The sequence below is a fragment of the Pseudomonas simiae genome, assembly GCF_000934565.1.
GTDB classification, from domain to species: Bacteria; Pseudomonadota; Gammaproteobacteria; order Pseudomonadales; family Pseudomonadaceae; genus Aquipseudomonas; species Aquipseudomonas simiae.
The window spans coordinates 4686656-4917341 of sequence record NZ_CP010896.1 but is presented as its reverse complement, the minus strand read 5'-3'; the positions used below and the strand labels follow the sequence as shown (position 1 = coordinate 4917341).

Sequence of the window (230686 nt, the reverse complement as noted above, 5' to 3'; positions counted from 1 at the left end):
GTTTCACCAAACAACGCCTTGGACAGGATATACAGTGGCAAGCGATCAAAGGCTGGTTTGAGCCACCAGAACACGAGTATCGCGGTGGTCGGGTACTTCCACAGCAGTGCCGTGAGCACGGCGAACACTGGCAGAGTCACCAACGCCCAACTGCCCATCAAGAGCAGGCAATGCTCACGGGCCATCAACACGCCAAGATCCATCGCTTCCCAGGCAGTACGCGGGCGGATTACCACACTGGCATCACTCAGGCGCATGGCGAGTCCTTCCGGCAAGGCCCAGGTAAGCAGTTACCAGCATCCACAGCGCCGCGCCAACCAGGTATTTGACCCAGGGCGCTATCAGGGTGGTGGATGACCAATACGCCTCGATGAAGGCTGCGATCAACAGGAACATCATCACACCACACAACATCTGCACGCTCTTGCGTGCCGCCAGCCGCAATGATTCGCCTCGGGTCAACTGCCCGGGAGCGATCAGCGCCCAGCCCAGTTGCAAGCCGGCGGCGCCAGCGAGGGCGATTGCGGTCAGTTCGAACGCGCCATGCCCGATGACGAATGACCAGAAGGTCTGGCCGTAGCCGATTTCGGTCAGGTGGCCGGAGACCGCACCGATGACCAGGCCGTTGAATATCAGAAAGAACACGCTGCCCAGGCCGAACAGCAAACCGGCGGCAAACGTCTGGAACGCGATACCGATGTTGTGCATCACGTAGTAGCCGAACATCATCCAGTTTTCGCTCGATGCACGCTCGGCGGTGCGGCCCAGGCGGCTGGCATCCGGGTCATACATGCCTTGCATCTCGGCAACCTGCTGGGGACTGACGATGCTGTAGATCAGGTCGGGAAACAGGTACACCAACAACGCGATACCCACCAGGCTGCCAAAGAACAGCAGGCTGGCGATCAGTACGAAACGCCACTGTTCCCGTACCAACCGAGGGAAATCGGCAAGTACGAACCCCAGCACATTTGCCGTCAGTTGGCTGCGATGACGGTAGAGCTGTTGATGACCGCGCAGGGCCAGTTGTTGCAACGGGTCTACCAAATAGCTGCTGTAGCCGCGTTCCTGGGCCAGGGCCAGGTGCTGGCACAGACGTCGATACTGCTGGGGGAAGTCGGCCAACTCACTGGCCGTCGCCTTGCCTTGCTCCAACTGTTGCAGGTGGTTGGCGAAGGCTTGCCATTGAAGCTGGTGACGGCTTTCGAAAAGACTCTGCTTCATGTCGGCCCCAACAGGCCACGGGCCACGCCGTTGAGTTGTTCCACGGCGCGAGCCGGGGATACTTGCAAGGGGGTGGCGAGTATCGAGGCCAGCTCGTGAACGCGTTCGGCGGACAGCTCACCTTGGCGCTCTGCGAAGCCGAGGATGGCCCGTTGCTCGTTCAGGTTCAGGGCGAAGGGCAGGCGCAAGGCCGCAGCTTGAGGAATACGGGGGCGCACCAGCGGCTGTTCCCGGTAGATCACCAGAGTGCCGGCGGCCAGGTCGCCCAGGCGCTTGAAATGAGGATGGTGCAGGCAGCTGATTGCGCCGAGGAAGTAACCGAATGGCAGCATGTCGACAAACCGCAGTAAATTGCGGATCAGTGACGCGGACCAGCCAATCGGCGTGCCGTCATCGTGTATCACCCGCAGCCCCATGACCTGTTTGCCAGGCGAGCACCCCTGGTTGAGTACCTCGAACAGCACCATGTACCACCAACTGATCAGGAACAGCAGCAGTGAGCCCAGGCCGATGCCAACGTTGCCAAGCAAGGCCAATGGCACCAGCAGAATGCCCATGACCACCGCGCGCAACCCCAGGTCGAAGGCAAAGGCCAGCACGCGCGGTACCAGGCCGGCGGGGCGCAGCGGCAGGTCAATGCCCTCCGGGGTCTCGATCTGGTAGCGGGTGTCCAACGGGGCTAACGGCATCGCGATCCTTGGCAGTGCAGAGTGGCTGGAAGACACGGATGCTAGCAGTGTCGGCGGTGGAAGCAACCATTCAAGGTTTTACTGGATGTTTGTACAGTTGATTTGGTGCTGGCCGTGGACGCCGTCCAGCGCCTAGACTTTGTCGCTCTTCAGTACAGGAATAGCCCGTGACCTCCATTTTCTGGTACGACTATGAAACCACCGGCATTAATCCGCGCAGCGATCGCCCGCTCCAGGTAGCTGGAATTCGGACGGACTTAGAGCTCAATGAGATCGGCGACCCGGTCAATCTTTATTGTCAGCCCAGCGACGATATCCTGCCCCATCCCGTTGCGTGCGCGATTACCGGTATCACTCCCGCAATCCTCGCGGAAAAAGGCCTGGCCGAGGCCGACTTCATGACCCGGGTGCATGCTCAACTGGCTGCTCCGGGTACGTGTGGCGCAGGTTACAACACCTTGCGATTTGACGATGAGATGACGCGCTACAGCCTGTATCGCAATTTTTTCGACCCTTACGCGCGTGAGTGGCAGGGTGGTAACAGTCGTTGGGATCTGATCGACGTGATTCGCACCGCCTACGCGCTGCGCCCGGAAGGCATTGAGTGGCCGCAACAGGATGGGCGCGTCACGCTCAAGTTGGAGCGCCTGACCGAAGCCAACGGTATCGACCATGGCCAGGCACACGATGCGTTGTCCGATGTGCGTGCCACGATTGCCCTGGCGCGACGGGTACGTGAGAAACAGCCCAAGCTGTACGAATGGCTGTTTCAGCTACGCAGCAAGCAGCGGGTGATGGACCAGGTGCGTTTACTGCAACCCATGGTGCATATCTCTGGGCGTTTTTCCGCCGAGCGTCATTACCTGGGGGTCGTGCTACCGCTGGCGTGGCACCCCCGCAATCGCAATGCGCTGATCGTCTGCGATCTCGGGCTCGATCCCCAAGGGTTGCTGGACCTGGATGCAGATACCTTGCGCCAGCGCCTCTACACCCGTCGTGAAGATCTTGCCGAGGGCGAGTTGCCGGTCCCGCTCAAGCTGGTGTACATCAATCGTTGCCCTGTGGTTGCTCCCTTGAACGTGCTTCGGACCGAAGATCGTGAGCGTCTGCACTTGGACATGAATATTTATCAGGAGCGCGCCCTGCGGCTAACTGACGCACAGGAAGTTTGGCGCGACAAGTTGGCGGCCATTTATGCCGAAGAAGGTTTCGCGTCGAGTTCAGACCCGGAGCAACAGCTTTACGATGGCTTTATCGGCGATCGTGATCGACGTTTATGTGAACAAGTCCGGACGGCCGAGCCAGCGCAATTAGCTCGCCAGCAATGGCCTTTTGATGATCATCGCTTGCCTGAATTATTGTTTCGTTATCGCGCGCGCAACTTCCCCGATACCTTGAACAGTGAGGAGCAACAACGCTGGCAGCTTTTCTGTCAGCAACGTTTGTCGGACCCGGAGTGGGGCGCGCCGAATACCCTTGCGGCATTTAAGCAGGCTAAACAAGAATTTGCAGTTAGTGCGACACCTTTTCAGACCGAGGTGCTTGAGCGGTGGCAGGAATATGCAGACTCGCTGGCCCATAAGGTAAATCTGTAGTCGGTCTTCACTCAACAGACAAGCAATAAAAAACGCCAGCAGGCTGGCGTTTTTAATGTGTCGCGTATCAGGCGCAAGCCCGGCGAGGCTTAGCCCAGCAGGGTAGCCCAGCCTTCAACCACGTCACCGCCCCACTTGGCTTTCCACTCTTTCAGGGTTTTGTGGTTGCCACCTTTGGTTTCAATCACTTCGCCGTTGTGTGGGTTTTTGTACTGTTTGACTTTGCGGGCACGCTTGGTGCCGGTAGTTTTCACAGCGCCACGCGGTGCTTTAATTTTCGACTCTGGATCCAGCAGCGCGATGATGTCACGCAGGGATTTGGAGTATTCACCCATCAGGGCGCGCAGTTTGCCTTCGAATTCCAGCTCGGTTTGCAGTTTGTCGTCTTGAGACAGATTCTTCAAACGGGCTTGCAGCTCTTTGATAGCTTCTTCGGTGGCACGGTATTCGTTGATCAGAGACATGTGGACTACCTTATGTAGAGCGCTGATTGACAGGGCGAGTGGCCCAATAATAGTCAGGCAGTTTGCCCAAGTAAACATTTAAGCTCGTATTTATGTGAATTACTTTGAATGTTTGTAGCCTTGCTATGCATTTGAGTTAATTACTAGGGCGTAGGCCTTAAAGTAATCTCCTTGAAATACGCGGAACAGCCGTAGGGTCACGTACTAGACTCATATAAAGGTGGTAAAACCATAGGCTATTAAGGGGCAAAGCGTCGGCAGGCGATCAGAATAAGCGTCAACGAATACTGCAGTTTTCCTGCGCAATCGCTAGAATGGCGGCCTTTGCGAAGTTCTGGAGTTTCCCCCTAATGCGCACTTTTCGGCTGGTGATTGCTTGCCCGGACCGGGTCGGCATCGTTGCCAAAGTCAGTAACTTTCTGGCCTCCCACAACGGTTGGATCACCGAGGCGAGTCATCACTCGGACAATCTCAGCGGTTGGTTCTTCATGCGTCACGAGATTCGTGCCGATTCGCTGCCCTTTGGTCTTGATGCCTTCCGCGACGCGTTTGCGCCGATCGCCGAAGAGTTTTCGATGACCTGGCATATCACCGACACCGAGCAGAAAAAGCGTGTGGTGTTGATGGCCAGCCGTGAATCCCACTGCCTGGCCGATTTGCTGCATCGCTGGCACAGCGATGAATTGGACTGCGAGATCGCCTGCGTGATTTCCAACCATGATGACCTGCGCAGCATGGTCGAGTGGCATGGCATTCCGTATTACCACGTGCCGGTCAACCCGCAGGACAAGGAGCCCGCGTTTGCCGAGGTCTCGCGCCTGGTCAAGCAGCACGAAGCCGACGTGGTCGTGCTGGCGCGCTACATGCAGATCCTGCCGCCGGAACTGTGCCGCGAATATGCCGGCAAGGTGATCAATATTCACCACAGCTTCCTGCCTTCGTTCGTCGGTGCCAAGCCGTACCACCAGGCGTCCCTGCGTGGCGTGAAGTTGATCGGTGCGACTTGCCACTACGTCACCGAGGAACTGGACGCCGGCCCGATCATCGAGCAGGACGTGGTGCGTGTCAGCCACAGCGACAGCATTGAAGACATGGTGCGTTTCGGCCGTGACGTCGAGAAGATGGTGCTGGCCCGTGGCCTGCGTTACCACCTGGAAGACCGCGTGCTGGTGCATGGCAACAAGACCGTAGTGTTCTGATCGATCTGTTGTGATTGAAGAATGAAGGGCCTGGGCGTTAAATCGTTCCAGGCCCTTTTTTGTGTACGCTGCCGAGGATTGAGTAATGAGTGATCCGCTGGACAAAGCCACGTCAAAAGCCCCCGCCACATTGGGGGAGGGGTGTTTGAGTCGATTTGACCCGGATGACCTGAGCAGTGAGGACGGCACCGAATTTCCCGGTGCCGCCGAGTTGTGGAAGCAGGAACAAAACACGTCCGACCCCAAGGACGATTAGTCAGATCCGGAAACTGCCCACCAATTGCTTCAATCGAGCGGCTTGTTGCTCAAGGTCGGCACACGCTCGCAGCGTGGATTGCAGGTTTTCCACACCTTCCTGATTGAGGGTGTTGATCTCGGTAATATCCATGTTGATCGACTCCACCACCGAGGTCTGTTCTTCAGTGGCGGTGGCGACTGACTGGTTCATGCCATCAATTTCGCCGATGCGCTGGGTCACACTGTTCAGGCGTTCGCCAGCCAGGTTGGCGATGTCGACACTTTCAAGGCTATGGCGCTGGCTTTCACCCATGGTGCTGACCGATTCCCGGGCGCCGACTTGCAGTTCTTCGATCATCTTCTGCACCTGTTGCGCAGACTCCTGAGTGCGATGCGCCAGGTTGCGCACCTCGTCCGCGACGACCGCAAACCCACGCCCGGCTTCCCCGGCACGGGCCGCTTCGATGGCAGCGTTCAATGCCAATAGGTTGGTTTGCTGGGAAATGCTGGTGATCACTTCGAGGATCTGCCCGATATTCACCGTCTTGCTATTGAGCGCTTCGATGTTGCTGCTGGAAGCGCTGATCATCGACGACAACTGATTCATCGCCTTGATGTTGCGCTCCACCACCTGTTGGCCATCCTCAGCCAAATGCCGTGCATCGCTGGCTTGGTGGGAGGCTTGCGCCGCATTGCGTGCAATTTCCTGGGCGGCAGCGCCCAACTGATTGATGGCAGCGGCGACGCTGTTGGTGCGGTTGGCTTGCTCATCGGAGTTGACCATCGATGAGTTGGAGGCGCTGACGACCCGAAGTGCCACCTCATTGACGTGCTCGGTGGCCGAGGACACTTCGCGAATCGACGTATGAATGCGTTCCACGAAGCGGTTGAAGGCGTTACCCAGCATGCCGAACTCATCGTGATTCTGGATGGTAAGGCGTCGAGTCAGATCTCCCTCGCCATCGGCGATGTCCTGCATGGCGCGCGTCATCAGATGCAGCGGTTGCAACAGGATACGGATCAGCATGCCGAGCAGGGCGATGATAATCACCACGGCGATGAATGTGGCGATGACTGCCGAGGTGCGAAATTCGCTGAGCATTGCGAAGGATTTGTCTTTATCGACTGAAATACCGAGGTACCAGTTCACCGAGGGCAGGCCCTTGATCGGTATAAAGGTCACGATATTGTCTTTGCCGTTGGCCTCGACTTCGCTGAAGTCCGCACTGATCTTCGGCGTATTTTTCGGATATACGTCGGCCAAGGTCTTCATCACCAGGTTTTTGTCCGGGTGTACCAGTACTTTGCCGTCGGCGCTGACCAGAAACGCGTAGCCCATGCCGCCGAAGTTCAGCGCGCCGATGTTGTCCACCAGGGTTTGCAGGCTCAGGTCGCCACCGACTACACCGATGCTCTGGGTGCCTTGAGTGCTGGGCGTGGCAACGGAAATGATCAGCTTGCCAGTGGCCGCATCGATATAAGGCTCGGTCAGGGTTGAGCCGTTACTGCTCTGGGCGCCCTTGTACCACGGGCGGACGCGTGGGTCGAAACCGTCCGGCATCTTGGTGTCGGGGCGGATGGTGAAGGCGCCCTTGCTGTCACCGACGTAGGTCGCCATGAATGAGGACGTCAGGGTTTTCTGTTCCAGCAGGCTGGCAACCGCGGACGGCTCGGGGTTGATGGCGATGTTTTGCGCGGCGTTTTCCACCAGGGCTATACGCCCGCCAAGCCAGGTTTGAATGTTGCTGGCGGTGACATCGCCCATTTCCTGCAGGTAATTGTTGAGATCGTCGCGAATTGCGTTGCGTTGCAGGTAGTCGTTGTAGAGGGTAAACAGCGCAAATGCGGCTATGACGATAAGGGAGGCTGCAAGCAGGATTTTGTGGCTGAAGCGCAGATTTTTATTCATGGCTTGTAGGGTCCGCTAAGGTCTTAATATCCGAAGCGCGTCCTCGTGGGAGGCGCAAAATGGCAGTGTCAAAAAAGGTGTGATACTTCTTGTGATGGTTCCGGTGGTCCCTGTGGGAACTATCTGTCCTATTTTTAGACTTTGTGGGTCTCACACTGATCTGTATCGACCTGGCGACACTAAAGATTAACCATGGGTGACGAAATGCCTGACTCCACGCAACTCCTAATCGGCGCCGGCCTCGACGGTCAGCCTATCGCCCAGGCCATGCGCCTGGCCAACCGTCACGGGTTGATCGCCGGTGCTACCGGCACGGGCAAAACCGTCACGCTGCAACGCCTGGCCGAAGCCTTCAGTGATGCCGGCGTGGCGGTGTTTGCCGCGGATATCAAGGGTGACCTGTGCGGCCTGGGCGCCGCGGCGAACCCGCAGGGCAAGGTCGCCGAGCGCATCGCCGGCATGCCGTTCCTCAATTACGCGGCCAAGGCTTATCCGGTCACGCTGTGGGATATCCACGGGCTGTCCGGTCATCCATTGCGTACCACCATCAGCGAAATGGGTCCCTTGCTGCTCGGTAGCCTGTTGGAACTCACCGACAGCCAGCAGTCGGCGCTTTACGCCGCGTTCAAGGTTGCGGACCGCGAAGGCCTGTTGTTGCTGGACCTCAAGGATCTCAAGGCGCTGCTTAACCACCTGCGCTATCACCCCGAACTCCTGGGCGAAGACGCGGCGCTGATGACCACCGGTTCCAGCCAGGCACTGTTGCGACGTCTGGCGGTGCTGGAGCAGCAGGGCGCCGAAGCCTTGTTTGGCGAGCCGGCCCTGCAGTTGGAAGATATCCTGCAACCCACCAGCGACGGTCGTGGGCGCATCCACCTGCTGGATGCCAGCCGGTTGGTGCACGAGGCGCCAAAGGTGTACGCGACCTTCCTGCTGTGGCTGTTGGCGGAGTTGTTCGAGCAACTGCCCGAGCGCGGAGACGCCGACAAACCGCTGCTCGCACTGTTTTTCGATGAGGCGCATTTACTGTTCGCCGACACGCCGAAGGCGTTGCAGGAACGTCTGGAGCAGGTGGTGCGGTTGATCCGCTCCAAAGGGGTGGGCGTGTATTTCGTCACCCAATCCCCGGGCGACTTGCCGGACAGTGTGCTGGCCCAGCTCGGCCTGCGCATTCAGCACGGCCTGCGTGCGTTTACTACCAAGGAACAGAAGTCCTTGCGCGCCGTCGCCGACGGTTTTCGGCCGAACCCGGCCTTTGATGCGCTTTCGGTATTGACCGAGCTGGGCACGGGTGAGGCTTTGGTGGGGACACTGCAGGAAAAGGGTACGCCGGAAGTCGTCCAGCGCGTCCTGGTCGCACCGCCGCAGTCACGGATCGGGCCGCTCAGCGAAGCCGAGCGTGCTGCAATGGTCGCCAGTTCGCCGTTGCTAGGCCGGTATGACAAGCCGATTGATCGGGAATCGGCTTATGAAGTGTTGATGGCACGCAAAGAGCTTGGGCCAAACGAGGAGGCCAAGCCGGCTGCCGAGGAACCCAGCTTCACCGATAAGGCCGGGGCGTTTCTCGGCACAACCGCAGGCAAGGCGCTGAAGTCCGCGATGCAGCAAGCTGCCAATCAGATGGGGCGGCAACTGGTGCGTGGCTTGTTGGGGTCGTTGTTGGGCGGCAGCAAGCGCAAGTAGCGATTCAGGGCTTGGGCTTGGCGTGGGCCGCCAGCCGCTCAAGCGCCGCGCGCAAGCCTGGGTTGCTGATCCCTTCGGCCGTTGCCTGGATGGTTTCGGCGGCATTAGGCGACAGATCATGAATATGCTCCACCACGCCAGGTTGGGTGGTGGGGGGTTGCACCTTGAACTGGATGCGCGTCAGGCCAGCGAATTCCTCAAAGGCCATCAATTGACGCTGCAGGCGTTTTTGCTGATAGCGCAAACGGGTCGCCCAGTGGCCATCTGTGACAATAAGCAGCAGGTTGCCTTCACGCCAGGACGCCACGCGGCAATGTTCGCGTGCGGCCGGTTGCAGCTGGGTTTCGAGCAGGCGTTGCAGACGGCCCAAGCGTTGGGCATGGCCAAAGATGGCTTTCAGCGGCTTGGCATCGCGAAGCAACACGGCGGGAGCACGGGCTGATAAGGGGCGAAATGCCATTATTGGACACCTTAAGTAACAGAGCCGCCATCTTAGCAGAACCCGCCTGTGTGCCCCCAGGCAATGCATCTCCGAGGTTTTATTCATGAAATCAATTGGTAACTTATGCGCTCCATGGGTTGAAGTTCCAGCAAAAGCCCTTATTTTAAACAAGCCCTCTCACAGCACCATGCCAGCCTCGGGGAACAACGCCACTTTCCTCACCCACGAATCCGGGTAGAATGCGCGTTCGCATGCGGCCGTGAGGGCTGCTCGGGCCACTCACGGTGCGCCCTCCATCCCTATGTGTGGAAGAACCTGCCGATATGTTTGCGCCTTTGTTAAAGAAACTTTTTGGAAGCAAGAATGAGCGCGAAGTCAAACGCATGCTCAAGACGGTGCAGCTGGTCAATGCCTTCGAAGAGCAGATGGTTGCCCTTTCGGACGAGCAATTGCGCGCCAAGACCCAAGAGTTCAAGGCCCGCATAGCCAAAGGTGAAACCCTCGACAAGCTGCTTCCCGAAGCCTTTGCGGTCGCCCGTGAAGCCGGTAAGCGTGTCATGGGCATGCGCCACTTCGACGTCCAGTTGATCGGCGGCATGACCTTGCATGAAGGCATGATTGCCGAAATGCGTACCGGTGAAGGCAAGACCCTGGTAGCAACCCTGGGCGTTTACCTCAACGCGCTGTCCGGCAAGGGCGTGCACGTTGTGACGGTGAACGACTACCTGGCGCGCCGGGACGCCAACTGGATGCGCCCGCTGTATGAATTCCTCGGCCTGACCGTCGGCGTGGTAACGCCGTTCCAGCCGCCGGAAGAGAAGCGTGCCGCCTACGCTGCCGACATCACCTACGGCACCAACAACGAATTCGGTTTCGACTACCTGCGCGACAACATGGCGTTCAGCATGGAAGAAAAATTCCAGCGCGAACTCAATTTTGCCGTCATCGACGAAGTCGACTCCATCCTCATCGACGAAGCCCGTACCCCTCTGATCATCTCCGGCCAGGCCGAAGACAGCTCGCGCCTGTACACCGAAATCAACAAGTTGATTCCGCGTCTGGAGCAGCACATCGAGGAAGTGGAAGGCGTGGTGACCAAAGAAGGTCACTTCAGCATCGACGAGAAGACCCGCCAGGTCGAACTCAACGAAGCCGGTCACCAGTTCGTCGAAGAGATGCTGACCCAGATCGGAGAGCTGGCCGAGGGTGAAAGCCTGTACTCGGCACATAACCTGGGCCTGTTGACCCACGTGTATGCCGGCCTGCGCGCCCACAAGCTGTTCCATCGCAACGTCGAATACATCGTGCAGGACGGCCAGGTCGTGCTGGTTGACGAACATACCGGCCGCACCATGCCGGGTCGCCGTCTGTCCGAAGGCCTGCACCAGGCCATCGAAGCCAAGGAAAACCTCAACATCCAGGCTGAAAGCCAGACGTTGGCGTCCACCACGTTCCAGAACTACTTCCGTCTGTACAACAAGCTGTCCGGCATGACCGGTACCGCAGACACCGAAGCGTTCGAATTCCACCAGATCTACAACCTGGCCGTGATGGTCATTCCGCCGAACAAGCCGTTGGCGCGTAAAGACTTCAACGACCTGGTGTTCCTGACTGCCGAAGAGAAATATGCGGCAATCATCAACGACATCAAGGACGGCATGGCCCAGGGTCGCCCGATCCTGGTGGGTACCGCCACCATCGAGACTTCCGAGCACGTATCGAACCTGCTCAATAAGGAAGGCATCGAGCACAAGGTCCTGAACGCCAAGTTCCACGAAAAAGAAGCCGAGATCATCGCCCAGGCCGGTCGCCCAGGCGCACTGACCATCGCGACCAACATGGCCGGTCGCGGTACCGACATCCTGTTGGGCGGTAACTGGGAAGTGGAAGTTGCGGCGCTCGAAAACCCGAGTCCCGAGCAGATCGCCCAGATCAAGGCCGACTGGCAGAAACGCCACCAGGCTGTTCTGGAGTCGGGTGGCTTGCAGGTGATCGCGTCCGAGCGTCATGAATCGCGCCGTATCGACAACCAGCTGCGTGGTCGTGCCGGTCGCCAAGGTGACGCCGGTTCCAGCCGTTTCTACCTGTCCTTGGAAGACAGTCTGATGCGCATCTTCGCCTCGGACCGCGTGAAGAACTTCATGAAGGCCCTGGGTATGCAGTCCGGCGAAGCGATTGAGCACCGCATGGTGACCAATGCCATCGAGAAGGCCCAGCGCAAGGTCGAAGGTCGCAACTTCGATATTCGTAAGCAACTGCTTGAGTTCGATGACGTCAACAACGAACAACGTAAAGTGATTTATCACATGCGTAACACGTTGCTGGCCGCCGACAATATTGGTGAGACCATCGCTGACTTCCGTCAGGACGTGCTCAACGCCACCGTCAGCGCCCACATCCCGCCACAGTCCCTGCCGGAGCAGTGGGATGTTGCCGGTCTGGAAGCCGCGTTGAAGAGCGATTTCGGTGTCGACCTGCCGGTTCAGCAGTGGCTGGATGAAGACGATCACCTGTACGAAGAAACCCTGCGTGAAAAATTGATGGCCGAGCTGTTGGCCGCGTACAACGAGAAAGAAGAGCAGGCGAGTGCCGAAGCACTGCGCACCTTCGAGAAACAAATCGTACTGCGCGTGCTGGACGATCTGTGGAAAGACCACCTGTCGACCATGGACCACCTGCGTCACGGCATCCACCTGCGTGGTTACGCCCAGAAGAACCCGAAGCAGGAGTACAAGCGCGAGTCGTTCACGCTGTTCTCCGAACTGCTGGATTCGATCAAGCGCGATTCGATTCGTGTGCTCTCCCACGTTCAGGTGCGTCGTGAAGACCCGATCGAGGAAGAAGCGCGCCTGCGTCAGGAAGCCGAGGCGCTGGCTGCGCGCATGCAGTTCCAGCATGACGAAGCACCGGGCCTGGAAGCGCCTGAGGTATTGGGCGAAGAGGTCGACGTGGCCCTGGCTCAAACCCCGGTTCGCAATGACCAGAAGCTGGGCCGCAACGAGCTGTGCTACTGCGGTTCGGGCAAGAAGTTCAAACACTGCCACGGCCAGATCGAATAAGCTTTCTGCCTGACGCTGCTACATCCTGCGCCGCGACCGGCCTCTGCCGTCGCGGCGTTTTGCCATTAATTTTGCCGTTGCTCACGACGGTACAGACATCATCTGATTTTTAAGGAGCGCATTCATGGCTGTTGGTCTTGGTCCTTTGCCCACATTGCACCCGGTTGCCGGTTTTGAACTCGGTATCGCTTCGGCCGGCATCAAGCGCCCGGGGCGCAAGGATGTGGTGGTGATGCGCTGTGCCGAAGGCTCGACCGTCGCCGGTGTGTTCACCCTCAACGCGTTCTGCGCCGCGCCGGTGATCCTGGCCAAGCAACGCGTTGCCGGCACGATCCGTTACCTGCTGACCAACACCGGCAACGCCAACGCCGGCACCGGCGAGCCAGGCCTGGTGGCAGCTGCGCGCACCTGCGCCAAGCTGGCCCAGTTGACCGGCGTGGACGCCAGCCAAGTGCTGCCTTACTCCACTGGTGTGATCGGTGAACCGCTGCCTGTCGAGAAAATCGAAGGTGCATTGCAAGCCGCGCTGGACGACCTGTCTGTGGATAACTGGGCCGCCGCCGCGACCGGCATCATGACCACCGACACCCTGCCGAAGGGCGCGAGCCGCCAGTTCGTGCACGACGGCGTGACCGTCACCGTGACCGGCATCAGCAAGGGCGCGGGCATGATCCGCCCGAACATGGCCACCATGCTCGGCTACATCGCCACCGACGCCAAGGTCTCCCGCGACGTGTTGCACAGGCTGATCCTCGATGGCGCCAACAAGTCATTCAACCGCATCACCATCGATGGCGACACCTCGACCAACGACTGCTGCATGCTGATCGCCACCGGCCAGGCCAACCTGCCGGAAATCACCGAGGCCAGCGGCCCGTTGTTCGCGGCGTTGAAGCAGGCTGTGTTCGAAGTGTGCATGGAAGTGGCACAGGCCATCGTGCGTGACGGCGAGGGTGCGACCAAGTTCGTCACCGTTGAAGTGAATGGCGGCGGCAATCACCAGGAATGCCTGGATGTAGGCTACACCGTCGCGCATTCGCCGCTGATCAAGACGGCGCTGTTCGCCTCTGACCCGAACTGGGGCCGTATCCTGGCGGCTGTGGGCCGTGCCGGCGTGCCGGACCTGGACGTGAGCAAGATCGACGTGTTCCTCGGCGACGTGTGCATCGCCAGCCGTGGCGCCCGTGCCGAAACCTACACCGAGGCCCAGGGCTCGGCGGTGATGCAGCAGGAAGAAATCACCATCCGCATCGAGCTGGGTCGCGGCGAGTGCAGCGAAACCATCTGGACCACCGACCTGTCCCACGAGTACGTGAAGATCAACGCGGAATACCGGACCTAAGAGGATAAGCGCGGTGAAACGAGTGCATGTAGCAGCAGCGGTGATCCGCGGTGTCGACGGCAAAATCCTGCTGGCGCGCCGCGCCGATACCCAGCACCAGGGCGGCCTCTGGGAATTCCCCGGCGGCAAGGTGGAAGCCGATGAATCGGTCGCCAACGCGCTGTCCCGCGAATTGCAGGAAGAGCTGGGCATCCGGGTCACTACCGCGCGGCCGCTGATCAAGGTGCAGCACGACTACCCGGACAAGCAGGTGTTGCTGGATGTCTGGGAAGTCTCGGCCTTTACCGGCGAGCCTCATGGTGTTGAAGGGCAGCCGCTGGAGTGGGTGGCCCCCCGAGACCTGCTCAACTATGCGTTTCCGGCTGCCAATGCGCCGATCGTTGCGGCGGCGCGCTTGCCTGCCGAGTACCTGATCACCCCAGGCGAACTGGAAACCCCGACGTTACTGCGGGGTATCCAGAAAGCCATTGCGGGCGGTATCAAACTGGTGCAACTGCGTGCGCCCAACGGCTACGACCCAAAATACCGCGACCTTGCGGTGGATGCGGTGGGCTTGTGCGCGGGTAAGGCTCAACTGATGCTCAAGGGGCCGTTTGAATGGTTGGGCGATTTTCCTGCAGCCGGCTGGCACATGACGGCGGCGCAACTGCGTAAATACGCCAGCAAGGGTCGCCCGCTGCCGAAGGATCGCTGGCTGGCGGCGTCGTGCCACAACGCAGAAGAGCTGGCATTGGCGGAAATGATGGACGTGGATTTTGTCACGCTGTCGCCGGTGCAGCCGACCCAGACGCATCCTGATGCGCAGCCGTTGGGTTGGGAGCAGGCGGTGGCGTTGATCCGAGGGTTCAGCAAGCCGGTGTTTCTGTTGGGTGGGGTTGGGCCTGCCGAGCGGGAAAAAGCTTGGGAGGCTGGGGCTCAGGGTGTGGCTGGGATTAGGGCGTTTTGGCCGGAAGTTTGATGCTGTTTTGACAGGCCTCTTCGCGAGCAGGCCCGCTCCCACATTTGACGGAGTTCCACCTTTGGAATGCAGTCAAATATGGGAGCGGGCTTGCTCGCGAAGGCGTCAGGCCAGACGCCTCATCATTAATGTGGCTTGGCCGCCGCCTGCCACAACATCTCGGCCACACCCTGGCGCTTGGCGATGACCCTGGCCGCCACGAACAGCAAATCCGACAACCGATTGATGTACGCCAACCCCACGCCTTCCAACGGCTCAACCGCATTCAACTGCTGACACCGCCGCTCCGCACTGCGCGCCAGGCTGCGGCATACATGGGCCTGGGCGATCAGCGCCGAGCCACCTGGCAGGATGAAGTTCTCCAGCGGTCCCACGTCCTCATTCCAGCGGTCAATCGCTGCTTCCAGTCGGTCGACCTCCGCAGCGTTCAAGGCTTTGTACACCGGCATTGCCAATTCACCCCCCAGGTCGAACAAACGATGCTGGCATGGCGTAAGCACCTCGATCACATCCTTAAGTTCCGGATGTTTGCCACTCTGTTCCTCCAGGCTGGCCAGCAATAAACCCAGCTGGCTGTTCAGCGTATCAACTTCACCAATCGCTTCCACCCGTGGGTGGTCCTTGGGCACACGGCGGCCATCGCCCAGGCCGGTTTCGCCCTTGTCGCCGGTGCGTGTATAGATCTTCGACAGGCGAAAGCCCATGGTCATTGCTCCAGTTGGGTGAGTTCGTGAGGTGGCAGTTGGCTGCCAGCCAAGGGCAGACGTAGCGTGAAGCACGTACCTTGGCCGAGGGCTGAATGCACTTCCATCTGGCCCTTATGGTTGTTGGTGATGATGAAATACGACACCGATAGCCCAAGCCCGGTGCCCTGGCCGATTTCCTTGGTGGTGAAGAACGGCTCGAAGGTGCGCTTGCGCACGTTTTCACTCATGCCGATGCCGTTGTCTTCCACCTGGATTTCCGCCCAGGGCGGGTTGAGGCGCGTGCGTAGGATGATGCGCCCCGGTTCGCTGTCGTCTTCCCGCAGATGGATGGCCTGGGCCGCGTTTTTAAGCAGGTTGAGCAGCACCTGTTCCAACTCGTTGGCAGTGCCGGGCACCGGGCCGAGTTGAGGGTCGAACTGGCGAATGATCGCCTGGCCCTTGAAGTCGAAGCCGATGGCCAGGTCGAAATCGTTGCCGGCGATTTCCACAGCCTGGTCGATCAGCGCCGGTAGGTCGCAGGGCGCCATTTGTCGATTGCTGCGACGGCTGAAACTGAGCATGTGGGTGACGATCTTCGCCGCCCGCGCCCCAGCCTGCTGGATGCCATCAAGCAATTGCGGCACTTCGCGGCTTTGCAGGTAGCGGTTGACCGTTTCCAGCTCGATGCCCGCCTGCTGCGCATGCTCCAGGTTCTTGGGCAGGTCGGGGGACAGGCGGCGGCGGATGTTCTGCACGTTGTGCAGGATTGCTCCCAGCGGGTTGTTGATCTCATGGGCCATGCCGGCAGCCAGGCCACCCACGGAGAGCATTTTCTCCGACTGCACCATCATTTCTTCCAGAGACAGACGCTGAGTGATGTCATCGATACGGATCACCACGCCGCGCCCGGCCCCACCCATCAGCGGGTAGAAGGTCAGGGCGTAATGCTTGGCTTCGTCGTCCTTGAACCAGGTGACGCGTTCGATGCGTTCCACGGTGTGCTGTTCTACCGCTGCACGAATCTGCGGCAGGTACGGCTTGAGCGGTTGGAACGCCAGGTAGATCGGCTGGTTCAAGGCTTCGTCCAGGCGTGTGCCGGAGAGGGCGCTGGCTTCCTGGTTCCATTGGGTGACGTAAAGCTGTTCATCCAGGGCGATCAGCGCCGAGGGCATCGAGTCGATGATGCTGTTCAGGTAATTCTGGAAGCCGGTGAGTTTCTTCTCGATCTTGCTGCGAACCTGCACTTCCAGTTCCAGCTTGCGGTTGGTGTGGCGCGTTTCTTCCGCCAAGCCTTGCGCCTGGTCATACGCCGCCTGGGAGTCGTCGCGCGCGCGTTTGAGCTGCTGCTCACGGGCTTCGATGCGCGACAGCATGGTGTTGAAGGCTTCGGCCAGGCTGCCGATCTCATCGTGATTGCCACGGCCGGCGCGCAGGGCGTAGTTCTCTTCGCGGGTGACCTGACGCGAGAGTTCTTCCAGCTCGTGGATTGGCCGGGTGATCAGGCGTTTGATCTGACGGGCGATGACCAGCCACAGCAGCACGCTGAAAATCAGGATGCCCAGGCTGGCCGTCAACGTGCCGGTATAAAACGCCACCGGCAGCTCGCTACTGGCGACCAGCAGTAGATGCCCGGACGGCTGGCCGGCCCGGGGCACGGTGATGATCTGGTTACTGCGAAACTCGGTCACGCGCCAGGCTTCGATATGCCGATAGTTGTCCGGCAGGTGCAGGCGGTCGCCGTGTTGCATCTGAGCCAGGCGGTTGCCGTCGCCGTCGTACAGGGCCGCGGCGCGCAACGGCGAATAACTGGTCAGCTCGTTGAGCAGCGCGTCAGCCTTGGCAGGCGATTCGAGGGCTTCGGCGGCGAGCGCCGGGTTGGACACCAGGCGGCCAATGGCCTGCAAGGCCTGGGGCGCCATGCTTTCCTGGGAGATCCAGTAGGCGGCGCTGATAAAGGTCAGGTTGGCCACCAGCAATACCGTGGTCAACAGCACCAGCAAGGCGGCCAGCAGTTTCTGCCCGACCGGTAGGTTTTCAAGACGCTGGCGCAGCGGCATCAGGGTTTTCCCAGGAGATAGACAGGCGGGCAGGGTAGCGCGTGGCTCAGTCGCGGGGCAATCCGCGTGCAAGCAACTGCTCGACCAGGCGCACTTGCAACTGTTGAAGGTGCGGCAGGTTCAGTTGGTGACGGGCGGCCGCCTGGCAAGCATAGCCCAATAGGTAGCTGATTTCGGTGCGACGGCCGGCGGCCACGTCCTGGTACATGGAGGAGTAATTCGCGGCGGTGGCCTGGATCACCCGTTCCACTTCGTGTTGCAGATCCAGCGCGGCAGCGGGTTGGCCACAGCATTCCAGCAGTTCGACGAGTTCAGCGCACAAGGTGGCGACTTCGCATTGATGGGCCTGCAGTTCTCCATTGCGGCACTGATACAGCACGGTCAGCGGATTGATGGCGCAATTGAGCCCCAGCTTGCGCCATAGCCGGGTGAGGATATCGGTGCTCCAGTCGTGGGGGATACCGGCGGCGTGCAAGTCGTCCAGCCACACGGGCGGGGTAGGGTGGCTCGCGTCGCCCAGCCAGGTGTATCCATGGCCGGCAAACACCACGCGCCAGTCGCCATCGCGAAAGGCGCCTTCGGTACTGGAGGCAAAGATGCAACGCGCCTGGGGCAACTGCGCGGCGACAGCATCCTGGCTGCCCAGGCCGTTTTGCAGCAGGATCAGTTCGGCGTCGGGCGCCAGTCGATGGTGCAGCTGGGCGACTGCGCTTTGGGCGTCATAGGCTTTGCATGCCACCAGCAGGCGATGAATCGGCCCAGGGCTGTCGGGTGTTTCGCCTATCACTGGGTAGCTGTGTTCTACGCCATGTTCCACCAAGGTCAGCCCCTGGGCTGCCTGATAGCTGGCCAGGCGCGCCTCATCACGCAGGATCAACCTGACGGGCACGCCCGCGCGCGCCAGACGTGTGGCCCAGAGTGTACCCAGGCTGCCGGCGCCGAGAATATGCCAGGTGGTCGACATCAGTTTTTGCTCCGTAGGGTCGCCCGCAGCGAATGGGACGAAAGAACCGCTATAATGCCCCGGCATTTTAGCTTGGGCGCGCTCCATCTCTACTGAGCCCGCCCCTTATATTGGAGAAATGACATGCCTTCGTTCGACGTGGTATCCGAACTGGACAAACACGAAGTCACCAACGCCGTCGAGAACGCCGTCAAGGAGCTGGACCGTCGCTATGACTTGAAAGGCAAGGGCAGCTTCGAATTCAAGGAAAAAGAGCTGACCGTCAACCTGACCGCTGAAGCCGATTTCCAGCTGGAAGCGATGATCGAGATCCTCAAGCTGTCCCTGGTCAAGCGCAAGATCGACGCGCAATGCCTTGAAATCAAGGACGCCTACGCCTCCGGCAAGCTGATGAAGCAAGAAGCCATCCTCAAGGAAGGCATCGACAAGGAGCTGGCAAAGAAGATCGTTGCTCACATCAAGGACGCCAAGCTGAAAGTCCAGGCTGCCATCCAGGGTGAGCAGGTTCGCGTGACCGGCAAGAAGCGTGACGACCTGCAAGAGGCCATCGCGGCCCTGCGCGCCAAGACCTTCGACATGCCGCTGCAGTTCAATAACTTCCGCGACTGATGGCACATTGGGGAACCTGTGGGCGTTTTTGACGTCCCACGCCCCAGAACCAGCGCCGACTATTGAGCCCTACGGGGCTCAATTGCATTTATGGCCATTCAATACGCCGAGCATCCGGTAAACAGGAGAATGTAGATGGATTTGAACGCTGAAGTGGATCACCTGATCAAGACCTCAGAATCGTGGTTGCCGATGATCATGGAATACGGCAGCCGGTTTTTGCTGGCAGTGGTCACCCTGGCCATCGGTTGGTGGCTGATCAACGTATTGACCCACCGAGTGGGACGTTTGCTGGCCCTGCGTAACGCCGACCTGGCGCTGCAACACTTCATTACCAGCCTGGCGAACATTGCGCTCAAGGTCATGCTGGTGGTCAACGTGGCCTCCATGATCGGCGTAGCCACCACCTCGTTCGTGGCCGCGATCGGTGCCGCCACCCTGGCCATCGGCTTGGCACTGCAAGGCAGCCTGGCGAACTTCGCCGGCGGCGTGCTGATTCTGTTGTTCCGCCCGTTCCGTATTGGTGACTGGATCGAAGCCCAGGGCACATCCGGCACCGTCGACAGCATCCAGATCTTCCACACCGTGCTGCGCACCGGTGACAACAAGACCGTGATCATCCCTAATGGCAGCCTGTCCAACGGGCTCATCACCAACACCAATCGTCAGCCGACCCGCAAGGTGGTGTTTGATGTGGGTGTCGACTATGAAGCCGACCTGCAGAAAGCCCGTGAAGTGCTGTTGGAGCTGGCCAAAGACCCACGTGTGTTGGCAGACCCGGCCGCAGTGGCGGTGGTTTCGACCTTGGGTGACAGTTCGATCACTGTTTCCCTGCGTTGCTGGACAAAGACCGCGGATTATTGGGATGTAGTGTTCATGCTGAACGAACTGGCACGTGACCGTTTGAAAGCGGCGGGGATTGATATTCCGTTTCCGCAGCGGGTTATTCGTGTGATGCAGGAAACAGTTGCCAAGTAATGTGAAGTATTGGTCGTGAACTTGGCCGTTAGGTCAGGTTCAGGACGCAAGCGTTAATCTCGTTAGTTAGCTTGCTAGTTATTTCCTGCTGAAACATTACAGCCATTAAAAAGCCGCTCCGTTGTTAAACAAGGGAGCGGCTTTTTGTTTAAGGCCGTAGCCTTAAGTCATCGCTGTAATAAAACTGTCAATTACAGGATGTTCAGCGGGTAGTTCGCGATCAGACGCAGTTCGTCGATCGAAGGCGAACCGTAGTACACGCCATCGCCGGAGCGATAAGTGGCTTGACGCAGACGCAAGCTCAGGTCTTTAGCCGGTCCGCTCTGGATCACGTACTTGGCTTCGATGTCGCGTTCCCACTCTTTACCGTTCGAGGTGGTGGCGGTGTTGGCGCCGCTACCGGTCACGTAACGAGTCATGAAGCTCAGACCAGGAATGCCGAAGGTAGCCATGTTGATGTCATAACGCGCCTGGTAAGACTTCTCGCCTTCGGCGTTGAAGTCGGAACGGGCGATGGAGTTGGCCAGGAACACTGTGCCGCCGCCGTCTACGCCGTAGCCGTAGTCGCCGTCACCGGTAACTTTCTGGGCTGCCAGGGTGAAGGTGTGAGCGCCGATGGTGTAGGCACCCTGCAAGCTGAACGCACGGTTGTCGAGCTTGGTGCGTTCTGCGAACGGCAGACCGTTGTCTTTGTAAGCACGTTGCAGGCCTTCGCCGTCGCTCTTGGTGTCGTAGATGTTGAAGTCCAAGGCAAACGACTGGTCGTCACTCAGCGCGTGGGTCCAGTTCAGGTTGCTGTAGTACTTACGGAAATAATCTTCAGTTTTTGCGTAGTACAGGCTACCGGTGAACTCGGGGGTGAAGGAGTAGACACCGCCGACGAAGTCGGTTTTGGTCAGGCCCAGGCTGTCATGGTAGGTCTGGTTCTGCGCGACGCTGGAAGTGAAGTGACCGCCTTCGAGCTTCAGGCCCTTGATCTCGTTGCTGGTGATCGAGATACCCTGCGGCAGCTCTGGCAGCAAACGGCTGTCGTCGGAGGCGAATACTGGGGCTGTGGTGTATTGGTCACCCACTTTCAGCACAGTATCGGAGATACGGAATTTAACCGCGCCGCCGCCTTTGGAGTAGTCATCTTGCGAACGACCGTCGGAACCGGTTGGGAACAGACCGGTACCGGCACGACCCTTGCCACTGTCGAGCTTGACGCCCAGCAGGCCGATCACGTCAACACCGACACCGATGGTGCCTTGGGTGAAGCCCGATTGGTAGAGGGCGTTGAAGCCCAGGCCGGTTTCTTCGGCACGGCTCTGGGAGCCTGGGCCCGACGGGTTGTTACGGAAGTCGCGGCTGAAGTACAGAGCGCGAGTATTAATGCTGAAAGTGCTGTCTTCAACAAAGCCTTTGGAATCGCTTTGGGCGGACGCCATTGCGAACTGCGTAGTGCCTGCTGAAACAGCCAGGGCGATCATGCTCCACTTCATCACGCGCATCGTGATTTGCTCCTTTGGTTTTAGGAAGAGTACTGCCGTCCCACCTATATTTTTGTCTGGGCGGCTCTTTCTTTTTGTGTCGGCGCAAAGTTATATCACGCTGACAATATTGGCGATACTTGCCCAACTTTCCTTTCAGCTTCTTTACGAGCTTGTCGTAGATTGCTAGATCCATGTCGCAAATTCACAGCCTCACTGTAACGAGGCTGACAACTTCAATACTGTTTCCAAGCCGTTAAAAGAACGCAAAAAACGTTACTTTCCAGGATTTATTCCAGGGTTTGGAATCTTCCTTGGTGCGCATTGAACCGCTGCTGTTTTCATCGCGAAACACCTGCTTCCGTTCCGGTGCCGTTGCCGACGATAGGCGGATGAATGCAGCAAGCGTGCCCAAACCGTAAATCGAATGTCATTTTTTCGTGAAAAACGTTACCGCTTCGTGAAAACCGCATAAACACGGGGTTTTTACGCCGAATGGTTTGGCCTTGACGCGCGTGCTCTGCCTTGCTCAAGGGGAGCCTAAATTCCGTATCTGCGAAAAACGTTACCCGTTCACCCCAATCAGTGGGTAGTCGGCGGATCTCTTTGAGGCGTGGTTGGGTCATTTTGGTGCATGCCCTCTGATGCCTCAGGCGATGGATGATGGCTCAATGCCTTGTTTTGTGAGGCCTCTGCATCGGGGGCTCTCGTCCCAATGCGGTGATCAACGGTGGGTCAATCGCCTCAGGATTGGTAATTGAGCGTAGTCGAAAAATCCGTTTGGCTCGAAATGGTGCGCTTTTTTTCTCCACGCCTTGGCTGGGAGCGCATTGGTCGGCGTGAAGCGATAGCGATTCGCGGGTATGCTGGGGACCTTGAACCTGACCTGCCGAACGGAGTGCCTGCAGTGTTCGCTTTAGATCAACGCCTTCAACAAGACACATTGGTTATCGGGGATTTCCCCCTGTGCCGCCTGCTGCTGTCCAATGACTCGAACTACCCCTGGTTCATTCTGGTGCCGCGAATCAACGGTATCAGTGAAGTGTTTCAACTGGATGTCGCGGACCAGCAGCGCTTGTGGCAAGAAACCACTACCTTGGCCCAGATGCTGAATGAAGGCTTTTGCGCCGACAAAATGAACATCGGTGCCCTGGGCAATGTAGTCAGCCAGTTGCACGTGCACGTGATCGTGCGCAAACGTGATGATGCCGCCTGGCCGGCGCCGGTATGGGGCAAACATCCGGCGCTGCCGTATACCGATGAGCAAGTGGCAACTGTCCGTGCTCGCCTGCGCGCGCTGTTGCCCGCCGACTTCGTCTTTACCCAGGGTTGAATCATGGATCTGCAAGACCGCGTCAACGATCTGGAAAGCCGCCTGGCTTTCCAGGACGACACCATCGAGACCCTCAATGACATCCTTGTCACCCAGCAGCGGGCCGTCGAGCGCCTGCAACTGCAGATGACCGCGCTGCTCAAGCGCCAGGAAGAAATGGGCGGTCAGTTCGAAACGTCCGAAGAAGAAGCGCCGCCGCCTCACTATTAATAGGCATGCATAAAAAAACCGCGACCCAGCTGAGCTGGATCGCGGTTTTTTTTGCTGCGAAGGCGGGTATCAGCGACGCGGCAGTGCAGCGATCACGTCTTCAGCCTGCAGGCCTTTGTCGCGATTCATGACGGAAAACTCCACGCGCTGGCCTTCCACCAGGACACGATGGCCTTCGCCGCGAATAGCCCGGAAGTGGACGAAGATATCGTCGCCCGAATCGCGGGAAATAAAGCCGAAGCCTTTGGACGTGTTGAACCACTTGACGGTACCGGTATCCCGATTGGTCATGTCGTAGGTTTGCGACGAGGCCGCAGGGGACGAACGGTAGAAGCTGATGGCCAGGTGAAGAACAATGGCGACCACAGCAATCACCAGGCTGAGCAGGATGGCCGGGTGGCCACCGACTTCAGGCATAGGTGCCAGGAGGGTGAGGGTTTGTACGACAACAGTCAGCACCAGCAGCGCGCTGACCAGGTTTTGCAGTTGATGACGCGTGCCTTTGTTCCAGTAAGGGATCACCGGTGCCAGCGTCAGGTTAAGAAGGCCGAACAAGGCCAGGTACAGAGCGTCGTTTTGTTCCAGATACGGCAGGCTTTCAGGCTGCAGGCTCGGGATAAAGGACAGCAGCAAAGCTGCAACGCCCGTTAGCAGGTGGACGATTTTCAACATTTTGATTAACTCACGTTAAGACGGATCACAAGGAAGAGCTGACTGGCACGGTTCGCTTCTGAACAATGGGAGGCGTTGGGCACGTGCGCGGGGTATCAGCCTATGTCGCTGCCGCAGAAAGTAACGGCGACGACACGCAGCCTATTTAACAGCAAAGGCTGTGCCTACTCAAATCAAGCATTTCGGGCTGTTGCAAGGACGACGGCATTTCTGCGTCAAACGCTTGTCCTAGACACGTGGGGGCTTTTCAAACGGCCTGTTCGGACATTTTCCGCGTGGACCGAAGGCTTGGATTGTGTCGTGTTGGCAGGCCAAGGCGGGGCGATTTGCCGCGCCGGGCTGCGGATCCACGGCACACTTGCTAGAGTGGTCCTGCACCTGATCAATGAATGCTTGTCAATTGAAGGGGATAAACATGGCAATCGATATCGGTATCAGTGAAGAAGATCGTAAATCCATCGTCGATGGGCTTTCGCGACTGCTTTCCGATACCTATGTACTGTACCTGAAGACCCATAACTTCCATTGGAACGTCACGGGGCCGATGTTCCGCACGCTGCACTTGATGTTCGAAGAGCAGTACAACGAGCTGGCGTTGGCTGTGGACTCCATTGCCGAGCGTATCCGTGCGTTGGGTTTCCCGGCACCAGGTGCCTACTCCATCTACGCCCGTCTTTCTTCCATCAAGGAAGAAGAAGGCGTGCCGAGTGCTGAAGACATGATCAAGCAACTGGTAGAAGGCCAGGAGGCGGTCACTCGGACTGCGCGCGGCATCTTCCCGCTGCTCGACAAGGTCAGCGATGAGCCGACGGCCGACCTGTTGACCCAGCGCATGCAGGTTCACGAGAAAACGGCGTGGATGCTGCGTTCCCTCCTCGAAAGTCAGTAAACCACTGCCCTGGGCGGCGCCTTCCCGGCGCCGCTCGCTTGTTTCCACGCATTTCCTGGCGTTGTCCTACGCCTATCAACGTCGCGTCTTCTGGCTGCTGCACTCTGCCTGCTGTTTGATAAGGCCATTGCCCAATGGGACAACCCATGGGCGGCTGTTTGGCAATGGAGTGTCAGGTGTATGTCACGCGGAGTGGGTAATGGAGTCATGGAAAACGGTGGTTTTCATAAGGTAAAGGTCGACCCCTTTGTAAAAGGGTTCGACATGGGATTGGCCAAGCCACTGTCCCGGTCGGTGAGGCTCAATGGGTTTTCCACGTGCCTGCGGCTGGAGCAGATCTATTGGAATATCCTCACGGAAATCGCCAGGATCAACGCCTGCTCGGTCAGTGCGTTGCTGTCCTATGTGGATCGGGAAGTGCACTTGCGTCATGGCGGCGTGAAGAACTTCAGTGGGTTGGTCAGGGTGGTGTGTGTGGTTCACGCCCTGAAAGAGCGTGTTGAAGCGTCGTAATCACCCGGCTTCGGGGTCGGCCCTTCTTCAAGGTGGGGGTGGCCCCTGGGCAGAAAGCCGGCTGCGCTGCCTCGATTTACCAGATATAATCCCGCGCTTTGCTGCGCGTGCCGGGGTTATCTCGTAGCAGGCGTGGCGCAGTAACGTTCTGATCGCCGAGACATCGCCATGCCCATGTACGACTATCAATGTGCTTCCTGTGGTCATCAGTTGGAAGCCATTCAGAAGATCAGCGCCGCGCCGCTGGTCGATTGCCCGGCCTGCCAAGCGCCGGAGCTCAAGAAAATGTTGTCCATGCCAGGCTTCCGCCTGAGCGGCAGCGGCTGGTACGAGACCGATTTCAAGACCGGCTCGAAGAAGAACCTGGCGGGCGGCGACAAAGCAGACTGAGTTGAACTCTACGCGCAGGCTCCTGCATTATCCGTCCCCTGCTTTAATGTACGGTGACGAGGCAAGCCTCCACCGAATTTCGAATTACGAGAAGTGAAACCACTACCATGATGCGCAGCCACTATTGCGGCCAACTGAACGAGACCCTGGAAGGTCAGGAAATCACCCTTTGCGGATGGGTTCACCGTCGCCGCGACCACGGCGGGGTGATCTTCCTCGACATCCGTGATCGTGATGGTCTGGCCCAGGTGGTGTTCGACCCGGATCGTGCCGAAAGCTTCGCCGCTGCCGACCGCGTGCGCAGCGAATACGTCGTGAAGATCACCGGCAAGGTACGTCTGCGTCCGGCCGGTGCCGTGAACAAGAACATGGCGTCCGGCGGCATCGAAGTGCTGGGCTATGAATTGGAAGTGCTGAACGAATCGGAAACCCCGCCGTTCCCACTCAACGAATACTCCGACGTGGGCGAAGAAACCCGCCTGCGCTACCGCTTCCTGGACCTGCGTCGTCCGGAAATGGCCGAGAAGCTGCGCCTGCGCTCGCGCATGACCACCAGCATCCGCCGCTTCCTCGACGAAAACGGCTTCCTGGACGTTGAAACGCCGATCCTGACCCGGGCCACCCCTGAAGGCGCGCGTGACTACCTGGTGCCGAGCCGTACCCACGCCGGTTCGTTCTTCGCCCTGCCGCAATCGCCGCAGCTGTTCAAGCAACTGCTGATGGTGGCCGGCTTCGACCGTTACTACCAGATCGCCAAATGCTTCCGTGACGAAGACCTGCGCGCCGACCGCCAGCCGGAATTCACCCAGATCGACATCGAGACCAGCTTCCTCGATGAAAAAGAGATCATGGGCCTGACCGAGCAGATGATCCGCAACCTGTTCAAGGAAGTGCTGGACCTGGAATTCGGCGACTTCCCGCACATGACCTTCGAAGAAGCCATGCGCCGCTACGGTTCCGACAAACCCGACCTGCGTAACCCGCTGGAACTGGTGGACGTGGCCGACCAGCTCAAAGAAGTCGACTTCAAGGTATTCAGCGGCCCGGCCAACGATCCGAAATGCCGCATCGCCGCCCTGCGCGTGCCTGGCGGCGCGAGCATGCCGCGCAAGCAGATCGACGACTACACCAAGTTCGTCGGTATCTACGGTGCCAAAGGCCTGGCGTACATCAAGGTCAACGAGCGCGCCAACGGTGTTGATGGCCTGCAATCACCGATCGTTAAAAACATTCCACTCGACAACCTGAACGCGATCCTCGACCGCGTCGGTGCAGTCGACGGCGACATCGTGTTCTTCGGCGCCGACAAGGCCAAGATCGTCAGCGAGGCCCTGGGCGCGCTGCGGATCAAGCTGGGTCACGACCTGAACCTGCTGACCTGTGAGTGGGCCCCGATGTGGGTCGTTGACTTCCCGATGTTCGAAGAGAACGACGACGGCAGCTTCAGCGCCTTGCACCACCCGTTCACCGCGCCGAAGTGCTCCCCGGCTGAGCTGGAAGCCAACCCGGCTGGCGCTCTGTCCCGCGCCTACGACATGGTGCTCAACGGCACCGAGTTGGGTGGCGGTTCGATCCGTATCCACCGCAAGGAGATGCAACAAGCGGTATTCCGCCTGTTGGGCATCAACGAAGCGGAACAGGAAGAGAAGTTCGGCTTCCTGCTCGACGCCCTGAAATACGGCGCGCCGCCGCACGGTGGCCTGGCGTTCGGCCTGGACCGTCTGGTGATGCTGATGACCGGCGCCCAGTCGATCCGTGAAGTGATCGCCTTCCCGAAAACCCAGAGCGCTGCGGACGTCATGACCCAGGCTCCAGGTGTGGTGGATGCCAAGGCACTGCGCGAGCTGCACATCCGCCTGCGCGAGACGCCGAAGGCTGAGTAAGGCTGCTGCGTGAAAGCGCACTGAGGTTTACGCAGTCTAAAAAGGCGCATCTTCGGATGCGCCTTTGCGTTAAAGGACTACCTCCCGCCCAGGGCGGGGTTGATCAAGGTTTCTACAGAATTTCGGAGTTGTGTTATGGCTGGCCATTCCAAGTGGGCGAACATCAAGCACCGCAAAGAGCGTCAGGATGCCAAGAAAGGCAAGATCTTCACCAAGTGGATCCGCGAGCTGACCGTCGCCGCCCGGCAGGGCGGGGGTGATCCAGGCTCCAACCCGCGTCTGCGTCTGGCGCTGGACAAGGCCCTTGGCGCCAACATGAGCCGCGACATCATCGATCGCGCCGTGGCCCGTGGCGCCGGTGCTGCCGATACCGACGACATGGTCGAGCTGAGCTACGAAGGCTACGGCCCGGGCGGCGTGGCGGTGATGGTCGAGTGCATGACCGACAACCGCAACCGCACCGCGGCAGCCGTGCGCCATGCGTTCAGCAAGTGCGGTGGCAACCTCGGTACCGACGGTTCGGTGGCTTACCTGTTCGAGCGCAAAGGGCAGATCACCTTCGCCCCAGGCACCGATGAAGACGCGCTGATGGAAGCCGCCATGGAGGCGGATGCCGACGACGTAGTGACTAACGAAGATGGCTCCATTGACGTGTTCACTTCGTTTGCTGGTTTCTATGCCGTGCGCAACGCGCTGGAAGCGGCGGGTTTCAAAGGCACCGACGCGGAAATCGTGATGCTGCCGACCACCAGTGCCGAACTGGACCTGGACGGTGCGCAGAAAGTGCTGAAGATGCTGGATATGCTTGAAGACCTGGATGATGTGCAAAACGTGTATTCCAACGCCGACATCCCGGAAGAAGTGGCCGAACAGCTCACCTAAGAACGATGAAAATCCAGTGTGGGAGCGGGCTTGCTCGCGAAAGCGGACTTTCAGTCGATGCATCAGGTGACTGACACACCGTATTCGCAAGCAAGCCCGCTCCCACATTGGATCTATGTGTATCCACAGAACTGCAGGCGTTATGACTTTAATCCTAGGTATCGACCCCGGTTCGCGCATTACCGGTTTTGGCGTGGTGCAACAGACCCCGCGCGGCTGTGTCTACGTCGCCTCGGGCTGCATCCGCACCGGCGCGGGTGAATTGGCCGACCGCTTGCAGATCGTCTATCGCGGCGTACGCGAAGTCATCCAGACCTATGGCCCGGTTACCATGGGCATCGAAAAGGTGTTCATGGCCAAGAATGCCGACTCGGCATTGAAGCTTGGCCAGGCCCGTGGTGCTGCGATCGTGGCGGGTGCCGAGGAGGGCATGGAGATCGCCGAATACACCGCGACCCAGGTCAAACAGGCGGTTGTCGGTACCGGCGCAGCCAATAAAGAGCAGGTGCAGATGATGGTCATGCACATGCTCAAGCTCACCTCAAAACCGCAGATCGACGCCTCCGACGCCCTGGCCATCGCCATTTGCCATGCCCACACCCGCTCCAGTCTGCTGCCCCATGGCCTGGGTACGGCACGCAGTCGTGGCGGGCGCCTGCGTCTCTGATAGCATCAGCGCAATCGTAATTTCCGGTCAGGCCTTGATCTGACCCCAAGCTTTAAGGATCTGAACCGTGATTGGACGCTTGCGCGGCACCCTGGCTGAGAAACAGCCGCCGCACCTGATTCTGGATGTGAATGGGCTGGGGTATGAGCTGGAAGTGCCCATGACCACCCTGTATCGCCTACCGTCGGTCGGTGAGCCGATTACCCTGCACACCCACCTGGTGGTGCGCGAAGACGCACAACTACTCTATGGTTTCATCGGCAAACGCGACCGCGACTTCTTCCGTGAACTGATCCGCCTCAACGGGGTGGGCCCGAAACTGGCCCTGGCCTTGATGTCGAGCCTGGAAGTGGATGAACTGGTGCGCGCCGTTTCGGCCCAGGACACCTCCGCGCTGACCAAGGTGCCGGGCGTCGGCAAGAAGACCGCTGAGCGCCTGCTGGTGGAGCTCAAGGACCGCTTCAAGGCTTGGGAAGTGGTGCCGAGCATGTTTGCCCTGGTGCCAAACCAGCCGGATATGCCGGCGGCGCAGGTCGCCAGCGCCGAAAGCGATGCCGTCAACGCGCTGATTTCCTTGGGCTACAAGCCGCAGGAAGCCAGCAAGGCGGTGTCGGCCATCAAGGACAAGAACCTGAGTGCCGAAGACATGATCCGCCGCGCCCTGAAGGGAATGATTTAAGTGATTGAAGCTGATCGTCTGATTGCAGCCACTGGCCCGCGCGACCGTGAAGAGGTCCAGGACCGCGCTATCCGCCCCCTGAGCCTGGCCGAATACATCGGCCAGCCCACCGTGCGCGAGCAGATGGAGTTGTTCATCCAGGCTGCGCGCGGGCGCAGTGAGTCCCTGGACCACACGCTGATCTTCGGTCCGCCGGGGTTGGGTAAAACGACGCTGGCCAATATCATCGCCCAGGAAATGGGCGTGTCGATCAAGTCCACCTCCGGCCCGGTGCTGGAGCGTCCGGGTGATCTGGCGGCGTTGCTGACCAACCTTGAACCCCACGATGTGCTGTTTATTGACGAGATCCACCGACTCTCGCCGATCGTCGAGGAAGTGTTGTACCCGGCAATGGAGGACTTCCAGCTCGACATCATGATCGGTGAAGGGCCTGCGGCCCGGTCTATCAAGCTCGACCTGCCACCGTTCACGCTGGTGGGCGCCACCACCCGCGCGGGCATGTTGACCAACCCGCTGCGAGACCGTTTCGGCATTGTTCAACGTCTAGAGTTCTATAGCACTGCGGACCTTGCGACCATCGTCAGCCGTTCGGCCAGTATTCTCGGCTTGCCGCTGGACCCTGAGGGCGCGTTTGAAATCGCCCGCCGGGCCCGCGGTACGCCACGTATTGCCAACCGTTTGCTGCGTCGCGTGCGCGACTTTGCCGAGGTGCGGGCCAAGGGACATATCACCAAGGCCGTGGCCGACCTGGCCTTGAACCTTTTGGATGTGGATGAGCATGGCTTCGATCACCAGGATCGGCGTCTACTCTTGACCATGATCGAGAAGTTCGACGGAGGGCCGGTGGGGGTCGATAGCCTGGCGGCGGCCATCAGTGAGGAGCGCCATACCATCGAGGATGTGCTGGAACCGTATCTGATCCAGCAGGGTTACATCATGCGTACCCCGAGGGGGCGAGTCGTCACGCGCCACGCCTATCTGCACTTCGGGTTAAACATTCCGTCACGATTGGGCGAAATGCCTGTAGTAGACGAATTCCTCGATGCAGTGGACGATTAAAAGCTTCACGCCAGACGATTTATCCTAGGTTTGTGCTGTCCTAGTGGCTGGTGTCGTCATTCAGTCAGTAGAAAAGTTTCAGACAACGAAAAAACAGTTGCCCAGCCGGATTGGCAACCTGAGGAGTAAGCACTAGAGTATGCGCGCGCAAAACGGGGATCAGTCGTTCGCACATCGCTGTCGCGTTTATTACGAGGACACCGATGCCGGCGGCATCGTGTATTACGTCAACTACCTCAAGTTCATGGAGCGGGCTCGAACCGAGCGGCTACGGGAGCTGGGCTTTGCCCAATCCCAGCTGGCAGGGGAGGACCTGTTATTCGTCGTGCATTCCAGCGAGGCGCGGTATCACGCGCCGGCGCGGCTGGACGACGAGTTGTTGGTCAGCGCTGAAGTAATCGAATTGAACCGTGTCAGCCTGCGTTTCAAGCAGCAGGTCAGGCGGGCAACGGATGCAACGCTGCTCTGTGAGGGGCAGTTCCTGGTGGCTTGTGTGCGCACCAATAGTTTGAAACCCCGGGCCATTCCCGAAGCTCTACGTTCGGCCTTTGCCGACGTAAGCGGCGCGGGTAAACAATCAAAGCAGGAGATTTAGCGTGGAACCTACCGTCGTCGACCATTCCTCCATGTGGAGCCTGGTCAGCAATGCCAGTGTCGTGGTTCAACTGGTCATGCTGACCCTGGTAGCCGCATCGGTTACCTCTTGGGTCATGATTTTTCAGCGCAGCAACCTGCTGCGTGCTGGTCGACGTGCCCTGGAGAGCTTTGAAGAGCGCTTCTGGTCGGGTATCGACCTGTCCAAGCTGTACCGTCAGGCGGGCAGCAACCCGGACCCGGATTCGGGCGTCGAGCAGATCTTCCGCGCCGGCTTCAAGGAATTCTCCCGTCTGCGCCAGCAGCCAGGCGTTGACCCGGAAGCCGTGATGGAAGGCGTGGCCCGTGCCATGCGCGTCGCCATTTCCCGTGAAGAAGAGAAGCTTGAGCAAAGCTTGCCGTTCCTCGCCACCGTGGGTTCAGTCAGCCCGTACATCGGCCTGTTCGGTACCGTATGGGGCATCATGAACTCCTTCCGCGGCCTCGCCCAGGCCCAGCAAGCGACGCTGGCCACCGTGGCCCCGGGTATCGCCGAAGCCCTGATCGCCACCGCGATCGGCCTGTTCGCTGCGATCCCGGCCGTCATCGCCTACAACCGTTTTGCTGCTCGCGGCGAGAACCTGATTGGCCGTTACTACACCTTCGCCGATGAATTCCAGGCGATCCTGCACCGTAAAGTGCACACCAGCGAAGAATAAGCAGGTATCTCACGATGGCTTTAATCACTCGAGCTCGAACCAAGCGCAAGCCGGTCGCCGAGATGAACGTAGTGCCTTACATCGACGTGATGCTGGTGCTGCTGGTTATCTTCATGGTGACCGCGCCGATGCTCAATCAGGGTGTGAAGGTTGACCTGCCCAAGGTTTCCAGCGAAGCCTTGCCACAGGACAACAACACCCAGGTGCTGACCATTTCGATCAAGTCCGACAAGACCTATTACTGGAACCTTGGCAGCGAAGTCGACACGCAGAAGCAACAGGACAAGGCCTTGACCTTGCCGGCGATGACCGACGCGGTGACCAAGATCATTCGCTCCGGCAATGAAGGCGGCAAGCACACCCAGGTCTTCATCCGCGGTGACAAGGCGGTCGACTACGGCTCCGTCATGGGCGCCATGGGCGGGCTGCAAAAGGCCGGCGTGGGCAACGTTGGCTTGATTACCGAGGCGCCCTGATGCAGCAACAGCGAGAGCCGTCCGCCTCGGAAAGCTACTTCTGGCCTAGCGTCTGGGCAATTGCCCTGCACGTCCTGGTGTTTGGCATGCTGTTCGTCAGCTTTGCCATGACCCCGGACCTGCCGCCAGCCAAGCCGATCGTGCAGGCGACCCTGTATCAGCTGAAATCGAAAAGTCAGGCCACCACCCAGACCAATCAGAAGATTGCGGGTGAGGCCCAGAAGTCGGCCGCGCGCCAGACTGAAGTCGAACAGATGGAACAGAAGAAGGTCGAGCAGGAAGCGGTGAAGGCTGCTGCGGAACAAAAGAAAGAAGAGGCGGCTCAAAAGGCCGAGGAATCGAAAAAGGCTGATGAAGCTAAGAAAGCGGACGAGGCGAAAAAGGCCGATGAAGCCAAGAAAGCCGAGAAAGCTGCCGAAGCCAAAAAGGCCGAAGAGAAACAATTGGCTGATATAGCCAAGAAGAAGTCTGAAGAAGAAGCCAAAAAAGCGGCTGAAGAAGAGGCCAAGAAAAAGGCCGCTGAAGACGCCAAGAAGAAAATAGTCGAAGACGCGAAGAAGAAAGCCGCCGAAGACGCCAAGAAAAAAGCTGAAGCAGACGAGGCGAAGAAAAAAGTCGCCGACGACGCGAAGAAGAAAGCTGCCGCCGATGCCAGCAAGAAAAAGGCCCAGGAAGCAGCGCGCAAATCCGCCGAAGAGAAAAAGGCCCAGGCCTTGGCAGACTTGCTCTCCGACACGCCGCAGCGTCAGCAAGCCTTGGCCGATGAACGTGGCGATGAAGTCGCGGGCAGTTTCGACGACCTGATTCGGGCGCGCGCAGCAGAGGGTTGGACACGTCCACCTTCGGCACGCAAAGGCATGACAGTAGTGCTGCAGATCGGCATGTTGCCGGACGGTACGGTGACTTCGGTCAGCGTGTCCAAGTCCAGTGGTGACGGTTCGTTCGACAGTTCGGCGGTTGCCGCGGTCAAGAACATTGGCCGGTTGACCGAGATGCAGGGAATGAAACCAAGCGACTTCGCTCCCTATCGTTCATTCAAGATGACATTCACACCTGAGGATCTAGCCTTGTGAGAAACCTTCTTCGAGGAATGCTTGTCGTTATTTGCTGTATGGCAGGGATAGCGGCGGCGGATGAAAAGAACATTCTGGTTACCAGCGGTAGCGATCGGGCCACCCCTATCGCGGTAGTACCGTTCGGCTGGCAGGGCGGCAGCGTGCTGCCGGACGACATGGCCCAGATCGTCAGCGACGACCTGCGCAACTCCGGCTACTACGCACCGATTCCAAAAGGCAACATGATCAGCCAGCCGAACCAGGCCAGCGAAGTCGTGTTCCGTGACTGGAAAGCGGTGGGCGCACAGTACCTGATGGTCGGCAACATCACGCCGGCCGGTGGTCGTCTGCAAATCACCTACACCTTGTTCAACGTGGCGACCGAGCAGCAAGTGCTGACCGGTAGCGTGTCGGGTACTGCCGAGCAGATCCGCGACATGGCCCACTACATTTCGGACCAGTCGTTTGAGAAGCTCACCGGTATCAAGGGTGCTTTCTCGACGCGTCTGCTGTACGTAACGGCTGAACGTTTCTCCGTAGACAACACTCGTTACACTTTGCAGCGTTCGGACTACGACGGTGCACGGGCTGTGACCTTGCTGCAATCCCGTGAGCCCATCCTGTCGCCGCGCTTCGCGCCGGACGGCAAGCGTATTGCCTATGTGTCCTTCGAACAGAAGCGTCCGCGTATCTTCGTCCAGCACATCGATACTGGCCGTCGTGAGCAGATCACCAACTTCGAAGGCCTCAACGGTGCACCGGCCTGGTCGCCGGATGGCTCGCGCCTGGCATTCGTGCTGTCCAAGGATGGCAACCCGGACATCTACGTGATGAACATGGCTTCGCGCCAGATCTCCCGCGTAACCAGTGGCCCTGGCATCAACACCGAGCCGTTCTGGGGCAAGGATGGTTCGACCATCTACTTCACCTCTGATCGGGGCGGCAAGCCTCAGGTCTACAAGGCGAATGTGAATGGTGGTGGTGCAGAGCGCGTTACTTTCATCGGTAACTACAACGCCAACCCTAAACTGTCGGCAGATGAAAAGACGTTGGTGATGATTCACCGTCAGGATGGTTTCACTAATTTCCGGGTTGCGGCCCAGGATTTGCAGCGTGGCACCGTAAAAATCCTCACAGATACCAACCTTGATGAGTCAGCCACTGTTGCGCCCAACGGCACCATGGTAATCTACGCCACCCGCCAGCAGGGCCGGGGAGTCTTGATGCTCGTGTCCATTAATGGACGCGTAAGGCTCCCACTTCCTACCGCACAAGGCGAAGTCAGAGAACCATCCTGGTCCCCTTACCTGAACTGACGCGGCGCTACAAAAAGATTTGCTTAACACACTGGGGTTCATTAGGAGTTTCACGATGGAAATGCTGAAGTTTGGTAAGTTTGCTGCTCTGGCTCTGGCTCTGTCCGTAGCCGTTGGTTGCTCGTCTAAAGGCGGCGACAATGCCGGTGAAGGCGCAGCTGTTGATCCAAACGCTGGTTACGGCGCTAACACTGGTGCGGTTGACGGCTCCCTGAGCGAAGAAGCTGCTCTGCGCGCTATCACCACTTTCTACTTCGAATACGACAGTTCGGACCTGAAGCCAGAAGCCATGCGCGCTCTGGACGTTCACGCGAAGGACCTGAAAGCTAACGGCGCTCGCGTTGTTCTGGAAGGTAACACTGACGAACGTGGTACTCGTGAGTACAACATGGCACTGGGCGAGCGTCGTGCGAAAGCCGTTCAGCGCTACCTGGTACTGCAAGGTGTTGCTCCAGGCCAACTGGAACTGGTTTCCTACGGTAAAGAGCGTCCAGTTGCTACTGGCCACGACGAGCAGTCCTGGGCTCAAAACCGTCGCGTCGAACTGCGTAAGTAATTCGTCATGCGAACGTGCCGTCGTGCTCTAACTGTATTGGCTCTCAGCCTCGCGCCGCTTGCGGTGTGGGCTGCGGTTCCTGTGGAAGATAGCAACTCTGGCTATAACAATAGCGGGAGCAGTTATCCGCCAGCGGGTTATGGCACGAACGGCGCCTATGCGGGGGGAGCGGCTACGTCCGCTCCCTCGGCACAGGGCGAACTGTTCAACCAGCTGCAACGCATGCAGGATCAAATCGCGCAGCAACAAGGCGCCATTGAAGTACTGCAGAACCAAGTGAACCAGCTGAAGCAAGAAGGCCTGGAGCGTTACCAGGATCTTGATCGACGCATTGGAGCCGGCGTTCAACCTGCCGCAACTCCTGATAATTCTTCTGCCGGTGGCGCGCCAAGCGCTGCTGCCGGTGGTGCAGCAGCAGGGGCGGCTGCCAGCCAAGCCCCTGCCGCGAGCAGCGAACCGGGTGATCCGGCGAAAGAAAAGCTGTATTACGATGCAGCCTTCGACCTGATCAAAGCCAAGGATTTCGATAAGGCCAGCCAGGCATTTACCGCTTTCCTGCGCAAATACCCAAACAGCCAGTACGCGGGCAACGCCCAATACTGGTTGGGCGAAGTGAACCTGGCCAAGGGTGATCTGCAGGGCGCGGGCCAGGCATTTGCCAAGGTCAGCCAGCTGTATCCCAAGCACGCCAAGGTGCCGGACTCGCTGTACAAACTCGCTGACGTAGAACGCCGCCTGGGTCATACCGACAAGGTCAAAGGCATTCTGCAGCAGGTTGTGGCCCAGTATCCGGGGACTTCCGCTGCCCAGTTGGCCCAACGGGATTTGCAGCGCTTGTAAGCGATGCAGCCCGTTGAGAAGAAACCCGCGCCTGGCGCGGGTTTTTTCGTTAGAATCCACGCCCTTTTATGAAACACGCTTTTCGGGGTCTACGCGTTGGCGGGGTCCCTTAAAGTGCCTGACGGAGGCGGACAGCCTGTTTAGCTGTTACGCCCGTGGCGACTATGCAAGACACATTACGTATTACCGAAGTCTTTTACTCGTTGCAGGGTGAAACGCGAACGGCCGGCCTGCCCACAGTCTTTGTGCGCCTGACCGGTTGCCCCCTGCGTTGCCAATACTGCGACAGCGCCTACGCCTTCAGTGGCGGCACGGTGCGTACTCTCGATGACATCCTGGAGCAGGTTGCCGGCTACAAGCCGCGTTACGTCTGCGTGACCGGCGGCGAACCGCTGGCCCAGCCCAATGCCATCCCGTTGCTCAAGCAGCTGTGTGATGCCGGCTACGAGGTTTCCCTGGAGACCAGTGGCGCCCTGGACATCTCTGCCGTTGACCCCCGCGTAAGCCGCGTGGTCGACCTCAAGACCCCCGACTCCAAGGAAGCGCATCGTAACCGCTACGAGAACATCGAGCTGCTCACGGCCAACGACCAGGTCAAGTTCGTCATCTGTTCCCGCGACGACTACGACTGGGCGAACTCCAAGCTGATTCAATACGGGCTGGACCGCCGCGCAGGCGAAGTACTGTTCTCGCCAAGTCACCATGACTTGAACGCACGTGACCTCGCCGATTGGGTGGTTGCGGACAATCTACCGGTGCGCCTGCAATTGCAGTTGCATAAATACCTTTGGAACGACGAGCCAGGACGCTGACATGACTGAACAAACACTGGATCAAAAACGCGCGGTAATCCTGCTGTCCGGCGGCCTCGACTCCGCCACCGTGGTGGCTATGGCCCAGGCGCAAGGCTACAGCTGCTACACCATGAGCTTCGACTACGGCCAGCGTCACCGCGCCGAGCTGAACGCCGCTGCCCGTGTCGCCCGTGAGATGGGCGTGGTCGAGCATAAAGTGATTGGCCTTAACCTCAACGGCATCGGCGGCTCCGCGCTGACCGACAGCAGCATCGATGTACCGGAAACGCCCGGCGAAGGCATTCCGGTGACTTACGTGCCGGCCCGTAACACGGTGTTCCTGTCCCTGGCCCTGGGCTGGGCGGAAGTGCTCAATGCTCGCGACATCTTTATCGGCGTCAACGCGGTGGACTACTCCGGTTACCCAGACTGCCGCCCCGAGTTCGTCGAGTCGTTCGAACGCATGGCCAACCTGGCGACCAAGGCCGGTGTAGAAGGGCAGGGCTTCCGCATCCTGGCGCCGCTGCAAAACCTGAGCAAGGCCGATATCGTGAAGGCTGGTGTAGGACTTGGCGTCGATTATTCGCTGACTGTTTCCTGCTATCAGGCAGACGATGACGGCCGTGCTTGTGGGAAATGCGACAGCTGCCGACTGCGTGCAGAAGGCTTCCAAGCCGCCGGAATTACTGACCCAACGCGTTATTTCTGATTTATTTAAAATAAGGTGTTGAATAATCCTTAGAAATCAGTATTATACGCGCCACCACACAGCGGGTCGTTAGCTCAGTTGGTAGAGCAGTTGGCTTTTAACCAATTGGTCGTAGGTTCGAATCCCACACGACCCACCATTTTTGGCGGTTTAGAAAATCCGGAAGGCCCACGCAAGTGAGGATTTCCGGGTTTTTTTTTGCCTGTTTGAATACAGAGAAAGCCCCAGGCATACCTAGTGCCTGGGGCTTTTTTGTAGCCGATCCATAGCCAGGCGCCACGATGGCGTGTCCGATCTCACCGCTCAACGTGGTGGACTGGGCTCGATCACCGAGCAACAGCACTCGCATGACACCTGGTCCCCCCGCCATCGGCGCGGGGTATCGGCTCACCACGCAACTTCTGGCATGGCTCTTTGTTGTCAGCGTGCTGTCAATCGATCGAAGTCTTGGTTAAATTGAACATTATCCAGTTCAAGACAGGGATCGTCATGACTACGCTTTCGCCTATCAGCACCGCCAACACGCTTATCGCCCGGCCAACGGAAACGCCGGCGGCAACCCTGACGCACAACGTTGAAGTCAGCCTGAAGAGGCCATCTTCAGTCGTCAGCCTGGGCAACGTCGTCTCCGATACGCTTTCCGACACCTATTCCCGTCGCGGGCAGTTGCCGGGTCAAGAGACCGTCCGCGCCTGGGAAAGCGACCGTCAGGATGCGCTCAGCAAGTCCCTCAATGCCAACTTCAATTCGCAATCGACGGCCAATCGTTTCAGTGGCCTGGGCGCCGGTCTGGTTGCGCAGTTCGCCAAGGGCGGTGGAGGGATTTCCCAGTCGGTGATGTTCGCGAGTGCCGACCGCGCGGCGAACGCGGGTGAAATCAGGGTTGATCAGAGCCTGCTGCACTCCAAGGCCGACAACCTGATCAGCCTCAGCATCAAGACCGCCAGCGGCAAGACCGTGACCTTCAGCCTCTCTAGCCAGACCGACGGCCTGGGGGTGAAGGCGACAGTGGAGGGGGGCACCTTGAGCGATGAGGAGCTCACGGCTGTTGGCAAGCTGGGCAGCGCTTTCCAGGCCGCCGTGGATGGGTTGACCGCAACGCCGCCGAAGCTCGACCTGAGTCAGCTGACGCAGTTTGATTCCACGTTGCTGGCCTCGGTCGACCTCAGCGCCAAGCTCAAATCCCTGGACGGTCAGGACCTGAGCCTGGCCTTTCACGCCGACAGTCAAAGCCGGACCACCCGCATGAGTGGTCCGCTCGGTGAGTTGAACCTGGCGGTCGACCTGAAAAACACCGCTATCCTCGGCAACGCCAAGCAGCAGGCCAAGGCCCTGCAAAGCTACCTCACCCAGTTCGATCGGGCACAGACGCGCGGCAGCGCCAAGCCGGAGTTGATGGCGATGTTCAAGGACGCCTTCAGCGCCATGAACAGTCATTATCCACAGGGCGTTTCTTTGCCAGAGGCGCTGACGCGCAACCCGACCGACCAGGGGTTGCTCACTGGCCTGGCTGACTTCAAGGCGTCGATCAAGCAGGCGTCTGATTCGCCCAACCCGATGCGCCCCTCCGAGGTCGACAGCTTTGCCTATGAGGTGTCGCAAAAGACCCGTGTTGGTGGAAGTACCGCGCTGGACCGCAGTGTCAGCCAGGACCAGCAGTCGAGCCTCTCCGCGAGCTTCCACAAGAGCCTCAAGGGCGGTAAGGCGCCTGCTTTGGACGGCACCGCCGAGTCACAGAACTATCTCTACGTGCAGGTGCAGGACAAGGCCAGCAGTTCTGCCAATCTGTCGTACAAGGATGGCCTGCTGACCCATGCCTCGGTATCGCAAGAGGCTAGCCAGAACACCCGTACGCAAAAGTACGTGATGGGCAAGCTGGTGGACGAGACCTACGTGCCGACCCAGGCTGCGGTCAAGCGCGACTACCTGGTGCTGCTTGAATACGCGGCCAACGCCAGCAAGAAGTCCAAGGACGCGTTGGAAGAGTCCACGTTGAAGGATGCGTTGGCGAACATGCATGATTCGGTGATGCTTCAGCAAGAGCCGTCCGCATTGGTGCGCTGATACCGGGAGCGAAAAAGGGAGACCCCAGCCCTGGGGTCTCCCTTTTTTTGCCCGGCAAACAGGCGGGCGAATACCAGATTAGGCTTTTGAAACCCTTGGATATTCTGTAGCCTTGCGCAGCTTCACCTTAACCCGTGCTTGATGAACACCATCACTTCGTCCGGCGGCGCCCGAAGGGCTCCAGAGCCGGTGGTACACTCGACTTTCGCGCAACTGCGCCTGCAGGTCTTGCGAACATGACGCAAATTTCCGAACGCCTTCTGGTTCAAGCCCATCTCGACGCCAAGCAGCCCAAGGCCCTCAGCGCCGAGGAAGAGGCGAGCCTGCGTACCGCCATCGCCGCCGAGCTCAAGGCTCAAGACGCGGTGCTGGTTGCCCACTTCTACTGTGATCCGGTGATTCAGGCCCTGGCCGAAGAAACCGGCGGCTGCGTTTCCGACTCCCTGGAAATGGCCCGTTTCGGCGCCGCTCACCCGGCCAAGACCGTCCTGGTCGCTGGCGTGCGTTTCATGGGCGAGACCGCCAAGATCCTCACCCCCGAAAAACGCATCCTCATGCCCACCCTGGAAGCCACGTGTTCCCTGGACCTGGGTTGCCCGGTGGAGGAGTTTTCGGCGTTCTGCGACCAGCATCCCGAGCGCACCGTGGTGGTGTATGCCAACACCTCGGCGGCGGTCAAAGCCCGGGCGGATTGGGTGGTGACGTCGAGTTGCGCGCTGGAAATCGTCGAAAGCCTGATGGACAACGGCGAGACGATTATCTGGGGCCCTGACAAGCACCTGGGGACCTACATCCAGCGTCAGACCGGTGCCGATATGCTGCTGTGGGACGGTGCCTGCATCGTCCACGAAGAGTTCAAGTCCAAGCAGCTTGAAGACATGAAGGCGCTGTACCCGGATGCCGCGATCCTGGTGCACCCCGAGTCGCCGACATCGGTGATCGAATTGGCAGACGCTGTAGGTTCGACCAGCCAATTGATTGCCGCCGCTCAGCGCCTGCCGAACAAGACTTTCATCGTCGCCACCGACCGCGGCATTTTCTACAAGATGCAGCAGCTGTGCCCGGACAAGGTCTTTGTCGAAGCGCCTACTGCTGGCAATGGCGCGGCGTGCCGCAGTTGCGCGCATTGCCCATGGATGGCGATGAACACGCTGGAACGCACGCTGCAGTGCCTGCGCGAGGGTAGTAATGAGATCTTCGTCGAGCCGTCGGTAATCCCGCATGCAGTGCGCCCGCTCAAACGAATGCTCGATTTCACCCAGGCCGCACGTCTCAAGCTCGCCGGCAACGCCTGACCCCGTTGTGAACACTGTCAAACTGTGGGAGTTGGCAAGCCAGCGCCCACAGTTGATCTGTGTCGTCGGCAATTACTTTTTCTGCTTGGGGATCCGCACCAGTTGCGTATCCGAATAGATGTCATGCCAGCTGCGTTTGCGCTTATCAACCAGCGACCAGATAAACCCCAGCCCTACGCACAACCACGACGCAATCGACACCACAAAGCGCAACAGCGCCTGCCACAGGCTGATCCTTGAGCCATCGGCATTCTGTACGCGCACGCCCCACACCTGCATGCCCAGGGTCTGCCCGGAATGGGTCCAGAACTTGGCGAAGAAGCCAAACAGCACAAACAACAGAATCGTCGACAGCAGCGGGTCGCCGTCCAGCGCGCCGGATTCTGTGAGTGTGCGCATCTTCGCCTCGCCAACAAACGCGATCCAGATCAGCTTGTAGATGAACGCCGTGACGATCAGCAGGGCGGTGCACAACAGGAAGTCATAGAACATCGCTGCCAGACGACGGCCCAGGCCAACGGCGGGGAACTCGCCTTGGGGGCTCAGCAGGGGTTTCGACATGGCAGGGCTCTCTTCTGAAAAAAGCCATTTTACGAGCAAACGCACATAAAAAAGCCCCTGATGTCACCATCAGGGGCTTTTTGTCGCAGCAGGGATCAGCCTTCTGCTTGTACTTCGTCGGCCTGCATGCCTTTTTGGCCTTGCACAGCAACGAATGTCACTTTCTGGCCTTCTTTCAGGCTCTTGAAGCCGTTGCCCTGAATAGCGCGGAAATGCACGAACAGATCCGGACCGCTTTCTGGAGTGATAAAACCAAACCCTTTCTCGTCGTTAAACCACTTGACGGTACCGCTCTGACGTTCAGCCATTTTCTTATTTCCTTGACGCTAAAAATTAATGACAGCCCCTTTCGCATGAAAGAGTACTGGGCTGGGTTGCAGGAAAGTAAGAGACGTCGAACGGGTTGTAGCACAACTACTTCAGCTACTGCCCAGGTCCAGGTTCCAAGCGACCCATGCAAACACAGTGGGCAAACTCTACGCCAACTAATGGAGAAAAAACAAGCCCTGCCAAAAGCCCAGGTTTTGCTTGGGCTTATGACACTTGGTTGAATATTGTGAATTCCACTTATTCGATAGAGTTGATCACTTGTTATAGGTTGACCCCTATAAAAAAGACTATCGGGAGTGCACTGTTTTATGGCGATTGCGTTACAAATTAGTGCGTGTTAACGCAATCGCGTTACTTATGGAAACAGTCAGTCAGCCCCGGTAGTAACGCTGCGGCACAAATGGCATTTTACTTACACGAAGTGGCACCTTTTTCCCACGCACCAGCGCAGAGACTTCGGTATCCAGTGCGATAAAGGCGCTGTCCAGGTAACCCATGGCCAGCGGGCCACCAAGGGTCGGGCCGAAGCCGCCGCTGCACACGCTGCCGATCACGGTGCCGTCTGCGTCGACGATTTGTGCACCTTCGCGCACCGGCGTGCGCTCTTGTGGCAACAGGCCTACACGTTTGCGGCTCACACCGGCTTGCTGTTGGGTGAAGATCGTGTCGGCACCCGGGAAACCACCGGCACGAGCACCGTCGGCACGGCGCGCCTTGGAGATCGCCCACAGCAGGCTGGCTTCGATCGGGGTGGTATCGGTGTTCATGTCGTGGCCGTACAGGCACAGGCCGGCTTCCAGGCGCAACGAATCGCGGGCGCCCAGGCCGATGGCCTGCACTTCGGTCTCGGCCAGCAGGCTTCGCGCGAGGCTTTCGGCATTGGCGGCGGGTACGGAAATTTCAAAGCCGTCTTCACCGGTGTAGCCCGAACGGCTGACATAGCAGTCCACGCCCAGCAGGCGCAGCGTGGCGAACTGCATGAAGGTCATCTTGGTGACTTCAGGAGCCAGGCGCGCCAGTACTTTCACCGCCGCCGGGCCCTGCAGGGCCAGCAATGCACGCTCCTCGAACAACGGCTCGATGGTGCACTGGTCGCCGATATGCTGGCGCAGGTGCGCCAGGTCCTGGTCCTTGCAGGCGGCGTTGACCACCAGGAACAGTTCGTCGTTACCCAGGTTGGCCACCATCAGGTCATCGAGGATGCCGCCCTGGTCGTTGGTGAACATCGCGTAGCGCTGCATGCCGACTGGCAGGTCGAGGATGTCGACCGGTACCAGGGTTTCCAGGGCCTTGGCGGCATTGGCGCCGGTGAGGCGGATCTGGCCCATGTGGGACACGTCGAACAGCCCGGCTTGATCACGGGTGTGCAGGTGTTCCTTCATCACGCCCAGTGGGTATTGCACCGGCATGTCGTAGCCGGCGAAGGGCACCATGCGCGCGCCCAGCTCGATGTGCAGGGCATGCAGAGGGGTTTTCAACAGGGTTTCGGTGGACATATTCAGCTCCTGAAAAACGTGCTGGCGCGCCGTTAGGCGTCAGCACTCGATAATGTTGACCGCCAAACCGCCACGGGCGGTTTCCTTGTATTTGCTTTTCATGTCGGCGCCGGTCTGGCGCATGGTGCGGATGACTTTATCCAGCGAGACGAAGTGCTGCCCATCGCCGCGCAAGGCCATGCGCACCGCGTTGATCGCCTTGACCGAGCCCATCGCATTGCGCTCGATGCAGGGCACCTGGACCAATCCGCCAATCGGGTCGCAGGTCAGGCCGAGGTTGTGTTCCATACCGATCTCGGCAGCGTTTTCCACCTGGGAAACACTGCCGCCCAAGACTTCGCACAGTGCGCCGGCGGCCATGGAGCAGGCCACGCCGACTTCGCCCTGGCAGCCGACTTCGGCGCCGGAGATCGATGCGTTCTCCTTGTACAGAATGCCGATGGCGGCGGCGGTGAGCAGAAAGCGCACCACACCGTCTTCGTTAGCGCCGGGGATAAAGCGCATGTAGTAATGCAGTACCGCCGGCACGATTCCCGCCGCTCCGTTGGTAGGCGCCGTGACCACGCGGCCGCCGTTGGCGTTTTCTTCATTGACCGCCAAGGCGTAAAGGTTGACCCAATCGAGTACCGACAGCGGGTCGCGCAACGCCGACTCCGGGTGTTTGCACAGCTGGCGATGCAGGGCGGCGGCGCGACGCTTGACCTTCAAACCTCCAGGCAGAATCCCTTCGTTGCGGCAGCCCGCGTCCACACAGTCCTGCATCACCTGCCAGATTCTCAGCAGCCCGGCGCGGGTTTCCGCTTCAGGGCGCCAGGCACTCTCATTGGTCATCATCACCTGGCTGATGGACAGCCCGTAGGTGGTGCAATGGCCGAGAAGGTCTTTGGCATGCTTGAAGGGGAAGGTCAGCGGTGTGGCGTCCTCGACAATCCGGTCGGCGCCGGCGGCGTCTTCATCCACCACAAATCCACCCCCCACCGAGTAGTACTCGCGGCTGCGGATCTGGATATTGGCGGCGTCGAAGGCACGGAAAATCATGCCATTGGGGTGGTAGGCGAGGGGTTTGCGAATCATCGCCAAGTGTTCTTTCTCGTTGAACGCAATGCTGTGTTCGCCGAGCAGGTTCAAGCGGCCATCCTTGCGCATCTGCGCCAGGCGGGTAGCCACGGTTTCGGTATTTACGGTGTCCGGGTGTTCACCTTCCAGGCCCAGCAACACGGCTTTGTCGCTGCCGTGGCCTTTGCCGGTGGCGCCCAGCGATCCGTAGAGCTCCACCTTGAGGCTGAGGGTGGTGCCCAACAGGTTGTCACGCTTGAGGCCCTCGACGAATCGAGCGGCGGCGCGCATCGGGCCGACGGTATGGGAGCTGGAGGGGCCGATGCCAATCTTGAACAGGTCGAACACGCTTAAAGACATGAGTTGTTCTCCGGTTTCTTATTATTTATCAGGTGTACTCGGCCAAATGTGGGAGCGGGCTTGCTCGCGAAAGCGGTCTCTCAGTTGATACACCTGCTGACTGATCCACCGCATTCGCGGGCAAGCCCGCTCCCACATTTACACCGAGTACATCCTCAGGTTACGCGTAGCTCTCGATCGACGGGCACGCACACACCAGATTGCGATCGCCAAACACGTTGTCGACACGCCCCACCGGCGGCCAGTACTTGCCTTCGATCAATGAAGGCACCGGGTACACCGCTTGTTCGCGGGTGTAGGGGTGCGTCCACTCGCTCACCAGTTCGGCAGCGGTGTGCGGCGCGTTCTTCAGTGGGTTGTCGTCCTTGTCCAGTGTGCCGTTTTCCACCGCGCGGATTTCTTCGCGGATGGCGATCATCGCATTGCAGAAGCGGTCCAGTTCTTCCTTGGATTCGCTTTCGGTCGGCTCGATCATCAAGGTGCCTGCCACCGGGAACGACATGGTCGGCGCATGGAAACCGAAGTCGATCAGGCGCTTGGCCACGTCGTCCACGCTGATGCCGCTGCTGTCTTTCAAGGGGCGCAGGTCGAGGATGCACTCATGCGCGACCAGGCCGTTGCTGCCGGTGTAGAGGACGGGGTAGTGCTCTTCAAGGCGACGGGAAATGTAGTTGGCATTCAGGATCGCCAACTGCGATGCGCGCTTGAGGCCTGCGCCACCCATCATGCTGATGTACATCCAGGTGATCGGCAGGATGCTTGCGCTGCCGAATGGCGCCGCGCACACCGCGCCTTCCTTGCGCTCCATGGCCGCGTGGCCTGGCAGGAACGGCGTAAGGTGCGACTTGACGCCAATCGGGCCAACGCCTGGGCCGCCACCGCCGTGCGGGATGCAGAAGGTCTTGTGCAGGTTCAGGTGGGACACGTCGCCGCCGAACTTGCCGGGGGCGCACAGGCCGACCATGGCGTTCATGTTGGCGCCGTCGATGTACACCTGGCCGCCGTTGTCGTGAATGATGCCGCAGATTTCGCGGATACCTTCTTCGAACACGCCGTGGGTGGACGGGTAGGTGATCATCAGCGCGGCGAGGTGGTCGCGGTGCTCGATGGCCTTGGCCCGCAGGTCTTCGATATCCACGTTGCCACGGGCGTCGCAAGCGGTGACGACCACACGCATGCCCGCCATGTTGGCGGTGGCCGGGTTGGTGCCGTGGGCCGACGATGGGATCAGGCAGATGTCGCGACGCTCATCGCCACGGCTCTGGTGATAGGCTCGGATGGCCAGCAGGCCGGCGTACTCGCCCTGGGAACCGGCGTTCGGCTGCAGGGAAATCGCGTCGTAACCGGTGGCGGCGCAGAGCATGGCTTCGAGGTCGGACGTCAGCTCCAGGTAGCCGGCGCTCTGCTCGGCCGGGGCGAACGGGTGCAAGGCGCCGAACTCGGCCCAGGTCACCGGGATCATTTCGCTGGCGGCGTTGAGCTTCATGGTGCACGAGCCCAGCGGGATCATGGTGCGGTCCAGCGCGAGGTCCTTGTCGGCCAGCTTGCGCAGGTAGCGCATCAGCTCGGTTTCCGAGTGATACCGGTTGAATACCGGGTGGCTGAGGACCGGCGACTGGCGCAGCAGCGCGGCCGGCAGGGTGCTTTCAACCTGGGCGGCGAAGTCCGGCAGGGCCTTACCGTCGGCGAAGATCGCCCACAGGGTTTCAATGTCGGCCTGGGTGGTGGTTTCGTCCACCGATACACCCACACGCTCAGCGTCCACCACTCGCAGATTGATGCGCTGAGCGCGGGCCTTATCGTGCACGGCGGCAGTGTTGGCGCCAGTGTTGAGCGTGAGGGTGTCGAAGAAGTGGGCTTGCTCGACGTTCTGGCCCAGGGCAGTCAGGCCCTTGGCCAGGATCGCGGTCAGCTGGTGCACTCGCCGGGCAATCTGGGTCAGGCCTTTTGGGCCGTGGTACACGGCGTACATGCTGGCGATGTTGGCCAGCAGCACCTGGGCGGTGCAGATGTTCGACGTGGCCTTTTCGCGGCGGATATGTTGCTCGCGGGTCTGCATGGCCAGGCGCAGGGCCGGTTTGCCGAAACGGTCGACGGACACACCGACCAGACGGCCCGGCATGTCGCGCTTGAACGCATCCTTGGTGGAGAAGTACGCCGCGTGCGGGCCACCAAAGCCCAGCGGCACGCCGAAGCGTTGCGCACTGCCGATGGCCACGTCGGCGCCGAACTCACCCGGTGGGGTCAGCAGCGTCAGGGCCAGCAGGTCGGCGGCCACGGCTACCAATGCATGGGCAGCGTGGAAACGCTCGGTCAGCTCGCGGTAGTCGAACACGTCGCCGTTGCTGGCAGGGTACTGCAGCAGGGCGCCGAAGAACGGGCTGACGTCGGTCAGTTCGCGCTCATCGCCCACCACCACATCAATACCCAGTGGCTCGGCACGGGTGCGCAGCACGTCGAGGGTTTGCGGGTGGCTGTGGATCGAGGCGAAGAAGGCGTTGCTGCCCTTGTTCTTGCTCAGGCGCTTGCAGAAGGTCATGGCTTCGGCGGCGGCGGTGGCTTCGTCAAGCAGCGAGGCGTTGGCGATCGGCAGGCCGGTGAGATCGCTGATCAGGGTCTGGAAGTTCAGCAGCGCTTCCAGGCGGCCCTGGGAAATCTCTGGCTGGTAGGGGGTGTAGGCGGTGTACCAGGCCGGGTTTTCCAGCAAGTTGCGCAGGATCGGCGACGGCGTGTGGCAGTTGTAGTAGCCCTGGCCGATGTAGGTCTTGAACAGTTGGTTCTTGCCGGCGATGGCCTTGATCTTGGCCAGGGCCTCGGCTTCGCTCAGGCCGTCTTCCAGGCCGAGCACGCTGGTGCCCTTGATGCTTTCCGGGATCACGCTGGCGCTCAGGGCTTCCAGGGAATCAAAGCCCAGGCTGGCGAGCATCTGCTGCTCGTCTTCCTGGCGTGGGCCGATATGGCGGGCGATGAATTCGTTGGCGGTGGTCAATTGAACGGTCATTGCGCGCTCCTCAAGCTTCAGCGTTGGCTTTGATCAGGCGGTCATACGCATCCTGATCCAACAGTTTAGCGACCGCACCGGCATCGGCCGGTTTAAAGCGGAAGAACCAACCTTCGCCCATCGGGTCTTCGTTGACCAGCTCCGGGCTGCCATCCAATTTGTCGTTCACTTCGAGGACTTCACCGTCCAGCGGCATGTACACGCCGCTGGCTGCTTTTACGGACTCAACGGTGGACGCTTCAGCGCCCTTGTCATAGGCCTGCAACTCCGGCAGTTGCACGAAAACCACGTCACCCAGCGCGTTTTGCGCGAAAGCGGTGATACCCACGGTGACGCTGCCGTCAGCTTCGGCGCGCAGCCATTCGTGATCTTCAGTGAAACGCAACTCGCTCATGGAAACTCCTCAAGGCCAGATTCGTCTGGTGGACGGGATTGGAATAATGGGGAGTTGTTTAGCAATATCGCGGCCAATCTTAATAATTCGTTATAAATCAATACGTTAATAAAATTTGTTATAGTCCTATGCCCGTCAGCTGTAGCGATTTCGCTACAACTGGGCCTGCGAAAAAAAGCCTATGTGGATCAAAGCCTTGCATGGCGCGCAAAAAACAGGGTTGTAGCGATATCGTTCCACTGTAGCGCTTTCAGTACAGCGGATGTCGTTCTCAGACCAAAATCTGGAATACGATCAAGGTGGGAGCGGGCTTGCTCGCGAATGCGGTGGGTCAGTGATGGGGGGCGAGTTGACACTGCGCATTCGCGAGCAAGCCCGCTCCCACATTTTGATCCGCGTTCGGGTTCAGGGTTTGTTGGGAATGCCGTACTTGCGCAGGCGATGAGCGATCGCAGTGTGGGAGGTCTGCAGGCGACTGGCCAGTTGTCGGGTCGAAGGGTAGCTGGTGTAGAGCGTTTCCAGCAGGTTGCGCTCAAAGTCTTCCACCGCCTGTTCCAGGCTGTCGATTTCGCCGTCGCTCTGGCGTGCCACCGAAGTGCCGGCGATGTCCAGGTCGCCAATGTCCACCAGGCTGCTTTCGCAGATGGCAGCGGCGCGGAAGATCACGTTCTGCAGTTGGCGCACGTTGCCCGGCCAGCGGTTGCCCAGCAGTGCCGGGTAAGTCCCGGGCGCCAAGCGGCAGACTGGGCGCTGGATCTGCGCGCAGGCCTGCTGCATGAAGTAGCGGGCCAGCAACAGGATGTCCTGGCCACGTTCGCGCAACGGCGGCACTTCGACGTTGAGTACGTTGAGGCGATAGAAAAGATCTTCGCGAAAAGTGCCTTCGCTGACCATTTTTTCCAGGTCGCGGTGGGTGGCGCTGAGGATGCGCACATTGACCTTCACTTCGCGGTCGCCGCCCACGCGACGGAAGCTGCCATCATTGAGAAAACGCAGCAGCTTGGCCTGCAAGTACGGCGACATCTCACCGATTTCATCCAGAAACACCGTGCCCTGGTTGGCCAACTCCATCAGCCCCGGTTTGCCACCGCGTTGCGCGCCGGTAAAGGCGCCCGGTGCATAACCAAACAACTCGCTTTCCGCGAGGTTTTCCGGCAGCGCCGCACAGTTCAACGCGAGGAATGGCGCGCTGTGGCGCGCACTGATCGCATGGCAGGCGCGCGCCACCAGTTCCTTGCCGGTGCCGGTTTCGCCCTGGATCAACAGCGGTGCGTCCAGCGCCGCCACCCGCTGGGCGCGGGCCTTGAGCGTGCGGATGACCGGGGATTCGCCGAGCAGCGCATCAAAGCCTTCGGCATGGTCATGGTGCAGTGCCGACAGTTGTTCGCCGATGCGGTTGGGTTGGTAGAGCGTCAGTAACGCGCCGGCGTCGGTGATCGGTGTGGCGTCCAGCAGCAGGGTCTGGCCGTTGACGCTGATTTCACGCAGCGGCAAGCGGAAGCCTTGCTCCAGCAAGGTGTCGAGCAGCGCCGGGTCATTGAACAGCTCGCTGATGCTTTCCCCAGCCGGTTCGCGGCCGTACAGGGCGATCAGCGCCGGATTGGCCAGCAGGATCTTGCCCGCGCTGTCCAGCGCCAGTACCGGGTCGGTCATGGCCGCCAATAGGGCGTCGAGTTGCAGGTGACGACGTTGGCCGGGAAGGATGTCCACCACCTTCACCGCTTGCACGCCCTGCACGCTGAACAGTGCGTCGCGCAGTTCTTCGAGCACGTCGGCGCTCAGGGTCGGCGCGTCGATGTAGACGTTGGGCGGCACCATTTCCACCGCATCCAGATTGAGATTGCGCCCACCGAGCAGGGCCAGGACTTCCTGGGTAATGCCGACGCGGTCGATGAAGCTGACGTGGATACGCATGGGGCGGATCTTGATTCTGGAGTGCGGAGGGTTGCCAGTATGCCTTGGAGATGATGGAGATCAAAATGTGGGAGCGGGCTTGCTCGCGAATGCGCTGTGTCAGTCCCTATATTCAGTGACTGATGCACCACATTCGCGAGCAAGCCCGCTCCCACAGGGGATTTGCGCTGTGATTACGCCAGGTGCTCCGGCTTGACCGGATCGCCTGACTTTACATCCAACTGATTCCGTACATCCTCAAACATCATGTCGTACTGCTTGTGCATCGAGCCATTCAACACCGCCACCTTGGGCATTCCATACTTCTGCGCGATGTTCATGGCATGCCGGGCAAAGTCGAACGCCTGGTCCTTGGGCAGGAAAAACTCCTCCTTCAGGTCCTTGCCCTGCACCGAGCCATGCAGCTTGAACAGCATCCCCTTGCCTTCCTTGGGATCCTGGCTGACTTCGTAGTCGATACACAGGTTGTAGCTGTAGTCATCCTTGTTCAACGCGTGACGTTCAACGTGCAGGTGACCCGGTTCAAAGGTGGCCATAGGCGTCTCTCCTCTACTTCACAGATAGGTGATGCCAGGTTTTGCCGTGCTGATGCGTGTACCGGCGCTGCCCTGGACGATGGCTTCGATGTCCGAGAGTGAACCGATGACGGCGGTTTTGCCAGTCTGACGGGCGAACTCGCAGGCGGCTTGGACCTTGGGCCCCATGGAACCGGCCGCGAAGCCGAGTTTTTCCATTTCGTCGGGGTGGGCCTGGCCGATGGCCTTCTGGGTGGGTTTGCCGAAGTCGATAAAAGCGGCGTTGACGTCGGTGGCGATCACCAGCAAATCGGCTTTCAATTGCGATGCCAGCAGCGACGAGCACAGGTCTTTGTCGATCACCGCTTCAATGCCGCGCAGCTTGCCGTCCTCGCCGTACATTGTCGGAATGCCGCCGCCGCCGGCACAAATCACGATACTGCCTTTGTCCAGCAGCCAGGTGATCGGGCGGATTTCAAAGATGCGTTTTGGCCGTGGGCTGGCGACCACGCGGCGGTACTTGTCGCCATCCGGAGCAATGGCCCAGCCCTTTTCAGCGGCGAGTTTCTCCGCTTCGGCCTTGGAATACACCGGACCGATGGGTTTGGTCGGGTTCTGGAAGGCGGGGTCCTTGGCGTCCACTTCGACCTGGGTGAGCAGGGTGGCGAAGGGCACTTCAAAGTCCAGCAGGTTGCCCAGTTCCTGTTCGATGATGTAACCGATCATGCCCTCGGTTTCGGCGCCAAGCACGTCCAGCGGGTACGGTGAGACCTGGGTGTAGGCCGCTGCCTGCAACGACAACAGGCCGACCTGCGGGCCATTGCCGTGGGCGATCACCAGCTCGTTGCCGGCGTGAATCTTGGCGATCTGTTCGGTGGCGATGCGAATATTGGCGCGTTGGTTGTCCGCCGTCATGGGTTCACCACGGCGGAGCAGGGCGTTACCGCCCAAGGCTACGACGATGCGCATACAGAGTGTCCTTCTGAAAGTTCTGATGAAGGAACGCGGTCAATGTGGGAGCTGGCTTGCCTGCGATAGCATCACCGCGGTCTGCTTGATAGACCGCGGTGCCTGCCTCGCGGGCAAGCCCGGCTCCCACAGTTGTCCTCATTGCCAACTTAAGATTTAGATATCCGCCAGCGCCGACACCAGAATCGCCTTGATGGTATGCATGCGGTTCTCCGCCTGCTCAAACGCGATGTTGGCCGGCGATTCGAACACGTCCTCGGTCACTTCCACGCCATTGGCCAGGTTCGGATAACGCGCAGCGATGTCCTTGCCCACCTTGGTTTCGCTGTTGTGGAACGCGGGCAGGCAGTGCATGAATTTCACGCGCGGGTTGCCCGAAGCTTTCATCATCTTGGCGTTGACCTGGTACGGCAGCAGTTGCTCGATGCGCTCGTCCCACGCTTCCACCGGCTCGCCCATGGACACCCAGATATCGGTGTGGATGAAGTCCACGCCTTTCACCGCTTCCTTAGGGTCTTCGGTGATGGTGATGCGTGCGCCGCTTTCTTCGGCAAACGCCTGGCACTGCTTGATGAAATCTTCGTGCGGCCACAGCGCTTTCGGCGCGCCGATGCGCACGTCCATGCCCAGCTTGGCGCCAATCATCAGCAGCGAGTTACCCATGTTGTAGCGGGCGTCGCCGAGGTAGGCGTAGCTGATGTCATGCAGCGGTTTGTCGCTGTGTTCGCGCATGGTCAGGGTGTCGGCGATCATTTGCGTCGGGTGGAATTCGGCGGTAAGGCCGTTGAACACTGGCACGCCGGCGAACTTGGCCAGTTCTTCGACGATTTCCTGTTCGAAGCCACGGTATTCGATGGCGTCGAACATCCGGCCCAGTACGCGGGCGGTGTCTTTCATGCTTTCTTTATGGCCGATCTGTGACGACACCGGATCGATGTAGGTGACGTGCGCGCCCTGGTCATGGGCCGCGACTTCGAAGGCGCAACGGGTGCGGGTCGAGGTTTTTTCGAAGATCAGCGCGATGTTCTTGCCCTTCAGGTGCGGACGCTCGGTGCCAGTGTATTTGGCGCGCTTGAGGTCGCGGGACAGGTCCAGCAGGTAGTTCAGTTCGCGGGTGGTGTGGTGCATCAGCGACAGCAGGCTGCGGTTGCGCATGTTGAAAGCCATGATGGATCTCCTTCTGTTTAGGTTATCCCCTTGGCCGGCGCCTTATGGGCGACGGCCAAGGCCTGGAAATTAATAGTCGATAGGGTCGCGGATGATCGGGCAGGTCATGCAGTGGCCACCGCCACGGCCGCGGCCGAGTTCGCCGGCACTGATGGTGATGACTTCCACGCCGGCCTTGCGCAGCAAGGTGTTGGTGTAGGTGTTGCGGTCGTAACCGATCACTACGCCAGGCTCCACCGCGACCACGTTGTTGCCGTCGTCCCACTGCTCGCGTTCGGCGGCGAAGCTGTTGCCGCCGGTCTCGACCACACGCAGCGCCTTGAGGTTGAGGGCCGCGGCGACGGTTTCGAGGAAGTTGGTTTTTTCCCGCTGGATGTCGATGCCGTGCGGCTTGCTTTCATCCGGACGCAGGGTGAACGGCACGATCTGGTTGACCACTTCGGGGAAGACGGTGACCAGGTCGCGGTCGCAGAAGCTGAACACGGTATCCAGGTGCATCGCCGCGCGGGATTTTGGCAGGCCGGCAACGATCACTTTTTCCACTGCCTTGTTCTTGAACAGGTTGCGCGCCAATTGGCCGATCGCCTGGTGGGACGAACGCTCGCCCATGCCGATCAGTACCACGCCGTTGCCGATCGGCATCACGTCACCGCCTTCCAGGGTGGAGGCGCCGTGTTCCTGATCCGGGTCGCCGTACCAGATCTGGAAGTCCGCGTTGGTGAACTCGGGATGGAATTTGTAGATGGCCGAGGCCAGCAGGGTTTCCTGGCGTCGCGCCGGCCAGTACATCGGGTTCAGTGTCACACCGCCGTAGATCCAGCAAGTGGTGTCACGGGTGAACTGAGTGTTGGGCAGCGGCGGCAGGATGAAGCTGGAATGCCCGAGGAAATCGCGGAACATTTCGATGGTCTTGCCCCCGAAGCTGCTCGGCAGGTCATCGGCCGACACACCACCGATCAGGAACTCACTGATTTTGCGCGGCTCCAGGCTGCGCAGCCAGGAGCTGACCTCATCGACCAGGCCCAGGCCGACTGTGTTGGCGGTGATCTTGCGCTCCAGGATCCAGTCCAGCGCTTCGGGGATGGCGACGATGTCGGTCAGCAGGTTGTGCATTTCCAGCACATCAATATCCCGCTCGCGCATCTTGGTGACGAAGTCGAAATGGTCGCGCTTGGCCTGGGCGACCCACAACACGTCATCGAACAGCAGTTCATCGCAGTTGTTGGGGGTCAGCCGCTGATGGGCCAAACCTGGGGAGCACACCATGACTTTGCGCAGTTTGCCGGCTTCGGAATGTACGCCGTACTTCACTTTTTCCGTGGTCATTTCAGATCCTCCAGTGAACACACAATTAAAGCGTCAGGAAGCCGTCGTAGAGGCCATAGGCAGCCACCAGGGCGCCAATGATCACTGCGGCGAAAATCAACTTCTCGACGTTGGTGAATATCGGTTTGCCCAGTTCACGCTTGGCCTTGGCGAACAGGATCGCGCCGGGGGCGTAGAGCAGGGCAGAGAGCAGCAGGTATTTGGTGCCGCCGGCGTAGAGCAACCAGACCGCGTAGATCAGGGCGATGGCGCCGATGAACAGGTCTTTCTGGCGCTCTTTGAGGGCGTTTTCGTAAGTCTCCCCGCGCACCGCCAGCAACAGCGCATACGCCGCCGACCACAGGTAGGGCACCAGGATCATTGAGGTGGCGAGGTAGATCAGCGACAGGTAGGTGCTGGCTGAAAACAGCGTGATTACCAGGAATATCTGCACCATCGCGTTGGTCAGCCACAGGGCGTTGGCCGGCACGTGGTTGGCGTTCTCCTTGCGCAGGAATTCCGGCATGGTGTGGTCCTTGGCAGCGGCGAACATGATCTCCGCGCACAGCAACACCCATGACAGCAGCGCCCCGAGCAACGAAATGACCAAGCCGACGCTGATCAGCACCGCGCCCCAGTGGCCCACCACATGCTCCAGCACGGCAGCCATTGATGGGTTTTGCAGTTTGGCCAGCTCCGGTTGGGTCATGATCCCCAGGGACAGCACGTTCACCAGCATCAGGAACAACAGCACGGTGATAAAACCGATCACGGTGGCCTTGCCCACATCGGAGCGTTTCTCGGCACGGGCCGAGAAGATGCTCGCGCCTTCGATACCGATAAACACCCACACGGTGACCAGCATCATGTTGCGCACCTGGTTCATCACGCTGCCCAGGTCCGGGTTTTTCAGGCCCCAGATGTCAGCGGTGAAGATGTCCAGCTTGAACGCGAACAGCGCGATCAAAACGAACAGCACCAATGGCACCACTTTGGCGACGGTGGTTACCAGGTTGATGAACGCCGCTTCCTTGATGCCGCGCAGTACCAGGAAATGCACGGCCCACAGCAGCACTGAAGCGCCTATCACGGCGGCCGGCGTGTTGCCTTCGCCAAAGATCGGGAAGAAGTAACCGAGGGTGCTGAACAGCAACACGAAGTAACCCACGTTGCCCAGCCAGGCACTGATCCAGTAACCCCAGGCGGACGAGAAACCCATGTAGTCGCCAAAACCGGCCTTGGCGTAGGCGTACACCCCACCGTCGAGGTCGGGCTTGCGGTTGGCGAGGGTCTGGAACACGAACGCGAGGGTCAACATGCCCACGGCCGTAATGACCCAACCGATCAATACGGCGCCGACGTCAGCGCTGGCGGCCATATTTTGCGGCAGAGAGAAAATCCCGCCGCCAATCATTGAGCCGACGACCAGTGCAACCAGTGCGCCTAATCGAAGTTTTCCGGGAGATTCAGACATCGCATAACTCCAATGCAGGAGAAGAGAGACCACAGAATAAATCCGTGCGCTAATCAAACAGCTGACTCAGATCACTTCATTGGCACATTCCATTGTGAATTAATGACTTAGGGTGCAAAGCCGTGGGCAATAGTTTTCCGCGCAAAGGTGCTTTCCAGAGCCATCTCTACGGTATTGGTTAATCATTTAGTGCTACGTGTGGACGTTTTAAACTAGCCCGTTTTCCCGAATGTGCAAACTTTTCATAAAGGCGACGATAAGGAACTAAGAAGCGACAGAGTGGTCGTCGTATTTAAATTCTAAATAAGCCTAAATCCGATAAACTGTCATGCCCTTGGGGTATTAGCGCAGTGTTTTTATCGCGGTCTCTAATAAACGCTACACTCGCTGGGTTAATTAGTTGAGTGCACAGTTGTCGGCTAAAACTTTTTATTCATTCAGGAGTGTTCATGTCCCAACCCGCCCAGAAACTTCGGCTCAGTGCCCTGATCGCCCTGGTAGTGGGGTCGATGATCGGTGGGGGGATTTTCTCGTTGCCGCAGAATATGGCCGCGCGAGCCGAGGTGGGCGCGGTGCTGATCGGTTGGGCGATCACCGCCGTGGGCATGTTGACCCTGGCCTTTGTGTTCCAGACCCTGGCCAACCGCAAGCCCGAATTGGACTCGGGCGTGTATGCCTATGCCAAGGCGGGCTTCGGCGATTACATGGGTTTCTCCTCGGCCTGGGGTTACTGGATCAGCGCCTGGATGGGCAACGTGGGTTACTTCGTGTTGCTGTTCAGCACCCTCGGTTATTTTTTTCCGATATTCGGTCAAGGCAACACGCCGGTGGCCATCGGCTGCGCGTCCTTGCTGCTGTGGGCCGTGCATTTCCTGGTGCTGCGTGGGATCAAGGAGGCCGCGTTTATCAATCAGATCACCACCGTGGCCAAGATCGTGCCGCTGCTGATGTTTATCGTGATTGCCGGCGTGGCCTTCAAGGCCGAGATCTTCACCCGTGATATCTGGGGCGTGGGCAACCCGAATATGGGCAATGTGGTGGACCAGGTGCGCAACATGATGCTGGTCACCGTGTTTGTGTTTATCGGTATCGAGGGCGCCAGTGTCTATTCGGCGCGGGCCGAGAAGCGCTCGGACGTGGGTCGCGCCACGGTGATCGGCTTTCTGGGCGTGCTGGCGTTGCTGGTGCTGGTGAATGTGCTGTCGCTGGGCATCATGAGCCAGCCGCAGCTCGCACAACTGCAGAACCCGTCGCTGGCAGGTGTGCTGGAACACATCGTCGGCCCCTGGGGCGCGATGGCGATCAGCATCGGCCTGGCGGTATCGCTGCTCGGCGCCTTGCTGTCCTGGGCATTGCTGTGCGCGGAAATCCTCTACGCCACGGCCCATGACAAGACCATGCCGGCCTTTTTGAAAAAGGAAAACGCCAACCAGGTGCCGGTCAACGCGTTATGGCTGACCAATGTCATGATCCAGGTCTTCCTGGTGATCACCCTGTTTTCCCACAGCACCTACACCACCCTGATTTACCTCGCCTCATCGATGATCCTGGTCCCGTACCTGTGGTCGGCGGCCTATGCGGTGCTGTTGAGCGGGCGCGGCGAAACCTACCAGGGTGCCCATGGCCAGCGCATCAAGGACTTGCTGGTGGGCCTGATTGCCCTCGGCTACGCGGTGTGGCTGCTCTACGCCGGTGGCTTGAAGTACCTGCTGCTGTCTGCGCTGTTGTATGCACCTGGCGTGATCCTGTTTGCCCTGGCCAAGCGTGAGCAGGACCAGCCCCTGTTTACCCACGTGGAAAAAGGCATTTTCAGCTGCGTGATCGCCGGCGCGGGGCTGGCGGCGTATGGGTTGTATAGCGGAGTGTTGTCGTTGTGAGACTGGCGTATCAGCCGCCGTATGACTGGGCAGCGATGTTGGGTTTTTTGTCGGCGCGGGCGATCACTGGGATGGAGACCGTGGAGGCTGGCGTGTATCGGCGCAGCATCAGCGTCGGCGGGCAGCATGGCTGGATCAGCGTTGCGCCGGGGGCGGGTGATTGGCTGGACGTTGCGGTGGGCTTTGCGGACAAGGCGGCCTTGCCCGAGATCCAACGGCGCTTGCGCAAGATGTTTGACCTGGACGCCCAGCCGCAACGGATCAACCCGCAACTGGCGACTGACCCGTTGATGGCGCAACTGGTTGCGGCGCGGCCGGGCTTGCGCGTACCAGGCACCTGGGATGGCTTGGAGCTGGCGATCCGAGCAGTGCTGGGCCAGCAAATCACCGTGGTGGCCGCGATTCGTCTGGCAGGCAAACTAGTTGCGCAATACGGTCAGCCGCTGGCAACGCCGTATGCCGGTATCACCCACGTGTTCCCCACGCCGGACGTCTTGGCGGCGGCCGACCTCGCCACCCTGGGGATGCCCAAGGCGCGCGGGCGTACGTTGTCGGGCGTGGCCCAGGCGTTGCTGGATGATCCTGAGGTGTTCGAACCCAAGGCCAGTCTCAAGGAGGGCGTCGCAAGGCTGGTGGCGTTGGCGGGGATTGGCGACTGGACCGCGCAGTACATCGCCATGCGCCAGATGCGCGAGGCGGATGCGTTCGCGTCGGGGGATATCGGGTTGATCAATGCGCTGGCGGCGCTGGAGGGCGGGCCGGTGTCGGCGCGGCAGTTGCTGATGCGGGCCGAGGCGTGGCGACCGTTGAGGGCGTATGCGGCGCAGCATTTGTGGACGTCGTTGCAACGGTCAGATTGATAGTGTCTGTACTGGCCTCTTCGCGAGCAAGCCGCTCCCACATTTTGACCGAGTGCATCCTTTGGAATGCGGTCGAATGTGGGAGCTGGCTTGCCGGCGATAGCGGATTTCAGCTCACCACTGTGCCCGGTGCGACCCCAATTCCCCAGCCGGTAAATCCCACTGCAACGGTGTGCCGCTGATGGTTACTGGCGCAAGCAATCGGTGCGCCTGGCCCCAGGCTGTTTGCTCCACCACCAAACCCTGATCGCTCAGTTCCTCGGCACGCAACGCCGGCTGCTCCGGCACCTGTCCCGCCTCCACCAACAACTTCGCCGTGCGCGCCAGCGACAACCGTGCCGAACCGCCGCGCCCCGACTTCAAGCGTTCGCTCAAGGCTTGAACCGCACTGGCCGCCATCAAGTAACCGGTGGCGTGATCCAGGGCCTGCAACGGCAACGGCACCGGTTTGTCCGCCTGTTTCCAGGCCATGCCTGCGTCGGCAATGCCGCTGCTCATCTGCACCAAACTGTCGAAACCCCGGCGATTACGCCATGGGCCGCTCCAGCCGTAGGCGTTGAGGCTCACGTCGATCAGGCCGGGGGCGAGGGTCGGCAGGGCGCTGGCGGTGTAGCCCAATTGCTCCAGGGCGTCGGCGCGGTAGCCGTGGAACAGGATGTCGGCGTCCTTGAGCAGGTTTTCGAACGCCTGCCGGCCTTCGGGGCTCTTCAAGTCCAGGCGGGCGCAGCGTTTGCCCAGGGTCATTTCCGGCACTACGCCGGGTTCGTTCCAGGTGGGCGAGTCGATGCGCAGCACGTCCGCGCCCAGGCCCGCAAGAAAGCGACTGGCCACGGGGCCGGCCAGCACGCGGGTCAGGTCCAGTACCTTGATGCCCGCCAGCGGCCGCGCCACTGAGCCGAGCCAGGGTTTAACGCAGGTGGTTTCATCGGTCTGGCGCTGCACCAGCGCCTCGGCATTCACTGCCAGCCCTTGGGGATGCGACTGCCAGGCCTGCCACGAACGCATCTGCGCTGCGCAACCACCCTCGTCGACAATCGCCTGCTCCAGCTCAGCTGCTTTCCATTTGGCCACATAGGCGGCCATCTCGATGCGGTCGGCGGCTTTGCCCAGTACCCGCTCGGCGGCCGCGCGGTGATGGGGGGCGTTGGTGTGCAGGCGAATCCAGCCATCGGCGCTGGCGTAGTCGCCGGCCACCGGGTCCCACAGCGGTGGGACCTCCCAACCTGTCGGGCGAATCGAGGAGGAGAACCAGAAAGACGCGAGGCGCCGGTCCACACTGACGCTGGGCAGGCGCCCGGTCTGTTGCTGGATCAACTGGGCCACGGCTTGGCCGGCGGCGCCGATGCTGGCGCTGGCCAGGTCGGTCACGGCGAAGATCGAGGGCAGGGCGCCAGCTTCGGTAAAGGTCAGCGGCGTTTGTGGCAGATCAAGTGCGGCTTGGATGGGAGTCAGCAGGTCAGTCATCAAAGGCCCTCCTCAAGAGAAGGGCCACTATAGAAGATCAGGCCGGTGTGACAACCCCGGGTTCCAGTGGCAGGTCGATGCTGGCGACAAAGCCGCCGCCTGGGTGGTTGGCAAGAATCAGGCTGCCGCCATGACGTTCGGCGGCGCGACGTGCAATCGCCAGGCCCAGGCCGTGGCCTTGTGAGGTCTGGCCGGGGGCGCGATAGAAGGGCTCGCCCAGCTGGCTCAAGTGTTCGGCCTCAACGCCGGGGCCGTGGTCGCGTACGCTGATCAGGATCCGATCACCCTGACGCTGCGCCTGCAGTTCAATCGGCTGGCCCTGGGGATTGAAGCGCTGGGCATTGCGCAGCAGGTTATCCACCGCGCGTTCGATCATGGTCGGCCAGCCCTTCAGGTGCAGGTCGGTTTCGGCGTTCAGTTGCACTACCTGGTCCGGTGCGCCGAGTTGGGCGTCCTTTTGCAAGGTTTTGAGCAAGGCAGTGAGGTCGACCTCTTCGGCGCTGGCGTTATCGGCATCAACACGGGCCAGTACCAGGATTTCACTGATCAAGGCTTCCAACCGGTCGCATTCGCGGGTCAGGCGCGGCCAGAGTCTTTCCCGCTCTTCGGGGCTGGCGCGTTCGGCCAGCGCCAGGGCAATACGCAGGCGCGCGAGGGGCGAGCGCAATTCGTGGGAGACATCACGCAGCAATTGGCGCTGGCTGCCAATCAGGCTTTGCAGGCGGGCGCCCATGCGGTTGAAGTCGGTGGCCAGCACGCCGAATTCATCGCGGCGATTGGCCAGGCGCGCCAGGCTGTTCTGCTGGTAGGTGGCCTGGCCGAGGTCATGCACCGCGCCGCGCAAACGGCTGAGGGGGCGAGTGATGGACAGTGTCACCAGCAGGCTGAACAGGGTCAGCACCACCAAGGCAATCGCCAGCGCGCTCAACGGCCACAAAAGGCTGCTGCGGTGCCAGGCGTCGAGTTCCGGGTGGGGGATGCGATAGATCAGCAAGTAAGTGTCGCCGGTCTTTTCGCTGGTGTACTCGGCGGTCAGGCGACGCCAGGGCAGGTGGCCGTCCTGGCTGTCATTCTGGCGCGCTTCGAAGGCAGCGGCGCGGCGCGGGAAGGTGCCGCGTACCACCGGCTCGCCGCTTTCATTCAGCACTTGCACGTCGATGTGATACTGGCGTTTGCGCTGTCGCAGCAGGTCCTGGGCCGCGTCCTCGCCCTGGGCTTCGTAGAGCTGGGTCCACTCTTCGGCCAGGTTATTGAGGCCGGGGTGACGGCTGAGAATCCAGGCATCTTGATTGAGCATATGCCCAAGCAGGATCGACAACCCGGCAACCAAGGCGATGGCCAGCCAGAAACTGGCCAGGATGCGCCAGAACAATGAACGCACAGGAAACCCTCAAACAGGAAAAGCCCAGCGGCGGGGGCCACTGGGCTGGGAGTGTTAACGCGGGAGCATTATTGCGCTTTTTGCGGCTGTTGCGCTTTCCAGGCCTGGAATTCCTTCCATTCGGCGCGACGCTGTTCCTGCTGCTTGACGATTTCGTCGAACTTCTTCTGCTGGTCAGGCTTGAGGACCGCACGGATGTCCGCCTGGGTTTTCTGCTTGCCGGCGGCGATCTCGTCCTGCATGGCTTTCTGGTCAGCGGCTGGCAGTTTGTCCAGGTACTTCTTGGTCAGGTCTTTGCGGGCGTGCCATTGGTCACCCATCAACTTGCCGATCTGCTGGCGCTGTTCCTTGCTCAGGTCCAGTTGGCTGAACGGGCCGCCTTTGCCACGCGGACCGTGTTCACCGCCGTGGCCCGGGCCACCCATCATGTGGCCGGAAGGTTCGCCCATCGGGCCTGGGCCTTCAGGCATTGCCGCCATGGCAGCGGTGGGCAGGGCAGCGGCGAACATCAAAGCGATAAGGGTCTTGCGCATGGTGATTCTCCTGTCTCTATTCCGGTGAGTCCGGATGTGAGTAGATTACGGAGATCAAGGTCAGCGGCGGTCAGGTGTGGGTAAAGCTTCGGTAAAGAGGGATTTGTCGGTAACTGACAAAACTATCAGCGCCGAGCGTATCCCCTGTGGGAGCTGGGTTGCCTGCGATGCAGACGACTCGGTACCACAGGCACACCGAGTCGATCCTGTCGCTGCCTCGCTAAAGCTCGGCAGCTCCCACAGGGTTCGGATCGGTGTCGCGATTAGAGGCTGTAGTAGTAGCCGCGGCTGCGCAACGCCACGATCCGTGGCCGGCCATCCGGGTGCGGGCCGATCTTTTTGCGCAGGTTGCTGACGTGCATGTCCAGGCTGCGATCGTACAGGGTCAGCTTGCGGCCCAGGGCGATCTGCGCCAGTTCCTGCTTGTCCAGCGGTTCGCCGGGCTGGCGCAGCAAGGCTTCCAGCAGGCGGCTTTCGGAGACGGTGAGGGCGAATTCCTGCTCGTCGATGCTGACCACGCCGCGCACCGGGCTGAAGCACAGGTCGCCCAATTCGAGCTGGGTCGACACGGCGGCCGGATGGCTGCGGCGCAATACGGCACGCAGGCGGGCGGTCAGCTCGCGCGGGTCGCAGGGCTTGGCCAGGTAATCATCCGCGCCCAGTTCCAGGCCGAGGATGCGGTCCAGCGGTTCGCCTCGGGCCGAGAGCATCAGCACCGGCAGCTCCGGGTGGTCGTTGCGCAATTGCTTGAGCAGCTCAAGCCCGCTGCCGTCAGGCAGCATCACGTCGAGCACCACCGCTGCCGGAGCGCTGTCGGCCAAGGCTTTGCGGGCGCTCAAGCCATCATGGCAGGCGCGCACCTGGAAGCCTTCCTGGCTCAACCAACTGGTCAGCAGCTCACAGAGCTCCTGGTCATCATCTATCAGTAACAGCTCGCTCATGACTCACTCAATTTAGCCATTGTCGACGGCGACGGTGCCCACCGCTGGCGAAGATCCCGCACAGCAGGGCGATCAGTGCGACGGCCCCGCCGGTGACGAACCACTGTTGTTGCTCAGTCAGCCAGCGGGTCAAGGCGCCGCCCTGTGTCTCTTTGAGTTGCTGGGCCAGGCGTTGGTTCTCTTGGCGAAGGCGACTCAATTGAGTGCTTTCACGGCTAGCGTCGGCACTTTGCAACTGCTTGCTCAGTTCTTCGCGCTGGCGTTCGCTTTCTTTCAAACGTTGCTGCAACTCGGTGATCTGGGCGCCGGCACTCAAGGACAGGGGCGTGGAGCTGCCGGTGTTCGAGGTTTCTTCAGCGTGGGCCGTAGCCCCGATCATTACCACTGCCAACAGACACAACTGACGTAAGCGCATCGGAACTCCTGATTCCACACGAATATTCAGAATGTTGTCGGCAGGTTACCGAGAATAATGAGCAATTAGGAGTACGCCGAACCGATTAGGCTCGGCGCGGCCGTTATCAAGGCAGGACTTGCTTGAATGGCTTGATCACAACGTCAGCGTAAACCCCGGCTGCCACATAAGGATCAGCCTTGGCCCAGGCCTGGGCATCGGCCAGGGAGGCGAACTCGGCGACGATCAGGCTTCCGGTGAAACCGGCCTCGCCTGGGTCGTTGCTGTCTACCGCAGGGTGCGGGCCGGCCAGCACGATTCGGCCTTCGGCCTGCAGCTGCTTGAGGCGCTCGACATGGGCCGGGCGTACGCTCAGGCGTTTTTCCAGCGAGTTGGCCACGTCGGTGGCAATGATGGCGTAGAGCATGTCAGTCCTCGGTTTTAGGCGTGGTAGGGGCGACGTCATGCAAGTGGCGCGACAGGTAGATGCCCTGGCCCACCAGGAACAACACGGTCATGGCCAGGCTGCCGAACACTTTGAAATCGACCCAGTAGTCCTGGAAGGTAAAGGCCACGAACAGGTTGGCGGCGCCACAGAACAGGAAGAACACGATCCAGGCTACGTTCAAGCGTGTCCACACCGGGTCCGGCAGGGTCAGCGCATGGCCCATGATCCGTTTGATCAGCAGGCGATCACCGATAAAGTGGCTGCCGATAAACACCAGCGCGAACAGCCAGTTCACCACCGGCGCTTTCCATTTGAGGAAGGTTTCGCTGTGGAACGCCAGGGTCAGGCCACCGAAGACCAGGCACGCGACCAGGGTGAGCCATTGGCTTTTTTCCAGCTTGCGCTGGGAGATGAAGATGGCGCCGTAGACAACGATGGAGCTGATGATCAGGACGGCGGTGGCGCTGTAGATGCCCCCGAACGACAGCTCATGACCGGCGATTTCGATGACCCTGGGGTCGAGTTTGGTAACGATGAAAAACAGCAACAGCGGGATGAAGTCGATGAATTGTTTCACAGTAAGAGCCAGAAGCTGGATGTGGCGGCATAATAACAAACATCCTTGGTAGCGAAAGCGCCAGCTGACTTGAGGTTACACATCCCCGTGAATGTTGATTTGCACTGCCACAGCACGGCCTCCGACGGCGCCTTGGCGCCCGCGGTACTGGTTGCGCGTGCGTTTGAAAAAGGCGTGCGAGTCCTGTCCTTGACCGACCACGACACCCTCGAAGGCCTCGACGAAGCCCGCGAAGCCGCCCATTCATTGGGCATGCAACTGGTCAATGGCGTGGAATTGTCCTGCACCTGGGGCGGCGCCACCATTCATGTGCTCGGCTATGGTTTTGATCAGCAAGCCCCGCCGCTGGTGCAGGCCATCGCCGATTTGCACGATGGCCGCTGGCTGCGGTCCGAAGAAATAAGCCGCAAGCTCAGCCTTAAAGGCATGCCCGGCGCCCTGGAAGGCGCCCGCGCCATCCAGCAGGACCTGGGTGACAGTGGTAATGCTCCGGCCCGGCCGCACTTTGCTGACTGGATGGTGCGGGAAGGTTTTGTCAAAGACCGCGCCGAAGCCTTCCGTAAATGGCTGGGCGCGGGCAAGTTGGGGGATGTGAAGCAACACTGGCCGACCCTGGAAGACACCGTCGGGACCTTGCGGGCCTCCGGCGCCTGGGTCAGCCTGGCGCATCCCTGGCATTACGATTTCACCCGCAGCAAGCGCCGCAAGCTGATCAGCGACTATATTGGAGCGGGCGGCCACGCGATTGAAGTGGTCAACGGGCATCAACCTGCCGAGCAGGTCGGCAGCCTGGCGATTCTTGCTCGCGAATTTGGTCTGCTGGTCAGCGCCGGCAGTGACTTTCATGGCCCAGGTGGGTGGTCCGAAATCGGCGAGTATCGCCAGGTACCTGAAGACCTGCCGCTTTTGTCGGGGCGATTCAAGCATGACCCCATTATTGCCACCGTCTGAACAGGTAGAACACGTGAGTCAATTCTTCCAGATTCATCCGGAAAACCCCCAGGCGCGCCTGATCAAACAGGCCGTCGAGATCATTCGTGCCGGCGGCGTGGTGATCTATCCGACTGACTCGTCCTACGCCATTGGTTGCCAGATCGGCGACAAGGGCGCGGTCGAGCGTGTACGGCGCCTGCGCCAGCTGGACGACAAGCACAACTTTGCGCTGATCTGCAGCGACCTGTCCCAGCTTGGGCTGTTCGCCAAGGTCGACACCGGCACCTTCCGCCTGCTCAAGGCCCACACACCAGGGCCCTACACCTTTATTCTCAATGCCACCCGCGAAGTGCCGCGCCTGTTGCTGCACCCAAAGAAGCGCACCATCGGCCTGCGGGTGCCGGAACACCCTATCGCCCTGGCGCTGCTGGCCGAGTTGGGTGAGCCGCTGATGAGCGTGTCGCTGATCCTGCCCGGTGAAACCGAGCCGCTGTACGACCCATACGAAATGCGTCAATTGCTGGAAAAGCAGGTCGACCTGATCATCGACGGCGGCTACGGCGGCAACAAGGCCTCCACCGTGATCAACCTGGCCGACGGCGAACCCGAAGTGATCCGCGTGGGTTGCGGCGACCCGGCGCCGTTCATGGTCGAGGCCTGAATGTCAGCCGTGGAAACCGTTGACCCCCAGGCGGGCGCCCAGCAGGAACTGCCGTTTGCCATGGTGTATGGCCAGGCGGTCATGGAGATGCCGCTGGACTTGTACATTCCGCCGGACGCCCTGGAAGTCTTCCTTGAAGCCTTCGAAGGCCCGCTGGACTTGCTGCTGTACCTGATCCGCAAGCAGAACATCAATATCCTCGACATCCCGGTGGCGGAAATCACTCGGCAGTACATGGGCTATGTCGAGCTGATGCAGTCGGTACGCCTGGAACTGGCCGCCGAGTACCTGGTGATGGCCGCCATGCTCGCCGAGATCAAGTCGCGCATGTTGCTGCCGCGCTCGGAAACGGTGGAAGCCGAAGAAGACGATCCGCGCGCCGAACTGATCCGCCGCCTGCAGGAATACGAGCGTTTCAAGGCCGCTGCCGAAGGTATTGATGGCCTGAGCCGCGTGGGTCGCGACGTGGTAGTGCCCAAGCTCGACGCCCCCGAAGCCCGCGCGCGCAAACTGTTGCCCGACGTGAGCTTGGAAGAGTTGTTGATGTCCATGGCCGAGGTGCTGCGCCGTGGCGATATGTTTGAAAGCCACCAGGTCAGCCGTGAGGCGCTGTCCACCCGCGAGCGCATGAGCGACGTGCTGGAGCGCCTCAAGGGTGGCGGGTTCGTGCCGTTCGTCGAGCTCTTCACCGCCGAAGAAGGGCGTCTGGGGGTGGTGGTGACTTTTATGGCGATCCTCGAATTGGTCAAGGAGTCCTTGGTCGAGCTGGTCCAGAATGAGCCTTTTGCGGCTATCCACGTGCGGGCGCGAGCCGAATAAAGAGCTGAATCGATGAATCTGACTGAACCCCGCGAACTGGCGCCGCTGCTGGAGGCGTTTCTCCTGGCCTCGGGCAAACCGCAATCCCTGGAGCGCCTGTTCGAACTCTTTGAAGAAGCCGAGCGCCCCGAGCCGCCGGTATTCAAGAAGGCGCTGGAGATCCTGCGCAAATCCTGCGACGGTCGCGCCTTTGAGTTGCGCGAAGTGGCATCGGGTTATCGCCTGCAGATCCGTGAGAAGTTTTCCCCGTGGGTCGGCCGCTTATGGGAAGAACGCCCGCAGCGTTATTCGCGGGCGATGCTGGAGACCATGGCGCTGATCGCCTATCGCCAGCCGATCACCCGGGGCGAGATCGAAGATGTGCGTGGCGTGGCGGTCAACAGCCATATCGTCAAGACCCTGCTGGAGCGCGAGTGGATCCGTATCGTCGGTTACCGCGACGTGCCCGGTAAACCGGCAATGTTCGCCACCACCAAGGTGTTCCTCGACCACTTCAACCTGAAGAACCTCGACGACCTGCCGCCGCTCGCCGAACTGCGCGAAATGGAGGCCGAGCCGGTGCTCGACTTCGACGACGCCCCGGTCCCGGCCAGCCTGCAGGAAATGGCCGATGCTACCGCCGAGCCGGAAGAGCCCAAGGACGAGACCAGTTTCCATACGCTGTTGCTGGAACTGGATGACATGGAACAGGGCATCAAGACCGACTTCGACGACTTGTTGCGTGATGGCGCGGCGGAGCCTGAAACCCAAGTGAACGTGGACGTAGAGCCCGAGGTCGAACCCGAGCCCGAGGAAGACATCCTCGGCGTGGCCGAAGCCCGGGAAAAACTCCTGGCTGCCGTCGCCGCCCTCGAACAGCCGCCGCTGAGCGACGAAGAAGACGAAGCCCGGGCCCTGGCCGAAGCCATCGAGGCCGAGCGCCGCCAGTTCGAAGACTGACGCGATCCACCAGCCACCGCTCCCACATTTGATTATTGTTGCCAGGGAGAAATCATATGAGTTCAACCAAAGACCCTTGCATCAGCGTCTGCAAATTCAGCGACGACATCTGCCTCGGCTGTGGCCGCAGCAAGCGCGAAATCCGTGCCTGGAAGAAACTCGACAAGGTTGATAAGCGCACCGTCTTGGCCGAAGCCGAGCTGCGATTGCTGGCCCTTGGCGCCACCGGTCGGCGGAAAAGCAAATGACTTGGGTCTTATCGACTACTCTCTGATGCGCAACGCGCGCCATGCGCGTATGATTCGCGACCCTTTGCTGATGTATTCGGCCAAAGCCCCGCTTTCAACACTCTTCAGGCCACGCCTGAATCGACCCACCGGGAGGTGCTTAAGATGAACGACAAAGACCAGAACGACAGCCAGGAAATCGGCCCAGCAGGCGAAAAACTGCAAAAGGTGCTGGCGCGTATCGGCGTGGGCTCGCGCCGCGACGTCGAAGCCTGGATCACCCAGAAGCGCATCAAGGTCAACGGCGTCGAGGCCACGCTCGGCCAGCGCGTCGACCTGCACGATGCAATCACCATTGATGGCAAGGTCATCAAGCGTGAAGAGGCTGCCGAATCGGTGCGCCGCGTGATCATGTACAACAAGCCCGATGGCGAGATCTGCACCCGTGACGACCCGGAAGGCCGTCCGACCGTGTTCGACAAGATGCCCAAGCCCAAAGAAGGCCGTTGGATCAACATCGGCCGTCTCGACATCAACACCACCGGTTTGCTGATGTTCACCACCGACGGTGAACTGGCCAACCGTCTGATGCACCCGTCCTACGAAATGGACCGCGAATACGCCGTGCGTGTGCGTGGCGAAGTCGATGACGAGATGATCGAGCGCCTCAAGGCGGGCGTGGTGCTGGAAGACGGCCCGGCCAAGTTCACCGACATCAAGCAGGCACCAGGCGGCGAGGGTTTCAACCACTGGTACCACTGCGTGGTGATGGAAGGTCGTAACCGTGAGGTTCGTCGCCTGTGGGAATCCCAGGGCCTGGTGGTCAGCCGCCTGAAGCGCGTGCGTTTCGGCCCGGTGTTCCTGAACTCCGACCTGCCGATGGGCCGCTGGCGCGAAATGAGCCAGTACGAAGTCGACATCCTCAGCGCCGAAGTCGGCCTGACGCCGGTCGCGATGCCGCAGATGAACGCCAAGAGCAAAGACAAGCTTGAGCGTATGCAGCGCAAATCGTCGCGCCCTGTGGCGCGCACCGAGCGTGTTGCCCGCACTCTGCGCCCGGCGCTGAATGCTCCGGCGACCGGTGGTCGTATCTCCCGTGAGCCGCAGATCGAAGGTGAGCGTCGCCCAACCGCGCCGTCACGTCAGGAAGGCGAGCGTGCGCCACGTGCGCCGCGTCCTGCCCCGGCGGGTGGTCGTAGCAACCGTGGTGAAGCCGATCGCCCGGCTGACAACGCCAGCACCAAGCGTCCAGCCAAGCCGGCGGCGAACAAACGCCCTGGCCCGAAACTGGTCGCGGATGAGCCGTCGGGCAAGCGCCGTGGCGCCCCGGCGGGTTCGGGTCAGCGTCCTGGTTTTGGTCGCAAGAAGCCGCAGTGATACCGTAAGCGCTGCACAAAAACGCCAACCCTAGGGTTGGCGTTTTTTTGGGGTCTGACATTTGGTAACCCAATCAAATGTGGGCGCTGGCTTGCCTGCGATCGCATCACTGCGGTCTGTCTGATAGACCGAGGTGCCTGCATCGCAGGCAAGCCAGCTGCCACATTTAGAGCCTCAGCGTTCATGAGGTCAGTGTTTAGAACGCAAACCTGCCATCAAACACCGGCTTGTCATCCAGCGCCAACACCCCACTGGAAAAGATCAAATCCAGGTGATGGCTGCCTTTCTGCCCGCCACCCAGGCCCAGGTGCAACCCGCAATGGCGCTCCTCAAAACCGGCATTGCGCGCATACAAGTCCTTGACGCCTTCGTTGGTGCCAATCCCCAACTCCTCGACACGCCGGTTGGACGGGTTGGCATTCAGGTACTTGTTGAAATCATCCGCCAACCCCGGCACGTCACTGGCCACGCTGCAAATGGTCGAGTTCTCGATCCACAGTTCCAGCGGTGACTCCAGCACCCCATATTTACGCGCGAACGGGATGGTGCTGAGAAAGGTACCGACAAACCGCACTTGGCCGTTGATGGCTTCGCTGTGGGTGGCGATCTCGCCGGGGGCCAGGTCGTGGTTGCCGACGCCGTTGATATTCGTCCACTTCTTGATGCTGCTCATCGGCGCTTCCAGGCGTGAGCCGTGCTTGTCGGTAAAGCTCAGCACCGTGGCTTGGGACATGCGTCGGATCAGCGTGGCGTTGAGGTCGGCAATGCGCTGGGGCTCGACGCTGAAGGTGTCGTAGAAGTAGTCGCCGTAATCCTTGAACAACAGGGACTTTTTCCAGTGCTCGGCCATCACGCCTTGCAGGGCGCGGATAAAGTCCGGGCCTTCGGCGCGTGGGTTGGGCAAGGTAGAGGAGTCGTAGAGAAACAAGTACAGGTCGCAGGCTTCGATGGCCTCGGCCAGGGGGTCGCTGGCGGCCAGGTCCAGACGCTGCACCTGGAAGTTGAAACGGGCGGCGCTGCTGTGGGTGATCGCCTGCGCGAGGGCGTCGTAGCGTTCGGTATGGCCCAGCAACACGGTGGGGCGGCTCAGGCCATTGAGGGCCGGGTGATGCGCGAGGTAGTAGAGAAAGTGTTCGACGGCGCGGGCCTTGTCCATGACGTGCTTCCTTTTGTGCCTTGGGTAAGGGGGCAGGTGCCGTGCACAGCACCTGCCGGATGCCTGCCGGTGTTTAGAATGGCCACATCGCGGTGCCGAACGGCACAACGGCGTCGGCTTGCATCATTTCAACGGCGGCCTCATGGGTCGGCGCTTCAAACCAATCGTCGAGTTGCAGTTCGGTTTCCAGGTCGTTTTCCAGTGCTTGCATGGTGTATCTCCTAGAGGACGTTGTTTGAGGACGGCTTGCCAACGGGCTTCGCTGGCAAGTGGAAAGAACCTAGGAGAGAGTGTTTCAAAATGCAAAATTTTTATTGACACGGTTTCATTTGGATTTTTTGTTCTGTTTTTTCGTTCCGATTTTTTCTTTAGGAAATTCAGTGAGCTGTCGCGGCTAAATTGCGGGAAGTTTGCGCGCGACAATTTTTCTTCAAATCATGGCTGTAACGTTATTTTTCCGTGCTGTAACGATTAGTTTACGTGTAAATGGCGACATTATGGGCCGATCCTGCCCTGTAAGGATTACCTGACAGATCGTCGCACTCGCCTTTCGAGGGCGCCCCCAAGCTGTCGAGCGGTGTACAATCCGCCGCGTTTTACTGTGACCCCCTTGCGTAACCACGCAAAAGGCCAAGACCTCAGGGTTTACCCACCCTGATCACTCCGCCTGGCCACGAGCCGGACGGGTTCGATTTCGTCACAGATAAAAACAAACAGGTGACGCATGACCGTTAGAAAGACGCTGTACTCCTGGTGCCTGCGCTGGGGTTTGAGCGGCGCTGCTTGAGTCGGTAATTCAAGGCAGCAACCTGCATTCAACATCATCAAACCTTGCGTGAGAGCCTTTTCATGAGTGTTTCCCCTTCCTCTTCAGGCGAGCTGAAACGCGGCCTGAAAAACCGGCATATCCAGTTGATCGCCCTGGGTGGCGCCATCGGCACCGGCCTGTTCCTCGGTTCGGCCGGGGTGCTTAAATCCGCCGGCCCGTCGATGATCCTGGGCTATGCCATCTGCGGCTTCATTGCCTTCATGATCATGCGCCAGCTCGGCGAAATGATCGTCGAAGAGCCGGTCGCCGGTTCCTTCAGCCACTTTGCCCACAAGTACTGGGGCGGCTTCGCCGGCTTCCTGTCGGGCTGGAACTGCTGGATCCTTTACATCCTGGTGGGCATGTCGGAGCTGACGGCCGTCGGCAAATACGTGCACTACTGGTGGCCGGAGATCCCGACCTGGGTCTCGGCCGCAGCCTTCTTCGTGCTGATCAACCTGATCAACCTGGCCAACGTCAAAGTCTTCGGTGAAGCCGAGTTCTGGTTCGCCATCATCAAGGTGGTGGCCATCGTCGGCATGATCGCCCTGGGCAGCTATCTGCTGGTCAGCGGCACCGGTGGGCCACAGGCCTCGGTGACCAACCTGTGGGAGCACGGCGGATTCTTCCCCCATGGCGTCGGCGGGTTGGTGATGGCCATGGCAATCATCATGTTCTCTTTCGGTGGCCTGGAAATGCTCGGCTTTACCGCGGCTGAAGCGGACAAACCGCGCACCGTGATCCCGAAAGCGATCAACCAGGTGATCTACCGCATCCTGATCTTCTACATCGGCGCTTTGGTGGTGCTGTTGTCGCTGACGCCGTGGGACAGCCTGTTGGCGACCCTCAACGCCTCCGGCGATGCCTACAGCGGCAGCCCGTTCGTGCAGGTGTTCTCGATGCTGGGCAGTGACACTGCCGCGCACATCCTCAACTTTGTGGTCCTGACGGCCGCGTTGTCGGTGTACAACAGCGGGACGTACTGCAACAGCCGCATGCTGCTGGGCATGGCCGAGCAGGGCGATGCGCCCAAGGCATTGGCGAAGATCGACAAGCGCGGCGTACCGGTGCGTTCCATTCTCGCTTCGGCGGCGATCACCCTGGTGGCGGTGCTGATGAACTACCTGATCCCGCAACACGCGCTGGAACTGCTGATGTCGCTGGTCGTGGCGACGCTGGTAATCAACTGGGCGATGATCAGCTTCTCCCACTTCAAGTTCCGCCAACACATGAACCGCACCGGCCAGGTGCCGTTGTTCAAGGCGCTGTGGTACCCGTACGGCAACTATGTGTGCTTGGCGTTCGTGGTGTTTATCCTGGTGATCATGCTCATGATTCCGGGCATCCAGGTGTCGGTGTTCGCGATTCCGGTGTGGGTGGTGTTTATGGCGGTGTGTTATGGGATCAAGAACAAGCGTAGTGCGCAGCAAGCGTTGGCGCCGGCTGCTTCACCAGTGAAGTGAGGCCTGCGTGAGATCAACCAAACCCGGCCATGCGCCGGGTTTGTTGTTTCAGGAATAGGCGAGAGCGCATTCGCGTATCCTTGGCTGCCCCCACAGAGAATCCTGCCGCCTATGCTGGTGATTTCCAACAACGTCCACTTGCCCGATGCCGAGATCGAGCTGACTGCTATTCGCGCCCAGGGCGCCGGTGGGCAGAACGTCAACAAGGTGTCGAGTGCGGTGCACCTGCGATTTGACATCCCCGCATCGTCGCTGCCGGCGTTCTATAAGGAGCGGCTGCTGGCGCTACGCGACAGCCGGATCACCAGTGAAGGTGTGCTGGTGATCAAGGCCCAGCAATACCGGACCCAGGAGCAGAACCGCGCGGATGCGTTGGCGCGTCTGGTGGAGTTGATCCTCAGCGCCACCAAGGTGGAGAAGAAACGCCGCCCGACCAAACCCACCCTGGGTTCGAAAAAGCGCCGTCTCGAATCCAAGACCAAGCGTGGCAGCATCAAGGCTGGGCGTGGCAAGGTCGACTTTTAGTCGCCACGCCCCTCGCGGGCCTTGGGCGCCTGGCGGTACAGGTACACACTCAGCAGCAAGCCACCGAGGGCGGCCAGGGCGGCGAACAGGAAGATCGACGCAAAGCCGAACCCTGCCGCCACCGCTCCGGCGAGCGGGCCGGTGATGCCCAGCGACAGGTCGATAAACAGCGAGTAGGCGCCCACCGCCGAGCCGCGGCTGGACGCCGGAACCAGGTTGACAGCCTCCACCCCCAGCGCCGGGAACACCAGGGAAAAGCCAAAGCCGCTCAACGCTGCGCCGGCCAGGGCCAGGTTGGCGTCGGGTGCCAGCCATAACAGCAGCAAGCCAAGAATCTCCACCGACAGGCAGGCAATCGCCACGCGAAAGCCGCCGATCCGGTTGATCAGGTTCCCGAACAACAACCGCGCACCGATAAAGCTGGCGCCGAACAGGCTCAGGGCCCACACCGCGTTATCCCAATGCTGGGTGGTGTAATACAAGGTGATGAAGGTCGCGATGGTGCCGAAGCCGATGGAGCCCAGCGCCAATGCACAGCCATGGGGCAATACGCGGCCCAGTACATTCATGAAGGGCAGGCGCACGCCGGCAACAATCGGCGCGGCGACCTTGTTCCAGGCCAGCAGCAGGCCGACGATTGCCAGCAGGATGATGCTGACGCCCATGCTCCACAGCCCGAAGTACCTGACCAGCACCACGCCCAGTGGCGCGCCGACGGCCAGCGCGCCGTAGCTGGCGATGCCGTTCCAGGAAATCACCTTGGCGGTGTTCTGCGCCCCGACCCGCCCAATGCCCCAGCCGATGGAGCCCGAACCCACCAGGCTTTCCGCGCTGCCAAGGACCAGGCGGCCGATCAACAGGCTACCCAGGCTCAAGGCCGGCAGGCTTGAGAACCACGCCGCGAGCAGCATGAACACACCGCTCAGTCCGCAGCCCGCCAGGCCGATCAGCACAGCGCGCTTGCTGCCCAGGTTGTCGATGATCTTGCCCGCATAGGGGCGGCTCAGGAGGGTGGCCAGGTATTGCACGCTGATCACCAGGCCGGCGATCACTGCGCCGTAACCCAGTTCACTGTGGACATAGCCTGGCAATACGGCCAGGGGAATGCCGATGTTCAGGTAGCCAATGAAGGTGAACAATACGATGGAAACAACTTGCAGCGTGACCGCCATGGGGCGCTGGGTATCGGGCATGGGGAGAGGTCCACTGTCGCGGCAGGTAAAGATAGGCTGCTAATGATACCGGGGGTTTGGCTCGCGCAGGGCGGTAAAACGCAAAAACCTCCGCTCAGAAAGACGTCAGGCTTTGGTCGAGGCGAGCAACTGGGTGGTGACCAGGGCGGCGAGGGCGTTTTCCTGGGTGCCGAAGCGTTTGAGCAGCCGCGCTTGTTTGTCGGCGCTGAGGCGGTTCCAGATTTCGACCATCTGCAAGGCAGCGTCGAGTACGGCGGTATCCGGGGTGTCGGGAAGGGTATCGGTCATGGCGGGCGTCTCGATTCATTCAGGCAGTGTGGAAAGCGCTCAAAACGCTGCGCTTTCCACACGGTCTGGTACGGCGTCAGTCCTGGCTTTTGCTGTCGACTGGTTTTGCTTCTTTGGCCTCAGGCTGTTTGTCACTGGCCTGCTGCGGTGTTGGCTGCTCTGTAGGGTGCAGGCTTGGGAAGGGGAGATTAGGTATCTCGTGCATCGTCGTCGCTCCTCGCAAGGTCTGTTTTTTCAATCGCAGGTGATTCCGCGCTCTCAAAAAGCTTTGGCAGGATACAGCACTGCAAATGACAAAAAGATTTTTATGTCCTCGGAAGGATGAACTTTCATCGTTTAAACGGTCGTTTGGTCAGAAGGGTACCTTGCCCAGGATCATGTCGCGGTACATCACAAAATCCCCCAACAGGCTGTAGAACGGGTGCTGGAAAGTCGCCGGGCGGTTCTTTTCGAAGAAGAAGTGGCCGATCCAGGCAAAGCTATAACCGGCAATCGGCAAGGCAATCAGCAGGCCCAGCGAACCTTTGCCGATGGCGTACGCCAGGATGCCGATCACCAGCGTGGTGCCGATAAAGTGCAGGCGCCGGCAGGTGCTGTTGGCATGTTCACTCAGGTAGTAGGGGTAGAACTCAGCGAAGCTGTTGAATCGCTTGATGTTTTCCACGATGACCGGCCCTTTGATTATTGTGCCGCCCAACAGATGTTCGGCGGGGAGCTTATTTGAGTCTAGAGTGATTAGTGGTAACAGCCAGTGACAATAGATGCCACTTTAGTATCCTTGGCTTCCTGGCTGCCGTTTGAGCCTGCTTTATTAAGACGACGCCATGAGCGAACGAACAACTTCTGCAAGCTGGGCGATGGGGATAGTGAAGGCATTGGAAATGGACGGCCTGGATTGCCGTGCCTTGTTCAAGCAGCTCGGTCTCGACTACGCCGCCCTGAGCGACCCCGATGCGCGGTTCCCGCAGGATTCCATGACCCGCCTGTGGCAGCGGGCGGTAGAGCTGTCGGGCAACCCGGCGATCGGCCTGAACATGGGCAAAGTGGTGCGTCCGGCATCGTTTCATGTGGCCGGGTACGCGCTGATGTCCAGCAACACCCTGGCTGAAGGCTTCATGCGCCTGGTGCGTTACCAGCGGATCATTGCCGAAAGTGCCGACCTGAGTTTCCGACTGGTCCCCGAAGGTTATGCGCTGATTCTGACGGTACACGGTGATCATCTGCCGCCCACCCGGCAAAGTGCCGAAGCGTCGCTGGCCAGCGCCTTGGCGCTGTGCGGCTGGTTGACGGGCCGCACGCTGCAGCCACGCAAAGTGGTGCTGCAAGGTGAGCAGCCGGCGGACTTGGCCCCGTATAAACAAGCCTTCCACGCGCCGCTGGAGTTCAACGCGCCTTATGATGCGCTGATTTTTGAGCGGGCCGACATGGACGCGCCGCTGCCCACGGCCAACGAAGCCATGGCACTGCTGCATGACCGCTTTGCCGGTGAATACCTGGCGCGTTTCTCGGAAAGCCGTGTGACGCACAAGGCGCGGCAGGTGTTGTGCCGCCTGCTGCCCCAGGGCGAGCCCAAGCGTGAAGTGGTGGCCCAGGCGCTGCACTTGTCCCAGCGTACGTTGCAGCGGCGCTTGCAGGAGGAGGGGACCAGCTTTCAAACGCTGCTCGACGACACCCGTCGCGAGTTGGCCGAGCAATACCTGGCACAGCCCAGCATGACCCTGTTGGAAATCGCCTACCTGCTGGGTTTCGCCGACCCGAGCAATTTCTTTCGTGCGTTTCGCCGTTGGTTTGATGCCACGCCCGGTGAATACCGGGCGCGGTTGCTGGACGCGTCGAGCGTCAGTGGCGCCAAAACGCCGGAATGCACAGAACAAAGACCGTAATAATCTCCAGCCGGCCGAGCAGCATGCCCAGCGACAGGATCCATTTGGCCGCATCCGGCAGGCTGGCGAAATTGCCCGCTGGGCCGATGGTTTCGCCCAGGCCTGGGCCCACGCCTGAGACGGTACTCGCGGCGCCGGTCAAGGCGGTCATCCAGTCCAGGCCAAGCAGCGACAAGGCCAGGGCGATAGCGCAGATGGTGATGGCGAAGAAAAACGAAAACGTCAGGATCGAGCGCACGATCTCTTCGTCGAGGCGGTGGCCGTTGTACTTTTGCTTGATCACCGCACGAGGGTGGATCAACTGGTTCAAGTTGGCCTTGAGCAGGATATAGGCGACCTGGAAACGGAAAATCTTGATCCCGCCGGCGGTCGAGCCGGAACAGCCGCCGATAAAACCCAGGTAGAAGAACAGCATCAGCGAGAAGTTGCCCCACAGGCTGTAGTCCCCCAGGGCGAAACCGGTGGTGGTCACCACCGACGTGACGTTCAACGCCACATGCCGCAAGGCATCCAGCCAATGCAGGTTGGTGGTCCACCAGTACCACGTGCCGAGCACCAGCCAGGTCACCACCAGCAAACCGAGCAAGCCCTGCACCTGCTGATCCTTGATCAGCGCCCGACGGTTGCCACGCAGCGTGGCCACGTACAGGGTGAACGGCAGGCTGCCAAGGATCATCACCACCACCGCCACCCAGTGCACGGCGGGCTGTTTCCAGTGCGCCAGGGATTCGTCGGAGGTGGAAAAACCGCCGGTGGAGATCGCCGACATCGCATGATTGATCGCATCGAACACGCCCATGCCGGCCCACCAGAACGCCAGGCTGCCGAGGATGGTGATGCCCACATACGCGGCCACGATCAGCCGCGCCACCATGTGCGAACGGGGCATGACTTTTTCCGAGCGGTCCGAAGATTCGGTCTGGAACAGGCGCATGCCACCAATGCGCAGCAGCGGCAGGATCGCTACCGCCATCCCGATGAAGCCGATGCCACCCAGCCAGTGCAGCAGTGAACGCCAGATCAGGATGCCCGGCGACATGGCATCCAGGCCGCTCAATACCGTAGAACCGGTGGCGGTAATGCCGGACATGCTTTCGAAAAACGAGTCGGTGTAGCTGATGTGCTGGGTCAGCAGAAACGGCAGCGCGGCAAAGATACACACCACCACCCAGCTGCTGACGGTCAGCAGGTACATGTCCCGCGGGCGCAGGTGCACATGCTCGGGACGACCCGGAATCACCAGGGCCAGGCCGGCGATAAAGGTGATCATGCTGGCCCACAGAAACGAGGGCAGGTCGCTGGTGCGTTCGAAGATCACAAGGGTCGCCATGGGCACGACCATGGCGATCGCGAGGGTGATCAGGAAGATGCCGATGATGAAACCGATGATACGCAGGGTCGGCAACGCCATGAAATTCGCTCGAAATAGGGCAGAGGCGCCATTCTACCTGGGGTGCAGGGCATGTAAACCTTGGTCGCCGATCTGCGGCGCTTAGCTATGTAGCGCCTGGTTCAGGGGGCGCTTAGGCACGATGGGCCGGTATGTTTCCTATTCGAGAGGCCACCATGCCGTCTGATTCATTGTTTTCTGCACCGTCAAGTTTCAAGGACGCACCGCAACAGGTCGCGTTGCGCGACCAGTTAATGGCGCTTGATCGCCAGATCGCCGAGCAGTTTCAGTCGCCACCGACGTTCCATTCATTTGTGCAGCATGAGTTCGAGCAAGCATTCCCGACGTTGACGCCCAGCCTTGATGTGCGTCACGCCTTCATCCGACTGCCCGCGACGACCATCCCGCCGGCGACCTCTGCAGCGCAACCGTCCACCGAGACCGAGTTACTGCCCTCGCTGTTCGAGGCGGTGGTGCAACGTATCGTCGCTGATCAGCCAGCGAGTTATGCGCAGCGCATGGCGACCCTGCATCGGCTGCCGGCGACTGGCGACGCGCTGCTGCCCTTGAGCGGTATCACCCCGGCCGGGCTGGATAAATTCCTCGACCGCCTGGCCGCTGGGCTGGGCGCTTATTACAGCGCTTTTGTGAAAACCTTCTGGACGCGCGCGCAGCCTGACGGATGCTCGCACGCAGAAACAATGGTTGGTGCACACCCGTATCGAACTGCTGAAAGCCGAAGTGGCGCTACTCGCTGCCGATCGCCTGCTCAGCCCCGCCGACCAGGACCTGTTCGCCCTGGTGCTGCGTCACCCGCACGCCCAGGCACGACAAGCTTTGCGCGGCGACCGGCCATGTGTCTACGAGGTAGCCCTCAAGGGCGCGACCGGCGCGGTGGATCTGACCTTGCGCGGCGCCTTTGTGCTGACTGCCAGAGACCCGGAGCAAGCCGTGGTGAGGCCACAGGAGGAGGTCACGCCGGCCCGGGTGCGGCCCGTGGACCCGAGCATGAACGTCGGTACGGTATTGCTGTTTCTGCCGGACTCCGGCCTTGAAGCGTTTGACTCCCTGGCCAGCCTGGATCAGGAGTTGCACCGGCGTTTGAACCACCCCGTCGAATTCGCCGCGGTGCTCGATGGCCTGGCCGTGGCCGACCAGGCACAAGGCTTGGCCCTGCATCGTCAGCTCAAGGCCACGGGGCAGGTGGTCTATCATGAACAGCTCGGTTCGCCGTTCGAGGCGAGCGTCGAGGCGCAATGTCAGTTGATGCTCGACAACTTCACCTCAACCCTTTCCCACTACCCGTCACCGGTCGACCCCATCGAAATGGCCGAGTTGCCGCAGGTGTTGGACCGGGTGACGGACCCCGGCCGGCTCTTCAGTGCCGGCGGGGTCTTATGGGGGCGCGACATCAAGCGCGGGCAGGCGCAGATCAGGACCTTTCTGCATGACGCCTCCCTTGCCGATAAAGACGCATGGCGGGTCGCGATGACGGACTACCGCGACCTGCTGTCGAGCCTGCCGGACGCCGAGGGGCTGCCGTCGCTGGCGCAATTCAGCGATAAGCCGGCGCTGCTGGCATACGCCAACGAACAACTGCGCATCCGCCTCAAGGCTGACTATGCACTGGACATCGACCCCGACACGGTCCGCGTGCATACCAAAGAACCGTTCGTTCCTGCGACTGTCGTGGTTCCGGGCGCGCCTGCTCCGGCGCCGCGCGAGCCCGGCACACCGTTGTTCCGGCATCGAAGCCGCACGCTGAGCGAACTGGCGCTGGAGAATGTCGGCGGGCTGGATTTTAACTTCACACACTTTTCCAGGCTGAGTGAAAACACCCGCAAACAGCCTGATGAAGCCTTGCTGCCGGAAGATCTGACGCCGGCCCCGGCCTATGACGGGCTGACCCTGCAACAGGTCAAGGACCTGGTGCGCGCGGTCAACGTCGGACAAAGCTACGACACCTTTCTGAAAGACCGCCTCATCACCTCGCCCGGCGCGCTCGCACTGAAGCAGACCTACGCTCAGGTCATGCGTCTGCAACTGCGACTCGACGCCATCGAGGCCAAGATCAACGGCGACTTTCTCCCGGACCGTCTGAACCGAGGCTTCAATTGGGTGCAGGCGGTGCTTGACGCCCCGGTCGACAGTGATCGGCGCACGCGTGTCGAAGGCCATCGGATTCTCGTGCAGCACTTGAAACTGCGCGGTCAGCGCGTGCGTGGGGTACTGCTGTTCGTCTCGGCCTCCGCCGGGGTCGGCTCGATCGTGGTGTACACCCCCCAGGCGCCCGACGGTCGCGTGTTCCACGAGTACGCCAAAGACCGCCTGATGACCGACTTCGTCATGAACAGCAGTTGGCGCGCCTACCTGCTGGGGCGCGTGGAGCGGGCCTTCGAATCCCAGGTCCGCGCCGTGCTCAGGGGGCGCGGCGACGTGTCGATGGTGAGCACGGGCCGGATTGCCGACGACCTTTTCGAGGAGGCCTACGAGGTTGAAGCGAACTTCGTGATCAACGACGCCGCCGCGCAATCGAGGAGTACCCAGCACGTCAACGTCGAAACCGGCCTGAGCGTGGCGACTCTGGCCTTCGACGTCCTGTCCATGGTGCTGCCGGTCAGGATCATGTTGCCGATCGGCCTGGCGCGCAGCCTGTTTTCGGTGTTCAACGCTGTCGAGGCGCTGGACCTTGGCGACCGTGCCGGCGCTGCGCAGTATTTCGTGCGGTCGCTGGGCGAGTTGGTCGGGGCGCTGGTGGACGGCGCGGTCGGGGCCGGTGCGCCCGTGGCGGGTGCCAGGCCAAGGGTGTTGCCGGCGGAGATGGCGCTGTGGAAAAAGCCCGACGGCGTGCTGCCGTTGGCCGGATGGGAAGGCAAGGGCGTGTATCACTCGGCCTCGAACGCGGCGGGCGCCGAGCACTACTTCCTCAATGACGGCGGGCGTTGGTATTCGATCCTCGATGACGGTGACAAAGCCGTCTGGCGGCTCAGGGACGCACGCAAACTGACGCAGTACCACTACGCGCCGATCCGGCAAAGTGCGGCGGGGCAGTGGGAAATAGGTGCTCATGCGGTCGGGGGACTCAAGGGAGGCAACTCGCCCGAGCGCGCCCTCAGGGACCTCTACCCGCGCCTGGATGACGTGCAGGCCAGGCGGGTGTTTGAGGCGTTCAATTTCCCGGCGGGGCGCGAAATCGAATACCGGCTGGCGCTGGTCGAAAACCTGCGGTTGAGGCTCTCCACAGCGGCTTTTGAGCCCTATCTGAACGTGCCGCTCCTGCGGTTCCAGTGGCGTCTGGACGGCATCGATCTGCCGGACGTGCCCGCGGTGATCACCCTGCGGCCGGCGCCCGTCGAACCGCCACTGACGCCGCCCCGCACCCCGGCCCCCGAGGCGCCCGTCGTGCGGCCTGCAAACGAACGATTCATTGAATGGGGCAGAATCCTCGACGAGGCCGAGCTTGAGGTGGTGGATGCGACACGCGGCATCTATCGGCGGATTGCAGGCGATCCGCAGTGGCTGGGGCAAGAGTACATCAAGATGGACCGGCGCTATTTCGTGATTTTGCCCCGGGATACAGCGACTCCCAATGACGTATTCATTCGCGACCCTGCACAACCGGCCACGTACTTCACGGACCTGGAAAACCTGCTGCGTTCGGGCATCTACAATCAGCCCCGACAGGCGAAGTTCGCCACCGGGGACGGGCTGTGGGTGATTGCCAGTGACGTTGCCTTGAAAAAACCGCTCACGATGTATGTGCGCGAGGCCTTCGCGCTGCTGACCACCCGCAGTCAGGTGGAGCTCGCCCAGGCCCTGTTCAATCGGGCCAACCCGAGAGGCCTGACCCAACAGGGCCAGCATTCGCTGATACGCACCCTGCGCGACTGGCAGTTTTGGCGGACCATGACATACGCAGGACTGGCCGATCCGTTTTCGTTACTTCCACCCACCCGCGCACTCAGCGACGGCAGTTGGCAGCTACCGAATGCGCCGGGGCATTATCGCCGTCTGGACTTTCGTCCGGAGCCCGTCGTGGTGCCGCTGTTCAATGCGCTCCCGCCTGGTGCCGGCGGGCGCTTGAGAACCTTGATGAGTGAGGTGGTAACCCGCTGTCGCTACGGCGTCCTGAGCGGTTATGACTTTCCCGGAGAGTTGCTGTTCAGGCGCCCTGGCGATGTCAGGCTGTACTGGCTGAGATTGCGCCGTGTGGTAGGGGATCGAATCGCCGCAGACGCCCAGGCTGGGCCCTACAAAAGCTTGATGGATGAGCCGACGCGCAGACTGGTCACGCAGGCTGAGGTCAGTCATAACCTGGTGCCGTTGATGGGCGGTATTCAATTGACGACGCCCGCCGCGTCGCCGCAGATTTTTATCATTCGGGTGTGACGCCTCCGATTATCGATGTAAAAAAAATGCCCCGAGCAGGTCGGGGCATTCTGGGTGACGCTTAGGATCGCGGCGGTGATCAGAACTCGTGATCAGCGCTGTCCGGGTTCAGGTCGCTGATGCCCAGCTTGCCTGCCGCTGCTTCGATCGAGCCGGTCTGCTTGACCAGTGCGGCGATGGCATCGCGCACGATCTGGTTACCCGCGTCGTTGCCTGCGGCGATCAGTTGGTCGTAGTGCTCACCCTTGTTGGCGTGGTCAACCATGACCTGGATCTTGGCTTCCGTGGCGGCGAGGTCCGCTTTGAGCGCGGAGTCGGCAGCCGGATCGGCCTTGGCCACCAGCGACGACAGGCTGGCACCGGTCATTTTGGTGCCGTCGACGCGGGTGTACTCGCCCAGGTAGACGTTGCGGATGCCCTTGGCGTCGTAGAAGTGCGAGTTGTGGGTGTTGTCGCTGAAGCAGTCCTGCTCGTCTTCCGGCGAGTTGGCTTCCAGGGACACCTTCATGCGCTCACCCGCCAGTTCGCCGAGGGACAGGCTGCCCATGCCGAACAGCATTTTGCGCAGGCCGTCGGTGGCAGGTTCTGCCTCCAGGGTGGCGCGGTAGTTGTCTTCGACGTTGGGTTTCCAGTTGCCGACCATTTCTTCGAGGTCGCTGACCAACAGTTGGGTGACCGCGCGCAGGTAGGTGCGGCGACGCTCGTTGTGCCCGCCAGTGGCGCCGTCGCCGGTCAGGTAGTCCGACGCAGGACGGTTGCCGGCGCCTGGGCCGGTGCCGTTCAGGTCCTGGCCCCAGAGCAGGAATTCGATGGCGTGGTAGCCAGTGGCGACGTTGGCCTCGGAACCGCCCAGCTCGTTGAGGCTGGCGAGTTTTTCCGGGGTGATGTCCTTCACGTCGACCTTGTCTTCGCCGACCTGGATTTGGTTGTTGGCGATGATATTGGCGGTGGCACCTGGGTTACCCAGGGCGTGTTCGTAGGACTTGTCGACGTAGTCGATCAAGCCTTCGTCCAGCGGCCATGCGTTCACCTGGCCTTCCCAGTCGTCGATGATGGTGTTGCCAAAGCGGAACACTTCGCTCTGCAGGTAAGGAACGCGGGCGGCGATCCAGGCCGTGCGCGCGGCTTTCAGCGTCTCGTCGTTCGGCTTGGCGAGAAACGCGTCGATCGCGGTCTGCAGGGTTTTCGCGGTGGACTCGGCGTCGCTGTAGACCGCGAACACCATGTCTGCGTAATGCGCGACCACGGCCTTGGCAGCGGCTTCATCGACCTGGCCGGCAGGGGTGGCAGCCGCTGGAGCGGTAGTGCTGGCAGCCGGGGTCGGCGCCTGGGGCGCTGCGGCCTTGTCTTTACCTTCGCCGCAACCGGCGAGAGAAATGGCAATGGCCAGCAGACTGGCGGTGGCCAGGGGCATACGAATCATGGCGAACATCCTGCTTCGGTTGTTGATGGGGCGCGCGCGGGCGCGCAAAAACTGCGACATAATGCGAAAGATTTGCATTTTGTGTAAAGGGTTATACGCGGGAAATATTCAGTATCGTTTTGCCGTGTCAAAGAATCGCTGCGTTATTGCGCTCCGACTGCTTCAAAAATGCCGCCAACTCTCGTGCCTGCAAGGGTTTGCTGTAGTGATAACCCTGACCTTCATGGCAGCCCTCGGAGATGATGTAGGCCTCCTGCTCAGCGGTTTCCACGCCTTCGGCGATCACCTGCATGCCCAGGCTTTTACCCAGTTGAATGATCGCCCGCACGATGGTGGCGTCGTCGTCATCGTCCAGCAGGTCCTGCACGAAGCTCTTGTCGATCTTGATCTTGTCCAGCGGCAGGCTTTTCAGGTAACTGAGGGATGAGTAGCCGGTGCCGAAGTCATCAATAGCAATCAATGCCCCGGAACGGCGCAGGCTCAGCAGGTGCTGGGCGGCGGTGCTGATATCTTCCATCAGCCCGGTCTCGGTGACTTCCAGTTCCAGGCTGCGCGGCGGCAGGCGGTAGATCTGCATCAGGTTGTTGACCACCCGCGGCAACTCGGTGTGGTGCAACTGCACGGTTGAGAGGTTGACCGCCATGCGCAATTCGGAGAAACCCATGTCGTGCCATTCGCGCAGTTGCCGGCAGGCCTGGTCCAGTACCCATTCGCCAATCGGGATGATGGTGCCATTCTGTTCGGCCAGCGGAATAAACAGGTCCGGCGGTACCAGGCCATGTTCCGGGTGCTGCCAACGGATCAGTGCTTCGACGCCCACGACATGGTGGTCGCGGTAGCTGATCTGCGGCTGGTACACCAGGTGGAACTGGTCGCGGCTGAGGGCGTCGCGCAGGTCTTTTTCCAGCTCGCGGCGACGGCGCATTTCGCTGTCGACGCTGGCGATATAGAACTGATAGCGGTTGCGCGACCGGGTCTTGGCCAGGGTCATGGTCTGTTCGGCTTTCTGCAGCAGCTTTTCGGTGCTGTCGCCGTCTTCCGGGAACAGCGTGATGCCGATGGTTGCGCGCAGGCGGATGCCCTCATGGTCGAGGGCAAATTCCGCTTCCAGGTCATCCAGGATGCTTTGCGCCAGCTCGGCGGCTTCGTACGGTTGATCGATATCGGCCTGCACCAGGGCGAACTGGTCGCCGCCCAGTCGGGCCAGGGCGCCGAGGCGGCCGCTGTGGGCGCGTAAACGGTCAGCCAAGGCCAGCAGCAATTTGTCGCCGGCCTGATAAGTGAACTGCTCGTTGACGCTCTTGAAATCATCCAAGCCCACACACAACACCGCCACACGGCGCTGGCGGCGGCCGGCGTCGATGAGGATCTTGTCCAGTTGCTCCTGCAGTTTCTGGCGGTTCGGCAGGCCCGTGAGGAAATCGTACTGGGCCATGCGCAGCAGGCTGCTTTCGGCCTCGTGGCGCAGGTGGGTATTGCGCTCGATGGATTCGAGCAACTGGTTGGCGGTATTGATCCACAGCCCCAGTTCGTTGCGCTCATGGCCCTTGAGCTGCGGGATCTTGTGTTCGCTGGGCCGGTCGGGGTTGATCGACGTCAGGTGCTCGATAATGCGCGAAAGCGGTTTGGTCAGCAGCCAGTGATAGACCAGGTACAGCACCAGGCCCATGGCCAGGGCACGTAGCACCCCGGCAATGAAGATGATCACTGAATTGACGATGAAACCCTGACCATAAGTGCCGGTGTCGAGGGTGATGCTCAGGTCGCCGTAATACTCGCTGTAGGGGCCTTTGCCGACCAGGGGCGTGGTAAAGGTGCGTTCCTGGCCAAGAATCAGGTCGGTTAACCAACGGCTGGGCGATTGCTGCAAGGCGCGGCTTTTCTCAGCGAGCATGGTTTCGTTGGGGTGGCCGATGGACGCCATGCGCACCGCGTCATCCTGGAACAGGCCTTCAATGACTTGCATGCCCATCTCGCGGTCCAGGCTGTAGACGGCCTGGGTCGAGGGGTCGCGGAACATGTCGAGGATGCGCTGGGCATCGCCGGCCACGGCCTGGCGCGTCTTGTAGGCATCAAAAATGATCTGCGCCACGCTCAGTGTGACGCCCACGATCAATGCTGACAGCAGCACAACCCGTAGCAACTTCACCGACAAGCTGTTCTTGAGTTCCAGCTTCAAAGGGGCATTCCTTGTCTCATGCGGGTGGCCTTCAATATGCCATGAGTATTGGCAATCCCGTGAGGGCAGTCAAAGGAACATTGGGGCCGCAGACGACTTGATGCTGGATACGCAGAAAAAACCAGAATAAACGGCGGATGTGCTCCGCCGTCCGGGGACTCGACTTACCTGCGGTCAGGCCAATGCCCTCCCAGGTCGTGAGCGGGGTCACTGATAGTCGGAAATTTCGATCTTAGGCGGCGCCGACGGCATCATGTCTTCACCTGGCTTGCTTGGCGCACTGGCACCGCCGCCTTCGCCACCGCCACCGCCACCCGCGCCACCGGCGAGGCCTTTCATCAGCCCGCTGATGAGTTGCATCGCCATCTGTCCGCCTGCTTTTCCGATTTCTTCCATCATTGATTCTCCAGCAGAGTATGAAAGGGTTATTCCTCTCACCGAGTGGGTGGCAAATTCCCTTCTGCGGGTTCCACCATTCCGTGCCGAACGCCCACGAAAAAGCCCGGCAATGCCGGGCTTTTTCTACTGCAAGCGTTGCTTAGGCAGTGAAGGTCTTGCCTTCGAACTGCTCAGCCACGAACTTCCAGTTGACCAGGTTCCAGAACGCTTCCACATACTTTGGACGCACGTTGCGGTAGTCGATGTAGTAGGCATGTTCCCAGACGTCGCAGGTCAGCAGCGGGGTGTCGCCGTTGGTCAGCGGGTTGCCGGCGCCGATGGTGCTGGCCAGGGCCAGGGAACCGTCAGCCTTTTTCACCAGCCAGCCCCAACCGGAACCGAAGGTGCCGACGGACGTCTTGGTGAACTCTTCCTTGAACTTGTCGAACGAACCGAACGCAGCGTTGATGGCTTCAGCCAGCGCGCCGGTCGGTTGGCCACCGGCGTTTGGCGCCAGGCAGTTCCAGTAGAAGGTGTGGTTCCAGACCTGAGCGGCGTTGTTGAAGATGCCGCCCGAAGAGGACTTGACGATCTCTTCCAGGGTCTTGCCTTCGAACTCGGTGCCTGGCACCAGGTTGTTCAGGTTCACGACGTAGGTGTTGTGGTGCTTGTCGTGGTGATACTCCAAGGTTTCCTTGGAGATGTGCGGCTGCAGGGCATCGTGTGCGTAGGGCAGCGGCGGCAATTCGAAAGCCATGATGATTCTCCTAATCAGGTCAGTTGCGGTGAGCGCAAGGCCGATCACGGGCGGCCAAACAAGCGCCGGGGAGTTTGTACTCTTTGCGGCGCAGGGTCCGGATCATAGCACCGGGGGTGCGGCAAAACCACGCAACAACTGTGTGGGATAGAGGTTCCAGAGCGTTTTGGAATATTCCTCAGGCGCTGATCAACTGATAGGCCACGCTGAACATCATCACAGCCACCAACAGGTCCAGCAGACGCCACGTGGCGGGGCGTGCGAGCCAAGGTGCCAGCCATGCTGCCCCGAGTGCCAGGGTGGTGAACCACAGGAATGACGCGCTGGCGGCACCGGCCACGTAGGCACCGGGCTCGGTCTGTTGGGCACCGAGTGAGCCGATCAGCAGCACGGTGTCCAGGTACACGTGGGGGTTGAGCAAGGTCACGGCCAGCGCACTCAGCAACACTGCGCGCAGTGAGCGCACCTTGAGCGCGTCGCCCTGGTCCAGGCTCTGTTTCGAACACGCCCGACGCAGCGCGCAGGCACCGTACCAGATCAGAAACGCTGCGCCGCCCCAGCGTGCTACCGCCAGCAGTACCGGGCTTTGCGCCAGCACCGTGGCCAGGCCGAACACCCCCGCGGCCACCAGCAGGGCATCACACACCACGCACAGCGCAGCCACTGGCAAGTGATGTTCACGACGCAGGCTCTGCGCCAGTACAAAGGCATTCTGGGTGCCGATGGCCATGATCAGGCCCAGCGCCACCAGCAAACCATTCAAATAACTTTGCCACATAGGATTTACTCCGCGTCTACTGCCAGTTGCCGCAATACCTGCATGGCCTGTTCTGCGTCGGCACGCCCGACGAACAGGTGGTCGTGGTAATAGCCGGCAATCACGTTGCAACTGATGCCGGCCTTGCCCAACGCACTGGCGAAGGCGGCGGTGAGGCCCACGGCTTCCAGGGCCGAATGCACGTTCAAGGTGATCCACGCGGCGACGTAGTCAAACACCAGGCCGGCCTGTTCCGCTTGCTGGCGTTCGAGGATCAGGGTCAGGCCTTCCTGCTCGTGAAAGCTGCCGATCACCTCACACCCTGGAGGAATACGGTGGTCAGGCACGCTGCAGAACACATAGTCGCCGTCGTTGAGCTGGGGGCTCATGCTGCGCAGCAGGGTTGCCAGGGCGGTTTCGCCAGCCATGTGAGGTTCCTTATAAAGAGAGAAACGATGCTGGCTATTCTCCTGACACAGGCTGTATAAGAAAAACAAATATTGCTGATCGCTCATTAGAGAAACTGATGTTCGACTATAAATTGCTCTCTGCCCTGGCGGCAGTGGTGGAACAGGCGGGCTTCGAGCGCGCCGCCCAGGTGCTGGGATTGTCGCAATCGGCAATCTCACAGCGCATCAAGTTGTTGGAGGCGCGTGTTGGCCAGCCGGTACTGGTGCGGGCCACACCGCCGATGCCCACCGATATCGGCCGTCGCCTGCTCAACCATGTGCAGCAGGTGCGCCTGCTGGAGCGGGACCTGCAAAGCCAGGTGCCGGCGCTGGACGAGGAAGGCATGCCCGAAAGGCTGCGCATCGCGTTGAATGCTGACAGCCTCGCCACGTGGTGGGCTGAGGCCGTCAGTGGATTTTGCGCTGAACAGCATCTGCTGCTGGATCTGGTGGTGGAAGACCAGACCGTTGGCCTCAAACGTATGCGGGCCGGGGAGGTGGCGGCCTGTATCTGTGCCAGCGAGCGGCCAGTGGCGGGCGCGCGCAGCCTGTTGTTGGGCGCCATGCGTTATCGCGCGCTGGCCAGTCCGGCCTTTATCGCCCGGCACTTTCCCCAGGGCGTACGCGCGGACCAACTGGCGCGCACTCCTGCCCTGGTATTTGGGCCGGATGATTTTCTGCAGCACCGCTACCTGGCATCCCTCGGCGTGGACGGCGGTTTCGAGCATCATTTATGCCCATCGTCGGAAGGCTTTATCCGCCTGACGGAAGCCGGCCTGGGCTGGGGGCTGGTGCCGGAATTACAGGTTCGCGACCAACTGGAAAAGGGCATATTGGTCGAATTGTTGCCAGATAAGCCCATCGATGTGCCGTTGTACTGGCATCATTGGCGCAGTGGTGGGCAACTGTTGAGTCTGTTGACCGATCATCTGGCCCAGGCATGTGGTCAATGGTTGGTGCCGTTGGAGTGATGGCGCGCGTCAAGGCAACAGCGATGAAAAACGAAAGAACATGGGGTAATACATGAAGATTCTGGTCACCGGCGCAAGCGGCTTCATTGGCGGGCGCTTTGCGCGTTTCGCCCTGGAGCAGGGCCTGGACGTGCGGGTCAACGGGCGACGTGCCGAAGGTGTGGAGCACTTGGTCAGGCGCGGCGCCGAGTTTATCCAGGGTGATCTGAATGACGCCGACCTGGTGCGTGACCTGTGCCGTGACGTCGAAGCCGTGGTGCATTGCGCCGGCGCCGTGGGCTTGTGGGGCAAGTATCAGGACTTTCACCAAGGCAACGTGCTGGTGACCGAGAACGTCGTCGAAGCCTGTCTCAAACAGCATGTCGGGCGTTTGGTGCATCTGTCATCGCCATCCATCTACTTTGACGGCCGCGATCATCTGGGCCTGACCGAAGAACAAGTGCCCAAGCGCTTCAAGCACCCCTATGCCGCCACCAAGTACCTGGCCGAGCAGAAGGTGTTCGGTGCCCAGGAGTTCGGCCTCGAAGTGATTGCACTGCGCCCGCGCTTCGTCACGGGCGCGGGTGACATGAGCATCTTCCCGCGCCTGCTGAAAATGCAGCGCAAGAACCGCCTGGCCATTGTCGGTGACGGCCTGAACAAGGTGGACTTCACCAGCGTGCACAACCTTAACGAAGCGCTGCTCAGCAGTTTGCTCGCGCCGGGCTCGGCATTGGGCAGGGCCTACAACATCAGTAACGGTGCGCCGGTACCGGTGTGGGATGTGGTCAACTATGTGATGCGTCAAATGGAACTGCCTCAGGTGACGCGTTACAGGTCCTATGGTTTGTCCTACAGCGTGGCGGCGCTCAACGAAGCGTTTTGCGCGATGTGGCCAGGGCGTCCGGAACCGTCGCTGTCGCGGCTGGGTATGCAAGTGATGAACAAAGATTTCACCCTCGATATCAGCCGTGCCAGGCATTATCTGGACTACGAGCCCAAAGTCAGCCTGTGGACCGCCCTCGACGAGTTTTGCAGTTGGTGGAAAGCCCAGGATCCGGGGTTCAAGTAAGCACACAAGCGGCAACACTTCGGGAACCGAATCTGGCGTTCCGGGTCGATCAGTGCGCCGGGAGCGCGGTTTATACTCCCGTCGCTCGCCACTTCACCGATTCAGGGTTGATACATGCGTAACGATGCTAAAGACGACTTCGACAACGTTCCCAGCCTGCGGGCCGATCTCGGGGATGACGATGATTTCGAACCGACCCCGGCCACCTCGGTGCGGTCGCGCAACACCAAGGTCGTCAAGGTCAAGAGCGCCAGCACCGGGCCACTGTGGGCCTTGATCGGCGCACTGCTGATCGCCTTTGCGGGCCTGGCCTGGTGGAGCTTCCAGCAGATCTCCTTGATGGGGCAGCAGTTGGTGGCCACCCAGGAAAGCTTTGCGCGCATCAGCGAAGAAGCGGCGGGGCGCCTACAGGATATTTCCGGCAAGGTCGTGGCCAGTGAAGCGAGCGTCAACAATGGCAGCGAAGCGCTGAAACTGCAGATCAAGCAGTTGGAAAGCCAGTTGCTGGAGCAGGGCAAGCAGCAGGTCGGCGTGGCCGGGCAAGCTACCGAGCTGGATAAGCGCCTGGCGCAAATGACGGCGAGCACCACTGAGCTGTCCAACGCCAACAGCAAACTGCAAGGCCAGGTCCAGGCCTTGACCGACGCCGTGGCGACGCTCAAGGCGGCACAAGGTGACGCTTCCAGGCGCGATAATGAAATCAAGGAACTCACTGCTGACGTGGCCGCTTTGAAAAAGCAGGGCAACCCGAGCGCTGCTATCGCGCGCATCGAGCAGGACCTTGTGGTCCTCAAGAGCGCCCAGGACAACCCGCCGTCCAACAACGATGCGCCCACCAATAAAGAGTTCGACGTGTTCCGTATCCAGACCACGCGCAATATCACCACCCTGCAAAGCCAGGTGCAGAACCTGAACCAGCAACTCAACGCGCCGGCGAAGGTCACCCCGTTAGGGCAATAAGGCTGTCGATGGAAATGTCACCACTTGGTGACATTTCACTTCCCCTTCGTTACATGCCGCCGCCGCGCCCTTGTTTAGACTCCGGTCATCCCACAAAAAACAATAAGGGCCACCCATGATCACGCAACCACTGCCTGCCAGCAGTTGGCTGAACGCGCCTGCCCATTACGTTTGGCTTGCAGCCGAGGGCCAGCGCCTGCTGGCGTTCGCCAAAGCGTCTCGACTGCCCGATGGCTTTGGCAACCTGGACGACAAAGGCCAATTGCCGGCCGATGCTCACGCCGAAACCATGAACACCGCCCGCATGACCCACAGCTTCGCCATGGCCCACGCCTTGGGTTTGCCAGGGTATGCCGAGCTGGTGGCGCACGGTGTTGCAGCCCTCAGCGGCGCGCTGCGTGACAGTGAACACGGTGGCTGGTTCGCCGCGCCCCACGCCCTCGATGGCAACCGTGGCAAGGCCGCCTACCTGCATGCCTTCGTCGCCCTGGCCGCCAGCTCGGCGGTAGTAGCAGGCGCGCCCGGTGCATCCACCCTGTTGAACGACGCCATCCATATCATCGACCATTTTTTCTGGAGCGAAGAGGAGGGCGTGATGCTCGAATCCTTTGCCCAGGACTGGAGCGGGGTCGAAGCCTATCGCGGCGCCAACAGCAACATGCACGCCACCGAAGCCTTTCTCGCCCTGGCCGATGTCACGGGCGATACGCGCTGGCTGGACCGCGCGTTGCGCATTGTCGAGCGTGTGATTCATACCCACGCTGCCGGCAACCAGTTCATGGTGATCGAACATTTCGACACACACTGGCACCCCTTGCTCGGCTACAACGAAGACAACCCCGCCGACGGCTTCCGCCCCTACGGCATTACCCCCGGCCACGGTTTCGAGTGGGCGCGGCTGGTGTTGCACCTTGAAGCCGCGCGCCTGCAAGCCGGGCTCGTCACACCCGAATGGCTGGTGGCCGATGCCAAGGGGTTGTTCGCCAGCGCCTGCGAATACGCCTGGTCCGTGGATGGCGCCCCCGGCATTGTCTACACCCTCGACTGGAACCATCGCCCGGTGGTGCGCGAACGCCTGCACTGGACCCATGCCGAGGCCAGCGCGGCGGCCCAGGCCTTGCTCAAGCGCACGGGCGAGTTGCACTACGAAACCTGGTACCGGCGTTTCTGGGAATTTTGCGAGACCCACTTTATCGACCGTCTCCACGGCAGCTGGCACCACGAGCTCAGCCCGCACAACCAACCCAGCAGCAACATCTGGGGTGGCAAGCCAGACCTGTACCATGCCTGGCAAGCGGTATTGCTGCCTGCGCTGCCGCTGGCGCCAAGCATGGCCAGTGCCATCGGAACGGGGCGCTATGTCACCAACTGGTGACATTTGTGCATCCCTTTGTTACCTGCGCCTTAAAAAACCCTGTTTAAACTCCGTGCAGCGCAAGCCTAAGACTTGCATGCATAACAACAAGAAAAGGTACTCAGATGAACGCGATTAATCGCCTCGCCGTCGCTATTTCCATTGCCTCGTTGTTTCCCCTCAGTGCATTTGCCGCCGACTCCAAAGGGACGGTTGAAGTTGTGCATTGGTGGACCTCGGGCGGTGAGAAGGCGGCCGTGGATGTCCTGAAGGCCCAAGTCGAGAAAGATGGTTTCGTCTGGAAAGACGGCGCCGTCGCAGGTGGCGGGGGCGCCACTGCCATGACCGTGCTGAAAAGCCGCGCGGTCGCCGGTAACCCGCCAGGTGTTGCCCAGATCAAAGGCCCCGACATCCAGGAATGGGCGTCCACCGGCCTGCTCGACACCGACGTGCTCAAAGACGTCGCCAAAGAAGAGAAGTGGGACTCTCTGCTCGACAAGAAAGTCTCCGATACCGTGAAGTACGAAGGTGACTACGTCGCTGTGCCGGTCAACATCCACCGCGTGAACTGGCTGTGGATCAACCCGGAAGTCTTCAAGAAAGCCGGTATCACCAAAAACCCGACCACCCTCCAAGAATTCTACGCAGCCGGTGACAAGCTCAAGGCCGCGGGTTTCATTCCGCTCGCCCACGGTGGACAGCCTTGGCAGGACAGCACCGTATTCGAAGCGGTCGTTCTGTCGGTGATGGGGGCCGATGGCTACAAGAAAGCTCTGGTCGACCTGGATAACGGCGCGCTGACCGGTCCGGAAATGGTCAAGGCGCTGACCGAACTGAAGAAAGTCGCAACCTATATGGACGTCGACGGTAAAGGTCAGGACTGGAACCTCGAAGCGGGCAAAGTCATCAACGGCAAGGCCGGCATGCAGATCATGGGTGACTGGGCCAAGTCCGAGTGGACCGCCGCCAAGAAAGTCGCCGGCAAGGACTACGAGTGCGTAGCGTTCCCGGGCACCGACAAAGCGTTCACCTACAACATCGACTCCCTGGCGGTGTTCAAGCAGAAAGACAAAGGCACGGCTGCTGGCCAGCAGGACATTGCCAAAGTCGTACTGGGTGAAAACTTCCAGAAAGTGTTCAGCATCAACAAGGGGTCGATCCCTGTTCGCAACGACATGCTGAACAAAATGGATTCCTACGGCTTCGACTCCTGCGCCCAGACCGCTGCCAAGGACTTCCTGGCAGACGCCAAGACCGGTGGCCTGCAGCCAAGCATGGCGCACAACATGGCCACTACCCTGGCGGTGCAAGGTGCGTTCTTTGATGTCGTGACCAACTACATCAACGACCCGAAAGCCGACCCGGCCGACACCGCCAAGAAGTTGGGCGCTGCGATCAAGTCTGCCAAGTAAGGCCTGGTAGCGGTTTTTTGTAGGTGCTGGGCGTGTGTGGGAGCGGGCTTGCTCCCACATAAAGCCAGCGTCACAAGGTTTATTGGCTGGTCCTTTTTCCCTGTATTGGATTTCCCCATGAGTTCTGTTGCTGTGTTCAGCAAAGCCTCGCCGTTCGATGCACTGCAGCGCTGGCTACCCAAACTGGTGCTGGCGCCCAGCATGTTCATCGTGCTGGTGGGCTTCTATGGCTACATCCTGTGGACGTTTGTGCTGTCGTTCACCAATTCCACGTTCCTGCCAACCTACAAATGGGCGGGGCTTGCGCAATACGCGCGCTTGTTCGACAACGACCGCTGGTGGGTGGCGAGCAAGAACCTGGCAGTCTTTGGCGGGATGTTTATCGGCATCACCCTGGTCATCGGCGTGACCCTGGCGATCTTCCTCGACCAGAAAATCCGCCGCGAAGGCTTCATCCGCACCATTTACCTGTACCCGATGGCGCTCTCGATGATCGTCACGGGTACGGCCTGGAAATGGCTGCTCAACCCAGGCATGGGCCTGGACAAACTCCTGCGTGACTGGGGCTGGGAAGGCTTCCGTCTCGACTGGCTGATCGACCCGGACCGCGTGGTCTATTGCCTGGTGATCGCTGCCGTCTGGCAAGCCTCGGGTTTCATCATGGCGATGTTCCTCGCCGGCCTTCGCGGTGTGGACCAATCCATCGTGCGCGCCGCGCAGATCGACGGCGCGAGCATGCCGCGCATCTATTGGAGCGTGGTGCTGCCAAGCCTGCGCCCGGTGTTCTTCAGTGCGGTGATGATCTTGGCGCACATTGCGATCAAGAGCTTCGACCTGGTGGCGGCGATGACCGCTGGCGGCCCGGGCTACTCGTCCGACTTGCCAGCGATGTTCATGTACTCGTTCACCTTCAGCCGTGGCCAGATGGGCATGGGCTCGGCCAGTGCAATCCTGATGCTCGGTGCGATCCTCGCGATCATCGTGCCTTACCTCTACTCCGAGCTGAGGACCAAACGTAATGACTAGTCTCGCTTCCAAACCTGCTATCAGCCTGAGCCGCATCGCGATCTACGCGGTGCTGATCCTCGCCGTGCTGCTGTACCTGGTGCCGCTGGTGGTGATGCTGCTCACCAGCTTCAAGACCCCGGAAGACATCAGCAGCGGCAACCTGCTGAGCTGGCCGACCGTGGTCACCGGTATTGGCTGGGTCAAGGCCTGGGCTACCGTGGATGGCTACTTCTGGAACTCGATCAAAATCACCGTTCCGGCCGTACTGATCTCCACCGCCATCGGCGCGTTGAACGGGTATGTGCTGTCGTTCTGGCGCTTCAAAGGCTCCCAGCTGTTCTTCGGCCTGCTGTTGTTCGGCTGCTTCCTGCCGTTCCAGACCGTGCTGCTGCCGGCCTCGTTCACCCTGGGCAAGATGGGCCTGGCCAGCACCACCACCGGCCTGGTGTTTGTGCACGTGGTCTACGGCCTGGCGTTCACTACGCTGTTCTTCCGTAACTACTACGTGAGCATTCCGGATGCACTGATCAAGGCCGCGCGCCTGGACGGTGCGGGCTTCTTCACCATCTTCCGTCAGATCATTCTGCCGATGTCGACACCGATCATCATGGTCTGCCTGATCTGGCAGTTCACCCAGATCTGGAACGACTTCCTGTTCGGCGTGGTGTTCTCCAGTGGTGACTCCCAGCCCATCACCGTGGCGCTGAATAACCTGGTCAACACCAGCACCGGGGCCAAGGAATATAACGTGGATATGGCGGCGGCGATGATCGCCGGGCTGCCGACCCTGCTGGTCTATGTGATCGCAGGCAAGTATTTCGTGCGCGGCCTCACAGCCGGCGCGGTCAAGGGGTAATCATGGCTACGCTTGAACTTCGCAATGTAAACAAGACCTATGGCGCCGGCCTGCCCGACACCTTGAAGAACATCGAACTGTCGATCAAGGAAGGCGAATTCCTGATCCTGGTCGGCCCTTCGGGGTGCGGCAAGTCCACGCTGATGAACTGCATCGCCGGCCTTGAGACCATCACCGGCGGCGCGATCATGATCGGCGACCAGGACGTGAGCGGCATGAGCCCCAAGGATCGCGACATCGCCATGGTGTTCCAGTCCTACGCGCTGTACCCGACCATGAGCGTGCGCGAGAACATCGAGTTCGGCCTCAAGATCCGCAAGATGCCCCAGGCCGATATCGACGCCGAAGTGGCGCGCGTGGCCAAGCTGCTGCAGATCGAACACCTGCTCAACCGCAAGCCGGGCCAGCTGTCCGGCGGCCAGCAACAGCGCGTAGCCATGGGCCGTGCCTTGGCGCGTCGGCCGAAGATCTACCTGTTCGACGAACCGCTGTCGAACCTTGACGCCAAGCTGCGCGTCGAGATGCGTACCGAAATGAAACTGATGCACCAGCGCCTCAAGACCACCACGGTCTATGTGACCCACGACCAGATCGAAGCGATGACCCTGGGCGACAAGGTCGCGGTCATGAAGGACGGCATCATCCAGCAGTTCGGCACGCCGAAAGAGATCTACAACAACCCGGCCAACCAGTTCGTGGCGAGCTTTATCGGTTCGCCGCCAATGAACTTCGTGCCGCTGCGCCTGCAACGCAAGGACGGTCGCCTGGTGGCCCTGCTCGACAGCGGCCAGGCCCGTTGCGAACTGGCGCTGAACACCACGGAAGCCGGCCTGGAAGACCGCGACGTGATCCTGGGCTTGCGCCCGGAGCAGATCATGTTGGCGGCAGGCGAGGGCGACAGTGCGTCGAGCATTCGTGCCGAAGTGCAGGTCACCGAGCCGACCGGTCCGGACACCCTGGTGTTCGTGCAACTCAATGACACCAAAGTCTGCTGCCGCCTGGCACCCGACGTGGCACCGCAGGTGGGCGAGACCCTGACCCTGCAATTCGATCCTTCCAAGGTACTGCTGTTCGACGCCAACACGGGCGAGCGGTTGGGCACTGCTTCTTCATTGCCCGCACAGGGGCATGCCGACAATGTGGCCCAATTCAAAGGCCGTTGAAGCAGATAAGTTGTTGTTTTAGATAAAAAATGTAAACCACGTTAGATAAAAACAGTTTAATAACAATAAAGACGAGGATGTAGGGATGAAAAAGCAACACAACAACACTCGGCTGATCTGCCAACTGTCAGCTGCAGCAGCCCTGGTATTGTCCGCCAATGCGATGGCAGACGATGCATTCAGCTCCAGTTCCAAATGGATGACGGGCGATTGGGGTGGCGAGCGTACCAAGCTGATCGAGCAAGGTATCGACATCAAGGCCGACTACGTTGGGGAGATGGGCTACAACGCCAAAGGTGGTTACAACGACGACAAGACCGGTCGCTACTCTGACCAGTTCGGTCTCGGTGTGGCACTGGACCTGCAAAAGCTGTGGGGCTGGGATAACACCCAGGCCAAGATCCAGTTGACCAACCGTAATGGCCAGAACATCTCCAACGACCGCATTGGCGACCCGCGTGCCGGCACGCTGAGTTCGTCCATGGAAGTGTACGGCCGTGGCCACATGGTGCGTTTGACCCAGTTCTGGATCCAGCACCAGATGTTCGACAACAAGTTGGACGTGAAGCTCGGTTACTTCGGTGAAGGCGAAGACTTCAACACCTTCCCGTGCGACTTCCAGAACCTGTCGTTCTGCGGCTCGCAAGTGGGTAACTACGTCAACACCTGGTACAACTGGCCCGTCAGCCAGGCCGCGATCCGCGTGAAGTACAACATCACGCCTGAGCTGTATGCGCAAATTGGTGCGTACAACCAGAACCCTTCGCAACTGGAGCACGGTAACGGCTTCAAACTCAGCGGCAGCGGCACCAAGGGCACTGTGATTCCGGTGGAATTGGTCTGGTCGCCGAAGGTCAACAACCTGCCGGGCGAGTACCGTGTGGGTTACTACAAGAGCGCGGCCGATGCACCGGACGTGCGTGAAGACGTCAACGGCAACGATGCGGTCATCACCCGTGCAGACTTCCGTACCCGCAGCAGCAAGAAAGGTTACTGGTTCGTTGCCCAACAGCAACTCACCACGCATAACGGCGATGCTTCGCGCGGCCTGAACATCGCGGCCAACGCCACCTTCCACGACAAGGAAACCAACCTGGTCGACAACTACCAGTCGTTGATGCTGGTGTACAAAGGCCCATTCGACGCGCGTCCAAAAGACGACATCGGTATTGGTGTGGCTCGTCTGCACGTGAATGATGACGTGAAGAAAAACGCCGAGCTGCTCAACGCCGCCAATGGTGTGAACGACTACGACAACCCGCTGTACACGCCGATTCGCGAGACCGAGTACAACGTCGAACTCAACTACGGCATCAAGGTGACCAACTGGCTGACCGTGCGTCCTAACCTGCAATACGTCGTCCAGCCTGGCGGCGTGGATAAAGTCGACAACGCGTTGGTGGCGGGCCTGAAAATTCAGTCTACGTTCTAACGCTGTTGCGATAAGCTCCTTCTCTCTGTGCGCATTTTGCGGGTAGCCATGGCTACCCGCTTTTTTTGGGGCGCATTGTGATGATATTCAGGACCGTGGCACATGCACGAGCAACCGCTGCAACGCTTTTTCAAATCCCTGCGCGAGCGCCCGGTGTTCGCCTGGGAGCGCTTCCAGATGCGTGATGTGTTGGTGATCGACCATCCGCTGTGCCAGGCGGTGTTCAGTCGTCAGGGCGCGCAGCTGTTGCACTTCCAGCCCCGTGGCCAGAAACCCTGGCTGTGGTGCGCAGCCAAATGGCCGCAAGTCGGCGCCATCCGAGGTGGCGTGCCGGTGTGCTGGCCATGGTATGGCCGCCATCCGAGCGAAAATGCCTGGCCTTCCCATGGGTGGGCGCGGCTGATCGACTGGAAGCTGCTCGACAGCAGTACCGACGACGATGGCGTACATCTGCACTGGCAATTACAGCTTTGCGACTGGCAGGTCGACCTGCACGCGCATTTGGGCGAAGCCCTGGAACTGCGCCTGAGCACCGAGCATCAAGACGAGCTGCCGTGCCAATTGAGCCACGCTTTGCATGCTTACTGGCGTATTGGTCACGTCGATGAGATAGCGCTGTCTGGGCTCGACGGTGCGCAAGGTTACGACCAGCTCAATCGCCAGGTTTGCCAGCAGGAAGGCGAACTGCGGGTGGAGGGCGGCTGCCAGCGGGTGTTCCAGCACGAGGGCGAATTGCAGCTCAAGGACCACGCTTGGCAGCGCGAACTGTGCATCGACACCGGCGACAGCGCCGACACCGTCGTATGGCATCCCGGCAGCCGGCCGCTGTTGGGGGTGAGCTTTAACGAGGCGTCGGGATTTGTGTGCGTAGAGTCGGCGATGGCCGGGGCCAGCTTGGCGCCGGGGGAGAGGGCGCACCTTAGTTTGCAGGCCAGGGCGGGGGCTTAACGGTGCGGCTGATGGCCCCATCGGGGGCAAGCCCCCTCCCACATGGGTGCTGTGTGGTGCCTACAATCTATTAGCACTGAAGATCAAGTGTGGGAGGGGGCTTGCCCCCGATGAGGCCAATAAAGCCAACATAAATGCTGACTCAGTTGAACTCATCCCCCACCGGATACCGGCTGTCATTCAAACTCTCTTTGATCTTGCGCAGATGCGGCTGGAAATCCACGCCACGGCGCAAGGTCATGCCAGTCGCCAGTACATCCAGCACCGTCAACTGAATGATCCGTGAGGTCATCGGCATATAGATGTCGGTGTCTTCGGGCAGCGGGATATTCAGGCTGACGGTACTGGCCTTGGCCAGCGGCGAGTTCTCGGCGGTTACGCCCAGCACCGATGCACCGTTTTCCCGGGCGATACGCGCCACTTCCACCAGTTCGCGGGTGCGCCCGGTGTAGGAAATGATCACGAACAGCTCGCCCGTGTGGGCCACCGAGGCGATCATGCGTTGCATCAGCACGTCGGCGTGGGCGGTCACTGCCAGGTTGAAGCGGAAAAACTTGTGCAGCGCATCCATGGCCACCGGTGCCGAAGCACCCAGGCCGAAGAAGTGGATCTGTCGCGCCTGGATCAACAGATCCACGGCCTTGCTGATCAAGGCAGGGTCCAGGGCCTGGCAGGCGGCGTCCAGCGAGGCGATGGCGCTGCCAAAGATCTTCTGGGTGTAGGCCTCGGGGTTATCATCTGCCTCCACGGCGCGGCTGACGTACGCGGCGCCACTGGCCAGGCTTTGCGCCAACTGCAATTTAAGTTCAGGGTAACCGCTGACGCCGAACGAACGGCAGAAACGGTTGACCGTCGGTTCACTGACCGAAGCGGCTTGGGCGAGGGCTGCGATGGAGAAGCGGGTCGCCTGCTGCGGGTTGAGCAGGATGACCTCGGCAACTTTTTTCTCAGCCTTGTTCAATTCTTCGAGGCGGTTCCGGATCTGTTCCAGAAGATTTCGCACGCGGTCCATTCAGTGTTTCCTTCGGGCGACGATGCAAATAAAGGGTGGCAACCAATCGACGAGTGGCCTTTTGCGGTGGCCTATCCTACTGAGGGTAGCTGAACACCACCACTCGGAATGCGTATTTCGGGAAAATGTTGTGGTTATTACTACATTTTTCCTTGAGTGATGCCTTGAAAAAAGGTATTTGTAGCTTAACTTGATAAAAGAACAAACATCATGCCTTCGATAACCGTAGAACCCTGCACCTTTGCCCTGTTTGGCGCCTTGGGTGATCTGGCGCTGCGCAAGTTATTTCCTGCCCTCTATCAACTCGATGGCGCCACGCTCCTGCACGACGACACGCGCATCCTGGCCTTGGCCCGTGAAGCCGGTTCCGAGCAACAGCACCTGGCGCACATTGAACAAGAACTGCGTAAATACGTCGGCAAGGAGCTGGATGAAACCGTCGCCCAGCGGTTCCTGGCGCGCCTGACCTATGTTCACGTCGACTTCATGAAAGCCGATGACTACGTGGCCCTGGCGGACATCGCTGGCACCGAACAACGCTTGATCGCTTACTTCGCCACCCCGGCGGCGGTGTATGGCGCGATCTGCGAGAACCTGTCCAAGGTCGGCCTGGCGGAAAACACCCGCGTGGTCCTGGAAAAGCCCATCGGTTCGGACCTGGAGTCCTCGCGCAAGGTCAACGACGCCGTGGCGCAGTTTTTCCCGGAAAACCGCACCTACCGCATCGACCACTACTTGGGCAAAGAGACGGTACAAAACCTGATCGCCCTGCGTTTCGCCAACAGCCTGTTCGAAACCCAGTGGAACCAGAACTACATCTCCCACGTGGAAATCACCGTGGCCGAGCAGGTCGGTATCGAAGGCCGTTGGGGCTATTTCGACAAGGCCGGTCAGCTGCGGGACATGATCCAGAACCACCTGCTGCAACTGCTTTGCCTGATTGCCATGGACCCGCCGGCCGACTTGTCCGCCGACAGCATCCGCGACGAGAAGGTCAAGGTGCTCAAGGCCTTGGCGCCGATCAGCCCGGATGGCCTGACCACCCAAGTCGTCCGCGGCCAGTACATCGCTGGCTACAGCGCCGGCAAGCCGGTGCCGGGTTACCTGGAAGAAGAGAATTCCAACACCCAGAGCGACACCGAGACGTTCGTCGCCTTGCGTGCCGATATCCGCAACTGGCGTTGGGCCGGGGTGCCGTTTTACCTGCGTACCGGCAAGCGCATGCCGCAAAAGCTGTCGCAGATCGTCATCCACTTCAAGGAACCGTCCCACTACATCTTCGCCCCGGAGCAGCGCCTGCAGATCAGTAACAAGCTGATCATCCGCCTGCAACCGGACGAAGGTATTTCCTTGCGCGTGATGACCAAGGAGCAGGGCCTGGACAAGGGCATGCAACTGCGCAGCGGCCCGCTGCAACTGAATTTTTCCGACACCTACCGCAGCGCCCGTATTCCGGATGCCTACGAGCGGTTGTTGCTGGAAGTGATGCGCGGCAATCAGAACCTGTTTGTTCGCAAAGATGAAATCGAAGCCGCGTGGAAGTGGTGTGACCAGTTGATCGCCGGGTGGAAGAAGTCCGGTGATGCGCCCAAGCCGTACGCGGCGGGGTCCTGGGGGCCGATGAGCTCGATTGCACTGATCACGCGGGATGGGAGGTCTTGGTATGGCGATATCTGAATTGAAACTGCCGCAGGGCGTAACGCCCCACGAGTACCGCACACCGGCACTGTTGGCGGAAGGTTTGGCCAATGATGTGGCCGAGCAACTGCGCACGGCCGTCAGTGCCCGCGGCGAGGCGACCCTGGTGGTGTCCGGTGGCCGCAGCCCCGTGGCCTTCTTCCAGCATCTGGCCAAGCAGGCGTTGGACTGGTCCAAGGTCACCATCACCCTGGCCGACGAGCGCTGGGTGCCGGTGGAGCACGCCGACAGCAATGCTGGCTTGCTCAAGCAGCATTTGCTGCAAGGCCCGGCGGCCAAGGCCAAGTTCTTGAGCCTCTATAGCGCCGCGGCCAATCTTGAAGAAGCTGCCGAGCAGGCCGATCGCCTGCTGGGCGAGTTGCCAGCCATCGATGTGCTGGTGCTGGGCATGGGTGACGACGGTCACACCGCGTCGCTGTTCCCAAACAGCCCGAACCTCGCCGAAGCGCTGAAGGCCGACGGTACCCGCCGTTGCTGGCCGATGCTGGCGCCGACCGTGCCGCATCAGCGCCTGACCATGAGTCGCGCGTTGCTGGCGACGGCTAATTACACCGTGCTGTCGATCTCCGGCAGTTCGAAATTGACCACCTTGAGCGCCGCGCTGGCCAGTGACGACGTCTCTGCCATGCCGATTCGCGCGTTTCTGCAACCTACATTAGAGATTTACTGGTGCCCATGAGCCAAGGATCAGCCGCTATGAAAAGCCCTCAACCGACCGTGTCCATGGCGGATAAAGTTGCCCTGATCGACAGCCTCTGCGCCAAGGCGCGGATCCTGCCGGTGATCACCATCGCCCGCGAGCAGGACATCCTGCCGCTGGCCGATGCCCTGGCAGCCGGTGGTTTGACCGCATTGGAAGTGACCCTGCGTTCCGAGTTCGGCCTCAAGGCCATTCAGGTACTGCGTGAACAACGCCCTGAACTGTGCACCGGTGCTGGCACCGTGCTCGATCGTCACATGCTCGAAGCCGCCGAAGTGGCGGGTTCGCAATTCATCGTCACTCCAGGCATCACCCGTGACCTGCTGGAAGCCTCGGTACACAGCCCGATCCCGCTGCTGCCGGGCATCAGCAATGCCTCGGGCATCATGGAAGGTTATGGCCTGGGCTATCGCCGCTTCAAACTGTTCCCGGCCGAAGTCAGCGGCGGCGTTGCTGCGATCAAGGCTCTGGGCGGCCCGTTCGGCGAAGTGAAATTCTGCCCGACCGGCGGCGTCGGCCCGGCCAACATCAAACACTACATGGCGTTGAAAAACGTGATGTGCGTGGGCGGTAGCTGGATGCTGGACCCTGAATGGGTCAAGAACGGCGACTGGGCCCGCATCCAGGAAGTCACCGCCGAGGCGCTGGCGCTGCTGGATTGATCTGCTTTTACTGAATCGTTGTTGCTGTGCTTAACGGCATTTTTGCGGTGCACTTGGTCGGTGTACCGCTTTTTTTTGCCTGTAGAAAAGTGCCTATGCGGCGCTCAATTCGGTGATGGCTTTGACCAGCACGGCCATCTCGGTTGCCGAAGTCACCAACCCCGGTGTCACCCGAATACAGGTGCCAAATGACGCTCCCTCACGGGTGGTGGTAAACAGGTTATAGTCCTTGAGCAAACGATCCGTCATCACCTGCTGATCCCGGCCAATGAACTTGAATGCTGTAATCCCGCCATACAGCCGTGGATCATCTGGCGTCAGCACCTCGATCCCCGGCAATCTCCGCACTTGGCTTACCCACACGTCCCGCAAGTAGTTCACCCGTGCGCCCTTGGCCGCCGCGCCACCCAATTGCTGGTGTTCTTCCAGTACCAGCGGCAAGGTCATCAGGGCCGGAAAGTTCGGCGTGCTGTAGGGCGTACGTGCGCGAACGTCGGTGGCGGGGTAGTGACATTCGCCCATGTCCGGATCAATGTCTGCCAGGCGTTCCGGGGCGATGTACAAAAAGCCCAGGGTCAGTGGGGCGCCGATCCACTTGTGCAGGTTGAAGCCAGCAAACTGGATACCCAACTCGGCGAGGTTGAATTCGATCTGGCCCAGGGCATGGGCGCCGTCGAGGATTACATCGATACCCTGCTTGCGCGCAGCCTGGGCAATCGCTGCCACGGGCATGATCAGGCCCGTGCGGTGGGTCACGTGGGTCAGCGCCATCAGCTTCAAGCGCGGGTACTGCATGAACGCATCGCGATACGTCTGCACCAGGCTGTCGAAACTCGCCGGGTGGGTGTGGGACAGTTCGATGACTTCCACGCCGCGATAGCCCGCCAGCCAGCGCATGGCACCTTTCACCGTGTCGTATTCCAGGTCGCTGATCAGCACCTGATCGCCCGGTTGCAGGCGGTTGTAGTTGCGGATCAGGGATTGCAGGGCTTCGGTGGCGTTGCGGGTGAAGGCCACCGCTGCCGGGTCGGCGTCGATCAGCCCGGCCAGTTGGCGGCGGATCGCGTCGTTTTCGACTCGCTCGAATTGCTGGCGTACATGCAGCGAGTTGCTGCGGTTGATAAACGCAACGTGTTCCAGGTATTGCGTCTGAACCGCTTGGCTCATGCGGCCGAAGTAACCGTTCTCCAGGTTGATCGGGCCGGGTTCCAGCGCATAGCGCTGGGCGATGGTGTGCCAGTGACGCTCGTTGTCTGCATTCCGTGGCATAGGCTGGGCTCTTTAATGACGAGGGGCGGGTTTGCCGTGTTTGGCGCGTAGCGGTTCAAGTAATTCAGACAACCCGTTGCTGTCGATTTCCTGCATCAACGCCAGCAACCCGCCCAGCTCGCCGTGGGGGAAACCTTCGCGGGCAAACCAGTTCAGGTAGGGGCCAGGCAGGTCGGCGATGATCCGCCCCTTGTATTTGCCGAAGGGCATTTCGCGGGTGATCAGCAGTTCGAGTTTTTCGGGATTCATGGAGGCTCAGGTGTGTGTATCGAGACCTTGGAAAATACAGGCATTCTGCATGAAGGCCAAATGACAGATCATGCAAATAACGTAGATACAGATGGTTCAATTTATCGTAACTAATTGAAATATAAGGATAATCATATTTTTGAAAACCTGGCACGGGCGCTGCAACCATTAAGACAACCTTCTAACCCGTACAAGGAATTGAAAAATGACTGACATCAATAAAGAATCGATCTCCGTACTGAACGACCTGATCGAGACCAGCATCGACGGCCAAAAGGGTTTCAAGGAGTGCGCTGAAGACATCAAGCACCCAGAACTCAAAGCCTTGTTTGCCAAGCGTTCCGCCGACTGCGCCACTGCCGCCGCTGAACTGAAAACCGCCGTACGTGCCCTGGGCGGCGATCCGGAAGATTCCGGCAGCGTTGCCGGCGCACTGCACCGCGGTTGGGTCGACGTCAAGTCGATGCTCACCGGCAAGGATGAAGAGGCTGTGCTGAACGAAGCCGAGCGCGGTGAAGATCACGCCCTGAAGGCTTACAAAGAAGCGATCGAGAAGATCAACAAGCACAACCTGCTGGGCATTCGTGACCTGGTTGAGCGTCAGTACCACGGCGTACAACGCAACCACGACCAGGTGAAAGCCCTGCGTAACCAGGCTCGCGCTCAGTCTTGAGGCGTCGCTGAATAGAAAAAGCCCCGCAGGTGCGGGGCTTTTTTATGCGCGACGATCAGCCGATGCTGATCGGTGGCAACTCGGTCAAGGTCACGACCTGCTGCTTACGCGGTGCAAGGATCTCCGCCTCGCCGTCCACCACCAACTCATCACGCTGGTTGAACACGCGGGTGGCGATACGCACACGGAATTTCGGCAGCTTTTCGAGAATTTCCAGGCGCACGGTCAGGGTGTCGCCAATTTTCACCGGCTTCTGGAAGCTCATCTGCTGGCCGATATAGATGGTGCCCGGTCCAGGCAACTCGCAGGCAACGGCCGCGCTGATCAGGGCGCCGCTGAACATGCCATGGGCGATACGCTCCTTGAACATGGTCGCCTTGGCGTACTCGGCATCCAGGTGCACCGGGTTGTGGTCACCGGACATCGCGGCGAACAGCTGGATATCGCGCTCTTCCACCAATTTGCTGTAGCTGGCGGTCTGGCCGACTTCGAGGGCTTCGTACGGGGTGTTGGTTACCTGGGTCATCTAAAGGTGCATCCTGTGGCTAATCGGTAATTTAAAATATTGATTCTAAACGATAAATTATTCGCAGCGAGCCGGCCTGCGCAGTGTCAGCGCCTGGTCGATCCACGCCAGCACATCTGCCGTGACAGTGTCGCGATTGGTTTCGTTGAACACTTCATGACGCGCTTGCGGGTAAATAGTCAGTTGCAGGTGCTGGCAACCGGCTTCGCGCAAGGCGTTGGCCAGACTGTTGAGACGCTTGCCCTCACTCACCGGATCACATTCGCCGCCCATCACCAGGATCGGCAGGCCCGGATCGATCTGCGCGAGATTGGACGCTTTGCTGATTTGCTGCAAGCCGCCGAGCAGGTCGATCCATAGTTGATTGGTGCAGCGGAACCCGCACAGTGGGTCGTTGATGTACTTGTCCACCTCACTCGGATCACGGCTGAGCCAGTCGAACGCGGTGCGATTGGGTTTGAATGCTTTGTTGAATGATCCAAACGACAGGAATTCGATCAGCGCACTGCGCCCGCGCAGCCCCTGGCGCAAGCGCTCGAGCCGCGCAATTACCCTAGCGGCGCGGTACAGCGCCACCGGCTGGAAATTCGAACCGCTGAGAATCGCCCCATTCAGACTGGCGCTGTGGTGCAGCAGGTAGGCCTGGGCGATATAGCTGCCCATGCTGTGGCCCAGCAGAATGATCGGCAACCCCGGCTGTTGCTGGCCGATATGCTGGTTGAGGCTGGCCAGGTCGCCCACCACCTTGTTCCAGCCGTCCGTCTCGGCGTACAGGCCCAAGGTGCCTTCATCGGCGGTACGACCATGGCCGCGCTGGTCCAGCGCATAAAGGCCGTAGCCGGCACCGCACAGGGCCTCGGCCAGGCGTGCATAGCGCCCACTGTGTTCGGCCATGCCGTGGGACAGCATCACCACGGCCTTGGCTGGGCCCTCGGGCATCCAATGATTGACGTACAGGCGGCTGCGGTCATTCGCGGTCAGCCAGAAGGTGCTGTGGTTCATGGCGCTTCCTTTGCTCAGGGTCGTTGCAGTGTATAGCTCATCTATTGACGGGCGGCGTATCTGCCTGCGCATCAGAGGCAAGATTCATACAATCAATGACACGGTTTGGCGTATTTGCCTGTTTAGCCATAACTGCTAACGTCCCCAAAGCTCCGCTTTTTATAGCTGTAGGAAAGCGGCCGGACACACTCAGGTAAGAGGACAAGAATAATGCAACCTGATTTCTGGAATGACAAACGCGCAGCGGGCGTTCCCAATGACATCGACCTGTCGGCCTACAAGTCGGTGATCGAGGTCTTCGAGCGTTCCTGCAAGGCTTTTGCCGACCGTCCGGCATTCAGCAACATGGGCATCACCCTGACTTACGCCGAGCTTGAGCGCCAGAGTGCAGCGTTCGCCGGTTACCTGCAGCAGCACACCGACCTCAAGCCGGGCGATCGCATTGCGGTGCAGATGCCCAACGTACTGCATTACCCGATTGCCGTATTCGGCGCTTTGCGCGCCGGGCTGATTGTGGTCAACACCAACCCGCTGTACACCCCGCGCGAGATGCGTCACCAGTTCAAGGACGCCGGCGTGCGTGCGCTGGTCTACCTCAACCTGTTCGGCTCGCGCGTGCAGGAGGTGTGCAGCGATACCGAGATCGACTACTTGATCGAAGCCAGGATGGGCGACTTCATGCCCACCGCCAAGGGCTGGCTGGTCAACACCCTGGTCGACAAGGTCAAGAAGATGGTTCCGGCCTACAGCCTGCCGCGTGCAGTGGCGTTCAAGCGCGCCCTGCACATGGGCGCGGGCCTGGGCGTGACGCGCCATCCGGTGACCCTGGACGATATCGCCGTGCTGCAATACACCGGCGGCACCACCGGCCTGGCCAAGGGCGCGATGCTCACCCACGGCAACCTGGTGGCGAACATGCAACAGGTGCGCGCCTGCATGTCCCAGACCGGAGATGACGGTCACCCGCTGATCAAGGAAGGGCAGGAGGTGATGATCGCGCCGCTGCCGCTGTACCATATCTATGCCTTCACGGCGAATTGCATGTGCATGATGGTCTCGGGCAACCACAACGTGCTGATCACCAACCCGAGGGACATCGGCGGCTTTATCAAGGAGCTGAAAAAGTGGCGCTTCACCGGGCTGCTGGGGCTTAACACGCTGTTCGTGGCGTTGATGGACCATCCGGACTTCAAATCCCTGGATTTCTCCCACCTCAAGCTCACCAACTCCGGCGGCACCGCGTTGATCAAGGCGACCGCCGAGCGCTGGCAGCAGATCACCGGTTGTGCCATCGGCGAGGGTTATGGCCTGACGGAAACGTCACCGGTGGCCAGCACCAACCCCTACGGCAACAAATCCCGCCTGGGCACTGTGGGCATCCCCGTGCCGGCCACGGCTATGAAGGTGATCGATGATCATGGCGTTGAGTTGCCATTGGGCGAACGCGGCGAGTTGTGTATCAAGGGCCCGCAGGTGATGAAAGGCTACTGGCAGCAACCCGAGGCCACTGCCGAAGCGCTGGACGCGGAAGGCTGGCTCAAGACCGGTGATATCGCCGTCATCGATGAGGAGGGTTTTGTAAGCATCGTTGACCGCAAGAAAGACCTGATCATCGTGTCGGGCTTCAACGTGTACCCCAACGAGATCGAAGATGTGGTGATGGCGCATCCTGCCGTGGCCAACTGCGCGGTGATCGGCGTGCCGGACGAGCGCACGGGGGAGGCGGTGAAGCTGTTTGTGGTCGCGCGTGCCGAGGGGGTGAGCCTTGAGGAGTTGAAGGCCTACTGCAAGACCAACTTCACGGGGTACAAGGTGCCCAAGCATATTGTGTTGCGTGACTCGTTGCCGATGACACCGGTAGGCAAGATTTTGCGCAGGGAGCTGCGCGACATCGCCTGACCATGAATTGAAATGCAATCAAACGGTGGGAGGGGGCTTGCCCTCGATAGCGGTAGATCAGTCGATATATTCAGTGACTGAAATGCCGCCATCGGGGCCAACCCCCCTCCCACTTTGTTTTTAATTGGGCTGAAAACCCTATTCCAGAGCCTTTTACTCGGAGATTTTAGCTTCGCTAAAAGTGTGACCAATTATTGTAGGACAGTCGTGTTTATGACCGTAGGGCTCCCTTTTGGCTCTAGGCGGCCCCAGGCAAAGCTGCTACTCTCGGCGCGCTTTGTGACGTCTCGGCCTGCTTGAAAGCGCCAGATTCACCAAAAAACATACACCAATAATAATCGCATCAAATGCGATGATGAATTCGCGTCGCTGACGTCGCTGAGGAGTGGGCTTCCATGAACGAAGACTTTTGGAAGGATAAGTACCCCGCCGGGATTGCTGCAGAAATCAATCCAGACGAGTATCCGAATATTCAGGCGGTACTGAAGCAGTCCTGCCAGCGCTTCGCCAACAAACCGGCTTTCAGCAACCTGGGCAAGACAATCACCTACGGTGAGTTGTACGAATTGTCCGGCGCCTTCGCCGCGTACCTGCAACAGCACACCGACTTGAAGCCCGGCGATCGAATCGCCGTGCAACTGCCCAACGTCCTCCAATACCCGGTCGCCGTGTTCGGCGCCATCCGCGCCGGCCTGATCGTGGTCAATACCAACCCGCTGTACACCGCGCGGGAAATGGAGCACCAATTCAACGACTCCGGCGCCAAGGCCCTGGTATGCCTGGCCAACATGGCGCACCTGGCGGAAAAGGTCGTGCCCAAGACCGCCGTCAAGCACGTGATCGTCACCGAAGTCGCCGACCTGTTGCCGCCGCTCAAGCGTCTGCTGATCAACAGCGTCATCAAGTACGTGAAGAAAATGGTCCCGGCCTATCACTTGCCCAACGCGATCAAGTTCAATGACGTGCTCGCCAAGGGGCACGGCCAACCGGTCAGCGACGCCAGCCCGACCAGCAGTGATGTGGCCGTGCTGCAATACACCGGCGGCACCACCGGCGTGGCCAAGGGTGCGATGCTCACCCACCGCAACCTGGTCGCCAACATGCTGCAATGCAAGGCGCTGATGGGTTCCAACCTCAATGAAGGCTGCGAGATCCTGATCACCCCGCTGCCGCTGTACCACATCTATGCGTTCACCTTTCATTGCATGGCGATGATGCTGATCGGCAACCACAACATCCTGATCAGCAACCCGCGCGACCTGCCGGCGATGGTCAAGGAACTGTCGAAGTGGAAGTTCAGCGGCTTTGTCGGCCTGAACACCCTGTTCGTGGCGCTGTGCAACAACGAGGCGTTCCGCAAGCTGGACTTCTCCGCGCTGAAAGTCACCCTGTCCGGTGGCATGGCCCTGCAACTGGCAGCGGCCGAGCGCTGGAAGGCCGTGACCGGGTGTGGCATCTGCGAAGGCTATGGCATGACCGAAACCAGCCCGGTGGCCACCGTGAACCCGATCCAGCACATCCAGATCGGCACCATCGGCATTCCGGTGCCGTCCACTGTGTGCAAAGTGATTGCCGACGACGGTACTGAACTCGCCCTGGGTGAAACCGGCGAGCTGTGCGTCAAAGGCCCGCAAGTGATGAAGGGCTACTGGCAGCGCCAGGACGCCACCGACGAGATGCTCGACAGCGAAGGCTGGCTCAAGACCGGTGACATCGCGATCATCCAGCCTGACGGCTACATGCGCATCGTCGACCGCAAGAAGGACATGATCCTGGTCTCGGGCTTCAACGTGTACCCCAACGAGTTGGAAGATGTGCTGGCAGGCCTGCCGGGTGTGCTGCAGTGCGCGGCTATCGGTGTGCCGGACGAGAAGTCCGGGGAGCACATCAAGCTGTTCATCGTGGTCAAGCCGGGTGCAACCCTGACCAAAGAGCAGGTGATGGAGCACATGCGCGCCAACGTCACCGCCTACAAGGTGCCCAAGGCCGTGGAGTTCCGCGATGCGTTGCCGACCACCAACGTGGGCAAGATCCTGCGGCGTGAGTTGCGCGACGAAGAGTTGAAGAAGCTCGGTCTTAAAAAGTAACGCTATACCAATGTGGGAGGGGGCTTGCCCCCGATAGCGGTTTATCAGTCAGCAATCTGTAGCTGACACACCGCCATCGGGGGGCAAGCCCCCTCCCACATTTTTATACGTTTTCTACAGGGCGAACTGGGCGAAGCCCACGCCAGCGCCAGCCGGGCGCACATCTTTCAAGAACGAATCCTTGTCTGCGCTCAGCTCCAGGGTGATCTCCGGCTTGCGCTTGCCCGCATTACGCACCACCAACCCTTCGATGTGCTCACGCAAAAACGCCGTCGGCACCTTCAGGTGCAGCAACTGGTCGGTCTCGGCATTGTGCATCAACAGGTGGATCCACTCGTACTGGCCCACGGCAATACGGCCCACCGGGAGGTCAAACCACCAGATGTTGCGTTTGCGGTCCAGGTCGGTGAAATGGCAGTTGTTGACGCCGAGTACGGCACCGCCCAATTCGGTGTTTCTGCGGGCGATGGCCTGTGCTTTATTGAGTTTCATAACCTTCCTACGGGATCTGTTATTCAGCGTTTCAGCCTGAATGTGCCGGGCATTCTCATGGGTTGGCGGCAAAACATAAAGCCAAACCTGCGGCCGGCGATGAAATGCGTGGGCAAAAATAATTGAAACTCTCCCAAACGGCCTTGGGTCAATCTTTAGGTAATGACCAAAACCCTTGATTGTTCTCAGGAGAAATACCATGGGCAGCACAGCGGATAAGGCAAAAGGTTTGGCGAATGAAGCCGTCGGCAACATCAAGCAAGGTGTGGGTAAAGCCACGGATAACACCAAGCTGCAGACCGAAGGCAAGGTTCAGGAAAAGAAAGGCGAAGCTCAGCAAGCTGTCGGTAAGGCCAAAGATGCGGTGAAGAAAACCATCGACAAAGCCTGACCCGGCTGACTGCGAATGCGCAGCCACGCGGCCATCCACGGATGGCCGTTTTTGTGTCACCTGATGCAGTTAAGATTTCGAAATTGTTTCAAGGTCGCCAAATAGTCTACCTTGATGTAGAAAACGGCCCCTGAGTCGCCCACGAACTCAACTTTTTTGCGGCGAAAGGAGACGCTATGATTTTCCCGGTTCTCGATGGTCTCAAGCTGCACAAAGTGCTGTTGCGCACCGTCAAGGAATTCGTCGACGACGAAATGCCCACTTACGCCTCGGCACTGGCCTACCAGATGCTGTTCTCGCTGTTTCCCTTCCTGCTGTTCCTGATTGCCCTGATCGGTTTCCTGCATTTGCCGGACTTCTTTACCTGGCTGCGCCTGCAGTCGGAACTGGTGTTGCCGCCCCAGGCGCTGGAGCAGGTCAACCCGGTGATCGACCAGTTGCAGCAATCCAAGGGTGGCCTGCTCTCGGTGGGTATCGTGATCGCACTGTGGACGGCCTCGGCCGGCGTGCGCCTGATGATGAGCGCGATGAACGCCGCCTATGACGTGGTTGAAGGCCGCCCGATCTGGAAGCGCTTCCCGTTGTCGATTTTCTACACCGTCGGCATCGCCGGCATGCTGTTGGCCGCCGCCGCGTTGATGGTGCTGGGCCCGCAGGTGATGGAGTGGCTGGCCGGACAGATTGGCATGCAGGAGTTCGTGGTCACGTTATGGACCATCCTGCGCTGGCCGTTGATCGTTATTTTGCTGATGTTCGCCGTGGCCCTCATGTACTACGTGATGCCTGACGTCGAACAGAAATTCCGCTTCATCACGCCCGGCTCGGTGCTGGCGGTGGTGGTGTGGATCGTCGCGTCACTGGGGTTTGGCTACTACGTCAAAACCTTTGCCGACTACAACGCCATGTATGGCAGTATCGGCGCAATCATCGTATTGCTCCTGTACTTCTACATTTCCGCCGCCGTGCTGTTGCTGGGCGCGGAGATGAATGCGGTGATCGAGCACATGTCCGCCGAAGGCAAGGATCCGGGTGAAAAAGAGTTTGACGAGCCCGGCCACACCGGTGAAAAACAGCACGTCTCAGGCCTCGGCCGGGACCACTCCAAGCCCACTGCCGATGAAGTCTGACCGATGATCCGTGAAATCCTGAAAATGGGCGACGAACGCCTGCTGCGTATCGCGCCCCCGGTTCCGCCGGAAATGTTCGACAGCCCCGAGCTGTGGCAATTGATCGATGACATGTTCCAGACCATGGAGCACGTGGGGGGCGTCGGCCTGGCCGCACCGCAGATCGGTGTCGACCTGCAATTGGTGATCTTCGGTTTCGAGTCCAGCGAACGCTACCCGGACGCACCGCCGGTGCCACAGACGATCCTGATCAACCCGCTGATCACGCCACTGAGCCCAGTGCTGGAAGAGGGGTATGAAGGTTGCCTGTCTGTGCCCGGTTTGCGGGGTGCGGTGGATCGTTACCAGCAGATTCGCTATGAGGGGTTCGATCCCAAGGGCGAGCCGATTGTGCGCATCGCCGAGGGTTTTCATGCGCGGGTGGTGCAGCACGAGTGCGATCACCTGATCGGGCGGTTGTATCCGTCGCGGATTACCGACTTCACGAAGTTCGGCTTTATCGAAGTGATGTTTCCGGACATGGACCCCACCGCCGACGAGTAGCGTTCAGGCCCAATGAGGCCGAACTGTGGGGCGGGCTTGCTCGCGAATGCGGGGTGTCAGTCGCCGATAATGTTGACTCACCCAGCACATTTCGCGAGCAAGCCCGCTTCCACGGTTGGAATGCGTTTCAAGCCAGGTTATTTGCAGTCGACCTCACCAAACGATCCAAGCCCATCGCGATCATCGGCTTGTTGCGCTTGTAGCGTACCCAGCGTTCGCTGAGGGATTGCGGGAGCACAGTGTCCTGAGTGAAACCCATGCGTTGGTACAAGCCTTCCAGGTCCGGATGACATAGCAACCACACGGTGCCTTCCACCTCGGCCACGGCTTCATCAATCACACGCTTCGCCAAGCCCTGGCCACGATACGCGGGGTCGACAAACACCCCGGTCAACCACTGCCCACCGACCACCGGCGTCAGGCACAGCCCGGCGACAATCTCGCTTTCACGCGCCACCCATAGACGCCCGCCCTTGAGCGCCTTCATCGACGAATTGTGGCTGCGGTAAAACTTGTTCAGCAGCGGCCACAGGGGCTCTGCCAGCGGTTCGATGTGCAAGTTGGGCATGGTGTTCAGGCGGCGTTATCAAGGGCCGAGGATTATAAGCGCCTTCTGCCGGGCAATAGGTGGTATACCCAGTGCTACATCCCCTTTCAGTGGAGCATGCATCATGGCCAAAGGTATGGATTCAAAGAAAGCCGCGAAAAAGAAACCGGCAAAGACCGCCGACGAAAAACGCGCCGACAAGAAAGCCAAGAAAACCGAGACAGGTCTGTTCGGTCACTGAGACCCGTTTTTGAACGAACTCAGCTTTTGGGGGATTCGGCGGCCAGCGCGGCAATCACGGCTGGTCGCTGACCCACCCGCTGCTCAAACGCCGCCAGCGCCGGCCATTCGCGCAGATCAATCGCGTGGAGGGCCGCCCAGCGTAGCACCACGAACAGGTACGCATCCGCCACTGAGTACTGCGCCCCCAGCAAATAATCCTGGCGCTCCAGCGTCTGCACCAGCACGGCAAATCGCTTGAACAGCGTGGCCTGGAACATGGCCCGCACCTCGCCCTGAATCACGCCGTTGAAGAACACTGCCAACCCACCGTGCACTTCGGTGGCGATAAAATTCAGCCATTCCTGCAAACGCACGCGCTCCCAGCTGCCATTGGCCGGCGCGAGATTCGCTGTGGGTTTCAGGTCGGCCAGGTACTGCAGGATCGCGCTCGCTTCAGTCAGCACTTGGCCGTTGTCCAGTTTCAGCGCCGCAACATAGCCTTTGGGGTTGATCTGCAGGAAGTCTTCGCCCTCGGCGGTGGTCTTGGCCTGGTTATCCACCAGCACCAGGTCGAAGGGAATCGCCAATTCGCGCAGCACGATATGCGGGGCGAGGGAACAGGCATGGGGGAAGAAATACAGTTTCATCTGGGGCAGCTCCGTTGAATTTGCGCCAGTCTCGCGGGCATGGCACCGTGCGTAAAATTAAACGTTCAGACCCCCGCCATAAGGACAGCTACTGCCATGATGAACCTGATGCACTGGCGCCTGCTGGTAGCCGTGGCCGATCACGGCAGCATCACCGCCGCCGCCGAGCGCGTGGGCATGACCCAATCCGCCGCCAGCCAGGCCATGGCCGGCATGGAGGCGACGCTGGGCGCACAGCTGTTTACCCGTGAACCGCGCAAGACTTTGCCCACCGCCTTGGGGTTGAGTGTGATCGCGCAGGCGCGGGTGATGCTCGCGGCCTTGCAGACGATTCGCAGCACCGTGGACGAAGCCCGCCCGATGCTGCGCGGGACGATTCGCATCGCCAGTTTCCCCATGGTGCTGGCGACGTTTCTGACGCCGCTGTTGTTGCGTTTTGCTCAGCTCTATCCGGGTATTGAGGTCACTACTCTGGACGTCACCGACAACGAAGTGCTCACCCTGCTCGACGCGGACCTGATCGACCTGGGCGTTGTGCTTAACCCCAAGCCCGAGCGCAATGCCACGGTGCTGGGCCGGGACTTCTGGATGGCCGTGCTTGCGACAGACCATGCGCTGGCGCAACGCCCGGCCGATGCGACTGTGGCGCTTGAGGAATTACTTGAGCAGCCGTTCGTACTTGCCACCGGTGGCTGTACCGCGAATGCACGCAGCCTGGGTGCCGCAGCGGGATTGACGCTGCGCGATATCCGCGTGGAAGTGCGCGAATGGAACAGCGCCTTCAGCCTGGTACGCGAAGGTGTCGGCGTGACGCTGGTGCCGGAAATGGCCCTGCCGGCCCAGCGCAAGGGCTTGCGTGTCATGCCACTGACGGTGCCGCTGCACCGTGAGTTTGCCTTGGTCGGCTCGCCGACCCGTCCCCCTTCGGCCGCTGCCAGCGCGTTGTTAGCAATGGTGGCTGATTAGTGGCCTTGCATAGCGCCAAGCTCTGTCTATGCTCACCCAGAACCGTTGATGACGCTTGGCATATAAAGCGATTCGGATGGTTATTTCCCCATGAAGGTGTGCCAGCACTGTCTAACAAATGAATGGAATGCGCCTCCAGGCGCCGGGAACCCAGGGTGATCTGACCATGTTCAACCGCCATCACAAATCCGACCTGCAACAAATCGAACGTTTCTCCTGCGCCCTTACCGAATCCAACGCCAAACTGGCGGCCATCAGCCGTTCCATGGCCATGATCGAGTTCGACGCCAGTGGTGTGATCCTCGACGCCAACGACAACTTCTGCAACACCATGGGCTACAGCGCCGAGGAGATCCGCGGTAAACATCACCGCCTCTTTTGCGATGAGGCCTACACCCACACCGACGCCTACGCCAAGCTGTGGCGCGACCTGGCGCGGGGCGAGGCCCTTAGCGGCACCTTCATGCGCCTGAACAAGCACGGCCAGGAAGTGTGGCTGGAAGCCAGCTACATGCCGGTGCTGGACAAGGACAACCAGGTGCAGAGCGTGATCAAGGTCGCGTCGGATATCACTGCGCGGGTCCATCACGAACATGAAAACCAGAGCTTGATCGACGCCATCGGCCGTTCCATGGCGGTGATCGAGTTCACCCCGCAGGGCCAGATCCTTAACGCCAACGAAAACTTCCTGAAGACGGTGCAGTATTCCCTGGATGAAATCGTCGGCCAGCACCACAGCATGTTTTGCCACCGCAACGAAGTGGAATCGCCGGCCTACAAGGCGTTCTGGGCGTCGCTCAACCGCGGCGAATACCACTCGCATCGCTTCGAGCGTAAAAACAAATACGGCAAGACCCTGTTTCTGGAGGCCTCCTACAACCCGATCTTTGACACCAATGGGCGCCTGTACAAGGTGGTGAAGTTCGCCAGCGACATCACCGACCAGGTCACCACCCTGCGTAACGCCGCCGACTCGGCCCATGCCACTTCGGTGCAAAACGACGCCTGCGCACGCAAGGGGTCGGAGGTGGTGCAGCAAACCGTGCAGATCATCGAAGAAATTTCCCATGATCTGAACCAAGCGGCGGTGAGTATCGACGCCGTGAGCAAGCAATCGGACATCATCGGTGCCATCGTGCAGACCATTCGCAGCATTGCCGAACAGACCAATATGCTGGCGCTCAACGCCGCGATCGAAGCGGCACGGGCCGGTGAGCATGGGCGTGGCTTTGCAGTGGTGGCAGACGAAGTGCGCAGCCTGGCGGCGCGGACCAGCCAGGCGACGGTGGAAATCGTCGATGTGGTGCGCAAGAACCATGATCTGTCGCTGAGTGCAGTGTCGAGCATGCAATCGAGCTTGAGTCGCACAGGCGTGGGGGTGGAATTGGCGAATGAAGCAGGTCAGGTGATCCTGGAGATTCAGGAAGGGTCACGGCATGTGGTGGATGCGATCGGGCAGTTCAATTCGACGTTGCAGCTGCAATAACCCAATCCCTGCAGGCGCCGGCTTGCCGGCGATAGCATCACCTCGGTCTCTCTGATTCACCGAGGCGCCTGCATCGCCGGCAAGCCGGCGCCTACCGTTGATCGTGGTGCTTGTTAGATCGCAGCCAGGGTTTCTTTCACTGTCTGGGCCTGTGGGTCAGCGGTTTTTGCCGCGACCTGCTGCTCTTGCTGCTGCTTCAAGCGCTCTGCCACTTGCTTGGAAAAGGCATCCTGTTTTTCCTTCGACATGTTCTGCAAGTCTGCCTCGGTCAAACCCTGCTCCTTGAGCAGTTGGTCACGGATGCGCTCGGCCGGGGATTTGCTCATGTAGTCGGTGAATTCCGAGCGCGCACCGGAGGTGGTGCTGGTCGCCGGTACATCGCTGGTCGACGCGCTCGTCTGCAACTGCACGCGGGTCTTGGCAAAGGCTTCGTCGATACGGTCGGTCGCCTTGTCCAATTCCTTCTGTGCGGCCGGCACGGTCACGCTTTGCTGCGCCGCTTGCAGGGCACCGCTGTACAGCGCGCTGGCAGCGGCGTTGGCGGGGTCCATGTCGGGCCGCTTGATCTGTTGAACGGTCGACACGGCTTGGGTGTTGTTGTTAACCAGCATGATCGGTCACCTGTGGAAATGTTCTGTGCCACAGCTGGAGCAAATAGCGTGCCGGGTGCCAGGTGCCCGGTTTTATTGGGGATAGCGTGGCCGTTGCGGCAAACAATGTCCCGCAGGCGGCCAGCCATTGCCGTTAATGGGCGATGTTTTCCAGCGCCAGGTTACGCGTACGCGGCCCGAACCAACTGATGGTGATCATCACGATCAACATGCTGCTGGCGATAAACGCCAGCACCCCCGGTGTGCCCAGGTGTTCGAGGATAAAGCCGATCAACAGGCTGCTGAACACGGTGGATAAGCGGCTGAACGAATAGCAGAACCCCACCGCCCGTGCGCGGATGTTGGTGGGGAACAGTTCGCTCTGGTACGAGTGATAACTGAAGCTCAGCCAGGCGTTGCAGAAGGTGATCATCACCCCACAGATCACCAAACCCACCGCCGTGGTTTGCAAGGCAAACAGGCTGCCGAAGATCACTGCGCCCAGGGCCGAGCCGACGATCTGCCATTTGTTTTCAAAACGGTTGGCCACCTTCACGAACAGCAACGGCCCCAGGGGGTAGGCGAGGGTGATGATGAAGGCGTAGAGCAAACTGTGGGTCACGCTGACGCCTTGGCCCGACAGCAACGCCGGCAACCAATTGCCAAAGCCGAAGAAGCCGATGGCCTGGAACACATGGAACACGATCAGCATCAACGCGCGGCGGCGGTACGGCGGTTGCCAGATATCGGCAAAGCGGCCGCTGCCCTGCACGCTGACGGTTTCTGGCTCGGGCTCATCCAAGGGTTTGCCATGATCCTTCTGACAGCGCGCTTCGAGGCTGTCCATGATCACACCGGCCTCTTCGAAACGCCCCTTTTGCGCAAGCCAACGCGGTGATTCCGGCAAGCGCTTGCGCAATTGCCAGATAAACAGTGCAAACACTGCGCTCGACAACACCACCCAACGCCAGCCCGATACGCCGAACGGTGCTTGTGGCACCAGCCACCATGACATCAACGCCACCGCCGGTACCGACAGGAACTGGATGAAGAACGCAAAGGCAAACGCCGAGCTGCGCATGCGCTTGGGCACCAGTTCCGAGAGGTAGGCATCGATGGTCACCAGCTCGATGCCCAGGCCAATGCCCACCAGGAAGCGCATGCAGATGATGCCCAGGGCGGACGTCTGGATGCCCATCAACACCGTGGCGACGGTGTACCAGACCAGCGCAAAGGTGAAGATCGCCCGCCGGCCGTAACGGTCGGCGATGGGGCTGAGCAGGCTGGCGCCAAGGAACAGGCCGAGGAAGGTTGCCGAGGCAAAGGCGGCCTGGTCCGAAAAGCCGAATACGCCCTCGCTGCCGGTATGGAAAATCCCGTCGCTGATCAGGCCAGGGCTGATATAAGCGGTCTGGAACAGGTCATACAGCTCGAAAAAGCCGCCGATGGACAGCAACGCTACCAAGCGCCAGACCGTGGCGACTGCGGGGAGGCGGTCGATGCGGGCGCTGATGTGGGCGGCGCGGATGGGGTCGATGCCGTCGGTGGTGGAGGTGAGTGTGGACATGGGCGAGATTCCAGGTGCAGTGACCTGGAATCTTAGCTGGCTAACGGAAATCGCTGCGTGTGAAGTTGTGCCCGGTTGGTTGCTCATTCGCTGGTTTATTGCGCAAAGACTCTCTTTTCAAAGGTTTTATGGCGGACGGGTTCAGTAGCTGATGGGGATCTCGAAAGTCTGAAAGGCATCGTCTACCGGTTGATAGCCCAGTACTCGGGTGGTTTCGCTCAAATCCAGCCGCTTGAAACGGTTATTGGAAATCCCATGGGCGATCAGGTGTTTTACCCCCTCGGTTTCCACCGCACGTTGCAGCAACTGCACCGCATCCCGTGGGCTGAGCCAGGCGCTGAGGTCACGGGCGTTGTTCAGGTCATGGGTTTCGGGGAATTCAAAGGCACCGATGCGCAGGGCAATGGTCGACAGCGGGGTTTTGGCGGCGTAGTAACCGCAGAGTGCCTCGCCGTAGCATTTGCTCACGCCGTACAGGTTGGCGGGCATCACCGGCATGCCGGGCGTGATCTGGCGGTCCACCGGGTAGCCTTCGATGGTTTGCGCGCTGCTGGCGAACACCAGGCGCTTGACCCCGGCGGCCACGGCGGCTTCGAACAGGTAAGTGGTGGCGAGGATGTTATTGGGCAACAGTTCTTCGAACGAGGCGCTGGCGTGGGGGATGCCCGACAGGTGCACGATTACGTCGATGCCTTCGAGCAGGGTCGCCAGGCTGGATTTATCGCTGAGGTCGGCGTGTACGAAGCGGTGTCCACCCAGGTCGAAGTCCGGCGCGATGCGGTCGGTGAGGGTGAAGCGGTAGCGGTCTTGCGAGGCTTGGAAAAATGTCTTGCCGATTTTGCCGCAGGCGCCGGTGAGCAATATGTTGAGTCCTTTCACGCGTAATCCTTGTTTTAGTTATGGCCGTCGAGCGCGAAGGTCTTGAAGCCAGGGCGCTGGCTGAGGCGCAAGTAATACGCCTCCACCGCGGGGTAGGGCGGATGCGCCAGAGGGGCGTTGCGCCAGCGGTGTACGGAGAGGCCGACGAGGATGTCTGCCAGGGTGAACTCATCGCCGGTTACGTAGGCGCCGGTCTTGCTCAGCTGTTGCTCCAGCAAGCCCATCTTGTCGTTCCAGGCTTGCACGCCGGCCTGGATGCGCTGCGGGTCCTGATAATCCGGGTTCTGGCGCACCAGCGCGTGGAACGCGTAGCCCCAGGACGGGTTGAGTTCGGTAGCTTGCCAGTCCATCCATTGCTCCACCCGGGCCCGTGGCGCGGGTTCGGCGGGGAGCAGGTCGTGGCGTTGGTAAAGGCTGACGAGGTACCGGCAAATGGTGTTGGACTCCCATAGCACGCCATGGTCGTCGATCAGCACCGGCACTTGGGCGTTGGGGTTTAGGGCCAGGAACTCGGCGGACTGGGTGGGCTTGAAGCCGATGCCCCAGTCTTCGCGCTGGTAGTCGATGCCGAGTTCCTGGCAGGTCCAGAGCACTTTACGCACGTTGATGGAGGACGTACGGCCCAAGATTTTCAGTGAGTGTCCCATGGTGCTTCCCTGGCAGTGGAGAGCAGCCAATCTAGCAGGGCGCAAGCGGGCATGGTTAAAAAATGTGGGAGGGGGCTTGCTCCCGATTGCAGTGGGTCAGCTACCTGTAAGTTGACTGACCCACTGCAATCGGGGGCAAGCCCCCTCCCACATTTTTTCGAGTAAGGCCTTAACAGCATGGTGTGTGCTGGTCCATGGCCTTGCCTACCAGCAATACACTTAGCTCGCTCAGTTGGTGGATAGCCAGGGCTACATCGCGGTGCTTGCCGGTGAGGTCATCGGACAGGTCGAGCAGCAAGGTGCTGACGGAGCACACGGTTTCGTAGCTGTTGATCAGCAGGGTTTCGGTGGGGGTATCAGGGATGACGGTGAAGAGCGTATGCGTGGGGATGCTGTGCATTATTGACGTACCTGATCTGGGCTGATACCTGATCGCTACTAAACGAGGGTGGCAGCTGTACGCAGGTTAGTAGACCGGTATCCCACACAAACCCGGCGCACCCGAAGGCGCCCTGCGCACAGCCACCATCAAGCATCGATAGGTTCATGCAGCTTGTGTGAGGAAGCGGGGCTACTAAACCCGATCACCGAGACATTCAGCGACCGGCCAACCTTAGAGACCCTCACCCTGACGCACAAGCCGGCGGATTCTGACGTAAGCGTAGGCAACCGGGCAAGGCGCTTACCGCAATGTCAGGCGCTTCCTACAGGCGTCCTACGTACTCTCGCGCACCTGCAACTCAAACCCCATGTCCACCACCGGCTTGGCGATCTTGTTACCTGCCATGATCGTCAACAAATGTTCTGCCGCCCGCCGACCGATCGCCTCACGCGGAGTACTGATGCTGCTCAGGCGCGGCACCATGAACGACGATGCCGGCAAGTCGTTGAACCCCAGCACTGCCACACGCTCCGGTACTTTGATGCCATGGCGCAGGGCTTCCAGCAGCGCGCCCTGGGCCAGGTCGTCGTTGCCGAAGAAGATCGCGTCTACGTCCGGATGAGCCGCCAGCAACTGTAAAAACAACTCGCCACCCAGTCCCACGGAAGAAGGGCGCGGCGTCAGCAATTCCAGCGCCGGGTCGTACAGTCCAGCCTGCTGCAGTGCGCGGCGGAAACCTTCGCCTCGCAGCAATGTGCGCTGGTCCAGTTGTGCACCGATGTAGGCCAGGCGCTTGCGCCCGCGGGACAGCAAATGCGCCGCCGCCGTCTCGCCCGCCGCGAGTTGCGAGAACCCTACGCAGTTCACGCCGGCGTTGGGGTCCAGGTCCATCATGTAGACGCAGGGCACATTGCTGGCCTCGACCATCCGTCGGGCGCTTTCAGTGCGATCAAACCCGGTCAGCAGCAAACCCCGTGGCTGGTAGGCCATGTAGTTGCGCAGCAGGTTTTCTTCTTCGTCGCGGGAATAGTGGGAGTTGCCGATCAGCACTTCAAAGCCCTTGGGACGCAGCACTTGGTGGATGGCTTCAAGGGTTTCGATAAACAGCAGGTTGGACAGCGACGGCACCAACACCACCACCGAATGGCTCTGGGCCGAGGCCAGTGCACGGGCGGCAGGGTTGACCACGTACTTGAGTTCGGCGGCGGCCTGCTGCACTTTTTCCACCAGTTCGGTGGCCACGGTGCTGATGCCGCGCAGGGCGCGTGAGGCGGTAATCGGGCTGACGCCGGCCAGGCGGGCGACTTCGTTAAGAGTCGGGCGACCCGTGGTGCGTAATTTTTTATCGTTCTTGGAGGTCATCAGGCGGCTTGCCAAACAAAAATCGAGGCACTAAGGTAGCGCTGTCTCCAAAGGGCTGCAAATTCTTGAACGCTGGGTTGCCTGATCCGGTTCAAACGATTGGAGAGGATGCACGCGTCACTCCATAAAAAAAGACAAGACGGCGCGGGAAAAGCCTGTTTTTGCACTAGCCTTACAGCGTGCAAAGGTAGCGCTATCTGCGTCCTGAGGTGTTTCATGAGTCAACCTGTTACCGCCCTGGTCATCATGGGTGTTTCCGGATGTGGCAAGTCCAGCGTCAGCGAGGCCCTGTGCCGCCTGAACGGTGCCACTGCCATTGAAGGCGACAGCTTTCACCCTGCCGCCAATATCGAAAAGATGAGCGCCGGCCACCCCCTCAACGACGACGACCGCGCCGGCTGGCTCGACATCCTTTGCGATGAACTGCGGCGTTCGCTCAAAGCGGGCGAGCACCCCGTGCTCACCTGTTCCGCCCTCAAAAAGAAATACCGCGACCACCTGCGCGAAGCAGCGCCGGGTCTGGGTTTCGTGTTCCTGGAGCTGACCCGCGCCGTGGCCGCCGACCGTGTGTCTCATCGCCCCGGCCATTTCATGCCAGCCAGCCTGATCGACAGCCAGTTCGCCACCCTTGAATCGCCTAAAGGCGAGCCGCTGACCCTGGCCCTCAACGCCAGTGAAGACAGCGTCGAGGCATTGGCCGAGCAGACACACGCCTGGTGGCTGCAACACGGCTTTGAACCTACTCATTAATTTTTTGCCGGAAAAGATAGCGCTATCCCCGGCAGGAAATTCAACACCCGCTTTAATAACAACAACAAACAGGAGATACCCCCCATGTTTGGCATGTCCCACGAGTCCTACTTACTGCTAGATGCAGTCGTTACCATCATCGGGTTGATCGTTCTGATCACCAAGTTCAAGGTGCACCCGTTCATCGCGCTGATCATCGCGGCCGGCTTCCTCGGCCTGACCTCGGGCATGCCCGTGGACAAGATCATCAAGGCGTTCCAGGACGGCTTCGGCGGGGTGCTCGGCTTTGTCGGCATCATCCTTGCGCTGGGCACGATGCTCGGCAAGATGATGGCCGAATCCGGCGGTGCCGATCAGATCGCCCAGACCCTGATCCGCGCCTTCGGCAAAGAGAAAGTCCAGTGGGCCATGATGTTCGCCGCCTTCCTGGTGGGCATCCCGCTGTTCTTCGAGATCGGCTTTGTGCTGCTGATTCCGCTGGTGTTTATCGTCGCGCGCCGCACCGGCGTGTCGCTGATCAAGATCGGCATCCCGCTGCTGGCCGGCCTGTCGGCGGTGCATGGCCTGGTGCCACCGCATCCGGGGCCGCTGCTGGCCATCGGCGTGTTTGGCGCGGATATCGGCAAGACCATCTTGTACGGCCTGATCGTCGCTTTGCCGACCGCAATTATCGCCGGTCCGATCTTCGGCACGTTTATCGCCAAGTACATCCCGGGCAACCCGTCCCAGGAACTGGTCGATCAATTGGCCCGCGAGACTGATAACAAGTCGCTGCCAAGCTTCGGCATCACCCTGGTCACCGTGCTGCTGCCGGTGTTCCTGATGCTGCTGAAGACCTTCGCCGACATCGCGTTTGCCGAAGGTAACGTGGTACGCAACTGGATGGACATGATCGGTCACCCGATCACCGCCTTGCTGCTGGCCCTGTTGCTGTCGCTGTACACCTTTGGCCATCGCCAGGGCATCCACTCCAAGCAGATCCTCAAGCTACTCGACGCCAGCCTGGCGCCGACCGCTGCGATCATCCTGATCATCGGCGCCGGTGGTGGCTTCAAGCAGATGCTGGTGACCAGCGGCGTGGGCGACGTGATCGGCCATATGGCGGTGAACGCGCAGATCAATCCGATCCTGCTGGCGTGGCTGGTGGCGGCAGTGATTCGTGTGGCGACCGGTTCAGCCACGGTGGCGACCATTACCGGCGCGGGCATTGTGGTGCCAGTGGTAGGGATGATTCCGGGCGTCAACCGTGAGCTGCTGGTGTTGGCGACGGGGGCGGGTTCGTTGATCCTGTCTCACGTCAACGATGCGGGGTTCTGGCTGGTGAAGCAGTACTTCAACATGACCGTGGCCGAGACGTTCAAGACCTGGACGGCGATGGAGACCATTCTGTCCGTCGTGGCGTTGATCTTCATCATGTTGCTGTCGTTGGTGGTGTAAGCCACACCGCAGCATCCCATGGGGTCACCCAATCAAATGTGGGAGGGGGCTTGCCCCCGATAGCAGAGTGTCAGTCATTGCATCCGGTGACTGAACCACTGCCATCGGGGGCAAGCCCCCTCCCACATGTTTGAGCGCATTTCTTCGGGGAGATCGGGTCAGGCTTTAGGGGTCAGCCCATCTGCCCGGAACATCCCGCGAATACCGCGTACCGCCTGGCGGATCCGGTCCTGGTTTTCGATCAGTGCAAAGCGCACATGGTCATCACCATACTCGCCAAAGCCGATGCCTGGCGACACACACACCTTGGCTTCCAGCAGCAGCTTCTTGGCAAACTCCAGCGAACCCAGGGCGGCATATTGCTCTGGAATCTTCGCCCAGACGTACATCGACGCCTTCGGATTCTCCACCATCCAGCCCAGCTCATGCAGGCCTTTAACCAGTACATTGCGGCGCTGGCGGTACTGCTCGGCGATGTCTTTCACGCACTGTTGGTCGCCTTCCAGCGCGGCAATCGCCGCCACTTGCAGCGGGGTGAAGGTGCCGTAGTCGTGGTAGCTCTTGATCCGCGCCAGGGCGTTGACCAGTTCCGGGTTACCCACCATGAAACCGATGCGCCAGCCGGCCATGTTGTAGCTCTTGGACAGGGTGAAAAACTCCACCGCAATGTCCTTGGCACCCGGCACTTGCATGATCGACGGGGCTTTCCAGCCGTCGTAGACGATGTCGGCGTAGGCCAGGTCGTGGATCACCAGCACGTCGTATTGCTTGGCCAGGGCGATCACACGTTCGAAGAAGTCCAGTTCCACGCATTGCGCGGTCGGGTTGGACGGAAAGCCCAGGATCATCATCTTCGGCTTGGGAATCGAGCCGCGAATGGCCCGTTCCAGCTCCGCGAAGAAATCCACGCCAGGCACCAGCGGCACCGAACGCACCTGGGCGCCGGCAATCACCGCACCGTAGATGTGGATCGGGTAGCTCGGGTTGGGCACCAGTACGGTGTCGCCCTGGTCCAGTGTGGCCAGCATCAAGTGCGCCAGGCCTTCCTTGGAGCCGATGGTGACGATGGCTTCCGATTCGGGGTCAATGTCCACTTCATAGCGGTCTTTGTACCAACGCGAAATCGCCCGGCGCAGACGCGGAATGCCTTTGGACGTGGAGTAACCGTGGGTGTCTTCACGCTGGGCGACTTGCACGAGTTTTTCGACAATGTGCGGTGGCGTGGGGCCGTCAGGGTTGCCCATGCTCAGGTCGATGATGTCTTCGCCGCGCCGACGCGCAGCCATCTTCAGTTCGGCCGTAATGTTGAAAACGTAAGGGGGGAGTCGATCTATGCGCGCAAAGCGGCGCGGCGAACCTTGGTCTGCCATTGTTGCCTCGAAGTACGTAAGCGCCCGGAACCGTCCGAGCGACGTCGGCCACTGCGGTGGCCTGCGGGGCAGACAATACGGTCGATGATGGCCAGTTGTCCAGATGCGTAGGAAAATTTTCTGCATGGAGTCCAGCGCGAATATGCCCCTATACTCGATGCGGGTTTGTTCCCTCATAAGAAGGAGACTGTTCGTATGGATCAGCAGACAAAACAACCGTTAGAGCCACGCATGGAAGCCGGTAAAGCCTTGGTGATCGCCGGGGTGCAAGGGCGTTATTCGAAGGCCACCGTGGGGGATATCCCCAAATTGTGGGAGTTGTTCGATACCTGTATCAAGGACATCAAGCAGCGTGTGGGCGGCGTGACGTATGGCGTTTGCCATAACCCCAGGCAGGGCGAATTCGACTACATGGCCGGTGTCGAAGTCCCCACCAAAGGCGATGTGCCGAGCAACTTCGAATTCATCGAAATCCCACCGCTCAACTACGCCGTGTTCCCGCACTACGGGCCGGTACAGGCGCTTGAGCAGACGTACGAGCGCATCATGTTTGAATGGCTGCCGCACTCGGGCTACAAGGTGATGGGCGCGGATTTTGAGCGCTACAGCGCGGATTTTGATGCGCGCAAGGGCACCGGGACGGTGGAGATCTGGTTGCCGGTGGGGCAGAAGGTCTGACCGGAACAGGGGCTGGTAGTCGGGCCCCTGTCAGCTCGGTGTCGAGCGCTAGACGCCCCCACGACACCAAGGGTGCCTTGGGGGCCGCAGGCCATGGCATAAAACGCAACGTTGCCCTGGGCCAGGACCACTTCGCCGTTGTTACCGACCCCCGAGTCAGGATTGCCGCTGGCGTCGAAGCCCTCTTGAGGGGGGGATTACCGAAGCTCAGATCCTTGCCGCCTACGGTCTTGGTGTGCGTGCCCGAACGCCTGGAAGGAATACTCATTGGCCTGCTCCTTGGGTTCAAGTTATGCATACGCTACATGTTGAGCGTGTCGAAGTCGGCCTGATCGAAGACCCACCTCAACCTGCGCTCATACCCAATCCGTCCCTTATATGCCTCCCCACTGTCCACCCAGCCAGCCCTCAGATACAGCCCCATTGCCGCCACATTGTCCGCGTCCACCGACAATTCCAGGCCCTTGATCTGCGGCCACGCTTGCCGTGCCGCCGCCGGAAGGGCTTGCAAACAGGCCTTGCCAAATCCGCGCCCTTGTTGATGCCGATCCACTTGCAATGCATGCAAGGTCGCGCTGTGTTCATCGGCCCAATGGGGCAGGCAGGGTGGGCGTTTGAGCAGGAGGAAGGCCACGGGCAGGTCGTCGGCGAGCAGGGCGAAGCCTTTGATGGCGCCAGGGTTGGGATTGACCAGCAGGCTGTTCAGTGCGCAGTGGATATCACCGGAATACGCCAGTTGCTCGGGATGCACGTGCAGGGTGTCGAGTTGCTGTTTCTGCACAAGGCTCAACGTCTCATAAAGGGCGAGGCGGGTTTCCATCGGGGGCGTATCCGAAATGCTACAAAGAGGCCTGGATTCTAGCGGGTTTACCGGGGCGAAAATATTTTTAAGCGGCGTGTCGATTTGCCGAAGGGCCATTCGACTAAGGGTGTCTTTCGTGATTTTCACCCCCAAGGAGTATCGCCATGAGCACTGCCATCAACACCCTGATCGAACAATGGAAACGCGCCGTCAGCGCCAAGGATGTCGAGAAAATAGTCAGCTTCTACGCCGACGATATCGTCGCGTTCGACGCCGTTAACGCCCTGCAATTCAAAGGCAAGGCCGCTTACCAGGCGCACTGGCAGGCCTGCATGGAATTCTGCCCCGGCCCGGGCGTGTTTGACTTTCATGAGCTGCATATCGTCGCCGCCGAGGACAGCGCCTTTGCCCACTGGCTCGCCCACTGCGGTGGCACTGGGCCGGATGGCGTGCTCAAGACCTGCTGGATGCGGGTCACCGCCGGTTACCAGCGTATCGACGGCCAATGGAAAGTGGTGCATGAGCACTGGTCCGCACCGTTCGACATGGAAACCGGCGCCGGTCTGTTCGACCTGAAACCTTGACCGTCGCGATCTATAGTCAGTAATCCGAAAACGGAGAACGCCATGAAATACCTGTGCCTGGTCTACAGCGAAGAAGCGTTGCTGCACAGTCTGCCCGACAGTCCCAAGGACCCGGAATGCCACGCATACGCCGAAGCCGTTCACGGCAGCGGCCGCATGCTCGCCGCCCAAGCGCTGGAGTCGGTGAGCACCGCCACCACCGTGCGGATGCGCAATGGCAAGTTATCGATCACCGACGGGCCGTTTGCCGAGACCAAGGAGCAACTCGCCGGGTTCTACCTGATTGAGGCCCGTGACTTGAATGAAGCGATCCAGGTGGCCGGCGGCATTCCGGCTGCCCGGGTCGGCAGTGTGGAAGTGCGCCCCGTGCGTGAATTGAATCTCTGAACAGAACAACCATAAGACTCAAGAGGTTTATCCCATGTCTACGCAACCAGCCGAGTTTGAATTGTCCATCAGCCGCGTGATCGATGCGCCGCGCAGCCGGGTGTTCCGCGCCTGGACCGAACCTGCCTTGCTCCAGCAATGGTGGGGCCCCCACGGCATGACCACCCCCGAGTGCGAAATGAACCTGTGGGTCGGTGGCCTGTTTCGCACCTTGATGCGGGCGCCGGACGGTGCCGAGTACCCGACGCAGGGTGTGTTTCTGGAAATCGATGCGCCCAATCGACTGGTGTTTACTGACGCCTTCATGCCCGGCTGGATCCCCTCGGGCAAGCCGTTCATGAGCGCCGAAGTCACCTTCGAAGAGGTCGACGGCAAGACGCTTTACACCGCTCGCGCCATGCACTGGAGTGCCGAAGACAAGCAGGCCCACGAAGCCATGGGCTTTCATGACGGCTGGGGTCAGAGCCTGGATCGTTTGGTCACCCTGGTGACCCAGGGCATGCCCGATTGACCCTGTCGGTCGAGGCCGTTTACCGCAGCGAATCACGCCGGGTGCTCGCGACGCTGATTCGCTTGCTGGGTGACTTCAACCTGGCCGAGGAAGCCCTGCACGAAGCGTTTTTCGTGGCGGTGCAGCGCTGGCCGCTGGACGGTGTGCCGGACAATCCACGGGCTTGGCTGGTGTCGACTGGTCGCTTCAAGGCCATCGACCGGCTGCGCCGCGAGGCGCGTTTCACTCCGTTGCTGCAGGAACAGGCCGATGCGCTGGAAGCGGCTGACTGGAGTGACCAAGACGTGGAAGACGACCGCCTGCGGTTGATCTTCACCTGCTGCCACCCGGCGTTGGCGGCGGATGCCCAGGCCGCGCTGACCTTACGTGAGATCTGTGACCTCACCACCGAAGAAATCGCCCGCGCTTTCCTGGCCACACCCGCCACCATCGCCCAGCGCATCGTGCGGGCCAAGGGCAAGATCCGCGAGGCCAAGATCCCTTACCAAGTGCCATCCCTGGACGAATTGCCCGAGCGGCTGGACAGTGTATTGCGGGTGATTTACCTGGTGTTCAACGAGGGGTATTCGGCGTTCATGGGCGCTGACCTGACCCGTGAAGCGTTGACGCGCGAAGCCATTCGTCTGGGGCGTTTGTTGCTGGAATTGCTGCCCGAGCCCGAAGTCATGGGGCTGCTCGCACTGATGCTGTTGCATGAGTCCCGACGCCCGGCGCGCACCTCGGCCAACGGGGAGTTGGTGCTGCTGGATGAACAGGACCGCTCGCTGTGGGATGCGGCCCTGATTGCCGAAGGTTGCACGTTGGTAGAGCAGGCGCTGGGCACTCGGCGCTTTGGCCCGTATGGCCTGCAAGCGGCCATCGCGGCAGTGCATGCCGAAGCGTCGCGTGCAGATGAGACGGACTGGCCGCAGATCGTCGGGCTCTACGATGTATTGCTCAGGGCGGCGCCATCACCGGTGATCGAATTGAACCGCGCCGTGGCGCTGGCTATGCGGGATGGGCCGTTGGCAGGGTTGCAGCAAGTGGAGGGGATTCTGGCGCGCGGTGAGTTGCTGGATTACCACTGGGTGCATTCGGCGCGGGGGGAGTTTTGTCGGCAATTGGGGCGAGTTAAAGAGGCGCGCGCAGCTTACGAAAAAGCCCTGTCACTGACCCAGCAAGCCCCGGAGAAACGCTTCCTCGAACAACGCCTGGCCGAGCTGCAATCGCCCCTCCGCTGACGATCCAAATGTGGGCGCTGGCTTGCCAGCGCCCACAGTGAACCGGGTTGTTTGCACTGTCTGGGTTATGGCTGCTGACGCGTCGCGGCCAACACGATCTCACGAATGCACACATGCTGCGGCTACTCAGTCATCGGATTAAGCTATGGATGTGCGTCACCTCAAGGCATTTCTCACGGTCTTTGAAGAGCGCAACACCAGCGTTTGTTCATCAGCCAGCCGACCTTGTCGGTGACCCTCAAGCAGTTGGACGACGAACTGGGCGTGGCGATGTTGCCTCAGTCGCAGGCGGTTGAGCGGGTTGGCGTGGTGATTCGGCAGTGGCACCTGCCCGCACCTACACGCCGAGTGGGATTGTGTTTTGCCGCGCAAGCCTTGGAGTTGCCCGCGTTACGCGCGCTGCACGACTATTTCCAGACCCACCGCCCGCCACAATTGTCGGCCGCATAACGCTGTTGGCGTTATTCGAGCATCTGGCTCAGCATCCAGCTTCCGGCTGGCCCCGGTGGGTGTTGCCGTGACCACAGGGCATCCACCGCCACCGAGCGTGGCCAACCGCGGACGTTGAGTTCAACCAGCTCGGCATTGCCAAAACGCTCCACCAACCAGCGCGGTAATTCCGCCCAGCCGAAGCCGAGTTGAGCCATCTCCATCAGCATCAGAAAACTCGGCGCAGACCACACACGGCCTGAGGGGCGCGTTTCGTTGGGGCTGATGATGCTTGCCAGGCGCAGTTCACGGTATTGCTGCAAGGCGTGCGGGTCGATGTTTTCTACGCGGGTCAATGGGTGGGTAGGCGCGACGAACAGCGCGATTTCCGTGCGTTCGGCGACGGGCGAGCGGGTCAGGTCGGGCGGGTAAACCTCCTGGGCTTCGATCAAGGCAATCTGTGCGCGACCGCTTTGCACCAGGGCGATCAAGTCTTCGCACTCGGCGATCAACCATTCCAGTTCAAGGTCCGGGTAGCGTTGTTCGAAGGCCTTGAGGGCGAGTTCGAAGCGTTCTGACTGATAAGTGTCTGACATGGCGATCGTCACCTTCGGCTCCAACCCTTGGGCCAACTGGCTCGCCGCCAACTCCAGGCGACTGCTGGCCTCCAGCACCTGCTCGGCGCGTTGCAGCAGGACATGCCCAGCCGGAGTCAGTGTCGGTTTGCGACTGCTGCGGTCGAACAGCACTACATCCAGGTCAATCTCCAGGCTCGCCACCGCCGCACTGACGGTGGACTGACTCTTGCCCAGCTTGCGCGCCGCGGCAGAAAACGAACCTTGGGTGGCCGCTTGGACAAATGCTTGCAGCACTTCGTGAGAGGCCATGAGTATCGCCTTGATCGATGGTTATTAGTTATGAAGTATCGATTCAAAGGGTAATGATGGCAACCATCGTTACTCACGGAGAAGGGTCATGCACCCCACCAAGTCGATTACTGAACGTGTTTGCCAAGCCCTGGGTTTTGAAGGCCTGGCGTTGTTGATCTGTACACCGCTGCTGGTCTGGATCACCGGGCGGCCGGCCTTGGAGATGGGGGCGGTGACCTTGGGCCTGAGCCTGTTGGCGCTGACCTGGAACATCATTTTCAACAGCCTGTTCGACCGCCTCAAGGTGCGCCTGCAACTCTCGGGTGGCGGTTGGACGCGGGTGTTGCATGCGCTGATGTTCGAAGGCGGACTGATTATCGTCGCGGTACCTTTGATCGCGGCGTGGCTCAACATCAGCCTGATGCAGGCGTTTATGCTCGACATCGGCGTACTGCTGTTCTTCCTGCCGTACACCTATGTGTATCACTGGGGGTATGACGTGATTCGGGAAAAAGTCATCAACAGAAACGCCAGTCTCTGTAGGAGCGAGCTTGCTCGCGAAGAGCGTTAACGATAATGCGGGTTGCCTGGATAAGCGTGGTGCTCTCAGGTTTTTCGCGAGCAAGCTTGTTCCTGCAGGTGATGTGTGAAATCAGAGAAACATGCCGCCCGAGGCCTCGATGCGCTGGCCGGTGATCCAGTTGCTGCCGTCGGCCAGCAAGGTGGAAATCGCCCCGCCGATGTCGTCCGGCAAACCGGCGCGCCCCAGCGCCGTGTTGTTGGCCACCATCGCGTTCAAGTCCGAGTTGTCGCGTACTGCGCCGCCGCCGAAATCGGTGGCAATCGCGCCGGGGGCCAGGGTGTTGACGGTGATCCCACGTGGGCCCAGCTCTTTGGCCTGGTAGCGGGACAGCACCTCCACGGCACCTTTCATCGATGCATAGGCCGCATACCCCGGTAGGCTGAACCGCGCCAGTCCGCTGGAGATATTGATGATGCGCCCGCCATCGCTGATCAGTGGCAGCAGTTTTTGCGTGAGGAAAAACGGCGCCTTGAAGTGGATCGCTACCAATTGGTCGAACTGGGCTTCGGTGGTCTCGACAAAGCTGGCGTGGGCGCCGATGCCGGCGTTGTTGATCAGAAAGTTGAAGTGCTCTTGTGCGAATACATCCTTGAGCAAGCGGCCGACTTCGCTGACAAAACCATCGAAGGTGCCGCTCTGGCTCACATCTAGTTGCAGCATCGCGGCGCGGCCACCCAAGGCCTGGACCTGCTCGACGACTGACTGGGCCTCAGCCGCTGCGCTGTGGTAGGTGCCGATGATATCGACGCCTTGTGCCGCCAGGTGCAACGCGGCGCTTTTGCCCAGGCCACGGCTGGCGCCGGTGATAAGTGCGATTTTACGGGTCATGGTGCAGTCCTCTCAGGTGATCAGTGACACTGAGTGTATTTATTCGCCCATAACGTGATAAACAGCGTTATCCCGGAATCACTGGCCGGATAAGGCGAACAATCCCATGAACAAGCTTGAGCTGCTGCGCACCTTCGTGCGCGTCACCGAACTGTCGAGTTTTACCCAGGCCGGTGAGAGCCTGGGGCTGCCGCGTTCTACGGTGTCAGAACACGTGCAGGCCCTGGAGCAATTGCTCGGCACGCGTTTGCTGCAGCGCACCACGCGCAAGGTGCAGGTTACCCAGGACGGCCGTGTGTTGTATGAGCGCAGCAAGGACTTGCTGTCGCACATGGAGGAACTGGAGGGGTTGTTTCGTCAGGATGAGGCGCAATTGACCGGACGGATTCGCGTGGACATGCCTAACGTGATGGCGCGCGGCATGATCCTGCCGCACCTGCCGCTGTTCATGGAACGCCATCCGCTGGTCCAGATGGAAATCAGCAGCTCCGACCGCCAGGTGGACCTGATCGCCGAAGGTTTCGACTGCGTCTTGCGGGTGGGCGCCCAGCCCGATCAAACCGTGGTGGCGCGCCGGGTGTGCAGTATGCCGATGGTCAACTGCGCGAGCCCGGCCTACCTGCAACGTTATGGCGTGCCCCAGACCCTGTCCGACTTGGCGGATCATCAATTGGTGCACTATGTACGGCCGTTGGGCGCCCGTTCATCCGGCTTCGAGTATCAGTCGGGCGGCAAAGTGCAGCGCGTGCCGATGGCGGGGCGTGTCACCGTCAACAGCACGGATGCTTATCAGGCGGCGTGCCTGGGCGGCTTCGGCATTACCCAAGTGCCGCTGCTGGGGATACGCGCCTTGTTGGCCAGCGGAGAGCTGGTGTCGGTGCTGCCGGACTACCCGGCGCCGCCGTTGGACGTGTCATTGCTGTACGCCGGCCAGCGTCATTTGCCGTTGCGGGTGCGGGTGTTCATGGACTGGTTGGCCGCCACCCTGCAAGCCCATCTTTAACGCCGCGCCGACAACTGTTGCGGCGCCAGGAACGCGTCGTGGAAGTAATCGCGCACCGCCTGCATCGCCGGGGTGAATGCGCGCTCGCGGTGCCAGGCGAGGCCCACGCTCATCGGCGTGACCGGATCAGTGACCGTGAGCGTTTCGATGCGCTTGCCTTCCAGGGACCAAGGCCGATGCACCAGGTCCGACAGGATCGCCACGCCGCTGCCATTGGCGACCATGCTGCGCACCGCCTCCACTGAGCTGGTGCGCAGGCGCACCTTGGGCGTCTGCCCGACGTGCTCCCAATACCGCATGGCGCTGTGTTCGGCCTCGTCGACGGTGAGCAGGATGTAGGGCTCCTGGGCCACATCCGCCAGGCTCACGGCGCCACGTTCGCACAAAGGATGATGGCTGGGCAGCCACAGGCGACGCTCCGAGTTGAACAGGATTTCTGAAACGATATCCGGGTGGGTCAGGTTGGCGGTGAGTACCACGGCCATGTCGAACAGGCCGTCGAGCAGGCCCTGTTCGATGGCCTGCCGCTCCTGTTCAAACACCTCGATGGTCACGTCCGGATGCCAGTGCTCCATGCGCTGCAGGTGATGCGGCAGGAAGTAACCGAGGACCGTGTAGCTGGCGGCCAGGCGCAGCACGCCACGGGCGCGGTAATCGGGCAGCGGGCTGTTCAGCGCGTCATCAACGCTGCGCAGGATCACGTAGGCACGGTTGAGAAAGTGCCGGCCGGCGTCGGTCAGGTTCATGCCCTGGGCCGAGCGCACGAACAGCTGCACGCCGAGCATGGCCTCCAGTTCCTTGATCGCCGTGGTCACCGCCGATTGCGAGATGTTCAGGTGAATGGCCGCCTGGGAAATCTGGCCGATTTCGGCGGTGGCGACGAAATAACGAATTTGGCGCAAGGTCAGGGACATAGCGATATCTGTTTTTCAGAAGATGGGTCATCTGATAATAGATCTTCCCAAGGGGTCAAGCGGCAGCCTACTTTTCCTCCATCACTTAGGCGGAGCGACTCTGATGCAGGCAGTGGATTTCAACTCGGACATGGGCGAGGGCTTCGGTCCCTGGACCATCGGCGACGGCGTCGACGCGGAGCTGATGGCTTATATCAGCTCGGCCAATATCGCCACCGGCTTCCACGCCGGTGACCCCGGCACCATGCGTCGCACGGTCGAGCGCGCCAAGCAACTGGGCGTGGCCATTGGGGCGCATCCGGGCTTTCGGGACCTGGTCGGCTTCGGTCGTCGCCACATTAACGCGCCAGCCCAGGAGCTGGTGGACGACATGCTCTACCAGCTCGGCGCCCTGCGTGAAATCGCCCGGGCCCAAGGTATGACTCTGCAACACATCAAGCCCCATGGCGCGCTCTACATGCACCTGGCCCGTGATGAAGAAGCCGCACGGTTGCTGGTACAGAACCTGCAAATCATCGAGCCGACCCTGCTGTTGTACTGCATGCCCAACTCGGTGATCTGGCGCGTGGCCAAGGAGCTGGGGCAGCCGGTGGTGCGGGAGTTTTACGCCGACCGTGAGTACGATCTGACCGGCTCCATCGTGTTTACCCGCAACGTGCGGGCACTGGATCCTGCGACGGTGGCGGCGCGCGTCCTACGGGCTTGTCAGACGGGGCGTGTGCGAACTGTAGAAGGCGAAGACCTGCTCATCGAATTCGATTCCATCTGCCTGCACAGCGACACCCCCGGTGCGCTGGAGTTGGTGGAAGCCACCCGCGAAGCCCTGGACCAAGCGGGCATTACCGTCAAAACACCACAATAAGAACCATCCCCCATTTTTTCGCCTGCCTTTCTACAATGATTCCAAGAGGAACAGACATGGCTGAAACATCCCCCATCCGCTACAGCTTCGGTGGCGATGAACACCTGTTTGCCGAGGTCAGCGACAGCATGTCCCTGGAGGCTTTTTTCACAGGCATGGCGGTGACCCGTGCCGTGGAGCGCCTGGCGTTGGAAGGCGTTCTGGATGTATGCCTGGCCAATGCATCGTTCCAGATCCGCTTCGACCCCGACCGCATCGCCCCCCATGTGCTGCTCGATGCGGTGCAGACCGCCGAAGCCCAGGCCGTGGCCGAGCGCACCTTGCACACGCGCATCATTGAAATCCCGGTGCTCTACAACGACCCGTGGACCCACGAAACGCTGATGCGTTTTCGCGACCGCCATCAAGACCCCAGCGGTACGGACTTGGAATACGCTGCGCGCATCAACGGGCTCGCCGATGTGGAGGCGTTTATCGCCGCCCACAGTGGCGCGCCGTGGTTTGTGTCGATGGTCGGATTCGTTGCGGGCTTGCCGTTCATGTTCCAGATGGTCGAACGAGAGCGGCAGTTGCAGGTGCCCAAGTACCTGCGCCCGCGTACCGACACGCCGAAACTCACCCTTGGCCATGGCGGCTGTTTTGGTTGTATTTACTCGGTGCGCGGTGCCGGTGGTTACCAGATGTTCGGCGTGACCCCGGCGCCGATCTACGATCCGGCGCAGCAACTGGCCTACCTCAAGGAACACATGGTGTTCTTCCGTCCTGGCGATATCGTGCAGTTCAAACCCATGGACCGTGCGGCCTACGACCTGGCCGTTGCCGACGTGGACGCAGGACGTTTCGACCTGCGCATCCGCCCGGTGGAATTTTCCCTCGATGCCTTTCTCGCCGACCCCATTGGCTATCCAAAATCCCTGCAGGAGGCGCTGGCATGATCAAGGTTCTCAAACCCGGCCTCGCCACCTCTGTGCAGGACCTTGGCCGCGAAGGTTACTACCACCTCGGCATTCCGCCGTCGGGTGCCTTGGATCAGTACGCGTTGAGTGCGGCTAACCATCTGGTGGGCAATCCGGTCGGCGCTGCAGGCTTGGAGTGCACATTGATCGGCCCCGAACTGGAATTTCAGCAAGACGCGCTGGTAGCACTCAGCGGCGCCCTGATGTCACCGCGCCTGGACGGTGAAGTGGTGCACCAGGACACCGCGTTTCAGGTGCGTGCGGGTCAGGTGTTGCGCTTTGAATTTCCCAAGGCGGGCGCGAGGACTTATCTCGCGGTGGCCGGTGGTATTGATGTGCCGGTGGTGCTCGGCAGCCGCTCGACCTATGCCCTCGGCGCACTCGGCGGGTTTCACGGACGGCGCTTGCAGGAAGGTGATGAATTGCCCATCGGTGAAGCCAGCGGCACGGGCCGGGCGGGCAACAGTCTGCCGATGGCGCTGCGCCGATCAGTGGGCGGTGACGTGACGCTGCGCGTGGTGCCCGGGCTTTATTACGAGCGCCTGACGGAGGCGGCCAAAAGCAGCTTCTTTGCCGAACCGTGGACCGTGGGTTCCGAAGCCGACCGTATCGGCTATCGCTTCAAGGGCGGCAGTGCGTTGAGCTTCCAGCCACGGGAGCAACCTTTCGGCGCGGGCTCTGACCCGTCGAATATCGTCGACAGCTGCTACCCGATTGGTTCGATCCAGGTGCCGGCGGGGCTGGAGCCGATTGTGTTGCACCGGGACGCGGTGTCGGGCGGTGGCTACGCGATGATCGGCACCGTGATCAGCGCCGACCTGGACCTGATCGGGCAGATGCAGCCGAACCAGCGGGCGGGGTTTGTGGCGGTGACGCTGGAGCAAGCATTAGAGGCGCGTCGGGTGTACAAGAAATGCGTCAAAGCGATGACTGGGCTCTTCAACAACTGAAGAAATAAAAATCCAAATGTGGGAGCGGGCTTGCTCGCGAATACGGAGTGTCAGTCACTGGAGATGTTGACTGAACCACCGTATTCGCGAGCAAGCCCGCTCCCACATTTTGTCCTGAGTTGTGTCAGAAGAGTTGGGTGAACAGCCAGTAGAGGCTGCCCGACAGCAAAATTGCCGCCGGCAATGTCAGCACCCAAGCCATCAGCAAATTACGGATAGTCCGCATCTGCAAGCCACCGCCATTCGCCACCATGGTCCCCGCGACACCGGACGACAACACATGCGTGGTCGAAACAGGCAAACCGTACATATCCGCCGCGCCGATGGTCAGCATCGCCACCATCTCGGCCGAGGCGCCTTGGGCATAAGTCAGGTGCGTTTTACCGATCTTCTCACCGACGGTCACCACGATGCGCTTCCAACCCACCATGGTGCCCAGGCCGAGGGCGATGGCCACGGCGATCTTCACCCACAGCGGAATGAAGCGCGTGGAACTGTCGATCTGTTGCTTGAACAGTTGCAGCTTGCCCTGGGTATCCGCGTCGAAATTACCGACCTTGCCTTTGTCCATCAACCGAATGGTTTCGCTGGTCAGGTACATGTCGTTACGCACGTTGCCGACGGCCTCGGCAGGCACTTTGGCCAGGGAACCGTAGCCTTTGACTTCATCACCGATCTGCCCGGCCAAGGCGGCGAGGGCCGGGATCAGTTCCGGGGTGGCTTCCTTGGTGCGCATGTAGGTCGAGAGGATCGGGCGCGGATCGCCCGTCAGTGCTTGCGGTGCGCTTTTCAGCAGCGCCACTTGGGTCACTTCGGCCACCGCCGCGAACTGCAACGACTGCTCGGCCGGCATGGTGCGGTTCAGCGCGTAGGCCATCGGCAGGGTGCCGACCAGGATCAGCATGATCAGGCCCATGCCTTTCTGCCCATCGTTGGAGCCGTGAGCAAAAGACACGCCGGTGCAAGTGGCGATCAGCATGCCTCGGATCCACCACGGCGGCGGCGTGTTGCCTTTGGGCGCCTTGTACAACGCGCGGTTCTTGACGAACGCGCGCAGGGCCAGCAACAGCATCGCCGCAAACGCGAAACCGATCAGCGGCGACAACAGCAAGGCGTAACCGATCTTGATCGCCTGGCTCCAGTCCACGCCGCTGGTGCCGTCACGCCCGTGCATCAAGGCATTCGCCACGCCGACGCCGATGATCGAGCCGATCAGCGTGTGGGATGACGACGCCGGCAAACCCAGCCACCAGGTGCCGAGATTCCACAGGATCGCGGCGATCAACAGGGCAAAGATCATCGCGAAACCGGCCGAAGAACCCACCTGCAAAATCAACTCCACCGGCAGCAACGCAATGATGCCGAACGCCACCGCACCGCTGGAGAGCAGTACGCCGAGGAAGTTGAAAAAGCCCGACCACACCACCGCAAAATGCGGCGGCAGCGAGTTAGTGTAGATCACCGTCGCCACGGCGTTGGCAGTGTCGTGGAAGCCGTTGACGAACTCGAACCCGAGGGCGATCAACAGCGCCACACCCAGCAGTAGAAAGGGTGTCCACGTCGTGAGCTGCGCGCCCATTTCATGCATGTCATGCATCAGGCTGTAGGCGGTGAACAACAGGCCCATGGCGAGCACGGCGAAAAACACGATCACCGTCACCAGGCCGGGTTTCTTGTCCAGCCTGGGTTTAGGGTCTGCAGGTGAGGCGTGGGTGGAGGCAGTCAGGGAAGGGGTGGCCATGCCGGAGCATCCAGTGTGGGAAGGATGTCGTTCATAGTCATTGCAAAATGTTACAGGGATGCTGCCATACATCAGTGTTTGGGTGATTGAGCTGGCCGCTGGTCAGTAATCCTTGCGCTTCCTGAACGCCCAGCGCCCGGCGATCAGGGTAAAGGTCGCGACCAGTGCCACCAATATCCAAAACCCCTCCGGGTCCTGGGAAAGCGGCACACCGCCCACGTTCATGCCAAAAAAACCGGCGATGATATTGATCGGCAATGCCAGCACCGTCACCACGGTGAGGGTAAACAGTGTGCGGTTGCTTTGTTCGTTGAGGTTGGCGGCGATTTCTTCCTGCAACAACTTGATGCGTTCGCCCAGGGCCATCAGGTCATTGATGATCAGCGCAAATTCCTCGGTGGACTTGCGCAATTCCTTCACGTCTTCCTTTTGCAGCCATTGCGGCGGGCGGTTGAGCAGGCGCAACAGCGAGCCCGGTTCCAGCGCCAGCAGGCGTTGCAGGCGCACCAGCACCCGGCGTGCAGCACCGAGTTCGGCGCGGTTGGTGGACAGACGTGACGACAGTAACTGGTCTTCGATATGGTCGACGCTGATGCTGGTCTTGCGCACGATCTGGGTCAGCACTTCACCCTGGTCGCGCAACAGGTGTACCAGCAAGGCCAACGGTGAGCGAAAGCCTTCGCCAGCCTTAACCGACGAGCGCAGCTTGTCCACCGAGTGCAGCGGTTGCAGGCGCGCGCTGATCAGCAAGCGACTGCGGGCGCAGACCCACAGCGTGGAGATATCCGACGACACCATGCTGCTGAAGTTGAACACCACGTCGTTGACCACCGCCAGCAAGGCCGAGTCGACGTGTTCGATGCGCGTGGAACGCGAGCCCTCATGCAGGGCTTCGAAGAATTCTTCCGGCAGGTCCAGGTTTGCCTGCATCCAGCGCTCGCACGCCGCATGGGCGAGGTTCAGGTGCAGCCACATGAATTCTTCCGGGTCGCCCGGTTGGCGCAGGGCCTGGATCGCCGTGGCCGAATCGATCTGCTCACCCTTTTCACCGGGGCGAAAACGGAAACCGTAAAGCAAGCCAAACAGGTCGGAATCCTGATGGCTGTGGTCGATGCTGTGGTTCATGGGGACTCGCAGAGAAAAGGCCTGTAGGACGTTTCACAGGTCGCGTCGCGAATCATTGCAAGGGGGTTTGACAGTTTTGTGACGGTTTGCGAATTACTTCGCTGTTGAGCGCTTGATCAGGCCGTTGGCAGGCTAGGACGCAGATCGTGCCGGAGAACTGGCCGCCGGTGCGGAACTCCGGCACCGAAATGTAGCTTTCAAATGGGTAGGGACGCTGGGAGTGGTGGTCCTGGTAAAGCGGATCTTAGTGCCCGCGCCGACGAACGTAATTAAGCGACCTTGCGCGCCGTAAGTGGAATTTCATTCGGTGAATTGAGCTTTTTTCCTACGCACGGACATAAAAAAACCGCGCGACCCGAAGGTCGCGCGGTTTTCAGTGAAGCGGTCACTCAGCTATCGATCTTGTCTTCCAGCACGGCGCCGGTCTTGGCGTCGAGCTTCACTTCAAAGCGCTTGCCGGCGGTGTCGGTCAGGTCAACTTCGTAGACCAGTACACCGCTGTTGTTGTGGTCCAGCTCGGTGTCAGTGATGGTGGCACCCGCGTGTTTGGCCACGGCGGCAGCGTTGAGTTTGTCGAAAGGCATTACGGCGCCGGACTTGAGCAGGCCTTCAATCTGGTCTGGGCGAACATCCGCCTGGGCCAGGCCGGCGGTCAGGGTCAGGGCGGTAGCGGCGAACAGGGCGGTCAAGGTTTTCATGGTGTGTATCCTTTTCGGGTGAGCTGTTTAAGTGGGATCAGGTTAACCAGCGCAACTTAACTCACCCTTAATTAATTCAAACAGTTGCGCAGTTTGTTCAATCCGCCAGGCGCGGAGGATTTCATGCTGGAGGCTCACTTGAAGGGAGACTCTGCATGAAACGGTTAGTGAGTTGGATCTACGCGCCTGCATTTCTGTTTGGCTTTATCGCTTGCGGACTCTGGCAACCGCACGCGCTGATTTTGCTGTTTGTGACAGCGGTTGCAGTGTCATTCCTGGCGGAGCAGTGGTTGCCCTATGAACCACAGTGGAATCGCAGTCTCGGTGATCGTCGGCGCGACACCGTGCACGCCTTGGTCAACGAAAGCCTGAATGCCGTGGGCTTGTTGATCCTGCCTGGGCTCACGGCGTTGTTGGCGTTTGAAGGCATTTGGCCGCGTGGCTGGCCGCTGGGGGAACAGCTGCTGATGGCTATTGTTCTGGCTGATGCCGGCATTACGTTGATGCATTACGCCAGCCATCGCATCGCACTGCTGTGGCGCCTGCATGCGGTGCATCACAGTGTGCAGCGGCTGTACGGTTTCAACGGTTTGATGAAGCACCCGTTGCATCAGATGCTCGAAGCCACTGCAGGCTTGCTGCCCTTGATCCTGTTAGGTATCCCGCTGGACGTGGCGCAATTGCTGGCGCTGGCCATTGCTCTTCAACTGCTGTTGCAGCATTCCAATGTGGACATGCGCCTAGGGCCATTGCGCTGGGTGTTCGCCTGGGCGCCGGTGCATCGGTTTCACCACATGAAATACGGCCGTGCCGGGGATGTGAATTTCGGCTTGTTTTTCAACCTCTGGGATTGGCTGTTGGGCACGGCGTATTACCGCTCGGGCTACCGCATCGGGCCGGGGGATCTTGGGATTGGCAGTCGGCCGGATTTCCCGGTGGGCTATGGGGCGCAGTTGCGTGATCCTTTCAAGACGGTTGGCTTGAGCAAAGAGCCGTCACTGCCGGATGGTTTAGGTTAACAACTCAACCTTCAGCTGGCGCAAGGACGCCGCCGCCGTGACGCCAAACAACTGCTTCATGGTCCGTGAAAAATGCGCTGAGTCGGCAAACCCCGCACCGTGAGCCGCTTCGGTCAGCGTGCCACCGGCAAGCGCCAAGTGCAGGGCGATGCGCAATCGTCGCCACAGCACCAGGCGACGCACAGGCAAACCGAGTTGGTGGGCGAACAGTCGTTCCAGTTGACTCAATGACAGGTGCGCGGCCTGGGCCAGGGCCTGGGCCGAGACTTTGCCGGCGAGGTGTTGATCCAGTGCGGCGAGGGCGCGCTCCAGACGTGGATCATCCAGGCTGCGCCGAGGCAGTCGACGCATTGCCTCCAGGGAGAGGTCCTGGTGCAGCAAAGGGGCAATATCAAACACGGCAGGTTCGGCGTACAGCACCGAGACCTCACCTTGAGTCTCAAGAATGGCGTGAGTCTGTCGCGATGGGATAAACAGGCGGTGGGCCGTGGTGACCTGGCCGTCGAGGCTGACCGTGATCGGTGAGCCTGTGGAGAACATCAATTGGTGGGCGTAGTGCGCATGGGGCGCGGTGCGCCCCAGCTCGCCGCGGATCAGGCCGTAGTCACGGCCCAACCACAGGCGGCCTGACCATTCGGCCTTCACTCAGTACTTATAGTCGTTCAGCAGATCCTGCACGCTGGACGACGGCCAGCGCTTGTAGAACTTCAGCAGTTCGGCGGCGCGGTTGGTGAAGATGCCATCGACGCCAGCCTTCATCACTTTTTCGAAGTCCACCGGCTCATCCACGGTGTAGACGTGTACCAGCAGGCCTTTGTCGTGGGTCAGCTTGTTCATTTCCGGTTTGACCAGGTCCGAATAGCTCTGGTCGCCGTGATTGGTCAGCTCAGCCGATGGGCCGGTGCCGATGGCGCCGAGGCTCTTGGCTTCGTCGACCCACTTTTCGAACTCGGCAGCGTCTTTCGGCTCTTGCTTGGCGTAATAGGCGGCCTTGGTGGTTTCGCCGGATTCAGCGAACGTCTGCTTGTTCTTCGGCTCGATACTGCCTTCGCCCACCCACAGCAGCAGGATTTTCGGGGTGTTCGGCATTTCTTTCTGCAGCTCTTTCAGGCTGGCCACTTCGAAGGTTTGCAGCACCACGCGACCCTTGCCCTGGCCGACGCCAACGTTGCTCTTGCCCAGCTTGGAACCGGCGGAGCTCAGCCAGCCTTTGTCGAGCAGCTTGTTCTTCAGGTCGGCTTCGATGCCGGGGAATTGCTTGGGCTCTTTGGTTTCGATGTACAGGCCGGGTTTGTGCTGAGGATTGCCTTCAGCGATCTTGATGATGTCGTCCAGGCTCTGGATTTTCAGGCCGACGAAACCTGGGCGCGCGCGGTCCGGGTAGGCGGCGTTGAACCAACTGCCGGCGTCGAGGGTTTGCAGTTCTTTCCAGGTGAACTCGTTGGCCGGGGCGTCCTTGCGATCAGGGAACTTGGTGGCCACGTCGGTGGTGCGCTGCAGATTATTGTCGTGCAGGGCGAACAGTACGCCGTCCTTGCTGCGCTGAAGGTCCATTTCCAGGTAGTCGGCACCCAGGTCGCGGGCGATCTTGTAGGCGGCAGCGGTGGATTCCGGTGCATCGAAGGAAGCGCCACGGTGGGCGATCACGGCAGGGTAGGGGATGCCTTCGTTGGTCGCCAATTCGGCCGGGCTGATAGGGGCTTGCGCATGTGCCTGGCCAAGGCCGAGCATCAGGGCGAGCAGCAGGGCGCTCTTGGTAGACGTGACAGGCATAGGCGAAGTCCTTTCGTAGAGGTAGCTTTGAGAAGGCCTCCTTTTTAACAATTGATTGCGAAAGGCGCTATCACCAAACCGACATTAACGTGTGCAGCCCTCAATTTTCTCGGTTTTTTTCTCGGGCATTGCCGTATTCTTGGCCGAAGCTGCCCCGTTAGAGGGCGGCGCTTTTCGCCACGCGTGTAAACCATCTTTCCAGTCCCTGTGGGACTTTTCAGTGAGGTTTACCATGCGCATCACCTCCGAGCTTATCTGCCAGGCCGCCGACCAACTCCACGGTTTTGTTGGCCTCAACCGCAAGACAGGCCATTACATCGTGCGATTCAGCGAAGACGCCTTCGGCATGGACGTGGCCGATGACGGCATCATTCCCACCGCCGAATTCGTCTGGCTGCCGGCCCCGGAGCAGACCATGACCCTGTCCCGCGAACGTATCCAGTTGCTGCTGGACCAAAACATCGACGACCGCATCAACATCACTGAGCCGTTGCGGGTGTATATGCGTCGGGTGGAGATTCCGCAGATCAGTGCGTTGCGCAGTCTTGTGAGCTAGCCCGCCTTGAAACGGTAGTCCCGTTCGACTTTGCATACCCGCGTCTGGAAGGCTGAGTACCAGGCGGCGCGCCCTTGTTCGCGCACCGCCCGGTGCTCGGCCTGCTGCTTCCAGGCCAGGATGGCCGCTTCACTCTCCCAGTACGACACGGCGATGCCCAGAGCGTCCTCCCGTGCGGACTCCACGCCGAGAAACCCCGGTTGTTCGCGTGCCAGTTCCAGCATGCGGCTGGCCGCCTGGCCGTAGCCTTGATCGCCTTCGGTGCGCTGTGAGCTGAATATCACCGCGTAGTAGGGCGGGTTGGGTGTGGGGGCGATCATGCGGACTCCGCCTGGCAAGCCTTGAGCAGGGCAATCGCCAAGGGCGGGGTGATACCTTTCAGCGCGACGCGCTCGGGCTGGAACAGGGTGGCGACGAAGAACGGGTGGTCGAGCAATTCCACCGCCCGTAGATCGCCCGCCGAGTCATGGCCGCTGGGGATCAGGTCGCCGTTGAGCAAGGCATCGAGAAACGCGGGGTTCACGCCATAACGGCAGCGATAACCTTCCTGCACATCAAGGGTGCCGTAGGCCTCGGCGATCCGGGTGTAGGGCGCCAGGCGCACGGTGTCGGTGGCTTCCACCAGCGCGCAGCTCAGTGGCGCGATCACAGCGCGCGTGGACTGCGGGGCGAGCTCGCCATGCTCGGCATCCTTCCAACCCAGAACGTTGCGCGCGTATTCAAGCACCGCATGTTGAAAACCGCCGCAAGTGCCCAGGAACGGTCGGCGTTGCTCGCGGGCAAACTGGATCGCGCGCATTGCGCCCTCGGTGTCACGGTAAGGGCTGGCGGGGACGCACCAGAAACCGTCGAAGCCGTGCAGTGACGGGGGCAGGTTATCGGTGTCGAGCCACTGTACGTGAATGCTCAGGCCCAGCGTCTCGGCGGCCTGTTGCAGCGCCACGGGGATGGCTTGGTGAGCGATGACATCGGGGTTGTAGTCGCCGATCAGGGCGAGGTGCAAAGGCGTGCTTTTCATCGTGTACGTCCTAGGGCTTGTGGTGTCCTGGGACGCACTATAGATTGGCGTTCACGCAATCAATATTGGCGTATCAACACATGCTCAATGCAGCGACGCACTATTCAATCGAATACCCAGACTTATCGTTGATCCTCGCCCTGGTGCGCGGCGGCACGCTCGCACGGGCGGCGGCGCTGTTGCGCGTGGACGTGTCCACGGTGTTCCGCGCGGTGCGGCGCCTGGAGGCGGCGCTGGGCCAGACGTTGTTTGAAAAAAGCCGCGCCGGCTACCTGCCCACCAGTCTGGCGAGCAACCTGGCGCAGCAGGCAGAACGCGCCGAACAAGCGCTGGAGGCCGCGCGCATCGGTGTGGAGCAAGGCGGTGAGGTGATCAGCGGCACGGTGCGCCTGACCTGCACCGACTCGGTGCTGCAAGGCTTGCTGTTGCCGGCCCTGGCGCAGTTCATGCCAGAGTACCCGGCGCTGACCTTGGAGTTGAGCACGTCGAATGATTTTGCCAACCTCAGCCGCCGCGACGCCGATATCGCCCTGCGCCTGACCCGCACGCCGCCGGAGCATCTGGTGGGGCGGCGCCTGGGCAATGTGGCTTATCAGGTGTGTGCCCGTCCGGAGTTCGCCCAACAGCACATGGGTCATGAATTGGCTGACCTGCCTTGGATCGCCCCGGATGACTTCCTGCCCGACCACCCCACGGTCGTCTGGCGCCGCGAGCACTTGCCTGGCGTGCGCCCCAGCTATCGCTGCAACAGCATGTTATCGGTCACCGAGTTGGTGCGTGCGGGTTTGGGGGTGGCGGCGTTGCCCGACTTTTTAATGGGTGAAGGCCTGCAGCCGTTGGGCCCTGCATTGGCGGGGCATGACACAGCGCTGTGGTTGCTCACGCGTCCCGATTGTCGGGCGCTGCGCTCAGTGGTCACGCTGTTTGATGAGTTGGGCCGACACGTGCGGTTGCCTTAGGTTTTTCGCACAAAGTGCTCATGCATTTCGCTCGTCAGGCTTTCGATTCGTTCTGTCAGTTGCTTGGTCATCTCCGTGAGGCGAGTATTTTGCTCCAGCAGCTCCAGTAACTGTTTGCTGGTCTGAGCCGCCTGGGCCTGGCGCTCAGTGTTAGCGCTGGCCAGGGCTTCGCGGTGTTGGGCGTCGGCCTCTGACTGCGCCTTGTCGCGAGCGGCCTGGCGCGTCTGGGCCAGCAGGATCAGCGGCGCGGCATAGGCCGCTTGCAGGCTGAAGGCCAGGTTGAGCAGGATGAACGGGTACACATCGAAGTGCGTGATGCCGGTCGTGTTCAGCACCACCCACACCACCACGATTGCGGTTTGTGCGCCGAGGAAGGTAGGCGTGCCGAAGAACCGGGCGAAAGCTTCAGCCTTGAGGGCAAAAGTGTCATTGCCGAAGGTCGGCGCCAAGTGGGCGTGGCGACGGTGGAAGCGCAGGTGGTCGACGGAAGCGGTTTCGGTCTTTTCTGGGGTCATGGCGGGCTCGGACGTTTGCTTGAAAACAAGCAAGCACTATAGACCGAGCGCTCACCCCCCCGTATGAAGATCGGCTCAGTTGCCACCGCGCTCATTGGCGAATGCACTCACCGCCTGCACCGCGTCGCTGGTGCCTTCGCGGATTTGCAGGATCACCGTGCCGGCGCGGTTGGCCAGGTCGACCCCTTGCGCGGCGCGGTCGCGGGTGCCGTCCATGCTGTGGATGGCTTGGCGGGTTTCGTCCTGGATCATCGCGATCATGCTGGAGATTTCCGCCGTGGAGCCGCTGGTGCGTGCAGCCAATTGCCGCACTTCATCAGCCACCACCGCAAACCCGCGACCTTGCTCGCCTGCACGCGCCGCCTCGATGGCGGCGTTGAGGGCCAGCAGGTTGGTCTGGTCAGCGATGCCGCGAATGGTGTTGACGATGGCGGTGATCTGCTGCGAGCGCTCGCCCAGCTTGGCGATCAGTTGTGAGGAACCGTCGATATCCGCTGCAATATCGCGCATGCCGCTGGCGGTTTGCTGGATCACTTCGGCACCTTTTTCGGCGATGTCCCGGGTGTTCAGGGAGATGTGATACGCCTGGGCGGCACTGGCGGCGTCGGCGGTATGTTGCTGCACCATGGCGGTCACGTCCGAGGCGAACTTCACCACTTTGCACAGGCGCCCGCCAGCGTCGTACACCGGGTTGTAGTTGGCTTCGAGCCACACGGCCTGGCCGTTCTTATCCACCCGTTCGAACTGGCCGCTGAACATTTCGCCCTGGTTCAGGCGTCGCCAGAAATCCTCGTAGGCCGGGCTGTTGGCCAACGCTTTGGTGCAGAACAGGCGGTGGTGCTGGCCCTGGACCTGCGCGAGGGTGTAACCCATGCGCTGCAGGAAGTTTGCATTGGCCGTGATGATGGTGCCGTCGAGGTTGAACTCGATCACCGCCATGGCCCGGCTGATGGCGGCCAGTTTGGCATTGGCTTCACTTTCTGCCTGCAGGCGTGGGGTGACATCCATGGCGTACTTCACCACTTTGATGACATGGCCCGCGTCATCGCGCACCGGGTTGTAGCTGGCTTCCAGCCACACCGACTGGCCATCGCCGGCCACCCGTTCAAAGGTGCCGGACTGGTACTGGCCATTGCGCAGGTTCGACCACAACTGGTTGTACTCGGCGCTGCGGGCGAACGCGGGAGTGCAGAACATTCGATGGGACTGGCCCTCGATCTGCTCGGCGCGGTAACCCATGGCCTGGAGGAAGTTGGCATTGGCCCGCAGCACGTTGCCGTGCAGGTCGAATTCGATCACCGCCATGGAGCGCTCGATGGCGTCCAACAGACTGGCGTGTTGGGCAAGGGTGTGTTGCAGGGAATCTATGGTTTTCTTGTGGGCGTTGAATAGCATGTTCGGGTGCTCGGACAAGCAGGCTGCTGGGAGTTTCCATGGGTGTGCGCCTGCCCCCGTAAGGCATGCGCCGTACGGTTGACTTGCTCATTGTCGGCTTCCTTGTGCCGACAGAGGGGTGGGACAACGGGTTCAGAGTGATCAGCCTGACAAGAAGTTCGCCGCAATGGCAGGACCTTTTTTGGGTACCCGACAAGTGGTGGCCTTTTGCTTTGATCCAGCGCGCAGGAAGGAAACTCAGATGAGGTGTGGTAGGACCGGTTCCGGCGACTAAGCGACCCTCTCGTCGCTCATGTTGACCCGGTTACGCCCGGTGTCTTTTGCGGCATACAGCGCTCGGTCCGCCGCATTCAGCCACATGGCGGCGTCGGTAAAGACGGGTTGGAAATCGGCCAGGCCGATGCTCAGGCTCACGCGCAATTCAGGGATCTGTGGGTTGCGGTAATTGCTGAAGGTCTCGCGCATGCGCTCCATGACCTGGGCGGCCTGTTCCATGGGCATTTGCGGAAGAATCACACAGAATTCATCGCCGCCATACCGCCCTGCAAGGTCGTTTTCCCTCAGGTTGCGCCGCAGCTCCAGGCTCAGTTGCCGCAGGACCGCGTCACCGACGATATGGCCGTGGGTGTCATTGATCTGCTTGAAGTGGTCGATATCGATCAGGGCGATGGTGGCGTGGCTTTGCTGTTGCTGACATTTGTGGAATTTGAGGTGCAGCAGGTCTTTCCAAGAGCCGTGATTGAGCAGGCCGGTGAGGCTGTCGGTACGGCTTAGGGCACTGAGCGCGCGTTTGTGTTCCGACAACTTAATCGCCAACTGATAGCAAACCATGCCGATGGCCATGGGGTAGAGCGTTAGCATCGGCAGGCAGGTGTAGACCTGGGTGAGGCTGACGTTGGGGTTGAATTTAATGCCGAAAAGCGCACCTGCGACCCCGATACCGGCCACTTGCGCCAGCAGCCCACGCAGGAATAGCCGCTTGCCGCCCGCCGCCACGTTGTTCATGGTCATCATGGAAAGGATGGTGACGGTTGTCAGTGGTGTGAATTGCGTGGCCGCGGCCCAGAACCCGCCGAACAATGAGTCGTACAACAGGTTGCGTTGCTCGGCCTGGTAGGGAAATTGCGAGCGCGCTGAGAGTTGGTAGGCCACATGCGCCCAGGCGAAACCGTTGAACAGCAGAAATGCCCAGACCCAGCCCGGCATTGCGAGCGGATAAAGCGCGCCTGTGACACTGATGCAGCCGATGCCCAAGCCGATAATCCTTGGCTTGTAGATACGTCTGGCAAATGAAAGCCCTTTGCCTCGTCTGTTTTCCATAAATTCCTGAGGCTGTTCTTTATTAGCAGGTGCGGCAAGGCGCGTCAGCGGGTCGAACCGTTGATCGGATAATAGCTGTGAATATTGTCAGTTATTCGCGTGGGAATAATCAGTGTCCTTCCAAGCCATTTGTTCAGGACAGCGCGTGAATATGCCAAAAAGATCAGGAATGTCGTTCACACCACAGGTTTTATGGCTGACGGGAAGGGGTGACTTCGTAGCCGGCCAGGAACAGGTCGATGGCGGACTCGATAACATTGGCCTGAGTGGCGGCGTCCAGAACCGGTTGGCCGAGCGTAATTTGCGGCCAGAAGGCGAACGCCTTGAGCAGGCTCTGAATCTGGTGCGCGGCAAATGCCGGGTCGTTGCAATTGAGCCGGCCATCTTCCTGGGCGGCGCGGACCCATTGGGTAAAACCCTCTTCGCGCTTGCTCAGACGGGTGACCATGTCCTGCGCACGCTCCGGCGAATGGATGGTGGCGGCGATGGCGACCCTGGCAAGGTCGAGGAAATTGGCGTCCGCCATCATCTTCATCTTCGCTTCCAGCAAACCGCGCAGTTGTTCGCGCAGTGGGCGGTCGCTGGCGTAGCTGACGTCGAGCTGCGCAACGCTGCTTGCCCAGAGTTGATGGAGAATTTCGGCAAACAACTCCTCCTTGCTGGGGAAGTGGTTGTACACCGTGCGTTTGGAAACGCCGGCGGTGGCGGCAATCTTGTCCATGCTGGTGACCTCGAAACCGTTTTCGCGAAACTCAGCGATGGCCGCGGCCACGATGGCTTCGCGTTTACGGTCGGTGAGGCGTTGAGGGGCAGTCATGGAGGGCGCTCGGTTCGTCAAGGAAAGTTACACTCAGTAGTTTACTTGCTGTGTATTTTGTTGCAATCTTAAAACTACACTGTGCAGTGTAATTAAAGATCGGTCTGTAGGAGTCACCTGTAAATGGCCACGATTTCGTCCCGTGTCGATTCTTCGCCGGCAGCGCCCAAGCAAGACCAGGGGCACTTCAGCAACGAGGCGCCCGTACAGCAGGGGGGCTTCGGCAAAACCCTGCGTATTTTCTGGAATATGTTGTTCAACAAGCCGCGTAGCACGCGGCCGGTGGGGCAGATCCCGGTGCAGCCGCTGACGCGCGAGCAGCTGTTGGCGGCGCCGGATCACAGTGTGTTCCGCCTTGGGCATTCCACGGTCTTGCTGAAAATGCGCGGCAAATTCTGGGTGACCGACCCGGTGTTCGCCGAGCGTGCGTCGCCGTTCAGTTGGGCCGGCCCCAAGCGTTTCCACCCGCCGCCCATCAGTCTTGATGAGCTGCCGCCGCTAGAGGCAGTGATTCTTTCCCACAACCACTACGACCATCTTGACCGCAAGGCTGTCGTCCAATTGGCCGATAAGACCCGCTATTTTCTCGCGCCGCTGGGCGTCGGGGACATTCTGGTGAAATGGGGCGTGGACGCCAGCAAAGTGCGCCAGCTGGATTGGTGGCAGGGCACTGAGGTGGAGGGCATTCGGTTTGTTGCCACGCCTGCGCAGCATTTTTCCGGGCGGGGCCTGTTGGATGCCAACCAGACCTTGTGGTGTTCCTGGGTGATGATCGATGGTGCGCGACGGATTTTTTTCAGCGGCGATACCGGTTACTTCGACGGCTTTAAACGCATCGGCGAACAGTACGGTCCGTTTGACCTGACGCTGATGGAAACAGGCGCTTACAACGTCGATTGGCCCCACGTGCACATGCAACCTGAGCAAACCCTGCAAGCGCATATCGATCTCAAAGGCCGCTGGTTGCTGCCGATTCATAACGGCACCTTCGACCTGGCGTTCCATGTCTGGCACGAACCGTTCGACCGCATCATGGCCCTGGCCTGGGAGCGCAACGTGTGTATCACCACACCGCAGATGGGGCAGGCGTTCAGCTTGAACCAGCCTGAGCGAGGGTGTGCGTGGTGGCTAGAGGTTGAAGCCCAAGGTGCGCAGGAACAGCTAGCCGGCTGACGGAACAGCCGCCGGAAAAAGGAGTTTTCAAGCTGTTTCAGAGCTGCGACAGACGCCAGCCAAGGGTGCGATGATCCCCGGAAAATCAATTCTCGGGGGACGGTATTTATGGAGAGTAAGTGTCGGAAATATTGGCAGGCGGGTATACCGTGCCCACCGAGTCAACCAGCTTCTGTGCTCACTGAAGCGTCTGGCCTGGCGACTTCGCTCAACGAGCAAGGGAACCCGCGAAGTATCGCTTTCGGTGTCGAGCCCCAGGCTCGTGACAACCCTGGACGAATCGTCCCCATTCCAGGTTATGACGCTCCGAGTCTTCCCCTGAAACCCTTGCGCGACCCGGCGCTGTCGTTGATTGCCTTAAGTGGCGTCGATCCCTCTGGGCCGGTGATGGTTGAAGTCCCCTTGGTGGAAAACAACACGGCCTTCACGGCTACTCACGCGCTGGGCGGCAGGCGCGTGGGGTTTGCCGAGCGGTTTGTGGATGACCACGAAGAGGGGCGGATCGAACACCCTCCCTCCTTCCTGAAAGCCTTGGACATCCTGCGCCAGGCCGGTATCGAGCTGGTACCAGTGCCTGCACACCGGGCCAATCACACCCTTCACACCCGCAACGAAATCGATGAGCTGGTGCGTGCATTCCGACTGGATGCCCTGGTATCCGACAGCCGTAGCAGCGCCTTCCATAGCGCGTGCTGGAGTGGCTACCCAGGGGTTGGCGCGCCGCTCGAGGATGGCGCGACGCTGTGGTTCTACGGTGCACGTTGGGCGAAAGATTGGCTGCCGGCGCTGGTACAGGGGTATCAAAACGTGTGCCGTCTGATGGATCGACAGGATGAGCCACCCGCAGCGCTGAACTATCCCACACGGTGAATCACCCTCGCCGCGCTGCCAAGGAGGGGTGGAGTTTTTAGACTGGCCTACGGATCAACGTTGGTCCTTCTTCATTTCTTACTTCTCAGGAGGTCGTATGTTAGGAATCGCATATGGCATGGGCGCCATGGTTTGGCAGGTCGTAGAGTCGTTCGCTGGAGACGCCTCACCCATTGCCTCAACACCTGTGCCCGCGGGTACTGAGTACCTCGGTGTCAACGAGCTCAGCAGGCAAATGGCCCTGCCGGGCGGGCTCACTTCGGTCGATCTGGTCACTCACCTGCAGGAGCGGATTCGCAGGCTGGATCCGCAACTGAGCGCCATCATCGAACTCAATCCCAAGGCGCTTGAAACCGCACGTGAGTTGGACCGTGAGCGGGCCAATGGCAACGTGCGCGGGCCGCTGCATGGCATTCCCATCTTGCTCAAGGACACGATCGAAACCGAAGGCATGCAAACCAGTGCGGGTGCGTTTGGGCTGGTCGGTGCATCAGCCAGCAAGAACGCCCCGTTGGTGGACTACCTGATCCAGCAGGGCGCGGTGATCCTCGGCAAAACCAACATGACTGAAATGGCTGGGTTCCGTGGGGGCCCCGATGGTTGGAGCAGTCGGGGCGGGCAGACCCGCAACCCTCATCAAAGGGATGCCGACGTTGGAGGGTCCAGCTCCGGCTCTGCCGCCGCCGTTGCAGCAGGGTTGGCGCCCATGGCGGTGGGGGCAGAAACCAACGGTTCGATCATTGTGCCGGCAGCGCGCAACGGTATTGTCGGGCTCAAGCCCACTGTCGGCCTGCTGGATCGCAATGGAATTATTCCCGCGAGCCAGTACCAGGACACACCGGGCCCGATGACGCGTTCTGTGTTTGATGCTGCACTGATGCTCAATGCCATGTCAGGCAGTGATCCTGCGGATCCAGCAAGCGTGGGAGCACCCCAAGGTATCGATTACACCCAGTTACTGGTTCCAGGCGCGTTGAAAGGCAAGCGTATCGGCTATCCCGCCACGTTCTCCAAAGAGGGTGAAACCCTGCCAGTGGAGAACAGCACGACGTTCAATCGGACATTGGAAGTGCTTCGCGAGCAAGGCGCGGTGTTGGTGCCGGTCAACCTGCGCCTGGCCGATGCCTCACGGTACGACGAACTATTGCTTTCGGATGTGAAGGACTCACTGAATACCTACCTGGGCAAGCGCTCGGGATTGCCGGTCAAGTCACTGACCGAACTGATCCGGTTCAACGACGAACGCGATGGCAGTGAGACGGATCATCAACCGGTGCTCAGGGAAATCAGCGCCTCAACGCTGACGCCAGCTGCACGCAAGCCACTGTGGGATGCGCTCATCCAGGATTTCAGAAGCTCGATCGATGACCCGATCAAGGCAGAAAACCTGGACGCGATGGTGTCGGATTTCGACACCAACAGTTACTTCGGCGTCGCGGCAGCCGGCTATCCGGGAATCGCCGTACCGTCTGGTGTAGATGAGGATGGTCTACCCACCAGTGCCTACTTTTTTGGTACCCAATGGGCCGAGCCTACCTTGCTGGCAGTGGCCCATGGGTATGAGCAAGCAGCTCAGGTAGCGGTTAAGCCGCAACTTTGACGCCGTAGCGTGCCGCTGGGGAGCGATGCGACAGGTTGGGTGCCAGGGAGCCTTGCTGTTTCGTAGGCGTCCCTGCTGCTCGATCTTGGCGACCACTTCATCGACACCATCGCCCGCGAAACCGGCTTCGGCGACCCGGAACGGATGCGCCGTGCATTCCTGCGTGCCTTTGGCCAACCGCCGCACATGATGCGCTGGGCGCGACAACTGCAGGCATGAAGCTCTACGCACCTTTAGGTTCAAGGGATGCCGACGTTGTGCCTATCAGACGGGAGAGGATGCCCTGCGCTACAGGCTCTGGTTCTGCACAGTCAAACCGGCGCACACTCATCCCCCACCCCGGTGCAAACCCCGGGAAAAACACCAGCCCTTCAGCTTCCAACCGAAACGCCAAGGCCAGGCGGGTTTCATCCCCCACGTCATGCTGGCTTTCAAACTGTTGAACCGCCTCAACGGCCACACCGGCCTGGCGAGCCAGGTCTTCCCGGCTCCAGCCCAGCATCGCGCGGGCTTGCACACTGTGTTTGGCGGTGAATTGATGCAGGACGATCTGCTGTTCTACGAAAGAGCTCATTGCCAGAGAGGACATGGGGTTTCTCCAGGTTCGACGGGGGAGGGCAAACTATACTGTGTTTTTGTACAGTTGTTTTGACCGCTCATCAACTGGATTTTTGCTGACCCACTATTCCACCCCTGGCGCTTCCCGAATGATCAGATGGTCCAGGTTCTCGATATTGGCACTGAATACTCCGAAGGTCTGCTCGGGATTCTTCTTGCTCGGCACCTGTTTCAGCTCCGGCGTCACCCCGTAGAAGAAGCAGTACAACGCGCGCTCACTGTCCACGGCCGCCTTGATCTGCTCCAGGAACACCTTGCGTTTGCGGTAGTTCTCAATGAGTTTTTTACTCAGGTAGACGTTGACCGAGTAGGGCTTCTTGTCGAGCCACACTTTCTTTTCGAAGTCGATGCGAAAGCTGCTGGTGTAGTCCTTGATCGCCCTGATCTTGCCCCAGTAGATCAGGCCTTTGTTGTCTTGCAGGTATTCGATTTTCTTGAAAAACGTCCAGTAGGTCGCGGTGTGGTCACCGATTTTCAACGGCATGGACTTGAGCTTGTCCTTGTCGTCGATGTTGGACACGAAACATTCGACCGGGTGGGCGAACACGCTGGTTTTGTCTGGGGTGCTGTCATTGGCGCGGTGGGATACAGAGCTTCGGTTTGAGGGCGCTTTCACTGGATCGTGTGGGATGCTTCCCTCTGTACTCGCAAGCGGCGTCTGGCGTTCGTACTGACGACGGGTGAGTACAAACTCCGATGGGAAATGGTCCTCACGCTCGTCGTCACTGTCATCTACCGCAGTCTTGTGCGTGCTGGCGTAACGACAACCGTCGATATGCCGGGTGCTGGTCTTGTTCTTGAAATGCGGCGTGCGCAGGTAATTGACGTTTTTGGCGTTGAAGGTGCTCAGCGCGTTGCCGGGATCAAACGCCGCACGACAGTCGTCATTGGGGCAGAGAAAGCTGTCCTTGTCTGAGTCGAAATCGGTTGTTTCGTCGAAATTCAGGTCTCGTACGTCGTAGATCGACAGCTTGTCATCGAGACTCAGGCAGTAGGCCGTGTCGAATTTCATGGGGCTCGGGTCCGTGAGAGGTTTCGCTATTAATAGCGGGATCCTGGGTAAATATCAGCAAGAACCTGCAACCCGCCGCCCGCTCAAGAAGCACAGCGCACCGCCCGCCGCCGTCAACCCGGCCAGTGCATAAAACATCGTGGTCGGCGGTGAGTTGATCAACAGATAGCCACAAATCACCGGGCTCAGCGCCCCGCCAAAGGCCGCCAGGTTCTGCGCACCGTAGTAACTGCCACGCAGCGACTCGGGGGCAAGGGTGTCGATAAACAGGAATTCGGACGGGAAGATAATCATCTCGCCCAACGTGAACACGAACATGGCCACACACCACGACAGCAGGCTGTCGGCCTGGCTGAAGCCGATCAGGCCGCCGATGAACAGCGCAGTGCCCAGCAGGATCCAGTAACGCAATTGCTCACGCTTAAGGAAGCGGCCGATCTGGTATTGCAGCAACATTACCGTGATTGCGTTGCACGCCAGCACGGCGGAAAGAATTTTCAGTGCATCATCCGGGTTGTGAATCACCAGCAGAAATTGCGACAGGTACAAGGTGTAACGGCCATGCACGATGGTGCTTAGCAGGCTGCCGCCGGTGAACAGCACCAGGCTGCGATCGTTGCGCAGGGTCTTCAGCGTGGTGAGAAAACTCAAGGGCTTGCTGCTTTCCTCACGCTGGGTAGGCGGGATGCCTATCATCAGGAACACGCTGATAAACGCGATGGCGCTGGACAGCATGAATGGCAGCAGGGGCATCTGCCCAGCAATCACCACGCCCACCATGGGGCCTGTGGCGTAGCCGATATTGGTCAGGGTGTAGCGCAGGGAAAACACCTTGGCGCGCTGCTCCACCGGCAGGTTCTCGCTGATGATCGCCTTGGAACCGATCAGGAACAGCGCCGATGCCGACTCGGTGATGACGAGTGTCAAGGTGGTGAGGTAAAGGTTGGTGGCAAAGGTCAGCAACAGAAAACCGATGGAGCTGGAGAGCATCGCCAGGATCAGCAGCTTGCGCTTTTCCATGCGGTCGATGACGTAGCCGCCGTACAGGCCCATCAGGGTGGCGGTAAACACCGCGATGCCCATCAGCAAGCCGATGTCCTGCTGGTTGAGGCCCAGGCGCCGGCTGAGCAACAAAGTCATCAAGGGACTGGTCATTGCCCGGCTGATGACGATGGTCAGCGAGCAAATCATCAGGCGGCGGATTACCAGGGAGTAGGTGGCCACGGTGGGGCACATGTCCTTGTCTGGGTGGCTTGGTTTTCTGTAGGAACGAGCGTGCTCGCTCCTACAGAAGGAGGGTTATTGGCCGGCGTTGATGCTGATCTTCTCGACCGCGCCCTGCTCCAGATCCCACTTTTTCAGGATCTTGCCGTAAGTGCCGTCATCGATCATGCCCTGCAACGCTTCACTGATCGCGGTGACCAATTGCGTGTTGCTCTTCTCGATCCCAAGCCCGGTGAACTGCTTGGAAATCGCCAAGCCCACCGGCTTGTACTTGCCCTTGTCCAGCGACATCAAATAAGGAATCGTCTCGCTGCCCTGCATCGCCGCATCCAAGCGGTTCTGCTGCAACTGCGCGCGCGCATCCGCCGAGCCTTCAGTGCCGATTACCACGATCGCTGGCTTACCCGCCGCTTCGCAGTTTTCCTTGCTCCACGCGGCAATTTCCGACGGCCAAGTGGTGCGACGGCTGGTGCCGACTTTTTTCCCGCACAGGTCAGTCAATTCCTTGAGGTCTTCACGCTTGGCCATCGTGTACAGCTGCGGGCCGCTGCTGAAGTAGTCGATAAAGGTTACGGATTTCTGCCGCTCGGCGGTATCGGTCATGCCCGACAGCACGATGTCCACGCGCTTGGTGGTCAGGCCGCTGAGCATTTGCTCGAAGCCGGTTTCCTGCCACTTGATCTTTACGCCCAGGCGCTCGGCGAGGGCGTTGCCCAGATCGAAGTCAAAACCGGTGAGTGTGTTGGTGGCCGGGTCCTTGAAATCCATCGGCGGATAGTTCGGCACGATGGCCGCGCTGATCTCACCCTTGTCCTTGATTGCCGCCGGCAAAGCCGCGAAAACAGCGGAGGAGGCCAGCAAGCCTGCGAGCAAGGTTGGGATAAATAATTTTTTCATGGGGGCGTTCTCGTTTGTTTTTTAGTTAAGTGCGAACGGCAGAAATAAAGCTTTGGGTACGCGGGTTTTGTGGGCTTATTAGAATTTCTTCGGGGCTGCCGGCTTCCACAATCTGACCGGCATCCATGAACACCATGCGGTTGGACACTTCGCGGGCGAAGCCCAACTCGTGGGTGACCACGATCATGGTCATGCCGGTGGTGGCTAGATCGCGCATCACCGACAGCACCTCTCCTACCAGCTCCGGGTCGAGGGCTGACGTGGGTTCGTCAAACAACATCAACTTGGGGCGCATGGCCAATGCGCGGGCAATCGCCACACGCTGTTGCTGGCCGCCGGATAACTCCACAGGGTAGGCATTGCGCTTGTCTGCCAGGCCGACGCGGGCCAGCAACTCCAGCGCATCTTCGATGGCCTCCTTGGGCGAGCGCTTGAGCACCTGGCACGGGCCTTCGATGATGTTCTGCAACACGGTCATATGAGGGAACAAATTGAAGCGTTGGAACACCATGCCGGTGGCCAGGCGCTGGCGGGCAATCTGCGATTCATTCATCTCATGCAGCTTGTTGCCGACGACCCGGTAACCCACCAGTTCGCCGTCGACCCACAGGCCGCCCTTGTCGATTTTTTCCAGTTGGTTGACGCAACGCAGCAGCGTGCTTTTACCGGAACCCGACGGGCCGATGATGCACATCACTTCGCCTTGCTCGACCTCGATGTTGATGTCGCGCAGCGCGTGATACTGGTCGTAATACTTGTTCAGGTTGACGGCCTTGACGATGCTTCTCATGGGGCAAATCTCCTCAACCCAGACTTACGAACGCTTGCCGGCGCCGCGGGCAAAACGACGCTCAAGGCGGCTTTGACCAAATGAAAGAACAGTCACCACCGCCAGGTACCAGATGCCGGCCACAATCAGCAGCTCCATGACCCGTGCGTTGGCGTAGTAGATGTTTTGCGCGTTGTGCAGCAGCTCCGAGTACTGGATCACGCTGGCCAGGCTGGTCATTTTCACCATACTGATAAACTCATTGCCTACAGGCGGAATGATCACGCGCATCGCCTGGGGCAGAATTACCCTATGTAGGGCTTGCAGGCTCGGCATGCCGATGGATTTGGCGGCTTCGTACTGGCCGGTGTCGACCGAGAGCAAACCGGCGCGCACCACTTCGGCGGTGTAGGCGCCCTGGTTGATACTCAGGCCGAGCAGGGCGGCCACGAAGGGCGTCATCAGATCGACAGTGTCGATACTGAACAGGCCCGGAATCGCGATCACCGGGAAGATCAGCGCCAGGTTGAACCACAGCAGCAGTTGCAGGATCAGCGGCGTGCCCCGGAACAGCCAGGTGTAGGTGATGGCCACATACCGCAGGATCGGGTTGGCCGACATACGCATGATCGCCGTGATCACGCCGATCACCACGCCCAGCGCCATGGCCAACACCGACATGATGATGGTGTTCACCAGGCCCCAGAGGATGGCTTCAGACGTGAGGAACTGACCGATGTAGGACCATTCGATCTGACCATTGGCAAATGCACGCAACAGCGCGGCCAACACAATCACGATCAACGTGGCAAAAAACATCCGCCCGTAGTAGCGACGCGGCACGTGCTCGTACTGCGTGATATCGAACTGGTTCTCGGACAACTTGCGCTCGGCTTCCAAGCGCTCTGCCGGGGTTTGGTTCATGGTGCTTCTCCAAAACTGATGACGCTACTACTGATGTACTCGGTCCAAATGTGGGAGCGGGCTTGCTCGCGAAAGCGTCAGCCCCAGCACCACACCTCTGACAGGCTTAAATCCGAAAGCCCTGATAGCTCTCAGCCCACTGCTGCTGAGCCGCCAATGCAATCTTCAACCGCCCAATCTGCTCGCGAACCCGCTCCGGCGCCGTCCCGCCCCACCCACTGCGCGCCGCAATCGCCGCTTCCAGGCTCAAGCAGTCCCGCACTTCAGGCAGCAACCGCGCGTCCACCTCCGCCAACATCGCCGGCGAGGCTTCCCACAATTCAATCTCATGCTTCTCACAGGCCTGAACCAGTGCGCCGGTAATCTCATGCGCCTCCTTGAACGGCACACCGCGCGTGGCCAACCAATCCGCCACCTCCGTCGCCAAGGTGAAGCCCATCGGCGCCTGGCGCCGCAGCTCTTCAACCTGCACCTTCATGGTTGCGACCATCCCGGCCATCGCCGGCAGCACCAGCAGCAAGGTATCCACACTGTCCAACACGCTGTGCTTGTCTTCACTTAAATCGCGGTTGTACGACAGCGGCAACGACTTGAGCGTCGACATCAAACCGGTCAGGTTGCCAATCAAGCGCCCTGCCTTGCCCCGCGCCAATTCGGCAATGTCCGGGTTCTTCTTCTGCGGCATGATCGAGCTACCGGTGGCGTAGGCATCGTCCAGCACTACCCAGCGAAACTGCCGCGACGACCACAGGCAAAATTCCTCAGACAGGCGCGAAATATTCACCCCGAGCATGCCCGCCACAAATAGAAACTCCGCCACATGGTCACGGCTGGCGACCGCGTCGATCGAGTTTTCACAGGGCCCGGTGTAGCCCATCTCCTTGGCCGAATGCTCCGGCTGGCGCGCAATCGCCGAACCGGCCATGGCCGCCGCACCGAGGGGCGACAACGCCGTTCGCGCATCCCAATCCACCAACCGCTGCACATCCCGCAACATCGATTGCGCGTGGGCCAGCAAGTGATGAGCAAACACAATCGGTTGTGCCTGCTGCAAATGGGTAAAGCCGGGGCAGACGCTCTCGATATGCTGTTCAGCCTGGTCCACTAACGCCTGCTGCAGACCCAGCACCTCAGTGGTGATGGTGCGCGCGTGGTCGCGCAGGAAAAGACGCAGGTCATTGGCCGTTTGGTCATTGCGCGAACGCCCGGCGCGCAATTTGCCACCCAAGGCGCCCAGGCGCTCGGTCAATACGCGTTCGATAAAGGTGTGCACGTCTTCGTCATCCAGGGTCGGATGCAGCGTGCCGGCGGCGAAGTCCATGCCAATACTGTCCAGCGCTTCAAGGGTGCGCAGGGTTTCCGACTCATCCAGCAAACCGGCGCGCTGCAACTCACGGGCATGGGCACGGGAGCCGGCCAGGTCGTAAGGCGTCAGACGGAAATAGCGCTCAGGGCAACGCGACAACGCGGCCAATGCAGCAGACGGACCGGTCTTGAAACGAGCGCCCCAAAGGCGGTCGGTGGGCTGGGACATGGATGTTCCTCACGCTTGTTTTTAGAAGAGTCGGAGGCAGTAAAAATAAGGTTTCAACTAGACTGAATCGGCGTCTGACGCGCCGTATTCATGGTTGCCAAGGGCGGATGTTTATGTTCATTATCGCCGCCTGGCTATGTTCAAGGACTGGGTCAAAGCCTGTTGAATATGGCACTTGAGGTCAACGCGTATTATGGAAACCCCACTTTCCACTTCTGGAAACATACCGCCCAAACCCGGCACAAGACCGCCCCTGCAACTGAGCGGGCTGGACTTCAAATTGCTCCGGGTATTCATGGCGGTTGTCGAAGCCGGCGGCTTCAGCGCCGCGCAAAACGAGCTGAATGTGGGCTTGGCGGCCATCAGCAAACAGATCTCCGACCTTGAAATCCGCATCGGCATGCGCCTGTGTACGCGCGGCAGGGAAGGCTTTGGCCTCACCGAAGAAGGCAAGTTGGTGTATCAGGCGTCCATCGAGTTATTTACCTCGGTGGACAGTTTTCGCGACAAGCTTAGTTCGGCGCAAAACGAGCTTATTGGTGACCTTAGTGTCGGCGTAATTGATAACACTGTATCGGACGTTAATTCGCCGCTGATTACCGCGTTGGGGAAATTACACAGCGAGTCGCCCAAGATTAGATTGCGCTTACATGCCTCACAATTGGACGAAGTTGAGCGCGGTGTGGTGGAAGGAAGGCTGATCGTCGGCATCGTCCCCGTGTACCAACGCCGTGAGGAATTCGACTACTTCCCGCTGTACGAAGAAAAGGCCCACGCCTACTGCGCCGTAGGACATCCGCTGTTCACTGCGAGCGACATCACGCCGGAAGTCTTGCGCCAATACGAAGTGGTCAACCATCGGTACGCGATCCACCGCGACAAGGCCAACTTCGTCAACTACGACAGCCAGTCGGCCTCGGCCTCACAAGTGGAAGCCGTCGCCATTCTCATCCTGACCGGCCGCTTCCTCGGCTTCCTGCCACAGCATTACGCCGCACCGCTGGTAAGGGAAGGGCGCCTGCGCGCACTGTGCCCGGAGCATGTTCACCTGAGCACCGCCTTCAACCTGATCCTGCGCCACAACGCCCCAAGAAGCCCGCTGGTAAAAGCCTTCGCTACAGCGCTGGGCGTGGACCTCAAAGCCACGACATAAGCTCCGCCGAACACCGCTCAACAAGCTCACGACGCTCAACTGTGGGAGCTGTCGAGCCCCAGCGAGGCTGCGAAGGGATCACCTCGGTCCACCTGCCGAACTCGCTATTGGTATCGATACATTTTCCGCCTAGGCAATGTGCTATCTAACGCGCAGTGTTTTCTACCAGGCACAAAAAAGCCCAACCTTTTCAGGTTGGGCTTCATCACCAATCTGGCATTCAACCCCTGGCATCTCATGCCAGTGCGCGATCACCGCAACTGCTTGCGCTTCTTCTTCGAATGAAAATGCCGAAAATGCGCATCCTGCGCCGCCGCCAACAACTCCCTATCCCCACGCGTATCGCCCCAGGCCCGGAGCCGATACTCCCCCAGGTCTCCATACACCGCTTCAAGGCGCAGCACCTTGTTCTCACACCGGCAGTTATTCCCGGTGAGTTTGCCGGTCAACACCCCGTCGACCACCTCAAGCTCAGTCCCGATCAACTTGATCCCCAGCCGATTCGCAAACGGCTGCAACACCAACGCCGGCGACGCCGAACACAGCGTGACCTCCGCTCCCGAGCCCAACTCGTGCTCCACCGACAACACCCCTGCCGGGCGCATCAGCCGCGCCCAATTGCGCTGGCAATACTCCTCGGCCTTCTGTTGCACCCACGTCTTCTCCACCCCGGTCATAAAGGTGCGAATCAACTGCGCCTTCAACTCATCCCGGCTGATCTGCCGCACCAAAAAGCGCAGCCCCGGCACCGCCAGCTTGACCATCCGGCCATAAAACTCACCGGTACCAAAGGCAAACTTGAGGAAGGGCACGAAACTGTCGTGGTGGGTCAGGGTGCCGTCGAAGTCAAAGACGGAGAGTACTTTGGCGTCAACGGGGCCGGCTTCGAGCATGTCTGGGTTCACGGGTTGGCCTCGGTCCTATCTAGTATTTTTTTAGCGTGCATCAGGTGTGACAGCAGGAGTTTACTCCCGTGCCAATCTTCCGACTTTGCTGTAAAGCGCTTCAGTGAAAGCGTTCCGATCACTCGACCGGTGACAACGCTGATGGCAATTGGGGCACAAGGCTACAGCATTGGTAGTGCGATCCGAACCCTTCTGGGTCAGGTGGTCAGCCGGATGTGCTTCAAGAAGTGGCAATTCACCGGGCATAAAAAAGCCCTGAACACGTCAGGGCTTCATAGGGGGGCTGGGCTCAGGAATCAATCCCAGCTCAGCGCGCCGCCGGTCTGGTACTCGATCACACGGGTTTCGAAGAAGTTTTTCTCTTTCTTCAAGTCCATGATCTCGCTCATCCATGGGAACGGGTTAGTGGTCCCTGGGTACTCTTCTTTAAGACCGATCTGCGACAAGCGACGGTTCGCGATGAACTTGAGGTAATCCTCCATCATCGCCGCGTTCATGCCCAGTACACCGCGTGGCATGGTATCGCGCGCGTATTCGATCTCCAGCTGAGTCCCTTGCAGGATCATCTGGGTCGCTTCCTCTTTCATCTCGGCATCCCACAGGTGTGGGTTTTCGATTTTGATCTGGTTGATCACGTCGATACCGAAGTTCAGGTGCATCGACTCGTCGCGCAGGATGTACTGGAACTGCTCGGCCACGCCGGTCATTTTGTTGCGGCGGCCCATGGACAGGATCTGGGTGAAGCCGCAGTAGAAGAAGATGCCTTCCAGGACGCAGTAGTAGGCGACCAGGTTGCGCAGCAGTTCCTTGTCGGTCTCGACGGTGCCGGTTTCGAACTTCGGATCGGAGATCGAGCGCGTGTACTTGAGGCCCCAGGCGGCTTTTTTAGCCACCGATGGAATCTCGTGGTACATGTTGAAGATCTCGCCTTCATCCATGGCCAGCGATTCGATGCAGTACTGGTAGGCGTGGGTGTGGATCGCTTCTTCGAAGGCCTGGCGCAGGATGTACTGGCGGCACTCCGGGTTGGTGATCAGGCGGTACACGGCCAGGACCAGGTTGTTGGCGACCAGGGAGTCGGCGGTGGAGAAGAACCCCAGGTTGCGCATGACGATGCGGCGTTCGTCGTCGGTCAGGCCTTCGGGGTTTTTCCACAGGGCGATGTCGGCGGTCATGTTGACCTCTTGCGGCATCCAGTGGTTGGCGCAGCCGTCGAGGTATTTCTGCCAGGCCCAGTCGTACTTGAACGGCACGAGTTGGTTGAGGTCGGCGCGGCAGTTGATCATGCGCTTTTCGTCAACGGCGACGCGGGCGGCGGAGCCTTCCAGCTCGGCGAGGCCTTCGGCGACGTCGAGTTTGTCCAGGGCGGCCTTGGCGCGCACGATGGCGGCGGAGTCACTGGCGGTGACGGCGCGGGCTTCGAGGGCGGCTTTGGCGCCGTCACCGTCGAGGCGGTCCATGTTGGCTTCGGTGGCGTGGCCGGCGTTGGCGCCTTTGGTGGCTACTTCGCCTTCTTCTTCTTTGTCGAATTCGTCCCAGCTCAGCATGACGTGTCGTCTCCTGCGTGAGGGCTCAAAGGTGCCCGTGTGAAACCGGATGGTTGGGTGTTCACACGGCCCTGAGGCCGCGGTGGATCTTAAGGAATCGTTTGTTGCAGCTAGCGCACGCATTAAACGGAATAGGGTTACGGGTGCTCTGCGTGAGGCTTGAGGTGCGGAGCGGTAGGTGCTTGCTCCAGCGGGAGGCCTCAGGTCTGGCTCTTCATCCCAGTGTAAAGGGATATTGCAGGCCCGATTTACCCGCGCATTATAGGGAAAAAATCGGCTTTGTGTTGTGGCGGATGGTCACGGATCGCAGACAAAAAGCCTGCTTTTCAAGCCAAAGCGCGGGTTTGCTGGGGTTGGCCGGAGGGACGAGCGGCAGGATTTTTTTCGAGGGGGCGCAGTGAGGGGAGGAGGGGCCCGGTTCTTTGCCGCAAGAACGATTTCTTGCGGCGAATAAGATCGGATTCAGGTTAACCTAATCAGGTTATTACCCGTTAGAACAACCATTGCCCATCACATGGTAATTAAGAATGTGACGCTGACCTTGTGAGTCTTCATATTCCATCTTCACCGGTACAACTTCACACACTTCCGGAATACTGCTCATGGACACTACTTTGGCAACATCCAAGTGGGTGCTGTAAGTGTAATCCTCAACGATCGGGGTGTTGCGGCTAGCTACGTCAGTCGGGGCTTCGTCGGCTAGGGCGGCGGTGACGCACAAGCTGCTGAGGGCCATAACTACTAAAGCTTTCATTTCTCTATATACCTTATTCAGGGCGAGTGGGGTCACGGGGCCCTTGTGAGGCCACGTGTGTAACTTAGGGTTGGAAAGTTCGGATTAACGTTGCCTTCGTGGGGGCTGTTGCGTTGTTAATCACAGTGTCGTGTTGACGGAGTTGATTTTAGGCCTGCGGGTTATATTCATATACCCGTACTTTTGATAAACACTATTGGCGGTTTTTGTAACAATCCCGTGGTAAAGCTTTTTTCACACAGCTGCGAAGCGCCGCAGCCCGCGGGCTAGAGGTGTAGACGGCGATATCAGGGCAATTTGTAGGGGCTTGTTACTACCATCGTCGAATGGTTCTATAGGTCGGCCCCGGCTACAACAGGGCCATACAACAACAACTATGTCACCGAGGTAAGAAAGATGAGTGCGGCTTCCCTGTACCCCGTCCGCCCCGAAGTAGCAGCCAACACGCTGACCGACGAGGCGACCTACAAGGCCATGTACCAGCAGTCGGTGGTCAACCCCGATGGCTTCTGGCGCGAGCAAGCCAAGCGCCTTGACTGGATCAAGCCTTTCACCACGGTGAAGCAGACCTCGTTCGACGATCACCATGTCGACATCAAGTGGTTCGCCGATGGCACGCTGAACGTTTCCTACAACTGCCTGGACCGTCACCTCGCCGAGCGCGGCGATCAGGCGGCGATCATCTGGGAAGGCGATGACCCTTCCGAAAGCCGCACCATCACCTACCGCGAGCTGCATGAAGAAGTCTGCAAGTTCGCCAACGCCCTGCGCGGTCAGGATGTGCATCGCGGCGACGTGGTGACTATCTATATGCCGATGATCCCCGAAGCCGTGGTCGCCATGCTGGCCTGTACCCGCATCGGTGCGATCCATTCCGTGGTGTTTGGCGGTTTCTCGCCGGAGGCCCTGGCCGGTCGCATCATCGACTGTAAGTCGAAGGTAGTGATCACCGCCGACGAAGGCATCCGCGCGGGTAAGAAGATTCCGCTGAAGGCCAACGTCGACGACGCCCTGACCAACCCGGAAACCAGCAGCATCCAGAAAGTCATCGTGTGCAAGCGCACCAATGGCAACATCAAGTGGAACCAGCATCGCGACATCTGGTACGAAGACCTGATGAAAGTGGCCGGCACTGTGTGCGCGCCGAAAGAGATGGGGGCTGAAGAAGCGCTGTTCATTCTTTATACCTCTGGCTCAACCGGCAAGCCTAAAGGCGTGCAGCACACCACCGGCGGCTACCTGTTGTACGCAGCCCTGACCCATGAGCGCGTGTTCGACTACCGCCCAGGTGAAATCTACTGGTGCACCGCCGACGTCGGCTGGGTCACCGGCCACACCTATATCGTCTACGGCCCGCTGGCCAATGGCGCGACCACGCTGCTGTTCGAAGGCGTGCCGAACTACCCGGATATCACGCGGGTGGCGAAGATCGTCGACAAGCACAAGGTCAACATCCTCTACACCGCACCGACCGCGATCCGCGCGATGATGGCTTCGGGCACCGCTGCCTGTGAAGGCGCCGATGGCAGCAGCCTGCGTTTGCTGGGTTCGGTGGGCGAGCCGATCAACCCGGAAGCCTGGGACTGGTACTACAAGAACGTCGGCCAATCCCGTTGCCCGATTGTCGATACCTGGTGGCAGACCGAAACCGGCGGCAACATGATGAGCCCACTGCCGGGTGCCCATGCGCTTAAGCCGGGTTCGGCGGCGCGTCCGTTCTTCGGCGTGGTGCCGGCGTTGGTGGATAACCTGGGCAACCTGATCGAAGGGGCTGCCGAGGGCAACCTGGTGATCCTCGATTCGTGGCCAGGCCAGGCGCGGACGCTGTTCGGCGACCATGACCGTTTCGTCGACACCTACTTCAAGACCTTCCGTGGCATGTACTTCACCGGTGACGGTGCGCGTCGTGATGAGGATGGCTACTACTGGATCACCGGCCGCGTGGACGACGTGTTGAACGTGTCCGGCCACCGCATGGGTACCGCCGAGATCGAAAGCGCCATGGTTGCCCACCCGAAAGTCGCCGAAGCGGCGGTGGTGGGTGTCCCGCACGACATCAAGGGCCAGGGCATCTACGTGTATGTCACGCTCAAAAATGGCGAAGAGCCGAATGAAGCCCTGCGCCTGGAACTGAAAAACTGGGTGCGCAAGGAAATCGGTCCGATCGCTTCGCCGGACGTGATCCAGTGGGCACCGGGCTTGCCGAAGACGCGTTCGGGGAAAATCATGCGCCGTATCTTGCGCAAGATTGCCACGGGCGAGTACGACGGGTTGGGCGACATTTCCACCTTGGCGGACCCGGGTGTGGTCGCGCATTTGATTGAAACGCACAAGACCATGAACGTCGCGTAAGGCGGGTTGATGGGGCAGAGCCCCATTCGGTGTGAGCCGAGTGGGGCTTTTTTGTGGGATCTGGCAAACGCTTGAAATCCCTGTGGGAGCGGGCTTGCTCGCGAATGCGGTGTATCAGTCAAAGATGTATTGACTGACCCGCCGCATTCGCGAGCAAGCCCGCTCCCACATCGGGAGGGTACTGCGAGCAGGTATCGGTTAGTGATCTGAAAGACCGGTATAACCTGCAACCCAATAAATATCGGTTTCTCGCGTAGGAGGTTTCTGAATGTTACCGTCGAACGCAAATGTGTAACCCCACGCCCAAACCTGAGGCAAAGGGCTACGCCCATGCCTCGAAAAACCGCGTTTTAGACGCTCCAAGAAATAAGATTAAACGCCAGACTTGCCGTGCTAGAAGGGTTTGCGAATAATAGGCCCGCAACTTGCAGCATCTACAGGTTTAATGTCTTTTGTCTCTGCATAAAATTCAGAGGCTGTCAATGAGCTGGAACCGCTTTCTCGGTGCTTCTGTAAATTGTTGTCGCATTGAGGAAATATCGGCTTCCGGCCTGTCGTTAGAATGCCGATCACTCGCTCGTCGTCTCCAGTGTGTCGCTGGTGTGGGACGCAGCACCGCAATTCGGTTTCCCTTACGCCGCATCGTGGGCCATGGCTCATACTGCTGTTTTGCCCTATACCGATGGAGTCCCAAGATGAAGAAACTCGTGCTGTTGGGCGCCCTGGCGCTGTCCGTGCTGTCCATGCAGGCTTTCGCTGAAGGCAAGCCTCTGAAAATTGGTATCGAAGCGGCTTACCCTCCGTTTGCCTCCAAAGCGCCCGATGGCAGTATCGTCGGCTTTGACTACGACATCGGCAACGCCCTGTGCGAAGAGATGAAGGTCAAGTGCACCTGGGTCGAGCAAGAGTTCGACGGCCTGATCCCCGCGCTGAAAGTGCGCAAGATCGACGCGATCCTGTCGTCCATGTCCATCACTGACGACCGCAAGAAGTCCGTGGACTTCACCAACCGCTACTACCTGACCCCAGCGCGCCTGGTATTGAAGGAAGGCACCGCCGTCAGCGACAGCCTGGATGAACTGAAGGGCAAGAAGATCGGCGTACAGCGCGGTTCGATCCACGATCGTTTCGCCAAGGAAGTCCTGGCGCCTAAAGGCGCAACCATTGTGCCTTACAGCTCGCAGAACGAAATCTACCTGGACGTGGAAGCCGGTCGCCTCGACGGCACCGTGGCTGACGCGACCCTGCTGCAGGAAGGTTTCCTCGATACCCCGGCTGGCAAAGGCTACGCGTTCACCGGCCCAGCCTTCACCGACGCCAAATACTTCGGTGACGGCATAGGCATCGCGGTACGCAAGGGCGACAAGGAAAACCTGGACCGTATCAACGCTGCCATCGCCGCGATCCGTGCCAATGGCAAGTACAAAGAAATCGAGAAAAAGTACTTCAACTTCGACATTTACGGCCCTGAAGCCCAGTAAATCGTCGCAGCTGTCTGTCCGAAATGGCGCAAGCAACAGAATTCCTGAGGTTTGCGCCATTTTTTCATCCCCCTTTTCGAGGACCTGAATCATGTTGAAAGGCTACGGGGCCGTCATCCTCGATGGCGCATGGTTGACGCTTCAGCTCGCCTTGTCGTCCATGGCCTTGGCCATTGTTCTGGGTCTGATCGGGGTCGCGTTACGCCTGTCGCCGGTGCGCTGGTTGGCCTGGCTGGGTGACTTGTACTCCACGGTGATCCGCGGGATCCCCGACCTGGTGCTGATCCTGCTGATTTTCTATGGCGGCCAGGACTTGCTCAACCGCGTCGCGCCGATGCTCGGCTACGACGACTATATCGACTTGAACCCCTTGGCCGCCGGTATCGGCACCCTGGGTTTCATCTTTGGCGCCTACCTCTCGGAAACCTTCCGTGGCGCCTTCATGGCCATTCCCAAGGGTCAGGCCGAAGCCGGCCTGGCGTATGGCATGAGCAGTTTTCAGGTGTTTTTCCGGGTGATGGTGCCGCAGATGATCCGTCTGGCGATCCCTGGCTTCACCAACAACTGGCTGGTACTGACCAAGGCCACTGCGCTGATTTCGGTGGTGGGCCTGCAAGACATGATGTTCAAGGCCAAGCAGGCGGCAGACGCCACCCGCGAGCCTTTTACCTTCTTCCTCGCAGTGGCGGCGATGTACCTGGTGATCACCAGCGTGTCGTTGCTGGCCTTGCGTCATCTTGAGAAGCGCTACTCGGTAGGCGTAAGGGCGGCTGATCTATGATCTTCGACTACAACGTCATCTGGGAGGCCATGCCGCTGTACCTTGGCGGCCTGCTGACCACCCTGAAACTGCTCGCCATCTCGCTGTTCTTCGGCTTGCTCGCTGCCTTGCCTTTGGGCTTGATGCGCGTGTCCAAGCAGCCGATTGTCAACGGCGCGGCCTGGCTCTACACCTATGTGATCCGTGGCACGCCGATGCTGGTGCAGTTGTTCCTGATCTATTACGGCCTGGCCCAGTTCGAAGCGGTGCGCGAAAGTTTCCTGTGGCCGCTGTTGTCCAGTGCCACGTTCTGCGCGTGCCTGGCGTTTGCGATCAACACCAGCGCCTACACCGCCGAGATCATTGCCGGCAGCCTCAAGGCCACCCCCAACGGCGAGATCGAAGCGGCCAAGGCGATGGGGATGTCGCGCTATAAGCTGTACCGCCGCATCCTGTTGCCATCGGCCTTGCGTCGGGCGCTGCCGCAGTACAGTAACGAAGTGATCATGATGCTGCAGACCACCAGCCTGGCCTCCATCGTCACCCTGATCGACATCACCGGTGCCGCGCGCACGGTGAACGCCCAGTTCTACCTGCCGTTCGAAGCCTATATCACCGCCGGTGTGTTCTACCTGTGCCTGACCTTCATCCTGGTGCGCCTGTTCAAGTTGGCCGAGCGCCGCTGGCTGAGCTACCTGGCTCCACGGAAGCACTGATATGGAACGTGTCGATCACCTGTTGCCCTGGGGCCACCTGGGGTGCGAGCGCCAACTGAGCGTGTTCCGTTTCGGCCAGGGCGAACGCAAGGCCTATATTCAGGCCAGCTTGCACGCCGATGAGTTGCCGGGGATGCGCGCCGCGTGGGAGCTGAAGAAGCGCCTCACCGAACTGGAACAGCAAGGTGCGCTCAATGGCGTGATCGAGCTGGTGCCGGTCGCCAACCCGATGGGCCTGGGCCAGTTGCTGCAAGGCAGCCACCAGGGCCGTTTCGAAGTGGGCAGCGGCAAGAATTTCAACCGCGATTTCGTTGAGCTGAGCGAGCCGGTGGCCAAGTTGCTCACGGGCAAGCTGGGGGATGATCCTCACGCCAACGTGCGCATGATTCGCCAGGCGATGACCGATGCGCTCAACGCATTGCCCGAGCCGAACAGCCAGTTGCAAGGCATGCAGCGCATCCTGCTCAGCCACGCCTGCACCGCCGATGTCGTGCTCGACCTGCACTGCGACGCCGAAGCCGCGCTGCACATGTACGCATTGCCCCAGCACTGGCCGCAGTGGCGTTCGCTGTCGGCGCACCTGAATGTGAAAGTCGGCCTGCTGGCGGAAGACTCCGGCGGCAGCTCGTTCGATGAAGCCTGTTCGCTGCCGTGGCTGCGTCTGTCCCAGGCATTCCCCGAGGCGCAGATCCCGCTGGCCTGCCTGGCGACTACGCTGGAATTGGGCGGTCAGGCGGATACGGGACGTGACGAGGCGATCTTCCACGCCGAAGGCATTCTCGCGTTCCTCGCCGAGCAGGGGTTGATCAAGGGCGAATGGCCCGCGCCACAATTCGAACCCTGTGAAGGCCTGCCCTTCGAAGGCACCGAATTACTGTTTGCGCCCCACGCCGGCGTGATCAGCTACCTGCGTAAAGCGGGTGAGTGGGTCGAAAAAGGCGAACCGATTTTTGAAGTGATTGACCCCTTGGAGGACCGCGTCAGCACCCTTTGCGCGGGCACCTCGGGGGTGTTGTTTGCCGTTGAACGGCTACGTTATGCCCAAGCGGGTTTCTGGCTGGCCAAGGTGGCGGGGCGCGATGCGCTGCGTCACGGGCGCTTGCTCAACGACTGACCACCTGTTTCTGTGAGAACCGACCGCATGTACAAACTTGAAGTCCAAGACCTGCATAAACGCTATGGCAGTCATGAAGTGCTCAAAGGCGTGTCCCTGGCTGCTGCAGCCGGTGATGTGATCAGCATCATCGGTTCCAGCGGTTCAGGCAAAAGTACCTTTTTGCGCTGCATCAACCTGCTGGAGCAACCCCACGCCGGCAAGATTCTGCTCAACAACGAAGAGCTGAAACTGGTGGCCAACAAGGACGGCGCCATGAAGGCCGCCGACCCCAAGCAACTGCAACGCATGCGTTCGCGCTTGTCCATGGTGTTCCAGCATTTCAACCTGTGGTCGCACATGACCGCGATTGAAAACGTGATGGAAGCGCCCGTGCACGTGCTCGGCGTGTCGAAGAAAGAAGCCCGTGAAAAGGCCGAGCACTACCTGGCCAAGGTCGGCGTGGGCCATCGTAAGGATGCGTTCCCTGGCCACATGTCCGGCGGTGAGCAGCAGCGCGTAGCCATCGCCCGTGCCCTGGCGATGGAACCTGAGGTGATGCTGTTCGACGAACCCACCTCGGCCCTCGACCCGGAACTGGTCGGTGAAGTGCTCAAGGTGATGCAGGACCTGGCGCAGGAAGGCCGCACCATGGTGGTGGTGACCCACGAAATGGGCTTTGCCCGTGAAGTCTCGAACCAACTGGTGTTCCTGCACAAAGGTATCGTCGAAGAGCGCGGCAACCCGCGTGAAGTGCTGGTGAACCCACAATCGGAGCGCTTGCAGCAGTTCCTCTCGGGCAGCCTGAAATAATCAAGACTGCTTTTGTGCACTGAAGTAGTGCATGCTCGGCAGTCTTCAGGTTGGCCCAGGCCCCCTGTGGGAGCGGGCTTGCTCGCGAAGCGGAGTGTCAGTCGATACATGTATAGCTGAAGTACCGCCTTCGCGAGCAAGCTCGGTCCGACATTTGGATATTCATCAGCTTTAAAGATTTGTGTTGGTTTACGGGCTAGCATTAGCCCTTGTCTTCATTACGTTACTCGCTTCGGATAGCACTCCATGACCGCCCATAAAATTGGTTTCCTGATTTGGCCCAGCACAAAAGCCCTGACGCTTGCGCTGGCTGAGGAGGCCTTGCGCGTTGCCCAGCGGGTGCATCCGGACGTGGTCTACGAGCTGTCGTTCCTGCAAGCCGAGCCGTCCACCGAGGGCGCCTGGCAACTGCCGGGCGAGCCGTGGGGCGGTAAGCTGGAGGGTTTCCAGAAGCTGTTCCTGCTGGCGGACGAACCCCCCGCGGTCATCGCCTCCCCATTGAGCACCGCCCTCAAGCAACTGGTTCGCGCCGGATGCGTGATCGGTGGCTTGTCGGCTGGTGTGTACCCGCTGGCCCAGCTCGGCCTGCTCGACGGCTATCGTGCCGCCGTGCACTGGCGCTGGCAGGACGATTTTGCCGAGCGTTTCCCCAAGGTCATCGCCACCAGCCATTTGTTCGACTGGGACCGCGATCGACTCACCGCCTGCGGTGGCATGTCGGTGCTCGACCTGCTCCTGGCAGTGTTGGCCCGTGATCATGGCGCCGAACTGGCCGGTGCGGTCTCCGAAGAGTTGGTGGTGGAACGCATCCGTGAAGGTGGCGAACGCCAGCGCATTCCGCTGCAAAACCGCCTGGGATCCAGCCATCCCAAGCTGACCCAGGCCGTGCTGCTGATGGAAGCCAACATTGAAGAGCCGCTGACTACCGACGAAATCGCCCAGCATGTGTGCGTGTCGCGACGACAACTCGAACGGATCTTCAAGCAGTACCTCAATCGCGTCCCCAGCCAGTACTACCTGGAGCTGCGCCTGAACAAGGCCCGCCAGATGTTGATGCAAACCAGCAAGTCGATCATCCAGATCGGCCTGTCGTGCGGTTTTTCCTCAGGGCCGCACTTCTCCAGCGCCTACCGTAATTTTTTCGGCGCCACCCCTCGTGAAGACCGCAACCAGCGCCGTAGCAGCAGCCCGTTTGAGTTGTCGTCGGTACCGTCCGAGCGCGGTTGATCGACAGCGGGGTCTTATTCCTCCATCGGCTCTGGTGAACGGGGCCTGACCAAAGGACTGCCGTTCTCATCCAGCCCGGCTGCGGCCACCGCTAAGTCGTCACCGGTCAGCAGGTAGTAGTGCCTGAGCGTATCCAGGCTCGATGCCGACAAGGGGTTGCCGCTGATGTCTGAGTCGGTGTCGAGCTGCGTGGCCAGTTGCAGAAAGTCTGCAGGAATCTCTTCGATCAAATTGTCGCTCAAGTCCAGGCTGCGCAACTCGTGCAAGGCGAACAGCCCTTGTGGGAGGTGGGTAATGTCGGTGTCTGGCAGGTACAGCGTTTCCAGTTCGGTCAGTTGACTGACGTCAGGCGTGAGGCCCAGCCGGTTGCCACCCAGGTCCAGGTACTCCAGTCTGCTCATCCATGACAGGGCGTGGACACTGGTGGGTGTCAAGCGGATAGCTGACTCGGTCAGGCTCAGGGCGTTGAGCGCTGGCAGGCTGAGTGCGGTGAGGGGAATTTCGCCCAGACTGAATCGTGTGATGACCAGGCTCCTGAGTTTTGGGAAGCATTTGAGCAGTCCGTCGATGCGGGTGGTGGTGCCATTGCCTTCTAGGTCGAGTGTCGTCACATGGTCGAACCGGGCGCTCAGTTCGGGCAGCTCGCCCAGTATCGGCATTTCAAAAGTCAGCTTATGGGTCGGCCGAACGTCGTCGTTGTTGTCGTCCAGTTCGCTTTCGCGGCGCCAGGCTGCTTCAAGCAGCGTTTTGAATGCACGGCGATTAAGCTGATCCTGTGCCCGCGTTTGTTCATCCAATGGTGTGTCCACGACGGGGTGCCGTTCTGGGACATTCACCACCCACTCTTCTAGGTCGGTGCGCAGTTGTGCGTATTCGGTTTCAAGTCGTTCGATGGCAGGCTCTGTCGCGTCCAGGTCACCGGACAGCTCAAAAAAGAAGCGGCTGGCTTCGTGTTCGGTGAAGGTGGGGTACAGCGCTTTGATCCTTTCTCGCGACGTCGTCGGGGCATCGACGCGCCAATGCTCGCCAGTGCGTTGGCAATGGCGTTTGATCTGCATCAGCCCCGAGCGGTTCAGCGGGTTGCGGGAGAGGTCGAAGACGGCGGTTACTGAGTCGGGGAGCCTGAACGCGCTGTCGGGAATCTGGGTGATCAGGTTGTTGCTCAGGTTGACGCGTTGGCGCTCCACGGCCTTCAGCAGGCCGTCGGGGATTGCCGTCAAGCCGGTGTCTTCAAGTTCGATGCTGGTAAGTCTGGGGAGCGCGCTGAAATCCGGCAGTTGCCCCAGAGCGGTGTTATGGCTCAAGTCCAGTGTTGCCAGCTCGCTCAGCGTGGTGAGTGAGGCGGTACTCTCGGTTGATAAGGTGAGCGCGCAACGGGGCAGGCGCAAGGATGACAGTTGCGGCAGGTCCCATACCGAAGCAGGGATATCGCCCATCACATACCCCTCGATGAATAAGTGGTTAAGGGTCGGGAATCCTCTGAAAAAAAGCGGCGACTGCAACGGGAATGGACCCTGCGCGCCCTTCAGGTGCAATGAAGACACGTGCCTGAACACGCCGCTGTCGAGTGACGGGAAGGTGCCAGTCACAGGCTGCGGGCTTTCCACGGTGAACGTGGAAATGGCCTGTGGGCCGCTCGTATCCAATGCACCTTCTCGGCGCCAGCACGCTTGGAGTTCCTCTTTGAAATTCACTCGCCGGGCTTGCTCCTCCGGTACGGGGGCCTGTCGTGCCCACGTATCAAGGCCGTCGGACAGGTTGGCATATTCGACTTCCAGCCGTGCCAGTTCGATCTGACCTATTTCAATCGTGCCGGGCAGGCCAAAGAGAAAGCGGTTGACTTCGTTCACGCTAAAGTCGGGGAAGAGCGTGTTGACGCGCTGAATATCGATTGCCAGGGCATCGACTTCCCAATAGCGGCCTGTTCGTTGGTAATAACTTTTTACCTGCTCCAAGGTCGCTCGCGACAGGGGATTGCCCGAGAGGTCGAAGGTGGCCGAGGTGTCGGCGGGCAGCTCGAACAGCGCGGAAGGCAACTGGGTGATCCGGTTTCTGGACAGCACCGCCAGCTCCAGCGATGCTCGACTGAGCAGCCCGGCAGGGAGGTTGGAAATGCCGGTCTCGGACAGGTCCAGAGCGCGCAGATCAATCATGCGTTCAACGCTCGGGGACAATCCCAGCGGGTTGCTGTACAGGTCCAGGGTCCGAAGTCTATTCATGGCTGTCAGCGTATTCAGGCTATCGGGTGTCAGGGTGATACCGCAGTTGCTGAGGATCAATGTGTTGAGGCGCGGCATTGCGCTGAGAGTGGCTGGCAGCTGACCCAGTTGGGCATGGGTGATACTGAGGTGGCGAATGTTCGGAAAGCTGCGCAAAAAAACATCGATATTAGTCAGTGCAGACTGGTTGCCACTGAGTTCAAGGTAGGAAATATGCTCGAAATTGGCCGGCAGCGCCGGTAGCTCTCCATACAAAATGGCGTGCGATTTGAGTGTTTGACCGTTTTGGCTGGGATGCTCGAAGTAGGTGTCTGTCTCGGTTTCCCGGCGCCAGGCGCGTAAGAGTTCACGCCAGAAAAGGATGCGGTTTTGCCGCATGTCACTGTATTCCTGACGGCCCATGCTCACCTCGGTGCCCGGATAGCTGTGCGGGGGGCGGGCGGCCCAGTCGGCCAGGGCACGATTCAGATGCTGAAACTCCTGGCGCAGGGCCGTTAATGTCGCAAAGGCTCCGCCCGGACGGCGCTCCAACGTTTGGATCATCTCGCCGATCTGTTCATCGGTGTGGGCTGGATACAGTTCCCGTGCCAGCGCCTGCAGGTCGGGCTGTTCGGCCGGTGCCGGCGGGTAGTTGTCCATGCCCAGCAGGCGCAGGTGGGTGCGGGTGTCGGTGGGCGCGCGTGCGGGTTCGGCGGTGATCAGCGTACGCAACGGCGCGCGTTTCAGGGCATGGGTGCGCAGGGCCAGCCTTAAAGCGGGGCCTTGGCCGATGTGCAAGCCCAGGGCGTTGCGCTCGGCATCGGGGAGGGCCTGCAGCACCGCGTTGTACAGGTCGGTCGCGCCGGACAGTTCGCCGCTGTCGTCTTGCGGGGTGTAACGCCCGTCGGGCGAACGGACCAGGGTTCGTTTGATGCGTGCCTTCGGTTTGCCGATGGCATCCAGGAGGGCGGCCTCGGGCGTGGGGCTTCTGATCTCAATGCGCACCTTTTTTCCTGCCCAGCCAGGCAATTTCTCCAGGGAGTGCAAGGCCAGTCGGTGGGTGTCGAGGGTCTCCGTCGAGTCGAGGTACAAACCGTCGTAGGCATGGTTCACCCTGGCTTCGTCCCGCAGCGATTGGGCCAACTCGCTCAAGCGCGCGGGGATCTTGCCTTCGTCAACGGCCTTGAGTTCCTGGCTGTTGGCGGTGTCCAGCAGGGCGTCGGCTGCGGTGAGCGGCAATCCGGGTGTGTTGTCTATCATGGCCTGTTGGCGAGGGGTGATAGGGCGCTCCAGCTGTTGGTAGCGGGTGTTGAACAATTCAGCTCGATGCAATTGGGCCCGCCCGGCCAGTTTTTTTCTGAGTTTAAGCGCGCGATTTTTCAGGGAGGTGACCGGGTCGCCGAATGCTTCCCCCAGCAAGGTTTTGCGTTGGGGCTCATCCAGGGCCTCCAGCAGCGTTTCCAGCACGACATCTTGTTTCAGCTGGGCTTCGTGTATCTGCACCACACTGGCGTTTTTTTCGCCGGGCAGCTCCCAGGCGGTTCTGCCGTTTGAGTCAAGGAAACGCAGGGTCTTGGCTTTTGGCCAAAGCTCCAGGTTGGCCAGCAGGTGCAGTTGGGACTGCGCATCGGCCCGTCGGTAAATCGCCGGATCATCGCTGTTCATTTGATCGATGAAGTCCTGCAACGCCTGGTCGATCCGGAAGCGATCAACGGTGTCGGTCAGCAAGGGGGGCGGCTGATGCTGGTTGACGTACATCTTGCGCAGCGCACCTTCGCGGGTGCCGCTGATACGACGAGCAGCGACCAACTGCTCATCACTGAGCCCGGCGGTTTTAGGGCCTTGACGTTTCATGAGGGTGGTGCTGTCCCAGCTTAGCGGCGTGTCCAGCTCGTTTAGCCAGGCGCCCTTGTCGTTGCTCAACAGGGGTGGGCGGTAGGCGTTGCTCCGGGTGGGATGTTGCAGGTAGCGCTGCTGGGTGACGGGATCGGTCTCGACCATGAAAGGTTTGTCCGCGAGCAGCAGGATGTTTTTACCGTTGTAGGCATGCAGCCCTTGGGCGTTTGGGTAGGAGTGGCTCGCCAGTCGGAGGTCGTGGGCGTAGGGCGCGAGGTCGGGTTTCCAGAGCCGCGTCTTGCCATTGGGTAGAGCGACAGGCTTGAAACTGTCGAAAAACTTTATGGCATCCGCGGGCAACAGCGTGCGCAGGGTGCTCGCGGCAATGGGCGCACCCGCGATGAACAGGCCCAGTTGTATCCCTTGCTCTACGAATGACAGCAAATGTGCGAACGCCTCGGTCACGTCGCCCACCGCCCAGTCAATGACCCATTCGAAGGCCTCGTCCAGCATTTGGTAGGCGCTGTAGCCAAGCATCAGCAAACCCACGGGCGGCACAAACGGGGCGACGATGAGCGCCGCGATTTGCAGGATCGCCGAGGCGACTTTCTGCACGATGGCCCAGCGCTCCCAGCGTACTCGCTGGTCGACGCTGGCGGTGGACACCGCGATGGCGCGGGCATCGCTGAACACCTTGCTGAGTTTTGTCTGAAACAAGTGGGTGAACAGATCCCCACTGATCGCAGTGGCGCGGAATGCCAGGTGCGGCTGGTCGATGGGTGTTTCGCGCCAGGACGGCAGTGGATCGCCGCGGGTGTGCGGGTGCCAGGTGACCTTGGACAGCCTGCGGTTGAGGTCGGCGAAGAAGAGGCCGCGTTCTTCGTGGCTGATGAAACGGCTGAAGAATTGTTGATACTCGGCGCTGCGCAGGTTGTTGCCCAGGGCGGTCATGAAGTCGACAAGAGTGGGGTACTGCTTGAGCGGTGCGTAAGGGTCGTCGGGGATATAGGCGATAACGCCTACGGGATGCCGGCTGCCGATGTTCTCGGCAAACAGCACGATGCCGGTGAGCGCCGTCGACATGATGCTCAGGTTGTAGCACTGCAGTGGGTAGCAGGTGCTTGGGTTGTCGTCGGTGTTGAGCAGGCGCTGCAACCGTGTGACGGACTGATCATCGTGCAGATCGCCTTTCATCCAGGCCATTTGCAGCGCGACGTTCAAGTCTGCTGCCTGGCTGTGCTTGAGCTTCAGTTGCAGGCTGGCCATGGCCAGCGGGTTGTTGAAGTCAAAGAACTGCTCAAGGTAGCGCTGGTACTTGGCGCCGATGTCCAGCTCGCGGCACAAAGCGGTGAACTGCGCCACCGTGATGCGTGTGTCGAGCGCAGGCAGCGTGTCGAATTGGCCGGTGCTGGTGGGCTTGGTGATGAAGCCGGATGACGCTTCAAATACCTCGCCGGCTTCGAAGTTGTGCAGGGCAGCGTCCAGCAATGACACAGTCCAGGTTCTTGCCGCGCCTGAGCGCACCGAGAACCATGGGATCGTCAGGGGAATATAAAGGCGCAAATACGTGGTCTCGACGTCACGTTCGATGCCAAAGCGCCGTTTGAGTAACTGCGCGAGCAGGGGCGCCCCGAATGCCTGCGGCGATTTCAGGGTGCCCATGGCCTGATCCACCTTGGATTGTGCCTCCCAGGCACGACTCACTCGGTTTTTCAGGGTGTCATGAGCGTCGGGGGACGCGGTTTTGTACCACTGCGGAATGCTTGGCTTAACGTTGTTCAGCGCTGTGCGCTTGGCTGGGGAAAGGGTGGGCAGCCAGGCGGGCACGGCTTGCATGAGGATATCCTGGTGCAGGTCGCGATATGCCGACACGTCCGGGAGCTGAATGGGTGAGGTCACTGGAATACGCCTTTGCGTGATGAACAGGCGCAGTAGCAGAACAATTTCGGCCAGTCGGCCGGAGGTAGATAGATAGCCGGCTGCCGATTACATTGCCGCTATCCTGCCCCACCACCTGCCGCTGGGACACGCGAGCGTTTAAACTGCGCCATTGCGACGCTATTTGTCGCATTGGCGTAAACCCGCCAAAATCGCGGGTTGGCGCTATAAGAAGTTGTCGCTTGGCGGCAAGGCCGCGCTGAAAACTGTCCTTACAATCCCTGCATCGCCCGCCAGTTCCAGGCAGGCGTTCCTCTTCAGGAGACTCCGATGTCCGTTGAGCAAGCCCCGGTGCAACGTGCCGATTTCGACCAGGTCATGGTGCCTAACTACGCACCGGCTGCATTCATCCCTGTGCGTGGCGAAGGTTCGCGCGTATGGGACCAGGCGGGTCGCGAGCTGATCGACTTTGCCGGCGGCATCGCGGTCAACGTATTGGGCCATGCCCATCCGGCGCTGGTCGGTGCGCTGACCGAACAGGCCCACAAGCTGTGGCACGTCTCCAACGTCTTCACCAATGAGCCGGCCCTGCGCCTGGCCCACAAGCTGATCGACGCCACCTTCGCCGAGCGTGTGTTCTTCTGCAACTCCGGCGCCGAGGCCAACGAGGCCGCGTTCAAGCTGGCCCGTCGCGTGGCGTTCGACCGTTTCGGCAGCGAGAAATACGAGATCATCGCGGCGCTCAACAGCTTCCATGGCCGTACCCTGTTCACCGTCAACGTCGGTGGGCAGTCCAAGTACTCCGATGGTTTCGGTCCTAAAATCACCGGTATCACCCACGTTCCTTATAACGACCTGGACGCGCTGAAAGCCGCCGTGTCGGATAAGACCTGCGCCGTTGTATTGGAACCGATCCAGGGCGAAGGCGGCGTGCTGCCGGCCGAACTGGCTTACCTGCAAGGCGCCCGCGACTTGTGCGACGCGAACAACGCGCTGCTGGTGTTCGACGAAGTGCAGACCGGCATGGGCCGCAGTGGCCACCTGTTCGCTTACCAGCACTACGGCGTGACCCCGGACATCCTCACCAGCGCCAAGAGCCTGGGCGGTGGTTTCCCGATCGCGGCAATGCTCACCACCGAAGCGTTGGCCAAGCACCTGGTGGTCGGCACCCACGGCACCACCTACGGCGGCAACCCGCTGGCGTGTGCGGTGGCCGAGGCGGTGATCGACGTGATCAACACCCCTGAAGTGCTGGCCGGCGTGAATGCCAAGCACGACCTGTTCAAGGCGCGCCTGGAGCAGATCGGCAAGCAGTACGGTATCTTCACCGAAGTGCGCGGCATGGGCCTGCTGCTCGGTTGCGTGCTGAGCGACGCGTTCAAGGGCAAGGCCAAGGACGTGTTCAACGCGGCCGAGAAAGAAAACCTGATGATCCTGCAAGCCGGCCCCGACGTGGTGCGTTTCGCGCCGAGCCTGGTGGTGGAAGACGCGGACATCAAGGAAGGCCTGGACCGTTTTGAACGTGCTGTGAAGGCGTTGACGCAAGCCTGATGGACCGATCGGCGCCTGGTAATCCCGGTGCCGAACACAAATTTTGTATGCCGGATCCCTTGGTTGGAACGGTGGAGATCAAATGTGGGAGCGGGCTTGCTCGCGAATGCAGTGGTTCAGTCACCTCAAATGTTGAATGACACAGCGCTTTCGCGAGCAAGCCCGCTCCCACACTTGACCTCACCGTTTTCAAGATCGTGTCCGGCATTTTTTCCTGTGAGTTTTTCGAGTTAAGGAGTGACACCATGCTGGTGATGCGCCCCGCGCAAATGGCTGATCTGGGCGAGGTACAGCGTCTGGCTGCGGACAGCCCGATTGGTGTCACCTCCTTGCCGGACGATGTGGAACGACTGAGCGACAAGATCGCCGCCAGCGAAGCATCCTTCGCCGCAGAGGTCAGTTTCAACGGCGAAGAGAGTTATTTCTTCGTGCTCGAAGACACCGAGACCGGCAAGCTCGCCGGCTGCTCGGCCATCGTCGCCTCGGCTGGCTACTCGGAACCCTTCTACAGCTTCCGTAACGAGACCTTCGTGCACGCCTCCCGCGAGCTGAAGATCCACAACAAGATCCACGTGCTTTCCCAGTGCCACGACCTTACCGGCAACAGCCTGCTCACCAGTTTCTACGTGGTGCCGGAGCTGGTGGGGTCGCCGTGGTCGGAACTCAATTCCCGTGGCCGCCTGCTGTTCGTCGCCAGCCATCCCGAGCGCTTTGCCGACTCTGTGGTGACCGAGATCGTCGGCTACAGCGACGAGAACGGTGACTCGCCGTTCTGGGACGCCATCGGCCGCAACTTCTTCGACCTCAATTACGCCGCCGCCGAGCGCCTGTGCGGGCTGAAAAGCCGCACCTTCCTCGCCGAATTGATGCCGCATTACCCGATCTATGTGCCGCTGCTGCCGGACGAAGCCCAGGAAGCCATGGGCCAGGTACACCCGCGTGCGCAGATCACCTTCGACATCCTCATGCGTGAAGGCTTCGAGACCGATCACTACATCGACATCTTCGACGGTGGCCCGACGCTGCATGCACGGGTCTCGGGCATTCGCTCGATTGCCCAGAGCCGCGTGGTGCCGGTGAAGATCGGTGAGATGGTCAAGGGTGTCGGCCGCCAGTATCTGGTGAGCAACGCACAGTTGCAGGATTACCGCGCGGTGATGCTGGAGCTGGACTATGCGCCCGGCAAGCCGGTGACGTTGGACCTCGCAGCGGCCGAAGCCCTGGGTGTTGGCGAAGGCGCGAGCGTGCGCCTGGTAGCGGTTTAAAAAGAGAGTTTCGCGGGTGGCTGACAACAGCGGCCCGTCTGAGGAGATAGCATGATCGTTCGTCCCGTACGCAGCAGCGATTTACCGGCCCTGATTGATCTGGCGCGCAGCACCGGCACTGGCCTCACCACCTTGCCGGCCAACGAGGAGCGCCTGACCCATCGGGTAGGCTGGGCCGAGAAAACCTTTCGCGGCGACGCCGGGCGTGGTGATGCCGACTACCTGTTCGTGCTGGAAAACGACGAAGGTCGCGTGGTGGGGATTTCCGCCATCGCCGGCGCCGTTGGCCTGCGTGAACCCTGGTACAACTTCCGGGTCGGCCTGACGGTCAGCGCCTCCCAGGAGCTGAATATCTACCGCGAGATCCCGACGCTGTTCCTGGCCAACGACCTCACCGGCAATTCCGAGCTGTGTTCGTTGTTCCTGCACGCAGATTACCGCACCGGCCTCAACGGCCGCATGCTGGCCAAGGCACGTCTGCTGTTTATCGCCGAATTCCCGCACCTGTTTGGCAACAAGATCATCGCCGAGATGCGCGGTGTGTCTAACGACGCCGGGCGTTCGCCGTTCTGGGAAAGCCTGGGTCGGCACTTCTTCAAGATGGAATTCAGCCAGGCCGATTACCTCACCGGTGTGGGCAACAAGGCGTTTATCGCCGAGCTGATGCCGAAGTTTCCCCTGTACAGCTGCTTCCTGTCCGAAGACGCGCGCAATGTGATCGGCAAGGTCCACCCGGACACTGAGCCCGCCTTGAGCATGCTCAAGAGCGAAGGCTTCAGCTACCAGGGCTATGTCGACATCTTCGACGCGGGACCTGCGGTGGAGTGTGAAACCACCAAGATCCGCGCCGTGCGTGACAGCCAATCGCTGGTGCTGGCCATCGGCACGCCGGGGGACGATGCCACGCCGTTCCTGATCCATAACCGCAAGCGTGAAGAGTGCCGCATTACCGCCGCACCGGCCCGTCTGGCGGCAGGCACGCTGGTGGTCGATCCACAGACCGCCAAGCGCCTGCAACTGGTGGTGGGTGATCAAGTGCGTGCCGTTCCGTTGTCCGCTGCTCGGGAGTCGAAATAATGAATTCGTTGTATATCGCAGGGAGCTGGCTGGCCGGCCAGGGTGAACTGTTTGAATCGCGCAACCCGGTGACCCAGCAGGTGCTGTGGGCCGGCAATGGCGCCACCGCCGAGCAGGTCGAATCCGCTGTGCAGGCCGCACGCCAGGCGTTCCCTGCGTGGGCCAAGCGTCCGCTGGAAGAGCGCATCAGTGTGCTGGAGGCCTTCGCTGCCACCCTGAAAAGCCGTGCCGACGATATCGCCCGTTGCATCGGGGAAGAAACCGGCAAGCCGCTGTGGGAGTCGGCCACCGAAGTCACCAGCATGGCGAACAAGATCGCGATCTCGGTGCAAAGCTACCGTGAGCGTACCGGCGAGAAGAGCGGCCCCCTGGGCGACGCCACTGCGGTGTTGCGCCACAAGCCGCACGGTGTGGTGGCAGTGTTTGGCCCGTACAATTTCCCAGGCCACTTGCCGAACGGGCATATCGTCCCGGCGTTGCTGGCGGGCAATACCGTGCTGTTCAAGCCGAGCGAGCTGACCCCCAAGGTTGCCGAGCTGACCGTGCAGTGCTGGGTCGAAGCCGGGTTGCCGGCAGGCGTATTGAACCTGCTGCAAGGCGCGCGGGAAACCGGCATCGCGTTGGCGGCCAACCCAGGTATCGACGGGTTGTTCTTCACCGGTTCCAGCCGTACCGGCAATCATCTGCATCAGCAATTCTCCGGGCGTCCGGACAAGATCCTGGCCCTGGAAATGGGCGGCAACAACCCGCTCGTGGTCGACGAAGTGGCCGACGTGGATGCAGCGGTCTACACCATCATCCAGTCGGCGTTTATCTCTGCCGGCCAGCGCTGCACCTGTGCGCGCCGCTTGCTGGTGCCGGAAGGCGCCTGGGGCGACGCATTGCTGGCGCGCCTGGTGGCGGTCAGCTCGACCATCGAGGTGGGCGCATTTGATCAGCAACCCGCGCCGTTCATGGGCTCGGTGATCTCCCTCGCAGCGGCCAAGGCCTTGATGGACGCTCAGGAACTGATGTTGGCCAATGGCGCCGTGGCGCTGCTGGAGATGACCCAGCCCCAGGACCAGGCCGCGTTGCTGACCCCTGGCATCATCGACGTGACCGGCGTCACCGAGCGCGAAGACGAGGAGCTGTTCGGCCCGTTGTTGCAGGTGATCCGCTACGCTGATTTTGAAGCGGCGATTGCCGAGGCCAACAACAGCCAGTACGGCCTGGCCGCTGGTTTGTTGTCGGACTCCGAAGCGCGCTACCAGCAGTTCTGGCTGGAAAGCCGCGCCGGTATCGTCAACTGGAACAAACAGCTGACCGGCGCCGCCAGTACCGCGCCGTTCGGTGGGGTGGGGGCGTCGGGCAACCATCGCGCCAGTGCGTATTACGCCGCGGATTACTGCGCGTACCCGGTGGCCTCGCTTGAGACCCCGAGCCTGGTATTGCCAGCCACGCTGACCCCGGGCATAACACTGGTCTAAAAATGTGGAAGCGGGCTTGCTCGCGAATGCGGTCTGTCAGTTGATGTATGAGGTGACTGGTGCACCGCTTTCGCGAGCAAGCCCGCTCCCGCATTGGATCTGTGGTGTGCTGAAGATTGCCTATAAAAACAGATGTTCGTGGAGCCTCGCCGATGAAATCCTATGAAGTCAATTTTGACGGTCTAGTGGGGCCGACCCATAACTACGGCGGCTTGTCCTTCGGCAACGTCGCGTCCCAGAGCAACAGCCAACAGCATTCCAACCCCAAGGAAGCGGCGTTGCAGGGCCTGCAAAAGATGAAAGCCCTGATGGACATGGGCTTTGTCCAAGGTGTGTTGGCGCCTCAGGAACGTCCTGATGTGGCTGCCTTGCGCAACCTGGGTTTCAGCGGCAGCGACGCCCAAGTGATCCAGCAGGCGGCCAAGGATGCGATGCCGTTGCTGGTCGCGAGCTGCTCGGCGTCGAGCATGTGGGTAGCCAACGCCGCCACCGTCAGCCCAAGTGCCGACACCTTTGACGGGCGCGTGCATTTCACCGCCGCCAACCTCAACTGCAAGTACCACCGCAGCATCGAACACCCGACCACCAGTCGCGTGCTGGGGGCGATGTTTGCCGATGATAAACACTTCGCCCACCACGCCGCGTTGCCGGCCGTGGCGCAATTCGGTGATGAAGGCGCGGCCAACCACACACGCTTCTGCCGTGAATATGGCGAGGCGGGCGTCGAATTCTTCGTGTTTGGTCGTAGCGCGTTCGATCCCCGTTACCCGGCGCCGCAGAAATACCCTGCTCGCCAGACGCTTGAGGCGTCTCAAGCCGTCGCACGTTTGCATGGCCTGAAAGATGACGGCGTGGTGTACGCCCAGCAGAACCCGGCGGTGATCGATGCCGGTGTGTTCCATAACGACGTGATCGCAGTGGGTAACGGTGAAGTGCTGTTCTATCATGAGGATGCCTTTCTCAATACCGAACAGATGCTCGCCGAACTGCAAGGCAAACTGGGCAAGTTGGGCGGTAACTTCCAGTCCGTCTGCGTACCCCGCGCTCAGGTCAGTGTCGAAGACGCGGTACGTTCCTACCTGTTCAACAGCCAGTTGCTGAGCCGCGCCGACGGCTCGATGCTGCTGATCGTGCCGGAAGAATGCCGCGCCAACGAGCGCGTCTGGCAGTACTTGCAAAGCCTGACCGCGACCGGTGGCCTGATCCGTGAAGTGAAGGTGTTCGACCTCAAGCAAAGCATGCAGAACGGCGGTGGCCCGGCGTGCCTGCGTTTACGTGTGGCGTTGAATGAAACGGAACTGGCGGCGGTGAATCCAGGCGTTATCATGACCGCGCCGTTGTACGACACGCTCACCCAGTGGGTCGACAAGCACTACCGCGACAGCCTGCGCGAAACCGACCTGGCAGACCCGCAATTGCTGTTGGAGTGCCGGACGGCATTGGATGAACTGACGCAAATCCTTAAACTGGGCTCGGTTTATCCTTTCCAGATCAATTAACGCCACCTTCTTTTACGACCTATGGCTGAGAGCTAATTTATGACCACCGACACCCTGAAACTGATTCTTGAAGACACCGACGGCACCCAGCTGGAAACCTCCTGCACCCGCGTCGCCGTGGTCTGGCAGGGCAAGGAAATCTGGATCCAGCACGATGGCCGTGGCCAACTGCTGATCGGCGTGGACGTGGAAGAAGGCGATGCCGAGTACGCCAACCTGCTGATGCGTCCACTGGCCACCAACCTGATGAGCCTGCAACTGGAAATGGAACCGGCCGACGTTGAAGGTGATGACGACGATCACGTCCACGGCCCAGGCTGCAACCACTAAGGAAGCTGCGTATGCTCGCCCTTGGCAAACTGCTTGAACTGACCCTCGCCGGTCGCGAACCGGCGCAAAAAATTCAACTGACTGTCGACGGCGTGCAGATGCGCTGGCTCAGCGAGGGCGCGCTTGAAGTGCGCCCGCCTGAGGCGAAGGACAACGGCAGCGACCTGCTGCTGTCGTCCGGCATCCATGGCAACGAAACCGCGCCGATCGAGCTGCTCGACCGCCTGTTGCATGGCATTGCCCGAGGGGAGATCAAGCCCCGCACCCGTATTCTGTTCCTGTTCGGCAACCCTGAGGCCATGCGCCGCGGCGAGCGTTACCTCGAACTGGACGTCAACCGGCTGTTCAACGGCCGTCATGAAAAAAACATCGGTCCCGAAGCCATGCGCGCCGCCGAGCTGGAGCAATTGGCCCGCAGCTTCTTCAGCCTGCCTGGCCGTTCGCGCCTGCATTACGACCTGCACACCGCCATCCGTGGCTCGAAGATCGAACAGTTCGCCCTGTACCCCTGGAAGGACGGTCGCCAGCATTCTCGCCACCAGTTGGCACGCCTGAACGCTGCCGGCATGCAAGCGGTGCTGCTGCAGAACAAGACCTCGATCACCTTCACTGCGTTTACCTATGAGCAACTCGACGCTGAGGCCTTTACCCTGGAACTGGGCAAGGCGCGGCCGTTCGGGCAGAACCAGGGCGTGGACGTCTCTCGCCTGGAAACCCGCCTGAAGCAGCTCATCGAAGGCACCGAGCCCGAAACCGAGAGTCTGGATGGCCTGCAACTGTTTGCCGTCTCCCGTGAAGTCATCAAGCACAGCGATGCCTTCCTGATGCACCTGCCCGCCGATGTCGAAAACTTCTCGCCGTTGGCCCAGGGCTACCTGTTGGCCGAAGACGTGGCCAAGACCCGCTGGGTGATCGAGGAGGAGGGTGCGCGCATTATCTTCCCCAACCCGAAGGTGAAGAATGGCTTGCGCGCGGGCATCCTGATTGTGCCGACCACCGAGGCAGGCCTGGCTTAAAGCGCATGCCTGGACGATGAGCGCAGGTTTCAGAGGGTGTAGTGCTCACTCAGCAAGCGCGGCGGCAAGCCCAACTCCCTGCGCAAGCCGTTCTCGCTGAACGGTTCGGGGTTGGTCGTGGTTGGGGCGGTGGCCGGGTCGTTATCGAAGTCGAACGGTTCGGCGGACGTTGGCAGGCCCAGGGCTTGAAGTTCTTCGTTGGAAACCTGAATACGTGCTTGGTTGCCGTCCGCGGCCGCCTCACTGAACCCGTGCAGTCGCGTGCCGGTAATGTGGTTATACGCGTGGCATAGCTGGTGGAACAGCGCGATGATGCTGGGTTGATGGGAGCGGGTGTCAGTGGTGTTCAACCCTATTTGCCCTCCATAAGAGGGCGTGCCTGGATGGCCATTCTCTATAAACGCACCGTCGCGGGTCGCGGGGTCAGCGCTGAACCTGGTGGATGGCGTGCCACTGAGCTCATTGATCGCAACCGGGATACCACTCTCGAGCGCCGCCCTCTGCAGCACGGCCAGCAGTTGTCGGCCGGTCGGGGAAGTGTTCAGCAGCCGCAGGTCATCGTTGATGCGCTCAACGAACTGCGGGCTACCTACGACCGTCACTCCGCTCTCCTGGATATTCCCGGGCTCGACCTGAAGGTTGCCCGTCGCCGGTTCGCCAGGGGCAAACGCGTTCAGTCTGTCCCACTCCTCTGATGAGGTCGGGAACTTGATGGACAGCTCGGTCAGGAGGCTGTGGTACGTCATGTCATCAGGCTTGAGCAAGGTGACTTCATTCCTTCCTTCACCGGCAAAAATGACGTTGGTAGCGTCGCCGGCTTCGATGTGGTCGTCGCCTGGGCCGCCACTGAGAATGCTGTGGCCGTGGCCGCCGATGATGAAGTCATTGCCGTCGCCACCATCGATGAAGGAGGCGCCGGCGGCGACTATTTCATCGTCCCCTGGACCACCATACGCAGTGATGTTGGCATCAAACTTCGCCAGGATCATATCGTCGCCGGGGCCGGTTTCGATATGGCTCGACCCTTGGAAGACCGTCACGCTGTCATGACCCGGTCCGGTAGAAATGTTGGCAAGGGGAGCAGTGCTGATCACAAAGTCGTTGCCTTCGCCGGTGTCAACGATGACGGGGTTTTCGATCCTGTCATCGATCTGCACAACGTCTGAGCCGCCCTGAGTGATGAACACCAACGCCTGATCCCGGGTGGCGGGGATGATGCAGTACTTAGCGTCATTGACTTCAAGCGTGACGGTCGTGGACGGCAGCGCGGTGTGTGAGCGGTTGACGGCAATCGTGTGAATCGCCCCCGCTTCGGGCACATACTTTCGCAGAACAATGACGTCATCGTGGTCCTGCGTGGTGACTATCAGTTGATCCGCATCTGCGCTCATCCTGCGTTCGATTGTCAGTTGGTTGCTCGAATGCAGCAGCACCTCAATGCTCTCCTGTGCCTCAGGATGCTCGTTATTGATGGGGGGGACAGGTCCCTGCCCCCAGGCTCCCCCATGAATGATCTGGAATCCCTGGGCGGTTATCTGGTTTATTTCCAGTTCGTATTGGCCTGCAATGGTCATGCGAAGATCTCCCTATCTAACAAGTAATGTCGCCGGTACGGCGCGTCAGCGTTACTAAATAGAAAAGCGCAGGGGGCAGGGGGGTAATTAATTAGTGCGAAGCCAGACCCCAATAAAAAAAACGCCCCGGCAAGAGCACTTGCCGGGGCGTTTCTTTGACGGGCTGAGGGGGTCAGACGGCCAGTTTTTGCTCACTGCGACGGATCGCGCGCACCTTGTGCAGCGTGTCGGCGCAGGTACGTGCAGCTTCCTGGCCTTTGTGCACAAAGTGCTCGTAGAAGAAGGTCTGGTGTTCGCTGCCGGCGTGGAAGTGATGCGGGGTCAGGGACACCGAGAACACCGGCACTTCGGTTTCCAGCTGAACCTGCATCAGGCCGCTCACCACCGATTGGGCAACGAATTCGTGGCGGTAGATGCCACCGTCGACCACCAGTGCGGCAGCAACGATGCCGGCGTAGCGACCGGTCTTGGCAAGCAGCTTGGCGTGCAGGGGCATTTCAAAGGCGCCGCCGACTTCGAAGAAATCGATGTCCGATTCCTGGTAGCCCTGGGCGATCATTTCGGCGAGGAAGCCTTTGCGCGATTGGTCGACAATATCCTTGTGCCAGCAGGCCTGGATAAACGCGACGCGCTCGCCGTGGTGGTTTTTGCTTTTGCTATCGATTGCGGTAGGTTGCATGTTCTGACTCCTGTTTAAGAAAAAAACAGGGCGTTATGAATCGAATGGGATTTAAGGGTACGCGAACACAATAGGTGCGCGGCCCTTAGGTGCCAATCCCGTTCTCTCTTCATCCGGACTATGACCGTCGGCCCCGGGATCACACCGGGTCTGCTGACCTTGCCGCCGTCCTGCATGAGCAGTTCGAGGCGCCAAGCGCTCGCGGGCTATACACATTGCGTGTAATTACCGCCGGTGGGGAATTGCACCCCGCCCTGAGAACGTTGCCGCCAGAACCCTGGCGGCGGAGAGTTTTTAACATGGTTTTTCAAAAACTGCACGATCGCTGTATCGATAAGCTATATCGGTTTGTTTGGTTGGTATTCGATTGAGCAACGATGGGGCTTGATATTCCGAGGCTTTGCCCGCAGTAATCATCGATACAAGAAATTTAATACTTCTCAGAGGCTTGTTTCATGTCTGTGATCGACCTGCGCAGCGACACCGTGACCCAACCCACCCCCGGCATGCGGGACGCGATGGCCACCGCCGTCAGCGGCGATGACGTGTATGGCGAGGACCCCAGCGTCAATCGCCTCGAAGCCGAACTGGCCAAGCGCCTGGGCTTTGCCGCCGCCTTGTTCGTGCCGACGGGCACCATGAGCAACCTGTTGGCGTTGATGGCCCACTGTGAGCGCGGCGAGGAGTACATCGTCGGTCAGCAGGCCCATACCTACAAATACGAAGGCGGTGGCGCGGCGGTGCTCGGTTCGATCCAGCCGCAACCACTGGAAGTGCAGGCCGATGGTTCGCTGGACCTGGACCAGGTGCTCGCGGCGATCAAGCCCGACGACTTCCATTTCGCCCGCACCCGTTTGCTGGCGCTGGAAAACACCATGCAAGGCAAGGTATTGCCGCTGGATTACCTGGCAAAGGCGCGGGCGTTCACCCGTGAGCATGATCTGGCCCTGCATCTGGATGGTGCGCGGCTCTACAACGCGGCGGTCAAGCTGGGGGTGGATGCGCGCGAGATCGCCCAACATTTCGATTCGGTGTCGGTGTGCCTGTCCAAAGGCCTGGGCGCACCGATTGGCTCGGTGTTGTGCGGTTCCACGGCGTTGATCGCCAAGGCCCGGCGCCTGCGCAAGATGGTGGGTGGTGGCATGCGCCAGGCCGGTTCACTGGCGGCGGCCGGGTTGTACGCCTTGGATCATCAGGTTCAGCGTCTTGCGGAGGATCACGCCAATGCCCACTGGCTGGGCGACGCCCTGCGCCAGGCCGGTTATGAGGTGGAGCCCGTGCAGACCAACATGGTCTATGTGCAGATCGGTGACCAGGCCCAGGCCTTGAAGGCGTTTGCCGCCGAACGCGGGATCACGTTGAGCGCCGCCCCGCGCCTGCGCATGGTCACGCATTTGGATGTCAGTCGGGCGCAGATCGAGCGCGTCGCGCAGACATTCGTCGAATTTTCGCGGAAATGACAGTGCAGACCGTCTAATTGAACGTTTCAATCGTATAAACACGCTGTACCACCGGCAAAGGGCCGATATAATGCGGCCCTTTGCCGTCGCTCCGTCTGATGATGTTGCGCACTGGCCTTTGGCCGCAGCCTCCGTGGAAGAACCTAATGAAAAGCGCAGAAATCCGTGAAGCCTTCCTTCGCTTCTTCGAAGAGCAAGGTCACACCCGTGTCGCCTCCAGCTCCTTGATCCCAGGCAATGACCCAACCCTGCTGTTCACCAACGCGGGGATGAACCAGTTCAAGGACTGCTTCCTGGGCCAGGAAAAGCGCGCGTACACCCGCGCCGTCAGCAGCCAGAAATGCGTCCGCGCCGGTGGCAAGCACAACGACCTGGAAAACGTCGGCTACACCGCCCGTCACCACACTTTTTTCGAAATGCTCGGCAACTTCAGCTTTGGCGATTATTTCAAGCAAGACGCGATCAACTTCGCCTGGACCTTCCTCACCGGCGTGCTGAAGCTGCCCAAGGAAAAACTCTGGGTTACCGTCTACGCCAGCGATGACGAGGCCTACGACATTTGGACCAAAGAAGTCGGCGTGCCGGCTGAGCGCATGGTGCGCATCGGTGACAACAAAGGCGCTCCATACGCCTCCGACAACTTCTGGACCATGGGCGATACCGGCCCGTGCGGCCCTTGCACCGAGATCTTCTACGACCACGGCGCCGACATCTGGGGCGGCCCACCGGGCTCGCCAGAGGAAGACGGCGACCGTTACATCGAGATCTGGAACAACGTGTTCATGCAGTTCAACCGCACCGCCGACGGCGTGTTGCATCCGTTGCCAGCGCCGTCGGTGGATACCGGCATGGGCCTGGAGCGGATCAGTGCGGTGATGCAGCACGTGCATTCCAACTACGAGATCGACCTGTTCCAAAGCCTGCTGGCCGCGGCGGCCAAGGCCATTGGTTGCACCAATGAAGACCAGGCCTCGCTGAAAGTCGTGGCTGACCATATCCGGTCCTGCGGCTTCCTGATTGCCGACGGCGTGCTGCCGTCCAACGAAGGCCGTGGCTATGTGCTGCGTCGCATCATCCGTCGTGCTTGCCGTCACGGTAACAAGCTGGGTGCCAACGGCAGCTTCTTCTATCAGATCGTCGCGGCCCTGGTGGCCGAGATGGGCGAAGCCTTCCCGGAACTCAAGCAGAACCAGGCGCATATCGAGCGCGTGCTCAAAGCTGAAGAAGAGCAGTTCGCCAAGACCCTGGAACAGGGCCTGAAGATCCTTGAACAGGACCTTGCCAACCTGCAAGGCTCCGTCGTGCCGGGCGACGTGGTGTTCAAGCTCTACGACACCTACGGTTTCCCGATGGACTTGACCGGCGACATCGCCCGTGAACGCAACCTGACCCTCGACGAGGAAGGTTTCGAACGCGAGATGGAAGCCCAGCGTGTGCGCGCACGTTCGGCCAGCTCGTTCGGCATGGACTACAACAGCCTGGTCAAGGTTGACGTGGCCACCGAATTCACCGGCTACAAGGCCACCCGTGGTGCGGCCAAAGTGGTTGCTCTCTATAAGGAAGGCCAGTCGGTCGACGTATTGAACGAAGGGGATGACGGCGTGGTGGTTCTGGACCAGACGCCGTTCTACGCCGAGTCCGGTGGCCAGATCGGCGACTGCGGTTTCCTTGAAGCCTCGTCCGGACGTTTTGACGTACGCGACACCACCAAGACGGGCGGCGCGTTCCTGCACCACGGTGTGTTGGCGTCGGGCAGCCTGACCGTCGGTTCGCCGGTCGAGGCGCAAGTGGACGCCGATGTGCGCCACGCCACCTCGCTGAACCATTCGGCCACGCACTTGCTGCACGCCGCGCTGCGCCAGGTACTGGGCGAGCACGTCCAGCAGAAAGGGTCGTTGGTCGACAGCCAGCGCCTGCGCTTCGACTTCAGCCACTTTGAAGCGATCAAGCCGGAGCAGATCAAGGCCCTGGAAGACATCGTCAACGCCGAGATTCGCAAGAACACCGCAGTCGAAACCGAAGAAACCGATATCGAGACCGCCAAGGCCAAGGGCGCCATGGCGCTGTTCGGCGAGAAGTACGGCGACAGCGTGCGCGTATTGAGCATGGGCGGCGATTTCTCGGTAGAACTGTGTGGCGGTATCCACGCCAACCGTACCGGCGACATCGCCCTGCTGAAGATCGTCAGCGAAGGTGGCGTGGCGTCCGGTGTGCGTCGTATCGAGGCAGTCACCGGCGCTGCGGCCCTGGCCTACCTCAATGCGGCTGAAGAACAACTCAAGGAAGCGGCCAGCCTGGTCAAGGGCAGCCGCGACAACCTGATCGACAAACTGTCCGCTGTGCTGGAGCGCAACCGCGCGCTGGAGAAACAGCTGGAGCAGTTGCAAGCCAAGGCGGCCAGCGCGGCAGGCGACGATCTGTCGGCTTCTGCGGTGGACGTCAAGGATGTGAAAGTCCTGGCTGCACGCCTGGACGGTCAGGACGGCAAGGCGCTGTTGGCTTTGGTCGATCAGTTGAAGAACAAGCTCGGCCGCGCAGTGATCCTGCTCGGCGGTGTCCATGAGGATAAGGTCGTTCTGGTTGCCGGCGTAACCAAGGACCTGACTGGCCAACTCAAGGCCGGTGATTTGATGAAGCAAGCCGCCGCGGCAGTGGGCGGGAAGGGCGGTGGTCGTCCGGACATGGCGCAAGGCGGTGGTGTCGACGCCGGTGCCCTGGACGCAGCCCTGGCCCTGACCGTGCCATTTGTCGAGGCAGGTATTTAAGGCATTGTTAACCGGCCCGTGATCTAGTCACGGGCCTGTTCGGTGCTGGTTGATTGAATATTAGGCGCCCCTTTACGGGCTGAGGCGGCTTAGAAATGGCTTTGATCGTACAGAAATTTGGAGGCACCTCGGTCGGCTCTGTCGAAAGAATCGAGCAGGTGGCCGACAAGGTTAAGAAATTCCGCGATGCCGGCGACGACCTGGTGGTGGTGCTGTCGGCGATGAGCGGCGAGACCAATCGCCTGATCGATCTGGCCAAGGCAATCAGTGGTGATCAACAGCCGCTCCCGCGTGAGCTGGACGTGATCGTGTCCACCGGCGAGCAGGTGACCATCGCCTTGCTGGCCATGGCGCTGAACAAGCGCGGTGTGCCGGCGGTGTCCTACACTGGCAGCCAGGTACGCATCCTTACCGACAGCGCGCATACCAAGGCGCGCATTCTGCAGATCGACGATCAGAAAATCCGTACGGATCTGAAAGCCGGTCGCGTGGTAGTGGTAGCGGGCTTCCAGGGTGTGGACGAGCAGGGCAACATCACCACCCTCGGCCGTGGCGGTTCGGACACCACCGGCGTGGCGCTGGCAGCGGCGCTCAAGGCCGATGAATGCCAGATCTACACCGATGTGGACGGTGTCTACACCACTGACCCGCGTGTGGTGTCCGTGGCTCAGCGCCTGGACAAGATCACCTTTGAAGAGATGCTGGAAATGGCCAGCCTCGGTTCCAAGGTTTTGCAGATCCGTGCGGTGGAATTCGCCGGCAAGTACAACGTTCCGCTGCGCGTATTGCACAGCTTCAAAGAGGGTCCGGGCACCCTCATTACTATTGATGAAGAGGAATCCATGGAACAGCCGATCATTTCCGGTATCGCTTTCAACCGTGATGAAGCCAAGCTGACTATCCGTGGCGTGCCGGACACCCCGGGCGTGGCGTTCAAGATCCTGGGCCCGATCAGCGGCGCGAACATTGAAGTCGACATGATCGTGCAGAACGTTTCGCACGATAACACCACCGATTTCACCTTCACCGTGCACCGCAACGAGTACGATGCGGCGGAGCGGATCCTGCAGAACACGGCGAAGGAAATCGGCGCCCGTGAAGTGGTCGGCGATACCAAGATTGCCAAGGTGTCGATCGTGGGTGTGGGCATGCGTTCCCATGCCGGCGTTGCCAGCCGTATGTTCGAAGCCCTGGCCAAGGAAAGCATCAACATCCAGATGATCTCCACTTCGGAAATCAAGGTCTCGGTGGTGATTGAAGAGAAGTACCTGGAACTGGCTGTACGCGCGCTGCATACCGCTTTTGAGCTGGACGCTCCGGCCCGACAGGGCGAGTGACGAAGTGCCAGAAAGGCGCGGTTTACCGCGCCTTTCCTTTTTTTGTAGGGCGCATGTTCTTTTGCGTGCGCTCGACAATACTTAGGCGGTAGGGCTATGGCCTTTGGGTTGTAGGTCGAAGGCCTTTTTTTTGCAGACTGTTGTTCCTGAACTGAAATGCGTGAGGAGAAAGGTATGCTGATTCTGACTCGTCGTTGCGCAGAAAGCCTGATTATCGGTGATGGCGAAATCACCGTGACCGTGCTCGGCGTCAAAGGCAATCAAGTGCGTATCGGGGTTAACGCTCCGAAAGAGGTGGCGGTACACCGCGAGGAAATCTACCTGCGGATCAAGAAAGAGAAGGACGAAGAACCAAGCCTTTAATTTTTATCGTTTTTTATGTTTGCAAACGGGGATGAACGTGGTTAATATACGCCCCGTGTTGCGGAGAGCTGGCCGAGTGGCCGAAGGCGCTCCCCTGCTAAGGGAGTACACCTCAAAAGGGTGTCGGGGGTTCGAATCCCCCGTTCTCCGCCATTATTTGCTTAGTACGTTGCAATCTGGTTTTTTCGGTAAGTTGTTGAAACTAAACGAAAAAATAGCTTTACATAGAGATTGAACGGCCTATAATGCGCGGCAACAAATGCACTCGTAGCTCAGCTGGATAGAGTACTCGGCTACGAACCGAGCGGTCACAGGTTCGAATCCTGTCGAGTGCACCATTTAAGAGTCAGTTGCAGCAATGCAGGTGATTCGGTTACAACCAGTTGTGATCTGGTCTAAAAACACAATCTGCACTCGTAGCTCAGCTGGATAGAGTACTCGGCTACGAACCGAGCGGTCACAGGTTCGAATCCTGTCGAGTGCACCATACAAACAAAAAGCCCGCCTAGTGCGGGCTTTTTGCCGTCTGGGGTTTGTGTAGGATTTTTCGTTTTTCTCTCGCCTCCATGTGTTTTCCTTCCGCACTGCGTCGTCGCAGTTCATAGATGCAGCCAATGCTCAGCTTTGGCTCGCAAGCGCTTGTTCTTTCCAGTTTTTTGACGTTTAAAGTGGCCGGGCGGTGTATCATTGCGCCCGTCAGCCCCGCCGGGGCTTGTGGAATACCTCCATGGACTTACCCAGTAGTTACTCAGTACCCCGTTTTACCAATCATGAATTGACTGATTGATCCTTCCGGCGTGCCCCGCTGCTGGGAGTGGAGTTCGCCTATGACCGAAGTAGAAGTAAAGAAAACACAAGAAAGCCTGCAGGATCGCCTGGCTCAAGTCATCGAGCTGCTGCAGCGCCAGCGTGTGGTCGAAGACCTTACGCATCGCCAGGATGGCCCGAACAACAACCTGGTCGAAAACCTGGTTCACCGGCAAAACCTCGTTGAGCTGCAACGCAAGCTCGACGACCTGCACTCTGCCGACGTCGCCTACATTCTCGAAGCCTTGCCGCTGGACGATCGACTGACCCTCTGGCAGTTGGTCAAGGCCGATCGCGACGGCGACATCCTGCTCGAAGTATCCGACTCGGTCCGTGAAACCCTGATCGCCGACATGGACGATCACGAGCTCTTGGCGGCGGCCAGGGAGATGGACGCCGACGAACTGGCTGACCTGGCCCCCGAACTGCCCCGTGATGTTGTCCATGAGCTGATGGAAGCCCTCGATGGCCAGCAGCGTGAGCGTGTGCGCTCCGCGTTGTCCTACGACGAGGACCAGGTCGGCGCCCTGATGGACTTCGAGATGGTCACCATCCGCGAAGACGTCAGTTTGGAAGTGGTCTTGCGTTACCTGCGTCGTCTCAAAGAGTTGCCGGGTCATACCGACAAGCTGTTCGTGGTCGATTACGAAGGCATTCTCAAAGGCGTGTTGCCGATCAAGCGCCTGCTGGTCAACGACCCTGAGAAGAAAGTGGCCGACGTCATGGCCAGCGACCCGGTGAGTTTCCATCCGGATGAAGACGCGTACGAGGCTGCTCAGGCGTTTGAGCGTTATGACTTGATCTCGGCGCCGGTGGTGGACAAGAACGGCAAGCTGATCGGTCGTTTGACCATCGATGAAATGGTCGACCTGATTCGTGAAGAGAGTGAGACCGAAGTCCTCAACATGGCAGGTTTGCGTGAAGAGGAAGATATTTTTGCCTCGGTTTGGCGTTCCCTGCATAACCGTTGGGCGTGGCTGGCCATTAACCTGATCACTGCCTTCATCGCGTCGCGGGTTATTGGACTGTTCGAAGGTTCGATCGAGAAGCTGGTGGCGCTCGCAGCGCTCATGCCGATTGTGGCCGGGATCGGCGGCAACTCGGGTAACCAGACGATTACCATGATTGTGCGTGCCATGGCGCTGGACCAAGTGAGTACGGCGAACTCGTCGCGCCTGCTGCGCAAAGAGTTGGCGGTCGGCCTGATCAACGGCCTGGTGTGGGGTGGCGTGATCGGTGTGGTGGCCTACTTGCTGTATGGCAGTTGGTCGCTCGGCGTGGTGATGACCGCCGCCATGACCCTCAACCTGCTGTTGGCCGCGCTGATGGGGGTGTTAATCCCGATGACCCTGGCCCGCCTTGGACGCGACCCGGCAATGGGCGCCAGTGTGATGATCACGGCCATGACCGACAGTGGTGGCTTCTTCATCTTCCTCGGCTTGGCAACGATCTTCCTGCTCTGATTCCATCCAGCGGGGGCAAATCTGCCCCCGCTTCACACCCTTTTCCCGAATGGCATGCAAAAAAAAGCCAGCACATGGCTGGCTTCGGCTTTCAGTTGCAAATCAATTGGCTTCTGCGGCCGCCTCAACGTCGTGCGCGATAAGCGAGACGAGAGCATTTTGCTGGCGGTGGGAGAGCTGACGAAAACGCTGCAGCAGTTCGCGTTCGTGCAGCGACAGCTCGGGGCTGTCCAGGCGCATGCTCAACTCGTCGCCCAGCGCACCTTCCTGAATGAGGCTTTGTTCCAGGCGCGCGATGATTTCGGAGTTCATGCTGCGGTGATGATTGCGAGCCACCTCGGCAATGCGTTCCCGCATTCCGTCTGGCAGACGTACGACGAACTTGTCAGCCGTACGGCTGGAATAAATTGCCTGTTTCAATGGGCGCATATATTTAACCGGTTAGTTCAGGGGAGCGGTTTTTGGAATTGGCCGCAAGATGAGTGTTAAGACAAGGCTCACGACCAAAGTTCAACCTGAATTGCAAAGAGGCCGCATCATGCCTCAGATTTGACATTTCCTTGGCGTCAATTCTGTGACAAATATTGAACTGCCTAAAGGCTTTATGCCAGCACTCATTTGCATTTTTGCGGACTGGTTGGAAAACTTTGCCACCCGTGAAGCTTCACGGGAACTTCCCTTAAGTCCATGCCACCACAGGGTTTGAGGCCGCACATCCTATAGCAAAGTGGCCTTTTGCCCTTAACTTTAAGACTAGTGGCAATTTGCCGATTAGCGAGGCTGAGGCGACATAAGGTAGGGGGAGAGGCAGGGCGTTAGCGCAGGACTGGATCGAATTTGATGCGTCGACCCATGATCAAGGTGAGCAGCGATAGGCTGGCGAACACGCCGCTGGCAATGAAGGCCGTCGTTTGGCTGTCTGAGGGTTCGGCGTTCAAGCCCAGAATGCCTGTTAGGGCGGTCAGGCACAAAAACAGCCAGGCAAATTTGTTCATCAGAGGTTCCTCAGAAAACCCAGTGTTCAGAAGCGGGTGCGGACTGAGTGTCTTGGGTCAGGCGTACAGGCGATTGCGCGGTCGGTGTCATCACCGCCAGTTGCGGGCGTTGTTGCAAGTGATGGGGCACTGCCTGGCTGATCTGTGCAGGATCGTTGCTGCCAGTCGATTGAAAGTGAAACATCAGCAATGCAGCCAAGGCTACGGTGTTGAGGGCTAACAGAAGGGCACTGTTCATGGTCATGTTCTCCGCTTAACGCCGTGGCTTATTGGGTTTGTAGGAGAACTGTTGCAGGTGTCGTGCCAATCTAATAACTCAATAAAATCAGATAGTTGAGTCTACTTTAAAGCACTGAAAGGTTGCAATTTGCAATGGTGGCGTTTTGGTGGAGTGCATTTTGCACGATAGGTTCAAGGGCCCGTGTTTCCGGGGCCGACTCACGATTAATCAGGCAGTTATCGGCCTACACTCAAAAAGCCCACGGACGACATGACAAAACCCACCTCGGCCGTTAACATGCACGCCGTCCGTCGCCACACTCACAGCGCGACGGCTGTCATTTGTCCCAGTAGCTCAATTGGATAGAGCATCCCCCTCCTAAGGGGAAGGTTGGCCGTTCGAACCGGCCCTGGGACACCAGATACAAGGCCCCGCACAGTTCCTTCTGGCGGGGCTTTTTTGTGGGCGCTTTCCGAAGATGAGTCGAACCTTGCCTGGGTTCTGGGTTCACACCACTGGCATCGTGTATTTATAGCAATCTGTGTATCCCGCGAGCAGCCGGACAGCGTCTGAGTCTTTAAGCAAAATAATCCCCGGAAACAGCGCCTACCGCCTGTCCGGACCCAGTTACCCCGGACTATCATGCCGATAGCCCTGTCTCTCACCGCAAGGAGCCGCTCGGAACGCCGATGCGCCAGATCTGGAAATCTTTTCGAGCCCTTTATTTCGCCTCCTTGATGATGCTGATCGGCTCCGGCCTGCTCAGTACTTATCTGGCATTGCGCCTGGCGGCCGACCACGTCGACAGCCTGTGGGTCGGTGCGCTGATGGCGGCCAACTATTTTGGCCTGGTTCTGGGCGGCAAGATCGGGCACCGCCTGATTGCCCGGGTCGGGCATATTCGTGCTTACGCCACCTGTGCCGGGATCGTCGGCGCGGCGGTGTTGGGCCACGGCCTGGTCGACTGGTTGCCGGCCTGGATCGTGCTGCGGGTAATCGTGGGCCTGGGCATGATGTGCCAGTACATGGTCATCGAGAGCTGGCTCAATGAGCAGGCCGACGCCAAGCAGCGTGGTGTGGTGTTCAGCGGCTATATGATCGCGTCCTACCTGGGCCTGGTGCTCGGCCAACTGATCCTGGTCATGCACCCTCAGCTCGGTCTTGAATTGCTGATGCTGGTCGCGCTGTGCTTTGCCCTGTGCCTGGTGCCGGTGGCCATGACGCGACGGATTCACCCGGCGCCTCTGCATCCTGCGCCGATGGAGCCGCGCTTCTTTATCAAGCGCGTGCCGCAGTCGCTGAGTACTGTGCTTGGGGCGGGGTTGATCGTCGGCTCGTTCTACGGTCTGGCGCCGCTGTACGCTTCTCAACAGGGCTTGACCACCGAGCAAGTGGGCCTGTTCATGGGTAGCTGCATTTTTGCCGGGCTGGTGGTGCAGTGGCCATTGGGCTGGCTGTCGGACCGCTATGATCGCGCGCTGCTGATCCGCTGCTTTGCCCTGTGCCTTGCAGTGGCGGCGTTGCCGCTGGCGATATTGACCCAGGTGCCGCTGGAAGTGCTGTTTGTCGCGGGCTTCGTCTGCTCCCTGGTGCAGTTCTGTCTTTATCCGCTGGCGGTAGCGTTCTCCAACGACCATGTGGAAGGTGATCGCCGTGTATCGCTCACGGCCATGCTGCTGGTGACCTACGGCGTCGGCGCCAGTATCGGGCCGTTGCTCGCCGGTGTGGTGATGAAGCTGTTCGGCAGCCAGATGCTGTATGCGTTTTTCAGCCTGTGTGCGTTGATCCTGGTGTGGCGTATTCGGCCCAAAGCGGTGACCAACCTGCATCAGGTGGACGATGCACCGTTGCACCACGTGGCGATGCCCGACAGCATGTCCAGCTCGCCGTTGGTAGCGGCACTTGATCCGCGGGTGGATGAGGCGGTGGTGCAGGAGCAAATGCAAACTGCGGTCCCGGAACCTGAGCCGGAAGCCGAGCCGGCCCCAGAAGTGGAGGAGCCACCCTTTGTCGGGCCGCCTGAGCCTGTGGGGCCAGACGAGCATCCTCACGACTTGAGCAGGGCGCGCCCCTGAATGCAAAACGGGCAGATCCCATCAGGATCTGCCCGTTTTTTTTGCCGCGATCGTTAAGTGTTAAAAATCGTCGTCTTTGTCGAAGCGACGTGCTTCGCGTTGCAGTTGGTACACGAACCGCTCGACCTGGCGCTGCACCAAGCCGCTCATGTTGTGGAAGCGCACGCCGGCGAAGGTCGTGTTGATCTTCTCTTCGAAATGCAGGTAACGCAGTTCGACAGCGGTGGTCATGCTGCCAAAGGGCAGGGCGGCGATAAAACGGTCATAGACCTGGCCCAGTTGCAGTCGCTCGGAGATATCCCCTTCAAAGCGCAATTTGCAGCCAGTGGCGGAAATATCCAGCAGCTTGCCGCTGATAGGCGCCTTGAGCTTCTCGCCACCCAGCTCGATGTTGACCAGTTGTGCCAGCTTCAAGGCGGCGCGGAAGGCATTGCGGCGCTGATGGTAGACCACTTCGTCGGGCATGTTGCCGGTGTAGATGCGGTGGCCGTCCTTTTCGCTGATGCTCAGGCTGCCGTTGCTTTCCCAGGCAACGCGTACACCCTCGTGGAAGCCTTCGATGCGGAAGGGTTCACCGTTTTCCAGGTAGCGTTCGCCGTCACGGGGGATCATTTCATCCAGGGCCAGGGTGCCGCTGTCCCGATTGACGTCCACCAGGTAGCTCTGGAAGCGCTGGCTGCGTTCATGGAAGGTGATGATCAGCGGGTCATGGCTGTCTTGCAGCATCCGCAAAGTGCTGGCGATTTCCAGAGGGGTGGTGAGGACCTTGGGTGGCTGCGGAGCATCTTCCGCATTAAGGGCGTTGAACACGGTTCTTCCATCTCCAGACAAAATACGACTACACGCAAGAGCGGGCATTTTGCCAGTATGTGGCGCGCCTTGGATAGGTCGCGCTGTAATCCGGCGTCAGGCTTGGCTGCGGGTGCTTGGCTTGACCAGGCGCGAGGTGGAGCCTTGAGCGTTGTAAAGCGCCGGGGGCTCGCCGCCGTGAAGTATGCGCAACTGGTTGGCGGTCGTGGCTTGCTGAAGCTGGATCGACTGACCGTTGAGCAGGTTGGCTTCCTGGCACTGGGTGAGCAATTGATTGAGTTCTTTGCTCTGGGCCAGCAATTGATCGCCAACCGTGGAGTGGCTGGCCAACTGTGCCAGGCCGTCATGGTCTGCCGGCAGGCCCAGGCTGGTCAGGATCTGGCTGCGTTTCTTGCCGTGCTGTTCCAGCAGGACAATCAGCGATTGCTTGCGCGCCAGGATTTCTTCCAACAGGGGCATGTCTCGGCCGTAGAGGGCCAGGGATTCCTCCCTGAGCAGCTCGAGCAGCTGTTGTGTCGGCGCTAGATCATCAATGATCAGTTGAAGCAGATTTTCGTCGTGATGCATGGCTGGCCTTGGGGTTTAAGCGTCCAAAAGCCCGGCGCAGGCCTTTGCCTAGCGCTCGGCTTCGAAATTAAGCAGCTTGCTGGCTACACGGTTGCTGTCGACTTGATAGCTGCCATCGGCGATTGCCTGTTTCAATTCGGCCACACGGGCTTTATTGACCACCGGTTGATCGCGCAGCGAGTCAGTGACCTTCTGCAACTGTTGAGCCTCATTGCTCAGGTGTACGGATTCCCCGCTCTGGCTGGCGCTGGCCTGTTCCGCCTTGGCAGGCAGTGGCTGGGCCTTGGCTTCTACGCTGTCCTTGGTGCCAGTAGCTCGCGTAGGGGCCGACGTGGTCGGGGTGTTATTTAAACGACTGAAATCGATGACCATGATCAAAAAACCTCTGGGTATTTGGACGCTTGCCATGTTTTCGGCCATACCCGGACAAACTTTAGGCGCGAATGACAATAAATCTCCGCACGGCACTTCTCATGCACAGTGTAGGAAAACCCAGCGTCCTGTACCAGTAATCTATAACGCGACCTCGACTTGCCCTGGGGCTGTCACCCGCGCTTTGATCACGCGGTTGGAATTGAGGTTCTTGACGCGAATCTGTTCGCTCATGCCGCCGTTGGACAGCGCTTCCCCCGGCATCTTCACTTGAAGCGCACCGCTGCTGGCGGAAATCACCACTTGGTCGCCCTTGCGAATCACCTCCGCTTGCTCAAGATGCACCAGAGTGAGGACTTGGTCAGTGACCACTGGTCGGGTCAATTTTTGCCCGATGGCCTGGTCGAGGGACGTCAGGTAGCCCTGGCTGATCATGCTGATGTCGCGTTCGCGTAGTACAACGTCCTCAAAATCGATGATCCCGGTGCGCTTGAGTGGGCGAGCCACTACCACTACATCACGGAACAGCTTCACCTGGGCCGGCACGAACACCGTCCAGGGCGAGGCGCCGTCGCAGCGCACCTTGACCGTCACCCGGCCAATCGGCTGAGCGGGGCTTTCCAGGGTGGCTGTCAATTCCTTGTCGCACTTTGGCATGCGCAAGCGCGGGTCCAGTTGGTTGACCTGGATTTCATAACGCCCCGGTGTCTGGGTGGTCGCCAGATAATCTTCTACAGTGAACTCAAGAAAGCCTTGGGTGACGCCGATAAGTAGATCAGGCAAGGTGACGTTGTCCGCACGGGCCGTAGTGCCCAGGCCTAGGGCAAGCAACACCAGCGGTGCGCAGAGCAATCTGCGAAACCGTGTCAGGATGGGGCGTCGGGAAACTGTCGTTTTAATATCCATGACCAATAAATAGCAAAGGCCGTGCCGTTTAGCGTTGGTGCGCGTCACTGCCCTTATAGGTATGGCCAAAGGTTCAGCGTGGGAGTCAAGGCATGGCAGGAGTAATGGATTCAGTAAACCAGCGCACACAGCTGGTAGGGCAGAATCGCCTGGAGTTGTTGCTTTTTCGCCTGGATGGCAAGCAGCTGTATGGCATCAACGTGTTCAAGGTGCGGGAAGTGCTGCAATGCCCCAAGTTGACGATCATGCCCAAGTCCAGCCCGGTGGTGTGTGGCGTTGCCAACATCCGTGGTGCGACGATCCCGATTCTTGACCTGGCCCTGGCCACGGGTTCGGCAGGATTGCAGGACCGTGAGAGCCCGTTCGTTATCATTACCGAGTACAACACCAAGACCCAGGGTTTTCTGGTGCGCTCGGTGGAGCGCATCGTCAACATGAACTGGGAAGAGATCCATCCGCCGCCCAAGGGCACCGGTCGCGATCACTACCTCACGGCGGTGACACGGGTGGATAACCAGTTGGTGGAAATCATCGACGTGGAGAAGATCCTCGCCGAAGTGGCGCCGACCTCGGAAACGATTTCCGTGGGGGTGGTGGACGCCGAAACCGCGCACAAGGCCGTTTCCCTGCGGGTGCTGACGGTGGACGACTCCTCGGTGGCGCGTAAACAGGTGACCCGTTGCCTGCAGACCGTCGGCGTGGAGGTAGTGGCCCTCAACGACGGTCGCCAAGCGTTGGATTACCTGCGCAAGCTGGTGGACGACGGCAAGAAGCCGGAAGAAGAATTCTTGATGATGATCTCCGACATCGAGATGCCGGAAATGGACGGCTACACCCTCACGGCCGAGATACGCAACGATCCACGCATGCAAAAATTGCACATCATCCTGCATACTTCGTTGTCGGGGGTATTCAACCAGGCGATGGTCAAGAAGGTCGGTGCCGATGACTTCCTGGCCAAATTCCGTCCTGATGACCTGGCATCCCGGGTAGTCGACCGGATCAAGGCAGCAGATCACGGCTAGGGGGCATTTCCCCTGGCGGTCACACGATTTAAGAGGCGGTATCATTGTCTACGGGTAATTTGGATTTCGAGCAGTTCCGGGTCTTCCTGGAAAAAGCCTGTGGCATATTGCTCGGTGAAAACAAGCAGTACCTGGTATCCAGCCGTCTCAACAAACTGATGGAGCAGCAGGGCATCAAGTCGTTGGGTGAGCTGGTTCAGCGCATCCAGGGGCAGCCGCGCAGCGGGCTCAAGGAGATGGTGGTCGATGCCATGACCACCAACGAAACCCTGTGGTTTCGTGACACCTACCCCTTTGAAGTGCTCAAGAACAAAGTGCTGCCGGAGGCTATCAAGGCCAGCCCGGGCCAGCGCCTGCGGATCTGGTCGGCCGCCTGCTCTTCGGGGCAGGAGCCCTACTCGATTTCGATGTCCATCGATGAGTTCGAGCGGACTAACATGGGCCAGTTGAAGGCCGGAGCGCAAATCGTCGCCACCGACCTCTCCGGCACCATGCTCACCAATTGCAAGACCGGCGAGTACGACAGCCTGGCCCTGGGCCGTGGTTTGTCCCAGGAACGCCTGCAACGTTACTTCGACCCGAAAGGGGCTGGGCGTTGGGCGGTCAAGGCGCCGATCAAGAACCGTGTGGAGTTTCGCTCGTTCAACCTGCTCGACAGCTACGCCAGCCTGGGCAAGTTCGACATGGTGTTCTGCCGCAACGTGCTGATCTACTTCTCGGCCGAAGTGAAGAAAGACATCCTGCTGCGCATCCATGGCACGCTCAAGCGCGGCGGCTATCTGTTCCTCGGCGCTTCGGAAGCGCTAAATGGTCTGCCGGACCATTATCAGATGGTGCAGTGCAGCCCTGGGATCATTTACCAGGCCAAATAGTACGCAAACCTAAATGTGGGAGCGGGCTTGCTCGCGAATAAGGTCTGTCAGTCATAGATAAGTTGACTGCTCCACCGCATTCGCGAGCAAGCCCGCTCCCACATTTGTTTTGCGGCAACCCTCCCAATAGCGGCAACCCCCATTGCCGCTTTACTGGCGCCACGCGGAAAGCGTTTGCCGCTTTTCTGGCATTGCCACCCGGCAATCTCCCCTCAAGCCCTTGATTTACTGGCCTTCAGTAGATTGGCATGCACCTTGCTATAACCCAGTTAACGAACAGCAGGTCAGCCCTTAAAGGTTTCCACCATGAGCATCAGCTTCGATAAAGCGCTCGGTATCCACGAACAAGCCCTGGGCTTCCGCGCCCAGCGTGCCGAAGTCCTGGCCAACAACATTGCCAACGCCGACACCCCGAACTACAAGGCTCGGGATTTGGACTTCTCCGCCGTGCTCGCTGCACAGCAGGACAAGACCAAGAACGGCACCTTCGCCTTGAACATGACCAACAGCCGTCATATCGAAGCGCAAGGCCTGAGCAATGGTGACGAGTCGCTGCTGTATCGCACGCCGATGCAGCCGTCGATCGACCAGAACACCGTCGACGCGCAGCTGGAGCAATCGGCCTACGCCGAGAACTCGGTGAACTTCCAGGCCAGCTTCACCCTGCTTAACAGCAAATTCAAAGGGCTGATGTCAGCCCTGCGTGGAGAGTAAGCCATGTCCCTGTCCAGTGTTTTCAATATTGCCGGCAGTGGCATGAGCGCGCAGACCACGCGCTTGAACACCGTCGCCAGTAACATCGCCAACGCCGAGACCGTGTCTTCGAGCATTGACCAGACTTACCGCGCCCGTCACCCGGTGTTCGCCACCATGTTCCAGGGCGGCCAGGCAGGTGGCAGTGATTCGTTGTTCCAGGACCAGGGGGCCGCAGGCTCCGGCGTGCAAGTGCTGGGTGTGGTCGAAGACCAGAGCAACCTTGAAGCCCGCTACGAACCCAACCATCCCGCCGCGAACGAAAAGGGTTATGTCTATTACCCGAACGTCAACGTGGTCGAGGAAATGGCCGACATGATTTCCGCCAGCCGCTCGTTCCAGACCAATGCGGAAATGATGAACACTGCCAAAACCATGATGCAGAAGGTCCTGACCCTGGGTCAGTGATAAGGGGCGCCAAATAATGGCCATCGTTGATACGAGTAACAACACGCCAGTCCAGGACCTTTTCAATTCCAAGGTCAAAACTGCCCAGGACAACAGCAGCGTCACTGATGCTGCCAATAAGGCCACGGGCAAACAATCGCTGGGCAAGGATGCATTCTTGCAGCTGTTGGTCACCCAACTGAAAAACCAGAACCCGCTGTCGCCGCAAGACAACGGCGCGTTCGTGGCCCAGCTGGCGCAGTTCAGCAGCCTGGAAGGCATCAACACCCTGAATGATTCGGTGAATGCGATCTCCAGCAACTTCAGCTCGTCGCAAGCGCTGCAGGCGTCGTCGCTGGTCGGGCGCTCGATCATCATCCAGACCGACAAGGCCATGGTTGATACCAGCAAGAGCATGACCGGATCGGTGGATGTCACAGCGGCGACCGGCAATGTCTCCGTCAAGATCACTGACAAAGACGGCAATGTGGTGCGCACCATCGAAATGGGGGCCCAGAGCGCCGGTACCCAGAGCTTTATCTGGGATGGCAAAAACGACAAGGGTGAGGTCGCTCCTGCGGGCACCTACACCTTCAATGCCACCACCAAGAACGACAAGGGTGATGCCGTCGCCCTGAGCACTTCGCTGCCGGCAACGGTAACGAGCGTGACCTTGAGCAAGACCGGCGGCGAAATGCTGCTGAACCTGGCAGGCGGCATGGGCAGCGTCAAGCTGTCGCAAATTCAGACTATCGGTACATAGAGCCGGCTAAATACGGCAGAGGGAGAGAAACATGTCTTTTAATATCGGCCTTAGCGGGCTCTATGCGGCCAACAAACAACTGGACGTGACCGGCAACAACATCGCCAACGTGGCGACCACGGGCTTCAAGTCGTCCCGTGCGGAGTTCGCGGACATTTACGCCGCCTCCAAACTGGGCACCGGCCAGAACAGCATCGGCAACGGTGTGAACCTGGCGGCCGTGTCCCAGCAGTTCACCCAGGGCGACGTCAATGGTAGCGGCGGTATCCTGGACATGGCGATCCAGGGCGGCGGCTTCTTCGTGCAGAAGGGCAGCGACGGTTCGCTGGAATACACCCGTAGCGGTGCCTTCCGTGCCGACAAAGACGGCTACATCACCAACAACACCGGGACTTCGCGCCTGCAAGGCTATGCGGCGGATGCGGACGGCAAGATCATCAAAGGCGGCCTGACCGACCTGCAACTGAACCTGTCGAACCTGCCGCCCAAGGCGTCCACCAAGGTAGATTCCACCAGTAACCTGAACTCCTCGGAGCCGGTGATCGACCAGACGGCCAAGCCGTTCAACCCGAACGACACCAGCACCTTTACCACTCAGTACAGCACCACGTTGTACGACTCCCAGGGTAACGCGCACCCGATGGTGCAGTACCTGGTGAAAACCGACGGTAACAAGTGGAACGCCTACACCCTGATCGATGGCCGCAACCCTAACGGTTCGGCGCCAACCGGCACTCCGTCGACCCCGCCAGTACCGTCGGCACTGACCTTTGATGGCAATGGCAAGCTGACCAGTGTCGTGACCGGCGGTGTGTCCGACAAGACCCTGACCATCACCGGTTGGGTCCCTGGAACTGTGACTGATGGTGTGTGGAAGGCCAACGGCGCCAATGCCAACCCGACCGGTATCGCGGTCAACATGGCCAACATCACCCAGTACAACTCGGCCACCTACCGCAACCCACCGGTCACCGATGGCTATGCCACCGGCCAGATCACCGGCCTGAAAATCGACGGTAACGGCGTACTGTTCGCAACGTTCAGCAACCAGCAGAGCAAGGCCATCGGCCAGATCTCCCTGGCCAGCTTCAACAACGAACAAGGCCTGCAGCCTGCCGGCGGTACCTCCTGGAGAGAGACCTTCGCTTCGGGCCAGCCAGGTTACGACACCCCGCAAGCGGGCACCCTGGGTTCGATCGTGGCCAACTCACTGGAGAACTCCAACGTCAACCTGACCAACGAGCTGGTAGACCTGATCAAGGCCCAGAGCAACTATCAGGCGAACGCCAAGACCATCTCCACCCAGAGCACCATCATGCAGACCATCATTCAGATGACGTGATGCGGTAGTGCTCTATAGAAAGCCCCTCGAAAGAGGGGCTTTTTTTTGCGTGTCATTTGGCCTTAGGACCTTTCCCACCGTTGCTGTAGTCAGGGGATGACGCGCGACTACCGGAACGTATCACATCGCTCCTTCCACTCATTCAGGCGTAGGCCGTTTGGATCATATGGGGAGGGTTTGGTATGTGGAGTTCGTCAGCATCCGCCCAAGAGGCTGGAGGTGCACGTCGCAACGTTGCCTGGGGTGGGAGTTACCCGGTAGATGCACGTCGTTCGGACACTACAACGCAGGACGTAGGGTCCAATAAACAAGCTATCAGTCAGTTGCTCAAAGAAATTGAAGATGCCGAGAAAACGTCAAAGAGCCAGGTCGTACGGGATCTGCGTGACAAGCTGAATAAAGTACGAGGGGAGCTGGGTGACGAGAAATTCAAGGAGGTCCTTGAGGAGCTGAAGAAAGATAAGGCTGATGCCTGGTGGGCGTGGCTGAAGGCCCTGTTTCCGGATCTATTTCCAGATGATTCGCCTTTGGAGCCGCCCTCTCCAGCACCCTCTCCACGTGGAGGCGGAGGGGGTGGAGGAGGCGGAGGCGGCAATAGAGTCAACCCGCAAGGCTTTGGGCCCGCCGACGTCATGAGCAACAAGCCCATTACCGAGGGTGCTAAATATTTCAACTACAAACCTGACAACAGTAACCCAGGTAAAAAGCCAGACAATATCTGGAGCGGATTCAGCCAGGGGCCTGATGGAAACTGCGTGACTGTTTCGTCAATCAAGGCCGCGATGATGCAGTTCGGGCAGAAACCCACCGACGTGTTCAAAGAGGTGAGGGAGACGGGCAGTGGCTATGACGTGACCATGCGAGATGGGGTCAAGGTTTCTTTTACTAAAGATGAATTGAGGCAGGCTGCCACTCAAGCTCGTTTCAAGGGAGATGATCCGCAGATGATCACGGACGCCAACTTCATGTATGCAGCGAGCGCGAAGCGGGCACAGATGGAAAACAACGATGGCACGGCGGGGCGAAGCTTCCAGGCTGCAATGAACAGCCTCAATGATGGTGAGGGCTCGCGCGAGGGGCTAAACCGCTTGGGTCTTAAGGGGCACTACAGGCCGGCGACAGACTCTGATTTGAGAAGCAGCAAGGTGGGGACGGTGGAGTACGGAGGCCATTCGATGGCGGTGATCGATGGTCGAATTGAGTTGTGGGGTCGACGCGGTGGGGTGCCCCAGTCGGGTATGGCGACCGTGTTGTTCTGAGGTTCCGGTCTTTCGTCCTGGCCAATAAAAACCCCCGATAAACCCCAGTGAATCCGGGGTATATCGGGGTTTTTTCAGTTCCGGGTGATTAAACCCGGAACTGCCTCAGCTTATTGGCAAGCTTCGCAATCCGGCTCGTCAATCGCGCAGGCCTTTGGCACTGGCGCCGGGCCGGCTGGCGCTGCAAGCACCGAATCATCACCGTGGTTGCCACCGCTGGAAACAGCGTTCAGCTTACCGGTGTTGATGGTCGACTTCTCGGTGCTGGTCGCGGCCAGGGCGCGGAGGTAGTAAGTGGTTTTCAGGCCACGGTACCACGCCATGCGGTAGGTCACGTCCAGCTTCTTGCCCGAAGCGCCGGCGATGTAGAGGTTCAGGGACTGGGCCTGGTCGATCCACTTCTGGCGACGGCTGGCGGCGTCAACGATCCACTTGGTGTCCACTTCGAAGGCCGTCGCGTAGAGCTCTTTGAGTTCTTGCGGGATGCGCTCGATCTGCTGCACGGAACCGTCGTAGTACTTCAGGTCGTTGATCATGACCGAGTCCCACAGGCCGCGGGCTTTCAGGTCGCGAACCAGGTACGGGTTGATCACGGTGAATTCGCCCGACAGGTTCGATTTCACATACAGGTTCTGGTAGGTCGGTTCGATCGACTGCGATACGCCGGTGATGTTGGCGATGGTGGCGGTCGGTGCGATGGCCATGATGTTGGAGTTGCGAATACCTTTCTGCACGCGGGCACGTACCGGCGCCCAGTCCAGGGTTTCGTTCAGATCAACGTCGATGTACTTCTGGCCACGGGCTTCGATCAGGATCTGTTGCGAATCCAGCGGCAGGATGCCCTTGGACCACAGCGAACCCTGGAACGTCTCGTAGGCGCCGCGCTCGTCGGCCAGGTCGCAGGAAGCCTGGATCGCGTAGTAGCTGACCGCTTCCATGGACTTGTCGGCGAACTCGACCGCAGCATCCGAACCGTAAGGAATGTGCTGCAGGTACAGCGCGTCCTGGAAGCCCATGATGCCCAGGCCCACTGGACGGTGCTTGAAGTTGGAGTTCTGCGCCTGTGGCACCGAGTAGTAGTTGATGTCGATCACGTTATCGAGCATGCGTACTGCGGTGTTGACGGTGCGCTCCAGCTTGGCGGTGTCCAGCTTGCCGTTGACGATGTGGTTCGGCAGGTTGATCGAGCCCAGGTTGCAAACGGCGATCTCGTCCTTGTTGGTGTTCAAGGTGATCTCGGTGCACAGGTTCGAACTGTGGACCACGCCCACGTGCTGCTGCGGGCTGCGCAGGTTGCACGGGTCTTTGAAGGTCAGCCATGGGTGGCCGGTTTCAAACAGCATGGACAGCATTTTGCGCCACAGGTCTTTGGCCTGGATGGTCTTGAACAGCTTGACCTTGCCTGGGTATTCGGTGAGGGCTTCGTAGTACTCGTAGCGCTCTTCGAAGGCTTTACCGGTCAGGTCGTGCAGGTCCGGGACTTCGGATGGCGAGAACAGGGTCCATTTGCCGTCATCGAAGACGCGCTTCATGAACAGGTCAGGGATCCAGTTGGCGGTGTTCATGTCGTGGGTGCGACGACGATCATCACCGGTGTTCTTGCGCAGCTCGATGAACTCTTCGATGTCCATGTGCCAGGTTTCCAGGTAGGCACATACAGCGCCTTTGCGCTTGCCGCCCTGGTTGACCGCAACGGCGGTGTCGTTCACGACTTTCAGGAAGGGCACAACGCCCTGGGACTTGCCGTTGGTGCCCTTGATGTACGAACCCAGTGCACGCACCGGGGTCCAGTCGTTGCCCAGGCCGCCGGCGAATTTGGACAACATGGCGTTGTCGTGGATCGCGTGGTAGATGCCCGACAGGTCATCCGGCACGGTGGTCAGGTAGCAGCTGGACAGCTGTGGACGCAGGGTGCCGGCGTTGAACAGGGTTGGGGTCGACGACATGTAGTCGAAGGACGACAACAAGTTGTAGAACTCGATGGCACGGTCTTCTTTCTGCTTCTCTTCAATCGCCAGGCCCATGGCCACGCGCATGAAGAACACTTGCGGCAGTTCGAAGCGGATACCGTCCTTGTGGATGAAGTAACGGTCGTACAGGGTCTGCAGGCCCAGGTAGGTGAACTGCTGGTCACGCTCGTGGTTGATCGCCTTGCCGAGTTTTTCCAGGTCGAAGGTGGCCAGGATCGGGTTCAGCAATTCGAATTCGATACCCTTGGCGATGTAGGCAGGCAGGGCCTTGGCGTACAGGTCGGCCATTTCGTGGTGGGTGGCGCTGTCGGCGACTTTCAGGAAGCCCAGGCCTTCGGCACGCAGGGTGTCCATCAGCAGGCGCGCGGTCACGAACGAGTAGTTCGGCTCGCGTTCAACCAGGGTACGGGCGGTCATCACCAGGGCGGTGTTGACGTCGGTCAGGGCCACGCCGTCGTACAGGTTCTTCAGGGTTTCGCGCTGGATCAGGTCACCGTCGACTTCTTCCAGGCCTTCGCAGGCCTCGGTGATGATGGTGTTCAGGCGACCCAGGTCCAGCGGCGCAAAAGTGCCGTCGGCCAGGGTGATGCGGATCGATGGGTGAGCCTGTACGGCGGCTTCTTCAGCCGGGGCACGTACAGCGCGCTCCTTGGAGCGGGCATCACGGTAGATCACGTAGTCGCGGGCAACTTTCTGCTCGCCGGCACGCATCAGGGCCAGTTCGACCTGGTCCTGGATTTCTTCGATGTGGATGGTGCCGCCCGAAGGCATGCGACGCTTGAAGGTCGCGGTGACTTGTTCGGTCAGGCGGGCAACGGTGTCGTGGATGCGCGACGAGGCAGCAGCGGTGCCGCCCTCAACTGCAAGAAACGCTTTGGTGATGGCGACGGTGATTTTGTCATCGGTGTAAGGGACGACAGTGCCGTTACGCTTGATCACACGCAATTGGCCGGGTGCGGTGGCTGACAGATCCAGGTTCGAATCGGCGGCCTGCTGCACGGAGCCTTGCGGGTTCTCGCGAGTTGTGTCGGTTTGCATGGGGGGTTGTCTCCACGTTCTATATTTGATTGCGAGTGCCAGGCTCTTCCTGCAACACCCGTACCGTTTTCCATATCGGGGATGGGAAACAGCTGCCATCCGCGTGAGCGGTTTGGTCTACTGAAAATCGGTTGGTTCCATGCTGCGGTAGCAATAAAACGCTTGAATTTCTTGCCACTTGTGTGGTTGGGCGCTTTCTTGAAAAACCCCACATGTAGGGTCTTATTCAGTGCCGAGGTACAAGATAATGCGTTTTTGAGGGGTTAGCAACGCAGTAACCTGTGGATAACGCTGTGGGTAAAATGTGTAAGAAAGGTTGAATGGGCGTGTAGGCCGCATTGCTGCTGGATTACGCCGTTTGTCATTAATTGTTTCGGGCTTAAAACAACCTGCCCATTTTCGAAGGGCGCGAACCCTATCACAAAAAAACGCGATCACCGAATGGATTTCCCGGCTTGTGTTTGAGGGCTGGCCCGTGGCTACAATCGACCGTATCGGGCTACGCAGTTACCCAGATCATGCCCGCCTTTTATGACAGACATTGAGGTCACCCGTGGAGCAAGAAGCCTGGCAGGTATTGATAGTCGAAGACGACCAGCGACTGGCCGAATTGACCCGTGAGTATCTGGAGAGCAATGGCCTGCAGGTGTCCGTGGAAGGCGATGGCGCCCTGGCGGCGGCGCGCATCATCGCCGAACAGCCGGACCTGGTGATCCTCGACCTGATGCTGCCCGGCGAAGACGGCTTGAGCATCTGCCGCAAGGTGCGCCAGCGCTATGACGGGGTGATCCTGATGCTCACCGCGCGTACCGATGACATGGACCAGGTGCTGGGCCTGGACATGGGGGCCGACGATTACGTGTGCAAACCCGTGCGCCCGCGCCTGTTGCTGGCACGCATCCAGGCCCTGCTGCGGCGTAGCGAACCGACCGAACCGGTTGCCGTGGAGAACCAGCGCCGCCTGCAATTCGGCCCCTTGGTGGTGGACAACGCCCTGCGTGAAGCCTGGCTGAACAATGACGGCATCGAGCTGACCAGCGCCGAGTTCGACCTGTTGTGGCTGCTGGTGGCCAATGCCGGGCGCATTTTGTCCCGCGAAGAACTCTTCATCGCCCTGCGCGGCATCGGCTATGACGGTCAGGACCGCTCCATTGACGTGCGTATCTCACGCATACGCCCCAAGATAGGTGACGACCCGATCCACCCGCGCCTGATCAAGACCATCCGCAGCAAAGGCTATCTGTTCGTCCCCGAAGCCGCCGCCGACATGCCGCTGTGAACTCGATCTTCCTGCGCATCTACGGTGGCATGTGCGCGGCGCTGATCCTGGTGGCGCTGCTCGGCGTGCTGGCCCTGCACCTGCTCAACGAAGTGCGCAGCGGCCAATACCGCGAGCGCCTGGCCCACGGCACCTTCGCCTTGATGGGCGATAACCTGCAACCCATGAGCCCCATCGAGCGGCAACGGGCCCTGGCGGTGTGGGAGCGTTTACTCGGTATCCCGCTGGAACTGCGCCCCCTGGCCGATGCGCAACTGGATTTGAGCCAACGCAATCGCCTGCAACGCGGCCAGGTGCTGGTGGAGCAGACCGGGCCCCACGCCGCGCGAGTGCTGCGTTTGGTCAATGATCAGGCGCAGTTGGTGCTCATGGGGGAAGTGCAGCAGATCAGCGAACAGCTGGCGCGTGCGACGATCTACCTGCTCGCCGACGAGCTGGTGCGCTTCCCCGTGGCTGAACAGCCGCAGCGCCTGGCGGATATAAAAGAAGCCAAGGGGTTTGGCTTTGATATGCATCTGATGACTCTCGACCAGGCCGACATGGACGAAGACCAGCGCCGCCGCGTCTCGGAAGGCGACACGGTGATGGCCCTGGGCAAGGGCGGCGACTCGATCCGCGTGTTTGCCGGCATGGTCGGTACGCCGTGGGTGCTGGAACTCGGGCCGCTGTATCAAATGAACCCTTACCCAGCGCAATGGTTGATCCTGATTACGTTGATCGGCCTGACCCTGATCGGTTTGATCGTCTATCTGTTGGTGCGCCAGCTTGAACGGCGGCTGCGCGGCCTGGAAGCCGCCGCCACCCGCATCGCCAAGGGCAACCTGGAAGTCCGCGTACCGGCCCGTGGTGCTGACTCGGTGGGGCGCCTGGCCGCCGCCTTCAATGGCATGGCCGAGCACTTACAGCAGTTGCTGGCGATCCAGCGTGAACTGGTGCGCGCGGTGTCCCACGAATTGCGCACGCCGGTGGCGCGCTTGCGTTTCGGCCTGGAGATGGTCGGTGATGCCACCACGGCCGAGGCGCGGCGCAAATACCTGGAAGGCATGGACAGCGATATCCAGGACCTCGATGGCCTAGTCGATGAAATGCTCACTTACGCGCGGCTGGAACAAGGCTCGCCAGAGTTGAATTTCCAGCGGGTCGACCTCGATGCGCTGCTCGATCAGGTCATAGGCGAATTATCGCCACTGCGTCCGCAGGTCAGCGTAAGCCGGGGCATTTGCCTGTCTTCGGCCCATTGGGATGATGCCTGGGTGGATGCTGAGCCACGTTACCTGCACCGTGCGTTGCAGAACCTGGTGAGCAATGCCATGCGTCATGCCCAGGGCCACGTGTTGATCAGTTATCAGGTGGGCCAGGTGCGCTGCCGCATCGATGTCGAAGATGATGGGCCCGGTGTGCCTGAGAGTGCCTGGGAGCGCATTTTCACGCCATTCCTGCGCCTGGACGACAGCCGCACCCGTGCCTCCGGCGGGCATGGGTTGGGGCTGTCGATCGTGCGACGGATTATCTATTGGCACGGCGGGCGGGCGTTGATCAGCAAGAGCAACAATTTGGGTGGGGCGTGCTTCAGTCTGAGTTGGCCGAGGGATCAGGAGAAAACCTAAGCCTGGATGGCGACCAGGCTCAGCAACTGCCCATCATTCACCGAAAACTGCGCGTTCAGCTCTTTGCCGTGGCACCACTCGCTGGACAGGTCTGTCAGCAACCGCAGCCGTAGCTGGCCCGCGTCGGACCACTCCAGCATTTCGGCATGCTCAAAATAGAAGCGCTTTTGCACGATCGGGTACAGCGCCTTGAACAGGCTCTCTTTGGCCGAAAACGTCAATGTCACCAGCTGTGCGATCTGTTCTCGCGGCAGCGTCGCCATCCGTTGCAGTTCATCGGCCGTGAGGATCTCCCCAGCCAAGCGCTCCGCCCGCTCCAGTGTCAGCACATTCTCCAGGTCCATCCCCAGCCCGCGCCATTGCGCCGTGTGCGCGACAATCGCGGCGGCATGCCCGGTGCTGTGGGTGATGGAGCCACAGATATGCGCAGGCCACACCGGCGCACGGTCTTCACCGATGGCGGGGATATAGTTGAGGTGATCGAGCTGTTTCAGCGCGGCGCGGGCGCACAGTCGGCCGGCCAGGAACTCGGCCTGACGCTTGGCCACCGAGCGCTGGATGCTGGCCGGAGGCGGCACGGCGCTGCGCTGGAAATCGCCGGCCGTCAATAAAGCCGGATCAAAGCGGGTGCTGAGAAACACCGTACCCGGCAAGGGGACGGGCAGCGGCCAATGGGCGTCGAGTGGGGTGCAGCAAGCGGGTAGGGAATTCATGGGCGGTATTTTGCCGAGTTGATGGGCAACAGGATAGCCCGCTGCGGTTCAGGTGAGGTTCAGAGCCTGTTCAGGGGGAGTTCAGGGGCGCCTGCGTAGTCTGGGACTCACACAAAGGCAACAGCCAAACGCATAGAGGTATCACCATGACTGCGATCAAACAGCTGATGTTGGCGTTAACCATGCTCAGTGCCACCGCCGGGGTCCAGGCCGCCGACGGTGCCTTCGCCGCGTTCGGCGGTGAGAAAACCAAGAAATCCAGCACCATGCTCCAGCGTGTCAGCTTCGAAGAAGTGGGCAGCCAACCCGCGCCCTGGGGCCAGTCCCTGGGCCTTGCAATCCCGCAGCCGGGCTACCGCGCCGGCTATGAACACCTGACGGGCCAGTTCAATGGCACTAAACTGCGCCCGCAAGACCTGCAGGGCCGCTATGATATCCCTCTGTCGGACAGTTGATTTGCCTTGGAGAGCTTTATGAAATTGCTGGTGGTGGAAGATGAGGCGCTGCTGCGTCATCACCTGTTTACCCGCCTGACCGACAGCGGGCATGTGGTCGAGGCTGTGGCCAATGCCGAAGAGGCCCTGTACCAGACCGGGCAGTTCAACCATGACCTGGCGATCATCGACCTGGGCCTGCCCGGCATGGGGGGGCTGGACCTGATCCGCCAACTGCGTACCCAGGCCAAGACCTTCCCGATCCTGATCCTCACCGCGCGTGGCAACTGGCAGGACAAGGTCGAAGGCCTGGCAGCCGGTGCTGATGACTATGTGGTCAAGCCGTTCCAGTTCGAAGAACTGGAGGCGCGGATGAACGCCTTGCTGCGCCGCTCCAGCGGGTTTACCCAGTCGACGATTGTTGCGGGCCCGTTGCTGCTGGACCTCAATCGCAAGCAGGCGTCCCTCGACGAACAGCCCCTGGCGCTGACGGCCTACGAATATCGGATCCTTGAGTACCTGATGCGCCATCACCAGCAGGTGGTCGCCAAGGACCGCTTGATGGAACAGCTCTACCCGGATGACGACGAGCGTGATCCGAATGTCATCGAAGTGTTGGTCGGCCGGCTGCGTCGCAAGCTGGAAGGCCCGGCCGGGTTCAAGCCGATCGACACCGTGCGTGGCCTCGGCTACCTGTTCAACGAGCGCTGCCGTTGATTCGCTCGCTTCGCGTGCGCTTGATGCTGGCGGCCGCCACCCTGGCCGTGCTGTTCATGCTGGGCTTGTTGCCCGCCATGCAAGGGGCGTTCAGCCTGGCGTTGCAGGATTCCATCGAGCAGCGCCTGGCGTCGGACGTCACGACGCTGATCTCTGCCGCACGGGTTGAAAACAACCGCCTGCTGATGCCGGCGCAATTGCCGGACGAGCGCTTCAACCTCACCGACAGCCGCCTGCTCGGCTATATCTACGATCGCGAAGGTCATCTGGTGTGGCGTTCGCGGGCGACCAAGGAAGAAAACATCAACTACAAGCCGCGCTACGACGGGCGCGGTAACGAATTCGCGCGGATCCGTGAGGCCAACGGCCAGGAATTCTTCGTCTATGACGTCGAGGTCCGGCTGCTGGGCGGCAAGAGCGCGGCGTTCAGTATTGTCGCCCTGCAACCGGTGCGCGAATACCAGTTGACCCTCGAAGGCCTGCGCGAAAACCTCTACCTGGGCTTTGGCGCAGCGTTGCTGGTGCTGTTGACCTTGCTGTGGCTGGGCCTGACTTGGGGCCTGCAGGCCCTGCGGCGGTTGAGCCAGGAACTTGACCAGATCGAAGGTGGCACCCGCGAAAGCCTATCCGAACAACACCCCCGTGAATTGTTGCGCCTTACCGGTTCCCTCAACCGCTTGCTGCACAGCGAGCGTGAGCAGCGGGCGCGTTACCGCGATTCCCTCGACGACCTGGCCCACAGCCTGAAAACCCCGCTCGCGGTACTTCAAGGTGTGAGCGAAGACATGGCCCAGCGCCCGGAAGACCGCGACCAGGCCTGGGTGCTGCAATCGCAGATCGAGCGCATGAGCCAGCAGATCAGCTACCAACTGCAACGCGCCAGCCTGCGCAAGAGCGGCCTGGTGCGTCACCAGGTGCGTCTGGAGCCGGTGTTGCAAAGCCTGTGCGATACGCTGGACAAGGTCTACCGCGACAAACGTGTCACGGTGTCCTTTGAGCTGCCGGAAGAGTGCGACGTGCCGATCGAGAAGGGCGCTTTGCTGGAGTTGCTCGGCAACCTGCTGGAAAACGCCTACCGCTTATGTTTGAGCGAGGTACGCATCAGCTTCGCGGAAAACCTCGAAGGCAGCGAGTTGTGCATCGAGGATGATGGGCCAGGTGTGCCACCGGATCAGCGCGCCCGGATTCTGCAGCGGGGCGAGCGGCTGGACCGCCAGCATCCGGGGCAGGGGATCGGCTTGGCGGTGGTCAAGGACATCATTGAAAGCTACGGTGCACGGCTGACCTTGGGCGATTCGCCTTTGGGCGGGGCGGCGTTCAAGATTCACTTTCCGGCCTTGTGATCGTTACTGGCCGTGCGGGCCTCCTCGCAGGCAAGCCAGCTCCCACAGTGAATGGGGTTCGAATCACGATGTGTAAACCCGATCCACTGTGGGAGCCGGGCTTGCCCGCGATGGGGCCCTTCCAGGCCATACAGCTCTAACTCTCTTGGGCCCGGTAAGCCCCCGGTGTCAGCCCCGTCCACTTCTTGAACGCCCGATGAAACGCCGACGGTTCGGAAAAGCCCAGCTGCTCGGCAATCTCCTGCAGCGACAAATCTGCGCGGCCCAAATGATAGATGGCGATGTCCCGCCGCAGCTCATCCTTGAGTGCCTGAAAGCTGGTGCCTTCTTCACGCAAATGCCTGCGCAGGGTCTGGGGGCTGATGTGCAAGTGTTGGGCGACGGCTTCCAGGTCCGGCCAGGGACTGCGGTCGCGGCTGAGCAAGCGGCGTAGCTGGCTGCTCAAGCTGTCGCCTTCGTCCGGCCGCGACAGCAGATCGGCGGGGGAGCGTTCCAGGAAGTGCTTGAGCGTGCGTTCATCCTGCAACAGCGGCAGGTTCAGGTAACGCGCGGGAAACACCAGGCTGCTGTTCGGTGCACCGAATACCTGGGCACAGGGAAACAGCAGGTCATATTCGCTGGCGTGAGCCGGCTGCGGGTAGCTGAAGGTGGCCTGGTGCAGCCGGATGCGTTGGCCGATCAGCCAACTGCCCAGGCGATGCCAAATCACCAGCAGGCACTCACTCAAGAAATGCTCCGGGTCCCATAGCTGCGAGTCGTCCAGGCTCAAGCGGGCCATTTCGCCTTCGCGTGTCAGCTGCCAGCGCGGGCCTTGTGGGAATAGGCTATAAAATAATAAGCCGCGTTCCAGAGCCTTCTCCAGCGTGCGGCAATGGATCAGCGCGTGGCACATCATGGCGAAAGTGCCGCGTTTACTCGGACCGTCGGCGAACCCCAGGTATTCGTCGTCCAGCGCCAGCCAGAGCATTTGCAGCAAACGAGTGAACTGCTCCGGCGCGATGCGGGCGCGGGGTTCGGTCAGCAGTTCCGGGGTGATGCCCACTTGTTGCAGCAGGCCCGAGTAGTCATAGCCGGCCCGACGCGCCCCGCCGAGGGCCGCACGGGCGTAATGGCTGGCGATGGTACGTTCACGCATGCGGAGGCCTCGTCCATGGAGGGGCCGATGGTAGCCAGCCCCGGCTGCGGTCACAAGGCGGATATCCGCCAAATTGTAGGACGGGATGGGTCGAGTGGGCGGAAATCCGCCACTTGTTTCGCTGCCTGGGAGGGCGTCTCAAAACGCCAGGCCCTGATGTCTAAGGGCCTTCAGAGCTTTTCAGCAAAGTGGCACGGCGTTTGCGATAGGGATTACAGCGCAGCCTTGTTCCTACAGGGCTCGCAAACAACAAATCCCTCCAGTGCAGGAGGGTTCGCAATTCAAGTGTCGTGGGCAATGGCGGATATTTGCCACACGGGACGATTGAGGAACTTTGCAATGACGACTCGTCAGCCAATCTACAAATCCCTGTACTTCCAGGTGATCGTTGCAATCGTTATCGGTATTTTGCTCGGTCACTTCTACCCGCAGACCGGTGTGGCCCTCAAGCCGCTGGGTGACGGGTTCATCAAACTGATCAAAATGGTCATCGCCCCGATCATCTTCTGCACCGTTGTCAGTGGCATCGCTGGCATGCAAAGCATGAAATCGGTGGGCAAGACCGGCGGCTACGCGCTGCTGTACTTCGAGATCGTGTCTACCGTTGCGCTGCTGATTGGCCTGATCGTGGTAAACGTCGTGCAACCGGGTAACGGCATGCACATCGACGTAGCGACCCTGGACGCCTCCAAAGTGGCGGCCTACGTCACCGCCGGTAAAGACCAGAGCATCGTCGGCTTTATCCTCAATGTGATCCCTAACACCATCGTCGGCGCCTTCGCCAACGGCGACATCCTGCAAGTGCTGATGTTCTCGGTGATCTTCGGTTTTGCCCTGCACCGCCTGGGTGCCTACGGCAAGCCGGTGCTGGACTTCATCGATCGCTTCGCCCACGTGATGTTCAACATCATCAACATGATCATGAAGCTCGCGCCAATCGGTGCCCTGGGCGCCATGGCGTTCACCATCGGTGCCTACGGCGTAGGTTCCCTGGTGCAGCTGGGCCAGCTGATGATCTGCTTCTACATCACCTGCCTGCTGTTCGTGCTGGTGGTTCTGGGTGGTATCTGCCGCGCCCACGGTTTCAGCGTGATCAAACTGATCCGCTACATCCGTGAAGAGCTGTTGATCGTTCTGGGTACTTCGTCTTCCGAGTCCGCACTGCCACGCATGCTGATCAAGATGGAGCGTCTGGGCGCGAAGAAATCCGTAGTAGGCCTGGTGATTCCAACCGGCTACTCCTTCAACCTCGACGGTACTTCGATCTACCTGACCATGGCTGCCGTGTTCATCGCCCAGGCGACTGACACCCACATGGACATTACCCACCAGATCACGCTGCTGCTGGTGCTGCTGCTGTCCTCCAAAGGCGCTGCAGGCGTGACCGGTTCGGGCTTCATCGTACTGGCTGCCACCCTGTCGGCCGTAGGCCACCTGCCGGTTGCCGGCCTGGCGCTGATCCTGGGTATCGACCGCTTCATGTCCGAAGCCCGCGCACTGACCAACCTTGTCGGTAACGCCGTTGCCACCATCGTTGTGGCCAAGTGGGTCAAGGAACTGGACACCGACAAGCTGCAAAGCGAGCTGGCGTCCGGCGGTACCGGTATCTCGGAAACCCGCGAACTGGATGACCTGGGCGTGGCCGAAGGCCCTGCACCTGTCGTCAAGTAAGCCGCTGCTGGCGTGAACTAACGCCGACAGCAACGTACAAACGCCCCGACTGGTTCGGGGCGTTTGCGTTTCTGGCGCATTACTTTGGCAGCTTTTGTTTTACAGTAAGTGAATAGGTTGTAACGCTTGCAGGAGGTTATGTGGACAGTGTGGATTTGAACGTCCTGCGCAGCGTGCTCGAATGGCGCCGTGCCGGGCAGCGAGTAGTGTTGTACAGCGTTGTCCAGACCTGGGGCAGTGCCCCGCGTCCACCGGGCGCCATGCTGGCGCTGAGGGGGGACGGGGTGGTGATCGGCTCAGTGTCGGGCGGCTGCATCGAGGACGACTTGATTGCACGCCTGCAGGATGGCCGGTTGCCTGCAGACGGGCCGCCGGTCCAGTTGGTGACCTACGGCGTTACCCGCGATGAGGCCGCGCGTTTTGGCCTGCCCTGTGGGGGCACCTTGCGCCTGACCGAAGAGCGTGTGCGCGACTGGGCGTGGGTGTCGGAACTGCTGGCGCGCTGTGAAGATCATCAGATCGTCGCACGTGAGCTGGACCTGGCCAGTGGTGACGTCACCTTGAGCAGTGCAAGCAAGACCGATGTGGTCACCTTCGACGGCGAACGCCTGCGTGCCATCTACGGCCCGCGCTGGCGCCTGCTGTTGATCGGTGCCGGGCAACTGTCACGCTACGTGGCGGAGATGGCGCGCTTGCTGGATTTCGAGGTGTTGATCTGCGACCCGCGTGATGAGTTCGTCTACGGTTGGGAAGAACAGCACGGCCGCTTTGTGCCGGGCATGCCCGACGAGGCTGTGCTCAACATCCAGACCGATGAGCGCACGGCCATTGTGTGCCTTACCCATGATCCGCGCCTGGATGATATGGCTTTGCTGACGGCGCTGAACTCCTCGGCGTTCTACATCGGCGCCCTGGGGTCGCGGGTCAACAGTCAGAAGCGTCGGGAAAACCTCGCCGCGCTGGGGTTATCGGCGGAAGCGATCACCCGCCTGCATGGGCCGATCGGCTTGCATATCGGCAGCCACACCCCGTCGGAGATCGCGTTGTCGCTGATGGCGGAAATTGTCGCGATCAAGAACGGTGTGGCCCCGATGCAGAAGAAGCCATTGCCGGTGGTGGCTGAGTGACAGTCACTGCGATTGTGCTCGCGGCGGGGCAGGGCAGTCGCTTCCGCGCCGTGGCAGGGGCTGGCCAGGATAAGTTGCTGGCTGATTGTGTGGGCTTGGATGGCATGACGCGGCCGGTGATCGAACAGGTGCTGGTGAATCTGCCGGCTACTGTGGTTGAGCGTTGGGTGGTGACGTCGCCGGACCGTCATGAAGTGATTCGTTTGGCCGAGGCCTGCGGTTGCAAGGTCCTGCTGCTGCGCTCAGCCGGCATGGGCGACAGTATTGCGGCGGCGGTTGCAGCCAGTGCTGCGGCGGACGGCTGGCTGGTGGTGTTGGGGGATATGCCGTTTATTCGGTCGTCGAGCATTGAGCGGGTGATCGATGGGCTGGAGGAGGGCGGTATCAGTGTGCCGATGCAGGATGGGCAATATGGGCATCCTGTGGCATTTAGCCAGGCATTTGGGCCGGGGCTGATGGCGTTGACCGGTGATCGTGGGGCCAAGCCGTTGTTTGCGCACGCTGCAGTGAGGCAGGTGCAGGTAAATGACCCCGGCGTGTTATGGGATGTCGACCTGCCGCACTCCCTGAGTTTCATCTCGGGCTAAATGTGGGAGCGGGCTTGCTCGCGAATGCGCTGGGTCAGTCACTGCAGTTCTGCCTGACCCGGCGCATTCGCGAGCAAGCCCGCTCCCACCGTGAATCTACGATATCTACAAGATGGTTATAAAAAAGCCCCGCCTGATCACTCAGGCGGGGCTTTTTAGTCGCTGCTGGAATCAGGCGAGAGGTTTGCTCTCGTGCTCTGCTTCCTGTGCCGCGGCAGCTGCTGCGGCTTCAGCTTCCTTGCGACGACGACGCACTTCACGTGGGTCGTTCGGGGCACGGCCGTTTTCGGTCAGTGCACTGACCGGGGCTGCTTCAACCACCGGTGCTGCCACTTCGGCAACTACCGGAGCTTCAACCACGGGCGCAGGTTCTACGACCGGAGCAGGCTCAACCACTGGGGTTGGCTCGGCGACCACGACTTCGGCAACCGGCGCTGGCGCTTCTTCCACCACAGGGGCAGGTTCTGACGCTTCAACCGGTGCGGCAGGCTCGGCAGTCCATTGGAAGGCGGTCTGTTCTTCACGAACTTCGCGTACTTTCGGGGCTGCTTCGACAACCGCTGCTTCGACCACTGGCTGAGGCTCAACCACTGGCGCGTGTTCAACCGTTGCCACTTCAATTTCTGGCTGGGCTTCTTGAACCGGGGCAACTTCCACTTCCGGAGCAACCGGCGCTTCGATTGGGGTGGTGGCTTCGACAACCGGTGCTTCGACAGCCGACGCTTCTACGACTGGCGTTTCAGCAACCGGCGCTTCAACAGCAGGTGCTTCAACGGCTGGCGTCTCGGCAACCGGTGCTTCCACGGTGACCGTGTCTTCGACCGCTGCGGTAGCGCGTTCAGCCTGCTCGTGAGCCTGGGCTTCAGCCGGTGCGCTGATGACCGAGCTGGCAACGGCAGCGGTAACGGCCAAGCCGGCAGCCAGTTCGGCGCCAGTCGGTTCGCTGGTAGCGGCTTCTGTGTTTTCGCCGGTCTCTTCCGAGCCTTCGATCACGTTGCCGTTGGCATCACGTTGACGCTCACGACGGTTGCTGCGACGACGCTGACCACGGGAGCGGCGGCGTGGACGATCGCCTTCGGCGCCTTCCTGACCGTCTTCCTGCAGTTGCTCTTCGCCGGTCAGTACCTCTTCTTCGCTGGCAGCAGCCGCTTGTTCGGCACGTGGTTGACGCTCTTCACGCGGGGCGCGAGGTTGGCGTTCTTCGCGTGGCGCACGCTCTTCACGCGGCTGGCGGGCCGGGCGTTCTTCAGCAGCAACGGCAGCACCGGCTGGCGCGGCGTCCAGCGGCTCGCGCAGTTCACGCACGCGTTCTTCGCGCTCGCCACGTGGCTTGCGATCTTCGCGTGGGGCACGTGGAGTGCGCGGTGCGCGCTCTTCACGCGGTGCACGTTCTACGGTCGGGGTTTCTTCACGGGGTTCGCGAGGTGCACGCTCTTCGCGTGGGGCGCGTTCTTCACGCGGCGCACGTTCTTCGCGCGGCTTGCGCTCTTCGTCACGGCGGCCGTTGCGGTTACGGCTCTGCTGACGACCGTTGCGACGCTCTTCGTTGCGCGCAGGACGCTCGGTAGCCGGTTTTTCGACCACAACCGGAGCAACAGGCTCTTCCTTGGTGGCGAACAGGCTGACCAGCGACTTCACCAGGCCTTTGAACAGGCTTGGTTCAGGCAGGGCGGCCGGTGCGGCAACCGGAGCGGCGACTTCGGTCGGCACCGGAGCGTTGGCGCGAGCCGGCGCGGTCTTGACCGCGGCTTCCTGGCGAACCAGGGTGCGGGTCGCGGCGGCTGGCTGGACTTCTTCCACTTCGGCTGCGGCAGCGGCGATTTCGTAGCTGGACTGGCCGCTGTGGGCTTCCGGGCTGTCGTCACGCAGACGCTGCACTTCGAAGTGCGGGGTTTCGAGGTGATCGTTCGGCAGGATGACGATACGGGCACGGGTGCGCAGTTCGATCTTGGTGATCGAGTTGCGTTTTTCGTTGAGCAGGAAGGCGGCAACCGGGATCGGCACTTGCGCGCGGACTTCAGCGGTGCGGTCTTTCAGGGCTTCTTCTTCGATCAGGCGCAGGATCGCCAGGGACAGCGATTCAACGTCACGGATGATGCCGGTGCCGTTGCAACGCGGGCAGACGATGCCGCTGCTCTCGCCCAGGGAAGGACGCAGGCGCTGACGGGACATTTCCAGCAGGCCAAAGCGCGAAATGCGGCCGACCTGTACGCGGGCACGGTCAGCTTCCAGGCATTCGCGGACTTTCTCTTCCACGGCGCGCTGGTTCTTGGCAGGGGTCATGTCGATGAAGTCGATCACGATCAGGCCGCCGATGTCACGCAGGCGCAGCTGGCGGGCGATTTCTTCAGCCGCTTCCAGGTTGGTCTGCAGGGCGGTTTCTTCGATGTCGCTGCCTTTGGTCGCACGCGCCGAGTTGATGTCGATGGACACCAGGGCTTCGGTCGGGTCGATCACAATGGAGCCACCGGAAGGCAGTTCGACCACGCGCTGGAAGGCGGTCTCGATCTGGCTTTCGATCTGGAAACGGTTGAACAGCGGGACGCTGTCTTCGTACAGCTTGATCTTGCTGGCGTATTGCGGCATCACCTGGCGGATGAAGGTCAGGGCTTCGTCCTGGGCTTCAACGCTGTCGATCAGCACTTCGCCGATGTCCTGGCGCAGGTAATCGCGGATGGCGCGGATGATCACGTTGCTTTCCTGGTAGATCAGGAACGGCGCGGAACGATCCAGGGACGCTTCTTTGATGGCGGTCCACAGTTGCAGCAGGTAGTCGAGGTCCCACTGCATTTCTTCGCTGCTGCGGCCCAGGCCGGCAGTGCGAACGATCAGGCCCATGTCGGCTGGTGCAATCAGGCCGTTCAGCGCTTCACGCAGTTCGTTGCGCTCTTCGCCTTCGATGCGGCGGGAAATGCCGCCGGCACGTGGGTTGTTCGGCATCAGGACCAGGTAACGGCCGGCCAGGCTGATGAAGGTGGTCAGGGCAGCGCCCTTGTTGCCACGTTCTTCTTTTTCTACCTGGACAATGACTTCCTGGCCTTCGCTCAGGACGTCCTTGATGTTCACGCGGCCTTCAGGGGCTTTCTTGAAGTATTCGCGGGAGATTTCTTTGAGGGGCAGGAAGCCGTGGCGCTCGGAGCCGAAATCGACAAAGGCAGCCTCAAGGCTTGGTTCGATGCGAGTAATACGGCCTTTATAGATGTTGGCCTTCTTTTGCTCGCGTGCACCGGATTCGATGTCCAGGTCGTAGAGGCGTTGGCCATCTACCAGTGCAACACGCAACTCTTCGGGTTGAGTTGCGTTAATCAGCATTCTTTTCATGTTGTACCGTCGGTTTCCGGGCTGCCGGAAACGGCGTTCGGCACACACGACTTCTCACGGTCGGTGTCAGGTGCGTCAAGAGTGGTTGGCCACTCCAGTGTCCAGCAAAAACCAGCCAATTGGGCCGGTATCGCGACGGACGCGTCCTGCTTGTTAGCGGTGGTGACAAAGGCACCACTTCAACAAAAGCTAAGGTCAGGAGGAGGAATCAACCGGCGACTGTGGACGAGATGAAGCGTCTAAATATAAGCCTAGTGCTACACGGTCCGACGGTTGTGCATCTCCACCCTACACGTATCCCTGATAATTCGGGTGCTGCCGCGCGCAGAATCCGCAGCGGGTTGGCATTTACCGTGTTCTCCAATGGGGAGTCCACGCTCATGGCTAAACAAGACTAGGTGTGGGCGGTTGCGCTCTCACTCAGCTCTTAACAGGCGTTGTTTCCGAAGTATTCGCCGTGGTCTGGTTCAAGACTGACTGCACTTTGTGAACTGGCCGTAAATATCGGCGCGGAACGCGAGTATTCACTCTGCTTTCTGCACTCGCTTCAGGCCTCATGTCACCTGCGCTTGTTACAATCTTGAGCCTTCCAGGGTGGCGAAAGCCCCGTAGGACGGCCTCGCGTCCTGATGAATTGCGATGGTCAGGGCCGGCAGTTTGCCGCATGTCCTCTGTCCAGGCCGCTTTTGGCGGCGTTCGCGACTATAGCAGCAATGATTAAGTGCTTCAATTCCATAAAAAATTGTTATCATCGCCGCCATGACGACTACCGCCCCCCAGACCCCCAGCGTCCAGCTGCTCGAGGTCTCGCCGGAATATGCCGGCCAACGCATCGACAATTTTCTCCTGGCCAGGCTCAAAGGCGTGCCCAAGACCTTGATTTACCGCATCTTGCGTAAAGGTGAAGTGCGGGTGAACAAAGGCCGGATCAAGCCCGAGTACAAGTTGCAGGCGGGCGATATCGTCCGTGTGCCGCCGGTTCGCGTGCCTGAGCGTGATGAGCCCGTGCCATTGGCCCAAGGCTTGTTGCAGCGCCTTGAAGCGTCGATCATCTTTGAAGACAACAAGCTGATCGTGATCAACAAGCCCTGTGGCATTGCGGTTCACGGCGGCAGCGGCCTGAATTTCGGCGTGATCGAAGCCTTTCGTCAGTTGCGTCCGGACGCCAAGGAGCTGGAGCTGGTCCACCGCCTGGACCGTGACACTTCCGGCCTGCTGATGATTGCCAAGAAGCGCAGCATGTTGCGCCACCTGCACACCGCCCTGCGTGGCGATGGCGTGGACAAGCGCTACATGGCGCTGGTGCGCGGCAACTGGGCCAGCTCCATCAAGAGCGTCCGCGCGCCGTTGCAGAAGAGCAACCTGCGTTCCGGCGAGCGCATGGTGGAAGTGGACGAAGAGGGCAAAGAAGCCCTGACCCTGTTCAAGGTGCTGCGCCGCTTCGGTGACTTCGCCACCATGGTCGAGGCCAAGCCGGTAACCGGCCGTACTCACCAGATTCGCGTGCACACCCTGCATGCGGGCCATTGCATCGCTGGCGATACCAAATACGGTGACGAGGATTTCTCCAAGGAAATCCGTGACCTGGGCGGCAAGCGCCTGTTCCTGCATGCCTACATGCTCACTGTGCCGCTGCCCGATGGTGGCGAGTTGAAGCTGCAGGCGCCGGTCGATGAGATGTGGGCCAAGACCGTGGAGCGTTTGAGTGTCGCACCTTGATTACAAACTGCTGATATTCGACTGGGATGGCACCCTGGCCAACTCCATTGGCCGGATTGTCGAATCGATGCACGCAGCGTCGACCCGCTCGGGCTATGCGCCGTGCACGGATCACGCAGTCAAGGGCATCATCGGCCTGGGCCTGCCTGAGGCGATTCGCACCTTGTATCCCGAGATCAGCGACGCTGAACTGGTCACCTTTCGTGATCACTACGCCGATCACTACATCGCCCTGGAGGCCACGCCTTCGCCCCTGTTCGACGGTGTGGTGCAGTCCCTGGAGGCGTTCCGCGCCGAGGGTTATCACCTGGCGGTCGCCACCGGCAAGGCGCGTCGCGGGCTGGACCGGGTGCTCAAGGCTCACGGCTGGGAAGATTATTTCGATATCACCCGCGCCGCCGATGAAACTGCCAGCAAGCCCCACCCTCTGATGTTGGAGCAGATCCTGGCCCATTGCGGCGTCTCGCCACGCCAGGCGCTGATGGTGGGGGATGCTTCCTTCGACCTGATGATGGCGCGCAATGCGGGCATGGACAGTGTGGCGGTCAGCTATGGCGCCCAGGCTGCCGAGGCGTTGCAGCAATACGAGCCGCGCCTGACGATTGATCATTTTTCCGAATTGCAGGCCTGGCTCAGCCGGGCCCAATAAGTCTTTGTTGGGGTTGATGGCATGAGTGACGAGTGGAAAGCGCCCG

The 230686-nt window shown here is 60.1% G+C and carries 216 protein-coding genes, 5 tRNA genes, 6 pseudogenes and 1 riboswitch (2 of these 228 cut by a window edge); of the genes and pseudogenes, 128 read left to right on the top strand and 99 right to left on the bottom strand.

Features of this window, described 5'->3' with window-relative positions:
• The 3 genes in view from PF1751_RS22335 to PF1751_RS22325 are tightly spaced (each overlapping or abutting the next) and all read right to left on the bottom strand, a layout consistent with a single transcriptional unit that may run on beyond the window.
• Positions 1-257, bottom strand: partial view of a DUF4129 domain-containing protein gene (locus PF1751_RS22335; RefSeq protein WP_044288159.1) — the 5' end (the start) only. 1273 nt of this gene lie to the left of the window's left edge; only the first 257 of its 1530 coding nucleotides appear in the window; its start codon is at positions 255-257; its stop codon lies off the left edge, out of view.
• Positions 244-1224, bottom strand: coding sequence for a stage II sporulation protein M (locus PF1751_RS22330; protein WP_044287797.1), 981 nt, complete (start codon positions 1222-1224; stop codon positions 244-246). Before PF1751_RS22330 ends, PF1751_RS22335 begins: the two co-directional genes overlap by 14 nt.
• Positions 1221-1913, bottom strand: a complete 693-nt coding sequence (locus tag PF1751_RS22325) for an RDD family protein (RefSeq protein WP_044287795.1) — start codon at positions 1911-1913, stop codon at positions 1221-1223. Before PF1751_RS22325 ends, PF1751_RS22330 begins: the two co-directional genes overlap by 4 nt.
• A 167-nt stretch (positions 1914-2080) precedes the next feature.
• Between PF1751_RS22325 and sbcB the strand changes: the two genes are divergently transcribed.
• On the top strand, positions 2081-3508 hold the full coding sequence (gene sbcB / locus PF1751_RS22320; RefSeq protein ID WP_044287793.1) for an exodeoxyribonuclease I: 1428 nt from the start codon (positions 2081-2083) through the stop codon (positions 3506-3508).
• Between the two features lie 89 nt (positions 3509-3597).
• Here the strand turns inward: sbcB and mvaT are convergent, their stop codons facing one another.
• Entirely contained in the window at positions 3598-3972 is a 375-nt protein-coding gene (mvaT, locus tag PF1751_RS22315; protein WP_010208066.1) for a histone-like nucleoid-structuring protein MvaT, read from the bottom strand.
• A gap of 350 nt (positions 3973-4322) precedes the next feature.
• Here mvaT and purU point away from each other — a divergent pair, with 350 nt between their 5' ends.
• Both purU and PF1751_RS29310 read left to right on the top strand, forming a co-directional pair.
• Complete coding sequence (gene purU / locus PF1751_RS22310) at positions 4323-5171, top strand: formyltetrahydrofolate deformylase (RefSeq protein WP_010208067.1); 849 nt, start codon at positions 4323-4325, stop codon at positions 5169-5171.
• 85 nt (positions 5172-5256) lie between these two features.
• Positions 5257-5427, top strand: coding sequence for a hypothetical protein (locus PF1751_RS29310; RefSeq protein WP_167337372.1), 171 nt, complete (start codon positions 5257-5259; stop codon positions 5425-5427).
• On the opposite strand, the gene PF1751_RS29975 is transcribed toward PF1751_RS29310, so the two are convergent.
• Together PF1751_RS29975 and PF1751_RS29970 are read right to left on the bottom strand one after the other, a co-directional pair.
• Positions 5428-6192, bottom strand: coding sequence for a methyl-accepting chemotaxis protein (locus PF1751_RS29975; protein ID WP_370737428.1), 765 nt, complete (start codon positions 6190-6192; stop codon positions 5428-5430).
• A gap of 93 nt (positions 6193-6285) precedes the next feature.
• Positions 6286-7317 (bottom strand): annotated as a pseudogene (locus PF1751_RS29970) (HAMP domain-containing protein); the annotation flags it as partial.
• A 204-nt stretch (positions 7318-7521) separates the two neighbouring features.
• On the opposite strand from PF1751_RS29970, the gene PF1751_RS22300 reads away from it, so the two are divergent.
• A complete protein-coding gene (locus tag PF1751_RS22300) occupies positions 7522-9000 on the top strand; it encodes a helicase HerA-like domain-containing protein (protein WP_031290541.1) in 1479 nt (492 codons plus the stop codon).
• Positions 9001-9004: 4 nt separating this feature from the next.
• Here the strand turns inward: PF1751_RS22300 and PF1751_RS22295 are convergent, their stop codons facing one another.
• Entirely contained in the window at positions 9005-9460 is a 456-nt protein-coding gene (locus PF1751_RS22295; protein WP_044287789.1) for a DUF721 domain-containing protein, read from the bottom strand.
• A 305-nt stretch (positions 9461-9765) separates the two neighbouring features.
• On the opposite strand from PF1751_RS22295, the gene secA reads away from it, so the two are divergent.
• The 3 genes from secA (at position 9766) to PF1751_RS22280 (ending at position 14801) form a co-directional block, all read left to right on the top strand.
• Positions 9766-12501, top strand: coding sequence for a preprotein translocase subunit SecA (secA, locus tag PF1751_RS22290; protein ID WP_021491226.1), 2736 nt, complete (start codon positions 9766-9768; stop codon positions 12499-12501).
• 124 nt (positions 12502-12625) lie between these two features.
• Complete coding sequence (gene argJ, locus PF1751_RS22285) at positions 12626-13843, top strand: bifunctional glutamate N-acetyltransferase/amino-acid acetyltransferase ArgJ (protein WP_010208078.1); 1218 nt, start codon at positions 12626-12628, stop codon at positions 13841-13843.
• Between the two features lie 13 nt (positions 13844-13856).
• Complete coding sequence (locus PF1751_RS22280; protein WP_044287787.1) at positions 13857-14801, top strand: Nudix family hydrolase; 945 nt, start codon at positions 13857-13859, stop codon at positions 14799-14801.
• A 125-nt stretch (positions 14802-14926) separates the two neighbouring features.
• On the opposite strand, the gene PF1751_RS22275 is transcribed toward PF1751_RS22280, so the two are convergent.
• From PF1751_RS22275 to PF1751_RS22265, 3 genes are read right to left on the bottom strand one after another with little or no spacing between them, the layout of a single operon-like run.
• Positions 14927-15505: a cob(I)yrinic acid a,c-diamide adenosyltransferase gene (locus tag PF1751_RS22275; RefSeq protein ID WP_044287786.1), complete on the bottom strand. Its 579-nt coding sequence runs from the start codon at positions 15503-15505 to the stop codon at positions 14927-14929.
• A gap of 2 nt (positions 15506-15507) precedes the next feature.
• Positions 15508-17544, bottom strand: a complete 2037-nt coding sequence (locus PF1751_RS22270) for a sensor histidine kinase (protein WP_044287777.1) — start codon at positions 17542-17544, stop codon at positions 15508-15510.
• A gap of 46 nt (positions 17545-17590) precedes the next feature.
• Positions 17591-18508 carry a putative 2-dehydropantoate 2-reductase gene (locus PF1751_RS22265; RefSeq protein ID WP_021491231.1) on the bottom strand — a complete coding sequence of 306 codons (918 nt, stop codon included), beginning with the start codon at positions 18506-18508 and terminating at the stop codon, positions 17591-17593.
• Positions 18509-18631: 123 nt separating this feature from the next.
• On the opposite strand from PF1751_RS22265, the gene PF1751_RS22260 reads away from it, so the two are divergent.
• Positions 18632-19117, top strand: a complete 486-nt coding sequence (locus PF1751_RS22260) for a YajQ family cyclic di-GMP-binding protein (protein ID WP_010208088.1) — start codon at positions 18632-18634, stop codon at positions 19115-19117.
• Positions 19118-19252: 135 nt separating this feature from the next.
• Positions 19253-20095 (top strand): mechanosensitive ion channel family protein, encoded by an 843-nt coding sequence (locus PF1751_RS22255; RefSeq protein WP_010208089.1) that lies wholly within the window; start codon positions 19253-19255, stop codon positions 20093-20095.
• A gap of 191 nt (positions 20096-20286) precedes the next feature.
• On the opposite strand, the gene PF1751_RS22250 is transcribed toward PF1751_RS22255, so the two are convergent.
• Positions 20287-21585, bottom strand: coding sequence for an OprD family porin (locus PF1751_RS22250; protein ID WP_021491232.1), 1299 nt, complete (start codon positions 21583-21585; stop codon positions 20287-20289).
• An 886-nt stretch (positions 21586-22471) separates the two neighbouring features.
• Here PF1751_RS22250 and PF1751_RS22245 point away from each other — a divergent pair.
• Positions 22472-22897, top strand: coding sequence for an HIT domain-containing protein (locus PF1751_RS22245; protein WP_010208092.1), 426 nt, complete (start codon positions 22472-22474; stop codon positions 22895-22897).
• A 3-nt stretch (positions 22898-22900) separates the two neighbouring features.
• Complete coding sequence (locus tag PF1751_RS22240; RefSeq protein ID WP_010208093.1) at positions 22901-23107, top strand: SlyX family protein; 207 nt, start codon at positions 22901-22903, stop codon at positions 23105-23107.
• Positions 23108-23176: 69 nt separating this feature from the next.
• On the opposite strand, the gene PF1751_RS29705 is transcribed toward PF1751_RS22240, so the two are convergent.
• Positions 23177-23779 carry a cold-shock protein gene (locus PF1751_RS29705; RefSeq protein WP_010208095.1) on the bottom strand — a complete coding sequence of 201 codons (603 nt, stop codon included), beginning with the start codon at positions 23777-23779 and terminating at the stop codon, positions 23177-23179.
• 415 nt (positions 23780-24194) lie between these two features.
• Between PF1751_RS29705 and PF1751_RS22230 the strand changes: the two genes are divergently transcribed.
• The 20 genes from PF1751_RS22230 (at position 24195) to nadA (ending at position 41138) form a co-directional block, all read left to right on the top strand.
• Positions 24195-24668, top strand: a complete 474-nt coding sequence (locus PF1751_RS22230) for a Dps family protein (RefSeq protein WP_010208097.1) — start codon at positions 24195-24197, stop codon at positions 24666-24668.
• A 180-nt stretch (positions 24669-24848) separates the two neighbouring features.
• Positions 24849-25181, top strand: a complete 333-nt coding sequence (locus tag PF1751_RS22225) for a ribbon-helix-helix domain-containing protein (RefSeq protein WP_010208100.1) — start codon at positions 24849-24851, stop codon at positions 25179-25181.
• A 168-nt stretch (positions 25182-25349) separates the two neighbouring features.
• Positions 25350-25571: an FmdB family zinc ribbon protein gene (locus tag PF1751_RS22220; RefSeq protein ID WP_010208103.1), complete on the top strand. Its 222-nt coding sequence runs from the start codon at positions 25350-25352 to the stop codon at positions 25569-25571.
• Between the two features lie 107 nt (positions 25572-25678).
• Positions 25679-27454: an aspartate--tRNA ligase gene (gene aspS, locus PF1751_RS22215; RefSeq protein ID WP_021491234.1), complete on the top strand. Its 1776-nt coding sequence runs from the start codon at positions 25679-25681 to the stop codon at positions 27452-27454.
• Positions 27455-27589: 135 nt separating this feature from the next.
• Positions 27590-28336: a YebC/PmpR family DNA-binding transcriptional regulator gene (locus PF1751_RS22210; RefSeq protein ID WP_010208107.1), complete on the top strand. Its 747-nt coding sequence runs from the start codon at positions 27590-27592 to the stop codon at positions 28334-28336.
• Between the two features lie 142 nt (positions 28337-28478).
• Positions 28479-29003, top strand: a complete 525-nt coding sequence (gene ruvC, locus PF1751_RS22205; RefSeq protein WP_010208108.1) for a crossover junction endodeoxyribonuclease RuvC — start codon at positions 28479-28481, stop codon at positions 29001-29003.
• Between the two features lie 67 nt (positions 29004-29070).
• Positions 29071-29682, top strand: coding sequence for a Holliday junction branch migration protein RuvA (gene ruvA, locus PF1751_RS22200; protein WP_003193868.1), 612 nt, complete (start codon positions 29071-29073; stop codon positions 29680-29682).
• Entirely contained in the window at positions 29683-30741 is a 1059-nt protein-coding gene (gene ruvB / locus PF1751_RS22195; protein WP_003193867.1) for a Holliday junction branch migration DNA helicase RuvB, read from the top strand.
• Between the two features lie 139 nt (positions 30742-30880).
• On the top strand, positions 30881-31336 hold the full coding sequence (gene ybgC, locus PF1751_RS22190) for a tol-pal system-associated acyl-CoA thioesterase (RefSeq protein WP_010208110.1): 456 nt from the start codon (positions 30881-30883) through the stop codon (positions 31334-31336).
• Between the two features lies 1 nt (position 31337).
• Entirely contained in the window at positions 31338-32033 is a 696-nt protein-coding gene (gene tolQ / locus PF1751_RS22185) for a protein TolQ (protein WP_010208111.1), read from the top strand.
• 23 nt (positions 32034-32056) lie between these two features.
• Positions 32057-32509: a protein TolR gene (gene tolR, locus PF1751_RS22180; protein WP_161634127.1), complete on the top strand. Its 453-nt coding sequence runs from the start codon at positions 32057-32059 to the stop codon at positions 32507-32509.
• Positions 32509-33582, top strand: a complete 1074-nt coding sequence (tolA, locus tag PF1751_RS22175) for a cell envelope integrity protein TolA (RefSeq protein WP_010208113.1) — start codon at positions 32509-32511, stop codon at positions 33580-33582. The genes tolR and tolA overlap by 1 nt, the downstream gene beginning before the upstream one ends.
• A gap of 17 nt (positions 33583-33599) precedes the next feature.
• A complete protein-coding gene (gene tolB / locus PF1751_RS22170; protein WP_032864323.1) occupies positions 33600-34880 on the top strand; it encodes a Tol-Pal system beta propeller repeat protein TolB in 1281 nt (426 codons plus the stop codon).
• Positions 34881-34935: 55 nt separating this feature from the next.
• On the top strand, positions 34936-35436 hold the full coding sequence (gene pal, locus PF1751_RS22165) for a peptidoglycan-associated lipoprotein Pal (protein ID WP_003209827.1): 501 nt from the start codon (positions 34936-34938) through the stop codon (positions 35434-35436).
• Between the two features lie 6 nt (positions 35437-35442).
• Entirely contained in the window at positions 35443-36276 is an 834-nt protein-coding gene (gene ybgF, locus PF1751_RS22160; RefSeq protein WP_021491236.1) for a tol-pal system protein YbgF, read from the top strand.
• Between the two features lie 164 nt (positions 36277-36440).
• Entirely contained in the window at positions 36441-37088 is a 648-nt protein-coding gene (queE, locus tag PF1751_RS22155) for a 7-carboxy-7-deazaguanine synthase QueE (protein ID WP_010208116.1), read from the top strand.
• A gap of 16 nt (positions 37089-37104) precedes the next feature.
• Positions 37105-37779, top strand: a complete 675-nt coding sequence (gene queC / locus PF1751_RS22150; RefSeq protein ID WP_029529046.1) for a 7-cyano-7-deazaguanine synthase QueC — start codon at positions 37105-37107, stop codon at positions 37777-37779.
• 63 nt (positions 37780-37842) lie between these two features.
• Positions 37843-37918 (top strand) — tRNA-Lys (locus PF1751_RS22145).
• A gap of 350 nt (positions 37919-38268) precedes the next feature.
• The gene (locus PF1751_RS22140; protein WP_226994528.1) at positions 38269-39843 is read left to right on the top strand and encodes a lactate dehydrogenase; all 1575 of its coding nucleotides are present in this window, start codon (positions 38269-38271) and stop codon (positions 39841-39843) included.
• A 236-nt stretch (positions 39844-40079) separates the two neighbouring features.
• A complete protein-coding gene (gene nadA / locus PF1751_RS22135) occupies positions 40080-41138 on the top strand; it encodes a quinolinate synthase NadA (protein WP_021491239.1) in 1059 nt (352 codons plus the stop codon).
• Between the two features lie 72 nt (positions 41139-41210).
• Here the strand turns inward: nadA and PF1751_RS22130 are convergent, their stop codons facing one another.
• The 12 genes from PF1751_RS22130 to arcD (PF1751_RS22075) all read right to left on the bottom strand — a co-directional run bounded on the left by PF1751_RS22130 (position 41211) and on the right by arcD (PF1751_RS22075) (position 55680).
• Entirely contained in the window at positions 41211-41699 is a 489-nt protein-coding gene (locus PF1751_RS22130; protein WP_010208122.1) for an RDD family protein, read from the bottom strand.
• Positions 41700-41794: 95 nt separating this feature from the next.
• On the bottom strand, positions 41795-42007 hold the full coding sequence (locus tag PF1751_RS22125) for a cold-shock protein (protein ID WP_003365337.1): 213 nt from the start codon (positions 42005-42007) through the stop codon (positions 41795-41797).
• A 393-nt stretch (positions 42008-42400) separates the two neighbouring features.
• Positions 42401-43525, bottom strand: a complete 1125-nt coding sequence (gene gcvT, locus PF1751_RS22120; protein ID WP_044287771.1) for a glycine cleavage system aminomethyltransferase GcvT — start codon at positions 43523-43525, stop codon at positions 42401-42403.
• Positions 43526-43564: 39 nt separating this feature from the next.
• Entirely contained in the window at positions 43565-44941 is a 1377-nt protein-coding gene (locus PF1751_RS22115; protein ID WP_044287770.1) for an L-serine ammonia-lyase, read from the bottom strand.
• A gap of 160 nt (positions 44942-45101) precedes the next feature.
• Positions 45102-47942, bottom strand: a complete 2841-nt coding sequence (gene gcvP / locus PF1751_RS22110) for an aminomethyl-transferring glycine dehydrogenase (protein ID WP_042571240.1) — start codon at positions 47940-47942, stop codon at positions 45102-45104.
• Between the two features lie 10 nt (positions 47943-47952).
• Positions 47953-48336, bottom strand: a complete 384-nt coding sequence (gene gcvH / locus PF1751_RS22105) for a glycine cleavage system protein GcvH (protein ID WP_010208126.1) — start codon at positions 48334-48336, stop codon at positions 47953-47955.
• 405 nt (positions 48337-48741) lie between these two features.
• Positions 48742-50250, bottom strand: coding sequence for a sigma-54-dependent transcriptional regulator (locus tag PF1751_RS22100; RefSeq protein ID WP_010208127.1), 1509 nt, complete (start codon positions 50248-50250; stop codon positions 48742-48744).
• A gap of 173 nt (positions 50251-50423) precedes the next feature.
• A complete protein-coding gene (locus PF1751_RS22095; RefSeq protein ID WP_010208129.1) occupies positions 50424-50786 on the bottom strand; it encodes a DUF5064 family protein in 363 nt (120 codons plus the stop codon).
• A gap of 18 nt (positions 50787-50804) precedes the next feature.
• A complete protein-coding gene (gene arcC, locus PF1751_RS22090) occupies positions 50805-51734 on the bottom strand; it encodes a carbamate kinase (RefSeq protein WP_010208130.1) in 930 nt (309 codons plus the stop codon).
• A 156-nt stretch (positions 51735-51890) separates the two neighbouring features.
• Positions 51891-52901 carry an ornithine carbamoyltransferase gene (locus PF1751_RS22085; protein WP_010208131.1) on the bottom strand — a complete coding sequence of 337 codons (1011 nt, stop codon included), beginning with the start codon at positions 52899-52901 and terminating at the stop codon, positions 51891-51893.
• A 69-nt stretch (positions 52902-52970) separates the two neighbouring features.
• Positions 52971-54227: an arginine deiminase gene (gene arcA, locus PF1751_RS22080; protein WP_010208132.1), complete on the bottom strand. Its 1257-nt coding sequence runs from the start codon at positions 54225-54227 to the stop codon at positions 52971-52973.
• Positions 54228-54252: 25 nt separating this feature from the next.
• Complete coding sequence (gene arcD / locus PF1751_RS22075; protein ID WP_010208133.1) at positions 54253-55680, bottom strand: arginine-ornithine antiporter; 1428 nt, start codon at positions 55678-55680, stop codon at positions 54253-54255.
• Between the two features lie 449 nt (positions 55681-56129).
• Between arcD (PF1751_RS22075) and arcD (PF1751_RS22070) the strand changes: the two genes are divergently transcribed.
• Both arcD (PF1751_RS22070) and PF1751_RS22065 read left to right on the top strand, forming a co-directional pair.
• The gene (arcD, locus tag PF1751_RS22070; RefSeq protein WP_010208134.1) at positions 56130-57557 is read left to right on the top strand and encodes an arginine-ornithine antiporter; all 1428 of its coding nucleotides are present in this window, start codon (positions 56130-56132) and stop codon (positions 57555-57557) included.
• Entirely contained in the window at positions 57554-58417 is an 864-nt protein-coding gene (locus PF1751_RS22065; RefSeq protein ID WP_010208135.1) for a DNA-3-methyladenine glycosylase family protein, read from the top strand. Before arcD (PF1751_RS22070) ends, PF1751_RS22065 begins: the two co-directional genes overlap by 4 nt.
• Before the next feature lie 114 nt (positions 58418-58531).
• On the opposite strand, the gene PF1751_RS22060 is transcribed toward PF1751_RS22065, so the two are convergent.
• From PF1751_RS22060 to PF1751_RS22030, 7 genes are all read right to left on the bottom strand, one after another.
• A complete protein-coding gene (locus PF1751_RS22060) occupies positions 58532-59881 on the bottom strand; it encodes a CoA transferase (protein ID WP_044287769.1) in 1350 nt (449 codons plus the stop codon).
• 37 nt (positions 59882-59918) lie between these two features.
• Positions 59919-61262, bottom strand: coding sequence for a sensor histidine kinase (locus PF1751_RS22055; protein ID WP_044287768.1), 1344 nt, complete (start codon positions 61260-61262; stop codon positions 59919-59921).
• A gap of 68 nt (positions 61263-61330) precedes the next feature.
• Complete coding sequence (locus PF1751_RS22050) at positions 61331-61795, bottom strand: hypothetical protein (protein WP_010208138.1); 465 nt, start codon at positions 61793-61795, stop codon at positions 61331-61333.
• 263 nt (positions 61796-62058) lie between these two features.
• Positions 62059-62736: a response regulator transcription factor gene (locus PF1751_RS22045; RefSeq protein ID WP_003193803.1), complete on the bottom strand. Its 678-nt coding sequence runs from the start codon at positions 62734-62736 to the stop codon at positions 62059-62061.
• A 7-nt stretch (positions 62737-62743) separates the two neighbouring features.
• A complete protein-coding gene (locus PF1751_RS22040; RefSeq protein WP_010208139.1) occupies positions 62744-63151 on the bottom strand; it encodes an SH3 domain-containing protein in 408 nt (135 codons plus the stop codon).
• A 106-nt stretch (positions 63152-63257) separates the two neighbouring features.
• A complete protein-coding gene (locus tag PF1751_RS22035) occupies positions 63258-63557 on the bottom strand; it encodes a YciI family protein (RefSeq protein WP_010208140.1) in 300 nt (99 codons plus the stop codon).
• Position 63558: 1 nt separating this feature from the next.
• The gene (locus tag PF1751_RS22030; protein WP_010208141.1) at positions 63559-64155 is read right to left on the bottom strand and encodes a septation protein A; all 597 of its coding nucleotides are present in this window, start codon (positions 64153-64155) and stop codon (positions 63559-63561) included.
• Between the two features lie 87 nt (positions 64156-64242).
• Here PF1751_RS22030 and PF1751_RS22025 point away from each other — a divergent pair, with 87 nt between their 5' ends.
• From PF1751_RS22025 to rluB, 6 genes are all read left to right on the top strand, one after another.
• Positions 64243-65106, top strand: coding sequence for a PHP domain-containing protein (locus tag PF1751_RS22025; protein WP_010208142.1), 864 nt, complete (start codon positions 64243-64245; stop codon positions 65104-65106).
• Between the two features lie 13 nt (positions 65107-65119).
• The gene (locus PF1751_RS22020) at positions 65120-65749 is read left to right on the top strand and encodes an L-threonylcarbamoyladenylate synthase (protein ID WP_010208143.1); all 630 of its coding nucleotides are present in this window, start codon (positions 65120-65122) and stop codon (positions 65747-65749) included.
• 120 nt (positions 65750-65869) lie between these two features.
• Entirely contained in the window at positions 65870-66568 is a 699-nt protein-coding gene (locus PF1751_RS22015; protein ID WP_164365898.1) for a segregation and condensation protein A, read from the top strand.
• A 12-nt stretch (positions 66569-66580) separates the two neighbouring features.
• Positions 66581-67507 carry an SMC-Scp complex subunit ScpB gene (gene scpB / locus PF1751_RS22010; protein WP_044287766.1) on the top strand — a complete coding sequence of 309 codons (927 nt, stop codon included), beginning with the start codon at positions 66581-66583 and terminating at the stop codon, positions 67505-67507.
• A gap of 56 nt (positions 67508-67563) precedes the next feature.
• Positions 67564-67755, top strand: a complete 192-nt coding sequence (locus PF1751_RS22005; protein ID WP_042571244.1) for a DUF1289 domain-containing protein — start codon at positions 67564-67566, stop codon at positions 67753-67755.
• Positions 67756-67899: 144 nt separating this feature from the next.
• Positions 67900-69111, top strand: a complete 1212-nt coding sequence (rluB, locus tag PF1751_RS22000) for a 23S rRNA pseudouridine(2605) synthase RluB (protein WP_010208149.1) — start codon at positions 67900-67902, stop codon at positions 69109-69111.
• A gap of 196 nt (positions 69112-69307) precedes the next feature.
• On the opposite strand, the gene PF1751_RS21995 is transcribed toward rluB, so the two are convergent.
• Both PF1751_RS21995 and PF1751_RS29305 read right to left on the bottom strand, forming a co-directional pair.
• The gene (locus PF1751_RS21995) at positions 69308-70267 is read right to left on the bottom strand and encodes a CgnE/CgnB domain-containing protein (RefSeq protein WP_044287765.1); all 960 of its coding nucleotides are present in this window, start codon (positions 70265-70267) and stop codon (positions 69308-69310) included.
• Positions 70268-70340: 73 nt separating this feature from the next.
• Positions 70341-70478 (bottom strand): hypothetical protein, encoded by a 138-nt coding sequence (locus PF1751_RS29305; RefSeq protein ID WP_003175756.1) that lies wholly within the window; start codon positions 70476-70478, stop codon positions 70341-70343.
• Positions 70479-71116: 638 nt separating this feature from the next.
• Here PF1751_RS29305 and PF1751_RS21985 point away from each other — a divergent pair.
• On the top strand, positions 71117-72538 hold the full coding sequence (locus PF1751_RS21985; protein ID WP_021491252.1) for an amino acid permease: 1422 nt from the start codon (positions 71117-71119) through the stop codon (positions 72536-72538).
• A 111-nt stretch (positions 72539-72649) separates the two neighbouring features.
• Positions 72650-73063 carry an alternative ribosome rescue aminoacyl-tRNA hydrolase ArfB gene (arfB, locus tag PF1751_RS21980; protein WP_010208154.1) on the top strand — a complete coding sequence of 138 codons (414 nt, stop codon included), beginning with the start codon at positions 72650-72652 and terminating at the stop codon, positions 73061-73063.
• On the opposite strand, the gene PF1751_RS21975 is transcribed toward arfB, so the two are convergent.
• From PF1751_RS21975 to PF1751_RS21965, 3 genes are all read right to left on the bottom strand, one after another.
• Positions 73060-74256: an MFS transporter gene (locus PF1751_RS21975; protein WP_044287763.1), complete on the bottom strand. Its 1197-nt coding sequence runs from the start codon at positions 74254-74256 to the stop codon at positions 73060-73062. The two genes, arfB and PF1751_RS21975, sit on opposite strands and share 4 nt — an antisense overlap.
• Positions 74257-74361: 105 nt before the next feature.
• Positions 74362-74544 carry a hypothetical protein gene (locus PF1751_RS21970; protein WP_010208156.1) on the bottom strand — a complete coding sequence of 61 codons (183 nt, stop codon included), beginning with the start codon at positions 74542-74544 and terminating at the stop codon, positions 74362-74364.
• A gap of 352 nt (positions 74545-74896) precedes the next feature.
• A complete protein-coding gene (locus PF1751_RS21965; RefSeq protein ID WP_010208158.1) occupies positions 74897-75208 on the bottom strand; it encodes an Mpo1-like protein in 312 nt (103 codons plus the stop codon).
• Between the two features lie 160 nt (positions 75209-75368).
• Here PF1751_RS21965 and PF1751_RS21960 point away from each other — a divergent pair, with 160 nt between their 5' ends.
• Positions 75369-76427: an AraC family transcriptional regulator gene (locus tag PF1751_RS21960; protein WP_010208161.1), complete on the top strand. Its 1059-nt coding sequence runs from the start codon at positions 75369-75371 to the stop codon at positions 76425-76427.
• Here PF1751_RS21960 and PF1751_RS21955 read toward each other — a convergent pair.
• The gene (locus tag PF1751_RS21955) at positions 76384-77838 is read right to left on the bottom strand and encodes a TrkH family potassium uptake protein (protein WP_010208163.1); all 1455 of its coding nucleotides are present in this window, start codon (positions 77836-77838) and stop codon (positions 76384-76386) included. The genes PF1751_RS21960 and PF1751_RS21955 overlap by 44 nt on opposite strands.
• 687 nt (positions 77839-78525) lie before the next feature.
• Between PF1751_RS21955 and PF1751_RS21950 the strand changes: the two genes are divergently transcribed.
• Complete coding sequence (locus PF1751_RS21950; protein WP_226994527.1) at positions 78526-82206, top strand: dermonecrotic toxin domain-containing protein; 3681 nt, start codon at positions 78526-78528, stop codon at positions 82204-82206.
• 79 nt (positions 82207-82285) lie between these two features.
• On the opposite strand, the gene PF1751_RS21945 is transcribed toward PF1751_RS21950, so the two are convergent.
• The 6 genes from PF1751_RS21945 to PF1751_RS21920 form a co-directional block, all read right to left on the bottom strand.
• Positions 82286-83629, bottom strand: coding sequence for an imelysin family protein (locus PF1751_RS21945; protein ID WP_010208165.1), 1344 nt, complete (start codon positions 83627-83629; stop codon positions 82286-82288).
• A gap of 127 nt (positions 83630-83756) precedes the next feature.
• Positions 83757-85808: a putative bifunctional diguanylate cyclase/phosphodiesterase gene (locus PF1751_RS21940; protein ID WP_010208167.1), complete on the bottom strand. Its 2052-nt coding sequence runs from the start codon at positions 85806-85808 to the stop codon at positions 83757-83759.
• A gap of 207 nt (positions 85809-86015) precedes the next feature.
• The gene (locus PF1751_RS29150; RefSeq protein ID WP_042571246.1) at positions 86016-86204 is read right to left on the bottom strand and encodes a hypothetical protein; all 189 of its coding nucleotides are present in this window, start codon (positions 86202-86204) and stop codon (positions 86016-86018) included.
• Between the two features lie 142 nt (positions 86205-86346).
• Positions 86347-86943, bottom strand: a complete 597-nt coding sequence (locus PF1751_RS21930) for a superoxide dismutase (RefSeq protein ID WP_003175739.1) — start codon at positions 86941-86943, stop codon at positions 86347-86349.
• Positions 86944-87121: 178 nt separating this feature from the next.
• On the bottom strand, positions 87122-87721 hold the full coding sequence (locus PF1751_RS21925; protein ID WP_021491256.1) for a LysE/ArgO family amino acid transporter: 600 nt from the start codon (positions 87719-87721) through the stop codon (positions 87122-87124).
• 5 nt (positions 87722-87726) lie between these two features.
• On the bottom strand, positions 87727-88128 hold the full coding sequence (locus tag PF1751_RS21920) for an ACT domain-containing protein (protein WP_010208178.1): 402 nt from the start codon (positions 88126-88128) through the stop codon (positions 87727-87729).
• Between the two features lie 98 nt (positions 88129-88226).
• On the opposite strand from PF1751_RS21920, the gene PF1751_RS21915 reads away from it, so the two are divergent.
• The 10 genes from PF1751_RS21915 to PF1751_RS21870 all read left to right on the top strand — a co-directional run bounded on the left by PF1751_RS21915 (position 88227) and on the right by PF1751_RS21870 (position 99304).
• Positions 88227-89120 (top strand): LysR family transcriptional regulator ArgP, encoded by an 894-nt coding sequence (locus tag PF1751_RS21915; RefSeq protein ID WP_021491258.1) that lies wholly within the window; start codon positions 88227-88229, stop codon positions 89118-89120.
• Positions 89121-89172: 52 nt separating this feature from the next.
• Positions 89173-90171, top strand: coding sequence for an NAD-dependent epimerase/dehydratase family protein (locus tag PF1751_RS21910; RefSeq protein ID WP_010208180.1), 999 nt, complete (start codon positions 89173-89175; stop codon positions 90169-90171).
• A gap of 114 nt (positions 90172-90285) precedes the next feature.
• Positions 90286-91131: an ATPase gene (locus PF1751_RS21905; protein ID WP_021491259.1), complete on the top strand. Its 846-nt coding sequence runs from the start codon at positions 90286-90288 to the stop codon at positions 91129-91131.
• 115 nt (positions 91132-91246) lie between these two features.
• The gene (locus PF1751_RS21900) at positions 91247-92506 is read left to right on the top strand and encodes a D-mannose isomerase (RefSeq protein WP_042571247.1); all 1260 of its coding nucleotides are present in this window, start codon (positions 91247-91249) and stop codon (positions 92504-92506) included.
• Between the two features lie 104 nt (positions 92507-92610).
• Positions 92611-93897, top strand: a complete 1287-nt coding sequence (locus PF1751_RS21895; RefSeq protein ID WP_010208183.1) for an ABC transporter substrate-binding protein — start codon at positions 92611-92613, stop codon at positions 93895-93897.
• A 117-nt stretch (positions 93898-94014) separates the two neighbouring features.
• Positions 94015-94923: a carbohydrate ABC transporter permease gene (locus tag PF1751_RS21890; RefSeq protein ID WP_010208185.1), complete on the top strand. Its 909-nt coding sequence runs from the start codon at positions 94015-94017 to the stop codon at positions 94921-94923.
• On the top strand, positions 94916-95761 hold the full coding sequence (locus PF1751_RS21885; RefSeq protein ID WP_010208187.1) for a carbohydrate ABC transporter permease: 846 nt from the start codon (positions 94916-94918) through the stop codon (positions 95759-95761). Before PF1751_RS21890 ends, PF1751_RS21885 begins: the two co-directional genes overlap by 8 nt.
• A gap of 2 nt (positions 95762-95763) precedes the next feature.
• Positions 95764-96924 carry an ABC transporter ATP-binding protein gene (locus PF1751_RS21880; protein ID WP_010208189.1) on the top strand — a complete coding sequence of 387 codons (1161 nt, stop codon included), beginning with the start codon at positions 95764-95766 and terminating at the stop codon, positions 96922-96924.
• An 85-nt stretch (positions 96925-97009) separates the two neighbouring features.
• Positions 97010-98356, top strand: coding sequence for a carbohydrate porin (locus tag PF1751_RS21875; RefSeq protein ID WP_042571248.1), 1347 nt, complete (start codon positions 97010-97012; stop codon positions 98354-98356).
• Positions 98357-98458: 102 nt separating this feature from the next.
• The gene (locus PF1751_RS21870) at positions 98459-99304 is read left to right on the top strand and encodes a D-hexose-6-phosphate mutarotase (protein WP_010208191.1); all 846 of its coding nucleotides are present in this window, start codon (positions 98459-98461) and stop codon (positions 99302-99304) included.
• Positions 99305-99446: 142 nt separating this feature from the next.
• Here PF1751_RS21870 and PF1751_RS21865 read toward each other — a convergent pair whose 3' ends face one another.
• The gene (locus PF1751_RS21865; protein ID WP_169898656.1) at positions 99447-100307 is read right to left on the bottom strand and encodes a MurR/RpiR family transcriptional regulator; all 861 of its coding nucleotides are present in this window, start codon (positions 100305-100307) and stop codon (positions 99447-99449) included.
• 219 nt (positions 100308-100526) lie between these two features.
• Here PF1751_RS21865 and zwf point away from each other — a divergent pair, with 219 nt between their 5' ends.
• Genes zwf through PF1751_RS21850 form a run of 3 tightly spaced genes read left to right on the top strand, consistent with a single transcriptional unit; the run spans position 100527 to position 103376 of the window.
• Entirely contained in the window at positions 100527-101993 is a 1467-nt protein-coding gene (zwf, locus tag PF1751_RS21860; protein WP_010208198.1) for a glucose-6-phosphate dehydrogenase, read from the top strand.
• Positions 101980-102693 (top strand): 6-phosphogluconolactonase, encoded by a 714-nt coding sequence (pgl, locus tag PF1751_RS21855; protein WP_010208199.1) that lies wholly within the window; start codon positions 101980-101982, stop codon positions 102691-102693. The genes zwf and pgl overlap by 14 nt, the downstream gene beginning before the upstream one ends.
• A gap of 17 nt (positions 102694-102710) precedes the next feature.
• A complete protein-coding gene (locus PF1751_RS21850; protein WP_010208200.1) occupies positions 102711-103376 on the top strand; it encodes a bifunctional 4-hydroxy-2-oxoglutarate aldolase/2-dehydro-3-deoxy-phosphogluconate aldolase in 666 nt (221 codons plus the stop codon).
• Positions 103377-103469: 93 nt separating this feature from the next.
• Here PF1751_RS21850 and PF1751_RS21845 read toward each other — a convergent pair whose 3' ends face one another.
• Together PF1751_RS21845 and PF1751_RS21840 are read right to left on the bottom strand one after the other, a co-directional pair.
• Positions 103470-104645: an aminotransferase class V-fold PLP-dependent enzyme gene (locus tag PF1751_RS21845; RefSeq protein WP_010208202.1), complete on the bottom strand. Its 1176-nt coding sequence runs from the start codon at positions 104643-104645 to the stop codon at positions 103470-103472.
• Positions 104646-104657: 12 nt separating this feature from the next.
• A complete protein-coding gene (locus PF1751_RS21840) occupies positions 104658-104894 on the bottom strand; it encodes a DUF3820 family protein (RefSeq protein WP_010208204.1) in 237 nt (78 codons plus the stop codon).
• Positions 104895-105099: 205 nt separating this feature from the next.
• Between PF1751_RS21840 and PF1751_RS21835 the strand changes: the two genes are divergently transcribed.
• On the top strand, positions 105100-105567 hold the full coding sequence (locus PF1751_RS21835) for a ferritin-like domain-containing protein (protein ID WP_010208206.1): 468 nt from the start codon (positions 105100-105102) through the stop codon (positions 105565-105567).
• 55 nt (positions 105568-105622) lie between these two features.
• Here the strand turns inward: PF1751_RS21835 and PF1751_RS21830 are convergent, their stop codons facing one another.
• Together PF1751_RS21830 and PF1751_RS21825 are read right to left on the bottom strand one after the other, a co-directional pair.
• Entirely contained in the window at positions 105623-106093 is a 471-nt protein-coding gene (locus tag PF1751_RS21830) for a MaoC family dehydratase (RefSeq protein ID WP_010208208.1), read from the bottom strand.
• Between the two features lie 57 nt (positions 106094-106150).
• Positions 106151-107095, bottom strand: coding sequence for an alpha/beta hydrolase (locus PF1751_RS21825; RefSeq protein WP_044287762.1), 945 nt, complete (start codon positions 107093-107095; stop codon positions 106151-106153).
• A 210-nt stretch (positions 107096-107305) separates the two neighbouring features.
• Here PF1751_RS21825 and fadD2 point away from each other — a divergent pair, with 210 nt between their 5' ends.
• On the top strand, positions 107306-108994 hold the full coding sequence (gene fadD2, locus PF1751_RS21820) for a long-chain-fatty-acid--CoA ligase FadD2 (protein ID WP_010208210.1): 1689 nt from the start codon (positions 107306-107308) through the stop codon (positions 108992-108994).
• Between the two features lie 395 nt (positions 108995-109389).
• Positions 109390-111081: a long-chain-fatty-acid--CoA ligase FadD1 gene (gene fadD1, locus PF1751_RS21815; protein WP_010208213.1), complete on the top strand. Its 1692-nt coding sequence runs from the start codon at positions 109390-109392 to the stop codon at positions 111079-111081.
• Positions 111082-111195: 114 nt separating this feature from the next.
• Here fadD1 and PF1751_RS21810 read toward each other — a convergent pair whose 3' ends face one another.
• The gene (locus PF1751_RS21810; protein WP_010208214.1) at positions 111196-111573 is read right to left on the bottom strand and encodes a hypothetical protein; all 378 of its coding nucleotides are present in this window, start codon (positions 111571-111573) and stop codon (positions 111196-111198) included.
• A gap of 199 nt (positions 111574-111772) precedes the next feature.
• Between PF1751_RS21810 and PF1751_RS21805 the strand changes: the two genes are divergently transcribed.
• The 3 genes from PF1751_RS21805 to def all read left to right on the top strand — a co-directional run bounded on the left by PF1751_RS21805 (position 111773) and on the right by def (position 113634).
• Positions 111773-111964, top strand: coding sequence for a CsbD family protein (locus PF1751_RS21805; protein WP_010208215.1), 192 nt, complete (start codon positions 111773-111775; stop codon positions 111962-111964).
• A 176-nt stretch (positions 111965-112140) separates the two neighbouring features.
• Positions 112141-113091, top strand: coding sequence for a YihY/virulence factor BrkB family protein (locus PF1751_RS21800; protein ID WP_010208216.1), 951 nt, complete (start codon positions 112141-112143; stop codon positions 113089-113091).
• A gap of 3 nt (positions 113092-113094) precedes the next feature.
• Positions 113095-113634, top strand: a complete 540-nt coding sequence (gene def, locus PF1751_RS21795; protein ID WP_021491265.1) for a peptide deformylase — start codon at positions 113095-113097, stop codon at positions 113632-113634.
• 127 nt (positions 113635-113761) lie between these two features.
• On the opposite strand, the gene PF1751_RS21790 is transcribed toward def, so the two are convergent.
• Positions 113762-114202, bottom strand: a complete 441-nt coding sequence (locus PF1751_RS21790; RefSeq protein ID WP_044287760.1) for a GNAT family N-acetyltransferase — start codon at positions 114200-114202, stop codon at positions 113762-113764.
• 239 nt (positions 114203-114441) lie between these two features.
• On the bottom strand, positions 114442-115050 hold the full coding sequence (gstA, locus tag PF1751_RS21785) for a glutathione transferase GstA (protein ID WP_021491267.1): 609 nt from the start codon (positions 115048-115050) through the stop codon (positions 114442-114444).
• A gap of 96 nt (positions 115051-115146) precedes the next feature.
• Here gstA and PF1751_RS21780 point away from each other — a divergent pair, with 96 nt between their 5' ends.
• From PF1751_RS21780 to PF1751_RS29960, 3 genes and pseudogenes are all read left to right on the top strand, one after another.
• Positions 115147-116016 (top strand): LysR family transcriptional regulator, encoded by an 870-nt coding sequence (locus tag PF1751_RS21780; RefSeq protein ID WP_010208222.1) that lies wholly within the window; start codon positions 115147-115149, stop codon positions 116014-116016.
• Between the two features lie 118 nt (positions 116017-116134).
• Positions 116135-116911: pseudogene (locus PF1751_RS29965) on the top strand (PAS domain-containing protein); the annotation flags it as partial.
• Positions 116912-116929: 18 nt separating this feature from the next.
• Positions 116930-117502 (top strand): methyl-accepting chemotaxis protein, encoded by a 573-nt coding sequence (locus PF1751_RS29960; RefSeq protein ID WP_392397721.1) that lies wholly within the window; start codon positions 116930-116932, stop codon positions 117500-117502.
• A gap of 113 nt (positions 117503-117615) precedes the next feature.
• On the opposite strand, the gene PF1751_RS21770 is transcribed toward PF1751_RS29960, so the two are convergent.
• The 6 genes from PF1751_RS21770 to gntR form a co-directional block, all read right to left on the bottom strand.
• A complete protein-coding gene (locus PF1751_RS21770; RefSeq protein WP_044287759.1) occupies positions 117616-118113 on the bottom strand; it encodes a hypothetical protein in 498 nt (165 codons plus the stop codon).
• A gap of 133 nt (positions 118114-118246) precedes the next feature.
• Complete coding sequence (locus PF1751_RS21765) at positions 118247-119659, bottom strand: MFS transporter (protein WP_010208226.1); 1413 nt, start codon at positions 119657-119659, stop codon at positions 118247-118249.
• Positions 119660-119800: 141 nt separating this feature from the next.
• Positions 119801-120538 (bottom strand): NAD-dependent epimerase/dehydratase family protein, encoded by a 738-nt coding sequence (locus PF1751_RS21760; RefSeq protein ID WP_044287758.1) that lies wholly within the window; start codon positions 120536-120538, stop codon positions 119801-119803.
• A 14-nt stretch (positions 120539-120552) separates the two neighbouring features.
• Positions 120553-121185, bottom strand: a complete 633-nt coding sequence (locus PF1751_RS21755) for a glutathione S-transferase family protein (protein ID WP_010208229.1) — start codon at positions 121183-121185, stop codon at positions 120553-120555.
• A gap of 169 nt (positions 121186-121354) precedes the next feature.
• Positions 121355-121585 carry a DUF6124 family protein gene (locus tag PF1751_RS21750; protein WP_044287756.1) on the bottom strand — a complete coding sequence of 77 codons (231 nt, stop codon included), beginning with the start codon at positions 121583-121585 and terminating at the stop codon, positions 121355-121357.
• 315 nt (positions 121586-121900) lie between these two features.
• Positions 121901-122932 carry an HTH-type transcriptional regulator GntR gene (gene gntR / locus PF1751_RS21745; protein WP_031290552.1) on the bottom strand — a complete coding sequence of 344 codons (1032 nt, stop codon included), beginning with the start codon at positions 122930-122932 and terminating at the stop codon, positions 121901-121903.
• Positions 122933-123145: 213 nt separating this feature from the next.
• Between gntR and PF1751_RS21740 the strand changes: the two genes are divergently transcribed.
• Together PF1751_RS21740 and PF1751_RS21735 are read left to right on the top strand one after the other, a co-directional pair.
• Positions 123146-123679, top strand: coding sequence for a gluconokinase (locus PF1751_RS21740; RefSeq protein ID WP_010208233.1), 534 nt, complete (start codon positions 123146-123148; stop codon positions 123677-123679).
• Positions 123680-123763: 84 nt separating this feature from the next.
• Positions 123764-125116, top strand: coding sequence for a GntP family permease (locus tag PF1751_RS21735; RefSeq protein ID WP_010208235.1), 1353 nt, complete (start codon positions 123764-123766; stop codon positions 125114-125116).
• Between the two features lie 158 nt (positions 125117-125274).
• Here the strand turns inward: PF1751_RS21735 and alaC are convergent, their stop codons facing one another.
• Positions 125275-126486, bottom strand: a complete 1212-nt coding sequence (gene alaC, locus PF1751_RS21730) for an alanine transaminase (protein ID WP_010208236.1) — start codon at positions 126484-126486, stop codon at positions 125275-125277.
• A 195-nt stretch (positions 126487-126681) separates the two neighbouring features.
• Between alaC and PF1751_RS21725 the strand changes: the two genes are divergently transcribed.
• Entirely contained in the window at positions 126682-127164 is a 483-nt protein-coding gene (locus PF1751_RS21725) for a GyrI-like domain-containing protein (RefSeq protein ID WP_010208237.1), read from the top strand.
• A gap of 301 nt (positions 127165-127465) precedes the next feature.
• On the opposite strand, the gene PF1751_RS21720 is transcribed toward PF1751_RS21725, so the two are convergent.
• Complete coding sequence (locus tag PF1751_RS21720; RefSeq protein ID WP_010208238.1) at positions 127466-127984, bottom strand: GNAT family N-acetyltransferase; 519 nt, start codon at positions 127982-127984, stop codon at positions 127466-127468.
• Between the two features lie 146 nt (positions 127985-128130).
• On the opposite strand from PF1751_RS21720, the gene PF1751_RS21715 reads away from it, so the two are divergent.
• From PF1751_RS21715 to PF1751_RS21695, 5 genes and pseudogenes are all read left to right on the top strand, one after another.
• Positions 128131-128550 carry a YybH family protein gene (locus PF1751_RS21715; protein WP_021491273.1) on the top strand — a complete coding sequence of 140 codons (420 nt, stop codon included), beginning with the start codon at positions 128131-128133 and terminating at the stop codon, positions 128548-128550.
• Positions 128551-128592: 42 nt separating this feature from the next.
• Positions 128593-128937, top strand: a complete 345-nt coding sequence (locus PF1751_RS21710) for a YciI family protein (RefSeq protein WP_010208240.1) — start codon at positions 128593-128595, stop codon at positions 128935-128937.
• A gap of 34 nt (positions 128938-128971) precedes the next feature.
• Entirely contained in the window at positions 128972-129448 is a 477-nt protein-coding gene (locus tag PF1751_RS21705) for an SRPBCC family protein (protein WP_044287754.1), read from the top strand.
• Positions 129445-130668 (top strand): RNA polymerase sigma factor, encoded by a 1224-nt coding sequence (locus PF1751_RS21700; RefSeq protein ID WP_044287753.1) that lies wholly within the window; start codon positions 129445-129447, stop codon positions 130666-130668. Before PF1751_RS21705 ends, PF1751_RS21700 begins: the two co-directional genes overlap by 4 nt.
• Before the next feature lie 258 nt (positions 130669-130926).
• A pseudogene (locus PF1751_RS21695) lies at positions 130927-131118 on the top strand (LysR family transcriptional regulator); the annotation flags it as partial.
• An 11-nt stretch (positions 131119-131129) separates the two neighbouring features.
• Here the strand turns inward: PF1751_RS21695 and PF1751_RS21690 are convergent.
• On the bottom strand, positions 131130-131984 hold the full coding sequence (locus tag PF1751_RS21690; protein ID WP_010208246.1) for a LysR family transcriptional regulator: 855 nt from the start codon (positions 131982-131984) through the stop codon (positions 131130-131132).
• Positions 131985-132072: 88 nt separating this feature from the next.
• Here PF1751_RS21690 and PF1751_RS21685 point away from each other — a divergent pair, with 88 nt between their 5' ends.
• Complete coding sequence (locus PF1751_RS21685; RefSeq protein WP_010208247.1) at positions 132073-132537, top strand: multidrug/biocide efflux PACE transporter; 465 nt, start codon at positions 132073-132075, stop codon at positions 132535-132537.
• Between the two features lie 81 nt (positions 132538-132618).
• On the opposite strand, the gene PF1751_RS21680 is transcribed toward PF1751_RS21685, so the two are convergent.
• Positions 132619-133377: an SDR family NAD(P)-dependent oxidoreductase gene (locus PF1751_RS21680; RefSeq protein WP_044287752.1), complete on the bottom strand. Its 759-nt coding sequence runs from the start codon at positions 133375-133377 to the stop codon at positions 132619-132621.
• A gap of 106 nt (positions 133378-133483) precedes the next feature.
• Between PF1751_RS21680 and PF1751_RS21675 the strand changes: the two genes are divergently transcribed.
• Positions 133484-134380 (top strand): LysR family transcriptional regulator, encoded by an 897-nt coding sequence (locus PF1751_RS21675; protein ID WP_044287751.1) that lies wholly within the window; start codon positions 133484-133486, stop codon positions 134378-134380.
• On the opposite strand, the gene PF1751_RS21670 is transcribed toward PF1751_RS21675, so the two are convergent.
• Positions 134377-135294 (bottom strand): LysR family transcriptional regulator, encoded by a 918-nt coding sequence (locus PF1751_RS21670; protein ID WP_021491278.1) that lies wholly within the window; start codon positions 135292-135294, stop codon positions 134377-134379. The two genes, PF1751_RS21675 and PF1751_RS21670, sit on opposite strands and share 4 nt — an antisense overlap.
• A gap of 103 nt (positions 135295-135397) precedes the next feature.
• Between PF1751_RS21670 and PF1751_RS21665 the strand changes: the two genes are divergently transcribed.
• The 3 genes from PF1751_RS21665 to PF1751_RS21655 are packed head-to-tail and all read left to right on the top strand — an operon-like array spanning position 135398 to position 138062.
• The gene (locus PF1751_RS21665) at positions 135398-136156 is read left to right on the top strand and encodes a 5-oxoprolinase subunit PxpA (protein WP_021491279.1); all 759 of its coding nucleotides are present in this window, start codon (positions 135398-135400) and stop codon (positions 136154-136156) included.
• A gap of 56 nt (positions 136157-136212) precedes the next feature.
• The gene (locus PF1751_RS21660) at positions 136213-137091 is read left to right on the top strand and encodes a 5-oxoprolinase subunit B family protein (RefSeq protein WP_010208253.1); all 879 of its coding nucleotides are present in this window, start codon (positions 136213-136215) and stop codon (positions 137089-137091) included.
• Positions 137088-138062, top strand: coding sequence for a 5-oxoprolinase subunit C family protein (locus PF1751_RS21655; protein WP_042571258.1), 975 nt, complete (start codon positions 137088-137090; stop codon positions 138060-138062). The genes PF1751_RS21660 and PF1751_RS21655 overlap by 4 nt, the downstream gene beginning before the upstream one ends.
• A 124-nt stretch (positions 138063-138186) precedes the next feature.
• On the opposite strand, the gene PF1751_RS21650 is transcribed toward PF1751_RS21655, so the two are convergent.
• The 3 genes from PF1751_RS21650 to PF1751_RS21640 form a co-directional block, all read right to left on the bottom strand.
• A complete protein-coding gene (locus PF1751_RS21650; RefSeq protein WP_010208258.1) occupies positions 138187-139803 on the bottom strand; it encodes an inorganic phosphate transporter in 1617 nt (538 codons plus the stop codon).
• A gap of 102 nt (positions 139804-139905) precedes the next feature.
• Complete coding sequence (locus PF1751_RS21645) at positions 139906-140928, bottom strand: transporter (RefSeq protein ID WP_010208260.1); 1023 nt, start codon at positions 140926-140928, stop codon at positions 139906-139908.
• Positions 140929-141317: 389 nt separating this feature from the next.
• Positions 141318-141626 (bottom strand): PepSY domain-containing protein, encoded by a 309-nt coding sequence (locus PF1751_RS21640; RefSeq protein WP_010208262.1) that lies wholly within the window; start codon positions 141624-141626, stop codon positions 141318-141320.
• Positions 141627-141781: 155 nt separating this feature from the next.
• On the opposite strand from PF1751_RS21640, the gene PF1751_RS21635 reads away from it, so the two are divergent.
• On the top strand, positions 141782-142645 hold the full coding sequence (locus tag PF1751_RS21635) for a sterol desaturase family protein (RefSeq protein ID WP_044287749.1): 864 nt from the start codon (positions 141782-141784) through the stop codon (positions 142643-142645).
• Here the strand turns inward: PF1751_RS21635 and PF1751_RS21630 are convergent.
• Both PF1751_RS21630 and PF1751_RS21625 read right to left on the bottom strand, forming a co-directional pair.
• Positions 142637-143290 (bottom strand): helix-turn-helix domain-containing protein, encoded by a 654-nt coding sequence (locus tag PF1751_RS21630; RefSeq protein ID WP_010208266.1) that lies wholly within the window; start codon positions 143288-143290, stop codon positions 142637-142639. The genes PF1751_RS21635 and PF1751_RS21630 overlap by 9 nt on opposite strands.
• Positions 143291-144418, bottom strand: a complete 1128-nt coding sequence (locus tag PF1751_RS21625) for a glycerophosphodiester phosphodiesterase family protein (RefSeq protein WP_010208267.1) — start codon at positions 144416-144418, stop codon at positions 143291-143293. It abuts the gene before it with no gap.
• A 232-nt stretch (positions 144419-144650) separates the two neighbouring features.
• Here PF1751_RS21625 and PF1751_RS21620 point away from each other — a divergent pair, with 232 nt between their 5' ends.
• Complete coding sequence (locus PF1751_RS21620; protein WP_010208268.1) at positions 144651-144974, top strand: DUF2025 family protein; 324 nt, start codon at positions 144651-144653, stop codon at positions 144972-144974.
• Here PF1751_RS21620 and PF1751_RS21615 read toward each other — a convergent pair.
• Together PF1751_RS21615 and PF1751_RS21610 are read right to left on the bottom strand one after the other, a co-directional pair.
• Entirely contained in the window at positions 144971-145294 is a 324-nt protein-coding gene (locus PF1751_RS21615; RefSeq protein ID WP_044287748.1) for an antibiotic biosynthesis monooxygenase family protein, read from the bottom strand. The two genes, PF1751_RS21620 and PF1751_RS21615, sit on opposite strands and share 4 nt — an antisense overlap.
• Positions 145291-145992, bottom strand: a complete 702-nt coding sequence (locus PF1751_RS21610) for a CTP synthase C-terminal region-related (seleno)protein (RefSeq protein ID WP_010208271.1) — start codon at positions 145990-145992, stop codon at positions 145291-145293. Before PF1751_RS21610 ends, PF1751_RS21615 begins: the two co-directional genes overlap by 4 nt.
• 80 nt (positions 145993-146072) lie before the next feature.
• Between PF1751_RS21610 and PF1751_RS21605 the strand changes: the two genes are divergently transcribed.
• Positions 146073-146951, top strand: a complete 879-nt coding sequence (locus PF1751_RS21605) for a LysR family transcriptional regulator (protein ID WP_044287746.1) — start codon at positions 146073-146075, stop codon at positions 146949-146951.
• On the opposite strand, the gene PF1751_RS21600 is transcribed toward PF1751_RS21605, so the two are convergent.
• From PF1751_RS21600 to PF1751_RS21585, 5 genes and pseudogenes are all read right to left on the bottom strand, one after another.
• The gene (locus PF1751_RS21600) at positions 146948-147466 is read right to left on the bottom strand and encodes a DUF1003 domain-containing protein (protein WP_010208274.1); all 519 of its coding nucleotides are present in this window, start codon (positions 147464-147466) and stop codon (positions 146948-146950) included. The two genes, PF1751_RS21605 and PF1751_RS21600, sit on opposite strands and share 4 nt — an antisense overlap.
• A gap of 75 nt (positions 147467-147541) precedes the next feature.
• Positions 147542-147976 (bottom strand): annotated as a pseudogene (locus PF1751_RS29955) (methyl-accepting chemotaxis protein); the annotation flags it as partial.
• 117 nt (positions 147977-148093) lie between these two features.
• Positions 148094-148861 (bottom strand): annotated as a pseudogene (locus PF1751_RS29950) (PAS domain-containing protein); the annotation flags it as partial.
• 270 nt (positions 148862-149131) lie between these two features.
• Positions 149132-150181: a diguanylate cyclase gene (locus PF1751_RS21590; RefSeq protein ID WP_044287745.1), complete on the bottom strand. Its 1050-nt coding sequence runs from the start codon at positions 150179-150181 to the stop codon at positions 149132-149134.
• Between the two features lie 190 nt (positions 150182-150371).
• A complete protein-coding gene (locus PF1751_RS21585; RefSeq protein ID WP_044287744.1) occupies positions 150372-150998 on the bottom strand; it encodes a TetR/AcrR family transcriptional regulator in 627 nt (208 codons plus the stop codon).
• 123 nt (positions 150999-151121) lie between these two features.
• Between PF1751_RS21585 and PF1751_RS21580 the strand changes: the two genes are divergently transcribed.
• The 4 genes from PF1751_RS21580 (at position 151122) to PF1751_RS29945 (ending at position 154860) form a co-directional block, all read left to right on the top strand.
• A complete protein-coding gene (locus PF1751_RS21580; RefSeq protein ID WP_044287743.1) occupies positions 151122-152171 on the top strand; it encodes an MBL fold metallo-hydrolase in 1050 nt (349 codons plus the stop codon).
• Positions 152172-152345: 174 nt separating this feature from the next.
• The gene (locus PF1751_RS21575; protein ID WP_226994526.1) at positions 152346-153041 is read left to right on the top strand and encodes a hypothetical protein; all 696 of its coding nucleotides are present in this window, start codon (positions 152346-152348) and stop codon (positions 153039-153041) included.
• 97 nt (positions 153042-153138) lie between these two features.
• Positions 153139-154641: an amidase family protein gene (locus PF1751_RS21570; RefSeq protein WP_044287742.1), complete on the top strand. Its 1503-nt coding sequence runs from the start codon at positions 153139-153141 to the stop codon at positions 154639-154641.
• 72 nt (positions 154642-154713) lie between these two features.
• Entirely contained in the window at positions 154714-154860 is a 147-nt protein-coding gene (locus PF1751_RS29945; RefSeq protein ID WP_420820070.1) for a hypothetical protein, read from the top strand.
• A 4-nt stretch (positions 154861-154864) separates the two neighbouring features.
• Here the strand turns inward: PF1751_RS29945 and PF1751_RS21565 are convergent, their stop codons facing one another.
• From PF1751_RS21565 to argH, 7 genes are all read right to left on the bottom strand, one after another.
• The gene (locus tag PF1751_RS21565) at positions 154865-155230 is read right to left on the bottom strand and encodes a helix-turn-helix domain-containing protein (RefSeq protein WP_021491290.1); all 366 of its coding nucleotides are present in this window, start codon (positions 155228-155230) and stop codon (positions 154865-154867) included.
• A gap of 93 nt (positions 155231-155323) precedes the next feature.
• A complete protein-coding gene (locus tag PF1751_RS21560; RefSeq protein ID WP_044287741.1) occupies positions 155324-156271 on the bottom strand; it encodes a hypothetical protein in 948 nt (315 codons plus the stop codon).
• A gap of 54 nt (positions 156272-156325) precedes the next feature.
• Positions 156326-157495 (bottom strand): MFS transporter, encoded by a 1170-nt coding sequence (locus PF1751_RS21555; RefSeq protein ID WP_042571270.1) that lies wholly within the window; start codon positions 157493-157495, stop codon positions 156326-156328.
• Positions 157496-157570: 75 nt separating this feature from the next.
• Positions 157571-158392 carry an ABC transporter substrate-binding protein gene (locus PF1751_RS21550; protein ID WP_042571263.1) on the bottom strand — a complete coding sequence of 274 codons (822 nt, stop codon included), beginning with the start codon at positions 158390-158392 and terminating at the stop codon, positions 157571-157573.
• 25 nt (positions 158393-158417) lie between these two features.
• Positions 158418-159182, bottom strand: a complete 765-nt coding sequence (locus PF1751_RS21545) for an amino acid ABC transporter ATP-binding protein (protein ID WP_010208290.1) — start codon at positions 159180-159182, stop codon at positions 158418-158420.
• 24 nt (positions 159183-159206) lie between these two features.
• Positions 159207-160085 (bottom strand): amino acid ABC transporter permease, encoded by an 879-nt coding sequence (locus PF1751_RS21540; protein WP_042571264.1) that lies wholly within the window; start codon positions 160083-160085, stop codon positions 159207-159209.
• 106 nt (positions 160086-160191) lie between these two features.
• Positions 160192-161619, bottom strand: a complete 1428-nt coding sequence (gene argH, locus PF1751_RS21535) for an argininosuccinate lyase (RefSeq protein ID WP_044287740.1) — start codon at positions 161617-161619, stop codon at positions 160192-160194.
• Positions 161620-161812: 193 nt separating this feature from the next.
• On the opposite strand from argH, the gene PF1751_RS21530 reads away from it, so the two are divergent.
• Positions 161813-162772 (top strand): LysR family transcriptional regulator, encoded by a 960-nt coding sequence (locus PF1751_RS21530; RefSeq protein ID WP_021491293.1) that lies wholly within the window; start codon positions 161813-161815, stop codon positions 162770-162772.
• Positions 162773-163023: 251 nt separating this feature from the next.
• Here PF1751_RS21530 and PF1751_RS21525 read toward each other — a convergent pair whose 3' ends face one another.
• The 4 genes and pseudogenes from PF1751_RS21525 to PF1751_RS21510 form a co-directional block, all read right to left on the bottom strand.
• The gene (locus PF1751_RS21525; protein ID WP_021491294.1) at positions 163024-163665 is read right to left on the bottom strand and encodes an HAD-IB family hydrolase; all 642 of its coding nucleotides are present in this window, start codon (positions 163663-163665) and stop codon (positions 163024-163026) included.
• Positions 163666-163737: 72 nt separating this feature from the next.
• Positions 163738-163908: pseudogene (locus PF1751_RS28575) on the bottom strand (HNH endonuclease); the annotation flags it as partial.
• 65 nt (positions 163909-163973) lie between these two features.
• On the bottom strand, positions 163974-165224 hold the full coding sequence (locus tag PF1751_RS21520) for a ribonucleotide-diphosphate reductase subunit beta (RefSeq protein ID WP_044287739.1): 1251 nt from the start codon (positions 165222-165224) through the stop codon (positions 163974-163976).
• 484 nt (positions 165225-165708) lie between these two features.
• Positions 165709-165978: a DUF2790 domain-containing protein gene (locus PF1751_RS21510; protein ID WP_021491461.1), complete on the bottom strand. Its 270-nt coding sequence runs from the start codon at positions 165976-165978 to the stop codon at positions 165709-165711.
• 396 nt (positions 165979-166374) lie between these two features.
• Between PF1751_RS21510 and acs the strand changes: the two genes are divergently transcribed.
• The 7 genes from acs (at position 166375) to PF1751_RS21475 (ending at position 174420) form a co-directional block, all read left to right on the top strand.
• Complete coding sequence (acs, locus tag PF1751_RS21505) at positions 166375-168330, top strand: acetate--CoA ligase (RefSeq protein ID WP_010208301.1); 1956 nt, start codon at positions 166375-166377, stop codon at positions 168328-168330.
• 695 nt (positions 168331-169025) lie between these two features.
• Positions 169026-169811 carry an ABC transporter substrate-binding protein gene (locus tag PF1751_RS21500; protein WP_010208303.1) on the top strand — a complete coding sequence of 262 codons (786 nt, stop codon included), beginning with the start codon at positions 169026-169028 and terminating at the stop codon, positions 169809-169811.
• Between the two features lie 91 nt (positions 169812-169902).
• Positions 169903-170592, top strand: coding sequence for an ABC transporter permease (locus PF1751_RS21495; RefSeq protein WP_010208305.1), 690 nt, complete (start codon positions 169903-169905; stop codon positions 170590-170592).
• A complete protein-coding gene (locus PF1751_RS21490; RefSeq protein WP_010208307.1) occupies positions 170589-171287 on the top strand; it encodes an ABC transporter permease in 699 nt (232 codons plus the stop codon). The genes PF1751_RS21495 and PF1751_RS21490 overlap by 4 nt, the downstream gene beginning before the upstream one ends.
• Position 171288: 1 nt before the next feature.
• Complete coding sequence (locus PF1751_RS21485; protein WP_021491462.1) at positions 171289-172401, top strand: succinylglutamate desuccinylase/aspartoacylase family protein; 1113 nt, start codon at positions 171289-171291, stop codon at positions 172399-172401.
• Between the two features lie 27 nt (positions 172402-172428).
• Positions 172429-173193 carry an ABC transporter ATP-binding protein gene (locus PF1751_RS21480; RefSeq protein WP_010208310.1) on the top strand — a complete coding sequence of 255 codons (765 nt, stop codon included), beginning with the start codon at positions 172429-172431 and terminating at the stop codon, positions 173191-173193.
• Positions 173194-173439: 246 nt separating this feature from the next.
• Positions 173440-174420: a GlxA family transcriptional regulator gene (locus PF1751_RS21475; RefSeq protein ID WP_010208312.1), complete on the top strand. Its 981-nt coding sequence runs from the start codon at positions 173440-173442 to the stop codon at positions 174418-174420.
• Between the two features lie 14 nt (positions 174421-174434).
• On the opposite strand, the gene PF1751_RS21470 is transcribed toward PF1751_RS21475, so the two are convergent.
• The gene (locus PF1751_RS21470) at positions 174435-180353 is read right to left on the bottom strand and encodes a dermonecrotic toxin domain-containing protein (protein ID WP_052806519.1); all 5919 of its coding nucleotides are present in this window, start codon (positions 180351-180353) and stop codon (positions 174435-174437) included.
• A 309-nt stretch (positions 180354-180662) separates the two neighbouring features.
• On the opposite strand from PF1751_RS21470, the gene PF1751_RS21465 reads away from it, so the two are divergent.
• From PF1751_RS21465 to astE, 7 genes are all read left to right on the top strand, one after another.
• Positions 180663-181883, top strand: a complete 1221-nt coding sequence (locus PF1751_RS21465) for an aspartate aminotransferase family protein (RefSeq protein WP_010208316.1) — start codon at positions 180663-180665, stop codon at positions 181881-181883.
• Positions 181884-182128: 245 nt separating this feature from the next.
• Complete coding sequence (aruF, locus tag PF1751_RS21460; protein ID WP_003175655.1) at positions 182129-183148, top strand: arginine/ornithine succinyltransferase subunit alpha; 1020 nt, start codon at positions 182129-182131, stop codon at positions 183146-183148.
• Positions 183149-183199: 51 nt separating this feature from the next.
• Positions 183200-184225 carry an arginine N-succinyltransferase gene (astA, locus tag PF1751_RS21455; RefSeq protein ID WP_010208317.1) on the top strand — a complete coding sequence of 342 codons (1026 nt, stop codon included), beginning with the start codon at positions 183200-183202 and terminating at the stop codon, positions 184223-184225.
• A complete protein-coding gene (gene astD / locus PF1751_RS21450) occupies positions 184222-185691 on the top strand; it encodes a succinylglutamate-semialdehyde dehydrogenase (RefSeq protein ID WP_162484839.1) in 1470 nt (489 codons plus the stop codon). The genes astA and astD overlap by 4 nt, the downstream gene beginning before the upstream one ends.
• Before the next feature lie 152 nt (positions 185692-185843).
• On the top strand, positions 185844-187190 hold the full coding sequence (gene astB, locus PF1751_RS21445; RefSeq protein ID WP_010208320.1) for an N-succinylarginine dihydrolase: 1347 nt from the start codon (positions 185844-185846) through the stop codon (positions 187188-187190).
• 39 nt (positions 187191-187229) lie between these two features.
• The gene (locus PF1751_RS21440) at positions 187230-187520 is read left to right on the top strand and encodes a hypothetical protein (RefSeq protein WP_003214319.1); all 291 of its coding nucleotides are present in this window, start codon (positions 187230-187232) and stop codon (positions 187518-187520) included.
• 11 nt (positions 187521-187531) lie between these two features.
• Complete coding sequence (gene astE / locus PF1751_RS21435; protein ID WP_010208321.1) at positions 187532-188536, top strand: succinylglutamate desuccinylase; 1005 nt, start codon at positions 187532-187534, stop codon at positions 188534-188536.
• 29 nt (positions 188537-188565) lie between these two features.
• Here the strand turns inward: astE and PF1751_RS21430 are convergent, their stop codons facing one another.
• Positions 188566-190110, bottom strand: coding sequence for a M91 family zinc metallopeptidase (locus PF1751_RS21430; protein WP_052806518.1), 1545 nt, complete (start codon positions 190108-190110; stop codon positions 188566-188568).
• A gap of 172 nt (positions 190111-190282) precedes the next feature.
• A complete protein-coding gene (locus PF1751_RS21425; protein WP_010208324.1) occupies positions 190283-190789 on the bottom strand; it encodes a 6,7-dimethyl-8-ribityllumazine synthase in 507 nt (168 codons plus the stop codon).
• Between the two features lie 96 nt (positions 190790-190885).
• A riboswitch (FMN riboswitch) is annotated at positions 190886-191055 on the bottom strand.
• A gap of 189 nt (positions 191056-191244) precedes the next feature.
• On the opposite strand from PF1751_RS21425, the gene ltaE reads away from it, so the two are divergent.
• The 8 genes from ltaE to mgtE all read left to right on the top strand — a co-directional run bounded on the left by ltaE (position 191245) and on the right by mgtE (position 198984).
• Positions 191245-192249 (top strand): low-specificity L-threonine aldolase, encoded by a 1005-nt coding sequence (gene ltaE, locus PF1751_RS21420; protein ID WP_029529053.1) that lies wholly within the window; start codon positions 191245-191247, stop codon positions 192247-192249.
• A 146-nt stretch (positions 192250-192395) separates the two neighbouring features.
• The gene (gene alaS / locus PF1751_RS21415; RefSeq protein ID WP_010208326.1) at positions 192396-195014 is read left to right on the top strand and encodes an alanine--tRNA ligase; all 2619 of its coding nucleotides are present in this window, start codon (positions 192396-192398) and stop codon (positions 195012-195014) included.
• 95 nt (positions 195015-195109) lie between these two features.
• Positions 195110-196351 carry an aspartate kinase gene (locus PF1751_RS21410; protein ID WP_010208327.1) on the top strand — a complete coding sequence of 414 codons (1242 nt, stop codon included), beginning with the start codon at positions 195110-195112 and terminating at the stop codon, positions 196349-196351.
• Between the two features lie 174 nt (positions 196352-196525).
• Positions 196526-196714, top strand: a complete 189-nt coding sequence (gene csrA / locus PF1751_RS21405) for a carbon storage regulator CsrA (RefSeq protein WP_003175645.1) — start codon at positions 196526-196528, stop codon at positions 196712-196714.
• 62 nt (positions 196715-196776) lie between these two features.
• Positions 196777-196867 (top strand) — tRNA-Ser (locus PF1751_RS21400).
• 108 nt (positions 196868-196975) lie between these two features.
• Positions 196976-197052, top strand: a tRNA-Arg gene (locus PF1751_RS21395).
• Positions 197053-197124: 72 nt separating this feature from the next.
• Positions 197125-197201 (top strand) — tRNA-Arg (locus PF1751_RS21390).
• A gap of 340 nt (positions 197202-197541) precedes the next feature.
• Complete coding sequence (gene mgtE, locus PF1751_RS21385) at positions 197542-198984, top strand: magnesium transporter (protein WP_010208332.1); 1443 nt, start codon at positions 197542-197544, stop codon at positions 198982-198984.
• Positions 198985-199086: 102 nt separating this feature from the next.
• Here mgtE and PF1751_RS21380 read toward each other — a convergent pair whose 3' ends face one another.
• The 3 genes from PF1751_RS21380 to PF1751_RS21370 all read right to left on the bottom strand — a co-directional run bounded on the left by PF1751_RS21380 (position 199087) and on the right by PF1751_RS21370 (position 200217).
• Complete coding sequence (locus PF1751_RS21380) at positions 199087-199413, bottom strand: Arc family DNA-binding protein (protein ID WP_003175643.1); 327 nt, start codon at positions 199411-199413, stop codon at positions 199087-199089.
• Between the two features lie 386 nt (positions 199414-199799).
• Positions 199800-199979, bottom strand: coding sequence for a PA3371 family protein (locus PF1751_RS21375; RefSeq protein ID WP_042571985.1), 180 nt, complete (start codon positions 199977-199979; stop codon positions 199800-199802).
• 10 nt (positions 199980-199989) lie between these two features.
• Entirely contained in the window at positions 199990-200217 is a 228-nt protein-coding gene (locus PF1751_RS21370; RefSeq protein ID WP_010208335.1) for a hypothetical protein, read from the bottom strand.
• A gap of 325 nt (positions 200218-200542) precedes the next feature.
• Between PF1751_RS21370 and PF1751_RS21365 the strand changes: the two genes are divergently transcribed.
• Together PF1751_RS21365 and PF1751_RS21360 are read left to right on the top strand one after the other, a co-directional pair.
• Positions 200543-200619, top strand: a tRNA-Arg gene (locus PF1751_RS21365).
• Between the two features lie 269 nt (positions 200620-200888).
• Positions 200889-202274, top strand: a complete 1386-nt coding sequence (locus PF1751_RS21360; RefSeq protein ID WP_044287731.1) for an MFS transporter — start codon at positions 200889-200891, stop codon at positions 202272-202274.
• A 60-nt stretch (positions 202275-202334) separates the two neighbouring features.
• Here PF1751_RS21360 and PF1751_RS21355 read toward each other — a convergent pair whose 3' ends face one another.
• From PF1751_RS21355 to flgA, 4 genes are all read right to left on the bottom strand, one after another.
• Positions 202335-203084 carry a flagellar brake protein gene (locus PF1751_RS21355; protein ID WP_010208338.1) on the bottom strand — a complete coding sequence of 250 codons (750 nt, stop codon included), beginning with the start codon at positions 203082-203084 and terminating at the stop codon, positions 202335-202337.
• Positions 203085-203180: 96 nt separating this feature from the next.
• The gene (locus PF1751_RS21350; RefSeq protein ID WP_010208339.1) at positions 203181-203651 is read right to left on the bottom strand and encodes a flagella synthesis protein FlgN; all 471 of its coding nucleotides are present in this window, start codon (positions 203649-203651) and stop codon (positions 203181-203183) included.
• A 48-nt stretch (positions 203652-203699) separates the two neighbouring features.
• Positions 203700-204023 carry a flagellar biosynthesis anti-sigma factor FlgM gene (flgM, locus tag PF1751_RS21345; protein ID WP_010208340.1) on the bottom strand — a complete coding sequence of 108 codons (324 nt, stop codon included), beginning with the start codon at positions 204021-204023 and terminating at the stop codon, positions 203700-203702.
• A 141-nt stretch (positions 204024-204164) separates the two neighbouring features.
• The gene (flgA, locus tag PF1751_RS21340) at positions 204165-204929 is read right to left on the bottom strand and encodes a flagellar basal body P-ring formation chaperone FlgA (RefSeq protein ID WP_031290637.1); all 765 of its coding nucleotides are present in this window, start codon (positions 204927-204929) and stop codon (positions 204165-204167) included.
• Between the two features lie 92 nt (positions 204930-205021).
• On the opposite strand from flgA, the gene PF1751_RS21335 reads away from it, so the two are divergent.
• From PF1751_RS21335 to PF1751_RS21305, 7 genes are all read left to right on the top strand, one after another.
• Positions 205022-205954: a chemotaxis protein CheV gene (locus tag PF1751_RS21335; protein WP_010208344.1), complete on the top strand. Its 933-nt coding sequence runs from the start codon at positions 205022-205024 to the stop codon at positions 205952-205954.
• Between the two features lie 44 nt (positions 205955-205998).
• Positions 205999-206826 carry a protein-glutamate O-methyltransferase CheR gene (cheR, locus tag PF1751_RS21330; RefSeq protein ID WP_010208345.1) on the top strand — a complete coding sequence of 276 codons (828 nt, stop codon included), beginning with the start codon at positions 205999-206001 and terminating at the stop codon, positions 206824-206826.
• Positions 206827-207132: 306 nt separating this feature from the next.
• A complete protein-coding gene (gene flgB / locus PF1751_RS21325) occupies positions 207133-207540 on the top strand; it encodes a flagellar basal body rod protein FlgB (protein WP_010208346.1) in 408 nt (135 codons plus the stop codon).
• A gap of 3 nt (positions 207541-207543) precedes the next feature.
• On the top strand, positions 207544-207987 hold the full coding sequence (gene flgC, locus PF1751_RS21320; protein WP_010208347.1) for a flagellar basal body rod protein FlgC: 444 nt from the start codon (positions 207544-207546) through the stop codon (positions 207985-207987).
• A 16-nt stretch (positions 207988-208003) separates the two neighbouring features.
• Positions 208004-208729, top strand: a complete 726-nt coding sequence (gene flgD / locus PF1751_RS21315; RefSeq protein ID WP_010208348.1) for a flagellar hook assembly protein FlgD — start codon at positions 208004-208006, stop codon at positions 208727-208729.
• 31 nt (positions 208730-208760) lie between these two features.
• Positions 208761-210071 carry a flagellar hook protein FlgE gene (gene flgE, locus PF1751_RS21310; RefSeq protein ID WP_010208349.1) on the top strand — a complete coding sequence of 437 codons (1311 nt, stop codon included), beginning with the start codon at positions 208761-208763 and terminating at the stop codon, positions 210069-210071.
• A gap of 182 nt (positions 210072-210253) precedes the next feature.
• Positions 210254-211330 carry a hypothetical protein gene (locus PF1751_RS21305; protein WP_044287725.1) on the top strand — a complete coding sequence of 359 codons (1077 nt, stop codon included), beginning with the start codon at positions 210254-210256 and terminating at the stop codon, positions 211328-211330.
• 110 nt (positions 211331-211440) lie between these two features.
• Here PF1751_RS21305 and PF1751_RS21300 read toward each other — a convergent pair whose 3' ends face one another.
• Positions 211441-214338, bottom strand: coding sequence for a ribonucleoside-diphosphate reductase subunit alpha (locus PF1751_RS21300; protein WP_010208351.1), 2898 nt, complete (start codon positions 214336-214338; stop codon positions 211441-211443).
• A 553-nt stretch (positions 214339-214891) separates the two neighbouring features.
• Here PF1751_RS21300 and PF1751_RS21295 point away from each other — a divergent pair.
• On the top strand, positions 214892-215617 hold the full coding sequence (locus PF1751_RS21295; RefSeq protein ID WP_010208352.1) for a response regulator: 726 nt from the start codon (positions 214892-214894) through the stop codon (positions 215615-215617).
• The gene (locus tag PF1751_RS21290; protein WP_021491475.1) at positions 215614-217224 is read left to right on the top strand and encodes an ATP-binding protein; all 1611 of its coding nucleotides are present in this window, start codon (positions 215614-215616) and stop codon (positions 217222-217224) included. Before PF1751_RS21295 ends, PF1751_RS21290 begins: the two co-directional genes overlap by 4 nt.
• Here the strand turns inward: PF1751_RS21290 and PF1751_RS21285 are convergent.
• Positions 217221-217937, bottom strand: coding sequence for a 4'-phosphopantetheinyl transferase family protein (locus PF1751_RS21285; RefSeq protein WP_029529055.1), 717 nt, complete (start codon positions 217935-217937; stop codon positions 217221-217223). The two genes, PF1751_RS21290 and PF1751_RS21285, sit on opposite strands and share 4 nt — an antisense overlap.
• Positions 217938-218083: 146 nt before the next feature.
• Between PF1751_RS21285 and PF1751_RS21280 the strand changes: the two genes are divergently transcribed.
• Genes PF1751_RS21280 through PF1751_RS21270 form a run of 3 tightly spaced genes read left to right on the top strand, consistent with a single transcriptional unit; the run spans position 218084 to position 220431 of the window.
• The gene (locus PF1751_RS21280) at positions 218084-218392 is read left to right on the top strand and encodes a hypothetical protein (RefSeq protein ID WP_021491477.1); all 309 of its coding nucleotides are present in this window, start codon (positions 218084-218086) and stop codon (positions 218390-218392) included.
• Positions 218393-218410: 18 nt separating this feature from the next.
• A complete protein-coding gene (locus tag PF1751_RS21275) occupies positions 218411-219088 on the top strand; it encodes a response regulator (protein ID WP_010208358.1) in 678 nt (225 codons plus the stop codon).
• Complete coding sequence (locus PF1751_RS21270; protein ID WP_010208360.1) at positions 219085-220431, top strand: ATP-binding protein; 1347 nt, start codon at positions 219085-219087, stop codon at positions 220429-220431. Before PF1751_RS21275 ends, PF1751_RS21270 begins: the two co-directional genes overlap by 4 nt.
• A 136-nt stretch (positions 220432-220567) precedes the next feature.
• Here the strand turns inward: PF1751_RS21270 and PF1751_RS21265 are convergent, their stop codons facing one another.
• The gene (locus tag PF1751_RS21265; RefSeq protein WP_010208362.1) at positions 220568-221566 is read right to left on the bottom strand and encodes an AraC family transcriptional regulator; all 999 of its coding nucleotides are present in this window, start codon (positions 221564-221566) and stop codon (positions 220568-220570) included.
• 339 nt (positions 221567-221905) lie between these two features.
• Between PF1751_RS21265 and PF1751_RS21260 the strand changes: the two genes are divergently transcribed.
• The 3 genes from PF1751_RS21260 (at position 221906) to PF1751_RS21250 (ending at position 224951) form a co-directional block, all read left to right on the top strand.
• Positions 221906-223237, top strand: a complete 1332-nt coding sequence (locus PF1751_RS21260) for a dicarboxylate/amino acid:cation symporter (protein WP_010208364.1) — start codon at positions 221906-221908, stop codon at positions 223235-223237.
• Between the two features lie 140 nt (positions 223238-223377).
• Positions 223378-224364 (top strand): XdhC family protein, encoded by a 987-nt coding sequence (locus PF1751_RS21255; RefSeq protein ID WP_010208365.1) that lies wholly within the window; start codon positions 223378-223380, stop codon positions 224362-224364.
• Complete coding sequence (locus PF1751_RS21250) at positions 224361-224951, top strand: nucleotidyltransferase family protein (RefSeq protein ID WP_044287722.1); 591 nt, start codon at positions 224361-224363, stop codon at positions 224949-224951. Before PF1751_RS21255 ends, PF1751_RS21250 begins: the two co-directional genes overlap by 4 nt.
• A gap of 171 nt (positions 224952-225122) precedes the next feature.
• Here the strand turns inward: PF1751_RS21250 and rne are convergent, their stop codons facing one another.
• Positions 225123-228272, bottom strand: a complete 3150-nt coding sequence (rne, locus tag PF1751_RS21245) for a ribonuclease E (RefSeq protein WP_187517279.1) — start codon at positions 228270-228272, stop codon at positions 225123-225125.
• A gap of 759 nt (positions 228273-229031) precedes the next feature.
• Between rne and rluC the strand changes: the two genes are divergently transcribed.
• The 3 genes in view from rluC to PF1751_RS21230 are tightly spaced (at most 21 nt apart) and all read left to right on the top strand, a layout consistent with a single transcriptional unit that may run on beyond the window.
• Positions 229032-229991 carry a 23S rRNA pseudouridine(955/2504/2580) synthase RluC gene (rluC, locus tag PF1751_RS21240; protein ID WP_010208368.1) on the top strand — a complete coding sequence of 320 codons (960 nt, stop codon included), beginning with the start codon at positions 229032-229034 and terminating at the stop codon, positions 229989-229991.
• A complete protein-coding gene (locus PF1751_RS21235; RefSeq protein WP_042571981.1) occupies positions 229978-230640 on the top strand; it encodes an HAD-IA family hydrolase in 663 nt (220 codons plus the stop codon). Before rluC ends, PF1751_RS21235 begins: the two co-directional genes overlap by 14 nt.
• A gap of 21 nt (positions 230641-230661) precedes the next feature.
• On the top strand, positions 230662-230686 hold the 5' portion of the coding sequence (locus PF1751_RS21230; protein WP_010208371.1) for a S49 family peptidase. It continues 959 nt past the right edge of the window; only the first 25 of its 984 coding nucleotides appear in the window; the start codon lies at positions 230662-230664; its stop codon lies off the right edge, out of view.

Coding starts and splice junctions, on each gene's coding strand:
- PF1751_RS22330 (WP_044287797.1), bottom strand. CDS start 1,224: ATGAAGCAGAGTCTTTTCGAAAGCCGTCACCAGCTTCAATGGCAAGCC.
- PF1751_RS22325 (WP_044287795.1), bottom strand. CDS start 1,913: ATGCCGTTAGCCCCGTTGGACACCCGCTACCAGATCGAGACCCCGGAG.
- mvaT (WP_010208066.1), bottom strand. CDS start 3,972: ATGTCTCTGATCAACGAATACCGTGCCACCGAAGAAGCTATCAAAGAG.
- purU (WP_010208067.1), top strand. CDS start 4,323: ATGCGCACTTTTCGGCTGGTGATTGCTTGCCCGGACCGGGTCGGCATC.
- PF1751_RS29310 (WP_167337372.1), top strand. CDS start 5,257: ATGAGTGATCCGCTGGACAAAGCCACGTCAAAAGCCCCCGCCACATTG.
- PF1751_RS29975 (WP_370737428.1), bottom strand. CDS start 6,192: ATGGTCAACTCCGATGAGCAAGCCAACCGCACCAACAGCGTCGCCGCT.
- PF1751_RS22300 (WP_031290541.1), top strand. CDS start 7,522: ATGCCTGACTCCACGCAACTCCTAATCGGCGCCGGCCTCGACGGTCAG.
- PF1751_RS22295 (WP_044287789.1), bottom strand. CDS start 9,460: ATGGCATTTCGCCCCTTATCAGCCCGTGCTCCCGCCGTGTTGCTTCGC.
- secA (WP_021491226.1), top strand. CDS start 9,766: ATGTTTGCGCCTTTGTTAAAGAAACTTTTTGGAAGCAAGAATGAGCGC.
- argJ (WP_010208078.1), top strand. CDS start 12,626: ATGGCTGTTGGTCTTGGTCCTTTGCCCACATTGCACCCGGTTGCCGGT.
- PF1751_RS22275 (WP_044287786.1), bottom strand. CDS start 15,505: ATGGGCTTTCGCCTGTCGAAGATCTATACACGCACCGGCGACAAGGGC.
- PF1751_RS22270 (WP_044287777.1), bottom strand. CDS start 17,544: ATGCCGCTGCGCCAGCGTCTTGAAAACCTACCGGTCGGGCAGAAACTG.
- PF1751_RS22265 (WP_021491231.1), bottom strand. CDS start 18,508: ATGTCGACCACCTGGCATATTCTCGGCGCCGGCAGCCTGGGTACACTC.
- PF1751_RS22260 (WP_010208088.1), top strand. CDS start 18,632: ATGCCTTCGTTCGACGTGGTATCCGAACTGGACAAACACGAAGTCACC.
- PF1751_RS22255 (WP_010208089.1), top strand. CDS start 19,253: ATGGATTTGAACGCTGAAGTGGATCACCTGATCAAGACCTCAGAATCG.
- PF1751_RS22250 (WP_021491232.1), bottom strand. CDS start 21,585: ATGCGCGTGATGAAGTGGAGCATGATCGCCCTGGCTGTTTCAGCAGGC.
- PF1751_RS22240 (WP_010208093.1), top strand. CDS start 22,901: ATGGATCTGCAAGACCGCGTCAACGATCTGGAAAGCCGCCTGGCTTTC.
- PF1751_RS29705 (WP_010208095.1), bottom strand. CDS start 23,779: ATGTTGAAAATCGTCCACCTGCTAACGGGCGTTGCAGCTTTGCTGCTG.
- PF1751_RS22230 (WP_010208097.1), top strand. CDS start 24,195: ATGGCAATCGATATCGGTATCAGTGAAGAAGATCGTAAATCCATCGTC.
- PF1751_RS22225 (WP_010208100.1), top strand. CDS start 24,849: ATGTCACGCGGAGTGGGTAATGGAGTCATGGAAAACGGTGGTTTTCAT.
- PF1751_RS22220 (WP_010208103.1), top strand. CDS start 25,350: ATGCCCATGTACGACTATCAATGTGCTTCCTGTGGTCATCAGTTGGAA.
- aspS (WP_021491234.1), top strand. CDS start 25,679: ATGATGCGCAGCCACTATTGCGGCCAACTGAACGAGACCCTGGAAGGT.
- PF1751_RS22210 (WP_010208107.1), top strand. CDS start 27,590: ATGGCTGGCCATTCCAAGTGGGCGAACATCAAGCACCGCAAAGAGCGT.
- ruvC (WP_010208108.1), top strand. CDS start 28,479: ATGACTTTAATCCTAGGTATCGACCCCGGTTCGCGCATTACCGGTTTT.
- ybgC (WP_010208110.1), top strand. CDS start 30,881: ATGCGCGCGCAAAACGGGGATCAGTCGTTCGCACATCGCTGTCGCGTT.
- tolA (WP_010208113.1), top strand. CDS start 32,509: ATGCAGCAACAGCGAGAGCCGTCCGCCTCGGAAAGCTACTTCTGGCCT.
- tolB (WP_032864323.1), top strand. CDS start 33,600: ATGCTTGTCGTTATTTGCTGTATGGCAGGGATAGCGGCGGCGGATGAA.
- pal (WP_003209827.1), top strand. CDS start 34,936: ATGGAAATGCTGAAGTTTGGTAAGTTTGCTGCTCTGGCTCTGGCTCTG.
- ybgF (WP_021491236.1), top strand. CDS start 35,443: ATGCGAACGTGCCGTCGTGCTCTAACTGTATTGGCTCTCAGCCTCGCG.
- queE (WP_010208116.1), top strand. CDS start 36,441: ATGCAAGACACATTACGTATTACCGAAGTCTTTTACTCGTTGCAGGGT.
- PF1751_RS22140 (WP_226994528.1), top strand. CDS start 38,269: ATGACTACGCTTTCGCCTATCAGCACCGCCAACACGCTTATCGCCCGG.
- nadA (WP_021491239.1), top strand. CDS start 40,080: ATGACGCAAATTTCCGAACGCCTTCTGGTTCAAGCCCATCTCGACGCC.
- PF1751_RS22130 (WP_010208122.1), bottom strand. CDS start 41,699: ATGTCGAAACCCCTGCTGAGCCCCCAAGGCGAGTTCCCCGCCGTTGGC.
- PF1751_RS22125 (WP_003365337.1), bottom strand. CDS start 42,007: ATGGCTGAACGTCAGAGCGGTACCGTCAAGTGGTTTAACGACGAGAAA.
- gcvT (WP_044287771.1), bottom strand. CDS start 43,525: ATGTCCACCGAAACCCTGTTGAAAACCCCTCTGCATGCCCTGCACATC.
- PF1751_RS22115 (WP_044287770.1), bottom strand. CDS start 44,941: ATGTCTTTAAGCGTGTTCGACCTGTTCAAGATTGGCATCGGCCCCTCC.
- gcvP (WP_042571240.1), bottom strand. CDS start 47,942: ATGACCGTTCAATTGACCACCGCCAACGAATTCATCGCCCGCCATATC.
- gcvH (WP_010208126.1), bottom strand. CDS start 48,336: ATGAGCGAGTTGCGTTTCACTGAAGATCACGAATGGCTGCGCGCCGAA.
- PF1751_RS22100 (WP_010208127.1), bottom strand. CDS start 50,250: ATGCGTATCCACGTCAGCTTCATCGACCGCGTCGGCATTACCCAGGAA.
- PF1751_RS22095 (WP_010208129.1), bottom strand. CDS start 50,786: ATGGCCACCTTTGAACCGGGTCACCTGCACGTTGAACGTCACGCGTTG.
- arcC (WP_010208130.1), bottom strand. CDS start 51,734: ATGCGCATCGTCGTAGCCTTGGGCGGTAACGCCCTGCTCCGCCGTGGT.
- PF1751_RS22085 (WP_010208131.1), bottom strand. CDS start 52,901: ATGGCTTTCAACATGCGCAACCGCAGCCTGCTGTCGCTGATGCACCAC.
- arcA (WP_010208132.1), bottom strand. CDS start 54,227: ATGACCACGGAAAAAGTGAAGTACGGCGTACATTCCGAAGCCGGCAAA.
- arcD (WP_010208133.1), bottom strand. CDS start 55,680: ATGTCTGAATCTCCCGGAAAACTTCGATTAGGCGCACTGGTTGCACTG.
- arcD (WP_010208134.1), top strand. CDS start 56,130: ATGTCCCAACCCGCCCAGAAACTTCGGCTCAGTGCCCTGATCGCCCTG.
- PF1751_RS22060 (WP_044287769.1), bottom strand. CDS start 59,881: ATGACTGACCTGCTGACTCCCATCCAAGCCGCACTTGATCTGCCACAA.
- PF1751_RS22050 (WP_010208138.1), bottom strand. CDS start 61,795: ATGCGCAAGACCCTTATCGCTTTGATGTTCGCCGCTGCCCTGCCCACC.
- PF1751_RS22045 (WP_003193803.1), bottom strand. CDS start 62,736: ATGAGCGAGCTGTTACTGATAGATGATGACCAGGAGCTCTGTGAGCTG.
- PF1751_RS22040 (WP_010208139.1), bottom strand. CDS start 63,151: ATGCGCTTACGTCAGTTGTGTCTGTTGGCAGTGGTAATGATCGGGGCT.
- PF1751_RS22035 (WP_010208140.1), bottom strand. CDS start 63,557: ATGCTCTACGCCATCATTGCCACCGACGTGGCCAACTCGCTGGAAAAA.
- scpB (WP_044287766.1), top strand. CDS start 66,581: ATGAATCTGACTGAACCCCGCGAACTGGCGCCGCTGCTGGAGGCGTTT.
- PF1751_RS22005 (WP_042571244.1), top strand. CDS start 67,564: ATGAGTTCAACCAAAGACCCTTGCATCAGCGTCTGCAAATTCAGCGAC.
- rluB (WP_010208149.1), top strand. CDS start 67,900: ATGAACGACAAAGACCAGAACGACAGCCAGGAAATCGGCCCAGCAGGC.
- PF1751_RS21995 (WP_044287765.1), bottom strand. CDS start 70,267: ATGGACAAGGCCCGCGCCGTCGAACACTTTCTCTACTACCTCGCGCAT.
- PF1751_RS29305 (WP_003175756.1), bottom strand. CDS start 70,478: ATGCAAGCACTGGAAAACGACCTGGAAACCGAACTGCAACTCGACGAT.
- PF1751_RS21985 (WP_021491252.1), top strand. CDS start 71,117: ATGAGTGTTTCCCCTTCCTCTTCAGGCGAGCTGAAACGCGGCCTGAAA.
- arfB (WP_010208154.1), top strand. CDS start 72,650: ATGCTGGTGATTTCCAACAACGTCCACTTGCCCGATGCCGAGATCGAG.
- PF1751_RS21975 (WP_044287763.1), bottom strand. CDS start 74,256: ATGCCCGATACCCAGCGCCCCATGGCGGTCACGCTGCAAGTTGTTTCC.
- PF1751_RS21970 (WP_010208156.1), bottom strand. CDS start 74,544: ATGACCGATACCCTTCCCGACACCCCGGATACCGCCGTACTCGACGCT.
- PF1751_RS21960 (WP_010208161.1), top strand. CDS start 75,369: ATGAGCGAACGAACAACTTCTGCAAGCTGGGCGATGGGGATAGTGAAG.
- PF1751_RS21955 (WP_010208163.1), bottom strand. CDS start 77,838: ATGGCGTTGCCGACCCTGCGTATCATCGGTTTCATCATCGGCATCTTC.
- PF1751_RS21945 (WP_010208165.1), bottom strand. CDS start 83,629: ATGATTCGTATGCCCCTGGCCACCGCCAGTCTGCTGGCCATTGCCATT.
- PF1751_RS29150 (WP_042571246.1), bottom strand. CDS start 86,204: ATGGAAGAAATCGGAAAAGCAGGCGGACAGATGGCGATGCAACTCATC.
- PF1751_RS21930 (WP_003175739.1), bottom strand. CDS start 86,943: ATGGCTTTCGAATTGCCGCCGCTGCCCTACGCACACGATGCCCTGCAG.
- PF1751_RS21925 (WP_021491256.1), bottom strand. CDS start 87,721: ATGTGGCAAAGTTATTTGAATGGTTTGCTGGTGGCGCTGGGCCTGATC.
- PF1751_RS21920 (WP_010208178.1), bottom strand. CDS start 88,128: ATGGCTGGCGAAACCGCCCTGGCAACCCTGCTGCGCAGCATGAGCCCC.
- PF1751_RS21915 (WP_021491258.1), top strand. CDS start 88,227: ATGTTCGACTATAAATTGCTCTCTGCCCTGGCGGCAGTGGTGGAACAG.
- PF1751_RS21910 (WP_010208180.1), top strand. CDS start 89,173: ATGAAGATTCTGGTCACCGGCGCAAGCGGCTTCATTGGCGGGCGCTTT.
- PF1751_RS21905 (WP_021491259.1), top strand. CDS start 90,286: ATGCGTAACGATGCTAAAGACGACTTCGACAACGTTCCCAGCCTGCGG.
- PF1751_RS21900 (WP_042571247.1), top strand. CDS start 91,247: ATGATCACGCAACCACTGCCTGCCAGCAGTTGGCTGAACGCGCCTGCC.
- PF1751_RS21895 (WP_010208183.1), top strand. CDS start 92,611: ATGAACGCGATTAATCGCCTCGCCGTCGCTATTTCCATTGCCTCGTTG.
- PF1751_RS21890 (WP_010208185.1), top strand. CDS start 94,015: ATGAGTTCTGTTGCTGTGTTCAGCAAAGCCTCGCCGTTCGATGCACTG.
- PF1751_RS21885 (WP_010208187.1), top strand. CDS start 94,916: ATGACTAGTCTCGCTTCCAAACCTGCTATCAGCCTGAGCCGCATCGCG.
- PF1751_RS21880 (WP_010208189.1), top strand. CDS start 95,764: ATGGCTACGCTTGAACTTCGCAATGTAAACAAGACCTATGGCGCCGGC.
- PF1751_RS21875 (WP_042571248.1), top strand. CDS start 97,010: ATGAAAAAGCAACACAACAACACTCGGCTGATCTGCCAACTGTCAGCT.
- PF1751_RS21870 (WP_010208191.1), top strand. CDS start 98,459: ATGCACGAGCAACCGCTGCAACGCTTTTTCAAATCCCTGCGCGAGCGC.
- zwf (WP_010208198.1), top strand. CDS start 100,527: ATGCCTTCGATAACCGTAGAACCCTGCACCTTTGCCCTGTTTGGCGCC.
- pgl (WP_010208199.1), top strand. CDS start 101,980: ATGGCGATATCTGAATTGAAACTGCCGCAGGGCGTAACGCCCCACGAG.
- PF1751_RS21850 (WP_010208200.1), top strand. CDS start 102,711: ATGAAAAGCCCTCAACCGACCGTGTCCATGGCGGATAAAGTTGCCCTG.
- PF1751_RS21845 (WP_010208202.1), bottom strand. CDS start 104,645: ATGCCACGGAATGCAGACAACGAGCGTCACTGGCACACCATCGCCCAG.
- PF1751_RS21840 (WP_010208204.1), bottom strand. CDS start 104,894: ATGAATCCCGAAAAACTCGAACTGCTGATCACCCGCGAAATGCCCTTC.
- PF1751_RS21835 (WP_010208206.1), top strand. CDS start 105,100: ATGACTGACATCAATAAAGAATCGATCTCCGTACTGAACGACCTGATC.
- PF1751_RS21830 (WP_010208208.1), bottom strand. CDS start 106,093: ATGACCCAGGTAACCAACACCCCGTACGAAGCCCTCGAAGTCGGCCAG.
- PF1751_RS21825 (WP_044287762.1), bottom strand. CDS start 107,095: ATGAACCACAGCACCTTCTGGCTGACCGCGAATGACCGCAGCCGCCTG.
- fadD2 (WP_010208210.1), top strand. CDS start 107,306: ATGCAACCTGATTTCTGGAATGACAAACGCGCAGCGGGCGTTCCCAAT.
- fadD1 (WP_010208213.1), top strand. CDS start 109,390: ATGAACGAAGACTTTTGGAAGGATAAGTACCCCGCCGGGATTGCTGCA.
- PF1751_RS21810 (WP_010208214.1), bottom strand. CDS start 111,573: ATGAAACTCAATAAAGCACAGGCCATCGCCCGCAGAAACACCGAATTG.
- PF1751_RS21805 (WP_010208215.1), top strand. CDS start 111,773: ATGGGCAGCACAGCGGATAAGGCAAAAGGTTTGGCGAATGAAGCCGTC.
- PF1751_RS21800 (WP_010208216.1), top strand. CDS start 112,141: ATGATTTTCCCGGTTCTCGATGGTCTCAAGCTGCACAAAGTGCTGTTG.
- def (WP_021491265.1), top strand. CDS start 113,095: ATGATCCGTGAAATCCTGAAAATGGGCGACGAACGCCTGCTGCGTATC.
- PF1751_RS21790 (WP_044287760.1), bottom strand. CDS start 114,202: ATGCCCAACTTGCACATCGAACCGCTGGCAGAGCCCCTGTGGCCGCTG.
- gstA (WP_021491267.1), bottom strand. CDS start 115,050: ATGAAACTGTATTTCTTCCCCCATGCCTGTTCCCTCGCCCCGCATATC.
- PF1751_RS21780 (WP_010208222.1), top strand. CDS start 115,147: ATGATGAACCTGATGCACTGGCGCCTGCTGGTAGCCGTGGCCGATCAC.
- PF1751_RS21770 (WP_044287759.1), bottom strand. CDS start 118,113: ATGCTGGTTAACAACAACACCCAAGCCGTGTCGACCGTTCAACAGATC.
- PF1751_RS21765 (WP_010208226.1), bottom strand. CDS start 119,659: ATGTCCACACTCACCTCCACCACCGACGGCATCGACCCCATCCGCGCC.
- PF1751_RS21755 (WP_010208229.1), bottom strand. CDS start 121,185: ATGGGACACTCACTGAAAATCTTGGGCCGTACGTCCTCCATCAACGTG.
- PF1751_RS21750 (WP_044287756.1), bottom strand. CDS start 121,585: ATGCACAGCATCCCCACGCATACGCTCTTCACCGTCATCCCTGATACC.
- PF1751_RS21740 (WP_010208233.1), top strand. CDS start 123,146: ATGAGTCAACCTGTTACCGCCCTGGTCATCATGGGTGTTTCCGGATGT.
- PF1751_RS21735 (WP_010208235.1), top strand. CDS start 123,764: ATGTTTGGCATGTCCCACGAGTCCTACTTACTGCTAGATGCAGTCGTT.
- alaC (WP_010208236.1), bottom strand. CDS start 126,486: ATGGCAGACCAAGGTTCGCCGCGCCGCTTTGCGCGCATAGATCGACTC.
- PF1751_RS21725 (WP_010208237.1), top strand. CDS start 126,682: ATGGATCAGCAGACAAAACAACCGTTAGAGCCACGCATGGAAGCCGGT.
- PF1751_RS21720 (WP_010208238.1), bottom strand. CDS start 127,984: ATGGAAACCCGCCTCGCCCTTTATGAGACGTTGAGCCTTGTGCAGAAA.
- PF1751_RS21715 (WP_021491273.1), top strand. CDS start 128,131: ATGAGCACTGCCATCAACACCCTGATCGAACAATGGAAACGCGCCGTC.
- PF1751_RS21710 (WP_010208240.1), top strand. CDS start 128,593: ATGAAATACCTGTGCCTGGTCTACAGCGAAGAAGCGTTGCTGCACAGT.
- PF1751_RS21705 (WP_044287754.1), top strand. CDS start 128,972: ATGTCTACGCAACCAGCCGAGTTTGAATTGTCCATCAGCCGCGTGATC.
- PF1751_RS21690 (WP_010208246.1), bottom strand. CDS start 131,984: ATGGCCTCTCACGAAGTGCTGCAAGCATTTGTCCAAGCGGCCACCCAA.
- PF1751_RS21685 (WP_010208247.1), top strand. CDS start 132,073: ATGCACCCCACCAAGTCGATTACTGAACGTGTTTGCCAAGCCCTGGGT.
- PF1751_RS21680 (WP_044287752.1), bottom strand. CDS start 133,377: ATGACCCGTAAAATCGCACTTATCACCGGCGCCAGCCGTGGCCTGGGC.
- PF1751_RS21675 (WP_044287751.1), top strand. CDS start 133,484: ATGAACAAGCTTGAGCTGCTGCGCACCTTCGTGCGCGTCACCGAACTG.
- PF1751_RS21670 (WP_021491278.1), bottom strand. CDS start 135,294: ATGTCCCTGACCTTGCGCCAAATTCGTTATTTCGTCGCCACCGCCGAA.
- PF1751_RS21665 (WP_021491279.1), top strand. CDS start 135,398: ATGCAGGCAGTGGATTTCAACTCGGACATGGGCGAGGGCTTCGGTCCC.
- PF1751_RS21660 (WP_010208253.1), top strand. CDS start 136,213: ATGGCTGAAACATCCCCCATCCGCTACAGCTTCGGTGGCGATGAACAC.
- PF1751_RS21655 (WP_042571258.1), top strand. CDS start 137,088: ATGATCAAGGTTCTCAAACCCGGCCTCGCCACCTCTGTGCAGGACCTT.
- PF1751_RS21650 (WP_010208258.1), bottom strand. CDS start 139,803: ATGGCCACCCCTTCCCTGACTGCCTCCACCCACGCCTCACCTGCAGAC.
- PF1751_RS21645 (WP_010208260.1), bottom strand. CDS start 140,928: ATGAACCACAGCATCGACCACAGCCATCAGGATTCCGACCTGTTTGGC.
- PF1751_RS21640 (WP_010208262.1), bottom strand. CDS start 141,626: ATGAAAACCTTGACCGCCCTGTTCGCCGCTACCGCCCTGACCCTGACC.
- PF1751_RS21635 (WP_044287749.1), top strand. CDS start 141,782: ATGAAACGGTTAGTGAGTTGGATCTACGCGCCTGCATTTCTGTTTGGC.
- PF1751_RS21625 (WP_010208267.1), bottom strand. CDS start 144,418: ATGCCTGTCACGTCTACCAAGAGCGCCCTGCTGCTCGCCCTGATGCTC.
- PF1751_RS21620 (WP_010208268.1), top strand. CDS start 144,651: ATGCGCATCACCTCCGAGCTTATCTGCCAGGCCGCCGACCAACTCCAC.
- PF1751_RS21615 (WP_044287748.1), bottom strand. CDS start 145,294: ATGATCGCCCCCACACCCAACCCGCCCTACTACGCGGTGATATTCAGC.
- PF1751_RS21610 (WP_010208271.1), bottom strand. CDS start 145,992: ATGAAAAGCACGCCTTTGCACCTCGCCCTGATCGGCGACTACAACCCC.
- PF1751_RS21605 (WP_044287746.1), top strand. CDS start 146,073: ATGCTCAATGCAGCGACGCACTATTCAATCGAATACCCAGACTTATCG.
- PF1751_RS21600 (WP_010208274.1), bottom strand. CDS start 147,466: ATGACCCCAGAAAAGACCGAAACCGCTTCCGTCGACCACCTGCGCTTC.
- PF1751_RS21590 (WP_044287745.1), bottom strand. CDS start 150,181: ATGGAAAACAGACGAGGCAAAGGGCTTTCATTTGCCAGACGTATCTAC.
- PF1751_RS21585 (WP_044287744.1), bottom strand. CDS start 150,998: ATGACTGCCCCTCAACGCCTCACCGACCGTAAACGCGAAGCCATCGTG.
- PF1751_RS21580 (WP_044287743.1), top strand. CDS start 151,122: ATGGCCACGATTTCGTCCCGTGTCGATTCTTCGCCGGCAGCGCCCAAG.
- PF1751_RS21570 (WP_044287742.1), top strand. CDS start 153,139: ATGTTAGGAATCGCATATGGCATGGGCGCCATGGTTTGGCAGGTCGTA.
- PF1751_RS21565 (WP_021491290.1), bottom strand. CDS start 155,230: ATGTCCTCTCTGGCAATGAGCTCTTTCGTAGAACAGCAGATCGTCCTG.
- PF1751_RS21560 (WP_044287741.1), bottom strand. CDS start 156,271: ATGAAATTCGACACGGCCTACTGCCTGAGTCTCGATGACAAGCTGTCG.
- PF1751_RS21550 (WP_042571263.1), bottom strand. CDS start 158,392: ATGAAAAAATTATTTATCCCAACCTTGCTCGCAGGCTTGCTGGCCTCC.
- PF1751_RS21545 (WP_010208290.1), bottom strand. CDS start 159,182: ATGAGAAGCATCGTCAAGGCCGTCAACCTGAACAAGTATTACGACCAG.
- PF1751_RS21540 (WP_042571264.1), bottom strand. CDS start 160,085: ATGAACCAAACCCCGGCAGAGCGCTTGGAAGCCGAGCGCAAGTTGTCC.
- argH (WP_044287740.1), bottom strand. CDS start 161,619: ATGTCCCAGCCCACCGACCGCCTTTGGGGCGCTCGTTTCAAGACCGGT.
- PF1751_RS21530 (WP_021491293.1), top strand. CDS start 161,813: ATGGAAACCCCACTTTCCACTTCTGGAAACATACCGCCCAAACCCGGC.
- PF1751_RS21525 (WP_021491294.1), bottom strand. CDS start 163,665: ATGCTCGAAGCCGGCCCCGTTGACGCCAAAGTACTCTCCGTCTTTGAC.
- PF1751_RS21520 (WP_044287739.1), bottom strand. CDS start 165,224: ATGCTGAGCTGGGACGAATTCGACAAAGAAGAAGAAGGCGAAGTAGCC.
- PF1751_RS21510 (WP_021491461.1), bottom strand. CDS start 165,978: ATGAAAGCTTTAGTAGTTATGGCCCTCAGCAGCTTGTGCGTCACCGCC.
- acs (WP_010208301.1), top strand. CDS start 166,375: ATGAGTGCGGCTTCCCTGTACCCCGTCCGCCCCGAAGTAGCAGCCAAC.
- PF1751_RS21500 (WP_010208303.1), top strand. CDS start 169,026: ATGAAGAAACTCGTGCTGTTGGGCGCCCTGGCGCTGTCCGTGCTGTCC.
- PF1751_RS21495 (WP_010208305.1), top strand. CDS start 169,903: ATGTTGAAAGGCTACGGGGCCGTCATCCTCGATGGCGCATGGTTGACG.
- PF1751_RS21490 (WP_010208307.1), top strand. CDS start 170,589: ATGATCTTCGACTACAACGTCATCTGGGAGGCCATGCCGCTGTACCTT.
- PF1751_RS21485 (WP_021491462.1), top strand. CDS start 171,289: ATGGAACGTGTCGATCACCTGTTGCCCTGGGGCCACCTGGGGTGCGAG.
- PF1751_RS21480 (WP_010208310.1), top strand. CDS start 172,429: ATGTACAAACTTGAAGTCCAAGACCTGCATAAACGCTATGGCAGTCAT.
- PF1751_RS21475 (WP_010208312.1), top strand. CDS start 173,440: ATGACCGCCCATAAAATTGGTTTCCTGATTTGGCCCAGCACAAAAGCC.
- PF1751_RS21465 (WP_010208316.1), top strand. CDS start 180,663: ATGTCCGTTGAGCAAGCCCCGGTGCAACGTGCCGATTTCGACCAGGTC.
- aruF (WP_003175655.1), top strand. CDS start 182,129: ATGCTGGTGATGCGCCCCGCGCAAATGGCTGATCTGGGCGAGGTACAG.
- astA (WP_010208317.1), top strand. CDS start 183,200: ATGATCGTTCGTCCCGTACGCAGCAGCGATTTACCGGCCCTGATTGAT.
- astB (WP_010208320.1), top strand. CDS start 185,844: ATGAAATCCTATGAAGTCAATTTTGACGGTCTAGTGGGGCCGACCCAT.
- PF1751_RS21440 (WP_003214319.1), top strand. CDS start 187,230: ATGACCACCGACACCCTGAAACTGATTCTTGAAGACACCGACGGCACC.
- astE (WP_010208321.1), top strand. CDS start 187,532: ATGCTCGCCCTTGGCAAACTGCTTGAACTGACCCTCGCCGGTCGCGAA.
- PF1751_RS21430 (WP_052806518.1), bottom strand. CDS start 190,110: ATGACCATTGCAGGCCAATACGAACTGGAAATAAACCAGATAACCGCC.
- PF1751_RS21425 (WP_010208324.1), bottom strand. CDS start 190,789: ATGCAACCTACCGCAATCGATAGCAAAAGCAAAAACCACCACGGCGAG.
- ltaE (WP_029529053.1), top strand. CDS start 191,245: ATGTCTGTGATCGACCTGCGCAGCGACACCGTGACCCAACCCACCCCC.
- alaS (WP_010208326.1), top strand. CDS start 192,396: ATGAAAAGCGCAGAAATCCGTGAAGCCTTCCTTCGCTTCTTCGAAGAG.
- PF1751_RS21410 (WP_010208327.1), top strand. CDS start 195,110: ATGGCTTTGATCGTACAGAAATTTGGAGGCACCTCGGTCGGCTCTGTC.
- csrA (WP_003175645.1), top strand. CDS start 196,526: ATGCTGATTCTGACTCGTCGTTGCGCAGAAAGCCTGATTATCGGTGAT.
- mgtE (WP_010208332.1), top strand. CDS start 197,542: ATGACCGAAGTAGAAGTAAAGAAAACACAAGAAAGCCTGCAGGATCGC.
- PF1751_RS21380 (WP_003175643.1), bottom strand. CDS start 199,413: ATGCGCCCATTGAAACAGGCAATTTATTCCAGCCGTACGGCTGACAAG.
- PF1751_RS21375 (WP_042571985.1), bottom strand. CDS start 199,979: ATGAACAAATTTGCCTGGCTGTTTTTGTGCCTGACCGCCCTAACAGGC.
- PF1751_RS21370 (WP_010208335.1), bottom strand. CDS start 200,217: ATGAACAGTGCCCTTCTGTTAGCCCTCAACACCGTAGCCTTGGCTGCA.
- PF1751_RS21360 (WP_044287731.1), top strand. CDS start 200,889: ATGCGCCAGATCTGGAAATCTTTTCGAGCCCTTTATTTCGCCTCCTTG.
- PF1751_RS21350 (WP_010208339.1), bottom strand. CDS start 203,651: ATGCATCACGACGAAAATCTGCTTCAACTGATCATTGATGATCTAGCG.
- flgM (WP_010208340.1), bottom strand. CDS start 204,023: ATGGTCATCGATTTCAGTCGTTTAAATAACACCCCGACCACGTCGGCC.
- flgA (WP_031290637.1), bottom strand. CDS start 204,929: ATGGATATTAAAACGACAGTTTCCCGACGCCCCATCCTGACACGGTTT.
- PF1751_RS21335 (WP_010208344.1), top strand. CDS start 205,022: ATGGCAGGAGTAATGGATTCAGTAAACCAGCGCACACAGCTGGTAGGG.
- flgB (WP_010208346.1), top strand. CDS start 207,133: ATGAGCATCAGCTTCGATAAAGCGCTCGGTATCCACGAACAAGCCCTG.
- flgC (WP_010208347.1), top strand. CDS start 207,544: ATGTCCCTGTCCAGTGTTTTCAATATTGCCGGCAGTGGCATGAGCGCG.
- flgD (WP_010208348.1), top strand. CDS start 208,004: ATGGCCATCGTTGATACGAGTAACAACACGCCAGTCCAGGACCTTTTC.
- flgE (WP_010208349.1), top strand. CDS start 208,761: ATGTCTTTTAATATCGGCCTTAGCGGGCTCTATGCGGCCAACAAACAA.
- PF1751_RS21305 (WP_044287725.1), top strand. CDS start 210,254: ATGTGGAGTTCGTCAGCATCCGCCCAAGAGGCTGGAGGTGCACGTCGC.
- PF1751_RS21300 (WP_010208351.1), bottom strand. CDS start 214,338: ATGCAAACCGACACAACTCGCGAGAACCCGCAAGGCTCCGTGCAGCAG.
- PF1751_RS21285 (WP_029529055.1), bottom strand. CDS start 217,937: ATGAATTCCCTACCCGCTTGCTGCACCCCACTCGACGCCCATTGGCCG.
- PF1751_RS21280 (WP_021491477.1), top strand. CDS start 218,084: ATGACTGCGATCAAACAGCTGATGTTGGCGTTAACCATGCTCAGTGCC.
- PF1751_RS21275 (WP_010208358.1), top strand. CDS start 218,411: ATGAAATTGCTGGTGGTGGAAGATGAGGCGCTGCTGCGTCATCACCTG.
- PF1751_RS21265 (WP_010208362.1), bottom strand. CDS start 221,566: ATGCGTGAACGTACCATCGCCAGCCATTACGCCCGTGCGGCCCTCGGC.
- PF1751_RS21260 (WP_010208364.1), top strand. CDS start 221,906: ATGACGACTCGTCAGCCAATCTACAAATCCCTGTACTTCCAGGTGATC.
- rne (WP_187517279.1), bottom strand. CDS start 228,272: ATGAAAAGAATGCTGATTAACGCAACTCAACCCGAAGAGTTGCGTGTT.
- rluC (WP_010208368.1), top strand. CDS start 229,032: ATGACGACTACCGCCCCCCAGACCCCCAGCGTCCAGCTGCTCGAGGTC.